Raw genomic sequence first — 227,032 nt, 5'->3', positions numbered from 1 at the left:
CGGTCACGTCGCCGTGTTCGACCAGGGGCGGCCCGGCCTCGACGGCCACGGTGTCCTCCGGGTCCTCGCGCGACCGGAAGCCGGAGGGTTCGTCGGCGTTGTTCGTCGGCGTGCCCCGTGGCACGACCGACAGCCCGTTCGTGTAGTGCTGGGCGTCGAACAGGTCGCGCAACCGGGCCGCGGTCTCGTCGGGGTCCATGCTCGCCTTGACGCCGGTGACGACGAGCGTCTCGAACCAGCCCTCGTCGAGCGGTCGGTCCCCGGTCCGGTGGACGTCGTCCGGGGTGATCCGGAGCGCCATGCCGGCGCGTTCGGCGGCCTCGAAGTCTACGAGCCAGTCGATGCCCTCCTCGGCCCGGGTCGCGTCGGGGGTGTCGTCGACGGCCTGCATCGCGACGGCCATCGCGTCCGGGTCCGGGCCGACCCGGAGCGGTTCGCGGATGGCACCGCCCTCGACGACGAACGTCTCCCGACGGTCGGACTCGCCATCGCCGTCGCCGTCGGTCGCCCAGACGCCGTAGACGAGCCACTCGTCGGGGAGCAGTCGCGCGACCGGGGCCCGGGTCCACGACCCCGGCCTGCCGTCGGGGTCCGGGAACGAGAGCTGGCCGAGGCTCGACACCGTCGCCGTCTCGTCGAGCAGGAGCGTCCAGTCGGGGTCGTCGCCGTCGTCGGCTTCCTCGACGACCTGAACCTCGCCACTCCCGGCCGACACGTCGGGTTCGAGCGCGTGGACGACGTACGCCGCCCGTTCGCGGCCGAAGCGTTCGACGAGTTGCCCCCACGAGCGCGTCCGGATGGCAGCCTTGCGTTCGGCGGGGTCGTCGGGGTAGCCCTCGTCGGGCAGGCCCGAGAGCATGGCGACGAGTTCGTCGTGGCGGTCCCCCGGGAGGTCGGTCGAGAACGCGGTCGGGTCTGCGTCCTCGACGGTCGCGTACCACGCGTACGCCCAGAAGTTCTGCCCCCACCGACGCTCGGTGTCGGTGAGTTCCGGTTCGTGGCTGTCCTCGTGGATGCGGTCGGGGTACACCCGGACGAGCAGGTCGTCGCCGACGAACCGCGTCTCCAGTCGCACCGGGAGCAACGCGATGGGTTCGTCCGACAGCGCCTCGACTGCGTCGTCGTGGTCGTCGAGGAACCCCTGGACCGCGCCGGTCGACTGGCGCTGGTACTCGCCCGAGTCCGTCTCGACGTACCTGTCGTTCAACCGGTCGCGTTCGGCGTCGCGCCATCGACGCGCCGCCGTCACGAGCGTCGAGACCACCGACTGCAGGTGGCCGGCCATCGCCCGGTCGTCGGCCTGTACGACCGCGACGACGGTCTCCGTCGCGGCCGTGTGGTCGGTCGCGCCGGTCACGAAGTCCTCTAGGTCGTCGAGCAGGGCGGAGACCGACGCCGGCGCGGTGCCCGTCCGGGTCGCCGCCGACTCGTACGCCCGGGCCGCCGCGAAGAAGTTCCGGGGCGTGCCGTCGTCGTCGTCCAGCAACGGGTCGGTCAGGTACGCCAGTTCCGACCGCCTGACCGCCACGGTCCGGTCCGGCCCGGGACCGGGGTCGAGGAATCGTGTGGCGGCGCGTTCGACCGGCGTCGGGTCGGCGTGCCCGCCGTGCTTGCGTGCTTCGGCGAACGCCGCCACCGTCGAGAGCAGGTGGCTCGCGCGCGTGAGTTCGTCCTCGGCGGTCCGGAGCGCGGACCGGACGTCCGCGACCGTCGCCTCACTCATCGGGGGCCTCCGGGGTCGCCGTCGGTCCGAAGCTACGCACCTGCGCCGTCGTCGTGTCTCGCTGTTGCATGGAGATCGTGTCGCTGGTCACTGCTCGCCCACCTCCGCCGAGAGCAGGTCGTCCGCGTGGATGGCGACGCGGACCGGCCGCTGCCACGTGATTCGCGCCATGTGGGCGCTGTTGCGGCCCCACTCGGCGTACGCGTCGGCGAGGTCGGGGTACTCGTCGACGAGGCCCCCGTCGGTCCAGTCCTGGACCTGCTGGCGGGTCACCCGCCAGGTCTTCGCCTCGTCGCCGCCCGCGCCCGGCGGCCCGTCCCAGAGGGAGACGTAGGGGACGAGGCCGTCGACGTCGCCGGCGTCGCCGGCGTCCGCCCCGACGAGGTGGTTCCACGAGAGGCCGTTCCAGGCCGGCGACTCGCCGTCGGCCGTCAGCGCGTCGACCGACAGCGACTCCCCGCCGTTCCGGGACGACGTGGGGTCCGTCACGCCGATTGGGACGTCGCCGCGGTCCTCGGCGGTCCCGGCGTCGAGGCCGAACCGGGTCTCGCCCATCGGCTCCTCGAAGACGAAGAACCAGCCAGGGTCGTCCGCGTCGGGGTCGCCGACCGCGTCGCTCGGCGCGAGGTCGAAGCCGAGGAAACGGACGTCGGGGTCGAGTGTCCCCTGGAAGATGGGGAACTCGACGCCCTCGACGCCCTGGTCCTGGACCGCCTCCTCGGTCACGTGCCCGACCTGCCCGAGTTTCGGGGTCCGGCCCGCCCGGTCGCCGTCGTCGTCTGACTTCGACCGTACCATGTAGATGGTCGTGTCGGGGAACCGCCTGAGGAGTTCGCCCCGGACGACGAGCACGACCCGGCCTGCCTCGTCGCCGAACTGCTCGCCCTGCCGTCCGGAACCGTGTTCGTTCTGCCCCAGGGGGTTCCCCCAGGTGTGCAGGTCTGCCACGTCCGGCCTGTCGTCGGCCGTCGAGAACGGGTTGCTCGCCTTGTCCCAGAACGTATCGAAGTAGGTCCCCCTTCGGTCGGTCGGGAACCGACGCCAGAGCAACTCCCGGGCGAACTCGTGGTTGAGTCCGGCGACGAACGCCTCGACGAACGCCGGGTCCGTCGAGAGCGCGCCGATGGAGTCCCGGGGCACGTCCGAGACGCCCGGCATGAGGTACTCCTGCGAGAGTTCTTCGAGGGCGTCGGCCATGGGGTCTGGGAACCGCGGTGCCCACGCGACGGGGTCGATGGGGTCGTCCCGGTCGGACAGCGCGTCCGAGAGGTCGCCGGCCGCCGTGACCGTCGAGAGCACGCTCTCGGTCACCGTGATGGACGGGTCGATGTGGTCGAGTATCTCCTCGGGTTGACTGCGGTCGTAGGTCCTGCCGAACTGGACGCCGGTCCCGGGGTCCCGTGGCGGCTGGACCATCGCCGGTCCGAGCCGGAGCGCAGTCCTGAGCTGTTCCAGCCGGTCGAGAACCGCCTGCATCCGCAGTTCCGCCTCCTCGACCTCGCGGACGAGGTCCGTGAGGTCCGGTGCCGACGGGTCACCGTCCGGGCCGGTCGGGTCGACCTCGCCGCCAAGGTCGGGTCTCGCCGGGTCGAGGCCCCGTTCCTCCAGTGCCGAGACGACGCCGGAGAGCGCGGTGACTGCCTCCTCGTGGTCGGTCCGCAGTCCCTCGGCGAAGCCGTCCCTGTCCCGTCCGATGTAGTCCGGTGTGGCCTCCGGTGCGGTACTCAGCAGGTTGTCGAGCGTGCGGAACAGCGGGGTGAACGTGTTCGTCTTCACCGCGTCGGCGTAGGCCGTGACCGTCGTCGGCGCGGGGGACCGCCGGACCCGCACGTTCGCCGGGTCGAGCCGGGCCGACAGGGCCCTGACCTGGCCGAGCGCGGTCGACGCGTGGTCGATGCTGCTCCCGACCTGGACGTCCACCTTCCGGACGGCGAACGCCTGTGGCGTCGCCGGCGTGACCGACGAGAGGTCGATTCGACGGAGGTCGACCTCGGGCAGGGACTGCGCCCACGCCCCGAACCGGGCGACGCGGGCGAGTTCTGGCGTCACCACGTCGACCCCGGTCGGGAACGTCGCCGGGGCGTGTCGCGATTCGCCGGCGAGTGCGATGCCGTCGTCCGGCACCGTGGTCGGTTCCCCTTCGGTCCGGCGACTCACGTCTCGGTCGAGCGTGCCGTCCCTGAACTGCCACTGCGTCTCGCCGGCACCGGCCCGGGGCAGGACGACCGGCTCCCAGCCCGAGAGGTCGAAGCCGTCACCCGGACCCGGGCCACCGCCCGTATCGATACCGCCACCACCACCGTCGTCGTCGCCGACGGGTCCTCCGACGACGGGACTGCGGACGACCCGGTCCAGCTCGACGTCGATGCCACCGGCGTCGTCCCCCGGCAGGGCCTGGTCGCCGACCAGGTCGTCGAGCGTCGCGACGCGCTGGCGGAGTTCCGGCTTCAGCAGTGCCGGCGTCACGCGCTTCTCCTCGAAGTCGCCGGCGAGCGAACTCGCGGTCAGGTCGCCGCTCTCCAGGGAGGGCTCGGCGTTCCGGAGGAGTGGGCCCTTCGGCCGTGAGAGCCTTCGGAACGTCGGCGTCAGCACCGACCCCGGCAGGTCCGCCAACTCCCTGAACTCGGCGTCGAACGACTGGAGCGGGCCGTCGAGCCCGGTCCCGACCCTCGTCGCGACTGTCCGGTGAAGCGGCTGCGTGAACTGGAGGAGTCGAGCCGCGTTCTTCTCACCTGCCAGACCGACGGTCCCCACGAGTCGGTCGTGGATGTGGGTGCTCGCTGCACGGGCGAGTTGTCCCCGCCCGAGTTTGCGGTTCATCGCCGACAGTTCGCCCACCTGGTCCCAGGCGCGGGCGACGTACGTCTCCTGCTTCTCCCGGACGACCTCGGCACCCAGCCCGGCGGCGATGCGGTACCTGAGGGTCGCGTTCACGTCCGCGAACCAGGCGTCCGAGTCCGGGTCGACCCGGTCGCGGTCCGCGTGCCACCGGCCGTACAGCGGTGCGCCGACGATCGGGAGGTCCGGGTCGTCGTCGCCCGCCTGCCGTTTCGCCAGGTCGTACGGCTGGTTCAACAGCGTCACCAGCTCGGTCCGGTTCGGGAACTCGGCCACTTCCAGGCCCGGTGCTTTCAGCGCACCGGTCTGGTGGACCGGCTGGTGGTGACCGATGCGTTCGGGGCCGGGGTCGCGCACGTCGACCTCCCGGCGACCCACGTCCGCATCGGAGAGTCGGACCGGGGACAGCCGGTTTGCGAGTTCCTCGAAGTCGCCCTCCCCGCTGTGGAACTCCCAGTGCAGGTACATCGGGAGTTCGACGGGGTCCTCGTCCTCCCCGGTCCACGAGAAGGCTATCTGCTCCCCGTCGTCGTCCTCGCCGCGCGAGTCTGGATACGGTGCCCTGCCGAGCCCGACGCGTCGTCCCGGTTCGAACGTCGGGACGACCGCCGCGACGTACTTCGTGTTCTCGGCCAGGTTGCGCGGACAGACCAGCCGCGAGACGGCGCGTTCGGGGTGTCTCCTGACGACCTCGCTCGCCGCGGTGTCGTCGCCGACGACCTGTGCGTGCGCCCACGCCCAGGATTCGGTGAGCGACGGCAGTTCGCTCGTCGGCGCACTCAGAACCGGCAACGGGTTCGTCCCGCCGCCATCGACCGAGACGCCCGTGGCGTCCGCCCGGACCACGACGAGGGTGACCCAGGGTCGGTTCCGCGACTTGCCGCCGGTCAGGTCGGCGCGCTCGGGGCTGAACAGCCACGGCAGGTCCGGCCGGGCGAACTCGACCAGGGGGAAGCAGTTCGGCGGGAAGCTGTTGCTGTCCGGCGCCGGCTCGAGTCTGGTGACCTGCGTCCGGTCGACGCCGATCACGTCGCCGGGACCGTACATCCGTATCTCCTGGCTCGGCCGGTCGAGCGTCCCGTCCGCGATGGGCTTCGGCTCCTGCTCCCAGGCACCGTCGGCTTTCGACCGGGCCGCGAGGGTCAACTCGACGCCGACCGTCATCGGACCGGGGATGGCGTTCGAGGAGCGGTCGCGCTCGAACGGCGTCTCCGGCCGGAACCCCTCGCGGACCGTCGGGACGAACCGGAAGCGCGCTCCGGCGTTCGGGTCACTCGCCACCGCCGTCACCTCCTCGGCCGCCGTCGGTCTCGGGTCGTCGGTTCGGTCCGTCGGTAGTGGGTCGCTGTCTGCTCATTCGTCGTCGTCCTCCAGACTGGTCGCGGGAACGACCTGCAGTCGCCGTTCGTCCACGTCCGCCTCGCTGGCGAAGCGCTCCAGTTCGACCTGTGCCCGGCCCTTCGATGTCCCCACGTGGATTCCCGGCCGGATGCGCTCGGCCTCGACGCTGTCGCCGACTGCGGTGAACCCGTCCGTCCCCGAGTCGCCGCCCTCGCCGTCCTGCCCGTCGTCTCCGCCGACGGCGTAGAAGTCGGGGACGACCGGTTCGAACGTGTCCACGTCGACGACGACGTAGTCGCGGCCACCGACGCCGAAGAGACCACCGTCGTCGCCCCCGTCGTCGGAGACGCCGAACAGCCCCTCGGACCCGGGCTGGACGCCGCGTTTCCCCTTCGAGAGTTCGTGCGCCGTGAACGCCGTGTGGCCGACGCCCGCCTCGTCCGGGTCCGCCACCGACAGGTCCGCGCCGTAGAAGTCGCTCGCCTCGTCGTAGACCTGTTCCTCGTATGTGAACGCCGCCTCGGTCGCGTCGTCGGGGGTCGCCTCGCCCCCGACGACCAGTCCCAGGTCGCCGGCGGTGGTCCCCGAGTCGAGGTCGACGAAGTCCGGCGCGTCCAGCTTGCTGGCGTCGTCCATCTTTCGGAACGCCGCCGGCGCGAACTCGTCCTCCACCGACCGGCGGTCGCGGTCGGGGACGTCGCCGAGGGTGACGCCGGCGATGCGGAACTCGTCGTAGCCCGTCGGACGGGCCTCGCCGAACTTCTCGATGGCGTAGTTCAGCGGGACGACCGTCTGTCGAACCGTCAGCGTCCCCAGCGGGTGTGCGACGACGGGCTGTTCGGGGGCGACGTCGCCCGCACCGGCGCTCCCGCCGGCCTGCTTCGCCTGCGCCCGTGCCTCGGCGCTCTTCGCGCTCCGGAGCGTCGCGACGGACTCGCCGTCGCCCGGCAACTGGGCGTCCCAGTTCTTCGGTTCCGCGAGCGCGTCGACGAGTTCGGGGAGCACCTCCGCCGTCGGGAGTCGCTTCGTCTTCGCGTCCGTCCCGAGCGTCACGTCGACGTCGGCAGAGACGCTGAACGGACCGACCTCCACGTTGACCGTCCCCCGGATGTTGAACGGCGTCGGTCCCGAGATGGTCCCGTCGACGCCGACGGTGAGCTCCCACCCCTTCACCTCGACGCCGAACTGGGCGAAGAAGTCGAAGACGAACGAGAACGGGTCGAACCGGAACAGCGCGTCGAAGCCCAGTCCACCGTAGACGTAGACGATGCCGGCCTCCAGTTCCGCGTGGACCTGTGCGCCCACCTGGAACGTGTTCGAGGTGACCGCCAGGTAGCCCGTGAAGTCGACGACCGGCTTGCCGCCCGGGACGTCCAGGCTCACCGTCACACGGTCGAGTTTCGGGAAGCCGTCTGGCGGTTCGTACCGCGGGTTGAACCCCCCGATGGAGAGCAGGAACGCCGAGCGCTCGCCCCACGTCGAGCGCAGCGCCATGTCCCCCGACATCGTCCACTGGACCAGCCGGGAGTCGTACATGGTGGCGTCGATAGAGAGCGTCTTGCCGGGGACGTCGACGACGCCGACGACGTCGAGGTTGACCTTGATCGGCGGGAACGGCACCCCCTCGGTGAGCCCCTCCGGACGCTCGACCTCCAGGTTCGGAAGCGCCAGCTCGATGTTCCCGAGGATGGCGATACGGAAACTCGGAATCTCCAGCACCACGCCGACCGACGCCGCGATGATGCTCGGACTCCCCCAGCCGAGCTTTAGCATGGGCCCGAAGACGTGGCTCCCCCGCGCCGGTGGGAAGATGGCTCGCACGTCCGAGATGATGCGCTGTGCGTTCTTGACCACGTCCTCCGGGAACAGCACGCTGTCGAGGGTCCCCTGCCTGACGACGTCCTGCAGGGGCTGCTTGCGGAACTTGCGGTTGACGCCGAGCAACCCGCCCACGCCGTCGAGCGTGAACCCGAAGCCGAGCTGGACCGCCGAGAACTCGCCGGCCACGACGAGCATCATCGAGAAGCCGTCGGAACCGTCCGGCAGTTCGGTGGTGACGAGTCCGACCACCGAGATGCTCAGCCCGTTCGGGAGCGTGAGCTGACCCGTCCCAGCGTATCGCTCGTTCTCGCGGTCGAACGCCAGGTACCCGCCGCCGGTTATCGGCCCGGCGGCCACGTCGAGGCCGACCCCATCGGGCGGTTTGAACCCGATCTCGAGGTCGAGAACGCCCACGTTGCCGTCTCCGTCCTCGGGGAACGAGAGGTCGGTCTCCAGGCCGATTCGGGTGACCGTTCCGGTGACGGGGCCGAGTTTCACCGAGGCCGAGGCGGCGGCCTGCACGGTTATCTCGCCGGTCTCGGCGTCGGCCCCGAGCGAGAGGAATATCTCCTCGACGTTCAGCGGGCCGAGTTTCTGGTGGACTGGGAGTGCGACTTCCAGTGTCACACCGCCCTCGAAGTACAACCCTTTCAGCGTCGACCACCCGACCGTAATCTCGAAGTCACTCCCGACTTCGTCCGGCAGAACCTGTTCGAGGAAACCACCTTTCGGACGGATTCGGATGCTCCCTGTCGTCGGTAGTTCGACCGAGACGTCTCCCTGCTGTCCGTCGTAGTCGAGTGCCGTCTCGAGTGATATGCCGCCGACGCCGAGATGCGAGCCTTCAGCGTCGCCGAGAATGATACGTGTAGGGGCGGTTTCACCCGACGCAGGGTCGTACGTCAGCGCGACGTCTGCGTGGTACTCACCGGCGAGCCCTGCACCGGAGACGAGTTGGAATTCGGTTCCGTCGCTGGTTGGATGGACGGCGAACCCGACAGACTGACTAGATTCGACTCCTGCCGTGAACGTCCAGTCGTCGCCGAGCGAGAGCGAGTCCTGGAACCCACCGGATGCGGCCGCCTGAAAGAGCATCCCGAGTTGGTCCGACTGACCAAAGGCGAGCGGGATGAGGCTCACACCGATTTTCGAATGGAAGCCGTCACCCGCGAGTTCGAGTGCTGTGACGTCGAGTTCGGATGGTGCATCGGTTTTCGTGAGCGAGGCCGGCTGCGTCTTCTCGTACGTCAGGTCGTTCAGTCTGGACACGTCGGCGTCGTCCACGATCGAGGTCAACCCCTGAGTGCTGGTCAGGTACTGGACGAATCGCAGAACGAGTCGCTCCCGGAACTCACCGGTTCCCCAGCCTATCGCATCCTTCCCGGCCGTGTTCGGATCCTGTAGCGCGTCCGAGAGGCCGTCAAACTCGATCTCTTCTGGCCCCTCTCCGTAGGCGCTCGTTATCACACCGACGATGGCTAAGAAATCGTGCAAGTGCGGCCTGTAGACGTAGAGATACCTGACGACGATGTGGTCGACTAACGCGTCACCGAGGTCGGTGACCGAGGGGTCACGAAATTCGAGGTCGTCGAGCGATCTAATCGCCTGCACCAGCGTCTGTATCGCGGTAACTACCCCACTCACGTCGTCCAGATCGTCGGCCGTAATGCCACCCTCTGCGAACGTGACGATGACGCCAACCGGCTCGACGAAGTCCCGCTCGACCACTGTGACGATCTTGTCCAGTTCTTGCCCGACGAGCGACTCGCCGATGCCCGCGGCGTCGAGCAGATCGATTACCCCATCGGGTGATTCCGTCGCCTCGACGACTGGCTCGACGAGCCGGACGAGCTCCTGTGTCACCTTCGATTCGGTCCTCCCGGCTGCATCACTCGATCTCTCCGTCATCTCAGACCGACCCCTCTTCGATAGAACGATATTCCCGTGGGGCCGGGACCGAATCGAGGAACATCCCCCAGTTGGAGTAGTCCACCCGTTTCAGTTCCCTGGCTTGCTCACGTTCGAGGTAGATGAACTCCAGGTATGGCTCCTGCTCCGTCGAATCGCTGTCGAAGCCGAACGCGTGCACTGGGTCGTTCCCGCTCGGTTTCAGGGTACTCGTCCACCGTTTGATCTTTCCGTCGGTCAGCACGATGTCGCTCGGCGTGTGCGTCGTTCCCTGGCCTTTGAACCAGAGTGTCGTCTCGGTTGCTGGTATCCCCGCAGGGTTGTTCGGAGAGGGCGACCCCTTGTAGCTCAAGCTGATGAGGTGCAGTGGTGGCTGTGGCCCGTCGGTCGTCTCTCCCGGCTCGAGGTCGTCTTTCTCGTCGCTCAGGAACTCGACGTGTGCATTGTCACTCGCGTATCTGCTCGGCGTCTCACTCTGGACTCCGTTCTTGTCGGACAACGGCCTGATGACGAGGTAGCCACTCGGGCCTATCTGTGACTCACCCGACGCCGCAGCATCGGGTTTGATCCGGAACGTCCCCTCGTCTTTATCGCCCGCCCACCTGAGCTTCGCGTCGTCGTGTTCGATTCCGATCGGTTTGGCGAGCGTTACGAGTGCCGAAATCTGGCCGAAGTAGTTCTCGGCTTCGCTCATGTTTTCGATTCCAGGGGCCGCTCCCTTCTCGTCCGGTCGTTCGAGATGCAGGTAGTTCGAGGGGAAGCGGAACCCGAAGTATGGCTTGCTCGTGTCGGCGTACCAGGCGCTGGAATCCATGTTCTTCTTCGTCTTGACCGCTTCTGCACTCCGTCCGAAGTAGGAGTACTTGACCCACTCTTCGAGCTCGGAGTCGGTCGCCCACCCGAGGACGAGATAGCCGATCGTCCCGGCCACGATTCCGAGTGCGATTGCCTGTCCCAACCCAGGTATCCACGAGACACCAGCGGCTGCGTAGGCATAGACGAAACACCCGAAGGACGCCCCCATGAACGCGTATCCGATCGACTGGTCGTAGTCGCCGTCGATGTACTCCGAGTACGAGTAACAGAAGTTCTTGATGGACTCGTACAGATTGAAGACGACCGCCAGTTTCCCAGCGATCTTCACCGCACTCGCCTCGCTGATCGTACCCTTGGCGAACAGGGAGGTCGACTCGAGTGAGCTCAGACTGGCAACGAATCCGCGCATCGCGTTCACGAGCGACGCCATCTGGTCGGCCTTCGTCCCGATGGAATTTGTGGATTCGAGGACGCTGTAGGTCTGGATTCCGGTCGTTATGACACCGACGATGCTGAACCCGACTTTCGCCCAGGCACTCGCAGCCTCGGTCGCATCGTCGAACCAGTCCGTCTCGTGCGTTTGGTCCCAGCCCCAGCCTGCAGTGAGAGCTGCTACCTTCCTGGCGGTTTCGAGCTTTTTGTCGTAGACGCTGATGTTCGATTTCAGACTCTTTACTTCGCTCTTCACGCTGTTCTTGACGGCTGCGTGCGTCCCGTTCTTGGGGAGGTCGAGGCGGTCTGCGAGGGTATATATCTCACCTGACTCGACGTCGCCCGACTTCAGTTCGGCGATGATCTTCTTGCAGATGGCCGTGAGTTGGGAATCGTCGAGCAACCGGGAAACGTACATCCCGATGTAGTTCTCGACCGTCAACTCCCGGATTCCGAGACCGTCGTCGCCGAGGAACTTCTTGTTCCCGTAGATCGTGACCGTCTTGTACGCACTGTAGTAGTGCCACGCACCGTGCATGAAGGCGCTTGCGACGCGGTTGAACGCGGTGATGCCATTCGAGTCCCAGAACGAATCGCTGGGGTCACTGATACGGCCGTACTGCTGCGTGTGCTGGCCAGACCGCTTCTCGAAGTAGTCCGACTTCGTCTCTCTGGCGTATCTGAATGGCTGTTCACGGTGCGGTTCGTAGATTACCTGCGCGTCCAGATTCGGATCGACGATTCTCGAAGGCGGGAACATGGACCGGTTCTTCAGACGCTGGGGAACGTCATCAGGGGCCGAAATGTTCTGTTTCTCGAACTGCTCCGCGAGGAACATCTTCCCGGTGTGACTCTCGTACAACCGGTGCGTGATTGCGTCCAGGTCCTTCAACTGTTCATAATAAAACCGCTGAGACGTGTCCAGGATGATTTGCTCGAGTGGGTCGTCGGTCTTGCCGGTCGCCTTCGCGTGCAAGAAATCGTCGTAGAACGGATTGTACGTCATCGAGTCGACGGCGTCCTCTAGTTCGGCCGCAATATCACCGAAATCCTGGTTCGTGTTGATACCGAGCAGCCTCGCGATCGCGTAAAGGTACGTCTGGTCAGTACTGCTCATCGAGGAATCAAGCGTGCCCTTGATGATTCCCTGCTCCTCCTGGGTCAGCGTCCCGAGGTGGTGGCCGTAGGGATACGCCCCCGACCCGTAGGTCTCGTCCCCGAACTTGATGTACGCGACGAGCCGTCTGGCCTTCTTCTCTACCTTAATCTGTTTCGAATAGAGTTCCCGGCCGTACTCGATGAACTCGTTCGCGTACCCGCCGTGATTGAACGGATCCTTCTTCGAATCGTGTGGCAACTCGTCGAGCAAGAACGCATCCTTGAACGCGTAATCCTGGCCGAATACCACCGACACGTCGTCGTACTTGCTGGCCCATTCGGACGATATCTTCTCTACCGTCTCGGTCACACCGAGTTGCTGGTAGATGGCCGCCCGGGTCTGTGAGCCACCACTCTTGAACTCGGTTCCGAGAATCAGGTCCCGTATCGTATTGAACAACGCGTACTTGCCGGGCTCTTCGGTGGCATGTTCGTTGAACTCGTCCAGAGCTACTTCGTACTCGTGGTGGAGGTGCTTCGCCTTCGCCAGCGGTTTCTTTCCACTCATCGGATATCACACGATACTCTCGTCGGTTGGTCCACGTTCCACATTGTCACAACTCACCCCGCTTCGGCCAGGCCCGGTAGAAGACCACAGGCCGAACTTCGCTCGCAGTGTTCCGTCGTCCGGTACTCACACTCGCCGTCTCGACCTGGAAACCGGTCGGCGTGACCGCCGAGACGAGCACGTCGTCGCGGCCGGTCACGCGGCCGTCGTGGTCGAGCGCGAGGACGCGTGCGGCCGAGGGCTGTCCCTCGGTCAGCGGCCCGGGAGCGTCGCCGCCGTCGGTGGCGGTCCGGGCTTCCTGGCCCGCCACTGCCTCACCGTCGGTGACAGGTGGGAGCACCCGACCGAACACGTCGTCGGCGTCGAGCGACCCGTGGAGCAGGTGGTGGGAGACGCCCCCGTCGAGGCCGGGCATGGCGACGCCGTGGGACAGGCCGAAGCCGACGGAGTGGTCTGCGACGACCTGGTCGGCCCCGAGGGCGTCGAGGTTGCAGGTCGTCAACTCGACCATCGCGGGGTCGAAGCCGACGTCGACCCTGGTCGGGTAGTCCGCGTCCGGTGCCGGGACGCGGAAGTGTCCGACGGCGGGCGTCCGGTGGTCGCCCGCCTCGACGGCGACGTAGGTGACGAGGTGGCCACCGTGGCCGGTGTCCGTCACCTCGTCGTACGTCAGTTCCATCGTCTCGCCGAGGCCCGTGGCCCGGGCCGTCGTCCGTGTGTCGAGTTCGTCACCTCGTCCGTGCAGGAGGTGGAGCACACGGTCCTGGTAGCCCGAGTAGCCGTTCCGGACGACGGTGTCCGGGACGAGGGTGCTGGTCGCGACGTGTTGCTGGACCGCGTCGCTGGGGGTCCTGACGGCCTCGCCGTGGGAGACGCCGATGGCTCCGTCGGTGACCGACGCGGCGTCAATCTCGTGGACGCCGTTGGCGGCCGTGAGGGAGACGAAACTGGCGTCGATGCCCAGGTCGACGGTTTGCTGGCCGGCGGTCGGCGGCGTCAGGAAGTGCCCGACCTCGACCTCGGCGTCGCCGTCGGTCCGGAACGCCCGGAACAGCACGGTGAAACTGTCGTCGCGGTCGGCGGCGGGGAGCGACGTGCCGTCGAACGACATCTCGAACCCGCCGTTCGTCGTCTTCGTGACGGTGCCGGCCAGGCCGCCGGCGCTCTCGTCGTCGTGGACGAGAAGGTCCAGCACCATGCCGTCCCGACTGGAACTGACGGCGCTCCCGGTCGAGCGGGCGTCGTTGGCGACGCTGACGACGTTCTGGGTCAGCGTGCCGTCGTCGGCCCGCGAGAGTTTGCCGTACGTCCAGCCGTCGGTCCGTCCCGCGTCGTGGGTTCGGCCGACGTCGTTCGTCGCCGTGAAGAGGACGAGGTCGGGTTCGAAGTCGAGGTCTGTCACCGCCACCGTCCCGGCACCGGCGGGCGTCTCGAACGTGCCGGTCGCGTAGTCGTCAATGCCGCCCCCGGCCGCCGCACCGCCGCCTCCCAGGAGGTGGGCGGGGACGTCGAGGTCGTCGTCGGCTCCCGTCGAGGGCGACGGGGTGGACCGTCGGCGGCAGAGCACGTAGCCCGCCCCGAGGCCGACGCCGGCACCGGGGACGACGAGCCACGGGGGCACGGGGAAGCCCTCCTCGGCGAATCCGTCGCCCAGCGGTCCGGACGGGTCCTGTCCCAGGTCGCGCCCGGTGCTGTCGACCGCGCCGTCGTCGTCGACCACCTCCAGTCTCGGGGAGACGTCCGACGTGCTGTCGTAGGTATGGGCCACGGTCGGTCCCTGGGAGACGGCGTCGACGGTGCCGTCGCCGTCGAAGTCCCAGCGGTAGCTGACGACCTGGCCGTCGTCGTCGGTGGCGTTCGAGGCGTCGAAGGTCACCTGTTCGCCGGGGACCACGTCCGACGGGGAGACGTCGAAGTCCGCGGTCGGCGGGAGGTTCCCCGGGGTCACGTTCACGGTCGGGCACTCGACGACCGACGCCCGTTCGCTCGGGTAGGCGAGCACCCTGACCCGCGGGGTGTAGGTCCCGAGTTCGGCGTACTGGGCGGTCGTCGCCGGTTCCGAGACGTAGTCGCCGAAGGTGCCGTCGCCGGTGTCGAACTGGTAGTCGTCGGCGCCCTCGGACCGCGCCGCAGAGATGGTCACCGACTGGCCCACGACGACGGTCCGGCTCGAGACCTCACATCGAGCGACCGGCGGGGGTTCGAGGTTCACGTCGACGGCATCGACGGCGGTGTCGGTCGCGCCGTCGTCGTCGACGACCGTCACCCGGAGCGCGTATGCGGCGGACGCGGCGTAGGTGTAGGTCGTCGTGGGCGTCCCGGTGGTCCTGTCGACGGTGCCGTCGCCGTCGAAGTCCCAGCGGTAGGAGACGACGGTCCCGTCCGGGTCGGTCGAGTTGGACGCGTCGAAGGTGACCGAGGTTCCGGCGAGCGGGACGGCCGGCGAGTGGTCGACGGCGGCGGTCGGCCCGACGTTGTCGGTGCCCACCGCGACGGTGCCACATCCGGCCGTGTCGCTCTGCTCGGACGGGTAACTCGAGACGCGGACCCGTATCTCGTAGGCCCCTGCCTCGTCGAAGGTGACTGTCCGCTGGGCCTGCGAGGTGAAGTCGCCGAAGGTCCCGCTCCCGGTGTCGTACTGGTAATCGTCAGCGTTCTCGGACGCCGAGGCGCCGACCGTGACGGACCCGCCGGGTTCCACGGCCGTCGTCGAGACGCTACACTGGGCGACGGGACCGGCCTGCGTTATCGTCACGTCGCGGGTGGTCGAACCGGTCAGTCCGTCCCCGTCGACGACCGTCAATCGCGTGACTGCGTAGCCGGGACCGGTCGAGTCGTAGTCGTACGTGTGCGTCGTGACGGGGTTCGACGTGGTCCAGTCGACGGTGCCGTCGCCGTCGAAGTCCCAGCGGTACTCCTGGATGGTCCCGTCGGAGTCGCTGGACGCCGAGGCGTCGAGCGTCGTCAGGTCGCCGGCGACGGTCGGGTTCGGCGAGACGGAGAAGTCGGCCGTCGGGCCGGCGCTCTCGGGGGAGACGGTGAACTCGACGGTCCTGTTGGTGGTCGCGCCGTCGTTGTCGCGCACAGTGATGCGAACCTGCTTGGTCCCGGTCGTGGTGTAGGTCCGGTTCTCGCGGCCGTCGATGCCGAGTTCGGTCGACTCGTTCACCTCGTAACTGCCGTCGGCACCGAAGTCCCACCGCAGGGCGAACAGGTCGCCGTCATCGTCGGTGGAGGCGGTGGCGTCGAACTCGACGGTCTGACCCACCGTCGGGGTCCCCGGCGCGTAGTCGAGTTGCGCGGTCGGGGGCTGGTTCGGTGCGACGGTCAGTTCGGGGCAGAGCGCCTGGTCGGACTCCTCCGTCGTCGCGTTGTAGGCGAACACCGACGGCTGGTAGGTCCCGGACGTGTAGTTCGTGTTGTAGAACTGGTACTCGGTGAACCCGGTGTCGGGCGACCCGTCGCCGTCGACGTCGTACCGGTAACTGTCCGCGTTCTCGGAGCCGTAGGAGTAGATTCCCACGGTTTCGCCCGGTTCGGGATACGTCTCGGAGATGGTACACGCTGCCGTCGGAAGGGCGGTCGTGGCGGACTGCGACTGGGCGGTCACGTCGCCGTCGTGTCCGGCGACGGCCGGTTGAGCCAGGACGAGCACCGTGACGGCGAGCGTCACGACGAGGGCGAACCGGAGCCGATTCGTGGCGTACCGTGTCATCCGTCCACGACTCCCACCGGTCCCCGCCCGGCGTTCGTCGCATCTCGTACGTGACCGTGTGAACGGGTACAGAACGCACAATCGCGCCCCACAGCCCACGGAACGGCAAGATAGCTCTCGGTCGCCGACCATCCACTCATTTCGCTTACGGACGACTGACGGGGTTAACTATGTAGACGCTATGTGGTTAGTGCCCTCTCGACCGGGTGAGAGGACGGACCCAGCGGGCTATCCCCCGGGCGTCGACGGCAGGGGGGTCCGACCGGTCGCGGACCCGTCCCCGGGAGTGTCCCGCCCCGGCCGCCGAGCGACCTGCGTGCGACGTCCGACCCCGACGGGTCGCGCCATCGGCCCGGTCGAACCCAACGTTTCAACTCGTTCGAGCGCCAGTCCAGAGACGAGCGAGGAACGGATGGAGAAGACACCGAAGGGCACCTCCGTCGGCGTCGACGACCCCTACGACCACGCGAGCGTCTGCGACCACCTAACGGGCGACGGGACGTGCCGGTACGCGTTCGAGCACCCACAGCACGACCCCGACTTCGCGGCCGCCCGCCGCGCCGACGACTTCGCGTGCCCGGTCGTTCGCGGCGAGGACGCCAGCGAGGACTGGGACTGGACCGACTGCCCGCACTTCAGGGCGACGGCGACCGACCGCGAGTGTGCGCGCTGTGGCCTGGAGGCAAAGCGCATGGCGCACGACCCCGACGAGCGTCCGCTCCTGGAGGAACATCACCTCTCGTACGCCGACTCCGGGCGCGACGTGGGACACGAGATAACGGTGTACCTCTGTCGCTGGTGCCACTCGAAGGTCCACAACTCGTGGGCGCGGGTCACCGACGACGTGAACCCGGACCCGGAGGCCGTCGCGGAACTGGAGACGCGTCGTGCCCGGGAACAGCGCGAACTCGGCTTCCAGTCGGCCCGTGACCGACTCGACGAGTAGGCACCAGGCGTCACACGGGGCGACCGGACGACCCCCGACAGTCGCGACTCGACGAACGAGACGTGCTGGTCCGCCGACGACGAGTCAGTGGACCAGCGGCGTGTCGGGCGGGGCGTCGTCGCTCCGCGATTCGATGGCCGTCTCGATACCCGAGAGGAGGTGCTGTATCGCTATCTCGTGGTCCCGCTTGTTCCGGTTGCAGGCCGTCGGCCAGACGCCCAGGTCGTCGTACGCGGCGAAGGCTTCGCGAGAGACCGACTCCTCCGTCTCCAGGCTGGTCCGGACTGCGTACAGCAGCCGGTGCAGGTGGAGGAGCTCTTGTTTGCGCATCTTGCGGGGGTATTCGTGCTCATACCGTGTAAAACGGGTGCCTGCGTACTCCGGACTATCCGAGGATGTCGCCGATCCGTCGTGGCTCGCCACGGAGGGACGGATCCTTCTCGACCATCTGCAACACCTCGTGGTCGGTCACGTCGTAGTACTGCTTCTGGGTGGCCTCCTCGATGAGGGACTTCTCGAGGCGGAACTCGGTCCCCTCGTAGACCACGTCGCAGCCGTCGTCGTCGAAAGAAAGCGTCGTCATACCCGGGTAGACGGGGGTCGCCCGTAAAAACCTGAAGAACTGCGTCAGACGCCCGTCAGACGCGTACACGGGGTTTAATAGACAGTAGGGCGGATTTGCCTCCGTGTCGCTGAGTACGGACCCACTCGACGAACTCGTCATCCCGAACGGGACGACGGTGGCGGAACACGACCTCGTTACCGACGGTGACATCCTCGTCGGTGGCAGGTCGACCATCGAATTCGGTCTCCGGGGCCGGAACGTCCTCGCGGGTGAGGGCGTCCGGATCGGAGGCGGCGTCGAGGCGGAGGCGGACTGCCGACTCGACATGTGGTCCGACGTGGTCGGGAACGTCCTCGTCGGCCGCGACGCGTTCATCGGCGAGCGGACCCACATCGGCGGCCAGTTGATGGTCTCGGGCGACCTCGACGTGGGCGACGAGGTCGACATCGAGGACGGCTTCGAGGCCAACGGCTGGATCGTCATCCGCAACCCGATGCCCACCATCGTCTTCCTGTTCGTCTACCTGAAGCAGTTGATGCTGATGGGCGAGGAAGAAGCAGCACAGCGCCTCGTGAGCGAACTCACGGAGGAAGAGAACCCGGACGAGGACCCCCTCGTCGTCCCCCGCAACGCGACGGTGAGCGACGACGCGTGGCGGGTCTCGACGCCGGCGACGGTCGGCGACGACTGCCGCCTGCACGGCAACATCCGCGCCGAGACCATCGAGGTCGGCGAGGGATGCAACATCTTCGGCAGCCTGCGCGCCAAGGGGGACATCCTCATCGGCGAGGGAACCCGCGTCCACGGCGACGTGACGACACGGAAGGGCGAGGTCCGCATCGCGCCCGGTGCGCTCGTACTGGGCGACGTCTCCTGTTCCGACCTCGAACTCTCGAAGGGTGCCGAGGTCGACGGGACGATGCGCGCGCGCGGCAACATCACGATGCAGGGGCTCGCCCGTCGGGACGTCGAGTGATACCCGCCGGGCGTACGGTTCTCGTCGGTCGACCGTCGGCGGCGGCGTTCGAACACCGTGGACCGGTCGGACCGCATCGAGAGCGTCGGGAGCGCTGTCGGACCGGTCGTCGGCCGACCGGCCGACGGACGGCTATTCGACCGTCTCCTCGACGAGCGTCTCGGCGGGCGCGAAGTCGCCGTCCCAGCGGACGCTGACCGTCTGCCGCGCCTCGGCCTCGACGTAGACGTAGTTCCCGAGCGAGATGGGGTACTCGGTCGCTGCCGTCTCGCCCTCGGCGAGGACGTCGTCGTCGGCCGCCCAGTACTCGTGGCTGGCGCCGGCGTCGACGTCGGCGTCGACGGTGAGCGAACTGGTGCTGTGGTCCTCGCCGACGACGGGGACGCGCTCCCCGTCGACCAGGACGGCGACGCTCCGCGTCGCACCGTCCTCTACCGCTTCGCCTTCCATGTGGACGACCTTCCGCCACGTCGCCTCGACGGTCTGGACCTCCATGGTCAGGTTCGGCGGGTTGCGTGGGTCGTCTTCCGTGGTCTCTGCCTCGGGGCCGGTCGCACTGCCGGCGGGGGAGGTACCGCTGGCGTCGAGTCGCGAGAGACAGCCAGCGAGGCCGAGGGACGATGCGAGGGCGGTGGTCGCGAGGAACTCTCGTCGTTCCATACGACTAACACCATTTCGACCTGGGTTTAACTCGTTTCGAAGCGTCGGCGCTTCGGCCCGCAGTCACGCGGTTCACACCCCCATGGTACTGGGTAACAGGAGGCGGTTCGGGCAGTAATTATCAGATTCTATGAATCATTCGCTCGTCGGTCCACCGCCCGGTTTCCGACCGAAAGGCAGTTTCTTCCCGGCCGAGTAGCCGGACCCATGCTCTCTATCGCGCTGGCGGGCAAGCCCAACGCCGGCAAGTCTACGTTCTACTCGGCGGCGACGCGGGCAGACGTCGAGGTGGCGAACTACCCGTTCACGACCATCGACGCCAACCGTGGCGTGACGCACGTCCGGACGCGGTGCCCCTGTCTCGACCGCGAGGAGCGATGTGGCAACGAGAACTGTCGCGACGGGAAGCGCTACGTCCCCGTCGAGCTGCTCGACGTGGCGGGCCTGGTCCCCGGCGCACACGAGGGGAAGGGACTGGGCAACCAGTTCCTCGACGAACTGACGAACGCCGACGTCATCGTCAACGTCGTCGACGCGTCGGGCGCGACCAACGAGAAGGGCGAACCCGTCGAACCGGGGAGCCACGACCCACTCGACGACGTGGACTTCGTCGAGGAGGAGATGGACATGTGGCTCACCGGCATCGTCGACCGCAACTGGGAGTCCGTCGAACGCAAGTCGCGGTCGCCCGACTTCGACGTGGACGAGGCCCTCGCGGACATGCTCACTGGCTTCGGCGCCTCGCCCGCCGACGTGCAGGCCGTCCTCAGGAGCCTCGACTACCCCGAGGACCCGATCCAGTGGACCGACGAGGACCGCGAGGCGCTGGCCCGCGACGTCCGACGACGCACCAAACCCATCGTCGTCGTCGCGAACAAGGCCGACGTCGCGTCCGAGGAGAACCTGCAGCGTCTGCTCGACCTCGACAGGCCGGTGATTCCGGCGACCGCCGGGGGCGAACTCGCGCTCCGGAAGGGCGCGGAAGCGGGCGCCGTCGACTACGACCCGGGCGACGAGACGTTCACGCTGGTCGGCGAGGTGTCCGACGCACAGCGCGCGGTGCTCGACGACCTCGCCGACACGATGGCCGAGTACGGCGGCACCGGCGTCCAGGCCGCACTCGACTACGCCGTCTACGACCTGCTCGACCACCTCACGGCCTACCCCGTCCAGGACGCCTCGAAGTGGACCGACGCGAAGGGGAACGTCCTCCCCGACGCCTTCCTGCTCCCCCGTGGGTCGACGCCGGTGGACCTCGCCTACGCCGTCCACTCAGACATCGGCGACGGCTACCTCCACGCCGTCGACGCACGGACCTCACGGGAGGTCGGGGACTCGTACGAACTCGAGGAGGGCGACGTCGTCAAGATCGTCTCGACGGCGAGCTGACCGGCAGACCGATTTCGCCCACCGTCCGACCGGTACGCTGATGCTGGCGGGCGCGGAAGTCGCCCCATCGATGGACGGGGGACGTGACAGGGAGCGCTTCGACCGGGAGATGGAGGCGGACGCAGTCGCCACGCTGTTCCTCTGGGTCAAAGGCGGTATCGTCGGTGGCCTCTCGTTCCTCGTCGGCCTCGGACTCGTCCACCTCCTCCTGCGGACGCGCTTTGCCGGTCAGGCAGCGCTCGCCGCCGCGGCCATCGGCCGCGTTCGCGTCTCGACGTGGGGCTACTACAACGCCCACCTCGTCCCGACGGACGGACTCGCCCTCGACGCCGTCCACGTCGTCCCGGGCGGCGGGAACACGCTGGCGAGGCTTGCGGCGACCGACCCACTCCTCTACGGCGTCTTCCTCCTGCCGCCGGCGCTGCTGGTCGTCTCGGGGTACGCCGTCGCCAAGCGCCGGCCGGTGAAGGTGCGGTGGGTCCGCGCCGGCCTCGCAGTGTTCGTCGGCTACTTCTTCGTCGCCGTCGTGTTCCTGCTGGTCGCGACGGTGCCACCGGGACAGACCGTGCCGGGTGTCCCGCCTGGAACCGAGTTGCGGCCGAACCCGTGGTTCGCCATCGGCCTGGCCGCCGTCGGCTACCCCGCGTTCTTCGCCATCCTCGGGTCGCTGTTCGGCCGGCGTGCGCCGTGGACCCGGCCGAGCAAGCAGGGGACCCGCCGTCGCCGGTGACCGCAGGGCCGGCCCGGACAGAATCACGACAGCGGTTCGTAGTAGACGGCGACGAGCAACACGGCGAGGAAGAGGTACGAGCCACGGACCAGCAGCATCGTCGCCAGTTCGTCGGTGCCGCGACGGGCCACCGCCGCGACGGGGAGGAACACGAGGACGGCCAGGGCGGCCGAGAGCGGGAAGACGCCGCCGGCGACGAAGCCGAGGACGGCGAGCAATCCGACGGCCATCAGCCCGAAGGCGACGGTCCGGGCGCGTTCGCGCCCCAGGACGACGGCGACCGTCTCCTTCTCGATGGACCGGTCGTACTCGTAGTCCTGTGCGTCGTCGACGACCTTGATGCCCGAGAGCAGGACAAGGAAGACGACGGCGAACGCCAGCGGGACCGCGGCGAACGATCCTGCCTGGACGTAGTAGCCACCGACGATGGCGATGGCGATGCCCAGCGGGTAGCCGGTCGTCGCCGTCAGCGGGTTCGTGTCGAGCTGTGGCGCGTGGTGGTAGGCGATGAGCCACGTCGGGAGGGTGACGGCTGCGGCGACCGGTCCGACGGTGCGCCAGAGCGCGACGAGACAGGCGAGGAAGCCAGCAGAGGACAGTCCGAGGGCGAGGCGACAGCCGAGTTCCGAGAGGGGGTGGTCGTCGTCCTCGTCGCGGACGTAGAAGTCCACGTAGCCGTCCTTGACGTGGGCGGTGTACACTGCGAGGAAGATGGCCGTCCCGTGAAGGACCCCGAGTGCGACGTCGAACTCGCCGGCGAGGACGCTCCCGAACCACGAGGCGGCTATCGGCGGGAGCATGAACACGGGGTGTACCTGCGAGAGGAGCGCGCGACCGTCGGCGACGACCCCGGAGCCGTGCCGGGCGAACGACATGTGTCAACGTTCGGTCGGGTACGTCATAACTCCGGGGGTGGTCCACCGCTCCCCGGGTGGCCTCCGTCCGGCCGCGACCCCCTGGCCGGACGACACCAGGATGGGCGGGACGCTCAGACCGTCTCGTCGAGGAAAGATTCGAGGAGTTTGCGCTCGCCGGCCCTGAGGTGTTCGTGGAGGGTGGGCGCTGCGATGTCCATCGCGTCGGCCACCTCCTCGGCCGTGCTGTCGCGGGGCCACTCGTAGTAGCCCGCCGAGTACGCCGTCTCCAGGGCGCCTCGCTGGCGCTCGGTCAGTCGGTCGGTGAGGTCCTGGCGGAACGTCTCGGTGGACTGGACCGACCGTTCGACCTCCCGCTTGGAGAGCAGGTCGACGTCGTCGTACGCCGACCGGACGGCGGCGGCGATGGCCTTGAGGTCCGCGTCGGGTGCCGCCCGGGCCACGACGGTCCCCTCGCCGTCCTGGACCTGGAACTCGGCGACCGTCGCGCCGACGCTCGACAGCGTCTCGATGACGGCCTCGGTGACCGAGAGTTCGAGCAGCGCCTCCTCGCCGTCGGCCACCAGTCGGACGCTGTCGACGGCGTCGAGTCCCGCCGCGAGTTCGAGCGCCTCATCGCCGTCGCCGCCCTCGAGGGTCACGAAGCACGTCAGACCGGACTCGTCTGTCGACGCGATGCCACGGAGCGAGAGTTCCCCGCCGGTGCCCGCCCCGACGTGGACCAGCGGGTCGGCACGGTCCGCGATGCGGAACTCGAGTTCGGCGACGGTGTCGGCCAGCAGGAGTTTCCGCTGTTCGACGGCGTTCACGGCGTTCCCGATGCGTTCGCCGAGTTCTGCGAACACGCCGAGTTCCCTGTCGCTGACGGTGTGGTCGTTCGCCGTGTAGACGACGAGCGCGCCGTAGGTCTTCTCGCGGTACGCGAGGGGCGTGACCAGGGCCGTCGGGTCGGCGTCGACGCCGTCGAACGGCGCCGTCGGGTGGTCGTCGGCGAAGTCCGTGACGACCTGCATCTCGCCGGTCGAGACGGCTTCCGCCACGCTCTCGGGCAGTGCTCCGTCGGGAGCGACGTCGACGGCCTCCGTCTCGACGCCTGCCGCCTGCCGGGCGCGTACCCCACGACTCCGGTCGGTGTACTCGGCGACCCACGCCGCCCGGTACGGGTCGGTCCGAACGACCGCCTCGCAGACGGACGCCTCCACCGCGTCCCTGGTGTCGCAGTCGACGATGGCACGACTCACCCGCCGGATGACGCGGTTGACGTGGGTCAGACGTTCGAGTTGTCGTTCCCGCGTGGCGATGGCCTCCTCGTTCGCCTCGTACGCCTCCGCCAGCTGGGCCTGCAGGTCGACGAGTTCGTCCTCGTCGCGGAGTTCCTCTCGCTCGCGACTCGACAGCGCGGACTCGGTCGCCTCGAGCGCGAAGTACTCCCGCACGTCCCCGGAGTAGTTGGAACGGGCGAGCAGTTCGTCGGCGGCGGCGATCACCTCCTCGCGGTCGACGGGTTTCACGAGGTACTCGTCGAACGGCATGTCGACGATGTCGGTGTCCGGCGCGACGGCGGTCATCATGGCGACGGGGCAGTCGAACCCCTCGTCGCGGAGGCGACCGAGCGTCTCGTCCCCCGAGAGTCGTGGCATCCGACGGTCGAGCAACACGAGGTCGACGCCCTCGTCGACGGCCTCGAGCGCCTCCTCGCCGCCGTACGCCGTCTCGACCTGGTAGTCGTCGTCTTCGAGCCAGTATCGGCAGGTGTCTGCCAGATCCTCGTCGTCGTCCACGACGAGCACCGTCGGTCTCGTCGCGTCGAGTTCGGAATCTGGAGACAGGTCGATAGCCATTGGCACTCCGTACGCGACGAACCACATAAGGGAGCTGCCCCTAACTGTATAGGTGCGAACCGCTATCGGACGGCTTCCGTGGCCTCGCGCATGACGTCGAGCGCCTCCTCTAGCTCCTCGGTGCTGGTCGCGTAGGAGAGTCGGGCGTAGCCCTCGCCGTGTTCGCCGAACGCCTCGCCGGGGACGACGACGACGCCCCGGTCGAGCACCTCGTCGACCCACCCCTCGGGCACCTTCGGCATCACGTAGAACGCGCCGTGGGGCGTCGGAACGTCGAGACCCATGTCGGTCAGGCCGTCGAGGACCAGGTCCCGGCGCTCCCGGAACGTCTCGACCATGTCATCGACGACGTCCTGCGGGCCGTCGAGGGCCCCCTCGGCGGCGTACTGCGCCGGCGCGGAGGCACAGGCCTGCACGTACTGGTGGACCCGGAGCATGCGCTCGATGCGGTCCGAGGGGCCGACGACCCAGCCGAGTCGCCACCCGGTCATCGAGTACGTCTTGGAGCAGGCCGACACGACGACGACGTTGTCGGACTCGGTGTACTCCATCGGCGAGTGGTGCTCGCCCTCGAAGACGATGTGCTCGTACACCTCGTCGGAGATACACAGCACGTCGTGCTCGTCCGCGATGCGGGCGAACTCGCGCACGTCCGCCTCGGACTGGACCGCGCCCGTCGGGTTGCCGGGACTGTTCACGACGAACGCTGCGGTGTCCTCGGTGATGTTCTCCTCGACGGTCGCCGGGTCGAGCGTCAGGTCCTCGCGCAGGGGGACCGGCTTCGGCGTCCCGCCCGCGACGTGGGTGAGCGCCTCGTACGCCACGAACCCGGGGTCGGGGAAGATGACCTCCTGTCCCTGGTCGACGTGGGCCTCCATCGCCAGGTGGAGCGCCTCGGACCCGCCTGCGGTCGCGATGATGTCCTCCGTGTCGATCGTGAGGTCGCGGTCGCGGTCGAACTTCGCGGCGATGCTCTCCCGGAGGGACTCGGTCCCCTTGTTCGAGGTGTACGCGTCGGTCACGCCGGACTGGATGGCCTCGATCGCCGCCGAACGTGCGTGCTCGGGGGTCGGGAAGTCGGGTTGTCCGAGGCCGAGGTTGATGGCGTCCTCGCCGGCCGCCTCGAACACCTCGCGGATGCCGCTGATACTGACCTGTTCGACCCGGTTCGAGAACTCGGTCATACACTATCCAGCGTAGCGATTGCGGATAACTCTTGATGTGGCCAGTGGTACCCCTTCACAATCGCGTTCGAGGAACGTGGACCGACAGCAGCGACGGGTCCGTTACTGATACATCCGGAGCGGCTGGGCCTGCGAACTCTCCTCGTCGTTCGCCTGTCGCATCCGCTCTGCGAGTTGTTCCTTCTGTTTGCGTAGCTCCTCGGCGTGTTCGACGAGTTCGGAGACGTCGACGTCGACGCCAGCGAGCTTCGAGATGCCCTGTTCGATGAGTACGCGGGCAGCCTCTGGGTCGGGGAATCGCTCGTCCGAGTCGACGACCAGTCCGACGCTGTCGATGCCGACCTCGGCCGACTGGTTCAGGAACGCCCCCGTCGGCCCGCTCACGACGCCGGTCTCGTCCGGCAGGCCGATGTCGGCGTCGTCGAGCATCGACGCGCCGTCGCCCGTGGCGACGCCGAACAGCCCGGGAACGTCCGACTTCTCGGCCGGGATGCCGCTGAGGAACAGCGGGAACACGTTCTCCTCCTGGAGCCAGCCGACGAGGCAGTCGGCGAACTCGCCGACGGCACTGGCGTTGACGGGGACGTCGCTCTGGAGCGCGACCAGCCCCTCGTCCGGGGCGGCGTAGAGACGAACGGGCGGGAGTACCTCCCGTTCGCCATCGTGGTAGACGCCGATGGGTGCGAGGCTCTCGCAGTGGACCGTCCCGTACAGTTCCATGTCGAACTCGTCGACGAGGTGGTCGGTCGCGATCTTCCCGACCAGACCGACGCCGGGCATCCCTTCGACCAGCATGGCACCGTCGAGGTCCATCTCTGCGTACCGCTTGATGTGTCCCATACCGTCAACGACACCGTCCCCCGAGTTAAACGCTCGCCACTGGTGCACCGGTCCTTCGAAACCGACAAACCCTCGCCGTGCGAAGCCGCAGTCGATGGACCCGTTCGAGCGGTACCGAGACGTCGTCGACGACTTCGAAGCGTTCCTCGCGGCCTGCGAGCGACCGCTCCCGATGGCGGTCCGGGTGAACACGCTGAAGGCGACGGTCGACCGCGTCGAACGTGCCTTCGACGAGGCCGGCATCGGCTACGAGCGCGTGGGCTGGCACCCCCACCTGCTGCGCCTCGAGACGGACCGACCGGGGGCGACCTGGCCGGGCATCCACGGCTGGACCCACGGCCAGGAGGAGGTGTCCGCCATCCCGGCGACCGTCCTCGCACCCGAACCCGGCGAACGCGTCCTCGACGCCTGTGCCGCACCGGGTAGCAAGACAACCCAGTTGGCCGCCGTGATGGAGGACGAGGGGACGCTCGTCGCCAACGACAACAACCTCGGGCGACTCTCGGCGCTCCGGTTCAACTGCGAGCGACTCGGCGTCACGAACGTCGCGGTCACACAGCAGGACGCCCGGAACTTCTCGCTGAAGCCGTTCGCCGAGGAGGGGGAGTACGAGGGCCCCCGGTTCGACCGCGTGCTGGTCGACGCCCCCTGCTCGTGCGAGGGGACCATCCGGAAGAACCCGGACGCCCTCGACGACTGGAACGAGGACCACCTGAACGCCATCGTCGGCGTCCAGAAGGGCATCCTCACGCGTGCGGTCCAGCTCACCCGCGAGGGCGGGACCGTCGTCTACTCCACGTGTACGTTCGCACCCGAGGAGAACGAGACCGTCGTCGACCACGTCCTCTCTGCCGAGGACTGCCGCCTCGTCGACTACGACCTCTCGCTGGAACACGACGACGGACTCACGGCCTGGCGCGACGACGAGTTCGACCCGTCGGTCTCGAAGGCCAAGCGGGTCTACCCGCACCAGAACGACACCGGCGGCTTCTTCACCGCGAAACTGGAGGTGGGTGCGTGACCGACGACGCTCCGACGAACAGGGGGAGTCGCTTCGACCGACTCCCGGCGACGGCCGACGAACGGACCGTCGAGGGACGGGCGACCCGCCAGGAGGTCGTCGACTGGTGGGTCGACCGCTTCGGCGTCCCGGCCGGGACGTTCGACCGGTTCACGTTCTGGGAGAAGGGGTCGGGGAAGGTGTGGATATTCGCCGGGGACGTGCCCGACCCGGTCTCCGTCGAGGGACTGGGCATGACGTTCCTGCGGACCAGACAGGAGCACTGGAAGCCGACGACGGACGCGGTCCAGCGCTTCGGTCGCCTCGCCACGAAGAACGTGTTCGAACTCACGCCCGAACAGGCCGAGCGCTTCGTCGCCGGCGAGGACCAGGAGATACCGTACGACGGCGACTGGGGCTACGTCGTCGCCGCACACGATATCGCAGGCGACGTCGAACCCATCGGGGTCGGCCTCTACGTCTACGGCGAACTCAGGTCCATGATACCGAAGGGCCGACGACGCACCCTCTGATTCTTGTGGGAAGCCGCACCCAGGACGGGCGTGCCCTGACCAGCCACCGCGCGCCGGCTAGCGGGTGTGCGACGCCCCGGTGCGCGAACGAACGCGTCGCCTGCTCGCCCCTATCCACTCCCACGAGAGTCGTCCCCCAGCAACTCACCGGCGAGCCCTCAGTCCTTCTCGCGCACCGTCCCGCCGCCGAGCCCAGCCCACTCGACGCGGTACCCGAGCGCCGACAGCACTGCGCCGGTGTCGTCCAGTCCGTACTCGTCGAGTGCGTCCTCGACCGTCGAGAGGTCCATCTCCGCCTCGACGCGCTCGTCGAGGGCTTCGAGGACGGCCGGGCGAACGAGCGTCCGGCCGAGGCGTTCGTGTTCGGGGAACGCCGTCTCCTCGACCGCGGCCTCGCTGACGCCGTGGCGTGCCGCCAGTGCCGAGAGCGTCACCACGTCGTCGTCCGGCACGAGGTCGTCCGGGAGCTCCTCGGCCGCCGCTGCCACCAGGTCCGTCTCGTAGCGACGGAGGGCATCGCGTACATCTTTCACGCGGATTCGGCCCGTGTAGGTGACGACGCGGTGGTCCATCGCCTCGATGTCCTCCCCGACGCCGAGTGACTCGTCGACCGCGACGAGCAGTTCCACGTCCTCCAGGGATTCGAGCTGTGAGAGCTTCTTCTCGACGTACTCGGGCGTCCAGAAGCCCATCACCTCGAAGTAGACGCGGAACGCGCTGTCGCCGGGCGCCCAGTCGAACGCGAAGTCCGGTATCATCACCCGCGACCCCGTCGAGAGGGGTTCGGGTTCCCGACTGAGTTCCCAGTCCAGGTCGAGCGACTCGAACCGCGTGGCGACGTCGCGTTCGACCTCGCTGTCGAACTCGACCGCCGCGACCGGTTCGGTCCCCGGCACGCGGACCGGGTCGTCGTCCGTGAGCACCAGCAGTCGCTCGGTGCCGCTGTCGTCGACGGTCGCCTCCAGCCGCCACTCGTCGGCCTTCGCGACGGTCCGAAGCAGACGTGCGAAGCGCGTGCCGTACCGGCGAGAGGTCCGGAACAGGGCGTCCGGGCCGGTGACGACGACCTCCCGTCCGTCGTCCGTCTTGCGGATCTCGTACATCAGCCGGAGGCGTTTGACCGCCGAGACGAGCGCCTTCGGGTCCGACGACCGGACCCGGACCTCGGTGGCGTCGAACAGCGCCGTCTGTGCCAGCGAGAGGTTGTACTGCGCGACGAGGTCCGACGGGGACCACGGCGCGTCGAAGGCGGCGACGACCTGTCGCTCCTCCAGGTCGGCGTACAGCGACGCTGCGACGTCGGCGGCGGCGACGCCGAGGTCGTCGCCGGCCCGTTCGAGGGCGGTCTCGCGTTCGGCCTCGGTGACGACGCTCACGCCTTCCGCGGCCACGAAGGCGGCCCTGCGAGCGCGTTCGGGGTCGACCGGTGCCCGTGGTTCGAGACGGACCTCTCGTTCGAGGAGCTTCGCGAATCCCCGGACGAGTTTGAAGTCCGGGGCGTCGGCCTCCAGTTCCGCGAGGGCGTCCTGCAGGTCGCCGTAGGTCTCGCCGACGTGGCCCTGGAAGACCCCGAGCGTCCGGGCAGCCAGCCGCTCCCGGTCGGCGTCGGCGAATCGCGGCCGGTACCCGCCGCCGGCGCGGGAGACCCGGAGGAGGTCCTTGGTCAGCATCGGCAGTGTGTCGGGGCGCCACGGTGAAAAGCGCTCCACTCCGCGCCAGAGTCACAAGAGATTCGTACCGACCCCCCGAACTGGCTGTCGATGCGACGGCGTACGTACTGTCGAGCGGTGGTCCTCGGGACGGGGATGCTGGCTGGCTGTAGCGGCCGCCTCCCCAGCGACCAGCCCGGTGCCCGCCACCGGCCCCCGGAGACCGACTACGGCCAGCCGACGGCCGACCAGTCGACGCCGACGGCGACGCAGGCCGTCGCCCCGGACCTCGAACTCGCCATCGAGACGGAGACCACCGACGCGGGGTTCCACGTGGTCGCCACGGTCGAGAACGCCGGGTCGACGCCCGCCGACGTGACGCTCGTGGCTCTCTGGACGAAAGACGACAGGCGACAGGAGCGCGCTCGACACGTCGAGCTCGGCCCGGGCGCGACGGGGACCTACGAGTTCACCTTCCCCGAACTGGGGTCGCTCGCCTTCGAGTGGCGGCGGCGCTGACCGGTGCGGACGTTCAGGTGCCGAGGAGTCGACTCGCGAGGTCCGGGAACACCTCCGTCCCGAAGTGGACGGCGAGGACGACGACCAGCGGTCCGAGGAACAGACCGTACCAGCCGAACGCCATCGTCCCGAGAACGTACCCGATGAGGACGAGTCCCATGTGGATGCCGCTCCGGGAGGAGAGGAACGCTCTGCCCAAGAAGTCTGGCACCGTGTCGACGACGGTGAAGGTGAGAACGAGGAAGGCGACGGCGTGCCACAGCGGTCGCTGCGTCGCCAGCGACGAGGCCAGGAGGTACGCCCCGAAGGGCAGATAGACGAGTTTCATCCCGACGACCGGGACGAGCGTCCCGATACCGATGAGGAGGCTGAGCAACAGCGGAATCCCGACGACGGCGCTCCCCCGGGCGAACACGTTGAGTCCGTAGTACGTCACTGCGGCGGTCACCGCCGCCACGACGACGATTGCCAGGTTGCCGACGAAGACGGCCTCGAGGTCGTCGTCGACCGCCTCGGCGAACGCGACGAGTCGCTCGTCGTCGTCGATGCTCCGGTAGAACCAGCTGCGCAACTTCTGGTCGTCCCTGAGGAGGTAGAAGAGGAAGACGAGCAACAGGAACAGGCGCGACCCGAGCGCGAACGCGAGTCCGGCCAGCGTCTGGATCGGACCGACGACGCTACGGAGTACCTCCTGGACGGCGGGACTCACGGACCGCTCCGGGTCGGTGAGGAGCGCACTCCAGAGCCGGCGGAGTTCGCCCTCGCGTGCCAGTGTCAGGTACGGGTCGAGCATCGACCGGTACGACTGGAAGACGTCCGTGGCGAGGAACTGGTCGAGTTCCCGGAGTCCGAGGACCCCGGCGTAGACCACGACGGCGAGCATCGGGACGACGACGACCAGTATCGTGACGGTCGTCGTGAGGTCCGGGTGGTCGCTGTACCGGTCCAGCCGACGGTAGATGGGCCGCGTCGCGTAGTAGAGGAAGATGGCGAACAGCAGCGTGCCGAGGTACCGGAAGAGCGCGAGCGCGACGACGAGTGCGATCACCGCACCGAGTCCGACCCAGACGGCCGTCCGGCCGCCACGCTGGCCAGCGACGTTCATGGGGGCTAGACGGAACGACGCTCCAAAAGGGCAGACCCGGCGCTTGCAGAGTCTACCGTCGGCGGTCGGCGACGCGTTCCTCTGCGGTCTCGGCGCTGACCACCTCGTACAGCAGCGCCCGTCCCCCGTCGGTCTTCGGACGCAGGATGCGCCCGAGGCGCTGGGTGAACTCGCGCTCGCTCCCGCTCCCGGAGACGATGACCGCGACGTTCGCGTCGGGGACGTCGACGCCCTCGTCGAGCACGTTCGACGTGACGACCCGGGAGTAGGTGCCGTCACGGAACCGGTCGAGGACGTCTCGACGCTCGCTCGTGCAGGTGTGGTGGGTGATGGCCGGCAGGAGGAAGCGTTCGGCGATGTCGTACGCCAGCGCGTTGTGGGCGGTGAAGACGATGACGCGGTCGTCGCGGTGGTCGTCGAGGATGCCCTCCAGCGCGTCGAGTTTCGCCTGACTCCCCATCATGATGCGCCGGGCGCGCTGTTTCGCCAGAAGGGCCTCGCGCGCGGCGGGGTCGGACCCCGAACGCTTGACGAGTTCCTGGTAGTCGCTCCCGCTGGTGAACCGGATGTCGCTCCGGGCGAGGTAGTCGGTGAACGTGCCCTGTTCGGCCTCGTAGCGCTCGCGTTCCTCGGGCGTGAGTTCGACCGCGAGCCGCTTCACGTCGTACGCTGCGAGGTGGTCGCCTGCGAGGTCGTCGACGGAGAGTCGATAGACCAGCGGCCCGACGAGTTCCTCGACCACTTCGTGCGCGTCGTCCGGGCGCTCGAACGTCGCCGTGAGGCCGAGGCGGGCGGGGGCGGCCAGCAGGCGCGCCACGTCGCGGTACCCCTCGCCGCCGAGGTGGTGGACCTCGTCGAAGACGACGAGTCCGAACCGGTCGCCGACGTCCTCGGCCTTGAGGTACGCCGAGTCGTACGTCGAGACGGTCAGCACCTCCTCGCGCTGTTCGCCGCCGCCGAACTGGCCGACCGGCACGTCGAACTCCCGTTCGAGTTCCCTGCGCCACTGGTCGAGCAGGTCGAGCGTCGGCACGACGACGAGCGTCGGGGTCGAACACCGTTCGATGGCTGCGATGGCGACGACGGTCTTGCCGCTCCCGGTCGGGAGTTCGAGACAGCCACGTCGCGGGAGTCCCTCGCCGGACTCCCAGGCGTCGAGCGCCGCCTGCTGGTAGGGCCGGAGTTCGTATGCCGACGAGAGGTCGGGGACGGCGTCCACGTCGAGGACGCTGTCCTCGTACGGGCGGCCGTCGCGGTCCAGCCAGTCCCGGAGTGCCGCGTACCGGTAGCCGGGTGCCCGCCAGGTGTCGCTCCGGTCGTCGCGTTCGACGCCGGGGATGTCGGCGTCCCCGACGTCTGTCACGCGGAGCGTCCCGTTCTCGTACCGGAGGGAGGTCACGCCAGCGTGTTGCCGGCGAGGGTGGTTACGTGTTCCGGGTCGGACCGTACGCGCGTCGGTCGGTGCCGGCACGTCGTCGCTGACCGCGTACCTGAACCCTTTTGGTCTCCCGAGGATTTTGTTTCGGACATGGACGAAGACGAGGATACGGAGCGGCCGGCCGCCGAAGCGGGGTCGGCAGCCGAGGATGCACCTCCGGGAGACGAGTCCGAACCGGCCGACGGGACGGCCGACGACGGGTGGACGTGGGACGAACCGGAGCCCACGGACGACGCGTCGACCGCCCATCCCGACGAGGAGGAGTCGACGCCCGTCGGTGACGACCTCGTCGACCGCGTCGCCGCCCAAGACGAACAGCTCGGGATGGAGGTCGAGGCCCTCCTCCAGCGTGCGTTCGAACTCAAGGACCAGGCCACGCAACTCCACGAACGCGTCGAAGAACTGGAGGACGAACGCGAAGCACTGGAATCCGAGCGCGACGACCTCGAGTCCGAACGCGAAGCACTGGAGTCAGAGCGCGACGACCTCAAGCAGCGCCTCGTCCAGAAGCAGGCCGACTTCAAGAACTACAAGGAGCGTGCGAAGAAGAAACAGGACCAGATTCGGGACCGTGCGACGGAGGACCTCGTCGAGCGACTCCTCCCGGTCCGGGACAACCTCAACCGTGCGCTCGAACAGGGCGAGGACGCCGAGATACGCGAGGGCGTCGAGGCGACGCTCCGCGACTTCGACCGCGTGCTGGAGGACGAGAACGTCGAGGAGGTCGCGCCGAAACCCGGCGACGACGTCGACCCCCAGCGTCACGAGGTGATGGTCCGCGTCGACAGCGACCGTCCGGAGGGCGACATCGTGGACGTGTACCGCCCGGGCTACGAGATGGCGGGGAAGGTCATCCAGACCGCACAGGTGACGGTGAGCAACGGCGCCGACCACGACCCGGAGGACGAGTCGACGGGTGCGTCCGAGGCTGACGCCGAATCCGGGGACGGCGTCTCGGGTGGCGAACCCGTCGAGGCGGACGACCTCTCCTCGGACGGTGGGGTCGTCACCGGTACAGCTACCGACGACGAGTCGGAGTAAACCTAATCGACACCAGCGTGAAAAATTAGTCTCTCGTGTGTCTCTTCGGTCCAGCAACGGCTTTAGTTCGTTGGATAGTCGAGTAAAGCAACTTTTAAAGGCTCCAGCCAGTTAGTAGACTGTAACATGGCGAGCAACAAGATAATCGGTATCGACCTCGGGACGACGAACTCCGCGTTCGCTGTCATGGAAGGGGGAGACCCGGAGATAATCGTCAACAGTGAGGGCAACCGGACGACTCCCTCCGTCGTCGCCTTCACAGACGAGGGTGAGCGACTCGTCGGAAAACCGGCGAAGAACCAGGCCATCCAGAACCCCGAGCGAACGATCGCGTCCATCAAGCGCCACATCGGCGAGGACGACTACACGGTCGACATCGACGACGAGGAGTACACGCCGGAGCAGATATCGGCGATGATCCTCCAGAAGATAAAGCGCGACGCCGAGGACTACCTCGGCGAAGACGTCGAGCGGGCCGTCATCACGGTCCCGGCGTACTTCGGCGACCGACAGCGCCAGGCGACCAAGGACGCCGGCGAGATCGCCGGCTTCGAGGTCGAGCGCATCATCAACGAACCGACGGCCGCGGCGATGGCGTACGGCCTCGACGACGACTCCGACCAGACCGTTCTCGTCTACGACCTCGGTGGGGGTACCTTCGACGTCTCTATCCTCGACCTCGGCGGCGGCGTCTACGAGGTCGTCGCGACCAACGGTGACAACGACCTCGGTGGCGACGACTGGGACGGTGCCATCATCGACTGGCTCGCAGACGAGTTCGAGAACGCACACGGCATCGACCTCCGCGAGGACCGGCAGGCGCTCCAGCGCCTCAAGGACGCCGCAGAGGAGGCCAAGATCGAACTCTCCTCGCGCAAGGAGACGGAGATCAACCTCCCGTTCATCACGGCGACCGACGACGGTCCCATCCACCTGGAGGAGTCCCTGACCCGTGCGAAGTTCGAGAACCTCACACAGGACCTCATCGAGCGTACCGTCGAACCGACCGAGCAGGCGCTCGCGGACGCGGGCTACGAGAAGGGCGACATCGACGAGGTGCTGCTCGTCGGCGGGTCGACCCGGATGCCCCAGGTCAAGGAGAAGGTCGCGGAACTCATCGGTCAGGAACCGAAGAAGAACGTCAACCCCGACGAGGCCGTCGCACTGGGCGCAGCCATCCAGGGCGGCGTGCTCGGCGGCGAGGTCGACGACATCGTCCTGCTCGACGTGACGCCCCTCTCGCTCGGTATCGAGGTCAAGGGCGGTCTCTTCGAGCGCCTCATCGAGAAGAACACGACCATCCCGACCGAGGAGTCCAAGATATTCACGACGGCCGCGGACAACCAGACCTCGGTGCAGGTTCGCGTCTTCCAGGGTGAGCGCGAGATGGCCGAGGCCAACGAACTGCTCGGCGAGTTCCACCTCACCGGCATCCCGCCGGCACCGGCCGGAACGCCGCAGATCGAGGTCACCTTCAGCATCGACGAGAACGGCATCGTGAACGTCTCCGCCGAGGACAAGGGCTCGGGCAACCGCGAGGACATCACCATCGAGGGCGGTGCCGGCCTCTCGGACGACGAGATCGAGCAGATGCAGCAGGAAGCCGAGGAGCACGCCGAGGAGGACCGCATGCGCCGCGAGCGCATCGAGGCCAAGAACGACGCCGAGGCGACCCTGCAGCGCGCCGAGACCCTGCTCGACGAGAACGACGAGCAGGTCGACGACGACCTCCGCGACGACATCGAGGCCGCGATGGAGGAGGTCGAGGCAGTCATCTCCGACGACGAAGCCGAGAAGGACGAGATCGAGGACGCGACGGAGCACCTCACCACCGAACTGCAGGAGATCGGCAAGCGGATGTACGAGGGCGCCGCGACCGCCGACGGCGGGATGGGCGGTGCCGGCGCGGCCGGACCCGGCGCGGGTCCCGAGGGCGCCGCCGACGAGGGCGAGGAGTACGTCGACGCCGACTTCGAGGACGTGGACGAAGAAGAGGACGACGAGGAGTAACGGGACCACAGCCGACCCGACGCTCTCGGTCGATTCACGCTCGCCGTCCGAACCCGTTCTTTTCAAGTAGCGCAACCGTATAGAGGTGGATAACCAATGAGTGAGGACTTCTACGACGTCCTCGGTGTCAGCAGGGATGCCGACGAGGATGAGATCAAACAGGCCTACCGGAAGAAGGCCGCCGAGTACCATCCGGACGTGTCCGACGCCGCGGACGCAGAGGAGAAGTTCAAACAGGTGAAGAAGGCGAAGGAGGTCCTCACCGACGACCAGAAGCGCCAGGCGTACGACCGACTCGGCCACGACCGGTTCGAACAGGCCGAGAAGCGCGGCGGCTTCGACGGCGGTGCCGGCGGTGGCGCCGGTGGTTTCGGCGGTGCCGGTGGGGACCCCTTCGGCGGTGCCGGTGGTATGGGCGGTATCAACGACATCTTCGAGCAGTTCTTCGGGGGTGGCCAGGGCGGCCAGCGCGGACGGGAGCAGGGGCCACGCCCGGGCCGGGACCTGCGGACGTCGCTCTCGCTGGACCTCGAAGACGTGTACGAGGGCGTAGAGAAGCAGGTGACCATCTCGCGACCGACGCACTGTGACACCTGTCACGGGGAGGGTCACCCGCCCGACGCCGACGCCGAGACCTGCCCGGAGTGTAACGGGCAGGGGCGCGTGACGCAGGTCCAGCAGACGCCGCTCGGCCGGGTCCAGCAGACCCAGACCTGCCGGCGCTGTGAGGGTGCCGGCGAACTGTACGACGAGACGTGTTCGGACTGTGGCGGCGGCGGCGTCGTCACCGAGGAGGCGACCCTGACCGTCGAGATACCGCCGGGCGTCCGCGACGGCCAGACCATCAGGATGAGTGGCGAGGGCGCGCCAGGCGACCCGGGCGGGCCGAACGGCGACCTGATAATCGAGGTGTCGGTCGAGGAGCACGAGACGCTCGAACGCGAGGGTGACGACCTCTACTACCGGTTGCCCATCTCGTTCCCGCAGGCCGTGTTCGGCGACACAGTCGAGGTGGAGACGCTGGCCGGCCGCGTCGAACTGGACGTCCCGGACGGAACCCAGAGCGGCGAGACGTTCCGCCTGCAGGGCAAGGGGATGCCCCACCTGCGCCGGCGCGGCACGGGTGACATGTACGTCCAGGTCCACGTCGTGACGCCGTCGGAACTGAACGAGGAACAGCGCGAGGCGCTGGAGGCGTTCGCCGAGGCCGGCGGCGAGGAGATCGAGGTCAAACAGAGCTTCTTCGAGAAGATAGAGAGCTTCTTCTAGTCGGCGGCAGTGAACCGCCGTCACGTCTGTCCCGTCCCGAACTGTTCCGTCGGCGGGCGCCGGCCGACGGTCGCGGTCTCCCCGTCGTCGAAGTCCACGCGTTTTTCTCGGGGTGGGTCCAACCCGGGATATGGAGACGCTCGCCGACGTGCTCGCCCGCGACCGACGGGGCGACGCACCCGCACTCGCCGCCGACGGTCGGACCGCCCAGCGATACGACTACCGGCGGTTCCTGACGACGGCGTGGAAGGCCGGCAACTTCCTGCACAAGCAGGGCGTCCGCACCGGGGACACCGTCGCCGTCGTCGGCGCCCCCCGGGCGCAACCGGTTCTCGCGTTCCTGGGCGCGTCGTTGCTCGGTGCGATGACGCGGTTCGACCCGCCGACGGACGTCGACGCCAGGGCGCTGGTGGCCCCGGCCGACGAACTCCACCGGTACGACCTCCCCGCTGGGGCGCAGTACGTCGGCTACGGCGACGACCCGACCGACCCGGCGCACTGGTACTGGGAGAAGGAGGTCTGGAGCGAGAACCCGACCATGCCGCCCGAACCGGCGGCCCCCGACGACCCGATTCTCGACGACGGCGAGCGGACGTACAGCCACGCCGACCTGCTGTCGGGTGCGCGCTGGACCCGCGGGTACCTGTCGCTGTCGAGCGACGACCGGGTCGTCGTTCGTGCACGCCTGTCTCATCCCGGGACCGTCGCCGCGGGCGTCGTCGCGCCACTGCTCGTCGGGGCGGCGATTCGGCTCGAACCGGCCGACGAGGGCGTCGTGGTGGTCGAGAGCGCCGACGCGGAGACGGACAGGTCCGTCAGGGTCGAGGACGTTCCGCTGTCGGCGTGACGCCCGTCACAGCGTCAGATACGCGAGTCCGGACAGCGCGACGTTGTACGCGGCGTGCGTGACGATGGGGACCGCGAGGTTGTCCGTCCACTCGTAGATGGCTCCCAGGACCGCCCCGGTCACGGCGATGAGCAGGATACCGGCGAGGACGCGGGGCACGGACCCGGTGTAGTTGGCGAGGTGGACCGACCCGAACAGGAGACTCGACCCGACGACGGACCCGAAGGGACCGAACGACTCCCTGAGTCGACCCTGCACGACGCCCCGGAACAGGAGTTCCTCGGCGGGTGCGACGATGACGATGGAGAGGAGCGCGATGCCGAGGAAGAACGTGGGGTCTGCGGTCCCGGCCTCCTCGATGACCGACCCGGGCAACAGGTCGAGAAGCGACAGCACGAAGGAGAACACCGTCGCCAGCGCCAGCGCGAGGACCGTGGCGGCGACGGCGACGGCGAGTTCGCGCATCGACGGTGCCCGGAACGGAATCCTGAGGCCGTGCCAGCGGGCGTAGAGGAGTCCGAACGCCAGAAATCCCAGCTGGCCGACGCCGGTGAGGAGCACCAGTCCGAGCGTCGTCTCCACGTCGAGGCCGAGGGCGATCGTCGGGACGAGGAAGGCGACGCCGACGGCGGTCGAGACGACCACGGCCAGCACTGTCAGGCCGACCGCCGCGAGGGCGGACCTGAGTCCCCCCGACGCGTCGCTGCGTGTCGCGCTCATGCCACCTAGTTGCGTCTGCGGCGGTAAATACGTGTGCGGGGGCGACGGCCGGGTTACCGCGCGTCCTTCAGTTCGTCCAGCGCCTCGGGGTTCTCGATGCTGCTCATGTCGCCGAGGTCTTCACCGCGGTAGGTGCCCTCGATGGCCCGCCGGATTATCTTCCCGGACTGGGTCTTGGGGAACTCGTCGACGAACAGGACCTCGCGCGGGCGGAACGGCTTCCCGAGTTCCTCGCCGACCTGTGCCCGGAGTTCGTCCCGGAGTTCGTCGGTCTCCCCGTAACCCTCCTCGAGGATGACGTAGGCGACGACGGCGGTGCCCGTCGTGTCGTCGGGTGCGCCGACGGCGGCGGCCTGGTTCACGGCGGGGTGGTCGATGAGCGCACCCTCCACCTCGGCGGGGCCGACCTTCCGGCCGGCGACGTTCAGCGCGTCGTCGGCGCGGCCGTGGAGGAACCAGAAGCCGTCCTCGTCCATCTGGGCCCAGTCGCCGTGGTCCCACATCGGCGGGTCCTCGAAGGACGACCAGTACTCCTCCAGGTAGCGCTCGTCGCCCGACCAGAGGCTCTTGGTCATGCTCGGGCAGGAGTCGCGGGCGACGAGGAAGCCGCGTTCGTGGGTGTCCCTGATGGATTCGCCCGAGGAGTCGACGATGTCGATGTCCATCCCGAGTCCAGGCCCGCCGAGGGTGCAGGGCTTCAGGTCGGTGATGGGCATCGGCATGAGGAAACAGCCACAGATCTCGGTGCCGCCGGAGATGTTGACGATGGGCGCCTCGCCGCCGCCCACCTCGTCGAGGAACCACTGCCAGGACTCGGGGTCCCACGGTTCGCCCGTCGACCCGAGGATGCGGAGACTGGAGAGGTCGTGGCCCTCGAGCCACTCGTCGCCGTGCTTGCGAAGGGCGCGGATGGCCGTCGGCGAGATGCCGAACTGGGTCAGCTTGTGGCGGTCGATCATCTCCCAGAACCGGTCGGGGTCCGGGTGGTCCGGTGCGCCCTCGTACATGAACATCGTGTTCCCGAACGTGTGGGTGCCGATGAGCGTCCACGGCCCCATCATCCAGCCGATGTCGGACACCCAGAAGAACCGGTCCGACGGCTTCAGGTCGAACCCGAAGTACAGTTCCTTCGCACACTGCATCTGGACGCCGGCGTGGGTGTGGACGATGCCCTTCGGCTTGCCGGTCGTCCCCGAGGAGTACAGGAGCATCGACTCCTGGCTGGAATCGAGGGGCTTCGTCTCGTACTCGTCGTCCTGCGTCTCGATGGCGTCCTCCCAGGACTCGTCGCGCCGCGTCCACGATATCGACTCCTCCTCGCTGTGGACGAGGCCGAGGCGCTCGTAGACGACGGTGTGTTCGACGTGGCCGGCCTCGTCGATGGCGTCGTCTGCGCTCTCCTTCAGGCGGACCTCGCCGCCGCGGCGGTAGAACCCGTCGCCGGTGAACAGCACGGAACACTCGGAGTCGTCGATGCGCGTCGCCGTCGCGTCGACGCCGAACCCGGAGAAGATGGGGACCGCGATGGCTCCGACCTTGAAACAGCCGTAGAGGATGGAGACGACCTCGGGTACCATCGGCATGTAGAGTCCGACGGTGTCGCCCGTCTCGATGCCGACCGATTCGAGGTAGTTCGCCACCTGGTTCGACCGCCGGTGGAGTTCGTGGTAGGTCACCTCGCGGACGTCGCCCGGTTCGCCCTCCCAGATGCAGGCCACCTTGTTTCGCGCCTCCTCGTCGAGTTGGGCGTGTCGGTCGACGACGTTGTGTGCGAGGTTGAGTTCGCCGCCGGGGTACCAGTCCGTGAACTGCGGCCCCTCGCTGTCGTCGCGCACCGCGTCGTAGTCCTCGTAGAAGTCGATGCCGAGGTAGTCCACCAGTTCGTCCCAGAACCAGTCGACGCCCGACTCGGGAACGCCCTCGACGTCCGTCGTCGTGCGTTCTATCAGTGCGTCGTAGTCCTCGATGTCGTACGCCTGCATGAACTCCCAGACGTTCGTCGACTCGACGAACTCGCGCGAGGGTTCGAACGCCACCTCGGAAACGTCTTCCAGTGATTCCATGTCGTGTTGCACATCTTGTGGGTGCGACAAAGAAATTACCCCAATCGTTCGGGACAGATACCGACTGCGACGGACCGGCCCGGTTCACCCGGCGGCTGCCCGCCGGACACGCGCGACCCGGGACGGAGCCGAGGTTTTTATTAGTGAACCGCTTGCGTGTTTCGAGTAGACGATGAGAATCGCGTTCGTCGCACTCGAGACGGCCCTCCACGCCGACACTGCGGCGAACCGACGGGTCAAGGGCGTCGCAGAGCACCTGGCCGAGCGCGGCCACGACGTGGTGCTGTTCTGTGCGAAGTGGTGGACCGGGAAGAAAGCCGAGTGGGAACACCGGGGCGTGGTCTACCGGGGACTGGTCGGCGACGTGGACTCGTCCCGGAAGTTCCGGTACACGCTCCCGATGGCGGTCAGGAAGTTCGACGCCGACGTGGTCCACGTCGCCGGGTCGCCCCCGAAGCAGGTGTCGTCGGCGAGCAAGGCAGCCCGCCTGTCGGACGCGCCGCTGGTGACGGAGTGGTACGGCGACGTCGCGTCCTATGGCCGGCGTCACCGGAAGGCGCTGAAGAAGTCGGACGTGGTCGTGACTCCATCCGAGATGGTCCGGACGACGGTGTGGGAACACGGCGCGGCCGAGGGGGACGTCGAGGTCGTCCCGAACAGCATCGACTTCGAGTCGGTCGAATCGGTCGAACCGGTCGAGGCCGGGGACGTGGTCTACGCACGGCGACTGGACGACGGGGCGAACCTCGAATCCCTCCTGCTGGCGATGGCCGAACATCGGGACGTGGACTGGTCGACGGTCGTCGTCGGCGACGGCCCCAGACGCGAGGCGTACGAACGGCAGGCGAAGGACCTGCGGATCGAGGACCGCGTCACGTGGCTCGGCGAGTGCGACCGCGAGCAACGACTCGCCGTCTACCGCGGCGCGCAGGTGTTCGCCCAGACCGCTCGCCGGTGTCGCTTCCCGACCGAGTTGCTCTGGGGGGTCGCGGCGGGGTGCATCGGCATCGTCGAGTACCACGCGGAGTCGTCCGCCCACGAGTTGCTGGCCCGCCGGGACAGCGACTTCGAACGTGGGTTCCGGACGACCAGCGAGCAGGAACTGACCGAGGCCATCGACGAGGCGATGGGGATGGAACACAGGACCGTCGACGAACGCTTCGCCGAGTACGACCACACGCCGGTGCTGGAGCGCTACCTGCAGACGTACCGCGACGAACTGGATTCCGCGGACCTGTTCTGAGTCAGAAAAGACATACGATGGTGGCCGTCGGACTGTGACCGATGACCGACGCGCTCGACGCGGACGGCGCGCTCTCGTTGCTCGCGAACGAGGTGCGTCTCGACGTGATACGCGCCCTCGGCGTGGCGACCATCGAGGGAGCGGGTATCGGCTACCTGTCGTACTCCGAGTTGCTCGACTGCGTCGCCGTCTCGGACTCCGGCCGGTTCAACTACCACCTCGGCGAACTGACGGGGCCGTTCGTCCGCCGGTACGACGACGGGTACGCGCTGACCACGCAGGGTCGACTCGCCTTCCAGCACCTCGTCGCCGGCGGGTTCACGACCGACCGTCGGGTCGACGCCTTCGACGTCGACCAGGCGTGTCACCAGTGCGGGAACGCGCTCGTCGCCGAGTACGGGTTCGGGTGGGAGCGCCCGCTGGCACCGCTGTTCGTGGTCAAGTGCTGGGACTGCGGCGCGGAGTACGAACGCACCTACGTCCCGCCGCGGGGCGTCGAACAGCGCTCGCGGGAGGAACTGCTCGTCGCGGCGGACTACCGGAACCGGATGGAGACGGCGTCGCTCGTCCGGGGAATCTGTCCGTGGTGCGCCGGCCACGCCGAGACGAGGGTCCGGGAGCGCGACGGCGACCTGCCGGCGTCTGCAGACGGGTCCGACCTCGCCGTGTACGTGGAACACCACTGCACGTCGTGTACGGGCTTTCACTACACTGCCGTGGGTGAGACGCTCCGGTACCATCCCGACGTCGTCGCGTTCTTCGCGAACCGGGGCCACGACCTCTACGGCATCCCGAAGTGGCGACTCCCCTGGGCGGTCACCGACGAGCACCTGACGTGGTACGGCCCGAACCCGTGGGACCTCCGCGTCGAGGTGCCCTGCGACGGCGACGTCCTCCGGGCACGCCTCGACGGCGAGGCCACCGTCCTCGAGACGACGGTCCTGTAACCGAACTTACCGAAACGAGGTTCGCAGAACCTTCTTGTCGTCGAGGCGGTTCGGCCCAGAGCGCCGATGGCTTCCGAACGACCGACCGTCCTGAAGTACTACGCCCTCCGCGCGGTCTCCACGCCGGGGTTCATGTGGCCCGTCTCCATCTACTACCTCGTCTCGCACGACGTCTCCTACGCGACGCTCGCGCTCGGCGGCGCGGCGGCGGCCCTCCTGACGGTCGTCGGCGAGGTGCCCACCGGCTACGTGAGCGACCGCCTGGGCCGGCGGAACACCATCGTCGTCGCCCAGTTGCTGTTCGGCGCCTACCCGCTGACGTTGCTGTACGCGCGTTCGCCGCCGACGGTGGTCGCCGCGTTCTGTCTCCTCGGACTGGCCGAGACGCTGCAGTCCGGGTCGGTGAGTGCCTGGCTGTACGACGCGCTGGACGCCCACGACGCGACCGACCGGTTCACCCACGTCGCCGGCCGGGGGTCGGCAATCCGACTGTGGGTGCTGGCCGCGACGATGGTCGCCGGCGGCCTCATGTACGCCGTGGACCCGGACCTGCCGTTCGTCGCCTCGACCGTGATGGGCACGACCGGCGCACTCGTCGTCACGACGTTCCCCGCGACCGGCGACGGCGACGACGGGGACGTCCTTGGCGTCGGCGAGGCGGTCACGGTCGTCCGCGAGCATCTGCTCTCCCGCGAGTTGCGCGCGTTCGTCCTGCTCTGGGCGCTGACCGCCGCGGTGGGACAGTCTGCGCGCTCGTACGTCCAGCCCATCACCGTCGACTCGCTGTCGCCCGTCGTGGCGGGGGCGACGGTCGCCGGCCACCCGCTGGCCGAGACAGCGGTCCTCGGCGTCGTCTACGCCTCGTTCACCGCGTTCGGTGCGGTTCTCAGCGACCGGGCGGCCGGGATCGAGTCGCGCCTCGGGACCCGGGGTGCGGTCCTGGGGTCGCTCGCGTTCGACGGCGTCGCCATGCTCGCGGTGTTCGCGGAACCGTTGCTGGTCGTCCCGATGATGTTCGTCCACCGTGGCGTCGTCTCGGTGCTCGTCCCGGTCCAGCGAAACTACGTCAACCGCCACGCCGAGTCGGTCGGTCGGGCCACGGTGCTCTCGGCCGTCTCGATGGTGACCTCGGTCGCGAAGATGCCGGTCGGACTCGCCGCCGGCGTCGTCGCGGACGCCCTCGGCCCGACGGTCGCTGTCGGGGGGCTGGGGGTGGTGGTGCTCTCGGCCGCCGTCGTCGCCGGCCTCGCGGGTCCGGTCGTCGTCGGAGGCGACAGTGGGGCGACCCCGGCCGACTGAGGGGGCAGTCCAGAACGGGATGCGCCGGACGTGCGACCGGTCTACGCGCTCACTCGTCCAGCGTCTCCGGGTCGCGTGCGCCCTCGGCGACCCGGACCGCGTCGACGTTCTCGGCGACGTCGTGGACGCGGACGACGTCCGCACCGCGGTCCGTCGCGACCGCCGTCGCGGCGACGGTCGCCGGGAGGCGCTCACCGCCCTCGCGGCCGACCGCGCCGAACATCGACTTGTGGGAGTGGCCGACGAGGACCGGACAGCCGAGGGCGCGGAACTCGTCGAGACGGTCGAGGAGTTCGAAGGACTCGGCTGCGGTCTTGCCGAACCCGAGGCCGGGGTCGACGAGTATCTGCTCGCGGTCCAGACCGGCCTTCTCGGCGAGGAGCACCGACTCGCGCAACTGGTCGAGCACGTCGGAGACGACGTCGTCGTAGGTCACGTCCCGGTCGGGGTCGACCGGCGTTTCGATGCTGTGCATCACGACCAGCGGCGCGTCGTACTCGGCGGCGACGAAGCGCATCTCGGGGTCGCCCAGCCCCGAGACGTCGTTCAGGATGTCTGCCCCGGCGTCGAGTGCCGCCCGGCCGACTTCGGCCTTGCGCGTGTCGACGGAGATGGGGACGTCGAGGCCGGCCTCCCGGATGGCCTCGACGACCGGGACGACCCGGTCGCACTCGTCGCCGACCGACACCGGTTCTGCCCCCGGGCGGGTTGACTCCCCGCCGACGTCGACGATGTCGACGCCGGCCTCGACCATCTCCCTCGCCCTGGCCAGTGCGTCGTCGACGGCGTCGAACTCGCCGCCGTCGTGGAAGGAGTCGGGCGTGACGTTCAGGATGCCCATGACGGCGGTGCCGTCGGACCACGGGTAGTCGCCGCCAGAGTCGGGTTGCTGGATGCCGAGCGTCTCCCGGAGTTCGCGGGAGAACTGTGCGAGGCCGTAGGGCTGGCCGTCGAGTTTCTCGGTGAGGCGCTTGAACTGCGACAGGGTGCCCATGAGCACCGCGTCCAGGCGCTCGCCCTCGGTCTCAAGTCCGGAGACGGCGCACTCGCCGTCGAGGCTCAGCATCTCCTCCTTGAGGTACGACGCCTGTCGCTTCTGGACGCGCGTCCGGACGACTCGGTGGACGCCCTTGCCGCGCATTCGCCAGACGCCGGGGGCGGTGACGCTGGCGAGTTCCAGCGTCTCGGTCGCGTCGTCCAGGTCCCGCACCGTCGTCGGAACCTGCAGGCGGGTCCAGCGCGTCCGGGCCTCGGCGACGGTGAACAGCGACCCCGTCGCGAGCACGCAGTCGTCGGGGCCGGCCGCGTCGAGCGCCCGGTCGAGCGCCGTGTCGACCGAGGACCGGACGACGCGGTTCTCGACGCCGGCCTCCTCGAACACCCGGGCGAGCACGTCGCCGTCCTCGGCCCGTTCGAGGTCCGGTTCGCAGGTGTAGACGGCCTCGGGCGTGGGCAGCGCCGACGCCATCTCGCGGTGGGCCTTGTCGTGCATCGCGCCGAAGACGAGGTGCAACCCGTCGTAGTCGAACTCGTCGAGCGTCTCGGCGAGGCGGGCGCAGGCGTCGGGGTTGTGCGCCCCGTCGAGCACCGTCAGGGGTGCGTCGCCGAGCACCTCGAACCGGCCCGGCCAGTGCGCGTTCCGGAGGCCCCGTGCGAGCGTCGTCTCGTCCACGCCCGCGACCTGTCTGGCGAGGGTGCAGGCGATGCCAGCGTTGACGGCCTGGTGCGCGCCGAGGGTGGGGACGCGGGACTCCACGCGCCAGGTCCCGTCGTCGTCCTCGCCCTCGACCGTGACGGCCGACTCCACGTGGTTAGTCCGCCCCTCGTAGCTGGTCCGTACGTCGCCGTCCGAAGCGACCGTGACCACGTCGCCGGCCTGCGCTCGCACCGCGTCGAGCGCCGCGCCGGTCGCCCCCGTGACGAGCGGTGCGTCGTCGGGTGCCACGTGGGCCTTGTCCGTCGCGATCTCCTCGACGGTGTCGCCCAGCACCTTCGTGTGTTCGAGCGAGACGTTCGTCACCGCGCTCGCGACGGGGTCGACGACGCTGGTCGCGTCGAGTCGTCCGCCGATGCCGACCTCCAGCACCGCCACGTCGACGTCCTCGCGGGCGAAGTGCCAGAGCGCCATGGCCGTCATCGCCTCGAAGAACGTCGGGGACTCGCCGTCGGCCGCGCGCTCGACGACGGGGGGGCGTATCTCCTCGACGAAGGTACACAGCGCCGACCGCGGGACCTTCCGGCCGTCGACGCGAATCCGCTCGCGGACGTCCTCGAAGTGCGGCGAGGTGTAGAGGCCGACGGTCAGGCCCGCCTCGCGCAGGGAGGACTCGACCATCCGGGCCGTGCTACCCTTGCCGTTCGACCCCGCGATCTGGACGCACGTGACGCCCTCGTGCGGGTCGCCGAGGGACGCGAGCAGGTCCGCCGTCGACTCCGTGCCCGGTCGAGCGCCGTAGCGCCGGAGGTCGAAGAGGCGGTTCGCGGCGTCGTGATACTGCATATCCGAAGGTCCGAGGCGGTCCGCTTTAGCCTGTCGGACTCGGGAGGCGTGGGTCAGTGACTGTCAGGAGACCCGGCCCTGCAACCAGAAGACGCCCTCGACGTCGTCGCCCGCCGTCGGCACGTAGCCGTCGCAGACGTGTTCGGCCGCGTACACCGACACGTCGTACTCGGTCCCGTCGGCGTCCCTGAACAGCGGTGCCCGAAGTCGGTAGAGCGTCACGTCACCGAACGCGACCGTCTCGACCGACTCGACGGTCGTCTGGAAGATGTAGTCGTCCACGTCGCCGCCGTCGAACGGGACGAACCCGGCCATCCCCGACGTCGAGAACTCCCGCCCGTCGTCGGTGGTGAGCGTCTCCGCCTCGGCCGGGCCGAGGTCGTAGGCCAGCGCAGCGAGTTCGACCCGGTGGACGCCCGATATCGGCTGGTCGAGTTCCCCGTAGTTCGTCAGGAACAGCGACACCGTCGACCCGCCGAGCGTCGCCGTCACCTGTCCCTCCGCGCCGTTGGCCCACGGCTGGACCGACTCGACATCGACCTCGTGTCGGACGCCCTCGGCGACGGGATAGCCGGTCCATATCTCGCCGTCGGCGTCCGCGACGACCAGCGTCGACACCGGGGCCGCGCCGGCACGGTAGGCGACCACGTCGGTCCCGTCGTCGGCGCTCCACCCCGTCGGCCGTCCCGACTCGACCGCGTCCACGATGGACTGGAGGACGTCGTCCTGGTCGGTGACGACCGTGTCCCAGTGGCTGCCGTGGCTCCCGCTCTTCTCGCCCGACCCGGGTTCGTTGACGCCGGTCCGCCCGCGCCCCGCCGGGTCGCCCGCGTCCACGTCGACGTCGTCGTGTCCCGCCGCCGGTCGCGCCTCGGTCTCGCCGAACAGTCCACGGAGCCGGTCGAACAGTCCCATACACCGGAGTTCCGTGCCACGTCTGAAGGTCTTTCCGCCGGCCGAGCGCCGCACCGGCGACGCTGCGCAGGTGACCGCCGTGTCGTCAGCAGATGGCCTTCGGGTCGACGCCGAGTTCGGTCAGCGAGTCGGCGTAGTCGTCGTAGGCGACCTGGACGACGTACTCGGCGACGGCGCGGGCGCGGTCCCAGTCCTCGTCGTCCTCGCAGCGGGCGTCGAGCAGGTCCAGGGCGGACTGCGTGGCCTCCTCAGTGTCGCCGCGCAGGTCACGGAAGAGGTTCGCTCCGGCCTCGTCCGCCTCGTTGACGAAGAAGCTGATTAGCTGGACGTGGCTCCGGGTGCTGACCAGCCCTCGACCGACGATGCCGGCGGCGCGCTCGACGGTGCCGTCTAGCTGGCGGAGGTACGCGTGCATCGGGCCGACGGCGTCGGGTTCCGGGCGGTCGTCGAGTCGGTCGACGACCCGGTCGTAGTGCTCTCGTTCCTGGTCGGCGATTGCGCCGAAGACGGCCCGGGCGTCCTCGTCGGCCTCGTCGTCGGCCCAGGCCGCGAACGTGTCGCGGGCGAGGTACTCGCTGACGGCGGCCACGCGCAGGACGGTCGACTCTGCGAGGTCGGCGTCCGTCATGGCGACGAGCAACTTCGACGAACCGAGCCTGTCGAGTTCGGTCGCCTTGTCGGCCTCGACGGACTCGCGGAATGCGGTCGCGTCCATACGTGAGCGGTCGGTAGCGTTGCGCTTCAACGTTGCCCAGGCCGCCGACCGACGGTCCACGCACTGCCTTTATCGGCCGCAGCGTCCTACCCGTACGTATGAGCACGTCCAGCGGTTCCGACGGGCCCCCACCGGCCGTCACGCCGCAGGCGCTCCAGGATCTCCTCGACTCCGGCGAGGCCTTCACCGTCCTCGACGTGCGCGACCGGGACGAGTTCGAGGCGTGGCACGTCGACGGCCCGGCGGTGACGGCGAGGCAGGTCCCCCACGTGAAGTTCGTGCAGGCAGAGGCGACCGGGTCGGTCGACGGACTGGTCGACGAGGACGCCCCCGAACCCCTCGTCGTCGTCTGTGGACAGGGCGAGGCCAGCGCCCACGCGGCGGCCCTGCTCGCCGACGCGGGATACGACGCGCGAAACCTCGCCGGCGGGATGGACGCGTGGGCGAGACTCCTCCTCGACAACGAGATAGCGGACGTCACCGGGACCGTCGTCCAGTACGACCGTCCGTCGAGCGGGTGCCTCTCCTACCTCGTCCGCTCCGGCGACGAGGCCGCCGTAATCGACCCGCTGCGTGCGTTCGCGGGCCGGTACGTCGCGGACGCGGCCGACCGCGGCGCGAGCATCGAGTACGCCATCGACACGCACGTCCACGCCGACCACGTCTCGGGCGTCCGGGCCGTGGCGGCCGCCACCGACGCGGAACCGGTCCTCCCCGAACGGGCCGGGGCGCGCGGCCTGACGTACGACGCACGCAAAATCGCCGACGGGGAGTCGCTGCCCCTCGGCGACGACGAACTGACGGCGGTCGCGACGCCGGGCCACACGACCGAGATGACCACCATCGAGTTCGACGGCGTGCTGTTCACCGGCGACAGCCTCTTCCTCGGCGGGGTCGCGAGACCGGACCTCGAAGCGGGCGACGAGGGCGCCCGCGACCTCGGGGCCGACCTGTACCGTTCCATCCACGACCACCTGCTGCCCTATCCCGACTCGACGGTGGTCGCGCCGGCGCACTACGACGAGTTGACCGGGCGCGCGGCCGACGGAACGTACACCGCGAGGCTGGGCGAGTTGCGGGCGGGCCTCGAGGTGCTCGGGTTGTCCGAACGCAGGTTCGTCGACTACGTCGCCTCGGACCTGCCGCCGCGTCCGAACAACTTCGAGCGCATCGTCGCCACGAACCTCGGGCGGGAGGACCTCGACGACGCGACGGCCTTCGAGGTCGAACTCGGTCCGAACAACTGTGCGGTGCGGTGACGGGGCTACCGAAAGGCTATACCCGGGGGGACCACAGGGAACGCCAGATGACAGCGACGTTGCCCGAAGACCGGAGCGACGAACCGGTCACCGTCGACCGACTCGCAGCCGACCTGCGTGACCTCGGCCTCGCTGCCGGCGACACCGTCCTGGTCCACTCGTCCCTGTCCGAACTCGGCTGGGTCTGTGGCGGGCCGGTGGCGGTCGTCGACGCCCTCCAGCAGGTCGTCACCGACGACGGGACGCTGGCGATGCCGGCACACACCGGCGACTACTCGGACCCCGGAAACTGGCAACACCCGCCGGTCCCCGACGAGTGGGAGGAGACCATCCGCGAGACGATGCCGGCCTACCGTCCGGCGGTCACGCCCTGCCGGCGGCTTGGCGCCGTCCCGGACACCTTCCGGTCGTACCCCGGCGTCGTCCGGAGTCGCCACCCCGTCGTCTCCTTCGCGGCGTGGGGGGCCGAGGCCGCGGCCGTCACCGCGGACCACAGCTACGACGAACCGCTCGGCGAGGCGTCCCCCCTCGCACGACTGTACGAACGCGACGCGCGCGCGTGCTGTTCCTCGGCGTCGGCCACGGCACGAACACCTCGTTCCACCTCGCCGAGTACCGAAGCGACCACCCGAAAGAGATGGAGTCCGACGGCGCACCGGTGTTCCGGGACGGCGAGCGCGTCTGGCTGGAGTTCGAGGACGTCGACCTCGACACCGGCGACTTCGAGACGGTGGGCGAGGCGTTCGAGCGCGAACGGCCCGGGTCGGTGACCGTCGGACAGGTGGGCGAGGCGACGTCGCGACTGTTCGACCAGCGCGCGATGGTGGACTTCGCGACGACGTGGTTCTCGGAGAACAGACCGGGGTCGCTCGACTAGTCGTCGGCCGCGGCGTTCGACTCCGACAGCGCCCCGGCGTCGTCCTCGATGCTCGGGGGGTACTTGCCCCGGTCAAGCACGAGGTCGGAGGTCGGCCGGGCCATGCAGGTCAGCGCGTAGTTCTCCCGCTCCGCCTCGGTGAGCCCACGGGCCGCGGGCTGGACGACGTCACCCTCGACGATCTCGGCCGAGCAGGCCAGACACATCCCGACGCGGCAGGAGTACTCCTGTGCGATACCCTCCTCGATGCACCGCTTCAGGATGGTCTGCGTGTCGGAGACGGTGATGGATTCACCCGTCCGCGCGAATTCGACGGTGTAGTCGGTCATGGAGTCGGCTACGAAACGTCCCGACAAAACTCTTTATTACGGTTTCTGATTCCCACCGGACGACAGAATCGGTAGTAAAACGTTTTTTCCCTGCGGAGACGACGGGGGGATATGACTACCTACGAGTACGACGTGGCCGTCGCGGGCGCGGGCACCTCCGGTTGCTACGCCGCGGCGACGATCGCCAGAGCGGGCTACGACGTCGTCGTCGTCGAGCGAAAGGACGAGGAGGAGGCGGGCCACATCGCCTGCGGGGACGCGCTCAAGGGCGCGGACGCCTTCCCCGAGGCGATACCGAAGTCCCAGATTCAACCGGCGTTCACCAACACGGGCGTCGACCACGGCCGGTTCGAGATTCCACAGGAGGACACGGTGCTGGAGATACCCGTCCCCGGCGAACTGGCGGTCATCGACCGCTGGGAGTACGGCCGGCGCATCATCGACGGCGCGGCCGAGGCGGGGGCCGACTTCCACTACGACACCGTCGTCCAGGACGTGACGCAGGACGACGACGGGACGGTGACGGGCCTGCGCGCGACGCGCAAGGGCGAGGCCGTCGAGTACGACGCCGACGTCGTCATCGACGGCGCAGGGTCGCTCTCGCTCCTGCAGGACAAGGTGGACTTCGAGGGCACGACGTTCGATACCAACGTCAACTACTCGCAGTTCTGTTCGGCCTACCGGGAGATCGTCCACGTCGACGAACCGGTCGAGTGGGACGACGCGCTGGTGTTCAAACCGACCGAGCGCGCCGCGGGCTACCTCTGGTACTTCCCCCGGACCGAGACGGAGATAAACGTCGGTCTGGGCTTCCAGATGACCGAGGAACCGATGGAACTCGTCGACGACCTCAAGCGAGACCTGCGGAACCGCGAGGAGTTCGAGGGCGCGACGGTCGAGGACAAACTCGGCGCGGCGCTGCCGACCCGACGGCCCTACGACTCGGCCGTCGCACCGGGCTACATGGCCGTCGGCGACGCGGCGGGCCACGTCAACCCGACCACCGGCGGCGGCATCGCCGGGGCGGCCTACGCGGGCAAGTACGCCGGCGAGCAGGCGGTCGAGGCCATCGAGCAGGGCGACGTGAGCGAGGCGGCCCTCTGGGCGTACAACGAACAGGTGATGGACCACTTCGGCGGTCGGTATGCCGCACTCGACGTGTACAACATCCTCTCGACGGCCGTCGACGTCGACGACCTGATGGGCCTGCTCGCGTCGTTGCCAGGCGAGAAACTCGCCGAGGCGCTCTACGAGGGCAGCACGGAGATGGGACTCGCGCTGAAGGCCAAACTCGCCATCGGTAGCTTCGGCTACTGGCGGAACATCCTCCAGTTCTACCGGACGAAGCAGTGCGCCGACGACCTCATGGCCCACTACGAGAACTACCCGGACGACCCGTCGCAGTTCGGGATGTGGCAGTCGCGCCGCGATTCGCTGATGGACGCGGTGTACGAGACGACCGGTGCGGACCCCAAGTACTGACTCCCGCGCCCCCTTCTCGGTCAACGAGTCCGCTCAATCGTCGCCGACGTCGAGTGGTTCGACGGAGACGTGGCCGTCGCTGTGGGCCGTAACCTCGTGTCCGTGGTACGGGAAGGTCACTTGCCCCTCGGTCCGTTGCGTATCACGCCCCGTCGGCCGGAAGAGCGCGTCGAGGGCGTCCGGGTCGACGACGGAGTACAGCGGGTCGAGGACCTCGTCGTCTGTACAGTCCCCCATCGGTCCCGGTTCGCACCCGAGCGCCGTCGCCACCGCGTCGACGACCCCCTCGCTCAACCGCTCGTCCGATGGTTGCCCATCTACCCCCGCGGGACGGCCCACCTCGTCCACTGTCATCTACGTACATAGTCCGGGGGGCCCGTTGACTCCCCGTCTTGCATACGAAACCTTTTGAAATACGGTGCTAGCCGTCCCCGTCGTCCCGTGGGGCGTGGACGAGGATGCTCCCGACGATGTTCCGGTACCCGCGTCGAAGCCGACCCGCGAACGCCTGTCTGCTGATTCCGAGTTGCGACGCCAGCGCCTCGAGGTCGGTCTCGCGCGGGTCGTCGTAGTACCCTTCGAGGAACGCCAGGACCAGGGCCTCTCGCTGGTCGTCGGTGAGGTCGTACTCCGGTCCGGTACTCGGCCCGGTGAGAGCGCCGAGACGGGTGAGCGTCACGGGTATCTCGTAGTCGTCGCAGTACTGCTTGAACTCGGAGAACGAGTCCACGTCCTCGGCGCGGAGCTGGAACGTCCACCCGTCGGCCGACCCGCTCGCGGAGACGACCGTCGGACTGGTCCGTGCGATAGCCTTCATGATGCCGACGAACTCCGGTTCCCACTCGGCCCGGAACAGCCCTCGCTCGCCCATGTCCTCCATCAGCGTCACCGAGCGCAACTCGGGGAGCGACTCGAAGACCGCCGCGATGGTCCGCATCTCCACGTCGTCGTTCCAGACCCAGAAGTAGGGAATCACCGTGGTCGCGGTCGGGACGACGCGGTCGAGTTCTACCCGCGTGTCCGGGTACGACTCGAAGACGGCCCCGAGGGCGAACTCGCCGGGTGGGAGCGAAAATTCGGCGATAGAGGTCACGTGTTGAGACGATACACTCCCGCCTACAAACTATCTGGGGTCGTCGAGAGTCGTCACCGCAGTCCGGTGCCGATGTCGGTCGCGTGCATGTCCGACGTGTCGGTCCGGGTGTGCTCGAAGACCGGCCCCGCGTTGAACAACCCGAAGGTCGCGATGACGTTCGAGGCGAACAGCACCAGGGGGATTATCTCGAGGCCGACGGTCGCGAGCATGTAGCCGAACCCGGCGGCCGACAACACGTGCAGGACGAGTGCGGGACGCCGGGACCAGCGGTAGAGCTGGTAGACGCAGGCGGTGACGAGCAGCATGACGAACCCGACGCCGAAGAAGGCGCTGGCGGCTGGCCACTTGCCGAACCTCGAGACGACCGCGATGCTCAGTTCGAACTCGTAGACGCCGACGGCGAGACCCGTGAGGACGAACGTGCTGGCCGTGATGAGACCGACGATGGCCGCGAACGAGACGCCCACTGTTCGAACGGGTGAGTCTGCCATAATTTCGATATGCCACTCAACGTTAAATAAGCATTTCGACTGGCTCCCGCGGGTAGCGACGACGGTCGATACGCGGGTCAGGGACGGTCCGCCGCGACCGACTGGATGGCCGACGCCAGCACGTCGACGCCGATGGGGAGGCTGGCCTCGTCCACGTCGAAGGTGCCGGTGTGGTGCCCTCCGGGGTGGTCGGTACCGATGCAGACGTACGTGGCGAGTCCGCCGCGGTCCCGAACCGCCTCCATCAGGTACGTCGCGTCCTCGCTCCCGCCGAGCGCGTCGCGTTCGACGGTGCGCTCGACGTCGGGGTGTTCGCTCGCCGCGTCGCCCACCGCGTCGACGAGGTCCTGGTCGCTACTCGCGCTCGGTGCCTCGCCACCGACCTCGACGCTCGACTCACAGCCGTGCATCCGGGCCGCGGACCCGATGACCTGCCGGGCGCGCTCGTCCATGTAGTCCTTGAGGTCGGTCGTTTCGCCCCGGACCTCGCACTCCATCTCCGCGTGCTCGGGGACGATGTTCGCTGCGGTCCCCGCCTCGAGTCGCCCGGCGTTGACCCGGGTCGCGCCGTCGGAGTGTCGCGGGATGCCGTAGAGGTTCTGGACCGCCGTCGCCAGCGCCTGGACCGCGTTCGCGCCCTCCTCGGGTTTCGCGCCGGCGTGGGCCGGTTCGCCCGTGAACGTCACGTCGAGGTGCTTCACGGCGAGGAACTCGTCGATGCCACAGACCACCTCGCCGGTCGGGTGGTCGAGGCCCAGGTGGACGGCGAAGAGGTAGTCCACGTCGTCGAGGTGTCCCGAGGTCGCCATCGCCTTCCCGCCGCCGACCACCTCCTCGGCGGGCTGGAAGAACACCTTCAACGTGCCGGAGAAGTCGCTCTCTCGCACCGCCTCGATGGTCCCGAGGCCGAGCGTGGCGTGACCGTCGTGCCCGCAGGCGTGCATGTACCCCTCGTTCTCGGAGCGAAAGCCCGTCGCTGCCGGGTGGTGGGTCTCCTCGTCGGACTCCCGTATCGGGAGGCCGTCGATGTCGACGCGCAGGCCGACGGTCGGTCCCGGTCCGCAGTCGACGACGGCGAGTGCGCCGGTGTAGCCGCCGTCGAGACGGTCCAGCGTCTCCGGGTCGGCACCGGCCTCGCGCGCGCGTTCGAACCACCTGCCGAGTTCGTCCTCGGACGGGACGGCCATGCGCTCGTCGGCGGCGAGTGCCTCCGGGCCGACGTGGAGTTCGTCCACCCCCATGCGTTCGAGTTCGTCGACGACGCGGGCCGTCGTCCAGAACTCGCGCCAGGCAGGTTCGGGATGGCGGTGGAACTCGCGACGCAAGTCGACCAGTCGGTCGTAATCTACCATGTTCGACCGGATGGGCCGCGACCACTTAACCTGGCAAGACTTCGGGCCTCGGGTCCGGAGAGAAGAGACTGCGTCGAGACGAGTCAGGAACTGCCCATCGACCGCACCTGTTCGACCTCGACGGCGACGTGGACCGAGTCGGGGAACGGCGACCCGGCGGTGACGTCGCGTGCGAGGTCGTCGTGACCGACGATCTCGAGTTCCCGGCGGTAGACGGTGTAGTTCCACGTCCCGAAGGCCGCGTCCCCCTCGGTGGCCGGTCGTTTGTACCTCGGGACGTGCAACTGCTCCGGCGGTGCGGAGTGTGGCCCCTTCATCTCTGCACCCTTGCGAGAGACGCGCTCGCGGATGTCCTCGACGACACCGTCGAGAGCCGCTCTGTCCCCGCTCTGGAGCGTCAGGCGTGTGACGAAGCTCATGGTCTGATATCACTCTGATGGTGCGTGAAGGTGAAAAAGGCATTGAGATACGTCGCAACCGCTGGCTCCAACGGTCCGATATTCTCTTAACTGGTGATGATTTACAAGAGGGTAATGGCAGTCGAAGCTACAAGCGCAGGTGCCATCCTCTTTCGCGACACGCGGGGCCGGCGCGAGTACCTTCTGCTTAAGAGCCGCCCGGGTGACTGGGAGTTCCCGAAGGGCGGCGTCGAGGGAGACGAAGAACTCCAACAGACGGCCATCAGAGAAGTGAAAGAGGAAGCAGGCATCCACGACTTCCGTCTCATCGACGGATTCAGAAAAGAATACGACTACGTCTTCGAGGCGGGCGGGGACACCATCCACAAGACGGTGCACCTGTTCATCGCCAAGTCATACGAGGCGAGTGCGGAGCTCTCGACCGAGCACCGCGACCTCCAGTGGCGCGACTACGAACAGGCAGTGAACACCGTCACGCAGGACGGTCCCCGCGACATCCTCGAAGACGCCCACGAGTTCCTCGACGAACTCGAAGCGACCGACGACGCGTAAGCAGTCGTCGTCCGGCGACGTACCGTCGCCACCGGCCCCGCGAGCCGTCTCACAATTCGTCTCTCCCAACGTATCTCCCAGCGACGGCGACGACGGTCCATACCCACCCGTAGATACCGGTTATCGGCGTCCGACTGCGACGGAACGCGGTCGGGTGCTCGGCGCGGTCGAATGCCCGGAGCGTCGGCACCGGTAACCTGTCGCTACAGTTTCACTCCACGGTCTGTCGGGGTCGACGCCGGCGACCGACGGGGCGACTCGCCGGTCGGTGCAACCAGAAACGTAATCGGCCCCGGTCACGCAGGACCGACCATGCTCCCCGGCGAGGACACCGAGTTCGCCTTCGAGTTGCGCGTCTGTCGATGGGTCGAGCGCCACTGGACCCCTGCGCGTGACGACTCGGCCGTCCTCGTCGCCCGCCAGCTCGGGACGCGACGCCGTCGCTGGGACACCGTCGTCCTCGAGTGCGACCCCGAGGGACTGCGCCAGCGCGCGCTGTTCGGGGCCGACGCGCTCGACTCGGACCTCCTCCACGTCGTCCGGAACGCACCCGAGTCGTGGGACTACTACCGCGACGCCCTGCCGCATCCCGGCTATCCCTGGCGCTACGTCCGCGAGGCGGTCCACCGCGCTTCGGACCGTGGTGTCGTCGAGACGCGAAAGCGGGGGAACCGCATCGAACTCAGGCGCAAGTGGGCCTACCCGGACTGGCTTCGCCGCGTCGTCGCCGTCGAGAACAAACCCGACCTCGACGCGAGCGCCGCCGACGCGCTGGCCGAGCAGGTGGCGTACGACGTCGCCCTCGCCCTCGCCGACGAGGTCTGGGTCGCCACCGGCGAGACGGGAGCGCCGGTCGAACCAGTTCTGCTGGAGGACGTGCCCGTGCAGGCCGGCATCCTCACGGTCGACGCCGACGGCGACTCCGGCGCGGTCACCTGGCACGCCCGGGGCCTGTCCGTCGACGAACCGGGAACGCGCATCCTCGACCGGCCCGACGGCGGCGACTTCGACGCCTCGGCGGCCCAGTTCGAGTACGCCGACGTCGAGTGGAAGCGCGGGAAGCGCCTCGAGATCGCCGAGCGCGCCTACGAGCGCGGGTGGCGCTCCTACGTCGATACGATGCGCCCCGACTGCCGACACTTCGAACTCCGTGAGGACGGTGCGTTGCTCCCGTGGTGCGACTCGAAGGGACGGTGCCAGACCGCCGGCGAGTGCTCGGGCGGGTGTCCCGACTTCGAACCCGAACCGCCGGGGTGGCGGACGAAGGGGTGGCCGATCGAAGGCGGTCCAGGCGCCGCGACGAAGCGCCTGCTCGCGGCGCGGCGGCGACGCCGACGGCCGGGGGTACCCGACGGCGAGGAGTGACCGTCACCACTCGGCGGCGCGCCGTCGGAACTGCTCCGCGTCGAGGTCACAGACGACGGCGGGTTTCCGGGTGACGCCAGCCTTGTCGGCACGGCGGTCCGAGTCGGGGTCGTGTGCCGGTCGCACGACCGAGAACCGCCTGACGAACTCGTCGTCGAGGAAGTAGGCGCGCCGGTCGCCGTCGAACGCCGAGAAGGTGCTCATCGGTCGTCCGACGCGGTCGAACAGGCCGCCCTCGTCGCCGTCGAGCAGGACGAGTCGCCGGTCGTCCCGGTAGGGCACCCCGTCGACGGCGCGCTTGGTGTGGGCGTTCTCGGGGTGGCGCGCGAGTTTCGCGCGCTTCGTCGCCGCGTCATCGTCCGGTTCGACGACGGTCAGGCGGTCGACGCGGAACCACCCGACGAGGTATCGATGTAGCCGGCCGTCGCCGTCCTCCAGTCCGGCGTAGAAGGCGACGGCGTCGCCCGGGTCGAGGTCGGCCAGTCTGGCGACGTAGCCAGGGCGGTGCTCGCCGTAGGTCAACGCCTCGAAGTTCGGGTCGTGGTGCGGCGGGTACGACGCGATGGCCCCGGGGTCGGTCACCGCCCCGGCGTCGCCACCCGGGTCGGGGACCAGCGAGGCGATGACGTCGGCCATCGTCCCGTCGCCGTACCGGAGCGGCCGGTCGCCGTAGGGGCGGCGCTCGTCGGTCTCGCGCGTCTTCTCCGGAATCGGGACGTACTCGAACCGCCCGTCGTCCTCGACGCGGGGGACGCGAGTATCTCGCATCGCGACGTTGGTCGTGTCCGCGCCGACGCCACAGCAGACGACGGTCATCGGTCGGTCCTCGTCGCCATCAGTCGCTGCGCGTGACCTCGAACTCGTCGCGCGGGACCGCGAGGCGGAACGTCGGGACGGTCGTGTAGACCACCTCGACGACGCTCTTGCGCCGGAGGCTCTGTAGCGCCTCGCGCACCTCGTCGACGTCCGGGTCGTAGTCGGTCTCCGCGCGGAGGCTCTGGAGGACGCTCACGACGCTCTGGCCCGGGTCCTCCGGGCCGGCCAGGAGGTCGAGTATCGCGGCCTGCAGGCCCGGAACGTTGACTGCACTCGGCGCCGCACCCGGTTCCTCGCCGCCGGTGACGCCGGGTTCGACGTCGACGAGTTCGGCCGCCTCCTCGGTCGCGCGGATGAGGCTGTTGTCGTCGCGGAAGTAGTAGTCCTTGAGTTCCGATTCGAGGTACGCGTGGACCTCGCTTCCGCTGTCCATCCCCCATCGCTGCTGGAGCTCTGCGTTCTTCGTCGGCTGGAGTTCGACGATGTCGGCCAGTCGCTCGCGAGCCTGCTCCGAGAGGGTCATCGGTCGCGGCTACGGCCAGGCAGTATTTGGGCGTTCTGTCTGGGGCGCCCGACGGCACCACGCTCAAGAGCAGGGGCATCGAATGTGACCATATGCCAAGGGAGGTCGAGTACGTCCACGTCGACGACGAACTGGAGGACCTGAACTACCCGGTTCTCCGGGTCGACGCAGCCGTGGACCTCGCCGACACCACGCTCGTCCTCCCCGACGGCGAGGTGAACCTCGGCGCGCTAATCTCCGAGACCGACAGCGACGCCTTCCACAGCCCTGGCGACCTGCTGGCGGAACTCGACGAACTCGTTCCGACGGCGGGGAACCCGGCGGGAGGTCGGGACCCCTGAGATGGGCTGTCCCGGGTGACGGCCGGGTCGGTTCACCTGTCCACACCAGCCACGTCCCCGACTGCCGGCGGCGTCCTGCTTTTGTGTGATGGCGACGAAGCGAGAGCATGACCCAGCACGACACCGTCACCGTCTACTCCGACTACGTCTGTCCGTTCTGTTACCTCGGGCGGCACGCGCTGTCGCGCTACCAGGAGACGCGCGACGAACCGCTTCGCATCGACTGGCGTCCCTTCGACCTCCGTGGCGGCCAGCGCGGCCCCGACGGCGAACTCGACAGGCGCATCGCCGACGGGAAGGACGAGGCGTACTACGAGCGCGCCAGGCAGGGCGTCAGGCGACTCCAGGAGAGGTACGACGTGGAGATGACCCTCGACGTGGCCACCGACGTCGACTCCCTGAACGCCCAGCTGGTCTCCAGGTACCTGCAGGCCGAGCGCCCGTACGAGACGTGGCTCGCGTTCGACGAATCCGTCTTCGAGGCGCTGTGGGTCGAGGGCCGGGACATCGGGTCCGAGTCCGTCCTCGTCGACGTCGCGGAGGCCGTGGGCGTCGACGCGGAGACAGCCCGGTCGGCGCTCTCCGGGGACGCACCCCGACGGGCCCTCGACGAGGCGTTCGAGGCCAGCAGACGTGCGGGCGTCTCGGGCGTCCCGACCTTCTTCTACGACGGCCACCAGGCCAGGGGTGCGGTGCCGCCGGCGCAGTTGCGCCGTCTCGTCGAGGGGACGTAGTCACCCGGCGGCGGGGCGACGCCGGACCCGGCGAAGCGGGTTGCTTAAGTCGCTTCACCGGCGACTTGGAGGATACGATGGAGTTCTGTGACGAATGCGGTTCGATGATGAAAACGGAGGACGGGAAGTGGGTCTGTGGGAGTTGCGGGTTCACGAAGCCCCGCGACGCGAAGGCCGAACAGGCGATGGTCACGACCCAGTCCCAGGAGGAGAGCGAGATCGTCGACGTCTCCGACGCCGAGAACAAGGGACTGCCGACGACCGAGACCCACTGTCCCAACTGCGGCAACGACGAGGCGTACTGGTACCTCCAGCAGATCCGGTCCGCCGACGAGTCGGAGACGCGCTTTTTCATCTGTACGGCCTGCGAGCACAAGTGGCGAGAGGACGACCACTGAGTCGCCTCAGCGCGCCTCGTAGAGCATCCACATCGCGGGAATCCCGCCGGCGAACACCGAGGCGAGGACGAGTCCGGCCCAGTTGAACAGGCCGAACGGGAACCCGAGCACGGGGCCGACGACGAGCAACGCGAGGCCGAGGAGTACCGGGGCTATCGTGGCGAGCGGTCGCTGTCCCTCGAAGCCGAGCCAGCCGATACCGACGAGACAGAGCCCGTACGCGACTGCGAGCGCCTGGATGAACGCGACGACTGTCGAGAGGTCGGTCTCGGCGGCGAGGCCATCGAGCAGGTACACCGGACTCGCCACGAAGACGAGTCCGAGCAGTCCGGCGAGCGCTGCGAACAGGCGCCCGACGGCGGTCGGGTCGACGGCGCCCCTGGCCGTGTCGGCGAGGTCGGTCATGGCCGGAGCGTCACCCGCCCGGACAGTAGCCCTTTCGCCTCGGCCCGGCCAGGGACCGTCGTCAGTGCGTCGCCCGGAACTCGCCGTGTTTCACGCCGATGAGCAGGCAGACGAGGCCGAACACGAGCATCGACGGGGTGACCATCGTCAGGACGGTCTCGGTGGCCATCATCGGTGCGAACACGAGCGCCACGGTGCCGACGGCGACGAGAGCGAGAAACGCGACCGCCGTCTTCGTCTGGTCGAAGTCCATACGTCGCCCTCGGTACCGGAACAAGATAATCGATGTGGAGTCGGCCAGCCAGACGGTCGACCCGCGACCGCCTACTCCGTCGGCCGGGCGAGGTCCGCGAGCAGTATCAGCACGCCGAGCGCCCACCCGAGCGGGACCGAGACGCCAAGCCAGAGCACGATGTAGCCCACACCCCTGAGGTCGTACTCGGTCCGGAGGTACTCGTTGATGCCGCCGACCGCGAAGATGGTGTCGAGGAACCAGATGGCCAGGGACTCGCTCTCGGCGAAGACGAGTTCGCCCAGTGCGGGCGAGTAGAACGCGGCGACGACCGGCGGGAGGAACACGGCCGTCGTCGCGAGGGGGTACGCGAGCAGGACCGACGTCGCTCGACCGCCGACGCGCGAGAACCCGACCGCGAGTGCGGCGGACAGCGTCGCCACCGCAGCGGCGACGAGTACGGCGATGAAGCCAGAGACCGAGAACCCGGCGAGGAAGCGGGCGACCAGCGAGAGCGCGCCCCAGAGCAGGGCGACGAGGACGACGGTCCCGACGACGCCGAGTGCCGACGAGAGGTCGTCCAGTCGGTAGGTGTTGTACCGCGCGACGACGCCGGCCAGCGCGAACGGGTACAGAACTGCGACGACGAGGGCACCGACCGCACCCCAGCCACTGTAGGCGATTCGACCGACGGTCGTCTTCGGTTTCCACTTCCCGAGGACGGACTGGTTGGCGTTTCGCTGGCGGGGGAACAGTAGCTCCATCCAGGTCTCGTGCAGTCGATTCAGGTCGACCCGGACCGCTCCGACGAACCCCGTCATACGCAACTGATTGTACCCACCCGATTTTACTTTTCGGGTCGTCGACCGGGTCGGCCGACGCCGCCCGCGCTGTGAGGTACGCCGACGTTACCAGGGCGCGAAACTGGGGTCTACCTGCCGGCCTCGCTCCTCGATGCCGTCGATGGCAGCGACGTCCTCGTCGTCGAGGTCTAGCGCGAGCGACTCCCAGTTGTCGCGGATGTGTGCCTCGCTGGTCGCCTTCGGGATGACGGTGATGCCCTTCTCGCGAAGCCACGCCAGGCTGACCTGTGCCTCGCTGACGCCATGCTTCTCGGCCACCGACCGTATCTCGGGCACGTCGAACACCTTCCCCCGGGCGAGCGGCGAGTAGGCCACGACGTTCACGCCGACGTCCTCGCAGTGGGCTCGGAGTTCGTCCTGCGGGAGCAGCGGGTGACACTCGACCTGGTTCGCGAAGACGGGGGCGTCGAGCGTCTCGATGGCCTCGTCGACGTGTTCGGGCTGGAAGTTGGAGACGCCGACGTTCCGAATCGTCCCGCCGTCGGCCAATTCGTCGAACGCGGCGAGCGTCTCGGCCGGGTCGTACTCGCCGGCCGGCCAGTGGACGTACAGCAGGTCTAGGTAGTCGACGCCGAGTTTCTCCAGGCTCCGTTCGGTGCTCGCCTTCACGTCGTCGTAGGCGAGGTTGCTCGTCCACACCTTCGTCGCGAGGAACACGTCCTCGCGGTCGACGTCGGCCCGGGCGATGCCGTCGCCCACGGCCTCCTCGTTGCCGTAGGCCTGTGCCGTGTCGACGTGCCGGTACCCCATCTCGAGGGCCGTGGCGACGCTCCGCGTGCACTGCTCGGGGTCGTCGTTCTGCCAGGTCCCGAGGCCGAACGTCGGCATTCCGTCGGCGGTGGGGACGCTATCCGATGTGAGTTCTTCCTGGGACATCGTATCCGAGACGAGGCGTGTGACGTGGAAAGGGATTGTGGATGCGACGAGGTGGCTCCGGGCGGTCGGAGCCTCCGCCCGCCTGCTCGACCACCGGACTGTATTTTTACCGACGGGAAGTTTACGTACATCGACCATATGGTGACAACTATGCCAGCCGTCGACGACGCCGGTGGGAAGGAGAGAGCGCCTGACAGGGACGGGATTCGGGGACACGTTGTACGGGAGGAGGAAGCCGGAACGACCAGTGACTCGGCCCGCGTCTACCTGCCAGCGGAGAGGGTCAGTGACACGGAAAAAGTCCTTCGCGTCGCCACGGCAGACGGTGGTGAGTGACGATGTCGTCGCACCGAGTCGCGGCGTCAAGGCGACCACCGGCCCAGAGTAGAGAGGTGTTCGAACGTGTTTGACGGCCCGGAGTTCAGCGGGCCACCGGAGTGCCCGGTCTGCCTCCGGAGTCGCCAGCACTCGTACGGCTGTCGGGAGGACCGCACGATCCGCTTCGCAGACGGCGGGGTACGTGAGCCGGTCGCCTACGGCGAGGAAGAGGAGTTCCAACCGTTCGAGAGCCAGCCGGTCGCACCGTGTGACCGGTGCAACGTGATGCCGGAGCACTTCCATCATCCTGGCTGTCCCAACGAAGTCTGCCCGAAGTGCGGTGGCCGGTATATCGAGTGCCCCTGTGCGACCGACGAAAAGCTCAGAGTCCTGGATGGCTGGACGAGTGAGAAAGACGGACGTCACTCACGGAGATGATCGTCGGTGGCCGCAAACCCATCCGGGTCTCCCGTGCCGTCCTGCGGTCGAACGTCGAGCGTTCGTGTCGCCCCGGTTCTGTACGGCGATTCGACGGGACGGGCCACTCCTCGGTGACGTTGCTGCGACTACCGGATAGCGAAAGCGGAAGACCCTGGCCTCTGGCGGGTCAGCAGTTCCAGTAACCGCGGATGGTACGTACCAGCGATGTACCTGCGTTAGCTGATGAACTTGTTGTCTCGCCAGTTCACGCCGCTGTTGGCGGCCTGGCTCTCCGACCGTCCCTCGACGACCTCGATGGTCGCCGGGCGGTCTTCACCGTCGACGATGCGCGTGGCGGTGAGCTGGTCCTCGTGGGCCGTGATCGCGGTCAGGGTACCCTTCTCGGCCTGCCGCGCGATGGCACAGAGGACGAGGAACATCTCGTACTGCAACAGGGAGTTCTGCAGGACCGTCTCGCGGTCGCCCTTGAACGCGGCGAACTCGACGAGTTCGGAGGGAATCTCCTCCTCCTCTTCCTCCTCGCCCCATCGGGGGCCGCCGCGGTGTTCGTCGGGGTCCTCTTCGTACACGCGATTCTCGGTAACGCTGGCTTTCAACTGTGCGGTAGGCGTGTATTTACTCACCGTCTTGTCGGCCGAGATGGCCTTGAGAATGAGCGTGTTGTTTCGCCGGGTGATGTCGACCGATTCGATTCCGTCTGGCAGGTCCGGATCGTTCGACAGGAACTCTCGTACGTCTTCCAGCGGGAGTTCGAGTGTCGAGTGGAGCCGGAATACCTGACCGGGTTTTTCTGCTGACATTGTGAAAGGGGAGTGTAACGACGCCGACTTCTGGCCAATCGCTCGGTTCCTACTAGGAGCGTTGCGCTTAAATGACCTGCTGTTTATTTCGGCCTCGCGAGGGGTTAAACGCCGTTCGGGTCACACGGCGAGGGTGTCTGCGAGTTCGCCCCGCTCGTCGAGTTCGGCGAGCACGTCGCTTCCGCCGACGAACTCGCCGTCGACGAACGTCTGTGGGATGGTCTCCCAGCCGGAGAACTCGGAGAGGGCGTCGCGGTACTCGTCGAGCGACTGGAGGACGTCCACCGTCTCGTAGTCGTCGCGGTACTGTGAGATTAACCCGAGCGCACGGTCGGAGTAGCCACACTGTGGCATCATCTCGGTCCCCTTCATGAAGAGGACGACCTCGTTCTCCTCGATGGCCGTACGGACGCGCTCGTCGACATCCTCCTGCGGGAGGCCCTGGTTCGGGTCGAACGTCATGGCCGTGAGTACGCGAGGGGCGCGGAAAGAAGTTGCGTCGGCCGACCCGGGGCGTCCCGGGCCGGGTCGCCACGACGAATCGACACGGCAATCCAGATACTTGTGTCCAACCGCCGTACTGGGTGGCATGCGGAAGTTCGTTCTCTACGGCGGCAAGGGCGGCGTCGGCAAGACGTCCTGTGCGGCGGCGACGGGCCTGGAACTCGCGAGACGGGGCGACCGGACGCTGGTCGTCTCGACGGACCCCGCACACTCGCTGGGCGACGCGCTCGGCGTCGAACTCGGCGGCGACCCCGTCCAGGTCGCGGAGAACCTCTGGGCCGTCGAGGCCGACCCCGAGCAGGGACAGGAGGCCTACGAAAGCGTCGTGAAGGCGCTGGCGGCCGAGTTCCGCCGGTCCGGCATCGACCTCTCCGACGAGGACGTCGAGCGACTGTTCGACGTGGGGTTCGTCCCGGGGAGCGACGAGATGTCGTCGCTCGCGTACCTCCTCGACGACGGTGAGGAGGACCGCTGGGACCGGGTGGTGTTCGACACGGCGCCGACCGGTCACACGCTCCGGTTGCTGACGCTCCCCGACGTGCTCGGCGAGTCGCTGTCGACGGCGATGAAGGTCCGGGGCGAGGTCCGACACCTGGTCGACACGGCGCGGAGCGTGATGTTCGGCCCCGCCGCATTCTGGGGCCGTGGTGAAGCGGACGACGAACTCACGACCGTCCGCGAGCAGATGGAGACGGTCGCCGCCGTCCTCCGGGACCCCGACCAGACGGAGTTCCGGGTCGTACTCCTGCCGGAGACGCTGGCCATCGAGGAGACGAAGCGACTGGTCGAGCGCCTGCGGGCGTTCGAGGTGCCGGTCGAGACGCTCGTGGTCAACCGGGTGCTGGAGTCTGCAGACCCGGACTGCGAGCGCTGTCGGGCGCGCGAGGAGAGCCACGAGCGCCACCTCGCCGAGATACGCGAGACGTTCCCCGGGATGGACGTGCAGGTACTCCCCGACCTCGGGCCCGAAGCGTACGGGCGGGAGGCGCTCGACGACCTCGCGAGTCGGATTCGAATCTGAGGAGACCGTCGACTCAGTCGTCGCTCCCGACGGTGATGACCTGGAACAGAGAATAGATGGGCACGCCCTCCAGTTCGTCGACGCCCTGCTTGTCGACGAGGACGCAGGCGGCGACGGGGTTCCCGCCCTCGTCGCGGACGGCCTCGATGGTCTCGGTCATCGTCGTCCCCGAGGTGATGGTGTCGTCGACGACGTAGCAGTCGCGGTCGCGTATCTGTGCGAAGTTCCGCGAGAACGACCCGCCGATGTCGGTGTCGAGTTCGCCCTCGTCCCACTGGTGCTTTCGCGGCGCGTAGCTGGCGAGGTCGGTGTCGAGGTCGCTGGCAACGTGGGTGGCGATGGGGGCGCCGGCTTTTTCGATTCCGATGGTGAGGTCGACGTCCTCGCCCTGCTTTGCGAGGAGGTCGGCCATCGCGCTGGTGATGCTCTGCAGGCGCGAACTGTCGCGCCCGACGGTCGACCAGTCGACGTGGATGTCCTGGGGCCCGCCGGCGCCCGCGGCCTGGTCGGCGGTGGTGGTCGGCGTGCCGGCGCGTTCGACCAGCCAGGAGGCGGTCTCGCGGGAGACGTTGAGTTCGTCCGCGATCTCGCCCTTGGAGTGGCCGCGCTCGGCTAGCTCTGCGGCGCTTTCGATGAGGTCGTCGACGTTCTTCATATGCGCCCCAGTTCGACTGCTGTTTTTATAGTGCTGTCGTCGTCCGCAAAGGCGGCGTCGAGGTCCTCGAGGCCGTAGACGCCGGTGACCAGGTCGTCGACGAACGAGTCCGGGAGGGCCCGCAGGCGGTCGACGGCGGCCTCGAAGTGCCCGACGTTCGAGTTGACGCTCCCGACCAGCGCCTTGTTGTGGAGGACGAACTCGCGGTGGAGGCGGCCGCCCGCGACCTCGAACGACCAGTCGGTCGGGACGCCGAGCAGGGCGCCGACGCCGTTGGGGGCGAGCGCCTCGATGGTCTCGAAAGCGTGCTTCGCGTAGCCCGTCGCCTCGTAGACGAAGTCCACGGGTTCGTGGACCTCGGCGACGCTCGAGACGGGCGTCTCCCGGGAGTCCACGTAGGTCGCCCCCAGCGATTCGATGACGTCGATGCTCGGGTCGGGGCGGTCGCGCCGTCCCAGACAGTAGAGGCGGCCGAACCGGTCGCTCACGTCGAGCATCGCGAGCGTGAGCAGACCGAGACTGCCGTTGCCGAGGACCATCGCCGACTCGGGCGTCCACTCGAACGCCGACCGGGCAGCGAAGGCGTGTTCGAACGCCTTCTCGGAGATACTGATGGGTTCGACGAGAAAGCCCAGGGGCGCCAGGTCGCGCGGGAGCGGGACGAGACACGCCGCCGGACTGGTGAAGTACTCGCTCATGAACCCGTGTGCGCCGACGATGCCGCGTTCGACGTACTCGCCGTCGGGCGCCATGTCGGGTTCGCCGCGCTCGAAGTACTCGTTGGTGCCGTGAGACGGTGGGCGTCGGACCGTCGGGACGACGACGTCGCCGACCTCGAACTCGGTCCCGTTGGGGTCCTCGACGACCCCGACGGCCTCGTGGCCGAGGACGAGGTGGTCTTCGCCGTCGGGAAAGCCGCCGTGGCTCCCCTCGATGACCTCGTGGTCGGTCCCGTCGATTCCCACCCTGAGCGTCCGTACCAGCGCTTCCCCGGGTTCCGGTTCGGGTCTGGGCTTCTCGACGACCACCGGTTCGGTCTCGCCTCGACGCACTGCGACTGCGTTCATGTGTAGGCGATGGCCCCCGGGTGACAAAAGATTTATTCTGTTTCGAGTAAAGGATTATCCCGCGGTGGATGGCCGACACCTGTGCCACGATTCGAGGACGCCCACCACCCGAACCACGACGACCACGTCCCGGACCACCGACCATCCACCGTTTTCACCCTACCTGCCCATACACCGCCATGGAACGATACGACCTGCTATACCGGCTGTACGACGACTTCGACACCGAGACGTTACGCGACTACCAGGAGTTCGTCGACGTGTTCCCGGCCGTCGACTCCCGCGTCGCCCTGGAACACTGGCAGAGCGCGAGCGACGAACTGGAGGCCCGGAAGACCGAGATACGCGACGCGTTCGTCGCCGGCGAGACGTTCGCCGAGGTGGCAGCCCACGCCAACCGCGACCAGGCCTTCACCGCCCTCGACCTCTACTCCAGTTACGACCGGGCGGTCAACGTACTCGTCCTCGACGTCGACGAGACGCTGCGGTCGGCCGGGAAGACGGACAACGAGATCCCCCGGGAGACGCTCCACGTCCTCACGGAGTTCCACGAGGACGGCGTCCCCATCGTCATCTGCACCGGCCAGACGCTGGAGAACGTCAAGGGGTTCATGATACAGGGACTCGGGAGCGAGGTGGTCCACTCCGGCGACCTGAGCATCGTCTACGAGTCCGGCAACGGCGTCTTCACCCCCGGACACGGGGCCGACACCAAGCGCCTGCTGTACGAGGACCTCGACGAGTTCGTGCGCGAGGTGTTCGACGGCGTGCGCGCCAGGGCGCTGACTGAGGCCCCGGAGGCGGTCCGCCACGGCTGTCACCTCCAGGGGAACGAGTTCAACGTCACGCTCAAACCCAACTACGAGACGGGCAGTTCGAAGGCACGCGAGATAATCGACCGCGCGCTGGTCTACCAGCTGGACCTGCTGGGGTCTGCCGTCGCCCGCGCCGCCGACGGCGACGTGGACGAGGACGCCGCCGAGGACTGGGCACGCGAGTACTACGCCCGGTCCGACCCCGAGATACGCGGCGTCCTCGAACGTGAGGGCGGGTTCACGAACGTCGACATCGACGACCTCCCCGACGAACTCGCCGCCGCCTTCGAGCGCATCGACGTGGCGTACTACGAGGCCGACGCAGCCGAGATCACCAGTCTCGAACTGGACAAGGTCGCCGGCGTCGAGGCGGCACTCGACGTGCTCGGCGTCGACGACCCGTTCGCGGTTGTGATGGGGGACTCGAAGAGCGACCTGCGCGTGATGCGCTGGGCCGAGGAGCACGACGCAGGCATCGCCGCCGCCCCCGACCACGCCTCCTCGGACGTGCTGGACCACGTGCTCTCGACGGACGAACTCGTCTTCGACCGCGGGAAGTCCGCCGAGTTGCTCCGGACCGTCTACGCGCTGAACCGCCTCGCCGCCCTCGACTGAGTCCCGTCCGTCGTCTCGTTCCATCGGTCGTCGCCTCCGAACGCCGACCTGACGTGGTGTCGCGACCGCGACCCGGAACCTGTTCCTCTACCAACACTTGTCAGTTGAAAGGTACGTGTCTGACACAGGTTTATGGTTCCAGACACCAGGAATACATGATATGCCGAAGAACAGGGTGGAGGAACTCGAGGCCACCGTAGCCGAACTCGAATCGACCGTTCGCGGCCTGACGGAGGAACTGGTCGAGACCAAAGAGCGCGTTCGCGTCCTCGAAGCCGAACTCGAGGCCGACCCGCGTGCGAGGCACGAGACGGAACCGGAGTCGCCGTCGCCCGAGGAGTTACTGGCACCCGACCACGACGACCCGCGCCCCGAAGCGGGACAGGCGGAAGTGGAGCAGGCAGCGGCGAACGCCCGGAACGAAGGCGCTAAGGAGACAGAGAGTGAACGCGAGGACGAAACAGACGAATCCGGTCTCGGCGACGACATCATCGTCGCGTAGACGCTAGCCGGCCGGGTGCCCTCCAGACGTCAGACACAATGCACATCAAAGAACTCGTTCTCGACCGCTTCAAGAGCTTCGGCCGAAAGACGCGGATCCCCTTCTACGAGGACTTCACCGTCGTCACCGGGCCGAACGGGTCGGGCAAGTCGAACATCATCGACGCCGTGTTGTTCGCGCTGGGGCTGGCCCGGACGCGGGGTATCCGCGCCGAGAAGCTCACCGACCTCATCTACAACCCGGGGCACGAGGACGACGACCGGTCGGGCGGTCCGCGCGAAGCCATCGTCGAGGTCGTCCTGAACAACGAGGACCGGACGCTCACGCGCTCGCAGGTCGTCAACGCCGCCGGGAGCGAGGACGTGGGCGACGTCGACGAGGTCCGCGTCAAACGGCGCGTCAAGCAGACCGACGACAACTACTACTCGTACTACTACCTGAACGGGCGCTCGGTGAACCTCTCGGACATCCAGGACCTGCTCGCACAGGCCGGCGTGACGCCCGAGGGCTACAACGTCGTCATGCAGGGCGACGTGACCGAGATAATCAACATGACGCCGTACTCGCGTCGCGAGATCATCGACGAGATAGCCGGCGTCGCCGAGTTCGACGCGAAGAAGGCCGACGCCCTCGACGAACTCGAGGTCGTCGAGGAGCGCATCAACGAGGCCGAGTTGCGCATCGAGGAGAAGCAGGACCGTCTCGAACAACTCGAAGACGAGCGCGAGACGGCCCTCCGCTACCGGCGACTCCGACGCGAGAAAGAGCAGTACGAGGGCTACCTCAAGGCTGCCGAACTCGAGGACAAGCGCGCAGAGCGGGACCGCGTCGAGTCGAAGGCCGAGCGCAAGGAGGCCGAACTCGACGACCTCCAGCGCGACCTCGACCAGAAGCAGGGGACCGTCGTCCGCCTGCAGGAGGACCTCGAGGACCTGAACGCCGAGATCGAACGCAAGGGCGAGGACGAGCAACTCGAGATCAAACGCGAGATAGAGAGCATCAAGGGCGACATCTCGCGGCTGGAGGACAAGGTAGCCGCCAGCGAGGACGCCATCGAGGCCGCCGAGACGAAACGACGCGAGTCCTTCGTCAAGATAGACCGCAAGCAGGAGGAGGTCGACGACGTCGAGGCGGAGATGCGCGAGACGAAGGTCGCGAAGTCCTCGCTGAAGGCCGACGTGCAGGCGAAAGAGAGCGACCTCGCCGACGTCCAGGCCGAGATCGACGCCATCGACACGGAGTACGACGAACTCAAGTCCGACCTGCAAGAGCGCAAGGCCGAACTCGAGACCGAACGCGACGAGACGAACGAACTCCAGCGCGAGAAGGACCGCCTGCTCGACGAGACCCGGCGACGGTCGAACGAGGCGGCCGAGATCGGCGAGGAGATCGAGGAGCGGGAGGCGGAGATTCCCGACCTCGAAGCCGAGATACGCGACCTGGAGGACGAACTGGAGAAGGCCGAACAGAACGTCGACTCCATCGACTCGGTCGTCGAGGACCTGAAGGCCGAGAAGCAGTCCTACCAGCAGGACCTCGCCGACGTCGAGGACGACCTGCAGGCCGAACAGCAGAAGTACGCCGAACTGGAGGCCAACGCCGGCCAGTCGGGCGACTCCTCGTTCGGCCGGTCGGTGACGACGGTGCTCAACTCCGGCATCGACGGCGTCCACGGCGCGGTCGCCCAGCTGGGGAGCGTCGACCCGGAGTACGCCGAGGCTTGTGAGACGGCGGCCGGCGGTCGGATGGCCAACGTCGTCGTCCGGGACGACGTCATCGGCCAGCAGTGCATCGAGCACCTGAAGTCGCGCAACGCCGGGCGGGCGACGTTCCTGCCGTTGAACAAGATGCGGGACCGGTCGCTCCCGAGCGCACCGGACCTCCCGGGCGTGGTCGACTTCGCGTACAACCTCATCGACTTCGACGGGCAGTACGCGGGTATCTTCAGCCACGTCGTCGGCGACACGCTGGTCGTCGACGACCTGGACACCGCTCGCGACCTCCAGGGCGAGTACCGCCTCGTCACGCTGGACGGCGATCTCGTCGAGAAGTCCGGCGCGATGACCGGCGGGTCGTCGTCGGGGTCGCGGTACTCCTTCGACTCCTCCGGCGAGGGGCAACTCAAGCGCGTCGCAGAGCGCATCGCCGACCTGGAGGACGAGCGCCAGTCGCTTCGAGAGGACATCCAGAGCGTCGAGTCCCGACTGGACGACGCACGCGACCGGAAGACCGACGCGGCCGACGAGGTCCGGAGCATCGAGAGCGACATCGAGAGCACGAGACGCGAGATAGCCGACATCGAGGCCCGCGTCGCCGACCTCGAGGAGCGCCGCGAGGAGATAGAGGCCGAACGCGAGTCCGTCGACGAGGAGATGCAGGAGATAGACGCCGAGATCGGCGAGCGCCAGGAGCGCATCGCGGAGCTCGAGGCGGACATCTCCGAGATAGAGGCCGAACTCGCCGACTCCCGGGTTCCCGAACTCACCAACCGGAAGGAGGCCATCGAGGCCGAGATAGACGACATCGAGGACCGGATGGACGACCTCGATGCGACCCTCAACGAACTCGAACTCGAGAAGCAGTACGCCGAGGAGGCCATCGAGAACCTCCACGACGAGATCGAGGCGGCACAGAACGACAAGGCCGAACACGAGGAACGCATCGAGGACCTGGAGGCGAAGGTCGACGAGAAGGAGACCGAACTCGAGTCCAAGCGCCGGGCGGTCCTCGAACTGGAGAACGAGCTCTCCGAACTGAAAGAGGAGCGCGAGGACCTCCGCGAGGAACTCCGGGAGGCCGAGAGCGACCGCGACTCGGTGCAGAAAGAGGTCGACGCCGTCGAGGGGAAACTCGACTCGCTCACCGAGACGGTCGAGCAGCTATCGTGGGAGATCGAGTCCCTGGAGGAGGAGGTCGGCGAGTACGACCCCGAGGACGTCCCGGACCACGACGAGGTGACCCGGATGGTCGAGTGCCTCCAGTCGGACATGGACGCGATGGAACCGGTGAACATGCTCGCCATCGACGAGTACGAGGATGTCCGCGCGGACCTCGAAGAACTCGAGGAGGGGCGGGACACCCTCGTCTCCGAGGGCGACGCCATCCGCGAGCGCATCGAGTCCTACGAGGCCCAGAAGAAGGAGACGTTCATGGAGTCCTACGAGGCCATCGACGAGCAGTTCCAGGACATCTTCACGCGCCTGTCGAACGGTTCGGGGCGTCTCCACCTCGAAGACGAGGAGGACCCCTTCGAGGGCGGCCTGACGATGAAGGCCCAGCCGGGCGACAAGCCCATCCAGCGCCTCGACGCGATGTCCGGCGGCGAGAAGTCGCTGACCGCGCTGGCGTTCATCTTCGCCATCCAGCGCCACAACCCGGCACCGTTCTACGCGCTCGACGAGGTGGACGCCTTCCTCGACGCGGCCAACGCAGAGCGCGTCGGGCAGATGGTCGACGAACTCGCCGGGAAGGCACAGTTCGTCGTCGTCAGTCACCGGACGGCGATGCTCGACCGCTCCGAGCGCGCCATCGGCGTGACGATGCAGGGTAACAACGTCTCCGCGGTGACCGGCATCGACCTCTCCGACGGCGATGGCGACGGCGACCTGGAGGTTCCGGCCGATGACTAGCGGGGACTCGGAACGAGGTGACGAGTCCCCCGAACGCCGGACGGAGAGCGAAGCGACCCGCGACGAACGCGACCGACGGAACCGGAGCGACGGGACCCCCGAGCAACCGGACGAGGAGGACGCCCCCGAGAGCATGCTGAAAATCGCCGGCCACGAGGACCGGGAACGGCCGGGGGCGGACCCGGAGACGGAGGCAGAGACCGAGACGGAGTCGGAAGCAGAAGCCGAGACAGAGGCGGCCACTGCCGACGCCGACGCCGACGCCGAAGCCCCGTCGACCGCCGAGGACGACGGGTCGGTCGACCTGGACTCGTTCTACAGCGGGGGCAGCGTCGAGGAGGTGTTCGCCGCCGACGACGACGACGAGGATGGCGAACCGACGTCGGAGGACGAGGCCGACGCTCGCCTCGACGAGGTACTGCCGGACGACGACGCGGTCGCCGGGACCGACGACGACGAAGTCGAACCGGTCGAACTGCTCGTCCAGCTGGCCGAGAACGGAGAGATAGACCCGTGGGACATCGACATCGTCCGCGTGACCGACCGGTTCCTCGACGCGCTCGGGGCGGTGGACCTGCGGACGTCCGGGCGGGCGCTGTTCTACGCCAGCGTGTTGCTCCGGATGAAGGGCGACGTGCTCATCTACGGGCGCGAAGAGGACGAGGACGACGGTCCCGAACCGTGGGAACAGCCGTTCGGTGGCGACGACGGCACCCCGCCGGAACCGGGGTTCGACCCGGTCGAGGGACTGGAGGCCGAGATGGAGCGCCGCCTGGACCGCAAGCACGCCCGCGGGACGCCGGAGACGCTGGACGAACTGGTCCGCGACCTGCGCGAGGCCGAGCGCGGTTCGTGGTGGAAGACCCACCGCGAGTACGACACCAGCGACTCGCCGAAGGGGTTCCGGCGGGGGACCCAGACACTCGACTACCACTCCGGCGACGACCGGCGGGTCGACGACGAACCGACGGAGAGCGACGTGACCGGGACGACCCACGAGGAGGACATCGAGGACGTCATCGACGACGTGCGTGCGGTCCTCCGAGAGCACTACGACGCGGGCCGAACAGAGGTGCTGTACGCCGAGATATCGGAGAGCGGCGGGACCCGCGTCGAGACCTTCCTCGCGCTGCTGTTCCTCGCACACCGCGGGCAAGTCCGCCTCCAGCAGGACGAACTGTTCGGCGACCTGTGGGTCCAGGACCCGAGTGCGGTCAACGCCTCCGGGGAAGCCCTCGCGGACTGACCGGCGGCCCTCGCGCCGTCGGGCCGACGATTCCCCGGCGTGCGTTCGTCCCCTGCGAAGGCTCTCCTCCGCCTGCACAAGCTAAATACGTCCAATCCGCGTAGTACGATGCTATGGGGGTACTCGCCGAGTTCTCTATCGAGGCGGACGACTTCGCTCTCGGGTCGTTGATCGGGGGAGAGTGCGACGTAGAGCTTCGAATGGAACCTGTCGTTCCCACGTCCGGCGACGTGATGCCGTACGTCTGGGTGTCGGGAGACGTCGAGGGGTTCGAGGACGCGATGGCCCGGCAGGACTTCGTCGAGAGCGTCGCACCGATCGAGCGCGACGGCGACAGACGGCTGTACCAGCTCCGGTGGGACCCGATGGCGGACGAACTGCTGACGATATTCGTCGAGACGGGCGGTGCACTCCTGGACGCCCGTGCGACGGACCGGTGGTACTTCACGGTCCGGTTCCCGGACGACAGGGGTGTGACGCGGTTCCACGAACGGTCCCAGGAGGCGTCGTACCACCTCGAACTCCACCGACTCGGCCGGTCGAGCGACAGGTCCTCGAAGTCGACGGACGCACACGGTCTGACCCCGGCACAGCGGGAAGCGCTGGTCCGGGCGGTCGAGAGCGGATACTTCGCGATTCCGCGACAGGCGACGCTCGACGACGTCGCCGAGGCGTTCGACATCTCGAACCAGGCCGCCTCGGAGCGCATCAGGCGCGCGACCGAGACCGTCCTCAGGCAGGCGCTCGTCGACGAACTCGAACCGGTGACGAAGGGGCGGTGACGGCCGCGACCACTGGCCACCGACTCGAACAGCGACCGACGGCACCGAGGGTTCTTGGTCGCCCCGTTCGATATCCCGGGAGATGGGACTGCTGGGTGGGTCGGACGACGCCGACCGGGCCGAGGAGCTGTACGAAATCGCACGCAACAGCCCCGCCGCCGCCGCCGACCACGTCGAGGAACTGGCATCCCTGCTGAAGGGGTCGGGTCCGCCGGCGCGGACGAGGGCTGCGGACGCGCTGTACCACACCGCCGGGGCTCGACCGGAGCGGGTGGCCGAGGTCGTCGACGTCCTCCTGACGCACCTGGCAGACGACGACGTGAACGCCCGCAGGCGCACGGCCGACGCCCTCGTCGCCGTCGCCGGGGGATACCCAAGGACGTTCGCCGCGTGGGTCGAATCGCTCGTTCCGGTGCTCTCGACGACGGACCCGTACGTCCGGGCGGCCGTCGCGTGCGTCCTGGCACACCTCGCCGCCTCGGGTCCGAGCACGGTGTTGCCCGCAGTCGACGAACTCCGGGCGGCGACGACCGACGAGGAAGAGTGGGACGTGCGCGTCTACGCCACCGGAGCGCTGGCGGACGTCGCGGAGCGCTACCCGGAGGAGGCCGCCCCGGTCGTCCCCGACGCGGTGGCGAACGCCCGCGAACCGGTCCCTGCGCTACAGGTGGTCGCCGTCGACCTGCTCGCCGCCGTCGCGGTGGCGGACCCGTCCGCTGCCAGCACGGAGGCCGACGAGGTGTTCGCCGAGTTGCTCCGCGAGGGTGCCGTCGAACAGCGCGTCGCCGCCGCGTGCGCGACCGGTCGCGTCGCCGTCGAGCGCCCGCGCCGGATGCAGCGCTCGGTATCGGAACTGGCGACGACCACGGCCGACGACGAGGAACGCGTCCGGCTTGCGGCGGCAACGGCCTCCGTCCGGGTGGCCCAGCACCACCCGGACGCGGTCGACCTGGACGACGACGCAGCCCAGCGACTCCGGGGGCTCGCGGACGACCTGGACGTGTCCGTCGAACGCGTCCTCGGCCCTCCGGACTGACGGTCTCAGAGGCGGTCTTCGGCGCGTGCGAGTCTGTCGGCGACGTAGGCCCGTCGGCGCTCGACGGCGCGTTCGGTCTCGTCGATACCCCGGACCGTCTCGACGACGACCTGTTCGGAGAACCGACCGGCGAGCGCACACGTCTCCAGGTCGTTCTCGGAGGTGCAGGTGTAGGCGTCGACGGCGCCCGCCTCGTCCGGTTCGCGTAGTTCCCGGGACTTCGAGAGCGACAGTTCCACGACGCCGAGGTTCACCGACCGTTCCTGCCGGCCCCGCGAGGGGTACAGTCGGTCGTCGTCGGTCCCGACGATGTACCCCTCGCCACAGAGGGGACACACCGACCCGACTGCGGCGTCGAGTTCGTCGAGGAACCCGCGGGCCGTCGCCTCGTCGCAGTCGAGTTGAGCAACGGCATGCTCGACGACCCGGTCGTCCCCGTCCATCGTCGGTGCGCACGCAGGGGGGCGAGAAAAAACGGTCGGTGAACTCAGTCGAGGTACTGGCCCGCGAGCAGGTCGACGCGCTCGCGAGTGTCCGCGGGGATGGCGTCGCTCGGCGTGTTGACGGTGCCCTCGAGGGCCGACCAGGCGTCGCTCTCGAAGTCGTCGGGCATCGACCGGACGGCCTCTTCGATGATCGCGTTGATGGACTCCTGGTTGGCGTCGGCGTTCTCGAGCACCTCGTCCAGTGTCACCTCGCTATCGGTCTTCCAGACGTCGTAGTCGGTGACGCCGGTGACGGTGGCGTAGGCGAGTTCGGCCTCGCGGGCGAGTTTCGCCTCGGGGATGGCGGTCATCCCGACCACGTCCCAGCCCTGGTCGCGGTAGAACTCGCTCTCGGCACGGGTGGAGTACTGCGGCCCCTCGATGCAGACGTAGGTGCCGCCCGACTCGACGTCGACGTCGGCGCGCTCGGCGGCCCCGGCGAGGTGTTCGACCATCGCGGGGTCGTACGGGTCGGCAAAGCCCATGTGGACGACCATGCCGTCGCCGAAGAAGGTGTGCTCGCGCCGACTGGTCCGGTCGACGATCTGGGTCGGGACGAGGAGCGACCGCGGCGGGAGGTCCTCGCGCAGACTGCCGACGGCGTTGGTCGAGACGACGCGGTCGACGCCGACGGACTTCAGCGCGTAGATGTTCGCCTTGTACGGTGCGTTCGTCGGCGTGTGCTGGTGGTCGGGGCCGTGTCGTGGCAGGAACGCGACCTCCTCGCCGGCCAGTTCGCCGAGCGTCAGTTCGTGCGACGGGTCGCCGAAGGGCGTGTCGACGTGTCGCTTCTCCACGTTCTCGAGGGGCAGGGCCTCGTAGATGCCGCTGCCGCCGATGACGCCGATGGTCATACCCCTACGGTAGCGTGGTGGCCGTAAAACGGCTACGAGTCGTGGTCCGCCGCCGCGTCGTCGCGATGGTGCAAGGCGGCCCGACCCCGTTGCAGGAGGGGCGTCGCCAACCCGCGGTAGGCCACGAGGTAGCCGACGACGACCGCCCCGACCGCGTTCAGCGCTGGGCCGAGGAGGTACTCCGGCCGGCCGCGGACCACAGGAACGGGTGGCCCGAATCTGACCTGTGCGACGTAGAAGACGACCGCCACGGTGAGGCCGAACCCGACCGTAGCGAGGTCGTCGCGCTCCTCCCCCGCCGCGAAAAACGCGAGGGCGACCGTCGGGAGTATCCAGACCAGGTCCGGGACGGCGCCGGTACGCACGGTCTGTCTGGCGAGAAGCCACCGGAGGGGATACGTCGCGAACCAGGCCGGCAGGAGGAGCGGTATCGCTGCACCGATACGCGCATCCAGGTCCGCCAGTTCCCAGTCGGTCACCGTCGCACCTCCAGGGCGTACAGCGTTCGGTCCCGCAGCGCGAACAGGTGGCCACTCGCGTAGGCGAGTTCGTGCGGTCGACCGTCGTCGGCGAGGTCGTACGTCGCGCGTCGCTCTCCCGTCGCGGGGTCGCGCACCTCGACCCCTCGGCCGCGATGGACGTAGAGGTGGTCGTCCGTCAGGACAGTCCCGCCGAGGTCGTCCCGCACGTCGACGCGCCACAGACGCTCGCCGGATTCGCTGTCGAACGCGTGGACTTCGCCACCGCGTCCGGGACAGATGGCGAGTCCGTCGGCGACGGCGACGTCGTACAGCGGGGTTCCGGCCGCCTGCTCCCAGCGCAGCGACCCGTCGTCGGTCGAAAACGCCCGGAGTCGCCCGTTCGAATCGAAACCGCCGGCCGAGAGCAGCGTCCCCTCGACGACCGCTACGTTCCGGTGGTGGTACTCCTCGCTGGACCGCTGCCAGAGACTCGACCCGTCGCCCGCGTCGAACGCGCTGAGTCGGGTATGAAGGCTTCCCTCGCGACAGTAGAGGGTCCCGTCGGCGAACGCGACCGGGTTGGGAGAGACGTGCTCGCCGTCGACGCGCTCGGTGTGCCAGTGCAGGAGCCCACTCGACAGGTCCCGCGCCTCCAGTCCCCGGTCACCGAGCGTGAACAGCGTCGTGCCGACGGGGAGATACGTATCGAAGATGAAGAACGGCAAGACGACGGACCGTTGCCAGTAGTCGGGGAGGTGCCACCCCGGATCGCCGTCCGATCCGAGGACGTGGAACCCCTTCATCGTCGGACAGCAGACCCGACCCCCTGCCACGGCGACGCCCCCTTCGAACCGCGACGGTGGCAGATATCGCCACGCCCGTTCCCCGTCCTGCACCGTGAACGCGTAGACTCCGTCGCTCCACGTCGGGACGACGACGCGCCCGCCCGCGACGGCCAGGGTGTATCCCGTCTCGGCGTCGAACGTCACGTCCCAGGCGACGTCGAGCCCCGGGCCGCCGGTGGTCGGGACGTGGTTCCGACGGGCCGGCGTTCGTCCGGGCAGCAACCACTCGTCGGTCGACACGGAGTCGTCGGCGTCGAACTCGTCGCGGAAGATGGCGGGGCGAGCTGCCTGCCCGCCGGCGAACGCTCCGACGGCGAGGGCGAGCAGACCGCGACGGGAGGGGCTGATTCCGGACATTCTTCGTTCCATCCAACTACTGTCGAGAAACAAATACGTATCGGCATCCGTCGCGGGACGTGAGACGCGCCTCCTCCATCGGCCGTCTCGACGTAGCTGGCCCCTGGAACGAGGGACCATCGTAGGGTTACACCCGACCCCGGGACCGACGGCGGTCAGGCCGACTGTCCTCGGACCGCCTCGTACGCGTCGCGTGCCGCCTCGAACAGTTCGCGGCCGAGGTCCGTCCCGAGTCTCGGTTCGGTCGTCGCGAAGAACTCGTCGAGGTGGTCGTACTGCTCGAACGCGTCCGACTCGCCGGGGTCGTACCGCGCCTCGCGCTCGTAGACGACCGCCTGCAGGCACATGTCGAGGAGGTCCATGTCCTTGACGAACCGGGCCGTCTCCGTCTCGCCCGCCTCGTACTCCGCCCAGAGCGCCCTCGCCTCGTCGAAGTCGACGAGCAGGTCCTCGACCGCCTCGCGTTCCGCGCGCTCCTTCTCGGCCGGGTCGTAGGTGTCGGCCGTCTCGTCGGCCCGGGTCGCCCAGTCGCCCGTCTCGGCTTCCGCCACGTCGTGGACAACCGCCATCCGGAGTGCACGGTCGGCGTCGACGTCCGCCTCGTCGGCGAACAGGAGGGTGAGGTAGGCGACGCCCCAGGAGTGTGCGGCGACCGACTCGGGGTCCGCGACGCCCCGCAGTTGCCACCCGGTCCGCGTCTCGTCCTTGAGCGCGAGCGCCCGGAGGAGTGGCGCGATGTCCTCGGTCATACCGGTTCTCGGACCGCGAACGGGGTGTTCCTTTCGACCGGGCGACGACGAACGGACGAGAATCCGCCCTCGTCAGGCCAGTCGCCAGCCGTCCGCCGTGGACTCGACGATGTCCCGGCGCTCCATCTCGGTAAGCACCTCGTCGAGGCGGTTCGGCTGTGCGATCTCCATCTCGATGCGCTGGACGTCGTGGTCCTCCGCGAGGTAGTGACGGATGTGGGCCTTCTCGAATGTCTCGCGGTCGACGCGCTCCATCAGCCCCGAGATGATGTCTATCATGTCCTCGATGAAGTTCCATGGGTAGACCATCCAGGTCCACTCCTCCAGTCGCTCGCCGATGTAGTCCGGTTCGAACTCGCTGGTCTGGAGCAACTGGAGCGTGGCGGTCCTGACCCTGCCCGCGTTGCGCTCCCGGACGTACTCCTCGGCGCGTCTGATGGACCCGCCGGTGTCGGCGATGTCGTCGATGACGAGCACGTCCTTGTCCTCGACGCTCCCCTCGGGCATGGGGTAGCGGACCTGCGGTTCCTCGGCCTTCTGGGCGGTGCCGACGTAGTGCTCCATCTTCAGGCTGGTGAGGTCGTCCATCCCGAGGAAGTCACAGATACAGCGCCCGGCGAACCAGCCGCCACGTGCGAGCGCGACGATGACGTCGGGGTCGAAGGAGTCCTGTTTGACGTCGTCGCTGACGTCGCGACAGAGTCCGTAGATGTACTCCCAGTTGGTGATGGTACAGTTGAAATCGTCCGGGAGGTCGCTCATACCCGGACTGACGCGCGTCCAGACTTAACCGTTTACGGGTCGCCGCCGATGCGGAGGAACATCCCACGGGAGTCGGGCGCGGTGTACTCGAAGCCGAAGCGCTCGTAGAACCCCTCCACGTCGGCCAGCAGGTTCACGTACGCCGACTCGGGTGCGGTCTCGCGCAGGTGGGTGACGAGGGCGTCGACGATGCGACTCCCGAGTCCGCGCCTCTGGTGGTCGGGGTGGACCACGACGTCGGTGACCTGGAAGACGGTCCCACCGTCGCCGACGACGCGGCCCATGCCGACGACCGTTCCGTCGGTTCCCGGGCCGTCCGCGTCCCGGTCGACGGCCACCGCCGTCACCGCGTAGTGACTGTTCGGCACGCCGGCCTCGGCGGCCTCGAGCGTCCGGTGGGCCATCCCGGCGGCGTCGCGCAACCGGACGAACTGCTCGGTCGGCGGCGGCACCGCCCGGAGTTCGTACGTCACGTCGCCCTCTCCCGGTTCCGCCGCGTCGTCGTCCATACGGACCCTCCTCCGCGCCCGGCCCTAACGCTGTCGACCCACGGTATTATAATCAAGTAGTATTACCTAGTAATCGCATGACCCAGATGCGCGATGCACGACGCGGCGTCGTCACGCCTGCCATGGAGCGAGTCGCGACGCGAGAGAGCGTCAGTCCCGAGTTCGTCCGCGAACAGGTGGCCGAGGGACGGGCGGTCGTCCCGGCGAACGTCCACCACGAGCGCCTCGACCCGATGGCCATCGGCCGGGCGTTCGCGACGAAGGTCAACGCGAACATCGGCAACAGCGACACGACGAGCAGCATCGAGGAGGAACGCCGGAAACTCCACGTCGCGGTGAGCCACGGTGCCGACACCGTGATGGACCTCTCGACGGGCGAGGACCTCGACCGCATCCGCGAGGACGACGTCGAGCGCTCGCCGGTCCCCATCGGTACCGTCCCGCTGTACGAGGCGCTGAAGCGGGCCGGGTCGCCCGAGGACATCACGCCCGAGATGCTGCTCTCGGTGATCGAGAAGCAGGCGAGACAGAGCGTCGATTACATGACTGTCCACGCCGGCATCCTCGCCGAGCACCTTCCACTGACCGACGGGCGCGTGACGGGCATCGTCTCCCGTGGCGGGTCCATCGTGGCGTCGTGGATGGAGGCCAACGGCGCACAGAACCCCCTGTTCACGCACTTCGAGGACATCTGCGAGATATTCGCCGAGCACGACGTGACGGTCAGTCTCGGCGACAGCCTCCGTCCGGGGTCCGTCGCCGACGCCTGCGACGAGGCCCAGTACGCCGAACTCGACACGCTCGGGGAGCTGACCCGGGTGGCCTGGGACCACGACGTGCAGGCGATGGTCGAGGGGCCGGGCCACGTTCCGATGCACCGCATCGAGGAGACCGTCGAGTGCCAGCACGACGTCTGCGACGGCGCACCGTTCTACGTCCTCGGCCCGCTCGTCACCGACGTCGCTCCGGGGTACGACCACATCACGAGTGCGATCGGCGCGGCCATCGCCGCCGAGGCGGGCGCGGCGATGCTCTGCTACGTCACTCCGAAGGAACACCTCGGCCTGCCGGAGGAGGCCGACGTCCGCGACGGACTGGCGGCCTACCGAATCGCCGCCCACGCCGCCGACGTGGCCGCCGAACGGCCCGGCGCGCGCGACTGGGACGACGCACTCTCGGCGGCGCGATACGAGTTCGACTGGCGCGAGCAGTTCGACCTGGCACTCGACCCCGAACGCGCCCGCGAGTTCCACGACCAGACCCTGCCCGGTGACAACTACAAGGACGCTCGCTTCTGCTCGATGTGTGGCGCACGGTTCTGCTCGATGCGCATCGACCAGGACGCCCGCGACGGGAGCGACCGCGAACGTACCGTCGAGGCGCCGGACCTGGCAGACAGCGAGGCCGCCGAGGTGAACCTCCCACCCGTCGGCACGCACGACGCCGGTTCGACGACCGCGAACGTCGAATCCGACGCGGCGACCGACGACTAGAGGGGCGGCGTCGACCGTTCGGTCGGCGAGCACGTCGCCACGGGGCTGAACGCTCTGACGCCAGTTTCTTGCCGGGGCCGTCCGTCCTCGGTGGCATGGACACCTATCGTGCGTTGCAGGTCGACGCGTTCACCGACGAACCACTCGCCGGCAACCCGGCCGGTGTGATTCCGGAGGCGCACGGCCTCGACGAGGCCCGGATGCAGGCGGTGGCGAACGAACTCGCCGTCTCCGAGACCGCGTTCGTCCACCCGAGTGGGAGTGCGGACTACCGACTCAGGTTCTTCACGCCGACGACCGAGGTCGACCTCTGTGGCCACGCGACGGTGGCGACGTTCTCCCACCTCCACGAGGAGGGCGTCGTCGACGCCGACACCTACGCCGTCGAGACCAACGTCGGCGTCCTCGACGTGACCGTCGACGCCGACGGCACCGTCTGGCTGGAACAGGACGTCCCGCAGGTGTACGAGGTCGCCGTCGACTACGAACCCATCGCCGACGCGCTGGGCATCGACCCCGCGTCGATGCAGGACGTCGGGGCGGAACTGCCGGTCGCCGTCGCCTCGACCGGACTCCGGTACCTCGTCGTCCCGGTCAACTTCCTCGAACACGTCGGCCACATCGACCCCGACCTGTCCGCCGTCGAGGCGCTGACCGACGAGTTCGACGTCACCGGCCTCTACGCGTTCACCTTCGACACGCTCGACGCCGACGCGACGCTGCACGCACGCATGTTCGCACCCGGCGCGGGCGTTCCGGAGGACCCGGTCTGTGGGACCGGTGCCGGCGCGGTGACGGCGTACGTCGACCACTTCGGCGCGTTCGCCGACGAGTTCCCGTCGGAGGTGGTGATAGAACAGGGGCACTTCGTCGACCGACCCGGTCGGGTCCGTGTCCGGACCACGCCGGTTCGGGTTGGAGGGCGGGGCGTGACCGCGCTCGACGGGTCGCTCGTCGTCCCCGAGCACGGCGACGACGAGATTCTGGAGGCCTGAACGCGCCGCGTCAGAGTATCCGGTCGTCGGTCCCGGACTCGCTGCCCGCCGACCCGGCGTCGTCACCGTCGGTCGCTCCGGTCGTCCGCTGGTTCGTTCCCGTGCGGGACCCGGACCGACCACCGCCCGTCGTCGCACCGACGGGCATGCCATCGCCGTCGTCGCGTTGTCGTTCGGCCTGTGTAATCTCCTTCCGGAGGTCCGTCTCCAGGCTCGACAGTTGGCTGTTGACCACGTCGAGCACCTCGCTCTTGAGTTTCTGTTCGACCTCGTTCCCGGTCTCGGCGGCGACGGCCTTCTCCATCGTCGTGGTCAGCGCGAACGCCTTGCCGACCTGCCAGCAGACGACGCCGGCGGCCGAGAGCGCCCCCGTCACCACCGGGTCCGCCGCATCGATGGCGACGTCGAGGTCTGCCGGGAACCGTTCCAGCAGGATGGTGATGGTCTCCGACATGCCCAGGTACACCCCCAGGCCCACGAACGCCAGGCCCAGCGCCAACGACACCCACGACAGCAGTCGATAGTAGCCGACGAGTTTGAGCCGTTGCTTGGTCTCCATGGGCTGAGAGTTACAGCCATCTACCATAACGCCTACGGCTGTTCACACCACCCGGGCGCCGGGGTCGAACCGGTCGACTCGATAGCGACGGCATTAAAATCAATGGACTGCATCGGTCCGAACATGGCGACACTGGCGAAGCGTCTGGGTGAGACACTCCGCGAACAGGAGGAGACGGTGGCGACAGCCGAATCCTGCACCGGTGGTCTCCTCGGCGCGCGAATCACCGACGTCCCCGGCGCGTCCGACTACTTCGACCGCACCCTTGGAACGTACGCCTACGGGGCGAAAGAGCAACTGCTCGGGGTCAACCGCGAGGACCTCGACGTCCACGGCGCGGTGTCCGAACCCGTCGCGCGACAGATGGCACAGGGCGCACGCGACACCGCCGACGTGACGTGGGGCGTGTCCACCACGGGCATCGCCGGACCGACCGGCGGCACGGAGGAGGACCCCGTGGGCACGGTCTACATCGGCGTCGCGTACGCCGGTCCCTGGGGGTCCGAGGAGTCCTACACGACGGTCGAGCGCTACGTCTTCGACGGCGACCGGGAGACGATACGGGAACTGACCGTCGACCAGGCTCTCGAAGACCTGCTCGCGGAGGCGGAGCGCCGATGAACAAGAAGGGGCACGTGATAAACGGCGTCCTGCTGAGCATCGGCATCGGCTTCATCCTCGAACCCGCGGGCAACGAGGCGACGTTCGTCGAGATACTCGAGGTGGGCCTGCCGATAACGCTCGGCGCTCTCTTTCCCGACGTCGACACCGCGTTCGGCAGCCACCGGAAGACGTTGCACAACCTCGGCGTGATGGGGGTGTTCGTCGCCTTCCCGTACGTCTTCGGGAACCTCCAGTTCGTCTGGATCGGGGTCCTGACGCACTACGTGCTCGACGTGCTCGGGAGCACGCGCGGCATCGCCCTGTTCTACCCGTACCCGAAGGAGTACGGACTCCCCGTCGGCGTCAACGTCACGAGCGAACACGCCGACCTGGTGACCATCGCCGTCACCGGGTTCGAACTCGCCGTCTGTTACGCGCTGGTCTATCACATCCCGTGGGCGTCGCTCGAGTTCGAGAACGGACTGCACGCCCTCGGGCTCTGAGGGCTAGTACACCGCGACGTCGTCGAACTTCCCCTCGTACGCGATGTGGCGGGGGTGCGTCGGTTCGGTGCCCTGCAGGAACAGGCGGTCGACCTTCGACCACGAGTTCTCGTAGCCGAGGTGTGCGAACTCGACCAGACAGCGGAGACGGTGGTCGAAGCCGGTCCGACGGCCGACCTCTCGCGACACGCGCTCCCTGAGCGCCGTCGCGAACTCGCTCGCCGTCTCGAACGACCGGTCGAACTCCGTCCACACCTCCCCGACGCTCTTGGTCAGGTGTGCGTACGAGGACCCGAACGGTGCCCAGCCGCCGTCCTCGACGATATCCCTCGCCCGGTCGGCCGTCCCGAACAGGAGCTTCGGGTTGTACACCTCGACGGCGTGGACGCGGTCGCTGTAGGCCGCGAGGTCCGCACTCGACAGGCTGACGTTCAGGAACTCGGGGTGTGGCGCGAGAACGGCCGCGTCCTGCCGTTCGAGTTCGGCCATCGCCCCCTCCAGCGTGATGAAGTCCGGCACCGGTTCGTCGAGTCCGACCGCGAGGACGTGCTTCCGTGCGTGCCAGCTGCCGGTGAACACCTCCCGGCCCGGGACGACCAGCAACTCGTCGTCGGTGAACGCCTCCGCCCGGCGGCGAATCTCTGGGAGCCTGACGAAGTGCGGCGCGTAGACGAGTGCGTCCAGTCCGGCGGCCTTGGCTCGCTCCACGACCGCGTCGTCGAGCACCTTCACGTGCATGTCGACGCGGAAGCCCTCGGTGTCCGTCACAGGTTCTGGGTTCGAGTCTCTGCCTATAAACGCGTTGAAAGATGCGTCGAGAGGGTCGAATCGCAGACACGTTCGGTCTCGACGGCGTCGAGGTGCAGTCGGAACTCGTTTTCGGACGGAGAGTCGCCCCGCCCGTCCCGCCCACCTCGGACAACGTTCAAGGTGCCCACTCTCCTATGATGGTTCAACGAATGCCCTGGGAATGCGGAATCGACGGTTGCGGCGAACGGTTCGACACACCGGAGGACCTCGTCGTCCACCAGAGCAGCGACCACGAACGCCGCGAGTGCAAGGTCTGTGGCGTCGCCGTCCCGGACGGCTACCTCGCGATTCGACACGCGTTCAACGAGCACTCCCGCGCCGAGTACGTCCGGGCCTACGGTGCCAGTTCCGAGGAGGTCCGTGAGCGCGAGGAGGTCAAAGAACTCGTCGAGGAGGTGACGGACCTCCAGGCAGTCGTCGAACGCATCGGCGGCGAACGCGCGCGGTCGTAACCCCTCGCCCTCGACTCCGGGTCGGGTCGATACGTGAGCGACTGCTGGTGACGAGTCGCATCGCGGTTCCGTGCGACCCCCGGAGTTCGGGGCGTGCGTACCGGAAGGTCAGAAGAGTGCCTCAGCGCTCTTCGGTCTCGCGAGTCGCTTCGCTCCTCGCTCGACGATTCGAGGAACGGGTCGGGACGCTCACCGTTCCTCGCTATCCCCGCGAGTACACGAGCGGGGGATCAGAAGAGTGCCTCAGCGCTCTTCGGAGTCCAGCACCCGTATCTGGTCCCCACGGACGGTCACGGGAATCGGGACCGTCGCCTCGTAGAGTTCGACCGTCACCTGGTCCTTGCCCTCGTCGATGCGCTGGACCTGGGCCTTCTCGCCCTTGAACGGCCCCGCGATGAGTTCGACGATGTCCCCCTCGGCGATGCCCTCGACGTCCGGTTTCGGCGAGAGGAAGTGCTCGACCTCGGAGATGTCGGACTCGCCCGGGATGACGCTTCTCGCGTGGGGAATCTCGTCGAGCACGCGCTCGATGATGTTGTAGTCGTCGGCCTCGACCATCACGTAACTCGTCAGGGAGTCGGGAGCGAGTGCGGCGTGGATGGTCGGCTCTTCACGGTTCATTATCATGTCCGCGACCGTCCGCTCCTGGCTCGCGGTCGTCTTGACTGCGTAGATCGGCATGGGTGGCTCAGGCCGGGAGGAATCCCATGACGAGTGCGATGATGAAACCCATCAGGCCGACGAGCAGGATGCCAGCACCGGCGATCTTGGATATCTGCGAGAACTCCTCACGTGTGGGTGTGCTCGCCATCTTGAGCACCCGCACGTAGGAGTTGAGGTCTTTGGGTACGTTCATAACCGAGGGTTCGGCATCCGTGCTTTTCTATCTATTGATGGACGACGACGAGCAGAACCGGTCTCGCGGGCGGAGACGGCGGGGTCACGCTCCGGCGCGGACCGCCCGGCGCGTAAGTAACGCTTTTGGCGCGATGCTGCCGAGGTAGGGGTGATGGACGGTGAGGCGTTCGCTTCGGATGGACACGTCGACGACTCGACGCTGGTCGAACTGCTCAAGCGTCGGGCCGTGTTCGGCGTCCTCGACGGGGACGCCTGCACCAAGACGGAACTGGCGGACGAACTCGACGTCTCGAAGGCGACGGCCCACCGCATCATCGCCTCGTTCACCGAGAAGGGCCTCATCACACAACCCGACGGCGAGTACGAACTCACGCCGTACGGGCACCGGATCGGGACGCACGTGGCGGCGTTCCACGACGGCGTCGCCCGGACGACCCGCCTCGAACCCCTGTTCGAGTTGCTCGCCGATGCGGGGGTGGCGTTCGACCCGGACGCCTTCGCCGGGGCGACGATGACCCGGGCCGAACCCGGCGACCCCTACCGACCGGTCAGGCGGTTCGTCGACCTCGTCGCGGAGACGACGACGCTCCGGGGCCTCGACACCACGTCTATCGCGCCGGTCTACGTCGAACGCATCCACGAGGCCATCGCTGCGGGCATGGAGACGACCGCAGTCTACGAGACGGGCGTGGTCGAGCGCCTCGCCGAGAGCTACCCCGACCTCGCGACGGACGCGTTCGAGCAGGACAACCTCACCATCTTCGTCGTCGACGAACTGCCGTTCGGCCTGACGCTGTTCGACGACCGCGTCGGCGTCGGCGGCTACGACGACGAACTCGGGACGCTCGCGTTCTACGCCGACACGGACGAGGTGGATGCACTCGAGTGGGGAGAAGAGCTGTTCGAACGCTATCGAGACGAGGCCGTCGAGGTCGTCTGAACGGTCACTCGACGAAGTCGATGTCGCCCTCGGCAGCCTGGTCGGGAACCGGCTGCTCCTCGCCGGGCTGTCCGTATATCTGGGGCGACTCGACGCCGGTGACGACGATCATCGTGCGCATGCTCCCGTCGAGGTTCTCGTCGATGGACGTCCCCCAGATGATTCGAGCGTCGGGGTCTATCCGGTCGTATATCTCCTCGACGACGCCCTCTGCCTCCTCGATGCTCATGTCCGAGCCACCGGTGACGTTGACGAGTGCCGACGAGGCGCCGGAGATGTCGACGTCGAGGAGCGGCGACCGGAGCGCCGCCTTGACGGAGTCGCTCGACTTCGCGTCGGAGTCGGACTCGCCGAGACCGATCATGGCGACGCCGCCGCGTTCCATGACGGTGCGGACGTCGGCGAAGTCGAGGTTGACCAGTCCGGGCTTGGTGATGAGTTCGGTGATGCCCTTGACCGAGCGCATGAGCACCTCGTCGCTGACCTTGAACGCCTGCCGAACGGGAAGCTTGCCGACGGAGTCGAGCAGACGGTCGTTGGGGACGACGATGACGGTGTCGCTCACGTCGCGGAGTCGTTCGAGGCCGGCCTCGGCGTTGGTCCGCCTGACCTCGCCCTCGGCCGTGAACGGGGTCGTCACGATTGCGATGGTGAGCGCACCCGACTCGCGGGCCGCCTTCGCGACGACCGGTGCGGACCCGGTCCCGGTACCGCCGCCGAGGCCCGCGGTGACGAACACCATGTCGGAGCCTTCGATGGATTCGTATATCTCCTCCTGGGACTCCAGGGCGGCCTCCTCGCCGACCTGGGGAAGGGACCCGGCACCGCGACCACCCGTCTTCTGCTCGCCCATCAGTATCTTCTCGTCGGAGTCTATCTCGACGAGGTGCTGGACGTCGGTGTTCGCGGCGACGAGTTTCGCGCCGTGGATACCCTCGTCGTGCATCCGGTCGATGGTGTTGCCGCCGCCGCCGCCACAGCCGACGACCGTGATGTTCGTCCTGAGTTCTTCGAGGACGTCTTCTAGCTCGTCGTCTGTCATCTTCCCCGTTCGACTGGTCGGTTCCTCCTGTGGCGCCCCTCCATGCTGGCGCCGTTCGGCGGGAGCTTCCCCCTCCCGTTCGGCCTCGTCGATAGCTTCTTCGACAATCGAATCCATCCTTAGCCCTTCTTATTTTATGCAGCCTAATTACCTTTCCCCCGCTGTCATACGGTCGTCAGACGAATCCTACCCCGCAAGTAAGCTAGGATTACACGACAGCTATCGCGGGCGAAATTATGCCACGTCGAACCGGTCGACGCGTTCGACCTCGACCTCGGACGGATCGACGGTCCTGCCGTCGACCTCGACCGGTTCCCCCGCCGCGAGTCGTCCGAAGGCCGGTCCCTCGGGGACGCCCGCCTCGCTGGCGAGCGAGGGGTCGAACGTCCGCTCCTCGGCGACGACGGCGTCGGCTGTCCGGTTTACCGAGTCGTACCGTCGTTCCAGCAGATGACAGAGGTCGTCGACGAGTGCGTCGTAGCCACCGGCCGGGAACGCCGCCCGGGCACCGACGCGACTGCCGGCGTGGTCCGTCTCGTAGGCGACCGACCGTGCCGCAACGGCGTCGAGGGTCGCCTCGCGGTCGATGCCCTGGGCCGTCGAGAGGAGGTCGGCCGGCAGTTCGCGCACGGTCCAGTCGGCCGACCGGTCCGCCTCGCCCAACCGGAGGCCGTCGTCGACCGTCGACAGTGCCCCCTCGAGTTCGGCGACGGCGTCCAGGTCGTAGCCGTCGACGATGCGGACCCACGTCTCGCTCACGACGCGGTACCCGAGGTCCTCGACGACGGCGACCAGGTCGGGACGGTCGCCCTCGACGACGGCCAGCGACGTGGCGCTGGCCTCGAACGCGCGCCGAATCACGTCGCGGTGCTCTCCGGGGTCACCCAGCACGTCGAGCGACCAGTCGCCGGCGACGTGGCCGACCGCCCACTCCGTCTCGCGGACGATGCGTTCGAACCGGGGGACGTAGTGGCCGCCGCCGAACCCGACGACGGTGCGGTCCCGGTACGGGTCGACGTCGCGCAGGTCGAGGATGGCGTCGGCCACCGCCCGGGCACCATCGGGGTCGGCCCACTGGGCCTCGTCACTCCCGAGTTCCACGAACATCGACGGGACTCCCACGTCGCTCGGCCCGTGGTGCGTACACTCCATGCCGACGTCGTACCCCTCGGGCGCGTGGCGGTCGAAGGCGTCTAGCAGGACCGCCTGTGCGTTCGGACAGGCGTCCGCGAGGGCGTCGTCCTCGCCGCCGTACTCCGCCGATCCGAAGTTGCCGGTGAAGTGGGCGGTCAGCAGCGGGCCGGTCTCCCCGGAGTGACGCGAGGCGAACACCAGCAACTCGGGGTCGTCGAACGCCGCGGCGGCGCCGTCGAGGTGGAGGTGTAACTCGTCGAACTCGCGGAGTTCGAACCCGTCGGTCCGGTAGACGGTTCCACCACCGGCGGCGTCGGACCGGGCGTCGTCCGTCTGCTCCTCCCAGTCCGTAGCGTCGAGCAGGTGCTCGCCGACGTGTTCCGAGGCCGAGTCAGCACGGCTCACGACGATGGCAATCACGGACGGGCGTTGGAGAAGCGACGACAAGTGGGTATCGGGTCGGGCCGACCGGCGGGGGGAACTCAGTCCGAGTGTTCGGGCGCCGCGGTCCCGCCCATCGACTCGCGGGCACGGACCGCGGTGGAGCGGAAGATGCGGCGGAGTTCGTGACGACGGTTCCAGAACAGCACGGTCGCGAGGGCCACGTAGACCACCGTGTACCCGTGGAGGACGAGCATGCTGAACTCGTTCGCCGCCGCGTCGGTCATCGTCAGGATGGCCCCGTACTCGACGACGACCTGCGTGACGAACAGGACGAGCAGGACCACCGCCTCGCGCAGACTGATCTCGAAGTTCGTGATGATGGCGATGGCGAAGAGGCTCTGTGCCGCCGTTATCCAGACCTCGGCGGTCTGCTTCTCGTCGAACGGGAGCGTGCCGACGGCCCCGAACGCGATGCTGTAGACGATGGCCAGCGTCCCGATGAGGAGCGTCCACTGGTTCAGCTTCGAGGAGATGAGCGCGTTGAACCCGGCGGTCGAGCGCGCCTTGTTCACGAGGTAGGCGACGACGATGAGTTCCGGGCTCTCGGAGGCGAGCGGAGCGATCCACTGTATCATGAAGAACGGCGGGATGCCTGCTGCCTCCCCGAGCACTTCGAGGCCGTGTGCGAAGGGGTGGACGGCGGTGTAGATGATGAGGCCCGAGTAGAGGAACAGGGCGACCGAGGAGAGCGCGCGGAAGACGAACGGGAGTTCCTGCAGGTAGGCGGGGACCCCGACCTGCTCCTCGTGTTCCTCGACGTCGCCACGGACGATGATGGCGATGTAGGCGACGTAGATGCCGAGGAGGACGACGGTGTCGGCGATTCCGATGCCGCCGTTCAGGGGCACGAGGAACGCGAAGAGGGTCGCGGCGAGGAGGAAGACGACCTCGAGTCCGAGGTCGCGGTCCAGCGAGACGGAATCCGCGAGGAAGCCGTCCTTCTCGCTCACTGCGGGGTCCCTCGAACTGCGGGCCCGGTAGACGGTGAACAGTGCGATACCGGACCAGCCGAGGCCGATGAGGATGCGGTTCGCACCCGTCATGTTCGCGACGGCGAGGTTCGCGTCGTGGCAGGCGGCCGCGACGGTGCCGTCCTCGGCGGTCTCGATGGCCTGTTTGCTGAACTGTTCACAGGCCGCTGTGGTCGCACCACCGTCACCGGCACCGAAGGCGTAGAGCGCGTCGACCGCGTACTCCGGGGCGACCGCGAGCACGGCGAGGACTGCGATGGCGAACGCCCGCGGGACGTCCTTCTCCGCCGTCTCGGCGCCCCACGCGAGCATGAACGACGCGCCGAGCACCGAGAGACCACTCACTGCGACTGTCTGGAGGGGAGAGAGGCCGACGAAGTCCGGGCCACCCAGCAACTCGACGGCCACCCACGGGACCGTGAGTAGCGCGGCGAAGACGAGGGCGGCCAGCGGGTGCTGGAGCCGATCCTTCAACATACACCAACGGTTCGTCAAGGCGTAGGTAACGCTTGTGGTTTCACGGAACAGCCCCTGTCACGCGATTACACGGTCGTTTCTCGGGTCTCCGGTTGCGTCGGCCGACGCCTCGCCAGGGCCACTGCGTATCACTTTAGTACCGACTCGGTGAACCCTCATCGAGAACCATGTTCCAGCGAGTCCTCATCGCGGTCGACGGGAGCGAGTGCGCCACACGGGCCGCACAGGCGGGGATAGACGTCGCCGCGACGTACGGCGCCCGTGTCGACGTCGTCGCCGCGGTACACAGGGAACTCGACGAGGCCCAGGCCGAGACCGTCCTCGCCGACGTCGAATCGCTTGCCGCCGACGCCGACGTCGACGTCGAGACGCACGTCGCGACGGGCCACCCGGCGACGGTCGTCGTGTCCCTCGCAGACGACATCGACGCGGACGTCGTCGTGATGGGGCGTCACGGGCACGGTGGCGTCCGGGAACGCATCCTCGGGAGCGTCACCGACCGCGTCCTCCGGAGCACCCAACGGCACGTCCTGACCGTCCCCGTGGGCAGTTCGCGCATCGGCGACTACGAGAACGTCCTCCTGCCGACCGACGGGAGCGAGGCAGCAGCGGCGGCGGCGGCCCCCGCGGTCGACGTCGCCGAGCAGTACGGCGCGACACTTCACCTCCTGACGGTCGTCGACGTCCGGCGGGAGGCCGGGCCGTTCTCCGCCGGCGGCGTCGACCAGGCCTACGTGGAGCGCCTGCTCGACAGGGCGCGAGAGGACGTCGACGAACTCGCAGAGCGATGTGAAGACATCGCCAGCGAGGACCTCGACGTCGAACGGACGGCGGCGAAGGGTACGCCGAGCAAGGGCATCGCAGAGTACGTCGAGGAGAACGACGTCGACTTCGTCGCCATCGCGTCGACCGGCGAGTCCAGCCTGACGGGGCAGTTGCTCGGGAGCACGACCGACCGCGTCCTGCGAATCATCGACGAACCGGTCCTCGTCGTCCACCCCCAGGACTGAGCGCCGACCAGCGCGGCGGACGACTTTTCACCCCCGGCGACCTCCGGTCCCGATATGCAGGTGTTCGGACTCGTCGGCAATCCAGTCGGGCACTCGCTGTCGCCGCCGATGCACGAGGCGGCGTACGAGGCGCTCGATATCGACGCCCGGTACGTCACGTTCGAACCGGAGCGTGAAGCCCTGGCGACGGCCATCGACGGCGCACGTGCCCTCGGCGTCAGGGGGTTGAACGTCACGATTCCATACAAGGAGGCCGTCAGGGACCTCGTGACGGTCGACGACGTGGCGGCGCGAATCGGCGCGGTCAACACCGTCGACTTCGGTGGCGACGAACCGACAGGACACAACACCGACGCGGCGGGCGCTCGTCGCGCGCTGGAAGCGCAGGGTGGGGCAGCCCTCGACGGCGCGGACGCCGTCGTCGTCGGGGCCGGCGGGGCTGGCCGGGCCGTCGCACACGGACTGGCAGACGCCGGGGCCAGGGTCGCCATCGCGAACCGGACGGTCGAGCGCGCGACGGCCCTCGCCGGTGACGTCGCGGGCGCGAGCGGCCACGAACTCGACGAACTCGACGCGCTGCTCGCCGACGCCGACGTGCTCGTGAACGCGACCAGCGTCGGCATGGAGGCCGACGAATCCCCGGTGCCCGCAGACGCGCTCCACGCGGGACTGGTCGTCCTCGACGCGGTGTACGTGCCGCTGTCGACGCGACTGCTCAGCGACGCCGAGGCCGCCGGCGCGACGACGGTCGACGGGGCGTGGATGTTACTCTATCAGGGTGCGGAGGCGTTCGAACTGTGGACGGGACGGGACGCTCCTGTCGACGCGATGAACAGTGCCCTCCGGAACCGGCTGGAAGACAGGTATCGGGTTTAAGTACCATCGGTAAATACGTCCCCTCATGGCACTGCTCAAGAAGTTGAAGTCGCTCTTGGGAATGAAGGACGAGTCGCAGCCCGAATCGTCCCGTGACGTCGGTGTCACGGTCGAGAAGGAACGGCAGTCCGTCGACACGGAGCCGGCGGACCAGGTGACTGACGAGGGTGCGACCGTGGACACCAGTGGGGCGACCGCGACGGCCGAGACTATCGAACGCGAATCGACCGACGAACCGGCGACGGACGAGGACAGTTCCGACGAGGACGAGACCGACGAGCTCGAAATCGGTGGCGACGACTCACCGATCACCGAGGCAGAGGCATCGACCACCACCGAGCCCGAGGAGTCGAGCGACGACACCGAGGAGCCAGCAGTGGTGGAGGCGGAACCGGACGAACCAGAGGCCGAATCCGAGGACGCAGACGTGGAGGCGGAACCGGAAGAAGTCGAGGCGGAACCCGAGGAAGCCGAAGCAGAACCGGAAGAAGTCGAGGCGGAACCCGAGGAAGCCGAAGCAGAACCCGAGGACGAAGAGCCCGAGGCGGAACCCGAGGACGACCTCGGACCGGTCCAGGACATCAAGGGCATCGGCCCGGCCTACGCCGAGCGACTCGAGGACGCTGGCGTCGAGACCATCGGGGACCTCGCGGACGCCGACATCGAGACGGTCGCCGAAGAGACCGAGATCGCGGAGGGCCGCGTCGACGAGTGGGCCGAGCGGGCGAAGGCGCGCCGCTAGCCGCGAGACCGCAAGACGATTACGTCACCCACGCTTTCTTCACCGCATGTCAGACGCCCACGTCGTGACGACACGGGAGGGGTTCGTCTCGACTGCCAGCGACGCACCCGCGGATACCCGTGTCCCCGTCGAGGTGGTTCTCACCGTCGCGGACCCGTTCGACGCCTACCGTCGGGCGCGGACCGGCGAGTGGGACGCCTACCTGGAGACGACGGGCGGTCAGTCCGGCTGGGGGTACTTCGCCGTCGACCCGGTCGACGCGCTGACCGTCAATCCCGAGGCCGAGACGGGTGACGGGTCGTCACCGACGCTCGCCGCGCTCCAGGGCGTGCTCGACGGCGAGACGCTCGTCCGTGGCGACTGCGACGTCCCCTATCCCTGCGGTGCGGTCGGGTGGCTCTCCTACGACGTCGCCCGCGAACTCGAAGCCATCCCCGACGGCGCGGTCGACGACCGCGGCCTGCCCCACCTGCAGGTCGGTGTCTACGACCGATTCGCGGCGTGGCGAGAACCCCGTGGCGAGGGAGACGTCGAGCTCCGCGTCACCGCGTGTCCCCGGGTCGACGAGGACGCCGACGCCGCGTTCGAACGCGGTCGCGACCGGGCACTGGAACTGGCGCGCCGGGCCGTCGACGGCGACCCGGCCGTCCCCGAACCGCCGGTCTCGGCCGACGACGTGACGTTCGAGAGCGAGTGCGGACGGGACGCCTACGCCGAGCGCGTCCGGCGCGTCCAGTCATTCGTCCACGACGGCGACACCTTCCAGGCGAACGTCTCCCAGCGACTCGTCGCGCCGGCAGCGGTCCACCCGGTACGGGCATACGCCGCGCTCCGGGCCGTGAACCCGGCGCCGTACTCCGCGTTGCTGGAGTTCCCGGGCGTCGACCTCGTCAGCGCCAGCCCCGAACTCCTGCTCGAACGCGACGGCACGCACCTCCGGACCGAACCCATCGCCGGCACGCGACCACGTGGCGCGACACCGGCGGAGGACGACGCGCTGGCGACCGACCTCACCACCGACGAGAAGGAACGGGCCGAGCACGCGATGCTGGTCGACCTCGAACGCAACGACGTCGGCCGCGTCGCCAGGTACGGGAGCGTCGAGGTGGCGGAGTACCGCCGCATCGACCGCTACGCGGAGGTGATGCACCTCGTCTCGAACGTCGTCGGCGACCTCCGTCCGGGTGCGACGCTCGCCGACGTCGTCGCGGCGACGTTCCCGGGTGGCACCATCACGGGTGCGCCGAAGCCCCGGACGATGGAGATAATCGACGAACTCGAGGCCACCCGACGCGGGCCGTACACGGGGAGCGTCGGGGTGTTCGGTTTCGACGACCGGGCGACGCTGAACATCGTCATCCGGACGCTCGTCCGCTACGGCGACGAGTACCACCTCCGGGTCGGCGCCGGCATCGTCCACGACTCCGTCCCCGAACGGGAGTACGCAGAGACGCTGGACAAGGCGCGAGCGCTGGTTCGGGCCGTCGACGAGGCACTCGGCGACCGGGCTGCACTCTCCGTCGCCGACGCCGAGGTGACCGATGACTAGCGTCCTCGTCGTCGACAACTACGACTCGTTCGCGTACAACCTCGTCCAGTACGTCGGCGAACTGGCCGACGACGTGCTCGTCAGACGCAACGACGCCGTCGACGTGGACGAGATCCGGCGTCTCGACCCGGACGGCATCGTCGTCTCACCGGGTCCGGGGACGCCGGACGAGGCGGGCGTCTCGATACCGGTGTTCCGGGACCTCTCGTACCCGACGTTGGGCGTCTGTCTCGGCCACCAGGCGCTCTGTGCGGCCAACGGCGCGCCGGTGGAGAACGCACCGACGGTGGTCCACGGCAAACCCTCCGTGGTGACCCACGACGGCGACGGCGTCTTCGCCGGCCTCCCCGAGCGCATCCGTGTCGGGCGCTACCACTCCCTGGCCGTCGCCCGGGAGCACCTCCCGGAATCGCTCGACGAGACCGCCACCACCGACGACGAACGGGGCGTGCTCATGGCCGTCAGACACCGGACGCGACCACACGTGGGCGTCCAGTTCCACCCCGAGAGCATCCTCACCGGCGAGGCGGACCACCCGGAAGACGGGTCGGCTCTCTCGCTCCGGATCGGCAAACGAATCGTCGCGAACTTCCTCGACAGATGCAGTACAACGTAGACGGTGACCTGGTTCCGGCCGACGAGGCGACGGTGAGCGTCCGCGACCGCGGATTCCAGTACGGCGACGGCGCGTTCGAGACGATGCGTGCCTACGGCGGCGACGTCTTCGCCCGGGAGGCCCACCTCGAGCGACTCGCCCGGACCTGCGAGACGCTCTCGCTCGACCACGGCATCCCGGACGAAACGTTCCGCCGCCGCATCGACGAGACGCTCGCGGCCAACGACTTCGACGACGCCTACGTCAAACTCTCCGTGACGCGGGGCGTCCAGCCCGGGACGCTGACAGCGAATCCCGACGTCGACCCGACCGTGGTCGTGTACGTGAAACCGCTTCCACGCGGTGGGCTGGGGAGTCGCCCTGTCTGGGACGGTCCGGCCGTCGTCCAGACCACGAAGACGCGCAAACCCCCGGCCAACGCGTTCCCACCGGACGCGAAGACCCACAACTACCTGAACAGTATCCTCGCTCGTAACGAACTCGTCGGCGACGCGGACGAGGCGTTGCTGCGGGACCAGTCGGGCGTCGTCGCCGAAGGTGCGGCGAGCAACCTCTTCTTCGTCGACGAGCGCGGCCTGCACACGCCGAGCGCGGAACTTGCGCTGTTGCCGGGCATCACCCGGTCGGTGGTCCTCGACCTCGCCCGGGAGGAGGGCTTCCCGGTGTGGGACGGCCGCTACGAGCCGTCAGACGTCCGGGAGGCGGACGAAGCGTTCCTGACGAACACGACGTGGGAACTCCGGCCGGTGGCGACCGTCGACGGGATGGACGTCGGCGGCGGCCCCGTCACCGACCTGCTCGCCAGCCGGTTCGACGAACTCGTGGAGCGTCGCTACTACGACGGGGAGCGCCTGGGGGAGGGCGAGTCGTCGAACGCCGGAACCGGTGCCGGGACGCCGGACGAACCGGAGTGAGTGGCCGTCGACCGACCGGGAAGCCGACGTGGCGCGAGTGGCGAACAGGCGACGAGTGAAGCGGAGACACACACGGACTCGTCGCACGACCGCTGTCCCGTGTGCGGCGCAGGTCAGCGCACGCCGCCGTTGGCCCCGGCTTCCTACTTAACCTCCACCCACGTCCACGCGCTCGACGCCGTCGAGTTCGAGTACGAGGTCGGCCCCGTACGCGTTCGACGGCGTCTGGAAGCCGACCGGTGCGTCGCCGCCGAGGGCCTTCTTGGCGACTCGCAACGCCGTGTCTCGCGTCAGCGCGTACGGGTTCGGGGTCTGGACGCGAGAGACGACGGTCCGGTCGCCGTCGGTCACCTCGCCCCACAGTTCGGCTGACCCCTCTTCGAGCTGGTCCTCGTCCGGGCCGTCGACGCGCCAGTCGACGAGCCACTTCAGCACGCGCTGGGCCGGGGCGGTCCCGAGGAGGGGGAGTATCGGGCGGAGACGTCGGAGTCGCGCGACGGTCTTCGGATGCGTCTCGGAGTAGACGGTGACGTTCGGGATGCCCGTCGAGTAGTATGCCGTGACGACGTCACCCCATGGAATCGTCATTGTCGTCCGGTCGCCGTAGCTGAACGGTATCTCGCGGTCGTCGTGTGCGATGGGTACCTCGACGAGTTCGCCGTCCTCGCGGACGACGCCGTTCTCACCGATGTGCTCGACGAACGTCGTGGCGGTCCCGTGGGAGGTAGCGCCGAGGCTGCCCAGCGCGAGCGTGAGGTCGGTCGCGCTCGGGAGGCGCTCGTGGAGGTGCGCCGCGAGGCAGTCCGACGGGACGACGTCGAAGCCGACGCCGGGCAGGAGCATCACGCCGGCGTCGGCGGCATCGTCGTCGCGCGCGGCGACGTCACGGAACACCTGCCACTCACCCGTGATGTCGAGGTAGTGCGTCCCGGTCTCGATGCAGGCCTCGACGAACGCGTCGGCAGTGTGGACGAACGGCCCGGCGCAGTTGAGAACCACGTCGACGCACTCGAGGTAGTCGGCGACCGTGTCCGGGTTCCTGGCTTCGAACACCCGCGACCGGCAGGCCAACTCGCGGGCCTGCTCGTGGACCGACCCGGCGGTCCGGCCGGCGAGTATCGGGTCGAGTCCGTCGACGGTGGCCTGGCGGGCGACGAGTCGCCCCGTGTACCCGTAGGACCCGTAGATGAGTAACTCGGCCATAGGTCACACGGCAGTCGCCGACGCCATAAGCGTACACCCTGGCGTCGACCGAGTCGTTCAAACCGTCGGCGCGGATACGGAGGGACGATGGACCCGGACCGACGGATCGCGCCGGTCGAGGCGGTACCGACGGACACGACCCTGCTGGTCACCGTCCGCGACGAGGAGACGGACGAGGAACGCGAGGCGGTCCTCGTCCAGGAGGACGACGAGGTGGTAGCCTGGCTGAACTACTGCCAGCACCTGACCCACATCAAACTCGACAAGGGGTCCGGTGCCCCCGTTCGCGACGGCGAACTCGTCTGTGCGAACCACGGTGCCATGTTCGACGCAGACACCGGCCGTTGCACCTACGGTCCCTGCAAGGGGGCGTACCTGAACGGACTCGACGTGACGGTCGACGACGGGGTCGTCTACCTCGACGACGACGGCTACGCCTTCGTCCGGCAGGGCGGACTCGAATCGGACCCGGCGGACCTCGCCTCGACGTCGAACGTCGAGTTCTGACCGTCCGTTCGCACGCCGACGTCCGACGGTCGGTGCCGAGACGCGGGTGACTCCGACTCCCTCGTTACCCGTTCGGCCACGTGGGTGTGGTCACTCGACGACGAACGTCGGTTCGGTGACGGCCTCGCTCTTGCACGCCGGACAGCGCGACGGTCGGTTCAGGAGGTCGTCGAAGTCGGTGAACCCGCAGTCGCGACACTCCGGCGGGGCGGCGAGGAGCTCTTCGTCTGTCGGTTCGAGGGACCGGGAGATGTGTTCGACGTGCCCGAGGGCGGTACCGGCCGTCACCTCGAACTCCGCCGCCAGCGTGCTCGGCGTCGCGGCTTCGTCTCGAAGGCGGTCGGTCATCCGTCGACGGGTCGTCTCGTCAGCCTCGCGCATACCGCACCTCCGAGCGCGTCGGATAAACGTCTTTCCGGGACCGGTCGACTCGTCGTCAAAAAAGACAAAGGACTTACTACCGGCTGGTGAAGCCGCGGGTATGAAAGCAGTCGTCCTCGCCGGGGGGTACGCCACGCGTCTCTGGCCGATCACGAAACATCGACCGAAGATGTTCCTCCCCGTCGGCGACTCGACGGTCATCGACCAGATATTCGGGGAACTCGAGCGTGACGACCGCATCGACGAGGTGTTCGTCAGCACGAACGAGCGCTTCGCCGACGAGTTCGAGACACACCTCGAAGCGAGCGAGTTCGAGAAGCCCCGCCTCTCGGTCGAGGAGACGACCGAGGAGGACGAGAAGTTCGGGGTCATCGGGGCGCTCGCACAGCTCGTCGACCGGGAGGGCGTCGACGAGGACCTGCTCGTCATCGCGGGTGACAACCTCATCAGCTTCGACGTGAGTGCGTTCGTCGACTTCTTCGAGGCCAGGGACGCCCCCACCATCGCGGCGTACGACGTCGGGTCGAAGGAACTTGCGAAGTCCTACGGACTGGTCGAACTCGACGGCGACCGGGTCGTCGACTTCCAGGAGAAACCGGACGACCCGAACAGCACGCTCGTCTCCATCGCCTGCTACGGGTTCACGGCCGAGTCCGTCGGACTCCTGGAGGAGTACCTCGCCGGCGACAACAACCCCGACGAACCGGGCTGGTTCGTCCAGTGGCTCCAGGACCGCCGGCCGACGTACGCGTTCACCTTCGAGGGTGCGTGGTTCGACATCGGGACGCCCGCGTCGTACCTCGACGCCGTCGCGTGGTACCTCGGCGGCGAGAACCACGTCGCCGAGTCCGCGACCCTCGAGAACGCCACCCTCGGCGAGAACGTACACGTGATGGCCGACGCCGAACTCGTCGACACCCACGTCGACAACTCCGTCATCTTCCCCGAGGCGACCATCGTCGAGTCCGACATCCGGAACTCCATCATCGACGAGAAGACCCACCTCGACAACCTCGACCTCGCCGGCGCGCTCATCGGCGCGCACACCCAGATATCGAACGGCCACTGACCCAGTCCCAGTACGCCTTTCCCCGTGGACACGTAGGGTCGTCCGTGCACGACTTCCACGTCCACTCCAACTACTCGGACGGCGGGTTCCTCTCTCGCATGGTCCGGGCCGCCGCCGACGCGGGCCTCGACGCCGTCGGGTTCGCCGACCACTGCAACGTCTCCAGTCGCGACCCCATGCAGGACGTCCGCGCTGTCTTCGGGTTCAACCTCGACAGGACCTACGAGCGACGGCGCCACGGCATCGAGCGACTCCGCGAACGCGCCGACGTCACGGTGTACGACGCCGTCGAGATGGACTACGACCCGCGGGACGAGGCGGACATCCGGTCGTTCCTCGGCGACGTGGACTTCGACTACGCCATCGGCAGCGTCCACGGCGTCGGCGAGTACAACGTCCAGTCGCCCCGGCAGTTCGAGGGGCTATCCGACGCCGAACTCGACGCGTTCGTCGACCGGTACTTCGACAACCTCGTCGCCCTCGCCGAGTCGGAACTGTTCGACGTCGCCGCCCACCCCGACCTGTTCGAGCGGACGCCACAGTTGCGTGGCCGGGCGACCGTCGACCACTACCGGCGGGCGGCCGAGGCGTTCGCGGACTCCCGTACCGTCCCGGAGATAAACGCCGGCCGCGCCCTGCGCGAGGAGCAGGTGGTCCACCCCGACGAGACGTTCCTCGACGAACTGCTGGCCCGGGACGTCGCCGTCACCGTCGGCACCGACTCGCACAGTCCCGACGAGATAGCCGACCGGGCCTCGTTCCTGCAGTCGTTCGTGTCCGACCGGGGCATCGACCCGGTCGGACCGCCGTCGCTCGACGAGTGAGGGTACCGGCGGGCCGCGTCCGCGACGTCGGTGACGAACGTCTCGGGAACCCCCTTTTTCCTCGGCGTGCGTGCTCGCAGACGCTCGCACGCGCGCCTCGAAAAAGCTGGGTCAAAAAACCGAAAAGCTGGGCCAAAAACCGCAGTGGGAGACGGCGCGCCTGTTTCGTCACCCGAGTCGGGCGTCCGTGACGTCGAGGTGACCGCGGGTCCCCTCCCAGACGGCCTCGTACTCGAGTTCTATCGGTCGGTCCATGTGCGGCCCGTCGGTGACGAACGTCTCGAACTCGCCACCCTCACCGAGGACGTGGACGCCGTACTCCTCGTGCAGGGCCTGCAACTCGGCGACCGCGTCGGCGTCGAGGGTGCGGCCGAGCCACGATTCGTCGAGGCCGTGGGCGGCCACCTGCAGGATGGTTATCTCGAAGCCGGCACCGAGCATCGCGTCCGCGAGGTCGGCCGGGTCCTCCTGCCAGAGTGGCGCGAACACGTCCGCCCCGAGGCGGTCGGCCATCGCCTCGATGCGGGACGTCTGGAACTCGCTCTCGATGGCACCCGCCGTGACGCCCGCGAGGCCGCCAGCCAGTTCGTCGCGTAACCCCGAGAGCGCCGCTTCCAGCGGTTCCAGTTCGGCGTCGCCCTGTTCCCCGGCGTCCTCGGCGGCCATCGCGTCGAAGTCCGCCGGCGTGACGTTCACGTGTTCGATGCCGATGCTCTCGGCCGCCAGCGACGTGAGGTCCGTGGCAGGGACGTGGTACATGTACGACTCGCCCTCGGGGTGGACCGTCAGCAGATGCGAGACGGGGAGTCCCTCCTCCAGCGCGCGGTACAGCGCCCACGACGAGTCCTTCCCGCCGGAGAACAGACTCACCCACGAACCGGTCTCTGTCATAGGCCGGTTAGCGTGCCGGACGATAAACGTGCTACGAACCGTGCTCGATGTCGGCCTCGGCCTCCTCGATGTCGCTGCTGGAGAGTACGGCCGCGACGCGGACGCCGACGAGCGCGAGCACCACCGCGAGGACGACGAACGCAGCGAGTCGTTCCCCCGCGTCGAGGACGACGGGGCCGATGCCGGTCGTACCGACGGTGACGCTCGGAATCGAGAGCGGTTCGATGAACCCGGCTCGTTCGAGGAAGTACGCCGCGAACCCGCGCACGACGAGTCCGACCGAGACGAGCAGGAAGGGGATGTTCAACGACGCCCGTGGCACCTCGTCGGTGCCGATCGCTTCGTCGAGCAGGCGGCCGACGCTCGCCGTGACGCCGGCCATCGCCAGCCACGGGACGGCGTAGAAGACGAACTCGATGGTCGGGATGAGGACCCCCTCGGGAACCGGCGGGGTCGAGACGCCGAGTGCGCCGAGGAACAGTCCGACCATCGTCAGTCCGGCCGCGACGACGTAGGTGACGACCGAGACGTTCCCGGAGTACAGCGCCCGCCGCGTCTGCTGGGTCAGGTCGCGGAGCAGGTCGTCGACGGCGAACCCCTTGTAGAGGAGGAACACGCCGACGATGGCGGTGATGGTCGCCGCACCGATGGCCGGCCCACGCCAGAGGGCGAGCACCGGGAACGCGACGAGCGCGACGCCCAGCGGCACCAGTACGGTGTGACGGAGTTCCTCGTCGGCGAGGAACTGCTTCAGCAGGTAGTAGGTCGACTCGAGGTCCCTGGCCTGTCTGACGACGACGCGGTCGACGCTGTCGACGCGGAGTCGGGACTCCACGACGGGCACGAGGCGCTCGTCCTCGGCACTGTCGAGGACCACGACGGCCGACTCGATGTCGTACGCGTCGATGAGGTCGTCGAGCTGGCGGCCGACGGCCCGGTCGGCACCGACGACGGAGTCGCTCGCGCCCGAGACGACGGCGACGACCGTCTCCTCGTCCGCGTCGCGCAGGTCGCGTGCGACCCGTAGCGTCTCCAGGAGCGTGTTGACGCTCGAATCCTCCGGGTCCGCGAGTCCGATGTCGGTGACCAGGGACCGCACGGCCTCCCATCCGATGACTGGCGTTTCGAGCCCGGTCTTGCGTCCGACGTCGTCGGTCCGGTCGACACAGACAACCAGGGTGGCCACTACGTGTAGCGAGCATCGGCGGGAATAAAAAACTGCCGTGCGTCAGAGTCGGAGTTTCACGTCCTCGTCGCCACCGACGACGCTCCCGAAGCCCGCCCCGACGGCGTACGCGACCTGCGTCGCCCCGGCCTGCAGACGGCTCCGCAGGCCACGGTGGGGCCGGAACTCCTCGACGGTGACCGACTCGTCGAGCAACGACTCGACGCGCTCCTCGACGGCCGTCCGCGTGCCGAGGTCGTCGACGAGACCGAGGTCGAGCGCCTCCTTGCCGAGGTAGACGCGGGCCTCCGTCTCCCGGACCGTCGCCGCGTCCAGTTCCCGCCCGTCGGCGACGACGTCGACGAACTCGTCGTACCACTGGTCGACCAGCCCCTGCAGGTACTCGCGGTCTGCCTCCGTGAACTCCGAGAACGGCGACCCGGCGTCCTTGTACGCGCCGGCGGTCAACTCGTCGTAGGAGACGCCGAGCCGGTCGCCGAGTTCCTTCACGTTGAGGGCGCCGAGCCGGACGCCGATGCTCCCGACGAGCGTGCCGTCCCGCGCCCACAGTTCGTCACACCCACTGGCGATCCAGTAGCCCCCGCTGGCACAGACGTCCGTCGAGTACGCGACCGTCGGGCCGTCGAACCGCTCGGCCGCCAGCCTGATGTCGTCGCTCGGGACCACCTCGCCGCCGGGCGTGTTGAGTCGGACGAGCAGGGCGTCGACGGCGTCGTCCTCGTCGGCACGGTCAATCTGCTCGACGATCTCGTCCGCCGTCGTACCCATCGGTCCACGGGGGAACGTCCCCCCGCCGTCCCGGGTTATCGCTCCCTCGACGGCGACCTCCGCGACGTTGTACTCGGGGAGCGCGGCCGTCGCGATTCGGCCGCCGAGCTGGGCGACGAGTGCAGTCGTGACGACTATCAGTAACACGTCGAGCGTGCCGAAGGCCGTCTCCGGCAAGCGTCTGAACAGGTACCAGCCGAGGGCGAAGCCGACGACTGCGCCGACGACGGTCAGGACGAACCGTAGGAGCCGAGTCGCTATCCCCATGGCTTCTCGTTCGGTCAAGTGACCCAAAGCCGTTGCGCCGACAGACGTGTCTCCGGGGACAGCGGACGAAACGGAGAGAAAACGACTACAGACGGCCCGCCTTCTGGAGCTTCATGAGGTCCTCGGTGTCGAGGGTCTCGCCCTCCTTGAAGCGCTGGTAGATCTCCTCGGCTTCCTCCTCGGCTTCCTTGCGCTTCTGGTCGCGGCTGGACTGCTTCTTCTCCTCCTCCTGCTTGTCCAGTTCGCGGAGGCGCTTCTGGACGCGGACGAAGTCCTCGTGGTGACGGTCGGCCGCCTCCTGGGCGTCGACGAACTTCTCGTGCATCTCGTCGGCCTCGTCACGGATGTCGTCGGCCTCGCGGTAGGCCTCGATCATCTGGTTGTGGTGTTCCTGGGCCTTGTCGGCGAGTTCGGTCACCTTCTGGTGGTGCTGGGAGGCTTCGGAGCGGACCTCTTCGGCTTCCTCGACGAGGTCGTCGAGGTCCTCGTTCTGGCCCATCTTCTCCTTGCGGCTCTGGTACTCCTCGCGCTTGGCCTCGATCTTCTCGATGAGTTCGCGCTCCTCCTCGGCCGAGAGGACCTCGGTCTGCTGTTTGAACTCGAGGTCCTCTATCTCGCTCTCGAGCTGTTCGAGGTCCGTCCCGTCGTCGAGCTCGAGGTCGGACTTCATCTTCTCGACCTTGTCGAAGAGCTCGTTGGCCTCGGCGTTGAGCTCGTTGCGCTTTTGCTTGTGCTCCTGGACCAGTTCGTTGAGTTCGTCGCGCTTCTCGCGGTGTTCCTGTGCTTCGTCGACCTTCTCGCGAGTCTTCGCGTTGAGGTCGTCGCGCGAGGACGCGCGTTCAGAAGCCATCTGGTTCAGGTCGTTACGTCGGTCCCGAAGTTGCCCTGCGAGTTTGATGAGCTGTCCTTTGGATTTGTTCTGCAGGTCGTCTTCGGTTAGTTCTACGTTCTTGGATGTGTCTATCGATTCTGCCATAGTTGTATTCGTACCTCGATTCCGTCCCGCACCGGGCGGTAGCAATCGCTGTCAACCTGCGACCTCTCGGGGACAAGATTCCGTGTCATTCTGGTCGGCTAACGATGCTACCGGAACACCGGTGGCGTTCTGGTACCCCCAACTACCACCCGATGTAATTTAAATGTACCGATTACTCGAACTGTCGAAACCGGGCGACGGAGGGCAGTATAGCCGTGTAAACGACTACCAAGGGTGGGTGGTGTGCTTATAAACGATACCGGTTCGTGACGGCGGACGTCCCGGTCTCGAAGGTGAGTTCGAGGTCCGTACCGTCGGTCGGGACCACGGCCTGGCCCACCCGGTCGCGTGCCCCTGGTTGGACGACGACGGGGGCCGAGGACTCGTCGCCGCCGGCCGGCCAGTGGACCGTCCCCTCGACCCGTGCTGGCGCGTCGTTGACCAGAACGACGTCGGCCTTGCTGCCCGGTTCCGCCGGGCCGTCGAGTACCGGGACGACCGGCCGGAGTGAGGTCGACAGCGCCTCGAACGCCGGTTTCGGCTCGCCTGCCGCGTCGAGGATGCCCATCCCGCCACCGTCGTAGCCGTCGCGGAGGCGGGCCATCGCCAGCACGTCGGCACCGTGGAGTCGGAGCGACTCGGCGACGCGCTTGCACAGTCGTGCCTGCATCGCCTGCGAGTCGTCCGGGGCCTCGCTATCGACGACGGCGTCGTGGACCACCCTGTCGAGGCCGGTCGGGTCGGCTCCCCGCTCGGTGAGCGACCCCGCACCGAACTCCGTGACGACCCGACAGAACTCGGGATACGACTCGCAGAGCCAGTCGATGGTCGACTCGTCACCGTAGGTCCAGGCGGGATAGAGGTGGGTCGCGTCGGGGTCCGTCCCCGGCGGACCGCACACGGGGAAGGCCGGCCGGTCGGGCGGGAGCGCTGCCGCAATCTGCTCCGCCGTCGCTCGAATCTCCCCGTCGGTTTCGGCCTCGACCTGCTGCCGGATACGCAGTCGGTCGAGTCGGTCGTCGCCGAGTCGCGTCGGGAACGGGTCGGTGGGGTCGTCGTGGACGCCGAACAGCGCCACCGATGGGTGGTGGTCGTACGCGTTCCCGAGCGCGCGAGCGACCGCCCGTCCACGGGCGGGGTCGACCGACGCGTCGCCGGTGAGGGGCAGGTCCTGCCAGACCAGCACGCCCGCCTCGTCGGCGGCGTCGTAGAAGTCCGAGTGTGCGACGTGGGCGTGCGCACGAACGAGGGTGAACCCGGCGTCGACGCATCGCTCGAAGTCGCCCAGCAGGTCCTCGCTGGGCAGGACGTTCACCCCGCGTGCACGGACGCGGTAGCCGTTGACGAACAGTCCGTCGTCGCCGTACTCGACGGTCCGCAGGGCCGTCGTCGTCTTCAGTTCGTGGTCGCGGAACATCGCCCGGACGACGTAGCGATGCTGGTCGCCGTGGTTCCGGGGCCACCACAGCGAGGGGTCGTCGAGCGAGAGCGTCCGCGTCACCGTGATGCGTTCGCCCGGCGTCGCGTCGATGCGCTGGCGCTCCATCGCGCCGCCGCCACGGAAGTCCTTCGGTCGGAGCGAGAGCGTGATCGGTTCGTCGACGCGTTCCGCGGCGTCGACCGTCACCGCCACGTCGATGGCACCGTCGTCGGGGGTCGTCCGTGGGTTCACCACGAGGTCCCGGAGGAACGTCGGTGGCCGGAGTCTGAGGTGGACGCCCCACCAGATGCCCGGGACCGCGAGTTCGTCGCGAACCTGTTCCGTCTCGTAGATGCCGCCGAAACCGTCGGTCGGCCGGTGACACTCCACGACGAGTTCGTTCTCGGCCTCGGGTTCGAACTCGAACATCGCCGGCGCGAAGTACTCCCGATGGTCCCCGAGGAGGCGGCCGTTGAGCCAGATTCTGGCGCGACCGTACAGGCCACGGAAGTCCAGCAACGCCCGCTGGGCAGGGTTCGCCCGCGGGTCGCCGAACCGGAGTCGATACGCGACGGCGTCCCGACCCGCGAACCGCTCGGGACGCCCGGGCACCACCACCGGTTCCCACGACTCGACTGCTGGCGGTCGGTCGTCGAAAGTGGAGACGACCCGTCCGCCCTGCCACTGACTCGGCATACGTGCGAAATCACCGACCGCTACGACGAAAGTTCTTGTGACTGGCCCGGCACGACCGAACCGCCTCCACTTTCACTTTCACCGTGCGGTTGGCGGTGGTTGATAAGGGATGGGAACAGATTGGTGAGTATGCTCGACCAGCTAACCGCGGCCTGTGAAGGCTGTGACCAGCTCCTCGACGCCGACCAGTTGATGCTCACGATGTCGACCGCTGGTGGCGTCCGTCGCGCCTACGAGTGCGACTGCGGGGCGGTCACCGTCACCGTCGTCCGCGAGGACTAAATCCCGTCGTCGGATACGACCGGGTGATGGACGAGGTCATCCACGCACGCGGCCACGAGAACGTGTCTGCGGACCACGCCAGCACGTTCGAAGTGACGACAGAGGACTTTCTCACGCCCGCCGGCGACTGCATCCTCGCCGTCGACGCCGACCGGAGCCCCGCGGACTTCGACGACGAGTTCGTCGCCGCCTGCAGGGAACGGGGCGCACGCATCACCTGCACCGTCGAAGCCGGGGGCCACAGCGACTCGGTGACCGGCCTCGGTCACCCCGACCTCGAGTTCACGAGCGACACGAGCATGGTCGGGCGCACCTCCGACTACGTGGACGACCGGACCGTCTTGCTCGCCGCCCCCTTCGCCGCCGAGGGGTTCGACCGCGACCTCGTCGCCGCACTCGCCGACGGCGCCGACGCGACCGTGACCCTGACCGTCGAGTGACGCTCCCGCCCGTCGACCGTCACACCACTGCCCGGACGCGCCGCCGGCCATCGTGGCTGGCCCGCGTCGGTTTTCACCCTTCGTTCCCAAGGGCCACGCATGCCAGACGACGAGCCAGCCGAGAACATCTCCGGCGGGTCGGGCGGTGGCGGCGTCGCCGCCGAGTTCGCCCCCGGCGAGGCCGAGACGCGCGCCGAGGCGGTCGTCGACCACCTCGGCGAACTGTACTGGCAGAAGGCCTACGGCGGGCAGGACGGCTTCGAGTGCCTCGTCCGCACCATCCTCAGCCAGAACACCAGCGACGTGGCCAGCCAACCCGCCCACGACGACCTGCTGGCCCGGTACGGCCCGGCGGACGACCTGGCCGAGTCGCTGGCCGGTGCGACTCACGACGAACTGGCCGAGACCATCGCCTCGGCGGGTCTGTACAACCAGAAGTCCGAGGTCATCCGCGCCGCCGCCGCGTGGGTCCTCGACGAGTTCGGGTCGACCGCCGCCTTCGACGAGTACGTCGTGGAGGGCGACCCCGACGAGGTCCGCGAGACCCTCCTCTCGGTCAAGGGCGTCGGCCCGAAGACCGCCGACTGCGTGTTGCTGTTCTCGGGCGGCCGCGGCGGCGTCTTTCCCGTCGACACGCACGTCCACCGCATCGCCCGACGGATGGGCCTCGCACCCCCGGACGCCGACCACGAGGAGGTCCGCGAGGCGCTGGAGGCTGCCGTCCCGCCGGAGAAGTGCGGCTTCGGCCACACGGCGATGATACAGTTCGGGCGGGAGTACTGTACCGCGAGGAAACCGGCGTGTCTCGACGACCCAGAGGCGTGTCCGCTCTACGACCTGTGTGACAGGGTCGGGGTGTACCCGGACACGGGCGAGGTGGTCGACCCGTCCGACGCCGTCGAGCGCTGACGGCTACGCAGTCCCGTCCAACTGGTCGACCAGTTCGTCCAGCACGGCGTCCGCGCTCGCGAGGTTCGTCGCCAGCGGTATCTCGTGCACGTCACAGATGCGCAACAGCGCCGAGATGTCCGGTTCGTGTGGCTGTGCGGTCAGCGGGTCGCGCAGGAAAACCACGCCGTCGCAGGCCTCGTCGGCTATCTCGGCACCGATCTGCATGTCGCCACCGATGGGGCCGGACTGCTTCCGTTCGACGGCCAGTCCCGTCTCCTCGGTGAGTCGCTTGCCGGTCGTCCCCGTGGCGACCAGGTCGAACCGTTCGAGGTCGTCCCGCCGGTTCCGGGCGAACGAGACGACGTCCGGTTTCTTCTCGTCGTGTGCGATGAGAGCAAGGCGCATACTCGACTGTCCGTTCGGGAGTGCAAGAAGGTTCGCACCGACACCCGAACGTCTTAGGTCCGTGCCGCCCACCACTTCCCGTATGCAACACGACATCGAGCGGTACCTCCACATCAGGAGCGCGAGCGGTTGCTCCGTCGGGCCCGACGGCGAGCGCGTCTCGTTCCTGATGGACACGACGGGCGTCCCGCAGGTCTGGACGATGGACGGACCGGGCGAGTGGCCCGACCAGCGGACCTTCGAGGACGAACGCGTCACGTTCGCGTCGTGGTCGCCCGAGAACGACGAACTGGTCTACGGGATGGACCAGGGCGGCAACGAGCGCGAGCAGTTCTTCAGGCTGTCCGGCGACGGGAGCGAGATGCTCGAACTCACCCAGCACCCCGACGCCAAGCACCAGTGGGGCGGCTGGAGTCACGACGGAGAGCGGTTCGCGTTCACGTCGAACCGGCGCGACGAGGCAGTCTTCGACGTGTACGTCCAGGGCCGCGACGAGACTGGCAACGACGCCGAACTCGTCCACGAGGGCGACGGCTGGCTGACCGTCGGTGGCTGGAGTCCCGGGGACGACCGACTCCTCGTCTCGCAGGCGTACTCGAACTTCGACCAGGACCTCTACGTGCTGGACCTCGACACCGGTGACCTGGACCACGTGACACCCCACGAGGGGACCGTCCGCTACTACAGCGCGTCGTGGGGGCCGGCGGGCGACGCGCTCTACGTCTGCACCGACGAGGGCTCGGACACGCTCTATCTCGCACGACTCGACCTCGACACGCACGACCTGGAGACGGTCGCCGACGGCGGCGAGTGGAACGTCGACGGGGTCGCGCTCGACGACGAGACGGGGCGGTTCGTCTTCTCGCGCAACGTCGAGGGCTACACCGAACTCACCGTCGGCGAGTTCACCGGCCCGACCAGTTACGAGACGCACCCGTCGCCGGACCTGCCAGAGGGCATCGCCGGCGGCGTCTCGTGGGGGCCCGACGCCGAGCAGTTCGCCATCACGGCGACGGGCGCGGCGGTGAACGCGAACGTCTACGTCGTCGAGACGGAGACGGGCGAGACCGAGCGCTGGACGTACGCGGCGACGGCCGGCATCCCCGAGTCGACGTTCCGCGAACCCGACCTGGTCCACGTCGAGAGCTTCGACGGCCTGGAGGTGCCGGGCTTCCTGACGTTGCCGGCCCACGCCACCGACGAGCAGGTGCCGGTCATCGTCTCCATCCACGGCGGTCCCGAGTCACAGCGCAGACCGTCGTTCAACCCGGTCAAGCAGTACTTCCTGCACCGTGGCTACGGCTACTTCGAACCGAACGTCCGCGGGTCGTCGGGGTACGGGAAGGCGTACAGCCACCTCGACGACGTGCGCAACCGGATGGACTCGGTGGCCGACATCGAGGCCAGCATCGACTGGCTGGCCGACCATCCGGCGGTCGACGACGACCGACTCGTCGCAATGGGCGGCTCCTACGGCGGATTCATGGTGCTGGCCTGCCTGACCGAGTACCCCGACCGCTGGGCGGCGGGCGTCGACGTCGTCGGCATCGCCAACTTCGTGACGTTCCTCGAGAACACGGGCGACTGGCGGCGAAAGCTCCGCGAGGCCGAGTACGGCAGCCTCGAGGACGACCGCGAGTTCCTCGAATCCATCTCGCCGACGAACAACATCGAGCGCATCCGGTCGCCGCTGTTCGTCATCCACGGCGAGAACGACCCGCGCGTCCCCGTCGGCGAGGCACACCAGATCGTCGAGGTGGCACGGGAACAGGGCGTCCCCGTCCGCGAACTCATCTTCGACGACGAGGGCCACGGCCTCTCGAAACTCGAGAACAAGATAACGGCCTACGGCGCGGTCGCCGAGTTCCTCGACGAGCACGTTTGAACCGGTCGCGGGCCGACTGCGGTGCGCTCTTGTGTCGGACGCACGAGTGAAGAGGTATGGAGCGGCGAGAACTGGCCGTCGGCGTGGGCGTCGGCGTGAGCGTCCTCGCCATCCTCGCGGTCGGCGTCGGCTGGGAGACGGTCGTCTCCAGGGTGCTCGCCGCCGACCTGCAGCTGTTCGCGCTGGCGGTCGTCGCCAGCGCCCTCTCCATCATCGCGTGGACGCTGTCCGTCTACGCGCTCGTCCACCGGGTCCCGAACGCGCCAGGGGCCCGCCAGTTCGCGGTGCTGTACCTCTCGTCGTCGGTCGTCAAGCAGGTGCTCCCACTCGGGTCGGCCAGCGGCCCGGCGGTCATCGCGTACGTGGTCTCACGGTACTCCGATGTGTCGCTCGAACGGATACTGCTCGCCACGACCGTCTCCGGGTTCCTCGGCGTCGTCGCGTCGGGGGTAGTCGCCGTCGTCGGCCTGTTCGTCGTCATGGCGACGCAACCGGTCCCGGCGTGGCTCCTCCGGCTCGTGCTCGGCCTCGTCTCCGTCGGGGTCGTCCTGCTCGGGGTGGTGACGGTGCTGGCCATCTGGCCGTCGGTGTTGCGCCAGACGGTGCTCAGACTCGCGGGTGCACTGCACCCGTCCGTCACGAGACTCTCTTCGCGTGCGGGTGCGGCGCTCGAGCCGTCGAAGGTCCGGACGTACCTCGACCGGTTCATCGAGACGGGCGAACTGGTCGCGGAGGCGCCACGGTCCGTCGCCCTCTCGTTCCTCGGGTCCATCCTCGGCTGGCTCCTGATGGCGGCCGCGCTGACGCTCTCGCTGGAGGCGGTCCGGCTCCCGGCGTCGTACGCGCTGGCCATGTTCGCCGTTCCGGTCTCCGGCGTTGCGACGGTGGTCCCGCTCCCGGGTGGCCTCGGGGGCGTCGAGGCGACGCTGTCGACGCTGGTCTCTCTCGCGACGGGCAACGGCGTCGCCAGCGTCGGCGCGGGCATCGTCCTCTACCGACTGTCGACGTTCTGGTTCCGACTGCTCGTCGGGAGCGTCGCCGCGGTTGCGACGCTCGGCCGGCACGGCGTCGGTTCACGGGCGCTGAAACGGGTCGAGACGGAGGTCGGGAACGGCACCTACGAGGGCGACCTGGACCACAGGACCGCCGAATCAGAGGCCGACGGGTGACGGTCGCGGGCCGTCAGCCGATGACCCCGGTCTTCCGTGCCGTCTCCCTCGCAGCCTCCTCGTTCATCCCGTCGCCGAGGATGGTGTACCGGTCGCGGATGGTGTGACAGGTCGTCAGCGCCTCGATGACAGTGTCGGCGTCGATGCCGAGTTCGGCCGCCGTCGTCGGCGCGTCGATGCTCCGGAGGGCATCGCGGATGTCGCGCCAGAAGCCACGCTCGCCGCCGTGGAGGTACGCCGTGAGGATGGAGCCGACGCCGACCTGGTGGCCGTGTAGCGCCGCGTTCGGCGCGATGCGGTCGAGCTGGTGCGAGAAGAGGTGTTCCGCGCCGGAGGCCGGGCGCGAGGAATCGGCGATGGACATGGCGACGCCGGAGGAGACGAGCGCCTTGGTGACGACCCAGGCGGACTCCTCCAGTCCGGGCCGGACGGAGTCCGCGTTGTCGACCAGTATCTCGGCGGTCATCTCCGACAGCGCGGCGGCGTACTCGGAGTACTGGACGTTCTTCAACCGGTTGGCGAGTCGCCAGTCCATCACGGCCGTGTGGTTCGAGATGATGTCGGCACAGCCGGCGGTCGTCAGTTCCCAGGGTGCCTGTGCGAGTATCTCCGTGTCGGCGACGACGGCCAGCGGCGGTTCGGCGGCGACGCTGTGGCGCGTGTCGCCCTCGGGCACCGACCCCCGCCCGGAGACGATGCCGTCGTGGCTGGCCGCGGTCGGCACCGAGACGAAGCCCAGTCCGAGGTGGTCGGCGGCCATCTTCGCGATGTCGATGGCCTTGCCGCCGCCGACGCCGAGCAGGAAGCCGGGGTCGATAGCCTCCGCACGTTCGATGACGCGCTCGACTGATTCGAAACTGGCCTGCTGGACCTCGACGACCTCGGCGTCCGCCCCCGCCTCGGCGAACTGGTCGGCGATGGCGTCGCCCGCGATCGTCCGGGGCGTCGGACTCGTCACGACCAGCGGTCGCCCGTGGAGGTGCAGGTCGTCGACGACCTCCACGGTCCGGTCGACGACGCCGTGGCCGACCACCACGTTCCGGGGGAGACGAATCCACGTCGATTTGGTGAACATACTCCCAGGTCAGCGGCCGGGGAGAAAGGAGTTACGTGACGGGCGTACGATTGGATTCCGGCTGTAGAACCCTCCTTGCTGGGCTCTGGGCGCGAAACGGCCCTCCGGCGAGCAGTGACGGCGCGAGCACCGTCGTGGGCAACGAGACGCGGCCGGCAGCGACGGGCGGCGACCCAGTCGGACGCTCTGGACGGGATAACTCCTATACTCCTCGGTGAACTATCCAGAACCATGTACGTCCGGGACGCGAAAAACAGGGACGAAGTGTGGTTGCTCGACCACATCGAGGCGATGGGCCTCGACGATACCGCGTTCCGGTCGCGGGATTACGTCGTCGCCGTCGACCAGGACTCCGGGTCCAAGTCCGGGTTCGGTCGGATACGCGTCCACGCGGTCGACGAGGGGGAGCGGACGCAGAGCGGCCGCCGGGACGCTGACGAGGGCGACGTCTGCGAACTGACGAGCATCGGCGTGCTCGAGGACTGGCGCGGCCAGGGCGTCGGCGCACACGTCGTCGAGCGACTCGTCGAGTACGCCGGCGACGCCGGGTTCGAGTACGTCTACGCCCTCACCGACGAAGGGGGCTACCTCGCCCAGTTCGGCTTCGAGGCTATCGACGAGTCCGAACTGCCGGTGGTGCTCGGGGAGCGCCTCGAGGAGAAGCGCGAGCAGACGACGCCCGGCGCGCGCCCGATGCGCCTCCGCATCGGCGAGTTCGTCATGCCCCCGCGGTTCCGCGAGCGGTTCAAGGAGGCCGGCAAGCGCGAGCACACCGAACCGGAGGAGTCGCCGGAGGACTTCGGCATCGACACCGACACGGCGACGTACAAGTACGACACCGGTCGGTAGTCGGGGTCGTCACGGCTGCAACCGTCGGGCCGCTCCCGACTCACTCGCCGTGGGCGGTCTCGTCCTCGTCGTCGTGGCCGTGTTCCTCGTGGTCGGTGACGAAGCCGTACTTGAACGCGACCCAGCCGATGAAGCTCAGAAAGAGGATGGGCGGGAGTATCATGAACCCCCAGAGGGGGTCGAGACCCCACCCGAGCAACAGGACGACGTCTGCCAGTCCGAGGAGGAGGAACGGCAGGATGTACAGCGCGGCCTGCTTTCGCGACACCGCCTCGTCGTCGTCCGGGATGGGTGCGCCGACCGGGTCGGCGCGGTCGCCGTCGTCGCCAGCTGGAGCGTCGTCGGACCCCTCCGTTGGTGATTCCACGGCGTCCCAGTGCGGGCCGTCCCCGACGTCGGCGGCGGTGTCGTCCCCGGACGCGGTCATGGTCGACGGTCGGGACCGGACGGGCAAAAAGCACGCGGTACGCCCTTGTGTCCTGCGGTCGTAGGCGACGACATGGCCCAGGATACCGAGACCGAGCGTCGACGGGTCTGGCTGGTCGAGCGGACCTACTCGGACGACGAACAGAACATCATCATCCTCGTCTACGCGACCCCGGACGGACGGTTCTACCACCGCCGGGAACGCGCCCTGACGAGTTTCACCGGCGACCACCGCGCCACGAAGGCCGCTCTGGACGTCTCGGTCGACGACCTCGGCACCGTCGAAGACCCGGAGGAGCGCGACCGGTACGCGACCGAGGCGACGCGGATGCGGGACGTCCACGACCCGGACGACGACATCTGAGCCGGCCGCACCGAACCGGCGCGAATGCGGCCGATGCGTCAACAATTATTGGGAGGGCGGACGTGGGTCCGAGTAATGTTCGACGATGACGACCTCGACGCCATCCGCTCGGAACAGTCCGAGTGGGAGGCCGAGGCCGTCGAACCGGTCCTCGACCGGTTCGGCGAACGAAAGGAGACGTTCACGACAGACACGAACGGCCAGTCGGTCGACCGCCTGTACACCCCGAACGACGTCGCCGACCTCGACTACCGGGCGGACCTCGGCTTCCCGGGCGAGGAACCGTACACCCGGGGCGTCTACTCGACGGGGTACCGTGGCCGGCTCTGGACGATGCGCCAGTACGCCGGGATGGGCACGCCCGAGGAGACCAACGAACGCTTCCACTACCTGCTCGACCAGGGCCAGACCGGCCTGTCGATGGCGTTCGACCTGCCGACGCAGATGGGCTACGCCTCCGACGCGGCGATGGCCGCCGGCGAGGTCGGCAAGTCCGGCGTCGCCATCGACACGCTCGCCGACATGGAGACCGTGTTCGAGGGCATCCCGCTCGACGAGGTCTCCACGTCGATGACCATCAACGCCCCCGCGTCGGTCCTCCTGGCGATGTACATCGCCGTCGGCGACGAGCAGGGCGTCGACCGCGAGGAGTTACGCGGCACCATCCAGAACGACGTGCTCAAGGAGTACATCGCCCGGAACACCTACATCTACCCGCCCGAGCCGTCGATGCGGATCATCACGGACGTCTTCGAGTTCTGTGCGGCCGAGACGCCGAAGTTCAACACCATCTCCATCTCCGGGTACCACATCCGCGAGGCCGGGTCGACCGCCGCACAGGAGATCGCGTTCACGCTGGCTGACGGCATCGAGTACGTCGAGGCGGCGCTGGACGCCGGCCTGGACGTCGACGAGTTCGCCCCGCAACTCTCGTTCTTCTTCGCGTCGTACAACAACATCCTCGAGGAGGTGGCGAAGTTCCGCGCCGCCCGTCGACTGTGGGCGAAGATTATGGACGACAGGTTCGACCCCGAGGACCCCAAGTCCCGCCAGCTGAAGTTCCACACGCAGACCGCCGGGTCGACGCTCACCGCCCAGCAGATAGAGAACAACATCGTCCGCGTCGCCTACCAGGCGCTAGCGGCCGTCCTCGGCGGCACACAGAGCCTCCACACGAACGGGAAGGACGAGGCGCTGGCGCTCCCGACTGAGGAGTCCGTCCGGACCGCCCTGCGGACCCAGCAGATACTCGCCCACGAGTCGGGGGTCGCCGACACCGTCGACCCCCTCGCCGGCAGTTACTACGTCGAGAGCCTGACCGACGAACTCGAGGCAGAGGCGATGGACCTGCTCGACACCATCGACGAGAAGGGTGGGATGCTCTCGGCGGTCGAGAGCCAGTGGGTCCAGCGCCAGATACAGGACACCGCCTTCGACCGCCAGGAGGAGATCGAGGACGGCGACCGGGTCATCGTCGGCGTCAACGAGTACCAGGTCGACGAGGAACCCGAGATGGACCTGGAGGAGGTCACCGAGGAGGACGAGCGCCGCCAGCAGGAGCGCCTCGCCGAGGTGCGGGACGCGCGCGACGACGAGGCCGTCGAGGCCACCCTCGCCGCGCTCCGCGAGGCCGCCGAGGGCGACGACAACCTCATGCCGTACATCGTCGACTGCGTGAAGGCGTACGCCACCGTCGGCGAGGTCTGTGACGTCCTCCGGGACGTCTTCGGCGAGTACCACCCCGGGAGCGCTCTCTGAGGGCTTGCGAGGACAGCAGCCTGTCCCGCGTCAGTCGGCGTCGAGGTCGACGTCGGCGTTCCTCGTCGCCCGAGCCACCTCGGTCAGTTCGCCGTCGGCCCGGTGCCTGACGACGACGTGTCCGGGCAGGTCGTTCTCGAACGCCACGTCGACCTGGTAGTCTATCTGGCCGACACACTCCACGCACATCTCGTCGTCGGGGTCCGTCCGTGCGACGGTCACGACGAACGTGTCCGTCTCCTGGTCGTAGCTCGGTTCCTCGAACTCGACGCCGTAGCACGGAGTGGGCGTCACGAACGACCCGTCGACGGCGACGGACTCGCCCTCGAACGCGACGGTGGCCCGCGACGTCTCGATGCTCGCACAGTCGGCGCTGCTGATGCCGAACCTGCTGGTGTTGACCGCCGGTCCGAAGCAACCGAGATCCGTCGAGAGACCGCTCGTCTCGACCGACCAGTCCGCGAGGACCCGGAGGGCGGTGTAGCCGGTGTTGCAGTCGAAGTCGCCGAACCCGGCGGGGAACTCGTGGCGGACCTCCCCGTCGGTGCCGACGCCGACGGTGTACTCCGAGGGGACGTTCAGTACGACCGTCAGGTAGGCGTCGGCGGGGAGCGTTCGACGCTCGACGTGCTCCTCGTCGCCGTCGGTTGCGGTCACGCGCACCTCGAACGGCCGTTCCTCGTCGGCGTCGTTCCAGACGTGGACGGTGACTGGTTCGTTGTTGCCGGGGAAGGCGACCTGGTCGCGGGACCCGAGTTCGACCGTGGCGACATGTTCCAACACGTCCGGCGAGAAGCGGTCCGACGTGGGGTCGCCGTCGTCCGACGTGGGGTCGCCGTCGCCGTCGTCCGTCGATGGTTCACCGGTCGTCGGCGGGTCGGTCGTCGGCGGGTCGGTCGTCGGCGGGTCGGTCGTCGGCGTCCCGGTGCCGGCCGGTCCTGGATTCGCGTCGTCGACACAGCCAGCGACCGTGACCGCACCGAGGCCTGCGAGCCTCGACAGGAGGGTCCGTCGGTTCATGGCAGGCCCTACGAGCGGTGGGCCCAAAACCGATGCCGTAGCTGAAAATCCAGTTTCAGTGGCTCAGTTCTCGCGCAGGTCGACGCCGGCGTTCCACGTCGCCCGGGCGACCACGCTCTCCTCGTCGTCCACCAGGTGCGTGACGACGACGTGGCCGGGGAGGTCCCGCTCGAAGAGGTAGCTCGCCTGGTACGATACCTCGCCGAGACAGCTCATGCAGGTCTTGCCGCTCTCCTCGCTTGCCTCGACGGCCACGTGGAAGGTATCGGTCTCGGCGTCGTATCGCGTCTCGGCGACCCTGGCCGCGTAGCACGGACTCGGCGTCAGGAGCGCTCCATCGACCTCGACCGCGCCCTCGTTGTACGTGACGGTCGCGTCGTGCTCGTCGAGGTCGGTACACCCCCCCGACGCGACGCCCATGCTGCCGGCACTGGTGACCGGGTCGGGACAGGCCATCATGGTACTGACGCCGCCCTCGTCGACGGACCAGTCGTCGTGGACTGCGAGGGAGGTGAACCCGCTGTTGCACTCGAAGTCCGTGTGGTCGACGGCGAGTTCGTGGACGACCTCGTCCTGTCGCTGGAGACGCACCGTGTACTCCATCGGGACGTTCAACACGACTGTGAGGTAGCTGTTCGGCGGGAACACCTCATCGCCGACCGATATCGCGTCACCGCCGTCCGGGCTGACGCTGACCTCGATGCTGCGCTCCTCGTCGGCGTCGTTCCAGACGTTGACGGGGACCGGCCGGTTGTTGTCGGGGAAGGACACCGAGGTGCGCAACCCGAGTTCGACCCTGTCGTGTCGTTCGGCGTCGTCCGGGTCGAACTGCGTGTCGCCGTCGGCCTGCTCGTCGTCGGTCGCGGTCCCGTCCTCGGTGGCGGTCCCCTCGTCCGTCGACTCGCCACCGGCCGTCGTCCGGTCCGTCGTCGATGCTCCGTCGCCGGTTGTCGACCGGCCGGTCGTGTTCGGCCCACCGGCCCCGGGACTGGCCTCGTCCGCGATACAGCCTGTGACGCTTACCGCACCGATGCTGGCGAGACTCGACAGGAGGGCGCGTCGTCTCATACCCGGGCGTTGGTCCCCCGGAACGTAAACTGGTCGGCAAGCTGAAACCGCGATTTTACCTGCACGCCCCGCAGGTACCCACGGATTTCCGGCGTTACAGCGCGTCGAGGAGGGCGTCGACGTCCCCGGCGGTGTTGAACACGTGGACGGACGCCCGGATCGTGTTCGTGAGAGGGATGGGCCGGACCTTGATGCCGGCGTCGTCGAGTCTGTCGACCGTCTCCTCGGGCGTCTCGTCGTCGAACGCGACCAGTCCGGTGTGGTACTCGCGCGGGGAGACGAGGCGGTCCTCGCCGAGTCCGTCCTTCAACCGGTCGGTCAGGCGCTCGACGCGGGACTGGACGGTGTCCAGCCCGATGTCCTCCATCGTCTCGATGGCCGCCTGGAGGCCGGCGTAGGGGGAGGGTGCGACGGTGCCGAACTCGAACCGTCGCGCGCCCTCCTCGTACTCGTAGGGGTCGGCGTAGGGGTCGACCGTGTTCCGGTAGCCCAGCTGGGCGGGCGTGAGCGTCTCGGCGAAGTCGGGCGCGACGTACAGGAAGCCCGCGCCCCAGGGCCCGAGCAGCCACTTGTGTCCCGACGCCGCGACGGCGTCGGCCCCCCACTCCGTCACGTCGATGGGGTGCTGGCCCGGCGACTGGACGGCGTCGACGACGACGCGTGCGCCGGCGTCGTGTGCGATCTCGGTGAGTTCCCCGACGGGAGCGCGGACGCCGGAGGTCCAGCAGACGGAACTGAACGTCGCGAGCGTCGCGCCGTGGACGGCGTCGGCCCAGTCGTCGGGGTCGATGCGCCCGCGGTCGGTCTCGACGACGCGCACCTCGACGCCGTACTCGTCGCGGACGCGTCGCCAGGGCAGGATGCCGGCGGCGTGTTCCACGTCGGTCCGGACGACCACGTCGGTCTCGTCCCAGTCCATCGCCAGCGGGAGTCGGCTGATGCCGTCGGTCGTGCTGGCGGTGAGTGCCACGTCGCGGGCGGGCGCGCCGAGGTGGCCGGCGACCGTCTCCCGCACGTCGTCGAACAACTCGAACGCCGGGTCGTACATCCCCGGGCCGGCGGGCGTCTTGAACTCGTGGTACTCGTACCACGACTCGGTCGCCTCGACGACGCGACGGGGACTCGGGCCGCTCGCGCCCGTGTTGAGGTATATGGTCTCGTCGAGTGCCGGCATGTCCGCGCGCAGGTCGGCAGGGTCCATACCACGTCCGTGGGGCGGCGGTGGTAAAAACCGGCCGGACCGCCCGTCCCGACGTGGTCGACGGCGGACCGGTGGCTACTAAGCGTCCGGCCGACGGAGTCCCGGTATGGAGTTCGACCACGCAGGCGTCGCCACCGACGACGCGACCGCGATGGCTGAACTGTACCGGGACCTGTTCGGCCTGGACGTTGCACACGAAGAGGAGTTCGACGGGATGCACGTCGTCTTCCTCGACGTCGGCGGTGGCTACTTCGAACTGCTCGAACCGCTGGAGGAGGACGGTGCAGTCGCACGGTTCCTCGCGAACCGGGGACCCGGCATCCACCACCTCGCGCTGGCGACCGACGACGTCGCGGCAGCACTGGACGTGGCTCGCGAGCACGACGTCCGACTCATCGACGAGGAACCGCGTCCCGGCGCGTGGGGCCACGAGGTCGCGTTCCTCCACCCGAAGGACACCGGCGGCGTCCTCGTCGAGTTCGTCCAGCACTGAGCCGGTCACGGGCGTCCGTCTACCCGCCGCCCCGTAGCCGTCAGTCTACACGCCGCCTCGTGGCTGTCCGTCTACCCGTCGGCCCAGTCCCGAATCACCGGTTCGGCTCCTGCTTCGAGGAGTGGCGGAACTTCGTCCGGCGCGACCCACCGGGCTTCGTGCAGTTCCGACGACTGCACCGTCAGCGACCGCGCCGCGCTGGTGCCCCGGAAGTACACCCACAGGCCCGAGACGGTCCGGTCGCCGTGGGCGAACGTGATGCGCGACGCACGGACGGCGTCGGTCAGGGTCACGTCGAGGCCTACCTCCTCGCGGACCTCGCGTCTGGCCGTCTCGCCCGGCGTCTCGCCCGGCTCTCGACCCCCGCCGACGACGTCCCAGCCGTCGAGCCCGTCGCGGACCCTGCAGAGGAGCGCCTCGCCGTCGCAGGTGACGAGGACGCGGGCACCGCCGATGGCGTCCTCACGGGCCGCCGTCCGGTACTCGGCGAACGCATCGGCGTCCGCGTCGAACGTCTTCTCGTGGACCGGGACGGGGCCGTAGGCGCGCTCCAGTGCGTCGAGGTCGTACGTGCTCACTCGTCGGCCCACCGTCGAACGCGTTCCTCGAACGGGCCGTCCCGACGGTCGGCCGGGCGCCAACGTGCATCGTCCCCGTCGCTCACGGCCACTCGTGCGCCCGGTCCTCGATGGCCGGGTGCAGGTCCCCGGGCAGTTCGCGGAACCAGCACGCGCCGTTGAGTTCGCCGCCCTGGATGACGACCTGTCCGTCGACGTAGTCGGCGGCGAAGAAGGTGTAGAGCAGGTGGACTTCGCGGTCCTCGTGCGCTCCGACGATGCGCTCTGCGAACAGCGCGTCGGTCACCTCGCAGTCGACCGAAACCTCCTCGCGGACCTCGCGCTCGGCGGCCTCCTCCGCGGTCTCGCCGTCCTCGATACCCCCACCGGGGACGCCCCAGTGGCTCGCGCCACGGCCCATGATGAGCAGAACGCGCTCGCCGTCGTCGGCCGCCTCGTCGGGCATCGACTCGGTCAGTTCCGGTGCCTCCGTCGGGTGGCGGCGGATCCAGCAGTACGCGCCGCCGACGTAGTCGTAGTCGTCGACGTCGTCGCTCCACTCCTCGTACTCCTCCCGGTCGAGTCCACGGCGATCCTCCGCGACCGGGAACTCGCCGTATCGCTCGCGCAAGCGGTCGAGTCGACGGTCGACCTCTGTCTGGTTGATGCGCTCGGGCGGCATGGACTGCGTACGAAAACGGAGGACCGACTAATAGCCGTCGAAGTCGGTGTTGGGACGGGGTCAGCCGAAGCTCTCGACGTGCGCCTCGTCGGCGTCGAAGCTGGCCGCGTCGAGCGCGTCGGTGACGAGTTCGCAGAAGTCGGCGAAGCCGAAGACGTACACCTCGCCGTCGTCGCCGTACTCCCCGACGGCGTTGCGCAGGTCGTCGTCCGCGTCGTCGCCGAACGTGTCGACGGTCGCGCTCTCGGCTTCGAGCGCGTCGAGGCGGTCAGTGTGCGCCGGGCCGTCGTCCTGGTAGAGCACGACGGCGTCGTGGCCGTGGTCGACCGCGCGTTCGGCGATGGCGACGGCGGGTCCGATGCCGGGGCCGCCCGCGACGACGACCACGTCGCCCTCGTCGTCGTAGCTGACGTTCCCGAACGGGCCCTCGATCAGGAGTTCGTCGCCCGCCTCGCGGTCGGCGAGCCACGGCGAGATGTCGCCGTCCGGGTCCACGCCGACCGTGAGTTCGAACGTCCCGTCCACCGTCGGGGACGAGAGGGTGTAGTACCGGGTCAACTCCTCGCTGTCGACGGTCGCCCGTACCAGCACGAACTGCCCGGGCAACGCGTCGAATCCGTCCGGCGTCTCCAGGTCCAGCGCGACCGTGTCGGGGCCGACGTCCCGTACATCGGCGATAGTGACGGTGGTTCCCTCCATGGAAAGGTGATACCTACTAATAGGGCAGTTACTAATATAATTTTGGCGCGGTTCAGTGTCTATGCTCTGCCGACCGACATGTGCGGTGCTTCAACGATATCAGAACGGTAGATACCGCCGTCCGGTGTGACGCCGGGTCGGGAAGACGAGGTCTACTAATGGAGCTTAGGTGCGTCACAGGTCTCTGGCAGTACCTTCTACCGAAACGAGCATAAATTGACTGCTCGTTGAATTCTTCCGTTCCTGATTGAATTGGGGCGCTGGTTCGATTCGAGTTTACCCAGATTAGCGATTATCTCGGCTGAGGAACAGAAAGTGAGGAGTCTCGTTACCAGAATCCTCCCTCTGGGAGGCTGATGGAGTAGTACCACGAGGAGAACATTCAATAGTATAGACGGTATCGCGTTGACAGATGAGCGATGACAACCCAACGCGTCCCTGCTTGTACTGCGGAGAATTTCACCGATTCCTGTCGGGGTCTCATTTCAAGCGGGAGGACCATTTCGGCGAGCGTGAAGCCGCGTTTTCCAAGTACAAGCAGTGGGTTGCAGACACATACGATATTGACCCACAGGATCCGATTCTGACGGAGCCCGGAGAGCTAACCGGCGTACACAAATGGAAACAGAATCGAGATCGGTTCCCGAACTGGCGGTCGAAGACGGAACTATAGTCTGACTGTCCTCCAAGCAGTGGAACTGATGTGCTGAAGCCCATAGGCACGGTGGTTATCGGCGCCAATTTAGATTTCGATGGACGGGAGGGACTTCGCGTCTATAACAGCTTTCCGAACCCGATTGACGTAGTGACATATAGCCAACTCGGAAGGAAGGGAGAACGGTTGGTCGAAGCGTACCAGACAAAGCTCGATTGAGGGGGATAGACACTCGCCCACTTACAATGATTCCCGCACAAGGTCGTCGGTTGCTACTAGAATCGATTCGGGAACGAATTGCTCTAAGCTCACGCTGCCCTCGCTGAATCCGATCGTAACTCGAGGATGCAACGGTTCGCCATCTTCTGGCGACTGGACTACAGTCGGCACCGATACGAGTCCCGTCGCAGCCACGAGCTCCGTATCACTTCGTCGGATTAGGTCCTCGACGATCGGGTCGTGACGGACGTCCGAGACCCGTTCTCCATCGAGCTCCTTCGACCGAATCTCGATCTCTCTTGTGTTGTCCTGTGAATTGACGTCCCGGAGTTGGAGCGTCGAATATCCATCTACGCAAGCGTCTTCGAATCGGCCCCGGATTCCTGCATCGAGAAACGAAATTCGTTCTGCTCCATCCATTTCGAAGTACTTCGACACGGCGCTGGCTGTGGCATCTGCAGTATCAGCATCGTCGGCGCGAACTGCGAGAAGTTGTGATCTGGGTTTGAACGTCGCGACGGTCGTCTCCCGGTCATCAGGTGCGAGAGTGAGTTGTGTTTGTGACCCTGTTTTCGGCACTTGGCAGACGACGTAGACCCGGTCGTGGTCCCTGATTGCTGTCTCGACATCGGAGCCGTATGCTCCCGTGGAACGCTCGTTGTTGGCTCGTCCGAGAGCGTCATCGGAGGATATTCGATGGAGACCGTCGACCCGATAGTAGTAGACTGTAGGTTCACCGGCGAATCTGAGCTCCGATAGGGCTCGACGCAGTTCGACTTCGGATAGCTCGTCGAGGAAACTCTCGAAATTCTTGTCGTCGACGTCGATGGAAATCTCAGCGGCTTGGAGGACACGTCGGCGAGCAGCTCGCGTCGGAAGAGCCTGTATGAGTTCTTGCGGTGAGGCTTCGTTCTGAGTAGGGTCAATAGGGAAGTCCATATCTGAATCAGACACGCTATTACCAGTCGAGGTTTCACCGCTGGAAGTTATATGTTAAGAACATCTGGTTTACCACCAATCGATGGATGCTACCAATCCAGACGAATTAGTACGGAACATTCGAGAGCAATATTTGGCTGATTCTCCGGATCTCGTGAGAACGAGTCTCCACGGTCACTCGAATGTCGTCCAGATGAACTTCGCCTCAACGTATTTCCCGCTCGAATTCATCCAGAACGCAGACGATGAGGGTGCCAGTGCTGTCCGTTTCCAAATCCGACAGATCGATAACGACTGGTGCTTAGAAATTCTCAATAACGGGCGTGAGTTCACTGATAGTGCACTCAAGGGCCAGGATGGAGATGCCGATGACGTCAAGGACGATGTAACTGGACTGTGTGCAGCTGGCGTCTCACCGAAACATCCCCGTGATCACATCGGTTTCATCGGAGTGGGATTCAAATCGATCTTCGAGATCAGTCAGTGTGTCGAGGTTCATTCCGGTCAATTCCATTTCTCGTTCGATAGAGAACGTGCGGAAGAGCACGGTGATGGGATTCCTTGGAGAGTCGTCCCCTGGGCTTGTAAGCCTACGAAGGAGACAGAGGTTCCCACAGAGATAGACGGAATCGAGTATACTACGCGGTTTGTCGTCAGGCTGGATGAACGGGGCCAGCAACTGCTTTCCGATGATGAACTCTTTGAACCTCTCCGGAGCGAGAACATCGACCGACGTGTGTTTCTCTTCTTGAAGGACGTACGTGAGTTATCTATCGATGATGATTACTCGGACAGCTCACGGCGTATAAGCCGAACAGACGAAGTTCGTGGTGATGGATTAGCCTCCTCTGTTGAGAAAGCAAGACAGTGGTTTCCCAATTCAAAACAGGAAACAATCAGAGACGAGGCAGACGCGCAGTTCGATCCTATCGAAATTGTAGAACTCGAGGAGTCGTTAGCGGATGGAACGACGGAGGCGGATACGTGGGTACTGTTCAAACATCTCTGGGAGGTGCCGGATAGCATCCAGGATGATCCGAAGACTGAGCAGTATATGCGAGGGGGTGTGGACTATCGTGAGGTGTTCATTGCCTGTATCGTAGACGAAGATGGTGGGTTTGCCCGGCCAGAGAGCGGGACACTGCATACCGGCGTATTCAGCTATCTTCCTCTCAAAGAACTCGAGACTGACTTCGACTTTCTCGTTCACGCGGACTTCCTCACGCCCGCTGACCGACAGACGATCAAGCAGGAGCTCCCCTGGAACCGAGAGATTGCGCAGGGCGTAGTTGAGTGTGCGAAGGATGTCCTCGATGTAGTTGCCGGCCACGACGCCTGGTGGACGGACCTTGGCGTATTCGTTCCAGAAGGACAGGGTGACACATTCGTAACGACGGAGATCGTCGACAGAATCCACGAGCACGTCGCGAACTCGAAACTGGCTCGGGATCAGGCGGGTATTCGAATCAAACTTGACGACTGCCAGGTGGTTGACGAACACATTCGCGAAGCTTTCGACGCTGATAAAGTAGAGGAAGCTGGTGCTGCCCGTCCCATTCACGAAGAACACGAAGATATCTACCGGACGATCAAGGGACGGAACTCACTCGGACTTCATGACTTCCTGCAGAACCACGAAGTAACCTCTCCTCTCGAAGAACTCACTGACAACACTCGAAAAGATACCTTCGAGAAGATCTATAACGGCCTCTCGACCAAGAGGTCGTGGAAGCAATCCAAGACCCTCAGCTCAACTGGTATTCCCCTTGAAGACGGAAGAGTCGTGGGTACTGATGATGTGGAACAAGTCTACCTTCCGCCTGCTGAGCTTGACCTGGGTGAGTTCGAAACTACGAGCCCGCTACAAGAGGTCCGGTCCTCTCTCAATATCGTAGATAGTGACCTTGCCGAGCAAGAGGAGATTCGGTCGGTGCTGGGTGGAAACGATGTGGATGAATTGACCGAAGGAGCATTGATCGAAGAGTGGCTCCAGACCGTCAACTGGGGATCACTCTCGACGAACGATCGACACCTCGCAGCGGCGATTCTCTGTCGAGCATTCACTGACGGCGAGTGGGAAGTCGGTGAAGATCCGCCGGCCCTTCGACTACAAACTGAAGATGGGTCTTGGCTCTCGCCATCCGGAGTTCTACTCGGGGAAGCCTACGCTCCGACTGTGACAGACGATTCAGATGATTCGAGTCAAAATCTCCAAGCTGCATCTTGGTTTACGACAGACACCGTAACCGAGAATCGTGGTATCTTCGCGGAAGCGGGGGCTGACGCTCTTAGAACCGGTCCTCGATACGTGAATGAAGTGTACTTGGAAACGTTCGACGAACTCGACATCGAAGACTGGAGGCCGTTCCTTCGGAAACTTGGAGTCGACTCGCTGCTCGATGAAAAACACACGATTGGAGCACTGGGTGAGGTCTTCGTGAAACTGCAGCTGGAAGGGGAACAAGACGTCGACGTGAGGCAGGCGAAGATTGGCCGGGATTTGGACGTCAGCTCTATTGATGACCCCGATGGGCAGATTATCGAAGTCAAGTCAACGGCCGAGTCGAAACAGGACTTCAGTCTGAATACCAAGCAAACTCAACTGCTCGAAAAGGAGTCAGAGCGATATCGTGTGTACAGGGCGGCCGAGGTCCTGTCGACAGACCCGATTGTTCGCTATGCAGATGCGGAGACAGCCCGTGACGTAGGAGACTACAAACTAGAGTTCTCGAGTAACGATTGGCAACGACATTCTTCAACAATGGAGTCGAGGAATTCCTACTGATAGCAATATTACTTCTGCTGGACTCCAACTTCGTGTGAGACCGGCGAGCGTACTACCAGTTTTATATGTCTCTCGTGAAAATGGAGGGACATCAGATGTCTGGGCAGCAACCACGAGAGGAAGGCCGTCCTGAGCTCCCTATTGAACGTGGCTTCCCGATCGAGCGAGTGAACGAGATTGCGGAGAAGGAAAGCCGGGCGAAGCAGTACTACCGTCCGATTTATACTATGCATAAGTGGTGGGCGCGCCGGCCGGGGTGTCTCTTCCGTGCTATCTCCCTCTACTCGCTGCTTGACGAGAATACGACTGTAGATGACGTTGAAGTCTACGAACCCGGTGAAAATCAACAACTGGGGAATAATGGTCTAGACAAGAATGCCCTTGTCGAGGCTATTGCCAATGTCGATATGGACGACCCTGAGTCGTTGTGGGACTTTTATCCAAAGGATGTTCGGATCAACGACAAAAATATTCTAGACCCGTTCATGGGTGGCGGTACATCGCTCGTTGAAGGCTCTCGTTTTGGGGTCGATTCGGTCGGTATTGATCTAAATCCCGTCGCTTGGTTTGTGACAAAAAAAGAATTGGAGGCTGGTCAGAGCGATGTGAATGAATTGGAGGAGGCCTTTGTGCAAGTCAAAGACGACGTTGCTGATGAAATCCTCCAATATTACCAAACTCCTTGTCCAAACGGAGATCACGATGCCGATGTGATGTACAATTTCTGGGTTAAAGAACTTGAATGCGTCTCCTGCGAGCATACAGTTCCACTGTTCAAGGATTACCGTGTAGCGTCAGGTCGTTTCGAAAATGATGATAAGTATAATGTACTCTGTCCAGACTGTGGTTCTGTAACTCTCGTAGATGACTGGCAGGAGGAAAGTGAATGTAAAAACTGCCATCATGAATTTGTGCCAAAAGAGGGGAATGTAACCCGCGGAGGATACTATAACTGTCCTGAGTGTGGGCAGAAAGAGGCAATTATTGATGCAATAGGGGAACAAGGGAGCCCAGATCTGCGTCTGTACGCTATTGAATACTATTGTAAGGGATGTGATGATCAAGGGGCCGGAAGGAGTGTCTATAAAGGATATAAACAAGCTAAAGCCATTGACAAGAACCTCTTCGAGGAAGCTAAGCGAGATTGGAACACTCGTACAGACTTGCATTCATATGTCCCACAAGAGGAAATACCAGAAGGGGCTAAAACTAAATCATCTAAAGTAGACGGGAGTGATGTTTTCCAGTATGGTTTAGAAAAATGGACAGATATGTTTAATGAAAGGCAGCTTCTCTGCCTATCGATGCTTTTCAAATCTATCAGCGAGATTGATGACAAGAATAGTAGAGAATATCTGCTGCTGGGAGCGAGTGAAGCACTAAGATATAATAATATGATGGTTTCGTACAATACCACTTATAATAAGATAGGTGATCTTTTCAGAACCAACTCTTTCGATCCGCCTACATACCCTATAGAAAATAATATATGGGGCAGTCGAGCAGGGAGCGGTACCTTCTCGTCAATGTTTGATATGGTCCTGGACGGGGTTAAGTACGCTAACAACCCAACAGATAGGCATGTAGATGAGAATGGTGACACAGTAGAAACGAAACCCTTTGCTATGCCTATTGGGGGAAATTCAGATATATTCCAAAATGATATGCGTGAATTATCTGTAGAAAATGAATTCGATGCGGTGATAACTGACCCCCCATACTACGATAATATTATTTATTCTGAACTGTCTGATTATTTTTATGTATGGCAAAAAGTTGTATTAGAACAAGACTACGACTGCTTTACTGAAGAACAGACGCCGAGAGTAGAAAGTATAGTGACAAACCCCTATCTCGACAAAACAGCAGAAGACTTTGAGCACGAGATGGGGGAGGCTCTTGCGGTCATAAATCGAGTTTTGAAGTCAGACGGGAAGCTTGTGTTCACATACCATCACAGCGACTCAGAATCATGGGGCGAACTTTTACGATCCCTATGCAATAATGAGTTTGAGGTTACTGCGACCTACCCAGTCAACTCAGACTTGAATAAATTTACAAAAGGAGAGGCAGTCTCATTCGATATTGTAATTGTTGCAAGGCCTTCTGACGAACGACAGCCTATCTCTTGGAATTCACTAAGGCGCCATATCGTACGTACCGCAAAGAAGACTCGTGAAACCCTAGAAGATAACCGAGAACTGACCGGAGGAGACATCGGTGTTATTGAGATGGGGAAATGTTTCCAAGAATACTCTAAACATCATGGACAGGTTCGTCGCGCTGGCGATGTAATGTCTGCAAAAGAAGTGGTTGATGAAATATACGGGATTATTCAAGAAACTGACAGAGGTGAAGAAGATATATATCTCGACCTCCAAGAAGATTGGAACCCAACGTACGATGATCTGAGTAAATACCTTCGACGTTCCGATGCATCTGAAGCCCAAATGAAGGAAAAACATCTGTTCCGTATGGAGGGTGGCGACTTTGTCCTCTGTCAGTGGGACGATGAAAAGCGCCAGGCATACGTCCAGAGTAAGGTCGAAGAGGGTAACGGCGATCTCACTGAACTCGACAAGGCTCACTTCCTCCGCTACCGCTTCGAGCAGGGGAAATCCACGAGTGACTATCTCGAGATATGGAACGAAGACGAGCTACGGGAACTCTGTGAGGGACTGGCGGAGGTAACTGGAGATGAGACCTATCTGAAGATGATCGGCGTCGATACCTCGCTAGCGGAATTCACAGACGAGTAACCTCCACACTGGGATTCTGCACAGGACACTGAGGCCGACTCCAGAATAGTCTCAGTAGATTCGTCCCTTCAGGTGGAAGCTAAAGTCGATTCTCTCTCAAATCCTGTTGTAGCTGTAGTTTCCTCTAATGTGTTCGTAGAAATATGAGCCATGTGACTCGGCTGCGAGCAGTCCGTCAAACTCGGCTGGAGGGACTTCATAATATTCGTAGACGCCTCCATCAAGGAACTCGATTTCCAGCCTCCTTCTTTCTTCTTCGTATCTAACCCGGCTTAGATTGGACGAGTCTACAGGAATCCACTCACTCATCATTCATCACCTTGAGTGCCATCTGTTGGAGTGTTTGGGTCCTTCTTTCTCCAGTGTTCTAATACTTTGTCGTATTCTGGGTTTGAGATTTCTTGATTCCATCCCAGTCCCTCGTCTTGGGTGATGACTGGGGGATCCTGACTTTCGGGCCGGCTATCAGATGGTGGTGGATCTATCTGAGCACGAATTGGGAATTTGACTCCCTGTCCTACAATGATAGCTTCTCCTGTTTGGAGAATCGGGAGTGAGCTAAGAACCCCTTCCATATTATCTGACACCACTGAGTTGATACTTGCTCGATCCTTGCTATTCGCCATCCGCATCGAGAGTATTGTCCCACACTGGCTTAGAATCGTGCTGTCAATCTCCGTGGGCCTTTGTGAAACTAGCATTGAACCGATACCGTACTTTCTCCCTTCCTTTACGATTCGTTGAATCGATTCCGCGGCAGAACCGTCTCCAGTATCGCCAGCATACGAATGTGCCTCCTCGAGAACGACCAGGAGTGGTCTTCGTTTACCACCCTCCGCACGGTTCCGGGCCCAAAATAGCGAATTGTACACGATCCGCAGGAGGGCACCGACCAATGTATCCAGAATATCTGATGGAATCCCGGAAAGGTCCAATATGGATATACCGGAATTATGACCCACCCAGCTCTTGAGCAACTCGTCCAGATCTCGTTCAACTGCACCGTTTTCGTCTGGGAGCCACTCTCCTGGTCGGAATAGGAAATCGTATCGTGAGTCACGCAGCCTGTAAGTTAAGGTATCGACCTGGCGCCCGATATTCATGTCTGGCTTCGCGACGTACACGCCTTCATGCTGGTCGTGACGACGCGTTTCTGGGGTACTAACATCCATCGCACTTCCTGGATCTACTGGATCACCCTCTTCATCCGTCACGTAGGCTACCGTGTTGAGTGACTGATCTCGTGATTCGGTGTGGGGTGACCTCACCAGTTTGTACAGCTCAGACCATAATTTGTGGATACTAAATGGAATAGGGGTGTCCACATTGATATCGGACTGATCTATGCCGGGGATGTCCTGCTCAGGAAATGATTCTTTCTTTTTGTTCTCTACCTGCTCAACCAAAGCAGCTCTGTCTCTATCACCCTGAATCTCTCCAAATGCTACATCGACCAATTCCTCAAACGATAGTGCCCAGTATGGTATTTGAAGCTCGGACTCCTGTCTTGCAGGATTTGCATTGGTAGTGAATACGTTTGCAGAATTTCTTAATGCCGCCCCGTACTCACCATGAATATCTAACACTAGAACACGCGGTGATTCGATTGCGGAGGAGGTTGCCAAGTTGTGCAATAGCCCCGCAATCGTCGTGGATTTTCCCGAACCTGTACTACCCAGGATTGCTGCGTGCCTTGAGACAAGTTTATTTAGATCAACCCGGGCGGGTATCTGGTCTGATCCCACAACTGAGCCGATATTTATATGTCCAGACTGATTTTGATCCCCGTAAATTCGAGCGAGCTCGTCTTTCGTGACGATATGAACGTCATCTCCTACAGTCGGATATTTGGAGAGCCCCGTGGTCAGTTCTTCACCTTGTGCTGCTTCTCCCACAAACCTCACCGTCATCCACTTATTCCCGTGCGATGGCACTTCCTCGTCTGCCTGTGGTGCTGCTCTTGCTCCGACTTGCGATACGACTCCAAATATGTCATCATAACCTAAGGGAATTCGAACGAAAGAGCCAATTTGCCCGACTCTGTACCCATAGCCTTCAACAAAGGATAGACCAAAGTTTGTTTCTTCATTCAAAAGTACAGAAGCTCTCGCTCCCTCTACGTCCTCAATAGAACCTAGATGAGTCGCTTGATCGGTCATATTACCGCCCGATCACCGAACCTAAGAAGTTGCCGAACTCTTCGAAGTCACCGAGTTCAAACTGTTGCTGCCACTGATCTCTCTCTACCTCTTTCCAATTGAGTCCTACCGTGTCACTCCCTGGATCTGAATCAGATTCGCAAGATTCCCATTCCTGCTTTTGAGTCCCGATGATACCCGCGTCTTTTGCAAAGACGCTCAAATCTGCATTCTGTTTGGCGATTTCTCGAGCATTACTATACTCTTCTAACTCACTATAGAGGAATGCGAAGACCTGAGTTGAAGGCGGACCGCGAAGCCCGTCTATTATGGTCTCATTGAGATGTTGGTCCCGGAATGAATATCCCACTACGAACAACACCGCTTCTGGCTTATTCAGAAACTGCTTAAGCCGATCTAAATAAGCAAGGTATGGCATTTTCCGACTCTGGCTGTACTTCATATGTGACGGATGGATTACTGCCGCGTCCTCCCCTTCATTGAGAGAACGCCATATCTCAATTGAGCCATCGGATTTTTCAGATGTCCAGTTGACTGATCCATGAATCTTCCATAACCTGTTCCATCTACTTGGCAGTCCGTCGTTTAAAACTGAGTACGAATCAAAGAAAGGTCGGTGTCCACCTACAAACCCGTCGAAAAACGGGACGTTTTGCTCCTCAAACGCTTGCTCCAGAAGCAGATCATAGTTTGTGGTGAAAACTTCTACGGGTTCTTCTCGTTCAATAGAACTCATCCAAGCGGCGAGGCTATGATACCCAGATTCCGTATCAGGTAGTTCTTTGTCAACTAACTCGATTATCTTACTGCAAATACTATCTTCTAAATATTCTAATTCTTCAGCAGTCAGCCCACGGATATCTTCTCTACCAGCATACGGACGAAGATCTCGTACTAAATTGAGGATATCTTCAATATTCGCGTCGTCCTCATCAAAACCTCCGATAGTGTGTATCCGTTCCCAGTTCTCGGAGTACCCTTCCTCCCGAATCTGTTCTTCAACCGCTGTTGTCATTCCTCCCATATCTGGAATGATAGGAGACCCGTCTACCCATACTGACTTAGCACAGCCAGCGCCAAGCAGCATTCCAACAGGACGTTCATTACCTCGGATTGAAGCGCTGAATTGTTCAAGATGTTTCCGAATATTCATCAAATCGTACTTCCCACATCGTCTGTAGGCTATTTATGACTAGGGTCTATCGTGTCTGGACTTGGCTAAAATCAATTACCCTGTTTTCGCCCGAACAATGATTCTATGTGCGGAATTCTTGGAGTCTAATATGGAGTGGGACCAATTTCCCTACAGTCCTCTTAGTGCTTCTTCTGATTGGGAGTTCCTTCCTCAATCAACACGTAGATCTTGATAGGCCAGAGCCACCCTCAAAAAGACCATAACAACATAACTATGTCTATATCCTGCCCAAGAACAAAATTCGAATTATCTTATCCCGGATTATCAGAGTTATACAACTCTTCCAATGCTCACCTTAATAAGAGAGTCCGCCATCGTGTCAGGCATACATGAGCGCCGAAGGAACTCTCGACACGAGCATAGACGACGTGCTGACGCTCAGTCAGGAACTCACCGAGGGGGACGGCCTGATCAAGGGCCAGATCCGCCTCTACGACGTTGACAGCGACGCAGATACGCTGGAATCCGATGCACGTCGGTTCTTCGACCGTACACTCCTGACCGGTGGACTCGAGGACTCCCTGAAGCGCCTCCGAGACACCCTCCAGGGGGAGGACAACAACCGTCTCCACGAGATGTACGGTCCCTACGGGACAGGTAAGTCTCACCAGATGGTGGCGCTCTATCACTGCTTCCAGTCGTCCGACGTCGTCGGCGATTGGGCTGATGGCCGAATCGAAGGTCTCGGTGATGCACTCCCTGACGACGCGCTTCCGATTGTCGTCTCGCTCCAGAAGGAACAGTACGACTATCTCTGGGAGCCATTGTTCGAGAAACTCGACTACGAACCCGACGAAGACGATTACGACGACGAAGGGGGGTACCCGACTATCGACGTCATCCAGGACGCCGTCGGCGACAGAACGGTCGCGTTCTTCATGGACGAACTGGAGGACTTCTTCCAGTCACTGAAAGGGGAGCGCAAAGGCGCGAACAAAGGCTTCCTCCAAGCGCTCTTCGAAACGACCACCCAGCCGAATACGGAACTCTTCGCGTTCGTCTCTGTCCTCCGTGAAGGCTCTGACGTCCACGATATCCTCTCTCGCGAGCCCGGACGCGTCCAGGTCAATATGTCGAACCAGGTCGAGATTGAGGACGTCCTCCGCCACCGTCTCATCGACTCCATCGACGACCGTTCCGCGATACGGTCGCTCGTCGACCAGTACATCGAAGCCTACGCGGACACCGACTACGTCGACCTTCCGGATGGGCTTCGCGAGGAGATGTACGACACCTATCCCTTCCACCCGATTCTCATCGACTCGCTAAAGACGCGGTACTTCGCGGAGACCCAATCGGGCGCGACCCGCGGCATGCTCTATCTCTTTGCCAAGGTCCTCGTCGACCGCTACCAGGAGACGGACCTCATCACTCACGGTGTGGTCGACGCCGTCGATTACAACGACGAGCTGGGGCGTATCAACGTCGAACACTCTCGGGCTGACCGCTGTTACGACGACATCGATGAACGCCTCGCAGATGCCGACATCGACTACGGTCGCCCTATCCTCAGCACGGTCCTCATCTATTCGCTCACGCCCGGGCTCGCAGAAGGTGCGACCACCTCGGACATCGTCATCGGGACCTACCACGCTGGCGACCGCATCAACGACATCATCGTCGACCTCGAACGCCTGCAGGGCGAGGTTTACCACCTCTGGCGTTCCGACGACCGATACGTCATTCGTGAGGACGAGAACCCGCGCTCGCTCGTGCGCAACGCGGCTCGCGACGTCGACGACGAAGATGCGATGGAGCTGATCGGCGAAACGGTCGAGAAAATCTTTGGCGCCGGCGCACACGCCGTCGGCTTCAACGTCGACGATAAACTCGAGAGTGTCCCAGATAGCCAGAACATCAAGACTGTCGTGAAGAATGGCCCGTGGGACGAGGACAGCGTTGCGGAAGTCATCATGAACCAGCCCGCTGGCCGACAGTGGCGGAACACGTTGGTGTTCGTCCAGCCGAAGAACGGAAAGACAATCTCGACCACCTCACAGAAAGAGAAGTTCCTTGGGAAAGCGAAGGAGGTCATTGGCGCGGATATTCGGGGCGACGACGAGAGCCTCGCAGAGGAGATCCGCGAGGAGATCAAGGACCTCCAAGACGACTACGAGGAAGACCTCACTGAACGACTTGAGAGTGCATACGGCGAGATCATCGACGGTGACGACCTCCTCAACGAGTTCGCCTACGCGGCAGAGATGTCGCTGGACAACTTCGTCGCGACGGAACCGGTCCTCGACGCTGGCAACATCGCCGCAGCAGTCGAGGCAGACCCCTTCGACCTCCAGCGTCACGTCTGGGATATCGTCCGGGACCGGCTCGACAGCCGATCCGAGACGACCATCGACGAGGTCTACGAGCAGTTCCTGATGGATCCGACGTATCCCATCCCCGGGAGCGTCGACAAGGTCAAAGACGCCGTCGAAGACGGACTCGATGACAAGCCAGTCCTCGCTCACGACGGAAGCGGATTCAAAGACGAACTCCGCGGCCTGAGCCCCGATACGGTTCTCGTTCTGGAGAGCGAGATCGAAAAGTGGTCTACCGAAGAAGTTGAATCTGAGCTTCGGAGCCGGTTCGGTGCCGGAACGAAAGAGGTTGATCTGGGGACGTTCGAGCTCGATCTCCGCCAGCGCACGGATATCTGGATTCACGAACAGGACCCCGAGGACGCTGTCAAGATGGCTGCAGGACGGCTCGCGAATGCCGACCACTACGTCCTCATCAGCGGCAGTGAGATTCTCGACAAAGTTCGGTCGGACGCAACGCTTCGCGATGTCTCTGACGCCGAGACAATCGGGGCCAACGAGGTCCGTACTCGCATCGAGGAGACGATAGCGTCCGCCGGCGAGGCCGACACGAGCCAGGTGCTCACGGCGATTCGCAACGATACAGAGGTGTACCTCCCGCAGGACGACACGGACTCCGCGTTCCGCAGTGCCGTGAGTACGCTTCTCTCCGATGACTACCGCATCAAGACCGGGGGAGACTACGTGAGCACGCTCGGAGACAGAGACGCGACCTCGGTCGTCGTCGCTCCTATGGTCCCCGACGACATCGGCGACCAGATCCTGGAGTATATCGGTGATCTCGACGAGGAGGCCACGTTCCAAGTCCAGGATATCCAGCGCGAGTGTGCCTCGGGGCAGCCTGAAGCAGCAGTCAAACACTTCCTGCTCGCCAAACTCGGTCAGGAAGACCCCCATTACGTCGTCGGAGCGACTGGCTCCGAAGATCCTGCAGACTGGTTCCCCGGCGCTGGTTTCCGCATCCCGCCAGAAGAGGGATGGACCTTCGAGTATCAGGGTGACAGTCCCAGCGAGATGCGTCAGGAGTGGGATGAGTCGCACGAGTCTGGCTCTGTCTCCTACGGCTCACTGTCGTTCAACACGAACGGCGAAGACGCTGCACCGGGAGCACTTCAGGGTGTCGCGACGTTCCAGCAGGCACATACTGATCTCCAGCTAGAGCTCGGCCAGTCGCACGAGGTAGTTGCGGATATCCTGGAGAACATCCCGGAGTCTGCCACTAGCATCGACATCACCATCCAGTTCGAGTAACGCGAATGTTGAAATACGAAAACGGAACCATCACTACCCATGCCTAATCCGGACTCGGACTCGCGGGACATGCTCCCCATTGAGCGAGGCTTCCCCATCGAACAGGTAAACGACCTCGCGGACCGCGAGGGACGGGCCAAGCTCTACTACCGGCCACTCTCCACGATGCACAAGTGGTGGGCGAGGAGGCTGGGAAGCGTGTTCAGGGCAATAACGCTCTACTCACTCGTCGATGATCCGGACTCTGTCGAAATCCACGATCCCGACCAGACTGATCTGAACCTTACCGACTTCGGTGAGGTGGCTGGAGATGGAAGCGAGGCAGATATCGACCAGCTCATCGACGCTGTGAGCCTACGCGACCCAGACGCACTCTGGGATCTCTATCCGAAAGATGTCCGCGTGGACGGCAAGAAGGTTCTCGACCCGTTCATGGGTGGCGGAACCAGCCTGATGGAGGCAATTCGGTTCGACGCGGAGGTTACAGGTGTCGATTTGGACCCCGTGGCCTGGTTCATCTCGAAGAAAGAGCTTGAGGCCCACGAAGCCGACATCGAAGCTCTGCAGGAGGCCTTCGACCACGTTCGGGAATCCGTAGCCGATGACCTCCAATCCCTCTACGAGACTGCCTGTCCTCACGACGCGGAGCACGTTGCAGATAGCGTCTATGCGATGTGGGTCCGGGAGCTAGACTGCACCTCCTGTGGAGAGACGATACCGCTGTTCAAGGACTACCGTGTCGCGAACGGACGATACGAGGACGATGACAAGTACAACGTCTACTGTCCCGATTGTGGGTCAGTTTTCCTAACTGACGACTACAAGTCCGAGTCGGTCTGTCCGGAATGCAGTCACGAGTATATTCCCGCCGACGGCCCTGTCACCCGCGGCGGAAATTATGGGTGTCCCTCGTGTGGGTTGAAGTATCCCATCGTCGACGCAATTGCCGACGGACAATCCTACTCCGAGAAGCTCTATGCGATCGAATACTACTGTCCAGACTGCGAGGACGAAGGGAAGGAGCGATCCACGTTCAAAGGCTATAAAGCAGCTACCGGGGACGACCTTGCGCAGTTCGAACGCGCACGAGAAAACTGGGAATCAGACGAAGACCTGAGAGACTACGCCCCAAGCGGCGAAATCCCAAAAGGGGCTATCACGGCGGCCTCTCGAATCAACGGGAACGACGTATTTCGCCACGGGTACGAAACCTGGCAGGACATGTTCAACGACCGCCAGCTATTCTGCCTCTCGACGCTTCTCTCGGCAATAGACGATATTGAGGACCAGTCGGTCAAGGAGTATCTCCTCCTCGCATTCAGCGACTCCCTCATGTTCCAGAACCGATTTGCGCTGTACAACGTTTCTGGGACGAAAATCGAGGGGATATTCAGACAGAATTCGTACACACCGCGCGTAGAATACGCTGAGAACAACGTTTGGGGAACGCGGGCAGGTCGCGGCACGTTCCAGAATACGTGGGAGAAGATTGTCGATGCCGTCGAATTCGCTCACCATCCGACCGAGCGCTACCTCGAAGATGGCGAACTCATTCAGACGGGGCCGTTTGAGCATCCGGTCGGTGGGACGTATTCACTCCACCAAGGAGATATCCGGGAGATCGATCTCGAATCCGACTACGACGCAATCATTACCGATCCGCCATACTACGACAATGTCGTCTACTCGGAGGTCTCTGACTTCTTCTACGTCTGGCAACGCTTACTCTTAGCCGACGAGTATCAAAGTTTCACTCCGGATACGACTCCTCGAGACGAAAGTATCGTCTCTAACCCAGCCGTGAACAAAGATGCGGAGTCATTCGAGGTAGAACTCCAGCAATCGTTCTCTCGTATTCAGGAGGTTCTGAAAGACGACGGCGTTCTCACGTTCACCTATCGTCATGGGGGCAAAGAGTCGTGGGGAGCGCTCGTTCAGGCGTTGTGTGATGAGGGCTTCGACATCACCGCGACGTATCCCATCTCTGCCAACCTCAGCGAGTTCATGATGGGGGACGAACTCTCCTTTAGCGTGATTGTCGTCGCCCGCCCTGCTTCCAATAGAGGACCAATCAGTTGGTCGTCTCTCCGACGTCAGATGCACCGTGCTAGCCGGCAGGTTCGGGACGAAATTCGCGAAGGGCAAACAATCTCGGAAGGGGATATCAGTGTCGTCGAACTCGGGCGGTGTTTCCGCGAGTACTCGGGGCATCACGCGAAAGTCCATCGCGAAGGTGCAGTCATGACCGCTGATGAAGTCGTCGACGAAATTTACGATATAATCGCAGGGGATGTCTCTCCTGACGAAATCTATCTCGACCTCTTGGCGATGGAAAACCCGACCTTTGATGATGTCAATCGACTCTGTAGGGGAACTAAAATCGATACAGATGACCTTCGCGATCGGTCACTCTTCGATACTAGTGATGGGTTCCGACTCACGAGCTGGTCTGATGATGACCGACTCGCGTATCTCAAAGCGAGGGACACTGATGACCTCACCGCTCTCGAGCGTGTACAATTGTTCAGATATGATACCGAGCAGGAAACCAGGACGATGGACGAGCTTAGTGAGCTAGAGGTCACCGGTGAAATGCTGGACGTTGCCACCGATCTAGCAACCGTCACTGGTGACAAAGCCTATCGACAACTCTTCCGAGACTAACGTATTTTACATCCCTGTGAGACATTCGGGATGACATGAGCGATATTGACGCCGTTGCGGGGATGTACAATATCATCGTCAGCGGGGAACGCGAATCCGCAGATCACCGCGTCCCAGTCGATGAATTTCTATCCAAGTTGGAGAGCAGAGATCTGCCCGACGAGATTTGCGTCGTCGGGCTTGAGGAGGTGCTCACGGATGAAGACGATATTCGAGATCGCTTGGTCTCGACGATGCGAAAAGAGATGGATTATCTGAACAGCCAGCGCCCGCTTCCGACTATTCAGTTCGTCGTCGAGGGGGATATTCAAGGCACAGGCGATTCCTTCGAAGTCGAAATTGACGATGAGTTCTACTCTCTGCGACCAATCTTTGGCCGACAGATCAAGAAACGGGACTCGGGTTGGCTTGTTGCTCCATTCCGGATTTAATAGCCTTTCTGGCTAAAGTCACATGAGGGCCCACGGGCCTTCTGTGCTCACATGGGTCTCTCCATTCACCGATTTCAGGAAGTAGAGAGTTACTGTCCCATGATCGTCGTTCCCTTCTGAATCGTAGACCGGGACACAAGTCGTTTCATGGTTTGGGTATTTCGGATGATCTTCCTCATCGGTCTTCCCGCAGGCATCTTTGATCCGGGATTTTGTCCACCGACCCTGATCGTCGAGTTCAGGCTTGTTTGGCCCGTAGGACGAGAACACGATCGCTGAAATCACGCGATCCGCGAACGTGGCAGGATTGTTGATGCTGAACGGGCCTTTCGTATCGTGGATCTCGGAAAGGTCGCCATCAGAGACGCCACTGAGACAGAGATGTGCCTGAGTCGCGGCATCGAACACCCGGAGTTCGGGGTACTTGATTGCCAAAGTCTCGAGGAGATACCCCTCGATGATCTTCTCATAGGCTTCGCAGGTGAATTCATTGTCTGGTGAAACAATCTCGACTTCTGCCCCAGTCCGCTGTACAGGGAGGCGAACGTGCTGATATTGTGGGCACAGGAATGCCATCCGATTGGTTTCTGTCAAATAGGCATAGGCGAACATCCTGGACCGAGACTCTGATTCGTTTGCTGGGTTCTTCCCTTCACGGTAGTACTTCGAGTCCAAGACTGCGAGCGTCTCATCACCGTCCGTGAGAAGATGGTCCGGTTCGTGGCGAGCCTCAGCATTCCCTGCGAAAGGATAGATCGACGGCTCAGGTTTACATTCGATATCGCTGAGCTGGTCGAGATAGTCAATAGTCCGTATGGAGTCCACATTTCGACTGAGGACTCTGTGGGAGTAGTCTTGAAACAGCGAGTTCATGCTCAGCGCGTAGTCGACGAGCAACTCCTCGGGTCCCCCTCCGACTTGGCCGAGCAACGCAGACGCCAGAACTGACTGTGCAGTATAGAACGCCCGGCGATAATAGTTGCGCTGCCTGGGGAGATCGTGAAGGGAGAGCCGTCGATATACGCCGACCTCCTTCTGGCTGCTAGCGATGCCCATCTCTTCCATCTGTTCGACCTCTTGATGGACCATCGAGAGCAGCACGTCCTGTCGCGGATGGCTATGTCCGTCCTGGTCCTGCTGAAGTAGTCTCAGCAGCAATTTTCCAGCCATGTGGATAGCCGAGTTTACTGGATTCGCGTATTCGACCTGGGTTTCGACCCAAGTCGGTGCTGGGTTCCCGGTTGCATGATTCATCAGCGTTTGCTCCACGTCAACCGACCCGAGTCCTTCGAACCCGTTCCGACGATTGATGTGGAGATCCCGGATGAACCCGTTCCGTCGAATCGTCCTGAGCCCATGCACGTAGTTGATAGCGAGGATTGCGATGATTCGAGTGGATTCGACGCCGCTGGAGACTAGTTCACTGAGTGGGACGCCGTAGTAGGACTGAGTTCTGTCGATGTCGTAGACCGTGAGCAGCATTTCGATGACGTGCTCCCAGTCGACCTTGGGCTCGATCTGTACGTTCATCCCCGGAACCAGTCTCACGATTCCGACGATATCCGAGGGCTTGACGTGAAGCGTGTCATCGACAAGCCGAACAGACAGAACCTGTAGGGCATCCCCCTCAGTATCCTGTCCAGCGCCTATCCGCAACCGAGGACGTTTCTTGACATACTTGCTGCCTTCTCGGACGAAGTTCGCTGCTCGGAGCTCATCTTTAATCGACTCTCGATCGCACTCTTCGACGATCAGTTTGCGATTCTCCTGGACCGAGCACAACGACGTTCCGTATTCGTAGCGAACAGCCTCACTCATACGCGCTGACGCCCATCTCGCGTTCTTCCGCCTCTGCTTGCCTGTTTGCGAGGTCGACTGCTGGTGTGAGATCGAACGCCTCGAATTGGTTATCGAGCGTCTCGTAGTGACTTGCGAGACGGTTAATCTGGGGGAGAGCTGCTGTATTCAGGAGTCGCGGCGCGATGTACGTGGCGAATGCCTGGCCGACCGCAATAGCCCCTTCGCCGGCGTAGGGACCGCCGCTTCTGCAGGCGTGCTTGAGGAACTGAGTGACATCCTCGTAGTGCATGGGGCCGAACTCCATTATTCCACCCTCTCCGCTCGTCGTCGTACCTGCGTTGATTCCCTGGTGGTGAGTCTCGAAGAGTTCTTGGAGTTTGTCGAGATCGATATCCACATCGGAGCCGAGTTCCCCGATCCAACGGTCAAACAGGGCTGCTCGCTCCTCATCGCCATACGTACTGAGCTCGATCATCGCAAAGCGGCGTGTGATTGCGTTGTCCAGCTCGTTCACCGTGCGGTCCGACATATTCATCGTACAGATAATCTTGACGTTTTCGTTGAGTGTGAGTGGCTCTCCATCGTCGTCTCGGAAGATCACCTGTTCTTCGTCTTCGATGGCGGTATAGAGTGGACCAAATACCTGAGAGATGTCTGCACGGGTTATCTCGTCGATGATCACAGCCCAGTTATCATCGTATTCTTTCGCCTTCTGGATTCCCTTTGAGACACAGCCTGCTTGGCGATGATATTCTATCTCACCGTCCTTCGTCTCTGGTTGGATACTCCCAGTGATATCCGCGGGCGTCCACGTCGGCGTCGCGGTGTGAATGGAGTAGTCGATACAGGCCTCAAGTGCGAGTTGCTTGGCGAAGTAGGTCTTCCCCGTGCCTGTCGGACCATACAGAACGATTGGCTTTCCCACCTCGATTGCTGTGAGAGCGTTTTTCTTGACGGTATCGGGAACGAGCGTCTCTCCGAGGCTGTAGTTTCGTTGTGCGACGGTCTGTTTAACCTCGAATGGGGTTACACTGGAAGTCAGGACAGCTTGCTTGACTTGCTCTCGGTCGCCAGCCCGCCTCCCATCGATTTCAAGCTCGTCAACGAGATAACGAACCGCATCTGGATCAGACGTTCGATTGATGAAGTCAGTAGCATACGTCGCGCTATTCCGGATGATACCGCTGAACTCTTCCGCCTCCTCGCGGTCGTAGTTCTCGAAACTCGGCTTCCCGCTGCTCATTATCTGATGAATATCGGGGGGAACCATAAAACAACATGTGCGAATGGAAGAACGATCGAAAGCAACGTCTGCATTTTGGATGGGTAACATAAAGAAACATCACTATGCGTCTTAATCAGGGATATAAGACGAGCACCATGTCATTCGACCCAGGGTCATTCACTTCTGGCCACACCCTCATACAACGGTTAGAGCAGTACAATCCTTGGTGGGATGGTGATCGCGAAGCCAGTTTATCTGCAGAATTCTCTATGCTCAGGACTGCTTTCCACCAAACATACGAGGCTCTTCATAGGCATGACCGTCGATTTATTTCGATTAATGGGCCGGACGGGGTAGGGAAGAGCGCTCTCCTAAAGCAGCTGGTCTCTGCGCACATCGATCCAGATTTCGTAGAGAAGTTCGTTCGAGATACAGAGCGACGCGAACGGGCCCACGAACACCTCGTACCCCCCTCGAACGTTCTGTATATCCCCCTTCGAGATGACCCGGTATTCCAACTTCAGCCTGAATATCAGCTCCGAGCAGCCGTAGATCACTTCGAGACGCACGTTTTGCGGCGTCCTCGGTCGTCGCCGCACTACTTGTTGTTAGACGATCTCCACACAGTTGAACGCCCAAACAAACGCGGAAATCAAGATGTCGGTCGCTGGGAGCGCCTCCTTACGGACTTGATCGCCGAGCACGATGAACGCCGTATCGTGTTCACGGCTCTCTCGAGGGACGCCGTGCGGGAACGATTCGAGGAGACCGACATTGGAGACGTGAACGAGGGAGCACCCTGCAAGATACGCGAGCTGTATCCCATGGGCTTCACCGATTTCCTCAAGATGCGATACCGGGATATCGAACTCGCGCCAGCGGCCGAGCGGTTCGATGAGAGCGCAGTTCGGGAGGCGTTACGAGAGGCTGTCGAGAAGAGAGACGCTGACCGATTCGTAGCCGAGATTGAAGCCCAGAATGGTGATGCCATTACTGACCCTTCGACGGTCCGGAGGGAGATCGCGAATTACTGTACGAGTGGGGGAATGCTCACGCTCCGGATCGCCGGAGACGGCGTCCAGATTGACGAGGAGCGGTTTGTCGACGCAATCCGTGGACGAGACGACATCGATTTCGAAACTCACCAGCGAGAGCTACTCACGGACTTCAGAAACGACCTCCTGCATGCTGCGACGAACCTCGGAGGGGTAAAGGACGCGCTCGGCTTGGAGCGGTTTTGCGCCCTCGCTGCTCACGAACACCCGACCGGGGATGTGCGCTTCGATGGGCTGACCGACGTGCTCGATGTCGACCGTCGAACTCTCCGGGATAAGTACCTAAGCACCCTCTCACGACTCCATCTGCTTTCGGCAGCACAGGAGTACGATAATCAACGACCGCGGAAGCTCCGATTTTACCTGCGAGATCCAGGAATCACGAACGCGTTCTGTCGGAACGATCTCAATGACGTGCTTCGGCGTGAGCCCGGACTAGACGAGGCTCTGGCGAAGGCGGTCGCCTTCGATCACACGATCCGGTTATCGAACGAACTCAACCATCCATACGATCCAAAGCGGGGGGTAGTCAAGTTCTGGGTGGGGTCAAAGGGCACGGTTGATTTTGTGCTCAAGGTTAGCGGGACTCCCATTCCGATACTGTGGTCTTACAATCGATCTCTGGACGATCTCCAAGTAAGTCGGGATACTCCTGATTTCGATGCGTTACAGGAGTTCCTCAAGGGCGATGCCTACGAGAGCGAACGAGACAGAGTCGATCAGCAGATGTACAGCCCTGTGACGGACACCTTCACCAAGCGGAGACGAAACTACGTACAGCGGGACAAGTACAGAGGTAAACTCAGTGATGACGGGAAGGCTACGTTCGACGCCGAGCCATCTTTCGGGGTGGTACTTACAAATGCACGATCATCGCTGGATGATGGGATCACCGTCAATACTGACTGCTCGAAGCCGATTATCCAGGTTCCACTCTGGACGTATCTCCAGTTAAAATAACTGAATTTGAGAAATTTACACGCACAGCCACATGAACATCGAGTTATTGCCTATCCAAATCCGGGAGGCGGCATCCCGATTTTACTCGGGCTTCAATCGCCTGACATCGTAGCCTTCGGGTGATTTAACGCCCGAAACTGTCGCGTGATTTCGTCCGGGAGCCGGACGCGCCCCGACGTCGTCAAGCGTTTCGTGTTCATTTGAACACGGTGAATACTTCAATCTATGCCGGTGCGTGGTGGGAAATCGGTAGGAAGGAACCCGCAGAAGGAGAAGGGGACTCAGAAATCTCCGAGAGTAGAGTTGCTCCCAAGGGGGAGCCGGTATGAATCATTTCCGTTGGCACAATACGGGAACCAACCTGAGGAAATATTCAATCACGTTCCACCGGAACAATGGGTGGCTCGCGAAGGCGGTGAGTGATAGGGCTAATGTGAGCCAAGAGGTGCTTGATTGGCACTATGACAAGGGTACAAAATCCGAAAAGCGTGAGCGAAGGAAGGAGTTCCTCAATAAGCTGTGAGCGACCGACTACTGTGAGAAACCTTCAAAAGTAAAGTTGGCCCAAAGATACACCGACTAGGGAATCGGGGACGCATCCTGACATTTTAAACAACTGCCGTTCTTTGAACGCGCCAAACAGAACGAGCTTATACCGTTTCAAACTGATTGAGAGATGCCTGTTCCCCGTTCTCCTCAATATATTCTCTCAGGGTTCGACGTGTAGCTTCAACGTTCAATTCGAAATCTACTGCCAACTCAGTATAATCACTCCTCACAGCACCCATTGTATTCTTGGCAGTCCTCGTTCCAGTGTCGAACCGGTAATAATCGGAACCGTCATCCAATCTTGTTTGTCCATCTGTAATTGACTCAATTAGACCCATCTCTTCCCATCGCTTGAGGAGTAGTTCTGCTCTTTCTGATGCGACATTAGCGGAATTGCTATGTGAGAGTGTAGTACGAAGGTAATCCTCAAAATCCGATTTAGAGAAGTGGGTAATCTGTCCCCCGTCCCGTTTCCGTTGGCTAACCATCTCTCCAACCGTGTGCTCAGCAATGATCTCATGGTGGGATTCAGCGAAGAAGTCAGGGAGGGAGTGAACACTCTTTGCGACCTCGATTCCTTGGGAGAGATACTCTCCGAGATCACCGTCAGGTAGACACTCATCTTCATCGCGAGAACCGATTTGAGTATGTGCCTCAATTTTTTCTTTGTCGGTTTCGACAATTTTCCAGAGATATATCTCTTCAGTGAGGTCACCAGATCCTTCAAGATCCTCAATGGCCTCAGCTGATCTCCTATCTGCAGACTCCGGAACAATCAAGACACATTCGACCCCTCGATCATCGACACTCATGTTAATCTCGTCAGAAAGCAATCGAGTGTTTGACCGGATCGTCGTAGCAGCAGATGTCACTCGATTAATGGCTGTCTCCGGCCTTTCTCTTTGCCGTAACATTGTCACCGCGAGAATACTACCGGTCTCGGGATGACCAATTACTAAGTCAGGAGATTCGGAGTCCAAATTCCGAAGTGGTTCTATAGCCCTAAATTCCCACCCTGTAGAATTTGCAATCGTATTTCCGGGTAGAAAGCCCGATATTACAGTCTTTTGTTGTTCAGTGAGAGACTTTGACTCGTTTCTCTTATTTCTGTACTCTGTTTGTATCCTATCAACTTCTTGTTCGTCATCCTGAATCTCAGAGAGATGGTCATCCTTTACCCCGTCCCAATAGTCACTAGAGATAGCCTCATACCGGTCAAGGATTTCATCCCACTCCCACTCCCCTACGCTCATGCATCAAGGGAAGTGAGTTTGGCACGCTCATCAACGGCAGTCTGAACGAATTCAAAGAATTGGTAGAATGAGCCGATATCCCGCTCTTCCTTTGGGAAAATCCGGATTTCGTCTTGGTTGGCTCTAACATTGAAGAAGATGTTGTGGGTACTATCGTAAACTTTCCCTGAGAAGAATAGAGATCCCTCTTCTGAGAACCGATCGATAACGAGGTAATCATCTTCTTCGAGATCATCGATAACGTCCTCAATCTCATGGTAGTCAATCTCGTTACGTAACTGAATCACGGCAGGTTTTGAACTTGGGACGTTGAAACTATCCGAGACCCTGAGCATCCGGAATCGGGACTCTCGGTACGCGTCCGCAATTTCGAGACTCTGCTGAATGCATTCTTCTACATATTCGAAGAGTGCAGTCAGGGATCCACTTTGTAGCTTAAATACTCCGTTCTTATCGATACGGAATTTGATCGTGCCCGGGATTTCAAATTGCATAATGTGCGGTAGAACCCCTAATTCCCGCTCCCACATACGCAGGCGTTCAAGTCCGTCCTCACCGTAGTAGTTTACAGTTCTATCTAGAGCTTCCCCAAACTCAGCGGGAATCTCAGTCCGCTTCGTCCGCTTCGCCACGAACTCAGTGACTTTGGCCCCTGGCTCGCTTTCAACAATCCTCTCGCGGGTTTCACTGAGTATTCGAGGGCTCAGATACAGGTAATGGACTTTCTGAGTTCGGTTTAGAAATGGCTCGATGCCGTTTTCGATCTCTTCGGTCTTCCGTTGATCCGTGTAGAGGAAAAAGAGACCATGCTCATCATCGAACGACAAGTACGCTTCCGCACTTTTTTCTTCGCTATACTGACGCCGGATTCTTGATATCGCTCCGAAGTCTTGGGAAGTCTCCCATCCTTCTTCTCCCAGAACCTGCTCAAACTCGTCACGACTGTATTCTGTGATTCCAGAAATGATGTAGAGATCCCTATCCGACAGATTCTCATAAGACTCCGTAAGATACGCGTTGAAATCGAAGCGGTCGTTGAACCCATCCCGCTCGATCTCGAAGAGATTCATCGCCCTAGTCATTACGAAGCGGGGGAATAAATCGTTTGGTTATAACGACAGTGACCAATCGAGGAGATTGCGGGGAATCTATTTTATAGCACAGCTAAGTATCAACGGCAGTGACACCCCCAAATACGACTTGTGGTTTTCAACTTGATGTGGCGGATATCCCTGTGGGAGTAAGCCAAATTAGGTGTAACCGGGAGACTTGGCAGGATGGAAGATGTATTTTACACGCGGACTCTGAACAAAAGGAGCTCGACTCTGTATGCGAAGCGCTAGCTGATCAAGGCCCTCGAATTGATGCCCCCAAACTTCAAAATATCGATTTTGGTGATTCGTTCGACTTCTCAAAGTACACCCTCTACTGTGCAGATTTTTCGGGGGCAAATTTAGAGGGGGCGGATTTTAACGCAGCAACCTTGAGAAAAGCGAAATTCATAAATTCCACTCTTGACCACGTGGACTTTCTTGATGATGCTGACCTTTCACATGCTAAACTCACGAATTCTACTTTGAGAGATACCCGGTTTACCGGAAGTAATCTTCAAAATGCGACTCTAAAAAATACGACTGGGCTTTCAATTAAGTGCCAAAATGCCAAACTGATGGATGCAGATTTCACAGGCTCTGAGTTGTCTGACGGTAACTTTCTTGGTGCAAATCTTAGAGAAGCCACGCTTAGCCAAGTAGATCTAAGAGGCACGCTCTGTATCGGGTGTAACTTAGAACGTGCTGATCTTTCAGAAGCAGATCTGAGGGATTGTAGTCTATCCCTCTCGAAACTACATGAGGCGGACGTTCGAAACATCCAAGCGGATCACCGAACGAATTTTGGAGAGGAAGTGGGGGTTGAGGAACAAGAAGCTATAAATAATTTTGATGAGCAGCTTATAGGGATTGAAAACGAGATTTTAAACGGAGATTCTATAGGTGGATTGGATGGAAAATCATGGTATGAAGCAACCGCTGACCGGGATGCGGAAAGTCGATCGGATTCTGATCCAATAGTTCCTGTAATCGGCCGGGTTGACACTTTGAAGTACGCGGTCAAGCGATTTACAAATCGAGCATTATCCAACGAGGCTTCCAATCCCGGCAAACTAGAAACGGCTACGCATGTGTATCGTGATTACCAACGTATTTTTGAGGAGAACCAACTGCACGAAAAACGAAGAAAGTACCACATTCGACAGAAGTCTGCTCAAAGAAAAGCCGCGGTAGAAGATAGTAATTGGCTCCGTTGGTTCAAACTCGCCTTAGCCCGATTCGCGTTTCTTCACGGAGAAAGCCCTCGCAGAGTTGTTGAGTCTTCTGCATTCCTTGCCTTACTTTTTGCAGTGGTTTATCCTGTGTTCGGTGTTCAAAACGCCAAGGGTACGACATTCAATTATGTGCTTGAGCCGGCTTTCTCATGGGAAGCAGTGTACGCTACAGTGTCACTCAGCCTAGCTCGATTTCTCAATGCTCCAAACTCCGATTATCACGCAATAGGTTTTGGAAGAATCATTGTGAGTACAGAGACCGTCCTTGGCGCTCTGTTTCTAGCGCTCTTTGTATTCACCTTAGGTAGACGCGCCACAGAATAGAATTATAGGCTCTGTAGTTTCGCTAGACGGCGGTCGATTCGGGGTATTTTATCGAATATATTTCCGCCCCGAGTACGAGATCTGAACCTTGTCCAGCGGGCCTTCTCACTGATTTTACCGGAAATCGACAGACAGCAGTCGATGTAGAGTAGAAGTCACTTCAGCGACTAGCTAGAGGCGATTTCTCGCCAATTGTAGCGTCGTCTAGCGAAACTACAGAGCCGAATTATAGAATGATCAGATCACTATTGGATCTTTAATCGCTCTTTGAAGTCATGGATCTCACACTGCCTTTTCAGGGACTTCGGGTGGGTTTTTACTTCAAATACATCGGATAGATGGACGACTGTACTCTCAGTGGCAGGACAGCTGAAGTATTAAGCTGATAATCTCTATTCATAGGTGTATTTTTAGTATGTCACGCTCAAACTGATTGGGGGTGAAAAGCTTCCGAATGGTTGGATTGAGTAGAAGCACCTTTCGGATCCCTTTCCAAACGTCGTATGTTCGGATTTTAATTCCCGCTATTTTAACAGCAATTTTATATTTTTATGTTTATACTGTTTTCCAAATGACGATATGGTAAGACCGTGGACAAGAGGCTTGACAGTGTCGCTTTTTGTTGTATATCTCGGATATATTCGTTGACCAAAAAATTATAGATAAAGATGACGAATACGAATCCATATATCAAAAGTTAGAAGAAATAGAAGGGGAAATATCCAATATTCCGGATAGGGTGGATGCAGACACAGGAATGGAGAAGATAGAGAATGAGATTGGGAATCTAACTCCGCCTGAAAACTTGGAAAGGGAAAAGACAGAAAAGTTTCAGGTTAAAAAAGACCAAGCGCTATCCGAGGCAAATGCTGCGAAGGAGTTATTGACACAACGGCTCTGGTGAATCACTGGACGGCGTTGACTTCGACCTTCAGAACTAGGAAGTTGAAGCGGGAAACCGCCGATGTCCATGTCGAGGATATCCCGCTTCACGAAGAAAGCAGTGCGATTAGCTAAAAATGCTGTTGGTGGGCGAGGCGAAGTCGCCGCCCCCGAAGGGGGTGGCGGCTTCACCGACTACGCCGTCGTGTCGCTGCACTGTCTGCGGGTTTACCTAGAGAAATCCTACCGAGAGTCATTGGATTTGTTGAGCGAGATGCCGCAAATTCTCGAGGAGATCGGGCTGAATGCGGCCGATCTCCCGCATCACTCGACGTTAGTCAAGTGGTTTGATAGGATCAAGACCACGCTCTGGCGAGTGCTGCTCCGACTCTCCTCGGAGCTGCACGACCCGAGCGGACACGCCGCCATCGACGCCACGTTCTTCGACCGCGAAAACGCCAGCAAGCACTACTGTCGACGGACGAACTACCGCGTTCAAACACTGAAAGCGACGGCACTCGTCGACACGGAAACACAGGCGATCCTCGACGTTCACTGCACGACCGGCAAACCGCATGACACCCAACTCGGCTGGCAGGTCGCCCGCCGCAACGCGGGCGACCTGACCAGCCTCGCCGCCGACAAAGGCTACGACTGGATGCGATTACGCGAGAAACTCAGAGAAGAAGGCGTGAGACCACTGATCAAACACCGCGAGTTCCGGCCCATCGATCACGCGCACAACGCGCGGATCGATGGGCCTCGCTACCGGCAACGAGCGATGTGTGAAACCGTCTTCTCGACAATCAAGCGCACGCTCGGCGACGCCGTGCGTGCGCGAACCTGGTACGGTGAATTTCGAGAACTCGTCTTGATGTGTGCGGTTTACAACATCAAGCAGGCAGTGAAACAGTGAAATCACGCCAAGTCTGGCGATTCACCACGGCCGAATACTTCTATAATACCCATGTTGCTCCGAAATATCTCCCAACTCTCGTAATATCCCCATTATTAATAAGTAATATGATAACTTTGATGCCCAATAAGCGAATACCCCCAAGTGGACGTCGACCGTGTTCGTCGGTGGCTTCAGGACGTTGGTGTTCAATCCAATCCTCTATGATCCGGCAGACATCGACGCTCAGGGCAACTATTCGCTCACCCTCATTTCCGTTCTTTAGCGTAGTTCCTCTACCCGAGCGATTCCGAATCTCAAGCCGTTCGTTCTCGCCGTCGTAGTCACCCACATCAAGTGAATAGAGCGCTCCGAGGCGAATCCCCGTGTGCCACAAGAGTTCCAAGATGACGTGCCACCGTGAAGTGTACTCAAAACGCCGGAGATACGCAAGCACGTTCTCGGCATGTTCTGAGCGAAGAATCTCTTCACTTTGCTCATCATCCTTCTTCAGCACCGGCATCACGATCTTGTCGTGAAGCCCTTTCTCAACGGAGTCAATGGATTCACACCACCTCAGGAAGATACGGAGCGCATCTAATTGTCCCCGGAGTGTGATGGGCTTCAGATCGTTCTCATCCCGACGCCACGTCTTGAACTCTTGGAGTTTCCGCCCCGTGAGATCATTCATATTGTCTATGCTCGCTTCTTCAGCACACCACCGAACGAAGTGCTTGAGACGGTAGTGATACCCGGAGAGGGTACTCTCGGAAACTTCGTGTTTCCGTGCCTCAAGATACATCTCCTTCGCACGTTCCGGTGATATGGGTTCTAGCTCGCGTTCGGTCATTTCTTACCACCGAAACGCTTGAGCGACACCGAGAGCGTCTGCCCAGCTCAGCACGGGGAAATCACCCGACAGCGTAGAGCTTTCCCCGGTTCAAATCCGGGAGGCGACATCCAATTTCTACGCAATTTTCATTCGCCGGACAGCGTGGCCTTCAGGCGGTTTCACGCTGGAAACTGTCGCGTGGTTTTAACCGAGACCAGGACGCGCCCCGACGTCATCAAGCGTTTTGTGTTATCTGAACGCAGGAAACACTTCAAGCTATGCCGGTGCGCGGCGGGAAATCAGCTGGAAGTAACTCTCAGAAGGAGAAGGACGGCTTAGAAATCTCCAAGTGTAGAGTCGATTCCGAGGATACGCCGGTAGGTGTCATCCCCAGTCGCGTCGGCTAACCCTTCACAGAGTTCGCGTAGTTCGTCATCGACGTCCCACTTTGAGAGAAGATTCTGTGTTGACTTATCCTGCTCATAGCGGTAGCGAAGGAATTGCGCCTTGTCAAGCGCATTCAGGGTTTCATTGCTGTCACCATTCACTCGGTCTTGGATATAGGCCATGCGTTTCTCATCGTCCCATGTTCCGAGAATGAATTTCCCGTTCTCTCTCCGGTAAAGATTCATATCTTTCATCTGTTCGGTGCTTGCATTCGTTCCCCGCGTCAATTTGTTCAAGTCGTTGTAGGTGGCGTCGGGCGTTTCAAGAAGATCAAGGAAAACATCTATTTCACCAATATCACTACCTTGTTGGATTATTCCGTAAATCTCGTCCACGACTTCTTTAGCGGACATTATTTCACCCGCCCTTTGCACCGTGCCGTGGTACTTCGAATACTCCCGGAAACATTCCCCCATCTCAATCACGCCAATATCTCCTCTAGAGAGTTCTCGGTCGCTATCTTCTAGTCGGCGTTGTGTTCGTTGGGCAGTCCGGTAGATATCGCGCCGAAGGGAGTTCCAACTGATCGAACCACGTTCCTCAATTGGTCTACCAACGACTACTATATCAAACGCAACTGAGTCTCCTGCTCCTATTTTCGTGCCGTGTTTCTGTAGGTCGGCATTGATTGGATACGTTGCTGTAATTTCGAATCCGACATCACATAGAGCCTCAAGTAACTCACCCCAAGATTCGGAGTCACTATGATGATATGTGAATGCTAAGACCCCATCATCTACCAAGGCATCGCTTATTGCTCCAAACGCTTCGCGTAGATCTTCTTCAAATTCAGCTGCACCCTTACCCTGTGCGGGGTTTGCCACGATACTTTCGGCTCCCGGTGTTTGTTGAGGTTGAAACATCTCATATTCGTCTTTCAGGAGTAGTCGAAGCCACGCATAGTAGTAATTCGAGATCTCGGAGTAGATGACATTATCGTAGTACGGTGGATCCGTGATTACTGCATCAAACTCTGAATCGTAATCCATTTTCCTCGCATCAGCCTGTTCAATTTTTGAATTTTGTCCAATAGGAGTTGCAAATGGGGGTGTCTCAACCGTGTCCCCATTCTGTATATAGCGCTCAGTTGGGTTGTTGGCGTATTCTATAGCTCTCTCAATCATATCGAACATAGCGCTAAATGAACCTGCACCTTGCTCAGCACCCCACACGTTATTTTCAAGAGGCTCCTGAGGGACGTCAAATGAGTTCGTACTAAACATATGTACAATTTTGTTGTATCCATATTGATACCGTGTCAGCATCGTATTGTAGCTCAGAGAGTCGCTAAAGGCGAGTAAGAGGAACTCCTTAGCATTTTGATCGTCAACATCATCAATTGCATTCAATAGCTTTGCCAACAGCAGCAACTGCCGGTCATTATACAGGTCCCGCCACTCAGAATAACCATGAGCAAGTAGGTTATGACCCCCACCAATACTCCCCTCAAACGCAGTACTATCAGTCATAATACCGACTGGGATCTCGGTGTCAGGGATATATTTTTCTAGCGCAGTTGAATTCTCAAGTTCCAAACTTGCCTTGTCGTAAAGCTCTTTTTCCCTCTTTCCCGCAGTCTTGTATCCCTTCACCTTCTCTTTCGATAAACCATTCTCCTTGCAAGTGGTACAGTAGTATTCGACCGCGAAGAGTGATTTATCCGCCCCACCCTGTTCCTTAACAGCATCAATTATCTTATACTTTTGGCCACATTCTTGACACGAATAGTTCCCACGTCCGATGTTCCCTTCACTCGGGTTATAGGTGTAGCCGCATTCCCCGCAAATTGTTTCAGACTGCCAATCATCCGCACGAATTATTGAATTACAACTAGGGCAGAACACATCATACTTCGTACCGTCTGCGTACCGTGCTTTTCCGACACGGTAATCTTTCAACAATGGGACTGAGCTACCGCAGGTCGTGCAGTCAAGCTCCTTCATCCAAAAATTATACATTACGTTTGCATCGTGCGAAGAATCGTTCGGACAGTCGGTACGATAATAAGATCGAATCTCGTCTGCGACGTCCTCTTTTACATCTTCGTATGCTGATTGAACCTCGTCAACATCTGTTTGTCCGGCATCAAGCTCTTTTTTTGTGATAAACCAAGCAACCGGGTTGAGATCGGAACCAATTGACTCGGCTCCAAAACGGGTGGCCTCAACAATCGAAGTTCCGCCCCCCATAAATGGGTCAAGGATTCTCTTGTCATGAATGCGAACATCCTTCGGATAAAGTTCCCACAGACTCTCCGGGTCTGCCATCTCCACGTTATCAATCAACTCATGGACTTCGCTATGTCCCCCACCATAGTCGCTTAGTGAGCCGTTCTCGCCCGGTTCTCGAACCTCAATCTTCTCAGGGTCATCTAGCAAAGAATAGAGAAGAATGGAACGGAAAACACAGCCAAGTCGCCTTGCCCACCACTTATGCATAGTATATACTGGCCTATACCATTGCTTCGCCCGCGATTCCTTTTCGGCGATCTCGTTAATCCGCTCAATAGGGAAACCCCGTTCTATCGGGAGTTCTTTCCGTTCACTTCGTTCAGCAGAGCGATTCGCTTCGTGAGACATTGTAGATATACCTTTTCATCCATCGGAGTCTCATAAATCCACACACTTCGCGGCTACCCCCAATGTGATTCTTCTACACAACCTATTTGACGACCTACCTGTTTCGTTGAACCATGGAAAAGCAGGACCTCGTCGACATCGAGGTCACGCACGATGACCCGGACGACATTGTCAACTCCTATTCCTCTGGAATCGCGGATTTTCCGTTCCACCGGCAGACAGTTGTCGCGAATCGCCTCCTTGCTGGCCAGCCTGATACCGAATTGCGGTCTCTCTCTCGCGTCGATGAAGAGGAGGTCAAACTCCTCGAACACCAAGTTGACGCTGCCCACAGAGCCCTCTTCGAGATGGATGGAAAGGCGCTCCTCGCTGACGAAGTCGGCCTCGGAAAGACGATCGAGGTCGGTATGATTCTGAAGGAAATGCACTATCGCGAGACCGACGACTCGGTGCTGATCCTCACTCCGGCGCAGCTGGCCAAGCAGTGGCAGGGTGAGCTCCTTGAGAAGTTCGGTCTTGAGTTCGTCTGCAACTACGACGATGAGTTCCAGGGATTCGACGCCCACAACCGCATCATCGCCAGCATCGACACCGCAAAGAGCGACCGACACCGAGCGACCGTGCTCGCTCGCGACTGGGACGTCCTCGTCATGGACGAAGCTCACTACGTCAAAAACGAGGAAACCGATCGCTACGACCTCATCGACAAGCTCACCTACGACTACGCGTTCTTCCTCACGGCGACACCCATCCAGAACGAGCTAACCGACCTCTATAACATCGTCTCCTTGCTCCGCCCCGGCTTGTTCGGCAGTCGGGACACGTTCCATCACTACTTCGTGAACAGTAGCCAGGAGACGCTGGTGAACCGGGACGAGTTACAGCGGCGGTTGGGTCAAGTGATGATCCGGAACCGACGTGAAGATACGGATATCGACTTCACGGATCGTATCATCGACACGCGGACCTTCGAACCGAGCGGGGCGGAGAAGGAACTCTACGAGGCAGTGACGGAGTACGTGCGCGGGGCGTACAGCCAGGACAGCGGCCAGAAGTTGGTGTTGATGCTGCTCCAGAAGGAGGTGGTCAGTAGTCCGGCAGCGCTCGAACAAACGGTTCTCAAACAGCTTGACGAACAGAACGAGCTAACTCACCGAGACGAACTCGAAACTATCCTCGATAAGATCGACGCGATTGAGACGGTTACAAAGCAGGACCGGCTGTTCGATATCGTCGAAGAAGTCCGTGAGAATGTCGAGATGGGCCGCGTTATCGTGTTTACTCAGTTCCGACCGACCCAGCGCCAGGTCCTCCAAGCGCTGGACGAGCAGGGATACACGACTCACGCGTTCCACGGCGGACACTCGAGCCAAGAAAAGGAAGACATCGTGGACCAGTTCCGCGAGGAGGGTGGTGTCCTCGTGTCCACCGACGCGATGAACGAGGGCCGTAACCTCCAGTTCTGCAATATCATGGTCAACTACGATCTGCCGTGGAACCCGATGAAGGTCGAGCAACGAATCGGACGGATTCACCGTATCGGACAGAAGCGCAAGGTCTACGTCTTCAATATGGGGCTGAAGGGAACCATCGAGGAGTACGTGCTGGATCGACTCTACCACAAGATCGATCTCTTCCAGCAGACGGTTGGTGAGCTGAGTACGATCCTCACTCGTCTCGAGGACTCCGGCCGGAGCTTCGAAGACGAAATCTTCGAGCGGCTTACTAACGCCGACTCCGAGGTTGATCTCGAGAATGATTTCGACTCGATGGCGATCGATCTCGAGGAGCAACAGAACCTTTCACAGAAGGTCGAGGAGTTCAACAGCGGCGTTTTCGAAAGCTTCGACCTGGGGGCGGACAATGACTGACGCTACGCATCCTGTGACTCAATCCGCTCTGGAGAGATTCACTCGCGACTACTTCAATGGACTCGGTGCCTCGATTCAGGATAACGGTGATCGGTGGCAGGTTCGCTTACCAACTCACGTCAGCGTGGCGTTTGCTGACAGCCAGGAGTTAGAGGTCTTGTTAGGTGAGCGTGACACTGCGAAGAACGACAGTGCTGTGGTCCTCTCTCCGGAAAGTGAATTCACTCAGCAGTTGCTTGACGAGGCTGCGGAGATGGCCACCATTGGGCAGTTGGCTCTTACAGAAGACCTGATTGATGGCGACCATCGGTATCCCTCATGGATTACAGAGAGTGATGTTTCAGTGGTGGAGTCTAGCTTTAACCCATATTACGACCGAACCGCAGTCTGCGTGTTCGTTAAAATTGGTTTGGAGACAGTAAGCGAGTACCAGACGCAATTCTTGGAGGCGGTTACAGTGGATGTCGAGTCGGAACAGCAACTTCCAGGGATTTCGGAGATTCTCATTGAGGGCTTCTTTGTGCCTGGAGAGTCATTGTCCTCCGGAACGACAGAATATGGCGTGGACGAGAGTTTGGGGGTGTCTTCTACGAAGCTTGCAAGTGCGATTTCAGCCGGACAAAAGGCTGCAGTAGAAGCGGTGCGAGATAAGATAGCGGAGGTTCGCCAATCGGCCTCTCGCTCTTCTGATTCAGAATTCGAGGAGTATCGACAGTTGCAAGAGCAACGCATCAATGAAATAGGGAATGAGATCAATCAACTCTCTGACCGGCTTCAGGATCTCACTACAGATGTCGATGGTGCCGAGTCCCAACAAAAGCGTGTCGAGGCACTTGAGAAGCGCCGAGAACTGAAAAACGATAAGGAAGACCTGGAGACGGAACTCGAGAATATCCTTCAAGAGAAAAAGAGGGGCTTTGCACATAAACGCGAGAAGATATACGAGCGGCACGCTATCGAGATTACCACCAAGCCGGTTTCTTCAACCCTTGTTGCCTACGAACGAGGGGAAATAGAACTCACTGTAAGTGAAGGTGATCGAACTGCCTCAATCCAAGCCCCGTATGCGATCGGAGCAGGTGTGCCAGATGAAATAAAGTGCGAGTCCTGTCAGTCCCACCTTTCTGCGGAGAATCCAATAGTTATTCCAGCAGGAAAGATTCAGTGTAAAGACTGTTCCTGACACATTATGATTGTTCTCGATACAAACTAGCTGATCCGCTTTTAATCCTGCCGACTCCTGTCAGCCCCGACTACTCTTTGGAGGGCAACCCCTTCCACGAGTTCGCGAAGTTCTACGTCAACCACCCTGACTGCATCGACGACGTCGAAGCAGGCGGTGGGCTGTACCTCGAGGACAAGCGACGGGACTGTCAGCAGTCGATGGTCGATTCGTAGCGGTCATGGCTTGCGTTCGAGTTGCGTTGCGTCGTAGGTATACCGTTTGCGGGGTTGCTTACGGCGTCTTGTGGGACGTCACTGGAGAGGTAGTGCGGAATGCCGGCGTGGCGATATGCGTGCGAGCAGCCATTCGATGGGCACTTGGTCGCCGACTTGTTGGATCCCGCCGCTGGGTAGCCGTCGATGCCCCTGCCGTGTGGACAGCCCTGTCCAAATTCGCACAGTCGGGACCAGCTATAGGCAATCTTCGAGATGGTCGAGAACCCAATCCGTACATTGTGCGTGGTCATGAGAGGGTTCCTCCCGTACTCGTCGGTCACGTCTTTGCGGTGGACGGTGATGTATTTGTTGAGCACGCAGGAGGTGTTGTCAGAGAGCCCGACGAGCCGTTGCGCGCTCTTCCTGAGAGCCGTAGAGTTCATTCTATGGCTCTCGACGAAAGCCCTACGATATCTGTGAAGTTGTCGCCAAGAAATACGACATCTGAGCTAAGCTCGAAGTGACTGTACTGTTAGTAGAAATCGTACACGGGGGAAGACTCGATAGACTAATAGGATTTTGTGCGTGATTCGGAGCTATTTGTTCTCTTTTCCCGAAGCTAAACTCTCGGGTCGGATTCAAGCCAGACAGTAGTTTCGTGAGGTGCATGGATGCAACGGTACGGCCCAGATGCTCTACATAACCACCGTCTGTCTCTTTCTCCCGAGTGCATCAACGCTGTTTTCTGTGCTTCATCTGGATTCTAAATCTTCTTTCTCTAAATCGCCAGCCAGAAATCGTTCACCGAGTTCTGTGATTCTGTAGTTCGTAGGATCAACCCGCTGCAAAAGCCCTCCGTCAGCCAATCGTTGGCAGCGCCGCGAGATGTATTCGTTCGTATAATCAATATTGGCAGCGATCACAGAGGGAGAGGCCACTATGTCTTTCTCCTGGAGGAATTCGAGGATGCGCTCGTCTGCCTGTGTCATCCACTCGATTCGGGGCCGCATCTAACGGCTATCCAATCTATACGGCCCTAAGACCAGCACAAAACCGGTCTTTAGACCGAATGAGAAAACTTCTAAACACAACTTTTTGTGTCCATAGGTCCTACCGCTATCAGACACGCCGACAGGAGTGGCACGGTTCTGAACCCGAGCATTGGCGCCAGTAAACCAATCGCGGTACCAAGTCTCATGACGGACCCAGAGACCGAACAACTAATCTCGACCCTCCATCACGCACTTCGCGCTCGAAGGCGACGTCTCGTCATCCAAATCTTCGGAGCGTTCGATCAGAACACCATGAAGACACGGGAACTCGCTCGAAGGATCGCCAGTATCGAGCAAGGTGTTCCACGTAGTCAGGCGACGGGGGAACCGTACCGGAATGTGTACAACGCTCTCTCTCAAACACATTTACCGACTCTTGCTGACGCTGGCATCGTAATCTATGACCCCAAGCGCCAGACCGTCACACGCGGGCCTCAGTTCCCACTCGCTGCACTGCTACTAGCTATCGAAGAGCCAGCGATAGAGCTGTTCACCGACTTATCCCTCGGTCACCCTATCCCAGTCAGCTGACCCCGGTGGAACCGGTTGGAAGGTCGCCCTATCCTGCTTGTGAGCTGTAAAATTCGATCGTAAAGTCAGACGGACAGCCTCTACGAAGACCGCAACCGGTGATTGAGCAAATAGAACCAGTCCCTGTTTGTAGACATGCATCCGGAGACGCGGGGGCGGTCCGAGTCAACCAATCAAGCTGCAAGTCCATCGGATGGACTCACTTCGAAGTTAGACGCGGTCAACCTCACAACGTGGTACAGGGAGCGACAACACAAGGAGAACATACAGGAAGGAAAGCCGTATTTCAACGGCCCATCTCGAATTCCGGACCCAGAACAACACAGCCCGAATCGGCTCCTGAAGTGCCACCGTCGCGTGCACTACCAAACCCACAATGCACCAGCGGAGAAAGGCGAGCCGACAGGTATCTTCTGGTTCGGATCTCAGTTCGAGACCAAGGTCGCCGTCCCCTTCCTGCAAAGCCTGACCGGCGATGGGGAATACGTTCGGAATTCGATGTGGGTAGATTTCACCGTTGGAGGCGCAGATGGACCCGTTCGAATTCGCGGTGAGACAGACCCGGTATTCGTCGACGAGGATAGTGAACCACTCCTGTTGACTGAGATCAAGACGACGACCTCCGTCGCCAGCCTCGACGCTCCGAAGCCACAGCATCTCGCACAGGTTCACGCCTACCTGTACGGTCTCTCGGAAAAGTTCGAGCGTAGAATCGGCGATGCAATCATTCTCTACGCGACGCGCGACGACTTCTCGACGAGGATATTCCACATCCAGTTCGATCAGGAGTTCTGGGCCGAGCAGGTCCTCGCCTGGGCTAACGAGAATTCGAACTATCGGCGAACTCGCTCCCTCCCGCCCCCGACCCCGGAATACGAGTGGGAGTGCAACTACTGTCCGTACCAGAAACGGTGTGGTCGCGCTGACGGCCCGTTCTCGGACCAGGGTACCACCGGTCTGTTACCCCTCGATCCGGACTATCCGAAGGAACAACTCGAGGACTACCTCGAGGCGTATCCCGACGCATGCCTCACGCCTACCCTCTCCCATCAGTACCCTGAACTCGCCGCCGAGTGGGGAACCTACGACTGGCAGTGTCCAGTCTGCAGTTCGTCGTATCCCTTCGAGACCCCAGCCTGGGACGGTGACGTCGAGCAACCCCCACACTGTGAGGAATGCGCTGAGGGTGGTATCTTGGCGACGCTCGAGGGACCGAAGCCAGACGCACAGACCGCAACCCCGAGGGAGGTATAGATGCCGACCGAAAGCTCGCCACCGAAGGAAGCCTCGGACGAAATCAGCAGTTGTCCGGCTTGCGGGTCGCACAGATTCAGCAAACCCGTCTCCTCACTCGACCCAATCTGTGATGACTGTGGAGCGGTCATCTCGGATACAGTCGAACATGTGGAACTCCAAGAGGAACCAGACGACGAATTGTCAACGGAGCTCTCGTGGGCGGAGTACTATACGATATCGAACAGCACTGAGCAGCAGGTTGCCAGTGCGTTGGAAGTCCTGGAGAGTATCTCCGACGGGTTGACCCTCGCGACAGACGTCCGAAAAAGAGCAGCCGAGATCTACACTGAGGTCGCTGTCGAGAATCTCACCGATGGCCGGTCCACCGACCTGATGGTAGGAGCTGTGGTTGCCCTGGCCGCACGTGAACTTGGAGACCCTCGTCCCACAGGCCTTATTGCGAATGCAGCAGCTGTTCGAACTGGGTCGCTCAGACGTCTCATTCGGCAACTTCCGAGAGAGCTAGACTGGCCCAGTACCGTTTGTCGTCCGGGAGAATATCTCCCGTATCTTCGCCAGCAACTCCACCTCGAGGGACGTCACGAAGCGGAAGCACTGGAGCTGTTGAACTCTCTCGACGAAACAACGGTTTCTGGGAAAAGTCCAGTCGGGTTTGCTGGGGCTGCGCTCTATCTAGCGGCCGGTGGAGTAGTCACACAACGAACGATCGCACAGACTGCAGGCATCACGGGGGAAACCCTTCGCGTGAGACTCCGGGATATTCGTTCGAGCGGGGTGGTAGGATGAGCGACATCAGTACTGCATTCGTAGAAGGTCTTGGAGACACCGACGAATCGGACACCGCACTTCGAGCTGCAATATACGCTCGGACGTCCTCTGTAAGTCAGAAATACGGTTATTCAATCGACGAGCAGGTCCGCCTGTGCGTGGAGAGAAGCCATCTGCTCGGATGGGAGGTTCACTACATCTTCCGGGACGAAGCCCAGAGTGGAAAAGACACAGACCGTCCGATGTTTCAGCGAATGCTCTCGCTGGCCGAAATCCGCGCGTTCGACGTTCTCGTGTTCTGGAAGTTGGACCGGTTCTCGAGGACGATCATGCACGCGGTCCAACTGGAGAAGCAGTTCTCCGATTGGGGACTCGCTCTTCATAGCGTGACCGAGCAACTGGATACGACGAGTCCGGCTGGTCGATTCAATTTCAGGAATATAGCGAACGCTGCCGAGTTCGAACGAGAGTTAATCAAGCAGAGAACCAAAATGGGGCACCTTGCCAGGGCGATGGAACACAAATGGCCGAACGCCTCACCGCCGTTAGGATATGAGGTAGACGAGGATGGATACTTGAAGATCGTTCCGGGCGAAGCGAGTCTGGTTAGACGAATATTCAAAAAATATCTCGAGTTGGAATCGATGCCTTCTGTGGCAGAAACACTCAACCAGGCATATCACTTCGGAAGGAAGGGTGTAAAGTGGACACCGAGTACAGTCGGAACTGTTCTGCGAAACCCACTATACACTGGTGAGTATTCAGTCGGAGATGTCAGTAATCGGGCTGAGGAGTATCAGATTATCAGTAAAGAACTCTTTGAGAACGCTACTGAGGTACGGACCAGATTCCAGAAAGCGGGTGTATCTGATCGGCCACAGATGTCTAAGGGGAGAAAGGCACGACTGGTACGGAAGATTAGAGATGATTACTTCAACTACGTAGAGGATAGATAGCCCGGTTAAACAACGAAGTATTCGTGCTCCCTTCCCGCCCGGTAGTATCTTATCGTTCCTTCTTGCTCAATGACCTTTTGTGCGTATAGTCTATGTGCCATCTTGACAGCATCAATCAACTCTCTGGTGGGTATTTCGACATCGAGTTGGATTTTCGTCCATTCAATGTCTTCTACCACAAATATCGAACACTGATCCGTTCGGAGAGGCTCATATTCCTCTACAATTTCAGGAGACGGATCGCTCTCTTCAACCGATTTTATTGCTGCTCTGAGAACCTCTCGATCTACACCATGGTGTTGATGCGCTCTCAGAATATATTCTTCAGGGATTTTGGTGCAGATGTCTATCTCAGGAGTCGTCGTATGTTGGTCGGGTTCGCGGTCTATAGGCTCTACCGACCTCTCCTCCAGGACTCTTTGTTTCCAATATCCGTACCGCGAGTACGTTCCCGGTTTGTATTCTGTCCCATCTTCCCATCGGCGTGGTACGAGGGCGATAATCTGTTCACCGACTATCGGTTCAAACAGAAGTCGATTGTTATTCTGGTAGGTCGCTGGGTCCAAGTTGAGTGTCGCCTGAAGAGGCCCGTCCCTGTGCACAACCAGATTCCCTGGAAGCGATACCCGAGACTCCGCGGTGACAGTCCGAGTGAGGCTGGACACATTTGGTGGTTTTTCTTGACCGGCGAAACTGAGGATGAGAGTGGGACACTCAAAATCCGTCCCCAATCGAACTTCAACGTAGGACTCCGGTGGAATCCCAGCCTCCCTGAGCTGTTCAGTGAGATAAACGCAGAATCTCGGGATGAGGCGACCTTCCTTTGAGACTAATGGAATGAGGGCATCGGGTGACTCCGTCATTTGTCATCATCCTCTTTGGCCCGCCGTTGCAAATCTTGCAGCTGTCGTTTCGTTGGAAGTTTCCTACTTCGCCCACAGTGATTGCACGTGTAGTTGTGCACCACTCTATCTTCGGTATTCCGCACTCCATTCTTGACTAGTTTCCCAGGGCAAACAGTGGAGGGACAGACCAGCTCCACGCAATCAAAGACATCTTTTACGGTAAATAGACCGAACTCACAGATGAAGTCATTGACGTCCTCGGGATCTGAGTCATTACTTGAATTCTTCTTGTAGATTTGTTCGATTTTCTTCTGTATTCGTGCGAAGAATTCCGTTGAGATGATTCTCAGGTCGGGATCAGATACAGTAACGCCGGCGCCTCGTGTTTCGTGGAAACTTCTTTCACCTCCACCAGCAGTTGGCAATCCTATAAGAACAGGATCTTGGAGAAGCTTCTTGGCCTTATGGCCGTCCACGTCAGGGTACCACCGTTTAAGCACTTCACTGGTTACTTTGTACGGACCGGAATCTATGTCCGCTAAATAGAACTTCCAAAGAGCCAGTCGGAGCTGGTTAGCATTTTTTGAATCAATTTTTATCCAGTCACCCTCTTTCTCATATCCAATCGGAATTGTCGATTTGAGCGATTTCCAACTGTTCTGTTTGAAGTTGCTGCGTCGGACATTCTTTGACCTTCTTGATTTGTTTTCGGTTTCGAAGTGGGCACAAAATGCCTTGATAAATACGACGGCAAGACCCTCCATCGTCTCAATGTCAACTTCACCACTTTCATTGGTGAAAATTGTCACGTCGAAGTCCTTGCGTAGACCCCAGATTAAGTAGACGATATCTGGAGCAAGACGTCCTAGTCTGTCAAGATCATCGACCAATATGTAATTGATTTCTCTATTCACCGCCAGGTCAATTACTTCCTTAATGCCATCACGTTCGAAATTCGTGCCCGTTTTTCCACCATCAACAATGGGTTCACATACCAGGGTGATATTCTCCTCCTCGGCTATTTTCCGAAGCGAACTAATTTGCTCTTCAATACTTTTACCTTCTTTTACCTGAGCATTCGTACTGACCCTCACATAGATGGCCCCAAAGCGCTCTTCTGCTAGTTCGCTCTGGACTACTGCTCCCAGACCCAGTAAACCAATCAAGAATGGTAACAGGACCTCCGGTAACAGGGCCTCCGGGAAAGGTTGCCATGAAAATATATGATTTAAAGCAGCAAGTTTGAGGGACTGTAAACTTACTACTTGCTCAACGACAGCTTGCGGTTCAAGACTTGAAAGCTGAGGCAATAGGGACGCTGCAGCCAACCCAGATTTCTTTCTTCCAGCTTCTTCCTGTTCTACCGCTCCGCCTTCATTCGATTCTACGAATATTTTTGAACGGGCATCTATGCTCTGCCCATCGCATATCCAACTTTGTTTGAGATTGGCAGGGATGCCTGAGCACATCCAACTTCCGGGTTCAACACTGTGCAGTGGAGTCTTCATAGCTTCCCTCTGTGTGCCGTGGCCAGATAAATCTAATTTCCTAGGTTTTGATTTTATAGAAAATCCTACTGATAAACTAGTAGGATGCGATACATTGCGGCATATACGCAACGTTTGTCCAAAAGTCCGGCGCCAGGTTGGGTGTTGGAATATATGAATAAAACGCCTGCGGACCCCCCGTCCCTCCCACGTGATGCAGAGATATCTACGACACACGAGGGAGACGTCCTCGGGGCATGTCTCTTCCTGAGTAAAACAGATCTCAAGGCGATTGGCATCGACGTTGATGAGGTTGACCATCTAACCTACGAACTCAACGAGGGCGGGAACGCTCTCAAGCTCGAAGGAGGCAAAGAATGAGTCCTCGGAATCGGTTGGCGAACGGTCAACTGGTGATTGATTATTCGCTTCGTCTCCTCAAGTCACCCAATCGCCCATGCCCACCCGAATTGCGGCTGGCAATAACGAGGTGCCGTAGTCGATGACGGAGCTTGGAGACGACACTCAGGCCGCAATGTGTTACCCAAAGAAGGAGCAGTACCTCCGGTGGAGAAGCATAGCGGACGAGAGAGATTACAATAGCGTCTCTCGGTTCATGATAGAGATGATTGAAGTAGGGTACAAACAGATAGACCCTGCCATCGGCTACGACGACGACGCGAACGAACTCCGGAAACAACGAAACGACCTGAAACAGGAATTGCACCAGACCCGTGACCGCCTCCAAGAGGTCGAGGAGCAACTCTACCGTGGAGAACGCGAATCGGTCGTAGCTTTCCTCGAGGAACGGCAAAGCGCAACGTTCGCCGAGCTGGTCCAGCACATCATCGACGACGCGCCCGTACGCGTGGCTGAATTACTGGACGAACTCGATGGCGACGACATCAAACACGTCGACGGAGAGTACCACCTCCTGGGGGAATCAGACGATGTCTGAAACCGACCGCTTGATCCCAATCGATCCAGCGATTCGAACAGGAATGTACCAGTCAATCGACCGAGTACCTGACCACCACCGTCTAAACATCTACGAAAGCGAATTCGAGACCCAGGATACGTGGCAGGCCTACCTCTCGACTCGTTCCTGGGACGAATCTGCTACGTCAGGACGGAGAAGATACCTGGAACGGACGGAGACTCGGTGGAAATCGTTCATGAAGACCAGAGGTCGCCACCACGCACTCTGCACACCCGCCGACGCAGATATGTACGCACAGAAACTCATCGAAGAGTTCGACGTGAACCGTGAGACCGCTGCGAGGTATTGGGGAGACATCGAGAAATTCTACAGGTGGATGTTCCATCACACAGAGTATCCTCACCGGTATCACCCGTTCGTCATGGCTGCGGTTGCCTACGAATCGAGTCGAGAACTGTGGGACGAGGTGGTGACAAGAGAATGACTCCCCCCGACACTGACGACGAAATCGCGCGAATAGCAAACGCATTCGGTCGTGACCCGGACCCACTCGCGAAACATCAGGACCGCTTCGAACAGCTGGACGTCGACCCACTGGACGCGTACTTCGACCGCGTCCTCTTAACGAAGGATCCGTCGGAGTCTACCCGGAAGAACTACCAGTACGCCTTCGACCAGTGGCGAGAGTTCATGCAACAGTCTGGGCGGCACTTCGCGTGCCCGAGCAACACCTACGTGAGCAGGTTCATCGAGCACCTGCTCCAGGACCGCGGAAACAGCATCTCGACGGTCAAGCGGAAGATCGGAAACATCAATCGCGCGTACGAGTGGTGGCAAGAACACCACGCATTCCCTCACCCTGCAGACTACAACCCATTCCGAATCGCGCTTCGCGAAGCAGACCTGGGAACGAAAGCGGAGGAACTGAAGCACCCCCCGATATCGATCGCAGAACTCCGTTCTGTCGTTGCCGACTGTACCAACGTCCGCGAACGACTGTTCCTGGTCTGGCAGTTGAAATTCGGCCTTCGGGTCGGTGAGCTACTGAACATCCGGCTCGAGGACATCGCGATTGCACACTCCGGGCTCAAGGAATGGTACCCAGAAATCGGGACCTCGGATGCGCTTTCGGGATACGAGAACGCTCTGTATATCCCGTCGAAATACGAGCGCGAAGGCAACAAGTCGTCGCGTCCACGGATTCTACCGCTCGACGACGAAACGAAGCACGTGTTGATGCAGTACCTTCCAACACGTCCAACTGTGGAAGAGCCCTGGCTCATACTGAGTAAGCGCACTTTCGAGAAGATGGAGCAAGGGGATACTGTCAATACGGTGTGGAAGGACCACTTCTCGGAGTACAACGACCTGGATGGGTACCGGAAGATCACGTCGCACTACGGACGGCACTACTTCACGAGCTACTGGAAGCTGAAAGAGAACATCCCACGCGAACTGGTCCAGTACATGCGTGGTGACAAGCTAGGTGCTGGTGAAGGCGAGTCTATCGACGAGTACCTGACCGCTCACTATCAAGATATCCGGGGACTGTACCGAGAACGGATATTCAACCTCCTCTGATTGAGTGCCAGCATTCAGCTGGAGCTCGGAATTGCAGCAGCACCGTGAATCTTTCCACGCCAGTAGAGATATCCTCTTCCGAATGCCCGGGCAGACAGTGTTCTTCGGCCCATCAAATTTGGGCACCAGTTCGGCGAGGCTATATCACCCGTGAACCGACGCCATCGCAGTTCGTGCACAGGCTAGTCCCGTAGAGCCCGCTGCCATTACAGGTTCCGCACGTCACCACTTTGGCGCTCTGGGGAACCGGGAGCAGGACCTGTCTGGCTCTGTTTCAATCATCACGCGAGCCAATTCCGGTGACGCAATTGCCATTAGACGCGCCACAACTAGCTGTCTATAAACCCGTCCCGTTAGAATTATTACAATAGGCGCGGTTGGTAGTTTTCGTTCGAGATATGAATGAGTACGGGATCGCGGACGAGTTCGTCGAGATCAATATAGAGAACGAACTCACGAAAGCGGTATTTGGGTGCCTACAGCTGTTGGGAAGAGATGCGCTCAACGAAGTCTTCTCAGCACCTCGGTTCGACTTTACGTTTGCATCCGCGCCAGATTTCACGTTTCACGAGACAGTAGACAAAAGAGAACCAGACGTGGTCGTAGAAGACACCCCTAACCTGACTCTCATGGTTGAGGCGAAGATGGGTGCTCCCACGGATTACAACCAACTTTCTGATGAGTTTGACGACTTGACTCAGGAATGGGATTCAGACAAACTCCGGTTACTGCATATTACAGAGGAACGGCTCAGACCGACCAACCTCGAATCTAGGACCGAGATTCCTCCCAAGAATCTAATCTGGACGAGTTGGCGTAACTTGGCCACATCCCTACTTGACATCGACAAGTCCAATCTGACCACAGCGGATCAGCGTGTAGTTGAGATGCTGGTTCAAATCTTAGAGAAACAGGGCTACAGACCCTTTAGAGGATTCAACATCATGGCTGACGACCAAACACTGACAGACCAACTGAATCAGGCGTACCAGGTGAGAGAACAATACTACAAGGACATTAACTCCTTCCGGAAAGACGTCGAATCACACCTCCCTGAAGAGGTGTCGTATTGGAAGTTCTTCAGACGAGGCGTGAGCGGAGGAATGGGGGCTGGACGGAAGAATTTCCCGACGAGTTCTTGGCAGTACCTGCCAAGGAACCTCTGGTTTGGGTACACTCCAGAGGAAGGCCCATTGGGAAGCGCCAGTAGCGACTACCATGAGAACTACCTTATTCTGGATTTCAATTCCCGCAGTGGTGACATTCGAGCAGGATATTCAGTCACAACCTCCCCAGATAAGGTCAAAAACGACATCTACCGGAAAGTCCTCCATGAGCGGAGGGAAACCGTACTAGACCTTATCCATGAGACAGAGCTTGAGCCATTCACTACTTCGTTCAGTTTGAAAACGAACATCGATACGGTTGAAGGCACTAACGAGTTTTTAGAAGCGATTGGCGATTCAACTTACGATAATTCCAGTTTGGGGAAACGGTTCATCTTAGCTCGTACCTGGGCTGCCGACGAACTCTCCACCCAGCAAGATGGTGACCACACTTTTTCCCCAGCAGAAGTTCCCAAGGATGTCGCACAAGCTATGGAGGAGATTCATCAGCTAACATACCACGACTACAATGATATCTTCTATCCAGATCCGGGTCGTTTCGAGTGACACCGCCCTACTGATCCACTAAAACACTGCCTGAACCGACAGAGGGGGTAGCTATCAAAATCTGATTAACATCCTAACCAAACAGTAGTACCTACGGTCGGAGAATTACTACTGACGTTGTTTACCATCTCATGACAAATAGATACGCTGGAATCAGTACTCTCCTTCTTCATTCAACATGCCGCTTCTGGCAGGGACTGAGTACGTCGGGAACGACCGTGCTGAATACCGTGCGCCACAAACCACGGATAGGAGCTGTATAGAGACTTCGAACCGCCCAAATCTTCTTACCAATCCTTCATAATTCATGTGTAATGCCGGTAAATGCAACTTGGGGCGAACTGCTGGTCGGTGCGTACCACAAGCGGATGAATGGCTGTGAGGTTGTTAGCTATAACAACCGTTCTGAGGAACGTGGGAACCAGATGGAAGCCGACGTCATCGCCATCGACAACGATCGAGACACAGGCAGACAAAATATCTACGTCTGTGAGGTGGTGACTCATATGAGTGGTAAACTCTATTCTGGAACACCAGACGAAGGCTGGTGGACTGAATTCACTAATACCAAAGCACACCAGTACTCTCTCCAAAAGCTCCAGCGGAAATTCCTCGAAGACTACCGCTACGTGAACGACACGTTTGCGAACGCCGACAATCACTCATATCAATTCTGGGCACCTGTTGTCACTGGTTGGGAGAGAGGAAGTGGCCTAATCAACGGTCTCGAAGAACTCGGGGAAAGATTCAAAAACGAAACCGGTGAAGATATCGAACTCGTCATCAATCAAAACTACACCGAGCGCATTCAGAACCTCCGCAAGGAAGCAACGGGAGACACTAGCGACCACGGAGCCCCCGCATTTCGGTTCCTCCAGATTCTCGAGAACCTGAAGTAGGTCAACCTTGGTTCAGCAAAGTTTTCATACTGAAAGTATCATCGTAATTTAATGCCCCATACTAGACGTGATTTTTTAGTGGTGACGACCAGTGGTTTCCTTTCTTTGTCTGGTTGCTTGGGAGCTTTGTCTGGTCGCTTGGGAGAGAAGGGAAAGCCAGGGATCGCAAGAGTGGTAAATAACCATTCCAGCCCACATGAGGTCCTTTTTGGTCCTAAAGAAAAACTCTCAACGGCTCTTTCTGGACAGCCTATTGATATCTCGCCAGGTGGAACTCTAAATCTCAGGATTCTAGACGAACCAGGTCAGTACACCGTGTACGGGTATGTGGATGGTGTATCAGTGGGAGAAATCGAGGTTCAGGTATCCAGACGAAGTGGGGCAGGGCTGCTTAAAGGAGATGGTGTACTATTGAAAATACGAGAAAGTGGTGAGATAGCGTTTAGAACAGTATAGCCTCGCCCCTTTGTCATGGGGCAGATTACGTAGCCGCGTAGAATAAGGTCCGTTCCTGATTGAACAGCCATGCCATACTCGCACTCCCGGTCTGCCGGCGCATTCAGCGAACAGACGCCGAAACATACGAACGTCGGCTGCTGACTCCCTCCTCTACTTTCAGCAGACCTCGCCTGACAGGATTTGAGCAAACTGCACCGGATTATATTAGTTCGCCAGCAACGTCACAGCCCGCAACTCCAGCTCTAACAGTGGTCGTCGATCCAGTCACAGAACGAATGGAAATCTTCTGCACCGCACTGCTCTGCGATGCTCCCCAGCGTCCCACGAGGAATCTCTCCATGAAGTGGAACAGTGGGCCGTCGAACCTCGCCCGTGTCGGGGTTGACGTATTCCAGCGTCAGGTGGCTCCCGGTTCGTGACTTCGGTTCGTAGCCGAATTTCAGCAGCACCTTCGCGACTTCCCGGCCTGTGAACGTCGTTCGGCCCACGTTACTCGTCCCACGGTGGGCGGCCTTCGCTTCCGATTTCGTCCTCGTCGAGACCAAGATCTGTGGCCAGTTCGCCCTCATCGACGGGTTCACCCTTCCCGTGATAGGCATCGAGTGCGTCGGCGAGCATCCGCAGTGCCTCCGCACGGTCGTCGCCAAAGGAGGCGACACCCGTCTCGATGTCCTTTGCGGTGACTCGTCCATCATCCTCGTGGATGAACTCAACGCCGCCGTTACCGTTGTCACGAGTCGTGCTGGCCATCTCTAGTAAAACGAGTCGGTGATTACAAATAAGCGTTCGGACGGCCTCGCTTCGATCTCTGGCCGGTCACCCCTGTCAGCTAAAAGATGTTGCTGCATACATCCCTCTGGCACTGTTGAAATCCTATTGTCTTAGCAACGTTCCCACTGAAACAGCCGTTAGGTCTGTGTGCGTACTGAGCTTTTATCCGGTGGAGATATGTTCCCTGGAATGAACTATGCGGGTGTAGATGAGCGTGTTAGACCGGGTTCGAGCTGTGAAAAGTGATGAGGATGTTTCAACACCCTCGTATTTCGGAGTGAAGGTAATGCTCTTGGGTACGAATTTCACGGTATTCAGTCTCTTCTTCGGAGTGAATCTATTGGCGTATCTCGGGTTGGCAATTACTGTCCTTGGTCTTATTATTGAGTAGTTTACGTACCTCGTCTATTTCTAACGTTCAGAGTGCCTTGGCCCGTTGAAACCCTTGAACTGTGATAGTTTCAGCAGCCGTGCTGCATAGAGCGCGCGTACTGACCACCGGTAGCTGGAAAGCGGTCTTTCCGACGGGGTCAGAGGACTCAGTCTAACAGACGATGATAGCGGTTCCGTAGGTTTCGTTCTTGTATCGGACGTATGGGTGGCTCCAGTCCGACGAATCTACCTCGGGGCTCTCGCCATTGAGAGCCTGCTCGAACGCTCGTTGCTGTTCGGTGGATAGATTCGAGAAGGTGGTCACTTCTGACCGTTCGATGGTCTCGTGCTCCCCCGAAATCACGTCAAGCCTAGGCCCACAGTCCGCAACCGCTTGGCCTTCGAGATATGCGAGATAGGAAACGATGGTGATGGCAGATACGACCGCACAGAAAACAAGAACGGCCGCTACAAGGAGAGTACCTTCCTTCCAATTCATGAAGGGAATACCCGATGGTTGAACGATAAGCTTTCTGTGAGATACGCAGTCCTGATCTGTCGGCATAGTCAACTGCCCGAAGGCGAAACGACCGAGAAAAGACCGATTGGTGAGCTTATCATCTGTATCTCGCACACCACATCTGACAACTTCCGAGTAGAATGTTCAACTCCTCCTGAATACACAGCGCGAGTCTATCTGTCGGCAGTGGATTTCGTGAACGCTTGCTCATTGGTCGCCAAGGCGGTAGGTGAAGTCGTACTTCGCGCTACTACCAGACCCCTCTACAATCGTGATCTCTCCGGTCCGGTCCGCCCCGTCCCACGCGGCGTTGCTGTCCTCAGGAACCGCAAATGGTGCATACGTCGTCTCGAACGGTGCTGTCTCCCCGGGTGAGATGACTAAATCCGAACGATTCGGGGACTGTGGACGGTTCGACCCGGTTCCCAGTACCCCCGGGCCAAACCCAAGAGCCGAGCGGTCGAACGACTCGTGCTGTGGATCGACCGTCGGATTGGGAACGTCGCCAGTGATAGCGACGAACCGAACGAGTAGCGGCGTTTCGCCCTGATTCGTGATATCGAACTGGGCTTGACCCTCCGGTCCGACGTCGACAGCTGACGTGTGGCCGTGCGTGGGGCCCTCCCAGATCCACTCGGTGACCGTCCCCGTAGCCGTTTTCACTTCGAGATGAAGTGATTCCGTGGCGTACGTCTCCAGGCGGTCGGGGATCACCACCTGAAACCGACAATTCGACGATGGATGTTCTATAGACGCGTACTGCGTACCGCTCGACGAATCGTAGAGACTAGCCTGTTTGATGGCGAACTCCTCGCTGAACTGGACGACCAGCTCGGTCTCCTCGTAGTGATAACTCTCGACAACCGAGGCGGCATCAGGAGGGTCGGTCCCAGACGGCAGTGACGCAGAACAGCCCGCCACAGACCCGGATGCGGCGGCACTGAGTGTAGCGAGGACCCGACGACGTTTCATATCAGCTGTTGAGTGGGTGAAAGTTAAATACTTTCTCCAACTCCAACGGAGAGACTGACTGGGCAGGTCTTGGTGACGGCGCGAGATACAGAGCGCGAATGTGGGACACTATACTCCCTGGACGGTGCTAGCACTGTTCGCTCGGCGTCGACTATTTAGGTGTCAGTTTCGTTCCCGACGCGGCAATTGGAATGAGAGTATACACTGACCTCGCCACGGTCCGAGAGTGGGTCACCGATCTGAATGGTGATCCCGAGACAGGACGCGTCGTGTTCGCGGAAATCGATCCGCTGCCAGTCGGATCGCGCTTGACCGTCCCGCCAGACGTAGAGTAGGAAGGATCCCGGCTCGGTCGGATAGCCGTCGAACTCTCCCCAGTCGGAATCCCCGTCGGAATCCCCGTCGGAATCGTGAGGGGCGAGCGCCATTCGATTCCAGTACACCGGCTCTCCGTCTGTCACCAGTAACACGTAAACCACGTGCGCTTCCGGGTCGTGGTTGCCGGCTCCGAGTTCGACCAGGCGGGGGTCGTCCTGAGAGGTAGGTAGAATCGACGTACAGCCGGTCAGCCCCACCGTGATGGAGGTTCCTCCCAATTGCAGGGCTTTCCGGCGTGAGATGGAGGGCATGAGGCCAACAGGTTTACAGACTGTCAAATAGTTTCCGTTCAAATTAGGTCGAGGCGGCCAGTTCGATTCAACGGAAGCGTCGTGCCGCATTCAGCCGCTGTATGCAGCACGCTGTTTCTGACAGCTTCTTGGTGGGTTCCAGCAACCGTGCTGCATAGAGGGCGCGAGTCGGTCACTGGCCAGTCGATAGCTGGTGGTAGTCCGGGGTGATAGATACGGAGCATGGGTCTATTACTTGGAATTAAGCTATGGTCCGTCGTTGAGGACCCATGAACGAAGTGACGCTCTCGGGGTCCGCGTACGAAATCGGAGAACAGTATGGAGAGATGTTGGAAGGGTGGGGATTCCAACCAGAACCCATCACCGACGCGCAGCGCCGATTCGTTGCAGACTGTGTTCCGCTCGTCGAGGATGTCGCCCCTGCAGTACTCGACGAACTTCGTGGTATCGCAGATGCAGGGGGCTGGTCGCTCGAACGCGTCCGCGCGATACCACTCTCGCTTGGATGGGACGCCGGGTGTACAGTCGTCGCCCTCTCTGGGGAGTTTACCGCCGATGGAACGCCGCTTTTCGGTCGAAATTACGACTTCTCCCCCGAGTTCGCTGACTATGCGACGCTGTATCGGACGGACCCAGATACCGGGCTAGCGCACGTTGGGTGTTCGGACCACTGGATCGGGCGCCACGACGGTGTCAACGAAGCCGGACTCGCAGTTGGGCACAGCTTCGTTCCCCATCGGGGACTCGAACCGGGGGTGATGTTCGCACTCGCCGCTCGAACCGTGCTGGAGACCTGCGAGACGGTCGACGACGGGGTTACCTTCCTCGAACGGGTGCCACACGCCCGCAACACCAACTTTCTGCTCGCTGATTCGACCGGCGCAATCGCACTCGTCGAGGCAAGCCCGGGCGACGTGACGACGACCGTTTTCGATGGGATGGGAGTGGCGACGAACCACTTCCAGACGCCAGCGATGGCTGTCTACGAGCCTGACGATGAGGGACGCCCGGACAGCGACGCACGACTGGCAGCCCTTCGCGAGTGGACGAATACCGCGTCCGGCCCGATACGGCTCACCGACCTGCAGAGTACGTTAGCTGACCCCGAGACGGGTATCTGTGCGTGTGCGAGCGAAAGCGACGAGTCGTCGGTCGAAACACTCTGGTCGTGGACGGCTACACTGGACCTGCCAGAGACTCACCTCGCAAGCGGGCGGCCCGACAGGAACCCGTACGACCCTGTTCGGTTGTAGCACTATCGGCAGACTCACAACACAGATTTGCAAGTAGTTGCGCCCAGAGACCTATGAATAAAGAGGGGGAGTGGCTGCCGCATCCAGCCTCTGTATCTTGCACATCACTCCTGACAGTTCCCGAGCAGTACGAGCAACTGATGCTGCATAGAAAGCGTAATGCCGGAGTACCCGTAAGATTACAATACATGGACACCCATCACGTGTCGTGCCCTCCAGACGTGAACTGATCGTGGGTGTAGCTGGCATCGTGAGTGCGACCGCTGGTTGTCTCGATGACGGAGATACCCTCGCTCGGTGTTCGAGTGAAGGTGTGGGAAGCGGCTCGCGACACCTCCTCGAGGTTGCGCCGATAAGAGGTGACGAACAAGTAGCTCTCGGGATTCTGGTTTCGGACCGAGCCGCTACCGAGGAAGCGTACCACGCGGTCAGGATACGGGATAGTGACGACAACCTCGTCGCCTCGGTTCCGCTATTCAACAATCGTGGGATGAGCAGTCTCGACCCCGAAGACTACGCCGTGTTCGCCTCCAGTGGTGGCGAACTCTACGCGGTACCGCTGGGTCCACCACCGGTTCACGGTGAGTACACGGTCTCGTTGATCGGTTCGGATGCTGCCCAGATCGCGACCGCAAGCCTTCGGTTCAACTGCTACGCAGGGGACGGAACGCTCCCGTAACTGAGACAGATACGTCGAATCGAGGAGGCTCTGTGCTGCAAACACGCTCTCTATGCAGCACGACACTTCTGGCAGATTCTGGTGGGTCTCGGTGCTGCACACAGGGCGCGTGTCATGCAAGGGTAACCCCGTGGGCCCATCGTTGTATGGGGGCACCTACCGGTCACTGGGTATCTCCCGTAAGTCCTGGCGAAAGACGAGGGCTGGAAGGCCGACGAGCGCGAGGAAGAGAGCCCAGAGCGCTACCGCTTCCTCGTTGAACTGGAGAACGAGGCCGTTTGATCGGAGGGTGATCCAGATGACCAGCAGCAGAGACGTGAGCGCCCATCCGACAGTGACCACGAGGCCGATGCGGGCGACTCGACGGAGCAGGCGGGTGGCGGACACGCCGAGAAGCCCACCGCTCCCAATCAAGAGGAGGCCAACAATCAGGAGTCCCCCGAGAAAGAGCGTCTGTATCGACGATGCCAGGACGCCTTCTGCGAAGAGGAGTATCATGGAGAGTGAGGCAATCGAGGACATGCACAGGCCGAGTGCGGCGTGGACAGCGACTTTGAACCATCGACGGTGAAGCCGGTCGGCGAACGAAACCGTTCCGACAAGAACGATTACTGTTGCTCCGAGGGTATAGACGAGGGCCGGCCAGAATGGCCGGCCAGAGGCGATAGTTAACGAGAAAACGCCAACGCCAACGGCGGTGAAAACCGTGACAACCCACGGGGTGAGGGACGACCGAACTCGGTGGATCAGGCCAGACATGCCGTACCCCCCCTGAACCGAACTCCCACGACACGCGCCGGTGTGGGTACAGATTTTGCAGCCGTCGTGGCAAACCCTTCTGTCCGTAATCTCATTCGTATGATGGGAGCTATCCTATCGTACCATTATCCCGAATACTAATCAATGGGACCGGCCGTCCACCTGCTCTTCTCTTGAAGATTCTGTACTGAGTATACCCTCATACCTTGCACGCCAGTCCCATCAATCGTTGCGGGTCTCGACAGAGCCGGTTTGGCAGAACCTGGCTGCTGCATACAGAGGATAAACACGGTCTGCAAATTCGATGCAGCACCCGCGATGGAACCTACCCAAACTCTGCCAGAACCGGCGTGGTGCATAGAGAGGCCGTCCAGTGGAGAGACGACTAGGGCCGCGAAAGGGGTACACGTCGGCGGAGACCGGAAGATAAACCGTCACCCCGTCTGAATGGATGACAGATGCCCTCCACTCGACGCCACGTGCTGACGCTCGGTCTCGGTCTGCTGGCGCCGCTCACTGGTTGTTCGGCTTTCGACAAGCCTACCACGGTCGCCGAACTGGAGATCGACCTCGTGAACCAGACGAGCGACTCGCACGTCTTCATCGTCGCCGTCGAAACGACCGACGGACTCGGGGAGTGGGACTCACGCGAGGTGGCTCCGGGGACCCGTGAATCCGTGGTGAGAGAAGGGTCCGAGGACTACGACCCCATCGCGATTCACGGCGTCGTCGACGACCAGCAAGTGAGTGGTGACCTGCTCAGCAGGAAGAACGAACCCGCTGGCCTCTGTCTTCGCGTCATGTTCGAATACGGACTGGGCGACGAGCCAACGCTCCTGGAGAGTTCGGACATTCGCTGTTAACGGTTCGCGGCGACCGGTCCGTTCGTGGGCGTCTCGACGGTGGATGCCTGGTCGTGTGACCTGCGAGAGACGCGCTGTGTATTCTGCACGGCCGGGACCACCCACTGGCCTTCTGTCAGGAATGGCGTGCTGCATAGAGAGGGTGTATCTTGCATGTCTCCTCCCCGCTGGTCGCGTGGATGCCATGATCACATCGTTACTCGTAACCACACCACCAGTAGTTCTATTTTCTCCTCGTTCGAGAGGCAAGCAATGGTTGATGCGACCAAGGAACCCACCGTTCGCACACGAGTGATGAATGGCGTCGCCGTGCCGAGTGGCGAACCTGAAGAGAATCGGGACTACCATCCGGATCACGAGCATGCGTCGATCGATTCTCTCAGACGTCGTACCCAGCGCGGCGATTCTGTCGTTGTCGTCGGCGGTGGGTGGGGTGCATCCACCGTTGTTGCTGCACGGATGACGCATTTCGAAGGTGACGTCACGACCTTCGAGCCGAGTTCAGAGATGACCAGCACGATCGATAGAACCATCGAGGTCAACAACGTTTCCGAGCTGGTCACAGTCGAACACGCATCTATCGGGCCCGTCCGGGAAGGGAACGAACGTTTCTTCGGGTCAGCCGATGGTGAGCAGCGACCTCCGACTGCAATTCCAGAGTGTGATGTCCTCGAACTCGATTGCGAAGGGGCAGAATTGGACATTCTGGAGACGCTCAGTTTTCGTCCTCGAGTCATCATCGTCGAAGTACACCCCCATATCGGCTGTGCATCCAGTGACGTGAAATCGGCACTCACAGAGCTTGGATACGAAATTGTCGACGAAGGTGTTGCAGGAATCGACGACAGTCTGCCTGTACTCACCGCGACTCGGTTAGAGTAGTACTCGGCCTATTCTATCGCAATCTGTACCGGAAAGTGACCGACTCGCGCGCTATACGCAGCACAGTCGTTGGAACCTATCACATGTGGGTTTCAGCAAGGCCGAGCATCACGATTGGAGGGGCTTAAAATTCGCTCCTCTACTAACAGAAATAGCGTCTCCTCCATGGAATCCGGTTACAGAGGGGCGCGTAAATGCCTTCCTCTCCGTCGCGTCACCGCCGCAGTTTCCGGTGCGTCGTCCGGTGTTTCAGAAGTCTTTTGCTCCCACACGGGATAGCCTCAGCACAACATGGCCGAGGACTTGAACTGGGCTATCGGTGGGGAGGCCGGAGACGGCATCGACTCGACCGGTAAAATCTTCGCCCAGGCCCTCTCACGGGCTGGAAGACACGTATTCACCTCGAAGGACTTCGCGTCCCGCATCCGCGGCGGGTACACCGCCTACAAGATACGGACGTCGGTCGACCAGGTCCAGAGCGTCGTCGACAGACTCGACCTCCTGGTCGCACTCACACAGCGAACCATCGACGAGAACCTCGACGAACTCCACGAGGGCTCCGCCATCATCTACGACGGCGAGCGCTCGTGGGACGCCGAGTACCCCGACGACATCACGGGCGTCGACGTTCCCCTGAAATCGCTGGCCGAGGAGGCCGGCGGTGCCATCATGCGCAACATCGTCGCGCTGGGGGCCGCCTGCGAGATAACCAACTTCTCAATCGAGAACCTCGACGAGGCTCTCGAGAAGCGCTTCGGCTCGAAGGGCGAGAAGATAGTCGAGAACAACAAGGAGGCGGCCCGTCTCGGACAGGAGTACGTCGCCGAGAACTACGACCTCGATGTCGAGTTCGACCTCGACGAGACCGACAACGACTACGTCCTCCTGAACGGCGACGAGGCCATCGGGATGGGCGCCATCGCCGCCGGCTGTCGCTTCTACGCCGGCTACCCAATCACGCCCGCGACGGACGTGATGGAGTACCTGACCGGCCGCATCGACGAGTTCGGCGGACACGTCGTCCAGGCAGAGGACGAACTGTCGGCCATCAACATCGCGCTCGGCGCGGCACGTGCGGGCGCCCGTTCGATGACCGCCACCTCCGGCCCCGGCATCGACCTCATGGCCGAGACGTTCGGTCTCGTCGCGACCAGCGAGACGCCGCTGGTCATCGTCGACGTGATGCGGTCGGGTCCCTCGACCGGGATGCCGACCAAGCAGGAACAGGGCGACCTCAACATGACGCTGTACGGCGGCCACGGCGAGATTCCGCGCTTCGTCGTCGCGCCGACGACCATCTCCGAGTGCTTCTGGAAGACTGTCGAGGCGTTCAACTACGCAGAGAAGTACCAGACGCCGGTCTACCTCGTCGCAGACCTCTCGCTCGCCGTCACCGAGCAGACGTTCCCGCCGGAGACCTTCGACATGGACGAGGTCGAGGTCGACCGCGGCAAGGTCGTCGACGACGACACCATCGGCGAGTGGCTGGACGACGAAGGTCGGTTCACGCCCCACGCGAACACCGAGGACGGCATCTCGCCGCGCGCGTTCCCCGGCACTGGCGACGGTGCACACATGTCCACCGGCCTGGAGCACGACGAACTCGGCCGTCGGACCGAGGACACCGACGTCCGCATCGAACAGGTCGACAAGCGCAACCGCAAGGTCGAGACCGCCCGCGAAGAGGAGGACTGGGACTACCGCGAGTTCGGCGACCCGGACGCGGACGCACTCGTCATCTCCTGGGGGTCGAACGAGGGCGCGATGGTCGAGGCGCTCGACTTCCTCGAAGAGCGCGGGACGAACGTGCGGTTCCTCTCGGTCCCGTACATCTTCCCGCGCCCCGACCTCACCGAGGAGGTCGAGGCCGCCGACGACGTGGTCGTCGTCGAGTGTAACGCGACCGGCCAGTTCGCCGACCTCATCGAACACGACGTGCTCCAGCGCGTCAAGCGCATCAACAAGTACAACGGCGTGCGGTTCAAGGCGGACGAACTCGCAGCCGACATCGAAGCGACGCTCGAAACGGAGGCCCACGCACAATGAGTTCCGACGTACGATTCACCGACTTCAAGTCCGACAAGCAGCCGACCTGGTGCCCGGGGTGCGGAGACTTCGGCACGATGAACGGCATGATGAAGGCGCTGGCGAACACGGGCAACGACCCGGACAACACGTTCGTCGTCGCCGGCATCGGCTGTTCCGGGAAGATCGGCACCTACATGCACAGCTACGCGCTCCACGGCGTCCACGGGCGCGCACTCCCCGTCGGGACCGGCGTCAAGATGGCCAACCCCGACCTCGAGGTGATGGTCGCGGGCGGCGACGGTGACGGCTACTCCATCGGCGCTGGCCACTTCGTCCACGCCGTCCGGCGCAACGTCGACATGACCTACGTGGTCATGGACAACCGCATCTACGGCCTCACCAAGGGCCAGGCGTCGCCAACCTCGCGCGAGGACTTCGAGACGAGCACCACGCCGGAGGGCCCGCAACAGCCCCCGGTCAACCCGCTCGCGCTCGCGCTCGCCGCCGGTGCGACGTTCATCGCCCAGTCGTTCTCCAGCGACGCGTTGCGACACGCCGAGATAATCGAGCAGGCCATCGAGCACGACGGGTTCGGCTTCGTCAACGTGTTCTCGCCGTGCGTGACGTTCAACGACGTGGACACGTACGACTACTTCCGCGACTCGCTGGTCGACCTCGACGAGGAGGGCCACGACCCGACCGACCGCGAGGCGGCCAAGCAGAAGATACTCGAGGGCGACAAGGAGTACATGGGCGTCCTCTATCAGGACGAGGACAGCGTCCCGTACCACGAGGTCCACGGCGTGACGGAGAACATGTCCGAGATTCCCGACGGCGCCGCCGAGGGGACGATGGACCTGGTCCGGGAGTTCTACTAGACAACCGTTCCCGCTTCTCGCGGCCACTCCGTCCTCGAATCCTCAGTTCTCGAATCGGTCCACGGAACGCTCGGTCGAGACAGCGTGGAGAGCCGTCGCCGGGCGGCCTACTCCTCGTCGCTGTGTTCGAGGTTCGCCATCAGGTCGAAGATGTCGTCGCGTTCGTCGGGCAACTGTGCGGGATGGCCGCCGACCGCGATGACGTAGTCGTCGCCGTGCTTGACGATGGAGACGTAGACGCGGATCTCGACCTGCCGACCGTCGACGGTGGCCTGGCCGGTGAACACGGCGACGTCGGTCTCCTCGCCGAGCATGGTCACCTGCTCGGTGCCCGTCCGCTCCAGGTTCGAGAGGTCGCCGTAGGCGGTGCTGTACTGGCCGGAGAGCTGGTCCAGCAGTTCGCTCTCGGTCATGTTCCCGACCGGGTTCTGTGGCTCGCCGACGACGTCGACCTCGTGCGTGGAGACGACGGCGAAGACACCGACAGTCTGGTCGACGAAGTCGTCGTACTTCTCGTACGTGACGACCCAGTTCTCGACGACGACTGTCCGGTTCCCGATGCCGAACTCCTCGCCGTTCCGTTCGAGGACGGTCCGGTTGACGGCGGACTCGGTGTAGCCGGTCGCACCGTCGCCGAGGACGTCGGCGTCGACCGTCGCCCGCTCGGCGCTGTACGTGAGTGACTCCTCGCCGGTGAGAAAGCCGACGCACCCGCTCGTCGCGAGCAAGACCGCGACGGCGAGGACGGTCGCGACACGTCTCGTATGCATGACTCGTGTGTTGCAACCTCCATCTATCAAGGTTCCGGCTGTTCGCCCGCGGTGCCGTCCAGTGATTCCGTCGGTGGCGGTGCGGTTCCGACCGGACGCGTCCAGCGTGACGGGGAACGCCCCACGTATCTGCCGAACCCAAAAGACACTTTTCCGAGGATGTAATTAGATGTAATTACATGGCCGAGTTCCCAGAGTACCTCGACGTCGATTACACTGACGGCGAAGGAGAGTCGCCAGAGACCTACCCCTCCATCCAGCACAAGATCGAGAAGGCCCTCGAAGTGACCGAGGAGGGGCTCGAACAGTACGACAACCCCGCCGTGATGTGGACCGGCGGGAAGGACTCGACGCTGACGCTGTACTTCGTCAAGGAGGTCGCAGCGCGGTTCGACTACGACCTCCCGACGACGGTGTTCATCGACCACTTCCAGCACTTCGACGAACTCATGGGCTTCGTCGAGCGCTGGGCCGACGAGTGGGACCTCGAAGTCGTCTACGCTCGCAACAGCGACGTCGGCGACTACGTCGACGAGCACGGCCTCGAACCCGGGGACGACATCCCGGTCGACGCGCTCTCGGAACACAACCAGCACCACATCCGGGACATCCTCGAGTACGAGGAGGACACGTTCCCGTTCCTGCTCGACACCTACGTCGGCAACCACCTGCTGAAGACCGTCGCGCTGAACGACGCGCTCGAAGCGAACGACATCGACGGCATCATCTCGGGCATCCGCTGGGACGAACAGGAGGCCCGCGCCGACGAGACGTTCTTCAGTCCGCGTCACGACCCAGACATCTACCCGCCCCACGACCGCATCCAGCCCATCCTCCAGTTCACCGAGGCAGACGTCTGGGAGGCGTTCTGGCACTTCGTGGTGCCCGAGACGGTGCCCGAGTTCCCGGACGAGGGGTACGTCCCGCAGGACTACGACGACCTGCCGAACGGCCTCACCCACGAGGACATCCCCGTCTCGCCGAAGTACTTCGAGGGCTTCCGCTCGCTCGGCTCCGAGGTGTCGACCGACAGGGCCGACAGCGAACCGGCCTGGCTGCAGGACCTGGAGAACACGACCGAGCGCGCCGGCCGCGCCCAGGACAAGGAGGACCTGATGGAGCGCCTGCGCGACCTCGGCTACATGTAGCGCCGGCGGACCACGACCTCGCCGCACTTCTCCGGTTCGCAGTTCCGACAGCGCTCGTGCGACCCGGACGCACGGGCCGGGTACGGTTAATCCGTCCTGAGACGTTCAGATAGGCATGTCACCGAATCGCACGCGGAGGGCCGTCCTCGCCGGTACCGGCGCGGGCATCGCGGCCCTCGCCGGCTGTCTCGGCGGTCGGTCGTCCGCCGGCAGTCCCGGCGACGGCACGGCCACAGCCCCTGACCGTGCCGACACCGACGGGCCCGGGTCGGCGCTCCCGCTGGCCGACGAGGCCTACCTGGTGGAGGACGAACTCGCCCAGTTACGGGCGTGGGTCGTCTCCGGCGGACCGCCGAAGGACGGTATCCCGTCCATCGACGCGCCGACGTTCGAGTCCGTCGCCGACGTCGACGACCGCCTCCAGCCCGGCGACCCCGTCTTCTCGGTGGTCGTCGACGGCGAGGCGAGGGCGTATCCCCAGAAGATACTCGTCTGGCACGAGATCGTCAACGACACCGTCGGCGGCGACCCCGTCGCGGTCACGTACTGTCCGTTGACCGGCACCGCCATCGGCTACCGACGGGGCGACACCGAGTTCGGCGTCTCCGGTCGGTTGCTCAACGCGAACCTCGTGATGTACGACCGCGAGACCGACAGTCGCTGGCCGCAGGTCCTCGGCACCGCGATAGAGGGGGTCTACGTCGGCGAACGCCTCCAGCACGTTCCCGTCGCGTGGACGACCTGGGGGCGCTGGCGGGAGGCGCATCCCGACGGTCGCGTCCTCACCGAGGACACCGGCTACGTCCGCGACTACGGCCGCGACCCGTACGGACGGTACAACCCGAAGTCGGGGTACTACGCGACCGACGCGATGCTCTTCGCTCCCGAGCGCGAGGACGACCGCCACCCGCCGAAACTGGTCGTCCACGGCGCCCGGACGGCGACGGGCGCGTTCGCGGTGGCGAAGGACCGCCTCCGCGAGGCCCGCGTCGTGACCGGGCGCGCCGGGGCGGACCGGGTCGTCGCCGTCCACGACGCGACGCTAGACGCCGGCCACGTCTACCGGTTCGCTCCGGACGAGTCCGCCACCGTGTCTCCGGTCACCGGCGGCTACGGGGTCGACGGCGAGTCCTATCCCGCCGACGGGCTCCCGTTCGAATCGCTGCCCTCGTTCGACGCGATGTGGTTCGCCTGGTTCGCGTTCTATCCCTCGACCGAGGTCGATGCCTGACCGCCTCCGCCGTACCGGACGGGCGCTCCTGCTGGTCACCCGTCGGCAGGACGCACTCGCCGTCGGCGCCGTCGCGACGCTGCTCTACCTCGTCGTCTACCTCGTCGCGACCGGTGACGTCGCGCTCCGGGGCGGCCTCGGCGTCGGACTGGTGACCGTCGTCGAGGACCCCCTCTCGCGGCTGTTCGAACGAACCGGCCCCTTCGCCTGGGAACCCATCGCCCTCGTCGACCTCGGGGTCGCGCGGTGGCTGGTTTCCCCGTTGAACGTCGCCGTCGGCGGTCTGCTGGCGCTGCTCGTCGGCACGAACCTCGCCGTCACCTACCTCGCCTGGCGCTACCCGCAGGCCTGTGGAATCGAACGGTCGCGAGGGACGGGAAGCGGCGTACTCGCCGCCCTGCCGGCGCTCCTCTCGGGGTCCGCCTGCTGCGGCCCGGTCGTCTTGCTGGCCGTCGGCGTCTCCGCATCGGGGGCACTGCTGACGATGTTCGAGTGGCTGCTCCCCATCGGCGTGGCGTTGCTACTCGGGAGTCTCGTCTACACAGGGAGCGGGTTGCAGCCGAGCACGGGTGGAGCCAGCGGGCCGTCGGCGTGAGCGCCCGGCAAACGTACCGAAAGACCGACCTGTCGGGTCTCGGAAAGACACCGTATGCATCGAACCTGTCCAGACTGCAACACCACGATGGACGCGGTAGAGTTCGGCATGAACGACGCCTGGAACCCCCACGTTCGGACCGGGGAGAAGCGCGACGGCTTGCTGGGGACGCTCGGGGTGGACGAACAGACGCCCGTCGAGACGTTCATGTGCCAGAACTGCGGGCTGGTGCGTCAGTACGCCGACGTCGAGGAGTGACGGGGTTCGACGGCTCGGTTCACTCCTCGTCGAACAGTTCCTCGCCCTCGACCATGTGCTCCTCGACGGCGTCCATGTCGAGGGTGAGACCGAGGCCGGGTCGCTCCGGAATCTCGATGTAGCCGTCCACGATGACGTCCTCCTCGACGAGGTCCTCCCACCAGCCGAGTTCGTAGGAGTGGTACTCGACGGCCAGCGCGTTCGGGATGGACGCCCCGACGTGGGCGCTCGCCATCGTCGCCACCGGCGAGGAGACGTTGTGCATCGCCACGGGGACGTAGTACTGGTTCGCCACGTCGGCTATCTTGCGCGTCTCGCGCATCCCGCCGACCTTCGGCATGTCCGGGGCGACGATGTCGACGGCCTGGTTCTCGATGAGTCGGCGCTCCTCGGTCACGCGGTAGCGGTTCTCACCGACCGTGATGGGCGTGACGGTGGACTTCGTGACCTCCTCCTGTACCGCCAGGTTCTCCGGTGGGACGGGGTCCTCGAGCCACCAGACGTCGTAGTCCTCGATGGCGTGGGCGAGTCGCTTCGCGGAACCGCCGGAGAACGTCCAGTGACAGTCGAAGGCGACGTCGGCGCGGTCCCTGACGCGCTCGGTGACCTGCTCGACTATCTCGGCCTTGTGTCGGATCTCGCCGGGTCGGAGGTGGCGGTTCGCGCGGTCCTTCTCGAGGCCGGAGGGCACGTCCAGGTCGAACTTGAGCGCGTCGTAGCCGAGTTCCTCGACGACGCGCTCGGCCTCGTCGGCGCAGGCCTCGGGGTCGGCCTCCGCCTCGGTGTGGCAGTCGCAGTAGACGCGCATCTCGTCGCGGTACTTGCCGCCGAGCAACTGGTAGGCTGGCACGTCGAGTAGCTTGCCCGCGAGGTCGTGCAGGGCGACCTCGATGCCGGCGATGGCGGTGACGGTGACCCCCTCGACGCTCCCCTCGCCGGACATCTTCTGGACGAGGTGCTCGAACAGTCGGTCGATGTCCAGGGGGTTCTCGCCGACGACGAACGGCTTCATGCGCTCGACGAGTTCCGGGACGCCGGCGCCCCAGTACGCCTCCCCGGTGCCGACGACGCCAGCGTCCGTGTAGACCCGGACCAGCGTCCACGGGAAGTTCCCGTCGACCATCGTCGTCTGCACGTCGGTGATCGCCACGTCGCGGCCCCCGCCACGCTCGCCCGTCACGCCCATCGTCTCGGCGGAGAGGTCACGCATCGTGTACTCCGCGTTCGGGTCGTGGAGGTCGGTGTAGTCGATTCCCATGGCTGGCTAATTTACTCGGCTGATAGTAAAACTTTGCTTCGCGACGGACCGGCCCGGCTCACCCGGCATCCGGCGGCCACCTGGTCGGTCGCGTCTCTCACACTACCCGCTTCCACGGCCACGCAGAGAAGTGCGGACGTGGGTCACTCCTCGTCGTCCGGGAAGGTGCGCTCCCATTCCGGCGGCGGGTCGCGCACGTCGGCGCTCTCCTTCGAGAGGATGCGGAGGTAGATGACGGCGATGCCGGCGAGCATCACCACGGACGCGATGACGACGTAGATGGCTATCGTCGCGGTCCGTCCCTCGACGAAGGTCGCCAGCAACGCGAGCAGTAGCAGACCCAGTCCGGTGACGGCCGCGAGCAGTCGACGGAACCCGAGCATGTGTGCGACGAGGTCGCTCATGCGCCGGGGTTCGACCGGGTCCAAAATTACTGTTCGGGTGTGACGACGGTGCCGACCGTGTGGCTTCAGAGCAGGTCGAGGTCGCGGAGGTCGGTTTCGAGCGCCGAGGCGTCGTCGTCGTCCATGCGCCGAAGCGGGTCCCGGAGCGGGCCCGCGTCGAACCCGCGCAGCGACAGGGCGCTCTTGACGCCGGCCATGTAGGGGCCCCGCTTGAGCGCCGACCGGACGTCGTAGACGCGACTCTGGAGGTCCCTGGCGCGCTCCTCGTCGCCGTCGTCGTAGGCATCGTAGAGGTCGACGACGAGTTCTGGGAAGGCGTTGGCGACGGCCGAGACCATCCCGGCACAGCCGACCTCGAGACCCGGGAACAGGAGCGAGTCGGACCCGGAGAGGAACGTGAGTTCGGGGTGGTCGTCGATGGCCTGGCCGAGCCACGGCACGTCCTTGCTGGAGTCCTTGACGCCGACGAGGTTCGGGACGTCGGCGAGCCGGTCGAGCGTCGACAGCGCGAGGCTGTTCCCCGTCTTCGAGGGGATGTGATAGACGTACGTCGGCAGGTCGACGGCCTCGCAGACGCGCCGGTAGTGCGTCACCGCACCGGCCGCGTCGAGCGGGTAGTAGTACGGCGTGACGACGACCAGTCCGTCCGCGCCGGCCTCGGCGGCGGCCTCGGCCCGGTCGATCGTCCGGTGGGTGCTCGGTGCCCCGACACCCGCGATGACCGGCACCTCGCCGCCCACCTCGTCGACGACCGCCTCGACGACCCGGTCGCGCTCTGCGTCGTCGAGCATGGCGAACTCGCCGTTGGTGCCGAGCGGGAAGACGCCGTGTGCGCCGCCGTCGACGACGAACCTGGCGTGCTCGGCCGTCCGCTCGTAGTCTACCGACTCGTCGTCGTGGAACGCCGTCACCGTCGGCGGGACGACGCCGTGGACGGAGAGGGGGTCGTCCGTGCCGGGTGCGGGTGCGTTCGAAACCATACGCACGGGTTCACGCGGATTCGAGTTAATAGTTCCTACGCGCTCCGGTGGGCGTCGTACCGCCGGTAGAGCGGGCGGGCGACCAGCGCCAGCGCGAGGACGGCCGCGCCGACGAGCACCAGGGGGTTCAGCGACTCCCCGGCCGTCACGTCCCGGGCGGACACCCCGATGGCGACGAAGGTCAGTATCCACGGGAGTTCGCCGACGAACGTCCCCAGCAGGAACGCCCCGAGGGGCACGTCCGCCAGTCCGGTCCCGTAGGCGACCGCGTCGGCCGGGGCGGGGGACAGTCGGCCAGCGACGGTGCCCCGCAGGTCGCCCGTCGCGTCGAACACCTCTCGCCCCGACTGGCGGACCCAGCCCAGCAGGCCGGTGTCGCTCTTGTACCGGCGGCCGACGACGTAGGCGGGGACGCTGGTCACCACGCCGCCGACGAGCGCCACCGGGAGCCCCACCCAGCCGAACCGGTAGCCGACGAGGAGCGTGAACGCGGTCACGGGGACGGCGAGGAACGGCCGCACGACGTAGCCGACCAGCAGTATCGCGACGAACAGCACGTCGTTCTCGACGGCGGCGACGAGCCGCGGGACGTCGCCACCGACGGTCGTCCGGGCGACCACGAGGAACGAGATGACGGCCACGGCGACGGCACGCTGCCGGTGTCTTCGGCGCACCCTCGTAGGGTGGCAAGGTCGACACTTGTGGGTTTCGGGTCCGGACCCCGACCCGTCAGAGGGTGTCCAGGACGCCGAGCACGCGCTCCTCGTTCCCGCGTCCGGGGTCGTGCTCGCTCCCGTCCCGGTCCGAATCGAGGTGGTCGTCGACCGCCGCCTGCATCGCCTCGTCGACTGGCGTCGACTCCCACCCCAGCGACGCCAGCTTGCTCGTGTCGAGCACGTGCGGATAGTCCCGGTACAGCACGTAGTCATCGCCCGAGAGGTCGCCGATGGAGAGTTCGCGCTCCGAGGCGTGGACGACCTCGACGTCGGCGTCGAGACACTCGGCGACCAGGTCGACCATCTCCTCCAGCGTGACGAGTCTGCGATCCCCGACGTTGTACGCCTCGCCGGGCGTGCCCGCCTCGGCGACGGTTCGAAGCGCCGACGCGACGTCCTCGACGTAGGCCCGGTGCCAGACGTTCGTCCCGTCGCCGGGGACGACGACCCGGTCGTAGTTCCGCACCCGGTCGATCCAGAAGTCCAGGCGCTCGGTGTAGTCGTGCGGCCCGTAGACGATGCAGGGTCTGACCGCCATCGCGTTCACGCCGTCCTCGGTGGCCGCGAAGACCGCACGGTCGCCCTCGGCCTTCCGGTTGCCGTAGGTCTCGTCGGAGTCGTCCGTCGCCTGCTCGTCGGTGCAGGGTCGGAGGGCGGTCTCGCCCTCGCGCTTGGGTATCTCCTCGCTGCCGTACGAATCGCCGGAGGAGATGTAGACGTAGGCGTCCACGTCGGAGAAGATGCGACAGGCCATGCGGACCTCGCGGGGTTTGTACGCCACGCAGTCGACGACCACGTCCGGGTCGACCTCGTGGGCGGCCGAACCGAGGTCACCGTCGTCGGTCCGGTCGCCCCGGACGTGTTCTACGCGGTCGTCGTCCGCGAAGGGGTTCTCGTGGTTGCCGCGGTTGAAGATGACGACCTCGTAGTCGTGGTCGAGGAGTTCCGCGACGGTGTGGCGGCCGATGAAGCGGGTGCCGCCGATGACGAATGCCGTGTCCATGGCGGAAGCGACGAGAGAGACGGGAAAAACGGTGATGGTTGCGGAACCGTCCCCCACCACGGAATAGTCGAAACAGACTCATGTCATGTCTCGTGACTTGTGACTGATGTCGAAGTCCACAATCGCAGTCGCATTTCTCGCGCTAGTCGCCGGCGTGACAGCCGGTGCCGTGCTCCCCGTTGTGAGTCCCCTGGCAGACGATAACGGGCCGTACAACAGCCGAATAACCAGCGCCGAGATCGTCGAGTCTGGCTGTCGCGACAGGTTCGAACCCAGACAGTGGGACCTGCAGTCGACGGGGGACGACACCTACGTCGCGACCGGCGTCCTCAACGCGTCGTCGCCGGACGCGAAACTGTCCGCCGACGTCTGGACGACCACGCCCAACGGGACGGCAGTCGGCGGCCACGTCCTCTCGGTGTCGACGCTGGCCACCGCCGAGAGCGACGGCTGTCGCGGGGCGATTCGCTACCGAGTCACGTTCGAGGTCGAGAACGGGGCGACGCCAGATGGCGAGTACGTCGCGCTCGTCCACGATGGGCGCGCGGTCAGTTGTCGTGGCAGCGCCTGGAACGGACAGGACAGTGGCTGTGGTGCGCTGATGGGGCCGCTGGAGGAAGACCCGGTGACAGTGGCGCCGTCGTGAGCGCTCAGTCGTCGCTCGACGCGAAGCCGGCCGCGGCGGACTCGCCCTCGACGGTCGCGCTCTCGGGCAGGCTCTCGCGTACGTCCTCGGCGTCCTCCTCGGTCAGTACGCGTTCGTAGGCATCGGGCATGACCTTCACGAAGGCGTCGAGGGTGGCCTCCCAGTTCTCCAGCAGCTCGCGGCCGCGTTCGGAGTCCGTGTATGCGACGTGGTTCTCGACGAGGCGGCGGAGCATGGCGACGTCCCGCTCGTCCAGGTCGCGCTCGACGTGGACCATGCCGGTGTTGACGGCGGATTCGAAGTCGCCGGACGTATCGAGCACGTAGGCGATACCGCCGGACATGCCCGCGGCGAAGTTCGTGCCGGTGTCGCCGAGGACGGCGACGACGCCGCCGGTCATGTACTCGCATCCGTGGTCGCCGACGCCCTCGACGACTGCGGTCGCGCCGGAGTTCCGGACCGCGAAGCGCTCGCCAGCGACGCCGTTGACGTAACACTCGCCGTCGGTCGAGCCGTAGAGCGCGACGTTGCCGACCGCGACGTTCGATGCGGGGTCGTAGCCGGCGTTCGAGGGCGTCTCGACGGCGATGCGGCCCCCGGAGAGCCCCTTGCCGACGTGGTCGTTCGCGCTGCCGACGAGGTGCATGGCGACGCCGGAGGCGAGGAACGCACCGAACGACTGCCCGGCGGTCCCCCGCAACGAGACGTTCACCGTGCCAGCGGGGAGGCCGGCCTCGCCGTACTCGCTGGCGACGGCGTTCGAGAGCATCGCGCCGACGGTCCGGTCGGTGTTCGACACCTCGGCGGCGATGCCGACGGGTTCGCCGCGGTCGAGGGCGGGTGCGGCCTCGTCGAGCAGGTCGTAGTCGAGGTGGTCGTCGAGTTCGTGGTCCTGCTCGCGGACCTTCCGTCGCGGCCCCTCGCCGACGTCGGCGAGGACGGCCGAGAGGTCGACCAGACCGGCCTTGGGATGGTCGCTCTCGCGCTGGGAGAGGCAGTCGACGTGCCCGACCATCTCGTCGACGGTCTCGAAGCCGAGGTCGGCCATTATCTCGCGGAGTTCCTGGATGACGAACGTGATGTAGTTGACGACGTGCTCCGGCTGACCGGGGAACCGAGAGCGCAGGTCCTCACGCTGGGTGGCGACGCCGACCGGACAGGTGTTCTTGTGGCACTGGCGGGCCATCACGCAGCCCCCGGTGACGAGCGCGGCCGTGCCGAAGACGTACTCCTCGGCCCCGAGCAGGGCGGCGACGGCCACGTCGCGCCCCGTCTTCATCCCACCGTCAGCCGACACGCGGATGCGGTCGCGCAGGCCGGTCCGACGGAGCATCTGGGTGGTCTCGGCGAGCCCGAGCTCCCAGGGCAGGCCCGCGTTCTTGATGGAGGTGCGAGGCGACGCGCCCGTGCCGCCGGAGTGCCCGGAGACGTGGACGACGTCGGCGTTGGCCTTGGCGACGCCGGCGGCGATGGTGCCGATGCCGGCCTCCGAGACGAGCTTGACGTTGATGTCGGCGTCGGGACTGGCCGCCTTCAGGTCGAAGATGAGTTGCTTGAGGTCCTCGATGGAGTAGATGTCGTGCAGCGGCGGCGGCGAGATGAGGCCGACGCCGGGCGTGGACTTCCGGACGTGGGCGATCATCTCGTTGACCTTCTCGCCGGGGAGGTGCCCGCCCTCCCCGGGCTTCGACCCCTGGGCCATCTTGATCTGGAGTTCGTCGGCGCTGGCGAGGTAGGTCGCGGTGACGCCGAAGCGACCGGAGGCGACCTGCTTGACCGAGCACTCCTTCTCCGTGTCGAAGCGCTCGGGGGGTTCGCCGCCCTCGCCGGTGTTGGCCTTCCCGCCCATGCGGTTCATGGCGACTGCGTTGTTCTCGTGTGCCTCCGGCGAGAGGCTGCCGAGGCTCATCGCGGCCGTCGAGAACCGGGCCGCTATCTCGTGGACGGGTTCGACGTCTTCGACCGGGATGGGGGCGCGGTCGCTCTCGAGTTCGAGCAGGCCCCGGAGGGTCTGTAGCTGCTCGTTCTGGTCGTTTATCTGGGCGGCGAACTCGCCGTAGCGGTCGTAGTCGCCCGACCGGACGGACTGCTGGAGCGCGCCGACGGTGTTCGGGTTCCACTGGTGGTGCAGTCCCCCGGAGCGGTGCTCGTACTCGCCGGACCGTTCGAGCGTCGCGGCCTCGTCCTCGTCGCCGAAGGCGGCGGCGTGGCGCTCCCGAAGGTCGGCCTCGATCTCGGCGGCGCCGATGCCCTCGGTGCGGTTCGCGGTGCCCTCGAAGTACTCGGCGACGAAGTCGGAGTCGAGGCCCACGGCCTCGAATATCTGGGCACCCTGGTAGCTCTCGACCGTGGAGATGCCCATCTTCGCCATCGTCTTCAGCAGGCCGCCCTCGACGGCCGCGACGTAGGCGTCGATGGCCTCGGCGAGGTCGGCGCCGTCCGCACCGCGCGTGATGTCGGCGATGGTCTGGAACGCGAGGTACGGGTCGACGGCGTCCGCGCCGTAGCCCACGAGCGTCGCCGTGTGGTGGACGGTCCGGGGGTCGCCCGACTCGACGACGAGACCGGCGTGGTTCCGCAGGCCGTTGCGGACGAGGTGGTGGTGGACCGCGCCGGTGGCGAGCAGGCTGGGAATCGGTAGCCGGTCCGGGCCGACCGCCCGGTCGGAGAGGACGACCACGTCGGCCCCGTCGCGGATGGCCGCGGCGGCGTCGGCGCGGATGCGCTCGACGGCGGTTTCGAGGTCCGTATCGAGAGCGAAGGTGACGTCGACGACGGCGCTGGAGAGGCCCGTCTCGCCGTCGAGGTCGCGAATCGCGGCGAGTTCGGCGTCGGTCAGCACCGGCGAGTCGGCCACCAGTTGTCGGGCGTGGGCCGGCGACTCCTCGAGCAGGTTCCGCTGGAAGCCCATCCGCGTCTCCAGTGAGGTGACCAGTTCCTCGCGGATGTAGTCCAGCGGCGGGTTCGTCACCTGCGCGAACAGTTGCTTGAAGTACGAGAACAGCGGGCGGTTGTAGTCGGACAGCACCGAAAGCGGCGTGTCGTCGCCCATGGACCCGACGGGGTCCTTGCCCTTCTTGCTCATCGGTTCGATGAGGTGGTCGAGTTCGTCCTGCGTGTAGCCGAAGACGGTCTGCTGGGGCCGGAGGGACTCGTCGGTCTCGGCCGGGCGCGGGTCGGCGGCAGCGTGCGCTTCGAGGTGGACCTGCTCCGACTCGACCCACTCGCCGTAGCGGTCGTCGACCAGGTCGTCGAACACCGCGTCGTCGGGGACGATGCGCCCCTCGTCGGGGTCGGCGAGGAACAACTGGCCGGGCTTGAGGCGGCCACGTTCCGCGATGTCGGCCTCGTCGATAGGGAGTGCGCCCGTCTCGCTGGCCATTACGAGGCGGTCGTCGGTCGTCACGTCGTACCGGCAGGGTCGCAGGCCGTTGCGGTCGAGCACCGCGCCGACCCGGTCGCCGTCGGTCGCACAGACGAGCGCCGGCCCGTCCCACGGTTCGACGAGCGAGGCGTGGAAGTCGTAGAACGCCCGCCGGTCGGGGTCCATCGACTCGTCGTCGCGCCACGCCTCGGGGACGAGCATCCGCAGGGCGTGGGGCAGGTCGCGGGTCTGGGTCAGCAGTTCGAGGGCGTTGTCGACGCTGGCGGTGTCGGACTGCTCGGGGTCCTGGATGATGGGCGTCACGGCGTCGAGGTCGAGGTCGGCCGATTCGAGGTCGGTCTCGCGGGCCCGCATCCAGTTCACGTTGCCCTGGATGGTGTTGAACTCGCCGTTGTGGACGATGCCGCGGTACGGGTGCGCGAGGTGCCACGCGCCGAGCGTGTTCGTCGAGAAGCGCTCGTGGACCATCGCGAACGTCGAGGCGACGCGCTCGTCGCGCAGGTCGGGGTAGTAGTTCGGGAGCTGTTCCCCGGTCAGGAGTCCCTTGTAGACGACGGTCTTGCGGTCGAGCGAGCAGACGTAGAAGCGGTCGCCGCCGTCGTAGTCCTCGTCGTCGACGGCCTTCTCGACGACGCGTCGCCCCTCGTACAGCGCGCGGTCGAACGTCTCCCCGTCGACGTCGTCGGCTGCCGGGGCGACGACGCAGTGCCAGACGTCGGGTTCCGAGTCGAGGGCGGTCTGGCCGAGTCCGTCGGCGTCCGTCGGGACGTCGCGCCAGTGGACGACGTCGACGCCCCGGTCGGCGAGTGCGTCCTCGACCAGTGCCTGCAGTGCCGCCCGTTCGTCGGCGTCCTGCGGGAAGAAGAGCGACCCGACGCCGTAGGTCTCGGGGAGGTCGACCGGGAGTTCGTCGGCGAAGAAGTCGTGTGGCGTCTGCAAGAGGATACCCGCACCGTCGCCCGTGTTCGGTTCCGCGCCGGTCGTGCCGCGGTGTTCGAGGTTCTCCAGCAGTTCGAGCGCGTCGGCGACGGTCGAGTGGTCGGTCGCGCCGTCGAGGTTCATCACCATCCCGACGCCGCAGTTCGACCGCTGGTCGTCGGGGTCCGCGAGCCCCCGACTGGCGGCCGTGTCCCGATGTGGCTGATTCATGTGTCCGTGTGACACGAGCCTCTATAAGAGGCTACTCCTGAATGGCTAAGGGTATTAATAACACATATTAGGGAATATTACGAATACGCACATCTCGGGGACGGGATTCGGCTATCGACGCCAAGTTGAGCGGTCCGGACGGCCTGTCCTCCGGCATCGACGGGTCGTGGTCGCCACGGCCGGCCAGCGACTGTGAGGATGGAGCGGTGCCGACTCAGTAGGTCTTCGCGAAGTAGGCGACCTCCTCGGCCGGTTCGCCACACATCGTACACTCGTCGCTCTCGACCGCCAGGGCCTCGCCGCCGCGCAGTTCCGTCTCGGGGTCCTCGCCCTCCTCCATGGGGAGCAGGACGATCTCGGCGTGGACCTTCTCCTTGACGGCCTCCTCGCAGGCCTCGTCGCCACACCACGGCGTCTTGACGTAGCCGCCGTGCTGGCCGATGGTGCCGAGTATCTCGTTCACCTCCTCGACCTCGCGGACGTTCTCGCGCAGGTTCTCCTCGGCGGCCTCGTAGAGTTTGTCGTACACGGCTTCCAGGTGGTCCTGCGTGGCGTCGACGACGTCTGCGCGGTCCTCGACGAGTTCCTCGCCGTCGGGACGGTGGACGACGGTCACCTCCTCGTCCTCGACCTCGTAGCCACCGATCTCGAACCGGACGGGGACGCCGTTAAGTTCGTGCTCGTTGAACTTGAAGCCGGGATTGCGCTCGTCGCGGTCGTCGAGGTGGACGCGGACGCCCGCCTCGTCGAGTTCGGCGGCTATCTCGCTCGCGTACTGGAGCACCTCCTCGCGGTTCTCGTCGCTGTAGATGGGGACGATGACGACCTGTTCGGGCGCGACCGTCGGCGGGAGGACGAGGCCCTGGTCGTCGGAGTGCGTCATGACGAGCGCGCCGAGCGCGCGCCACGACAGCCCCCAGGAGGTCGTCCAGGCGGTCTGCTCGTCCTCGTCCTCGTCGGTGAACGTCACGTCGTACGCCTCGGCGAAGGACTGGCCGAGGTGGTGGGAGGTGCCGCCCTGGACGGACTTTCCGTCGGGCATCAGCGCCTCCACCGTGGTGGTGGTGTCCGCACCGGGGAACTTGTCGTGGTCGGGCTTGCGTCCGCGGAGGACCGGCATCGCCAGCACGTCCTCGTACAGTCGGGCGTACTGGTCCAGGCGGGTCATGACCTCGTCCCAGGCCCCGTCCTCGGTGGCGTGGGCGGTGTGACCCTCCTGCCAGAGGAACTCCTTCGTGCGGAAGAACGGCTTCGTCTCCGTCGCCTCCCATCGGATGACGCTACACCACTGGTTCAGGCGCATCGGCAGGTCGCGGTGGCTCCGGACCCACTGGCTGACGAACGGCGTGATGATGGACTCGCTGGTCGGTCGGACCGCGAGGCGCTCCTCGAGTTCCTCGTGGCCGCCGTGGGTGACCCACGCGACCTCCGGGTCGAACCCCTCGACGATGTCCTTCTCCTGTTCGAGGTAGCTCTCGGGGATGAGCACCGGGAAGTAGGCGTTCTGCGCGCCCGTCTCCTTGAACCAGCCGTCGAGGTAGCCCTGCAGTCGCTCCCAGAGTTCGTACCCGCGGGGTCGCGTGATTATGAACCCGCCCATCGGCGCGTAATCAGCGAGCTTCGCCTTCTGTACCACTTCGGCGTACCACTCGCCGGTGTTGTACTCCTTGGACTCGGTGATGCCGAGTTCCTGCTCTCCACTCATTGTTCGTATCGACTCCTGTCGTGGTCTTAAACCCCTTGAAGGTGTGTGGGTGGTTCGAGTGGCCGGAGTGGGACCGACGACTGGGGCGGGACGACCCGGTCTGGCCCGTCGGGGATAGCCGGTCGCCTACCCCGAACCGTCGAACGAGACGCCCAGCGCGACGTCGTGGTCGACGAGTTCGTCGCCGTCGTCGTCGAAGTAGAAGGTCCCGCACACGGTGTCGCCGTCGAGGACGGCCGGGAGCCAGAGTTCGTCGTCCTCCCACATCTCGTCGTAGGGGATGGACTCGCGGGTGCGCCACTCGGGGATGGCCTCCTCGGTGGTCCGCGCCGTCCCGGCCACCTCGCGTGCGACGTACACGTGACAGAGGAACACGTGTTCGTCGCCGAAGAAGAAGTCGAACTCGGCGCGCTTGGTCAGGTCGCCGACGTCGAGGCCGACCTCCTCGCGCGTCTCCCGGACCGCGGCCTCCAGCGGCGACTCGTCGGCCTCGACCTTCCCACCCGGGCCGTTGTAGAGGTCCGAGCCGAGTCCACGTCGCTTGCGTATCATCAGGAGTTCGTCGTCCGGAGATAGCGGCAGGTCACCCCGGACCGGATAACAGATGGTCGCCTCGTCGCGGTCGGCAGTCGACTCGTCGGTGGGACCCGCCTCTGCCATGCTCGTCCCTGCGCACCTCGGGTCAATCACTCTTCCGGACGTCGCGCCGCACCGTCACCTCCCGGAGGCGACGGCGGACTCCAGCACCTCCCGGAGCGTCGTCCGGTGACAGCGCTTCTTGTTCGTGTTCTCGAAACAGACCAGCGCGACGTCCTCGCCCGCCCGGAGGCGCTCGGCGAGGCGTGAGACGGCGTCACGGGCGCTCTCGTCCGCGTCGAGGTGCGCCCGGTACCGCGCCTCGAAGTCGGTCTCGTCCCACGCGGCGTTGTGCGCGCCCTCGTCGCACATCCCCTGCATCTTGAACGTCTCCGCGAGGTCCTTCGTCTCGTCGAGCAGGGGCGCCGGCGGGCCGAGGGCCGGGACGTTCTCGTCCACCGCCGCGGAGAACCACGCGGTCGGTCGCCGGACGACGCCGACCAGCGTGGCGTCGCCCACGTCGACCAGGTCGTGCTGGACCGCGGCGACGTACGTGTCCGTGAGTTCGCCCGGCACGGTCACCGACTCCTCGCGTCCACGCCGAACGGACTCTCTCGTTCGGTCCACTCCCACCCCGGGACGAGTTCCTGGAAGCCGGCGGCCAGCGCCGCGTCGAGGTCGTCGGCACCGGCGGCGTCTCCCGCCTCGCCGTGGGAGAGGAGGTCCGCGTAGTGGAACGTCGCCTCCCCGAGCGTCCGGAGCGGCTGGGTGCCGGCGATGGTCGCGGCGAGTTCGCGCCCGAGCAGTTCGTCGACGACGAAGCCGGGGTAGTCGCCCTCGACGTCCAGCGAGCGCAACAGGGCGACGAGCGCGGCGACGTTCACCGCCCTGTCGCCGTCGGCGAACAGGTCGTCGACCGCGTCCCTGTACTGCGCCTCGGTCATCGGGTCGACGGACGCGTCGAACACCTCGGCGAGGTCGGCGCGAACCTCGTTCGCCAGCGGAACGACCACGTCGGCCCGGTCACGCACCCACTCGTACTCGCGTCCGACGGTCGCCTGGGTCACCTGCATACGAGTACCGACGGGTGGGTCTCCCCTCAATATTGCGAAGGCTTTTATAACTCCGGGGGTATACGACCGAGTAAGCGGGTTCTCCCCCTGGTCCTCCCGAGACAGTCAAGCGTCTGGGACGGGCTCGCACCGCGGTTCCCACCGACAATGTCTCAGCACGATACGCACGACTTCACACGCCAACAGTTCTGCCGTGGGCACGGTCACGGCCGTCGCACCCCCTCGGGTGCGGCGCTCCAGTTTGGACGTGAGTCACTGCGTCGCCGGTCGGTGGGGCTGGGAAGACCGTGCTGTTCGAACCCGGACACGATGCTATCTCCCGAGATATGAGTTCCGTAGACCGACAACTGGAAGAACTTGAAGCAAAGATTACCAGCGAGATACCGAGCGACATCTCGGTCTCCGCAGTCAAATACGAGGGGCCGGAACTGGTCGTCTACACACGCGACCCCAAGAAGTTCGCCCAGCAGGGCGACCTCATCCGCCGCCTCGCCTCCAAACTCCGCAAGCGAATCACGGTCCGGCCCGACCCGGACGTCCTCTCGCCGCCGGAGTCCGCCCGGGAAGACATCATGAGCGTCATCCCCGAGGACGCTGGGGTGACCGACCTCGACTTCCACGCCGACACCGGCGAGGTCGTCATCGAGGCCCAGAAGCCGGGCATGGTCATCGGCCGCCACGGTTCGACCCTGCGAGAGATAACGAAGAAGGTCGGCTGGACGCCCGAAGTCGTCCGGACGCCGCCCATCGAGTCCTCGACGGTCTCCAACGTGCGGAACTTCCTGAAACAGGAGCGCGACGAGCGCCGCGACATCCTCGAACGGGTCGGTCGGCAGATCCACCGCGAGGAGATGTCCGACGACGAGTACGTCCGCATCACGACGCTGGGCTGTTGCCGCGAGGTCGGACGTGCCTCGTTCATCCTCTCGACCCCCGAGACGCGCATCCTCATCGACTGTGGCGACAAACCCGGTGCCGAGGGCGAGGTCCCGTACCTGCAGGTGCCCGAGGCGCTCGGGGCCGGTGCGACGAACATCGACGCCGTCGTCCTCACCCACGCCCACCTCGACCACTCGGCGCTCCTGCCGTTGCTGTTCAAGTACGGCTACGACGGTCCCATCTACACGACGGAACCGACCCGCGACCTGATGGGCCTGCTCACCCTCGACTACCTCGACGTCGCGGCGAAAGAGGGTCGCGCACCGCCGTACGACTCCGAGATGGTTCGCGAGGCCATCAAGCACACCATCCCGCTGGAGTACGGTGACGTGACCGACATCGCGCCCGACGTGAAACTCACCTTCCACAACGCGGGTCACATCCTCGGCTCCGCGGTCTCGCACTTCCACATCGGCGACGGTCTCTACAACGTCGCGTTCTCCGGCGACATCCACTACAAGGACACGCGCCTGTTCAACGGGGCGGTCAACGACTTCCCGCGCGTCGAGACGCTCGTCATGGAGTCCACCTACGGTGGTCGGAACGACTACCAGACCGACCAGGAGGACTCCGAGCGCAAACTCATCGACGTCATCAACGAGACCCACGACAAGGGCGGGAAGATACTCATCCCGGCGTTCGCGGTCGGTCGGTCACAGGAGATAATGCTCGTCCTCGAACGGGCGATGCGGAACGGCGACATCCCCTCCATGCCCGTCCACCTCGACGGGATGATCTGGGAGGCGACGGCCATCCACACGACCTACCCCGAGTACCTGCGCGACGACCTGCGCGACCGCATCTTCCACGACGACGAGAACCCCTTCCTCGCCGAGGAGTTCAACCACATCGACGGCGGCGAGGAGGAACGACAGGACGTCGCCGACGGCGGCCCCTGCATCATCCTCTCGACGTCGGGGATGGTCACCGGCGGTCCCATCATGTCGTGGCTCCGCCACCTCGGTAGCGAGGAGGACTCCAGGCTCGTCTTCGTCGGCTACCAGGCGCAGGGGACCCTCGGTCGGCGCATCCAGAACGGCTGGGACGAGATACCCGTCAACGGTCGCGGCGGGAACGGCGGTCGGTCGAACACGCTGAAGCTGAAGATGGACGTCGAGACGGTCGACGGCTTCTCCGGCCACGCCGACCGGCAGGGCCTGATGGACTTCGTCCGGACGATGAATCCCCGGCCCGAGAAGGTGCTCTGCGTCCACGGCGACGAGTCCTCGGTGCAGGACCTCTCCTCGGCGCTCTACCACGAGTTCAACATGCGGACGTTCGCGCCGAAGAACCTGGAGACGTTCCGGTTCAAGTAGAACGGGCTCTCGCCCCACAAGACACTTGTCGCACGTGTCAGGTAGGGTGGACTATGGCTTCGCCCTCCAGACGCGCCGTACTCGGAAGCCTCGGCATCGCCGCCGGGTCCCTCGCCGGGTGTCTCGGCCTCGACGACGCCGGGACCGACGGCACCGGGACCGACGGCACCGAGACCGACACCACCGGAACCGACGACACCGCGAGCGTCGACCTCAGACTCGAGACCGACCTCATCACCCAGCAGGACCCCATCCGTGTGCTCCCCGACGGGCTTCGCTCGCTGCTCGTCGAGGCCGCCCGGAGCGACGGGCCGGTCCGGGGGCACTACGACATCCTCGTCGAGAGTCCGCCCTCGCCCGTCCTGCCCGTGTTCGACGACGTCCGACTGCAGGGAACGGGGTCGGACGCGGACGGGACCTACGTAGTCGACGTCGACGCGGGGGCGCGATACGAGATGCGCTTCACCGCCACCAGGGCCGACTCGGTCCCCGAGGACGCGAGCGTCGTCGACGCGACGACGCTCTCGGGGGAGCGACGCCGGTTCGTGCAGGCGGCCATCGACGGCGAGCAACCGTCCGTCTACCCCGAGAGCGAACTCGGGACGTGGGCCCGAACCGAGTTCGACGGCGGCTACGTCCGCGTCGACGGCGAGACCTACCGGACGTACCGGGGCCAGGAGGTACAGCAGACCGACGCCGCCTTCTTCAGCGACGTCGTCTGGTACGTGCTCTCACTCACGCCGACCGAGGACGCCACCAGCCCCGTGGTGCTCGACTGCTCGGACGTCGACGACGACGCCCAGGGGGACGTCTCGGACCTCCTCTCGTCCGGTGGCGACTATCCGAAGACCGCCACCGACCCCTCCGAAGCGCTCCGGTCGTTCGCCGAGGAGAACAGACTGGTCGTGAGCCACTGCGAGATGGTCAGCGTCCACCTCGACTGAGTCGCCGCCGTCGCAACGCTTTCGCTCCCGGGGGCTCTCGGCACGGGTATGCTGAACTCCCCCATCTCGTGGGCCCTGCTCGCCATGGTCGCGTGGGGTCTGTGGGCCGTCCTCGCCGACGCCGCCACGAGGAGCGTCTCGCCGACCGTCGCGATGATAGTCTCCTACCTAGTGGGGACGGCCCTCGCCGGCGCCTACGTCCTCACCCGGACCGACCCGGTCACCTACACTCGCGATGGCCTGCTGTTCGCCGTCTCGGCGGGCGTCTTCTCCGGCATCGCCGCCGTCGCGTTCTACGCCGGCCTCGAACGCGGCCAGACCGGCGTCGTCACCACCGTCTCGGCGCTGTACTTCGTCGTCGCCGCCGTCCTCGGCGTCGTGCTGTTCGAGGAACCCGTGACGCTCCAGCGCGTCGGCGGGGTCGGGTTCGCGGTGGCGGCGGTGGTGCTGCTCTCCCAGTAGTCCGGTCCCGTGCCCGCCCTCCGACGAAGCCTTTTTGTCGACCCGGTGCCGACGCTGACCCAGTGACGATGCCGACCCCCACGAACCGCCGTATGCGCCCGTTCTGAGCCGTGCGTCGGGACGGACGACCGTGGACTGGGTCGGTCATACGAGTTCTCCACGCGGTCGGAACCCCCGACGACGTCGCGCATCGTCGGTCGACCGGAATCCGCGGGTTTTAGGCCCGCACCACGAGTTCACAACACCATGAGTCACGATACGTTTCCGACGGACCGCCCCGCGGTGGTGACGTGTGGGTTGCCGTACGCCAACGGCGACCTGCACGTCGGCCACCTGCGCTCGTACACGGCAGGCGACGTGTTCAGTCGCGCCCTGCGTAAACTCGGCCAGCAGACGGCGTTCGTCTGCGGGTCCGACATGCACGGCACGCCCATCGCCGTCAACGCCGACGAGGAGGGCGTCTCCCCCGAGGAGTTCGCGCTGTCGTACCACGAACAGTACCTGGAGACGTTCCCGAAGTTCAACGTCGACTTCGACAACTACGGCCACACCCACGACGAGACGAACACCGAGCTGACGCAGGACATCGTCCGGACGCTCGATGCCGAGGGATACGTCTACGAGAAGGAGATAAAGGTCGCCTGGGACCCCATCGAGGACCAGCCTCTGCCCGACCGCTACGTCGAAGGGACCTGCCCCTACTGTGGGGCCCACGCCCGCGGCGACGAGTGCGACGAGGGCTGCGGCCGTCACCTCGAACCCGGCGAGATAGAGGACCCCGTGTCGACCCGGACCGGGAACCCGGCGGAGTACCGCGAACGGACGCACAAGTTCTTCCGCGTCTCCGAACTCTCGGACTACCTCTCGGGCTTCCTCGACCGCCTCGAAGGGACCTCGAACGCCCGGAACCAGCCCCGCGAGTGGATCGAGTCCGGCCTGGAGGACTGGTGCATCACGCGCGACCTCGACTGGGGCATCGACTACCCCGGCGAGGAGGACCTCGTGCTCTACGTCTGGGTCGACGCGCCCATCGAGTACATCTCCTCGACGAAACAGTACACGGAGCGCGTCGGTCCCGAGGTGTACGACTGGGAGACGGTCTGGCGCGAGAGCGAAACCGGCGAGGCCGGCGGCGAGGTCGTCCACGTCATCGGCCGCGACATCATCCAGCACCACACCATCTTCTGGCCGGCGATGCTGGAGGTCGCCGACTTCAGCGAACCGCGCGCCATCTGTGCGACCGGCTTCGTCACCATCAACGGGAAGGGCCTGTCGACCTCCCGGAACCGCGCCATCTGGGCCCGCGAGTACCTCGACGAGGGCTTCCACCCGGACCTCATCCGGTACTACCTGACGACGATGGGCGGCTTCCAGCAGGACCTCGACTTCTCCTGGGACCGCTTCCAGGAGCGCGTCAACGGCGAACTCGTCGGCACGGTCGGGAACTTCCTCTACCGGAGCCTGCTGTTCGCCCAGCGTAACTTCGGTGGGACGCCCGACGCCGACCTCTCGGCGGAGGTCGAGGCCCGCATCGAGGAGGCCATCGACGACTTCACCGACGCCGTCAACGAGTACGAGATCCGTCGTGCGGGCGACGCCGCGGTCAAACTCGCCCAGTTCGGCAACGAGTACATCCAGCGCAACGAGCCCTGGAAGCTCGACGACGAGGAGGCCGCGCCGGTCATCCGCGACTGCGTCCAGCTCGCGAAGGCCGTCACGGTGCTGCTCGAACCCGTCACGCCCGGCAAGGCCGAACTCGCGTGGGCACAGGTCGGCGGCGAGGGCGACGTCCACGACGTACCCGTCGACGCGGCGCTCGAACCGCCCGCGGCCGAGTTCGACGAACCCGAGGAGCTGTTCGAACAGGTCGAGGACGACCGCGTCGAGGAACTGAACGAGAAACTGGACGCACGGGTCGAAGCGGCGACCGCCACCGAAAGCGAAAGCGACGAGACCCCCGCGGACGAGGGGGAGGACGTGAGCGACGAACTCGAACTCCTGCTGGAGGACCGCATCGGCTTCGAAGACTTCGAGGCACTCGACATCCGCGTCGGCCGCATCGAGTCGGCCGAGCCCATCGAGGACTCGGACAAACTGGCGAAGCTCGAGGTCGACATCGGCCTCGAGACCCGTCAGGTCGTCGCCGGCATCAAGCAACTCCACGACCTGGACGAACTCCCCGGCACGAAGGTCGTCCTGCTGGCGAACATGGAGAAGGCCGAACTGTTCGGCGTCGAGTCGAACGGAATGGTCCTCGCGGCGGGCGAGCAGGCGGACCTGCTGACGACCCACAGCGACGCCGAACCGGGCACGAAGGTCCGATAGCCTGACCGCCGGTCGACCACCGTTTTGCGGCTCGTGACTGCGAGAGCGAAGCCGCCGACGGACCGCCAGGGTGGTTCTCGTCGACCGCACCGGCGGCTATCGGTTCGCCGTCGGAAGAACTCGCTACCGGTGCCAGAGCGGCGTCGTTCCTGGTTCGGGGCCGTCAGATGTCCTCGACGAGCTGGCCGAAATCGCTCGTCGGGATGGCCTCCATGGTCTGCATGTCGAGGCCGTGGCGTTCGCTGGCGAGGGCGACCTTGAACGCCTCGTTGCGGTCCGCCGCGTCGAAGACGACGACGAAGTCGTAGTCACCCAGGATAGCGTACGTGTCCTCGAGGGAGGCGTCGAACTCCTCGATCTCGAGCTTCAGTTCGCCCCAGATGGTGGCGAGGTCCTGCACGTTGTTGACGTCTCTGTCGCGGACCTGTACCAGGGAGATGAACAGGGCCATGCTACCATAGTCTCCCCGGAGGCTTGTGAGTGTGTTGCCGACACGAACGTGCCGAGTCGACGCCGAACGCGCACGTGAACGGGAGACGACGGTCCACTCGTCCAAAGGTACTCGGTGGCGAGTTAATCACCTGTCTTTTTCAGGTGGTCGGTCGTAGGCGAGGGCATGAGAAACGCCAAGATCGTCTGTACGCTCGGTCCGGCCACCGAGTCGGTCGGTGTCATCCGGTCGCTGGCAGAGGCCGGGATGTCCGTCGGACGCATCAACTCCAGTCACGGGACACCCGAGACCCGGGCGACGCTCGTCGAGCGACTCCAGCAGGTCGACCGCGAGACGGACCGGCCGGTCGCCACGATGGTCGACCTGCAGGGGCCGGAGGTCCGGACGGCACCGCTCCAGGAGCCTATCCACCTCGACACGGGGTCGACCGTCCGGTTCGTCGAAGGCGACACCGCGACGCCGGAGGAGGTCGGACTCTCCTACAGCATCCGGGCGGTCGAACCGGGCGACAAAGTCCTGCTCGACGACGGGCGCATCGAGACGACGGTCGACCGCGTCGAGGACGAGACCGTCGTCGCTCGCGTCGACGCCGGCGGGGAACTCGGGGGACGAAAGGGCGTCAACACGCCCGGCGTCGACCTCCAGCTCGACGTGGTGACCGAGAAGGACCGGGCCGACCTCCGCCTGGCCGCCGAACACGAGGTGGACTTCGTCGCGGCCAGTTTCGTCCGCACCGACGACGACGTGGTCGAGGTCTCGGAGGTGCTGGAGGAGTTCGGCGCGGAGATACCCGTCGTCGCGAAGATCGAACGCGCCGGCGCGGTCGAGAACCTGGAGGACATCGTCGACACGTCCTACGGCGTGATGGTCGCCCGTGGCGACCTCGGCGTCGAGTGTCCGATGGAGGACGTCCCGATGATACAGAAGCGCATCATCCGTCACTGTCGCGAGACGGGGACGCCGGTCATCACGGCGACCGAGATGCTCGACTCGATGGTCCACGAGCGCCGCCCGACGCGGGCCGAGGCGTCGGACGTGGCCAACGCCGTCCTCGACGGCACCGACGCGGTGATGCTCTCGGCCGAGACCGCCGTGGGTGACCACCCCGTCGCGGTCGTCGAGGCGATGAGTCGCATCGTCCGGCAGGTCGAACGGAGCGAGGAGTACGACGAACTCAACGAACAGCGCGTCCCGGCCGCCTCCGACACGCGCACCGACGCCCTCGCACGGTCGGCGCGTTACCTCGCTCGCGACGTGGGCGCATCGGCCGTGGTCGCCGCGTCCGAGTCAGGGTACACCGCGCTCAAGATGGCGAAGTATCGCCCCGGCGTCCCCGTCGTCGCCACGACGCCGAACGACAGGGTACGTCGCCAGCTCGCGCTCACGTGGGGCGTCACCGCGGAGTACGCCCCCGTCGCCGACGACGGCATCGACGCCATCGTCGAGAACGCGGTGCGGGCCGCACTCGAGTCCGGCGCCGCCGAGAGCGGGGACACCGTCGTCGTCCTCTCCGGGATGATGACCGAACTGGAGGGCGCCGAGACGACGAACACGCTGAAGGTCCACGTCGCCGCCGAGACGCTCGCGACGGGCCGGGTCGTCGTCTCCGGGTACGTCACCGGGCCGGTCGCCCCCGTGACGGACGGCGACATCGCGGACGTGCCCGACGGCGCCGTCGTCGCCATCGGCCCCGACTTCGACGACGAGTTCGAGGGCGACGTCTCCCGAATCGGCGGCATCGTCGACGCCAGACCGGGGATGACGGGCTACCCCGCGATGGTCGCCCGCGAGGTGGACGTCCCGATGCTGAGCGGTACCGACCTGACCGACGTCGAGGCGGGACGGATGGTCACCGTCGACGCCAACCGCGGCGTCGTCTACGACGGGGCGATACGACGTCGGCGCTCCGAGGACGCCTGACCCAAGACGGACGGCACGACCCACGTGCGTTTTGTATCCAGAGTCCCTAGTTGCCAGCATGGACGACGAATCGACCGCGGGCGCCCGGGACGACCGGACGGCCGACCCGGACGACCGCGCCGGCCCACGCATCGAGGACGACGACGACGAGAACTGGGACCCGCCGCGGGTCGAACGTGCCGCCAGCGACGACGCACAGGCCGTCGTGACCGGGTTCCCGGACATGGACGAGATCATCGAACCGGGCGACATCGACCTCGAGAACGCCGTGTTCGTCGTACTCGGCGTCCTCGGCACCATCGCGCTGTTCGTCTACGTGTTGAGCATCCTGCCCTGACCGCGGCCCGCCCGTCGGCAAAATCTTAATCCCTCACGACTCCTAAGCCGACGTATGGCGCCGATACTCGACGTCGACCTCCTCCCGATGCTGCTGTTCCTCGCCGGAACAGGGCTGATGATACTGGAGGCGCTCGCTCCCGGTGCACACTTCATCGTCATCGGTGTCGCTCTCTTCATCGCGGGACTCCTCGGGATGCTGTTCGCCCCGCTAGCCACCCCCCTCGCGCTCGCCGCGATGGTCCTCGCGTTCGGACTCGGGACCCTCTGGGTCTACCGCGAGTTCGACTTCTACGGGGGGAAAGGGAGCGGCCGAACCTCTGACTCCGACGACCTCCGGGGCGTCCGGGCGGTGGTCACCGAGACCGTCACCGCGACCGACGGCCGGGTCCGGGTCGCCGAGGGTGGCGGGTTCGACCCCAACTACAGCGCCCGGAGCGAGTTCGGTGAGATACCGGAGGGGACGGAGGTCATCGTCACCGACCCTGGCGGCGGGAACGTGCTGACGGTCGTCCCCGACGACCGCGAGGACGACATCGACCGGGAACTCCGACGCGAACGCCGACGTCGGGAGTCCGAGGAGAGCGACCGCCGCGACGGCGACACGGAGAACGAAGACGCAGAACCGGTCTGAACCGCCCGGTCCCGCCGGACAGGTCGGAAAGTAAACAGGAACCTTTTTGTCAGCTCTGCCGTGAGGTACGATTATGGAACCGACACCGTTACAGTTGGCACCCACACTTGGGTTCGTGTTCGCGATTATCGGCATACTGATAATCGTCGCACTCGCGTCGGCAGTCAAGATCGTCCAGCCGACCGAGAAGCGAACGCTCACCGTGCTCGGGCAGTATCGCGGCCTGCTCGACCCCGGTATCCACTTCGTGCCGCCTTTCGTGTCGAGCACGCGGAGTTTCGACATGCGGACCCAGACGCTCGACGTACCGCCGCAGGAGGCCATCACCCGCGACAACTCGCCGGTCGTCGCCGACGCCGTCGTCTACATGCGCGTGATGGACGCGAAGAAGGCGTTCCTGCAGGTCGACGACTACAAGAACGCCGTCAAGAACCTCGCCCAGACCACCCTCCGGGCGGTCATCGGCGACATGGAACTCGACGACACGCTCAACAAGCGCCAGATGATCAACGCGCGGATCCGCGAGGAACTCGACGAACCCACCGACGAGTGGGGCGTCCGCGTCGAGAGCGTCGAGGTCCGCGAGGTCAACCCCTCGAAGGACGTCCAGCAGGCGATGGAGCAACAGACCTCCGCCGAGCGCCGTCGCCGTGCCATGATCCTGGAGGCGCAGGGTGAACGTCGGAGTGCGGTCGAGAAGGCAGAGGGTGACAAGCAGTCCGAGATCATCCGCGCACAGGGGCAGAAGCAGAGCCAGATCCTCGAGGCGCAGGGTGACGCCATCTCGACGGTCCTGCGTGCGAAGTCCGCCGAGTCGATGGGCGAGCGTGCGGTCATCGACAAGGGCCTGGAGGCGCTCGAACACATCGGGACCAGCGACTCCACGACGTTCGTGCTGCCCCAGGAGCTCTCGTCCATGCTCGGCCGGTACGGCAAGCACCTGACCGGGAGCGACGTGAAGCAGACGGAGGCCGAACTCGACAGCCGCGACTTCGACGACGAGACCCGAGAGATGCTCGGCCTCGACGACATCGAGGAGATACTCGGCCAGATCGACGAGGAGGCCGAGATGGACATCGAGAAGATGGAACAGCAGGCCCAGGCTGTCAAGGAGGGCCAGGACCCCCGGAAAATCAAGAGTTCGGACGAGGTCATCGAAGAGACCGAGCAGTCGACCGACGACTTCAGCGGCGGTGACCACGACGTCGACCAGGAGATGGACGATAAGTTCACGGCCGAGAAAGAGCAGATGGAGGAGACCGAGACCGAGTAGCGAAGGCGTTTTATCGCTGGGAGCGCAAACAGACATCAGTTCATGGGAGAGTCGGGCGAGGTCGACGAGCGAAAGCGTGCCACCCTCCGGCGCTTCGCCGCGCTCGGAGCGGCCAGCCCCTTCGCCCGCTTCTCCGAATCCGACGTAACCGGCGAGAGCGACGTCCGCGGAGCCATCGCGGGCTACCTCGCCGCCACCCCGGGCGCACACTTCTCGAAACTCCGCGACGACCTCCAGCTGGGGACCGGGGAGACCCAGCACCACCTCCGCCGACTCGTCGACGACGAGAGCGTCGAGGTGTACCGCGACGGCGACTACAAGCGCCTCTACCCCGCCGGACAGTTCTCCGACTTCGAGAAGCGCGCGCTGGGCTACCTCAGGCGGGAGACCCCGCGCGGGATGCTCGTGGAGTTACTCAGGAACCCCGACGCGTCCGGGACGGACCTCGCGGACGCGCTGGGCGTCTCTCGCCCGACGGTGAGCAAGTACGTCGGCGAACTCGAGGACGCCGGGTTGCTCTCGCGCGAGGACGGCTACCGGGTCGAGCGACCCGAGACGGTGCTGTTGCTCGTCGTTCGGTACGCTGACTCCTTCGACGAGAACGCGGCCACGCTGGCTGGCGACGCCGACTCGCTCGTCCGGTTCGACCGCTGACCGCGTCACTGCGCGACGGCGAGCGACCTGTCACCCGAGTCGAGCGTCCCCAGGAGGTCCTCGCCCCTGGCGAGGGCGTCGAGGTAGTCGACGACGGAGACGTGTTCGTCCTCGTCGACTGAGCAGGGGAGGACGGCGACGAGGTCGTCGTCCTGCCGAACCGCGAGGGTGACCAGGGGCGTCGCCAGTTTCTCGCAGTGCTCGCCGGTCAGCCAGTTGTGCTCGGTGCAACACCGGAACGCGCGGTCGATACTGACCCCGGCGTCGTCGGCCCACGCTGCGAACGCACGGTAGCGACGCACCACGTCGGTGTCGTCGGCCATCCGCACCGCACTCGGCCACGAGTGCACCCTGAATCCGTCGACGACGCCCTCGTCGACCAGCGTACGAACGAGGCGTGCGACGTGGTCCTCCGGTTCGGAAACCGCCGCGTAGGCCCTGGTGTACACTTCCAGCGTGAGTCGGTTCGCAGTCATGCTCCTCACCCCAACCTTAACCATTATTAGTTATCAATCTAGCTGTCCCACGATATAGCCTGCGCGGTCACCGGACGGAGCGTCGACAGGTCACGTCGCCCGCAGTCGCTCGTGGACCGCTGGCGTCGCTCGTCGACGGAAGGACGGAAGGATGGGTGGGACAGACAGTCGATTCGGGGACGGTCGCTCAGACCGAGACCTTCCAGGTCGTCGAGGAGGAGTACCCCCACTTCTCGACGTCGACGTCGAACTCGCCGCGCTGGATCGCGGTCATATTGGTACCGACCTCCTTGGCGGTCATCCCGAGTTCGTCCCCGATGAGCCGAGACTTGAAGTAGGTCTTCGTCTGGGCCTTCTCGCGGAGGTACTCGAGGATACGGTACTGCTTGTCCGAGAGGTCGGAGGTCGCAACCGTGCTCGTGCTCATACATGGACCATGCGCCCGACGTGTCTTAGGGGGTTTGGTACAGGAGGTTAATCCGCCGCTGTCTGGTGATTTTCGCCCCCGGAACCGCCGTAACGAACCGGCCTCGGTCGGCGGTTGGTACGTGAGGGTAACGTCCCCGAGAGGCGACGGTTCAGAAGGTTCTTACCGACGGATGGCGGAACAGAACGCAATGAGCGAGGAGTCCGTGACGGTCAGCGTCGTCCTCCCTGCGTACAACGAGGAGGCGACCATCCAGGGCACGGTCGAGACGACGCTTTCGACGCTGTCGGGCTTCCTCCCCGACGGCTCGTACGAGGTCGTCGTCGCCGAGGACGGCTGTGACGACCGGACGCCGGACATCGCGGACGAGATGGCCGCCGAAGACGACCGGGTCAGGCACGTCCACTCCGACGAGCGACTCGGTCGCGGCGGCGCACTCGAACGGGCGTTTCGCGCCAGCCACGGGGAAACGCTCGTCTACTTCGACACGGACCTCGCGACGGACATGCGACACCTCGAAGAACTGGTCGAGAGCGTCCGGTCCGACGGGTACGACGTCGTTACCGGGTCGCGCTGGATCGCCGGCCACGAGGCCGACCGGCCGGCGAAGCGGGGCGTCCCGAGTCGCGGCTACAACCTCCTGGCGAGGCTGGTCCTCCGGTCTGACCTGCGCGACCACCAGTGCGGGTTCAAGGCGTTCGACCGCGAGGCGCTGTTCTCGCTGCTCGACGACGTCCACGACCAGCACTGGTTCTGGGACACCGAGGTACTCGTCAAGGCCCAGCGCCGGGACTACCGCGTCAAGGAGTTCGCCGTCGACTGGGAACCGAAGGGCGACACCAAGGTCGACCTCGTCCGGGACATCTTCGGGATGGGCGGCCAGGTCGTCCGTACCTGGTGGGAACTGTCGGTCTCCCCGCGCGTGAACCGTCGCGTCGGCATCGTCGCCGGCACGATGCTCACGTTCGTCGCCGTCCTCCTGATGGCGTTCTACTACCTCGAGTGGGAGAAGGTGCTCGGGTACATGGGTGAGGCCGACCTGGCGCTCGTCGGCGGTGCGGCCGCGGTCTACCTGCTGTCGTGGCCCCTCCGGGGCCTGCGGTACCGGGACATCCTCGACGAGATCGGCTACCCGGGGCACGTCGGCTTCCTCACCGGAGCCATCTTCGTCAGCCAGACCGGGAACCTCGTCTTCCCGGCACGGCTGGGCGACGGCGTCCGTGCGTACGTGATGAAGGCCCGCAGAGACGTGCCGTACGCCTCCGGGTTCGCGTCGCTGGCGGTCGAGCGCGTCTTCGACCTGCTGACCATCACCGCACTGGCCGGGTCGGTGATGCTCTCGCTCGTCGTGACGGGGAACGCGGGCGACGTCGCGGCCGCGCTGGCTGGCGAGGCCGTCGGCCCGAAGTACGCGCCCGCCGCCGAGTACGCGAGTTTCGTGGCGGCCGGCGTCGGCACCGTCGCGGTCGCCGGCGTCCTCGCCATCGTCGTCTCGGCGCGGTCGGACCGGAACCTCGTCCGCCCCGTCGTGAACCGGTTGAGCGACGACTCCTACGCCCGCGAGTTCGTCGCCATCGTGGAGGGGTTCGTCGGCGACGTCCAGACCGTCGCGAACGACGCCCGTGCCTTCGCCGTCGTCGGCGGGACGAGCCTGCTCGTCTGGACGCTCGACGTGGCGACGGCCATCGTCGTGATGGTTGCCGTCGGCATCGAACTCCCGGTGGCGACGATGCTCGCCGTCGGCTTCTTCGCGGTCAGCGTCGGGAACCTCGCGAAGGTACTCCCGCTCTCGCCCGGCGGCGTCGGCCTGTACGAGGGTGCGTTCACCGCGCTGGTCGTCGGACTGGCACCTGGCGTCGGCGTCGAACTCGCCATCGCTGCGGCCATCGTCGACCACGCGGTCAAGAACGTCGTCACCGTCGTCGGTGGGCTTGTGTCGATGCTCGCGTTGAACGTCTCGCTCACCGAGGCCGTCGAGGAGAGCACCGAGGCCCGCGAGACGGCCGAGGCCGTCCCGCAGGAGTGAGACGGGTCGTCACCCGTAGTGAGACGTCACGAAGGGGCCGAGCGCGCCAGCGACGGCCGTCCGGAGCGCCTCTGTCCTGTCGACCTCGCCGCCGGTGAACACGCCGATAGCGCCCTCGTCGCGCGCGACGCCGTCCCGGTCGAAGGCGTCGTCCATGACGGGGCCCAGCTCCTCGCCGTCGCGGACGCGGGCGGCGACGTGGTCGGGGAGCCTGATGCTCGGGCCGGCGGCGAGTTCTACCCGGTCGCCGTCGGTGACCGCGGCCCACATGACGAGGTACAGGTCGTCGGACCCGAGCGACGCCACGCCGCCCTCGACGCCGACGCCGAGGTCGAACCCGCCGGCGTCGTACGCCCGCCGGGCGCGGGTCTCGGCACCAGCCCGCGTCTCGGCGAGACCGGTGGGCTGGTCTGGGACACCAGACGCCACGTCGACGGGGTCGACCGTCGCGCCGGGGAGCGGTCCTATCGCCTGTTCTGTCGCGGTCACCTTCACGGGATTCTGGCTCCCGATGCCGACTCGCATACACCCAGGTCGGGTCGCGAGCGGGATGTGCGTTACTCTCCGCGGCCGTAACCAACTGTATATCAAGGTTTCTATCTTGGATTGTAAATGGTTGCCTCACGCCACGAATCGCGGCTATCGCAGACGCGTTCCAAAATGCTTAATAACTGTTGCTCCATCTCCTGTCTACAGTACCAGCGCTTCCGGTTTCTCAGGCGAAACCCTGGCCGGTAGCCCCCGCCTTCGCACCCATGACCGACGCACGCACACGATTCCGAACGAGCAACACGGACGAACAGACCGACGAGCAGACGACCGACAGCAGCCTCTCGTGTCCCGAATGCGGCGGCAACGTCGTGAGCGAGGGGTCCGAGACAGTCTGTGGCGACTGCGGCCTGGTCGTCGAGGAGGACCAGGTCGACCGCGGGCCGGAGTGGCGCGCGTTCGACGCGCAGGAGAAGAACGAGAAGTCCCGCGTCGGCGCGCCGACGACGAACACGATGCACGACAAGGGCCTCTCGACGAACATCGACTGGCGGAACAAGGACGCCTACGGCAACTCGCTGGGGTCGCGCCAGCGCGAGAAGATGCAGCGCCTGCGCAAGTGGAACGAGCGCTTTCGCACCCGCGACAGCAAGGAGCGCAACCTGAAGCAGGCACTCGGCGAGATAGACCGCATGGCCAGCGGCCTGGGCCTGCCGAAGAACGTCCGCGAGACCGCCTCGGTCATCTACCGTCGCGCGCTCAACGAGGACCTGCTCCCGGGGCGCTCCATCGAGGGCGTCGCGACGTCGGCCGTCTACGCCGCCGCCCGCCAGGCAGGCGTCCCGCGCAGCCTCGACGAGATAGCCGAGGTCTCCCGCGTCGAGAAGAACGAGGTAGCACGCACCTACCGCTACGTCGTCCGCGAACTCGGCCTCGAGGTCCGGCCGGCCGACCCCGAGAGCTACGTCCCGCGCTTCGCCAGCGGCCTCGACCTCTCCGACGAGTCCGAGCACCGCGCACGCGCACTCCTCCAGAACGCCAAGGAGAAGGGCGTCCACTCGGGCAAGTCGCCGGTCGGTCTCGCCGCCGCCGCGGTGTACGCCGCCTCGCTCCTGACCAACGAGAAGACGACGCAGGCCGCCGTCAGCGACGTGGCCGACATCTCCGAGGTCACCATCCGGAACCGCTACCACGAACTCCTCGAGGCCGAGGACAACCTCGGCCTCGTCTGAGCTACAGGCGCTCGAACGCCGCGTCGTAGCCGACGGGACCACCGATTCTTCCCGCCACGTCGTCCACGAGCCACCGCACCTGGAAGGCCTCGTCGGGCAGGTCGAACGGATGTGTGAGGCCGTGCGGCGTCGCCGGCTCGAAGCCGAACCGGCTGTAGAATTCCGGGTCGCCGTGGAGGACGACGAGGTCGTACCCCGCGTCGCGACACGAATCGAGTCCGTGCCGGATCAGACGACTGCCGATTCCCTCGCCCTGTCGGTCGGGGTGGACCGCGACCGGGGCGAGCGTGAGTGCCGCATCCGTGCCGTCCACGGTGACCTCGGTGAACAGGACGTGGCCGACGACCCGTCCGTCGGCTTCCGCGACGATGGAGAGGGCTGGCACGAACGCGTCGCTCTCTCGGAGGGCTGCGACGAGCAGGGCCTCGTCGTCGGTCGGGAACGCGACACGGTGGACTGCTTCGACGGCGGCCCGGTCGGCAGGCCTCTCGGGGCGGAGCTGCACGACCGCCTCTACGACGGTGGCGGTGGTAACTGGACCGGTAGCGATGCCGCCATCGCGCACGTTTTTATCGGTCCGCGCAGTAGCCCGCCCATGGACTTCGACTCGCTCGTCCTCTGTGCGAGCACGTCCGACCTCGACGCGGAGCCGGACGCACGCCCACACGCCGACGCCGTCGAGTTCCGGATGGACCTCGCCACCGACCCGCTGGCGGCCCTGGCCGACTACGACGGCGAACTGCCGGTGCTCGTGACGAACCGGGTCGCGTGGGAGGGTGGCGAGGCGACCGACGACGCGGCACGCCTCGACGCGCTGGTCGAGGCCGTCGCGATGGACGGCGTCGAGGCGGTCGACGTCGAACTCGCGTCGGTACGCGACGGCGACGGTGCACGTGTGGTCGAGGCCGCCCGGCGCGAGGCGGTCAGCGTCGTCGTCTCGACGCACGACTTCGAGGGGGCGGGAGACGGCGAGGAGATGGCGACGGCGCTCGACGACGGACTGGCAAACGGCGACGTGGCCAAACTCGCCGTGACCGCGACCGACAGGGCGGACGTGCTCTCCCTGCTCGCCATCACCCGCGAGTTCGCCGCCGACGGCGACAGCGTGGCGACCATCGCCATGGGCGAGGTGGGCCGTCACTCCCGGGTCGTCGCACCGCTGTACGGGTCTCGCATCGGCTACGCGCCGGTCGACCCGGCGGACGCCACGGCACCGGGGCAGTTCGACCTCGAGACGACGGCACGATTGCTCGAGCAGTTGTCGTCAGAAACCGAACCCTATTGAGTGCGGCACCGCAAGCGACGGTATGGTCCGGCGGCGCACAGTCATCGCTGTCGTCCTCTCGTTCCTCTTCCCGGGGCTCGGTCACGCGTACGTCCGCCAGTGGCTTCGGGCCGCCGGGTTCGCAGCCATGGCTGTCGCCGTCGTGTTCCTCTTCGGACCGTCGATCGACGCCTCTGGGTCGCTCGCGGATACCGTGGCCACGGCGTGGACGTCGCTCTCGGTCGAGGCCAACCTCGCGATGAGCGTCGTCGAGTTCGTGGCGATGCTCGACGTGTACCTGCTCGTGACCGCGACTGCCGACGCCGCGCCGGAGTCCTGTCCGAACTGCGGGCGCGAACTCGACGACGAACTCGCGTTCTGTCCGTGGTGTGCCCACGAACTCGTGCCGGAGTAGCCGACCGGCGAACTTCGGTGGACGCGTTCACCGGCTCGAACCGTCCTGCTCCCGGACGGTGGTATACGGCGTCTCGAAGCGCTCGGACTCCACCTGCGCGATGTCGACTCCCTGTCACCCCAGTTAATACCACGCAGAAAATTGTTTCAAACATCGTGAACGAAGCGCTAAGTTAATAGCTGCAGACGAGTATCTTGTGGCCGAGCTAGTTCCGATGGTCATCACTACCGCGAACCCGGATGGCGAGCGTTCCATCTCTCCGCTGGTCGGACTGGTACTGCTCTTCGGCATGGTCGCCATCGGTGCGGCCGTGCTTCTGGTCGCCGGTTCGGTCGCGGTCGACTCGATACAGCAACGGGCGTCCGTCGACGCCGCCGAGTTGAGCATGCACGAGATCGACGCCAGCGTGGGAGACAGCGCCAGTGGACCCGTCCGCGTCGACCTCGGAGAGCGAGACGGCACCTACCGGGTCGTCCAGAACGGGACGCTGTCGTTCACCATCAACGAGCAAACGTCGTGTTCGAACTCGATGCCGCTCGGGAGCGTCCGGTACGAGGACCGTGACGGCAATCGACTCGCCTACGAGGCCGGCGGCATCTGGAAACAGACCGACAGCGGGGCGGTGATGGTCTCCCCACCGCAGATACGGCACGCCGACGGCCAGTTGTACGTCGGCGTGACGAACGTCTCCGGACAGTTCGAGGGCGACGAGGCGACGCTCCGGACCGCCGACTCGGACGACGAGGGGTCCGACTTCGTCCGCGAACTATACGACGCCACCGGCTGTTACCCCGCCGAGAACATCACCATCACTGTCGAGAGCGAGTTCTACGAGGCGTGGGGGCGCTACTTCGCCGAGACGCTGAACGAGTCGACGACCACCGTCGACCCCGCCGCGGGCACCGCATCGGTGCGACTGCCCATCGACTCCACCTACGACGTGGTCCGGGAGAACGACTCGATACGGACCAGCATGCGGTTCGACGCGACGGTCGAGGTGCTCGGGACGGAACTGTCGGGCATCTCGAGCGACAACGTCATCTACGGTCCGACGACGTTCCGCGTCGTCGCACAGGACGACGTGTACACCCCGTGGCCGGACGGCGACCCGGACGACGGGTTGGCCTCGAATCCGGCCGACGACGACCTGAACGACCCGACGGAGAACGAGACGCGGTCCTACTCCCTGCACGAGTACCCCGCCGGAACGTCCATCACGGTGCGGGCGACGTCGTGGTCCTGCGACTGGTACACCGACGCCGAGGACACTGGCGAAGACCTCCTGGTCGGCGGGTCGTACTACGACCAGTGGCGATGTACCGACCTCGACTCCGGTGACGAGCGCATCGCCATCGACTCGACGGGCGAGAGTTCGAACCTCGTGGTGCTGACCGACGGCGAACAGGTCCCCGACTTCAGCGAGGGCGGTCCCGAGCAGCGCAACCTCTCGGCGATTCTCGGCTCGCGCATCGACGACCAGGGTCGGCTCCAGCTCGCACAGAACCAGTTCGTCTTCCTCTACGAACTCTCCGAACAGAACGCCGACCCCGACGACGCGGACGGGTCCGGTGACCCGGACTACAACGACGCCGTCGTCCTCGTCACCATCGAACAGGCGTGGAGCAACACCGCGGACTACTCCATCCGCATCGAACGGGACCAGGTCGTCGTCGACGAGGAGGACGACGACCCACGGCTGGCGTTCGACTGAGCGACGCGACGGCGAGTCCGGGGACCCGTTACGGGTCCGATGGCGTCTCCACGACCGTCGACCCGACGACCAGTCCAAGTTCCGTCAGCTCGTAGCCGTCCGGCGTCTCCTCGACGAGGTTCCCGCGCAGTCGCTGGAGGTGGTAGTCGAACTGCCCGACGTCGCGGACCCCGACTCGCTCGCCCAGTTCCGAGAACGTGAGTGCGTGACGGCCGCCGTCGGCCCCGCGGCGCGTCGCCAGCACCTGCACGACGGCGAGTCGCGTCTCGTGGCTCAGCAGGTCGAAGACGCCCGTGAGGTCGAGGACGTCCAGGTCCTCGCCGGTCGGGAGTCGTGACTCGGCGGGCGTTCGTGCCGTCGGCGAACCGAGCGAACGCGAGAACCTGGGCGGTCGGACGACGGTCCGTCCGTCACTTCTCGATGATGTTCTCCTCGATGGCCTCGCCGAAGTGGCGGGCCGTCTGCTCGTAGTAGAGGAGCAGTTCGTCGCCCGGTTCGAGGTCCGTGACTGCCTTGCGGCCCTCGCGGGTCTGGACCTTGATGGTCTCTGCGTTCTGCAGGAGGGTCTCGACGCGGTCCTCGCCGTCCAGGTCGAGTTCCACCCGGAACATCGGGCGGGTCTCTATCTTCACGCGGCCGACGATGGCCTCGCGGGTGTGACCGTCGGTGTCGACGAGCAGCACCTCGTCCCCGGAGGCGAGTTCGGAGAGGTACTTCGTCCCGCCGCCGGGGACCCTGACGTAGGCGTGGACCGCGCCGGCGTTGACCCGGAACGGCCTGGAGGCGACGTACGGCGAGTCGGCCGTCTCGGCGTGGACGAAGACCAGTCCGCGGGCCATCGACCCGACGAGCATCCCCTCGTCCTGGTCCATGATGGAGGCGGTGTCGACGCAGACGCGGTCGGCGCTCCCGGTCTGTTCGATGGCGGTCACCTCGGCGTATCGGAGGTCGAGGCGCTCCCGGTCGGCGGCGTCGCGGGCCGCGACGGTCTCGCGGATCTCGTCCGGGTCGTCGCTGTCGAGCAGCACGGCGTCGGCGCCGATCTCGAGGGTCTCGAACGCCGTCCGGGCGTCGTCGGCGGTCTCGACGCCAGCGACGAGCGTCGTCTCCGCACCGATGCGCGCGATGAGGTTCTCCAGGGGGATGATGGTCCAGTCCTCGCCCGCGACGATGGTGTACTCGGCGTCCATGGCGGCCGCCTCGGCGAAGCGCTCGTACTCCTCCCCGAGGATGCGGACGTACGCGGAGTCGGCGTTGCCCCGGCGGAGGGTCGAGAGGTCCGCCGACCCGGAGAGGTCCGTCGGGAAGTCGATGGTCCCGTCGCCCTCGCCGTGCTTGCCGACGACGATGGCGTCGGGGGCGACAGCGTCCTCGCTCTCCTCGTCGGTCTCTGCGTCGTCGATGAAGTCCACGTCGCGGCCACTCCGGAACGCCGCCACGTTCACCGCGCCGAGTTCGCGGACCCGGTCCACGTCGGCGTCGTCGACCAGCACCCAGTCGACGCCCGACTCCAGTCCCGCGGTGATGCGGCGCTTCCGGGCCTCCCAGTCGCCGACCTCGTCGTCGGCCTTCAGCCAGACCTCGCGTTCGCTCTCCATACGAACGAGTGCGACAGGACCCCGCTTGAACGTGGCGGAAGCGACACCGTTGGCCACTGCCCGGTGTCTTCGTCGACACGGGTGCGCCCCGGGACGGGGTCGACGTGCTCGAACCGAGCCACCGACTAGCACGGTGGCGACATACATTTGAGCCGACCACTACTACTGCCGACCATGTCGACCCCCGCCGCCGTCCTGTTCGACCTCGACCTGACGCTCAGCGTCTCCGAACAGGACCCCTAGGCCCTCCTCGACGCCACGTTCGACCGCGCCGGCGTCGACCCCTTCTGCACCGTCGACGACGTCGCCGCCGCCGTCGACGACGTCGGCACCTGCGAGACGGAAGTGGGCTTCTACGAGTCGCTGTTCGCGGCGACGGCCGACCGGACCGACGCGGGCGAGGTACCGACGCGGGAACTCGCCCACGCCCACGTCGACTGCGTCGACCACTCCGCGGTCACGTTCCGCGACGGTGCCCGCCGCGCCCTCGAACACGCCCGCGAGACGGCCGCCCAGGTCGGACTGGTCACCAACGGGGGCGAGGCGAGTCAGACGACGAAGCTCGAAGCGCTGGACATCGCCGACGCGTTCGACGTGACGGTGTTCGTCGACCCGGCGAACGGCGTCGAACCGAAGCCACACCCTGCACCGTTCGAGCGCGCGCTGGCCCGCCTCGACGCCGACTCGGCCGAGACGGTCCACGTCGGTGACTCCCTGCGCGCCGACGTCGGCGGCGCGAACGCCTCCGGCATCGACTCGGTGTGGGTCCCGTACGACGAGGCCAGCCACGCCGGTGACCACGAGCCGACCCACCACATCGAGTCGATGGCGGCGTTCCCGTCGCTGTTCTGAGGACGAGGCGAGGGCCGCGGTCACCACTCGTCGCCGAGCGCGGCCCGCGCACGCTCGTAGCCGGGTTCGGCCTGCCACGCGGTCCCCGACTCGGCGTGTTCGACCTCGTACCGGCCACCACAGTCGCCACAGCGGTACGCCTCGGGCGTCGTAACCGTCTTCGAGGCGCGGTAGCGTCGCGCCCGCCAGTCACAGTCGTCGGTCCGGCACCGGAGGACGTACCGGGGGTCGGAGAAGGGTTCGCAGTGCCGCGGTGCGTCCACGGCCTCGGCCTGCTCCCGGAACCGGGGGCCGTGCCCGGACTCGCCGAAGCGCTGGAACTCCCAGGCGTGGACGAGTTCGTGCCGGACCGTCGCCTCCACCTCGCGCCAGCCGTGGGCCCGGTACGACGCCCAGGAGAGGACGATGGTCACGCTGCCGTCGGTCGGGTCGTACCGACACGCCCCGGCCCGGCGGCGCGCGCGCTTCGAGACGCGCCAGTCGACGCCGTCGAGGTCCACGTCGACGTCGACGGTACCTGCGTAGGTGCGCGCCCACGCCAGCAGTTCGTCCGGGGTGTCGGGCGTCGGCGTGCCGGTGCTGTCGCTGGCCACGGTGGGTGCTCGGAGAGAGACGTCAAAAGCGTTCAGGCTTCGATGGCGAACCCGGCGCGGGTGAGCGCGTCGTGGACGCTCGCGTCGTCGTGGACGATGGCCGAGACGGCCCTGGTGATGGCCTCGGGGTCCTCGTGCTGGAAGATTGAGCGCCCCATGGAGACGCCGGCCGCGCCACCGTCCATCGCGCCCCGGACCATCTCGACCGTCTCCCGGTCCGTGCCGCGCGCGCCGCCGGCGATGACGACCGGGAGGCGGGTCGACTCGACGACGTGCCGGAAGGAGTCGCCGTCGCCGGAGTAGCCAGTCTTGACGACGTCGGCGCCGAGTTCCTCGGCCAGTCTGACGGCGTGGCCGAGCGCCTCTGGGTCGTCGCCCTCGACGTCCGGCCCCCGGGCGTAGGCCATCGCGAGGACGGGGATGCCGAAGCGCGAGGCCGTGTCGGTGACGCCCGCGAGGTCCTCTATCTGCTCCGGTTCGTGGTCGCTACCGACGTTGATGTGGAACGAGACGGCGTCGGCTCCGGCCCGGATTGCCTCCTCGACGGTGCCGGTCATGCGCTTGTCGTTCGTGTCGGGGCCGATGGTCGTCGACGCGTTCAGGTGGACGATGTACCCCGCCCCGTTCTTGTTGTCGTGGACGCGCGGGGCGATGCCCTTCTGCGTCAGGACCGCGTCGGCCCCGCCTCGCGTCACCGCGTCGATGGTCGATTCGATGTCCTTGAGCCCCTGTACGGCGCCCATGGTGATGCCGTGGTCCATCGGGACTATCAGGTATTTCCCTCCTGTCCCGATGCGTTCGAGTCGTGCGTGTGTTCCTGTCGTCATGGTATGTCACTCGTTGACAAACGTCGGTTATCTCCCTTCCGGTTCCGGCACGTCTTGTGTCGCACCGTCGAGCACTCCCGCTTTGAGTTCTCTCGCTTTCGATTCCAGCCGTGCCGGCACGTCGTCGCCGCCAGCGTCGCCGTGCTCGGCGACGACGTCGACCAGCGCGCTCCCGACGATGACGCCGTCCGCCCCGGCCGCGACGATGCGTGCCGCCTGTTCACCAGTCGACACCCCGAACCCGACAGCCTTAGGGATGTCGTACCGACCGAGCCGGTCGAGCGAGGTGGCCGTCTGGCCGCTCACGTCCGATTTCGCTCCCGTGACGCCCAGTCTCGCCTGGACGTAGAGGTAGCCCGACGAGCGCTCGACCATCCGGTCGAGTCGGTCGGCGCCGGTAGTCGGCGCGACGATGAAGACCAGGTCGAGGCCGAACTCGTCGCAGGCGGCCCGCAGGGGACCCGCCTCCTCTGCGGGGAGGTCCGGGACGACGAACCCCGAGATGCCGGCCTCGGCCGCCCGTTCGACGAACGGGGCGGGCCCCGCCTCGCCCTCTGCACTCGAGGCCCGTCCCGCCTCGCCGCCCCCGTACTGGTATATCAGATTGTAGTAGGTCATACAGACCAGCGGGACGTCCACGTCGAGCGACTCGACGAACTCGAAGTACGTCTCCGGGGTGACGCCCGCTTCGAGCGCCCGGACGACGGAGGCCTGGATCGTCGGTCCCTCCGCGATGGGTTCCGAGAAGGGGAGTCCGAGCTCGACCACGTCCGCGCCGCCCCGGACCAGCGCCTCGACGTACTCGCGACTGCGTTCGACGCTCGGGTCGCCGACGCAGAGGTACGGCACGAACGCCGGTTCCTCGAAGGCGGCCGCGAGGTCGATCATCGGGCCCCCTCCTCGTCACGCGGACTGCGGTCGGTGGACTGTTCGCCCACGGTCGAGAACACGTCCATGTCGGGCGCGTTCGGAATCGCCCGGGCCTCGGTCTCCTCGACCACCGATTCGAGGTCCTTGTCGCCGCGGCCCGAGACGTTGACGACCGTCACGTCGCCCAGGCGCTCCGGTTCGTTCTCGGCGAACGCGACGGCGTGAGCCGACTCGAGCGCCGGGATGATACCCTCGCGCCGGGAGAGCGAGTGGAACGCCGCGAGCGCGTCGTCGTCGTCGACAGTGACGGGCGTCACCCGTCCGGCGTCGACCAGGTGCGAGAGTTCCGGCCCGACGCCGGCGTAGTCCAGTCCGGAGGAGACGCTGTGGCTCTCGACGACGTTTCCGTCGCTGTCCTGGAGGAGTTTCGTCCGCGCGCCGTGCAGGACGCCCTCGGTGCCCGTCGACAGCGAGGCCGAGTTGGGCGCGACGCCAGCCTCCTCGTCGACCGAGAGCGACGACCCGCCCGCCTCGACCGCGAACAGGTCGACGTCCTCGTCCGGCACGAACGCGTGGAACGTGCCCATCGTGTTCGACCCGCCGCCGGCGCAGGCGACGACCGAGTCCGGCAGCTGTCCCGCCTGCTCGCGGACCTGTCGGCGCGCCTCCTCGCCGATGACCGACTGGAACTCGCGCACCATCTCGGGGAACGGGTGCGGGCCGACGACGCTGCCGATGACGTAGTGGGTGTCCTCGACGTTCGTCGCCCAGTCCCGCATCGTCTCGTTGATGGCCTCCTTGAGGGTTCCCCGGCCCGCGCGCACCGGGTTCACCTCGGCACCGTTGAGTCGCATCCGGAAGACGTTGGGGCGCTGTCGGGCGATGTCGCGGGTCCCCATGTACACCTCGCAGGGCACGTCGAGGTGGGCCGCCGCCATCGCCGTCGCGGTGCCGTGCTGGCCCGCGCCCGTCTCGGCGACGATGCGCTCCTTGCCCATGTACGTCGCCAGCAGGACCTGCCCGAGCGCGTTGTTCAGTTTGTGCGCGCCGCCGTGGAGCAGGTCCTCGCGCTTGAGGTACACCTCCCGGTCGAGCGCCTCGCTGAGGCGGTCGGCGCGCTGCAGCGGGGTCGGCCGGCCGCCGAAGTCCCGGAGTCGCCGGTGGAACTCGTCCACGAAGCCGTCCTCGTTCTCCAGCACGTAGCGCTCGTAGGCGTCATCGAGTTCCTGGATGGCCGGCATCAGCGCCTCGGGGACGTACTGGCCGCCGTACCGCCCGAACGTCCCCGGGCGGTCCTCGCCGTCTGTACGGGCCGTCTCGTCGCCGTCGTCAGTGCTCACGCGTTCACCAGCTCCTCTGTCTGCTCTCGGGTCTCGCCCTTCATAACCGCACTGCCGACCAGCAGGCCGTCGGCACCCGCCTCGCGCATCCGGCGCGCCTCGGCCGGCGTGGAGATGCCGGACTCGGCGACGAGCGTCACGTCGTCCGGGACAGCCGGCGCGACGCGCTCGAACGTCCCGAGGTCGACCGTGAGGCTGGCGAGGTCCCGGTTGTTCACGCCGACGAGCGTCGCGCCCGCTTCGAGCGCCGTCTCCAGTTCGCCCTCGTCGTGGACCTCGACGAGCGGTTCGAACCCGCGCTCTCGCGCGGCGGTCACCATCCCCTCGACGTCGTCGAGGAACCGGACGATGAGCAACACGGCGTCGGCCTCGACTGCGTCGAGGTGGGCCGGTTCCAGCAGGAAGTCCTTGCGTAGCACCGGCACGTCGACGGCCTCGCGCACGCGGCGGAGGGTCTCGGGACTCCCGCCGAAGTGCTCGGGTTCCGTCAGCACCGAGAGCGCGCTCGCGCCCCCGGCGACCATCTCCTCGGCGAGTTCGACCGGGTCGTCGGTTCGTTCGCCCTCCGTCGTCGGACTCGTCGGCTTCACCTCGGCGACGACCGGTACGCGCCCGTCGGCGTCGGCCGCCGCGAGCGCGCCCGAGAACGACTGTGCGTCCACGTCGACGCGCTCGTCCGGCGGCGTCCGTCGCGCCGCGGCGGTCAGTATCGACCGTACCGCGGGCGCGAGCTCATCAGTAGCGTTCATCATCGTACATTGATGTGCTAATCTGTTCATAAGTGTTGCGTCATCGGCGGCACCGTCGGTCCGGGCGTCGGGGGCGGCGACGGACCCCGGGGTCACCACGCGAACCTTCAAGGGAGTCTCTGTCGTCGGGTCCGGTATGAACGCGGACGCTGACGCTGCTGCCGGCATCTTCGCCCGACGCTCCCCGTACCTCGACCGGTACGTCCAGATCGGCGTCGCCAGTGACCGGGTCATCTCCGTCGCGTTCCCGGAAGAACCGGCCGACGACGCGGACGAGAGTCACCCGGTCCTCGACCGAATCGAGTCCTACCTCGAGGGCGTCAAACCGGTGGGCTTCGACGACGTACAGGTCGCGCTGACCCTCCCGACCGACCAGCGGTCGGTGCTCGAGACCCTCCGCGAGCAGGTTCCATACGGCGAGGACATCACCGTCGCCCAGCTCGCCCGGATGACGCCGGGGCTCGACGCCGAGGACGAGGACGACCTCGTCCTCGTCCGCACCGCGCTGGACGCGAACCCGGCGCCGTTGCTCATCCCCGACCATCGGGTGCGCGACGGCCCGAGCGCCGCCGAACCGGACGTCGAGCAGAGACTGCGGTCGCTCGAAGGCCTCTAGTCGGTCGGCCAACCGGTTCTCGGTTCGCTCCCGTCCTACGCCCAGTCCACGCCGAATCCCTCGTGGACGACGAACTCCAGCACGTTGACGAGGTAGTGCGCCAGCACAACGGTGACGAGGCTCCCAGTCAGCACGAACGCTGTCGCCAACACGAGGCCGAGACCGCCCGTGACGACGACGCCCGCCGGCCCCTGGATGCCGTGTCCCACCGCGAACAGCACGGAGGAGACGACCGCGAGCAGCCACGGCGACAGGCCGAACCCGGCCGCCAGCACGCCGACGAACGCCGCCCGGAAGAGGAACTCCTCGAAGACCGCGACCAGCGGGAGCACCAGCAGGAGCAGGACGACCCAGCCACGGGCGTCGTCCGGCGCGAGCACGGTGCGCAGGCGCTCGTCGTACTCGACGCCCGCACCGTCGGCCACTGCCGCGCCGAGTTCGTTGGCGACGTACAGTCCCAGGCCGAGTACCGCGCCGGCCAGCAGCGCGGTCGGCCCGAACGCGCCCGGCGAGAGTCCGAGCGCCGACGCCGGCACGTCCGAGAGGACCGCCGCGCCGACGAGGACGACGAGGAAGCCGCCCTGCGTGACCGCGACGTTAGCCAGCAAGAGCCCCGGGCTCATCGACTCCAGGGGGTCGGAGGACTGGTCGACGGGTTCCGTTTCGGACCCGTCCGCCCCGGGCGTCGCCGGCGACCCTCGCTGACTCCCCTCGTGAGCGTCGGACCCTTCGTCCTCCCACAGACCGGCAGTTCGTTCCGCTGCAGGCGGGGGCTGGACCGACTGCGTGGTCGCGTGTGACAGCAGGAGGAGCAGGCCGGTGACGACGACGAGGACGCCCGCGAAGGCGGTGGCGTCGAACGACGCCGAGCCTGCGGCTCCGGGGGCGAGAAGAACGGGAGAAAGCGGCGACCCGACGGGCGGCGTCGCCGGTGTCGGCATCTACTGCGGGCTGGGTGAACCGCCGCCGCGGCCGACGTTGTGCTCCAGTGCGGAGCCGGTGATGGACTTGAGGCGGTCGACCAGCGAGTCCTTCTCGGGTTCGCCGGCGAGCGCCACGTCCAGCACCTCGCTGATGTGGCTGACCGGGATTATCTCGATCTGCTCCTTGTACTCGTCCTCGATCATCACGTCCTGCTCGTTGGCCTTCGGGATGATGACCCGTTCGAGCCCGGCCTTCGCGGCCGCCTCTATCTTGTGGGTCACGCCCC

The 227,032-nt window shown here is 64.4% G+C and carries 217 protein-coding genes and 1 pseudogene (2 of these 218 only partly in view); 107 read left to right on the top strand and 111 right to left on the bottom strand.

Annotation, left to right across the window (positions count from 1 at the left end; genetic code table 11):
- From ACSC1W_RS03135 to ACSC1W_RS03115, 5 genes are all read right to left on the bottom strand, one after another.
- A protein-coding gene (locus ACSC1W_RS03135) for a hypothetical protein (RefSeq protein ID WP_435345343.1) crosses the window boundary here: on the bottom strand, window positions 1-1,723 show its 5' portion. The gene continues 947 nt to the left of window position 1, outside the view; the window shows 1,723 of its 2,670 coding nt (coding positions 1-1,723); it begins with the start codon at window positions 1,721-1,723; the stop codon falls past the left edge of the window.
- An 87-nt stretch (window positions 1,724-1,810) separates the two neighbouring features.
- Window positions 1,811-5,842 (bottom strand): hypothetical protein, encoded by a 4,032-nt coding sequence (locus tag ACSC1W_RS03130; RefSeq protein WP_435345341.1) that lies wholly within the window; start codon window positions 5,840-5,842, stop codon window positions 1,811-1,813.
- Between the two features lie 72 nt (window positions 5,843-5,914).
- Window positions 5,915-9,586: a DUF6603 domain-containing protein gene (locus ACSC1W_RS03125; RefSeq protein ID WP_435345339.1), complete on the bottom strand. Its 3,672-nt coding sequence runs from the start codon at window positions 9,584-9,586 to the stop codon at window positions 5,915-5,917.
- Window positions 9,587-9,632: 46 nt separating this feature from the next.
- Window positions 9,633-12,545 (bottom strand): hypothetical protein, encoded by a 2,913-nt coding sequence (locus ACSC1W_RS03120; RefSeq protein WP_435345337.1) that lies wholly within the window; start codon window positions 12,543-12,545, stop codon window positions 9,633-9,635.
- Between the two features lie 46 nt (window positions 12,546-12,591).
- On the bottom strand, window positions 12,592-16,260 hold the full coding sequence (locus ACSC1W_RS03115) for a PKD domain-containing protein (protein WP_435345335.1): 3,669 nt from the start codon (window positions 16,258-16,260) through the stop codon (window positions 12,592-12,594).
- A gap of 412 nt (window positions 16,261-16,672) precedes the next feature.
- Between ACSC1W_RS03115 and ACSC1W_RS03110 the strand changes: the two genes are divergently transcribed.
- Window positions 16,673-17,206, top strand: a complete 534-nt coding sequence (locus tag ACSC1W_RS03110) for a DUF7097 family protein (protein WP_435345333.1) — start codon at window positions 16,673-16,675, stop codon at window positions 17,204-17,206.
- Window positions 17,207-17,290: 84 nt separating this feature from the next.
- Here the strand turns inward: ACSC1W_RS03110 and ACSC1W_RS03105 are convergent, their stop codons facing one another.
- On the bottom strand, window positions 17,291-17,536 hold the full coding sequence (locus ACSC1W_RS03105; protein WP_435345331.1) for a UPF0058 family protein: 246 nt from the start codon (window positions 17,534-17,536) through the stop codon (window positions 17,291-17,293).
- A 55-nt stretch (window positions 17,537-17,591) separates the two neighbouring features.
- The gene (locus ACSC1W_RS03100; RefSeq protein ID WP_435345329.1) at window positions 17,592-17,789 is read right to left on the bottom strand and encodes a DUF5800 family protein; all 198 of its coding nucleotides are present in this window, start codon (window positions 17,787-17,789) and stop codon (window positions 17,592-17,594) included.
- Between the two features lie 103 nt (window positions 17,790-17,892).
- Between ACSC1W_RS03100 and ACSC1W_RS03095 the strand changes: the two genes are divergently transcribed.
- Entirely contained in the window at window positions 17,893-18,747 is an 855-nt protein-coding gene (locus ACSC1W_RS03095) for a polymer-forming cytoskeletal protein (RefSeq protein ID WP_435345327.1), read from the top strand.
- 132 nt (window positions 18,748-18,879) lie between these two features.
- On the opposite strand, the gene ACSC1W_RS03090 is transcribed toward ACSC1W_RS03095, so the two are convergent.
- Entirely contained in the window at window positions 18,880-19,407 is a 528-nt protein-coding gene (locus tag ACSC1W_RS03090; RefSeq protein WP_435345325.1) for a hypothetical protein, read from the bottom strand.
- A gap of 207 nt (window positions 19,408-19,614) precedes the next feature.
- Between ACSC1W_RS03090 and ACSC1W_RS03085 the strand changes: the two genes are divergently transcribed.
- Both ACSC1W_RS03085 and ACSC1W_RS03080 read left to right on the top strand, forming a co-directional pair.
- Window positions 19,615-20,796, top strand: coding sequence for a redox-regulated ATPase YchF (locus ACSC1W_RS03085; protein WP_435345323.1), 1,182 nt, complete (start codon window positions 19,615-19,617; stop codon window positions 20,794-20,796).
- A 70-nt stretch (window positions 20,797-20,866) separates the two neighbouring features.
- Window positions 20,867-21,526: a DUF7978 family protein gene (locus ACSC1W_RS03080; protein ID WP_435345321.1), complete on the top strand. Its 660-nt coding sequence runs from the start codon at window positions 20,867-20,869 to the stop codon at window positions 21,524-21,526.
- Between the two features lie 23 nt (window positions 21,527-21,549).
- On the opposite strand, the gene ACSC1W_RS03075 is transcribed toward ACSC1W_RS03080, so the two are convergent.
- From ACSC1W_RS03075 to ACSC1W_RS03060, 4 genes are all read right to left on the bottom strand, one after another.
- The gene (locus tag ACSC1W_RS03075; protein WP_435345319.1) at window positions 21,550-22,401 is read right to left on the bottom strand and encodes a UbiA family prenyltransferase; all 852 of its coding nucleotides are present in this window, start codon (window positions 22,399-22,401) and stop codon (window positions 21,550-21,552) included.
- 113 nt (window positions 22,402-22,514) lie between these two features.
- Complete coding sequence (locus tag ACSC1W_RS03070; protein ID WP_435345318.1) at window positions 22,515-24,242, bottom strand: bacterio-opsin activator domain-containing protein; 1,728 nt, start codon at window positions 24,240-24,242, stop codon at window positions 22,515-22,517.
- A 62-nt stretch (window positions 24,243-24,304) separates the two neighbouring features.
- Window positions 24,305-25,426 (bottom strand): pyridoxal phosphate-dependent aminotransferase, encoded by a 1,122-nt coding sequence (locus ACSC1W_RS03065; protein WP_435345316.1) that lies wholly within the window; start codon window positions 25,424-25,426, stop codon window positions 24,305-24,307.
- A 102-nt stretch (window positions 25,427-25,528) separates the two neighbouring features.
- The gene (locus tag ACSC1W_RS03060) at window positions 25,529-26,266 is read right to left on the bottom strand and encodes a proteasome assembly chaperone family protein (RefSeq protein WP_435345314.1); all 738 of its coding nucleotides are present in this window, start codon (window positions 26,264-26,266) and stop codon (window positions 25,529-25,531) included.
- A gap of 94 nt (window positions 26,267-26,360) precedes the next feature.
- Here ACSC1W_RS03060 and ACSC1W_RS03055 point away from each other — a divergent pair, with 94 nt between their 5' ends.
- The gene (locus ACSC1W_RS03055; protein WP_435345313.1) at window positions 26,361-27,287 is read left to right on the top strand and encodes an RsmB/NOP family class I SAM-dependent RNA methyltransferase; all 927 of its coding nucleotides are present in this window, start codon (window positions 26,361-26,363) and stop codon (window positions 27,285-27,287) included.
- Window positions 27,284-27,799 carry a DUF7122 family protein gene (locus tag ACSC1W_RS03050; RefSeq protein WP_435345311.1) on the top strand — a complete coding sequence of 172 codons (516 nt, stop codon included), beginning with the start codon at window positions 27,284-27,286 and terminating at the stop codon, window positions 27,797-27,799. Before ACSC1W_RS03055 ends, ACSC1W_RS03050 begins: the two co-directional genes overlap by 4 nt.
- A gap of 158 nt (window positions 27,800-27,957) precedes the next feature.
- Here the strand turns inward: ACSC1W_RS03050 and ACSC1W_RS03045 are convergent, their stop codons facing one another.
- On the bottom strand, window positions 27,958-29,469 hold the full coding sequence (locus tag ACSC1W_RS03045; RefSeq protein WP_435345309.1) for a DUF790 family protein: 1,512 nt from the start codon (window positions 29,467-29,469) through the stop codon (window positions 27,958-27,960).
- Between the two features lie 90 nt (window positions 29,470-29,559).
- On the opposite strand from ACSC1W_RS03045, the gene ACSC1W_RS03040 reads away from it, so the two are divergent.
- Window positions 29,560-29,967 (top strand): hypothetical protein, encoded by a 408-nt coding sequence (locus ACSC1W_RS03040; protein WP_435345307.1) that lies wholly within the window; start codon window positions 29,560-29,562, stop codon window positions 29,965-29,967.
- Between the two features lie 13 nt (window positions 29,968-29,980).
- Here ACSC1W_RS03040 and ACSC1W_RS03035 read toward each other — a convergent pair whose 3' ends face one another.
- Complete coding sequence (locus ACSC1W_RS03035) at window positions 29,981-31,072, bottom strand: AI-2E family transporter (RefSeq protein WP_435345305.1); 1,092 nt, start codon at window positions 31,070-31,072, stop codon at window positions 29,981-29,983.
- A gap of 52 nt (window positions 31,073-31,124) precedes the next feature.
- Window positions 31,125-32,471 carry a DEAD/DEAH box helicase gene (locus tag ACSC1W_RS03030; protein ID WP_435345303.1) on the bottom strand — a complete coding sequence of 449 codons (1,347 nt, stop codon included), beginning with the start codon at window positions 32,469-32,471 and terminating at the stop codon, window positions 31,125-31,127.
- Between the two features lie 129 nt (window positions 32,472-32,600).
- On the opposite strand from ACSC1W_RS03030, the gene ACSC1W_RS03025 reads away from it, so the two are divergent.
- From ACSC1W_RS03025 to ACSC1W_RS03010, 4 genes are all read left to right on the top strand, one after another.
- Window positions 32,601-33,551, top strand: a complete 951-nt coding sequence (locus tag ACSC1W_RS03025) for a nucleotide exchange factor GrpE (RefSeq protein WP_435345301.1) — start codon at window positions 32,601-32,603, stop codon at window positions 33,549-33,551.
- A gap of 126 nt (window positions 33,552-33,677) precedes the next feature.
- Window positions 33,678-35,561 carry a molecular chaperone DnaK gene (gene dnaK / locus ACSC1W_RS03020; RefSeq protein WP_435345300.1) on the top strand — a complete coding sequence of 628 codons (1,884 nt, stop codon included), beginning with the start codon at window positions 33,678-33,680 and terminating at the stop codon, window positions 35,559-35,561.
- A 96-nt stretch (window positions 35,562-35,657) separates the two neighbouring features.
- Window positions 35,658-36,830: a molecular chaperone DnaJ gene (gene dnaJ / locus ACSC1W_RS03015; RefSeq protein ID WP_435345298.1), complete on the top strand. Its 1,173-nt coding sequence runs from the start codon at window positions 35,658-35,660 to the stop codon at window positions 36,828-36,830.
- A 130-nt stretch (window positions 36,831-36,960) separates the two neighbouring features.
- The gene (locus ACSC1W_RS03010; RefSeq protein WP_435345296.1) at window positions 36,961-37,677 is read left to right on the top strand and encodes an AMP-binding protein; all 717 of its coding nucleotides are present in this window, start codon (window positions 36,961-36,963) and stop codon (window positions 37,675-37,677) included.
- 6 nt (window positions 37,678-37,683) lie between these two features.
- On the opposite strand, the gene ACSC1W_RS03005 is transcribed toward ACSC1W_RS03010, so the two are convergent.
- Together ACSC1W_RS03005 and ACSC1W_RS03000 are read right to left on the bottom strand one after the other, a co-directional pair.
- Window positions 37,684-38,397: a CPBP family intramembrane glutamic endopeptidase gene (locus ACSC1W_RS03005; protein WP_435345294.1), complete on the bottom strand. Its 714-nt coding sequence runs from the start codon at window positions 38,395-38,397 to the stop codon at window positions 37,684-37,686.
- 53 nt (window positions 38,398-38,450) lie between these two features.
- Window positions 38,451-40,460 carry an AMP-binding protein gene (locus tag ACSC1W_RS03000; protein WP_435345293.1) on the bottom strand — a complete coding sequence of 670 codons (2,010 nt, stop codon included), beginning with the start codon at window positions 40,458-40,460 and terminating at the stop codon, window positions 38,451-38,453.
- A gap of 172 nt (window positions 40,461-40,632) precedes the next feature.
- Between ACSC1W_RS03000 and ACSC1W_RS02995 the strand changes: the two genes are divergently transcribed.
- From ACSC1W_RS02995 to ACSC1W_RS02985, 3 genes are all read left to right on the top strand, one after another.
- Complete coding sequence (locus ACSC1W_RS02995; protein ID WP_435345291.1) at window positions 40,633-41,703, top strand: glycosyltransferase; 1,071 nt, start codon at window positions 40,633-40,635, stop codon at window positions 41,701-41,703.
- Window positions 41,704-41,744: 41 nt separating this feature from the next.
- Window positions 41,745-42,650 carry a DUF7351 domain-containing protein gene (locus tag ACSC1W_RS02990; protein WP_435345290.1) on the top strand — a complete coding sequence of 302 codons (906 nt, stop codon included), beginning with the start codon at window positions 41,745-41,747 and terminating at the stop codon, window positions 42,648-42,650.
- Window positions 42,651-42,716: 66 nt separating this feature from the next.
- Window positions 42,717-43,949 carry an MFS transporter gene (locus ACSC1W_RS02985; RefSeq protein ID WP_435345289.1) on the top strand — a complete coding sequence of 411 codons (1,233 nt, stop codon included), beginning with the start codon at window positions 42,717-42,719 and terminating at the stop codon, window positions 43,947-43,949.
- A 49-nt stretch (window positions 43,950-43,998) separates the two neighbouring features.
- On the opposite strand, the gene folP is transcribed toward ACSC1W_RS02985, so the two are convergent.
- The 3 genes from folP to ACSC1W_RS02970 form a co-directional block, all read right to left on the bottom strand.
- Complete coding sequence (gene folP / locus ACSC1W_RS02980; protein WP_435345287.1) at window positions 43,999-46,449, bottom strand: dihydropteroate synthase; 2,451 nt, start codon at window positions 46,447-46,449, stop codon at window positions 43,999-44,001.
- A gap of 63 nt (window positions 46,450-46,512) precedes the next feature.
- Window positions 46,513-47,364, bottom strand: a complete 852-nt coding sequence (locus ACSC1W_RS02975) for a hypothetical protein (protein WP_435345285.1) — start codon at window positions 47,362-47,364, stop codon at window positions 46,513-46,515.
- 85 nt (window positions 47,365-47,449) lie between these two features.
- On the bottom strand, window positions 47,450-48,079 hold the full coding sequence (locus ACSC1W_RS02970; RefSeq protein ID WP_435345284.1) for a rubrerythrin family protein: 630 nt from the start codon (window positions 48,077-48,079) through the stop codon (window positions 47,450-47,452).
- Window positions 48,080-48,177: 98 nt separating this feature from the next.
- Between ACSC1W_RS02970 and ACSC1W_RS02965 the strand changes: the two genes are divergently transcribed.
- Together ACSC1W_RS02965 and ACSC1W_RS02960 are read left to right on the top strand one after the other, a co-directional pair.
- Window positions 48,178-49,338 (top strand): MBL fold metallo-hydrolase, encoded by a 1,161-nt coding sequence (locus tag ACSC1W_RS02965; protein ID WP_435345283.1) that lies wholly within the window; start codon window positions 48,178-48,180, stop codon window positions 49,336-49,338.
- A gap of 47 nt (window positions 49,339-49,385) precedes the next feature.
- Window positions 49,386-50,215, top strand: a pseudogene (locus ACSC1W_RS02960) (AAC(3) family N-acetyltransferase).
- On the opposite strand, the gene ACSC1W_RS02955 reads toward ACSC1W_RS02960, so the two are convergent.
- Window positions 50,212-50,544, bottom strand: a complete 333-nt coding sequence (locus ACSC1W_RS02955) for a 2Fe-2S iron-sulfur cluster-binding protein (protein WP_435345281.1) — start codon at window positions 50,542-50,544, stop codon at window positions 50,212-50,214. The pseudogene ACSC1W_RS02960 and the gene ACSC1W_RS02955 sit on opposite strands and share 4 nt — an antisense overlap.
- Before the next feature lie 111 nt (window positions 50,545-50,655).
- Between ACSC1W_RS02955 and ACSC1W_RS02950 the strand changes: the two genes are divergently transcribed.
- Window positions 50,656-52,026, top strand: coding sequence for a geranylgeranyl reductase family protein (locus tag ACSC1W_RS02950; protein ID WP_435345279.1), 1,371 nt, complete (start codon window positions 50,656-50,658; stop codon window positions 52,024-52,026).
- A 33-nt stretch (window positions 52,027-52,059) separates the two neighbouring features.
- On the opposite strand, the gene ACSC1W_RS02945 is transcribed toward ACSC1W_RS02950, so the two are convergent.
- The 5 genes from ACSC1W_RS02945 to ACSC1W_RS02925 form a co-directional block, all read right to left on the bottom strand.
- Entirely contained in the window at window positions 52,060-52,380 is a 321-nt protein-coding gene (locus ACSC1W_RS02945; protein ID WP_435345277.1) for a HalOD1 output domain-containing protein, read from the bottom strand.
- 67 nt (window positions 52,381-52,447) lie between these two features.
- Window positions 52,448-53,119 (bottom strand): helix-turn-helix domain-containing protein, encoded by a 672-nt coding sequence (locus tag ACSC1W_RS02940; protein ID WP_435345275.1) that lies wholly within the window; start codon window positions 53,117-53,119, stop codon window positions 52,448-52,450.
- A 53-nt stretch (window positions 53,120-53,172) separates the two neighbouring features.
- Entirely contained in the window at window positions 53,173-53,613 is a 441-nt protein-coding gene (locus tag ACSC1W_RS02935) for a hypothetical protein (protein WP_435345274.1), read from the bottom strand.
- Between the two features lie 77 nt (window positions 53,614-53,690).
- Window positions 53,691-54,965: an amidohydrolase gene (locus tag ACSC1W_RS02930; RefSeq protein ID WP_435345272.1), complete on the bottom strand. Its 1,275-nt coding sequence runs from the start codon at window positions 54,963-54,965 to the stop codon at window positions 53,691-53,693.
- 83 nt (window positions 54,966-55,048) lie between these two features.
- Window positions 55,049-55,384 carry a 30S ribosomal protein S10 gene (locus ACSC1W_RS02925; RefSeq protein WP_435345270.1) on the bottom strand — a complete coding sequence of 112 codons (336 nt, stop codon included), beginning with the start codon at window positions 55,382-55,384 and terminating at the stop codon, window positions 55,049-55,051.
- 114 nt (window positions 55,385-55,498) lie between these two features.
- Between ACSC1W_RS02925 and ACSC1W_RS02920 the strand changes: the two genes are divergently transcribed.
- Together ACSC1W_RS02920 and ACSC1W_RS02915 are read left to right on the top strand one after the other, a co-directional pair.
- On the top strand, window positions 55,499-55,936 hold the full coding sequence (locus ACSC1W_RS02920) for a bis(5'-nucleosyl)-tetraphosphatase (protein WP_435345268.1): 438 nt from the start codon (window positions 55,499-55,501) through the stop codon (window positions 55,934-55,936).
- 312 nt (window positions 55,937-56,248) lie between these two features.
- Window positions 56,249-57,301 (top strand): DUF5787 family protein, encoded by a 1,053-nt coding sequence (locus tag ACSC1W_RS02915; RefSeq protein ID WP_435345266.1) that lies wholly within the window; start codon window positions 56,249-56,251, stop codon window positions 57,299-57,301.
- Window positions 57,302-57,304: 3 nt separating this feature from the next.
- Here the strand turns inward: ACSC1W_RS02915 and ACSC1W_RS02910 are convergent, their stop codons facing one another.
- Together ACSC1W_RS02910 and ACSC1W_RS02905 are read right to left on the bottom strand one after the other, a co-directional pair.
- On the bottom strand, window positions 57,305-58,117 hold the full coding sequence (locus tag ACSC1W_RS02910; protein ID WP_435345264.1) for an Nmad3 family putative nucleotide modification protein: 813 nt from the start codon (window positions 58,115-58,117) through the stop codon (window positions 57,305-57,307).
- Window positions 58,118-58,136: 19 nt separating this feature from the next.
- Window positions 58,137-58,640 carry a DUF5797 family protein gene (locus tag ACSC1W_RS02905; protein ID WP_435345262.1) on the bottom strand — a complete coding sequence of 168 codons (504 nt, stop codon included), beginning with the start codon at window positions 58,638-58,640 and terminating at the stop codon, window positions 58,137-58,139.
- 92 nt (window positions 58,641-58,732) lie between these two features.
- Here ACSC1W_RS02905 and ACSC1W_RS02900 point away from each other — a divergent pair, with 92 nt between their 5' ends.
- The 3 genes from ACSC1W_RS02900 (at window position 58,733) to ACSC1W_RS02890 (ending at window position 60,113) form a co-directional block, all read left to right on the top strand.
- Window positions 58,733-58,981 carry a DUF5789 family protein gene (locus ACSC1W_RS02900; protein ID WP_435345260.1) on the top strand — a complete coding sequence of 83 codons (249 nt, stop codon included), beginning with the start codon at window positions 58,733-58,735 and terminating at the stop codon, window positions 58,979-58,981.
- A gap of 107 nt (window positions 58,982-59,088) precedes the next feature.
- The gene (locus ACSC1W_RS02895; protein WP_435345257.1) at window positions 59,089-59,715 is read left to right on the top strand and encodes a DsbA family oxidoreductase; all 627 of its coding nucleotides are present in this window, start codon (window positions 59,089-59,091) and stop codon (window positions 59,713-59,715) included.
- Between the two features lie 77 nt (window positions 59,716-59,792).
- Window positions 59,793-60,113, top strand: coding sequence for a transcription factor S (locus tag ACSC1W_RS02890; protein WP_435345255.1), 321 nt, complete (start codon window positions 59,793-59,795; stop codon window positions 60,111-60,113).
- 6 nt (window positions 60,114-60,119) lie between these two features.
- Here the strand turns inward: ACSC1W_RS02890 and ACSC1W_RS02885 are convergent, their stop codons facing one another.
- The 4 genes from ACSC1W_RS02885 to ACSC1W_RS02870 all read right to left on the bottom strand — a co-directional run bounded on the left by ACSC1W_RS02885 (window position 60,120) and on the right by ACSC1W_RS02870 (window position 62,489).
- Window positions 60,120-60,518 carry a hypothetical protein gene (locus ACSC1W_RS02885; RefSeq protein ID WP_435345253.1) on the bottom strand — a complete coding sequence of 133 codons (399 nt, stop codon included), beginning with the start codon at window positions 60,516-60,518 and terminating at the stop codon, window positions 60,120-60,122.
- A 61-nt stretch (window positions 60,519-60,579) separates the two neighbouring features.
- Window positions 60,580-60,771 carry a DUF7333 family protein gene (locus ACSC1W_RS02880; protein WP_435345251.1) on the bottom strand — a complete coding sequence of 64 codons (192 nt, stop codon included), beginning with the start codon at window positions 60,769-60,771 and terminating at the stop codon, window positions 60,580-60,582.
- Between the two features lie 71 nt (window positions 60,772-60,842).
- Window positions 60,843-61,571 (bottom strand): hypothetical protein, encoded by a 729-nt coding sequence (locus ACSC1W_RS02875; protein ID WP_435345249.1) that lies wholly within the window; start codon window positions 61,569-61,571, stop codon window positions 60,843-60,845.
- A gap of 87 nt (window positions 61,572-61,658) precedes the next feature.
- Entirely contained in the window at window positions 61,659-62,489 is an 831-nt protein-coding gene (locus ACSC1W_RS02870) for an aldo/keto reductase (protein ID WP_435345247.1), read from the bottom strand.
- Window positions 62,490-62,639: 150 nt separating this feature from the next.
- On the opposite strand from ACSC1W_RS02870, the gene ACSC1W_RS02865 reads away from it, so the two are divergent.
- Window positions 62,640-62,825 carry a hypothetical protein gene (locus tag ACSC1W_RS02865; RefSeq protein ID WP_435345245.1) on the top strand — a complete coding sequence of 62 codons (186 nt, stop codon included), beginning with the start codon at window positions 62,640-62,642 and terminating at the stop codon, window positions 62,823-62,825.
- Between the two features lie 66 nt (window positions 62,826-62,891).
- Complete coding sequence (locus ACSC1W_RS02860) at window positions 62,892-63,245, top strand: hypothetical protein (protein WP_435345243.1); 354 nt, start codon at window positions 62,892-62,894, stop codon at window positions 63,243-63,245.
- A gap of 218 nt (window positions 63,246-63,463) precedes the next feature.
- Here ACSC1W_RS02860 and ACSC1W_RS02855 read toward each other — a convergent pair whose 3' ends face one another.
- Window positions 63,464-64,048, bottom strand: coding sequence for a DUF7110 family protein (locus ACSC1W_RS02855; protein WP_435345241.1), 585 nt, complete (start codon window positions 64,046-64,048; stop codon window positions 63,464-63,466).
- A gap of 120 nt (window positions 64,049-64,168) precedes the next feature.
- Window positions 64,169-64,510, bottom strand: a complete 342-nt coding sequence (locus tag ACSC1W_RS02850; protein WP_435345240.1) for a glutaredoxin family protein — start codon at window positions 64,508-64,510, stop codon at window positions 64,169-64,171.
- A 127-nt stretch (window positions 64,511-64,637) separates the two neighbouring features.
- Between ACSC1W_RS02850 and ACSC1W_RS02845 the strand changes: the two genes are divergently transcribed.
- Window positions 64,638-65,573: an ArsA family ATPase gene (locus ACSC1W_RS02845; protein ID WP_435345238.1), complete on the top strand. Its 936-nt coding sequence runs from the start codon at window positions 64,638-64,640 to the stop codon at window positions 65,571-65,573.
- Window positions 65,574-65,586: 13 nt separating this feature from the next.
- Here ACSC1W_RS02845 and gfcR read toward each other — a convergent pair whose 3' ends face one another.
- Both gfcR and ACSC1W_RS02835 read right to left on the bottom strand, forming a co-directional pair.
- Window positions 65,587-66,228, bottom strand: a complete 642-nt coding sequence (gfcR, locus tag ACSC1W_RS02840; RefSeq protein WP_435345236.1) for a transcriptional regulator GfcR — start codon at window positions 66,226-66,228, stop codon at window positions 65,587-65,589.
- Window positions 66,225-67,295 (bottom strand): glucose 1-dehydrogenase, encoded by a 1,071-nt coding sequence (locus ACSC1W_RS02835; RefSeq protein WP_435345234.1) that lies wholly within the window; start codon window positions 67,293-67,295, stop codon window positions 66,225-66,227. The genes gfcR and ACSC1W_RS02835 overlap by 4 nt, the downstream gene beginning before the upstream one ends.
- Window positions 67,296-67,474: 179 nt before the next feature.
- Between ACSC1W_RS02835 and ACSC1W_RS02830 the strand changes: the two genes are divergently transcribed.
- From ACSC1W_RS02830 to ACSC1W_RS02805, 6 genes are all read left to right on the top strand, one after another.
- Entirely contained in the window at window positions 67,475-68,725 is a 1,251-nt protein-coding gene (locus ACSC1W_RS02830) for an HAD family hydrolase (protein WP_435345232.1), read from the top strand.
- A gap of 160 nt (window positions 68,726-68,885) precedes the next feature.
- Window positions 68,886-69,227 (top strand): DUF7518 family protein, encoded by a 342-nt coding sequence (locus ACSC1W_RS02825; protein ID WP_435345230.1) that lies wholly within the window; start codon window positions 68,886-68,888, stop codon window positions 69,225-69,227.
- Between the two features lie 38 nt (window positions 69,228-69,265).
- Window positions 69,266-72,856, top strand: a complete 3,591-nt coding sequence (gene smc, locus ACSC1W_RS02820) for a chromosome segregation protein SMC (protein WP_435345228.1) — start codon at window positions 69,266-69,268, stop codon at window positions 72,854-72,856.
- The gene (locus ACSC1W_RS02815; RefSeq protein ID WP_435345225.1) at window positions 72,849-74,102 is read left to right on the top strand and encodes a segregation/condensation protein A; all 1,254 of its coding nucleotides are present in this window, start codon (window positions 72,849-72,851) and stop codon (window positions 74,100-74,102) included. The genes smc and ACSC1W_RS02815 overlap by 8 nt, the downstream gene beginning before the upstream one ends.
- 113 nt (window positions 74,103-74,215) lie before the next feature.
- Entirely contained in the window at window positions 74,216-74,884 is a 669-nt protein-coding gene (locus ACSC1W_RS02810) for a helix-turn-helix domain-containing protein (protein ID WP_435345223.1), read from the top strand.
- An 82-nt stretch (window positions 74,885-74,966) separates the two neighbouring features.
- Window positions 74,967-75,920, top strand: coding sequence for a HEAT repeat domain-containing protein (locus tag ACSC1W_RS02805; RefSeq protein WP_435345221.1), 954 nt, complete (start codon window positions 74,967-74,969; stop codon window positions 75,918-75,920).
- 5 nt (window positions 75,921-75,925) lie between these two features.
- Here the strand turns inward: ACSC1W_RS02805 and ACSC1W_RS02800 are convergent, their stop codons facing one another.
- The 7 genes from ACSC1W_RS02800 to ACSC1W_RS02770 form a co-directional block, all read right to left on the bottom strand.
- Entirely contained in the window at window positions 75,926-76,363 is a 438-nt protein-coding gene (locus ACSC1W_RS02800) for a hypothetical protein (RefSeq protein ID WP_435345219.1), read from the bottom strand.
- Between the two features lie 44 nt (window positions 76,364-76,407).
- Window positions 76,408-77,259: an S-methyl-5'-thioadenosine phosphorylase gene (mtnP, locus tag ACSC1W_RS02795; protein WP_435345217.1), complete on the bottom strand. Its 852-nt coding sequence runs from the start codon at window positions 77,257-77,259 to the stop codon at window positions 76,408-76,410.
- Window positions 77,260-77,291: 32 nt separating this feature from the next.
- Window positions 77,292-77,738 (bottom strand): hypothetical protein, encoded by a 447-nt coding sequence (locus ACSC1W_RS02790; RefSeq protein ID WP_435345215.1) that lies wholly within the window; start codon window positions 77,736-77,738, stop codon window positions 77,292-77,294.
- The gene (locus ACSC1W_RS02785; protein WP_435345213.1) at window positions 77,735-78,922 is read right to left on the bottom strand and encodes an outer membrane protein assembly factor BamB family protein; all 1,188 of its coding nucleotides are present in this window, start codon (window positions 78,920-78,922) and stop codon (window positions 77,735-77,737) included. Before ACSC1W_RS02785 ends, ACSC1W_RS02790 begins: the two co-directional genes overlap by 4 nt.
- Window positions 78,923-79,077: 155 nt before the next feature.
- Window positions 79,078-79,671 carry an HD domain-containing protein gene (locus tag ACSC1W_RS02780; RefSeq protein WP_435345211.1) on the bottom strand — a complete coding sequence of 198 codons (594 nt, stop codon included), beginning with the start codon at window positions 79,669-79,671 and terminating at the stop codon, window positions 79,078-79,080.
- A gap of 72 nt (window positions 79,672-79,743) precedes the next feature.
- The gene (locus ACSC1W_RS02775) at window positions 79,744-80,433 is read right to left on the bottom strand and encodes a phosphoribosyltransferase (RefSeq protein WP_435345209.1); all 690 of its coding nucleotides are present in this window, start codon (window positions 80,431-80,433) and stop codon (window positions 79,744-79,746) included.
- Window positions 80,434-80,465: 32 nt separating this feature from the next.
- Window positions 80,466-80,942 carry a GNAT family N-acetyltransferase gene (locus ACSC1W_RS02770; RefSeq protein WP_435345207.1) on the bottom strand — a complete coding sequence of 159 codons (477 nt, stop codon included), beginning with the start codon at window positions 80,940-80,942 and terminating at the stop codon, window positions 80,466-80,468.
- Window positions 80,943-81,019: 77 nt separating this feature from the next.
- Between ACSC1W_RS02770 and thiC the strand changes: the two genes are divergently transcribed.
- The gene (gene thiC / locus ACSC1W_RS02765) at window positions 81,020-82,435 is read left to right on the top strand and encodes a phosphomethylpyrimidine synthase ThiC (protein ID WP_435345206.1); all 1,416 of its coding nucleotides are present in this window, start codon (window positions 81,020-81,022) and stop codon (window positions 82,433-82,435) included.
- Between the two features lie 95 nt (window positions 82,436-82,530).
- Entirely contained in the window at window positions 82,531-83,430 is a 900-nt protein-coding gene (locus ACSC1W_RS02760) for a PhzF family phenazine biosynthesis protein (RefSeq protein WP_435345204.1), read from the top strand.
- A 10-nt stretch (window positions 83,431-83,440) separates the two neighbouring features.
- Here the strand turns inward: ACSC1W_RS02760 and ACSC1W_RS02755 are convergent, their stop codons facing one another.
- Window positions 83,441-83,989, bottom strand: a complete 549-nt coding sequence (locus ACSC1W_RS02755; protein ID WP_435345202.1) for a hypothetical protein — start codon at window positions 83,987-83,989, stop codon at window positions 83,441-83,443.
- A gap of 123 nt (window positions 83,990-84,112) precedes the next feature.
- Between ACSC1W_RS02755 and ACSC1W_RS02750 the strand changes: the two genes are divergently transcribed.
- Both ACSC1W_RS02750 and ACSC1W_RS02745 read left to right on the top strand, forming a co-directional pair.
- Entirely contained in the window at window positions 84,113-84,610 is a 498-nt protein-coding gene (locus ACSC1W_RS02750) for a CinA family protein (protein ID WP_435345200.1), read from the top strand.
- Window positions 84,607-85,095, top strand: coding sequence for a metal-dependent hydrolase (locus ACSC1W_RS02745; RefSeq protein WP_435345198.1), 489 nt, complete (start codon window positions 84,607-84,609; stop codon window positions 85,093-85,095). Before ACSC1W_RS02750 ends, ACSC1W_RS02745 begins: the two co-directional genes overlap by 4 nt.
- A gap of 3 nt (window positions 85,096-85,098) precedes the next feature.
- On the opposite strand, the gene ACSC1W_RS02740 is transcribed toward ACSC1W_RS02745, so the two are convergent.
- Window positions 85,099-85,833 (bottom strand): PHP-associated domain-containing protein, encoded by a 735-nt coding sequence (locus ACSC1W_RS02740; protein ID WP_435345999.1) that lies wholly within the window; start codon window positions 85,831-85,833, stop codon window positions 85,099-85,101.
- 221 nt (window positions 85,834-86,054) lie between these two features.
- On the opposite strand from ACSC1W_RS02740, the gene ACSC1W_RS02735 reads away from it, so the two are divergent.
- Window positions 86,055-86,357 (top strand): DUF7565 family protein, encoded by a 303-nt coding sequence (locus ACSC1W_RS02735; protein WP_435345998.1) that lies wholly within the window; start codon window positions 86,055-86,057, stop codon window positions 86,355-86,357.
- A 243-nt stretch (window positions 86,358-86,600) separates the two neighbouring features.
- Here ACSC1W_RS02735 and ACSC1W_RS02730 read toward each other — a convergent pair whose 3' ends face one another.
- Both ACSC1W_RS02730 and ACSC1W_RS02725 read right to left on the bottom strand, forming a co-directional pair.
- Window positions 86,601-87,038 carry a transcription elongation factor Spt5 gene (locus ACSC1W_RS02730; RefSeq protein ID WP_435345196.1) on the bottom strand — a complete coding sequence of 146 codons (438 nt, stop codon included), beginning with the start codon at window positions 87,036-87,038 and terminating at the stop codon, window positions 86,601-86,603.
- A gap of 7 nt (window positions 87,039-87,045) precedes the next feature.
- Window positions 87,046-87,213 (bottom strand): protein translocase SEC61 complex subunit gamma, encoded by a 168-nt coding sequence (locus tag ACSC1W_RS02725; protein ID WP_435345194.1) that lies wholly within the window; start codon window positions 87,211-87,213, stop codon window positions 87,046-87,048.
- Window positions 87,214-87,366: 153 nt separating this feature from the next.
- On the opposite strand from ACSC1W_RS02725, the gene ACSC1W_RS02720 reads away from it, so the two are divergent.
- The gene (locus tag ACSC1W_RS02720; RefSeq protein WP_435345193.1) at window positions 87,367-88,155 is read left to right on the top strand and encodes a helix-turn-helix transcriptional regulator; all 789 of its coding nucleotides are present in this window, start codon (window positions 87,367-87,369) and stop codon (window positions 88,153-88,155) included.
- Window positions 88,156-88,159: 4 nt separating this feature from the next.
- On the opposite strand, the gene ftsZ is transcribed toward ACSC1W_RS02720, so the two are convergent.
- The 3 genes from ftsZ to ACSC1W_RS02705 all read right to left on the bottom strand — a co-directional run bounded on the left by ftsZ (window position 88,160) and on the right by ACSC1W_RS02705 (window position 92,220).
- Window positions 88,160-89,314, bottom strand: a complete 1,155-nt coding sequence (gene ftsZ, locus ACSC1W_RS02715) for a cell division protein FtsZ (protein ID WP_435345191.1) — start codon at window positions 89,312-89,314, stop codon at window positions 88,160-88,162.
- A gap of 117 nt (window positions 89,315-89,431) precedes the next feature.
- A complete protein-coding gene (locus tag ACSC1W_RS02710; protein WP_435345189.1) occupies window positions 89,432-90,751 on the bottom strand; it encodes a D-aminoacyl-tRNA deacylase in 1,320 nt (439 codons plus the stop codon).
- Window positions 90,752-90,813: 62 nt separating this feature from the next.
- Window positions 90,814-92,220 (bottom strand): calcium:cation antiporter family protein, encoded by a 1,407-nt coding sequence (locus ACSC1W_RS02705; RefSeq protein WP_492764718.1) that lies wholly within the window; start codon window positions 92,218-92,220, stop codon window positions 90,814-90,816.
- A 170-nt stretch (window positions 92,221-92,390) separates the two neighbouring features.
- Between ACSC1W_RS02705 and ACSC1W_RS02700 the strand changes: the two genes are divergently transcribed.
- Genes ACSC1W_RS02700 through ACSC1W_RS02675 form a run of 6 tightly spaced genes read left to right on the top strand, consistent with a single transcriptional unit; the run spans window position 92,391 to window position 97,930 of the window.
- Window positions 92,391-93,233, top strand: a complete 843-nt coding sequence (locus ACSC1W_RS02700; RefSeq protein ID WP_435345186.1) for a universal stress protein — start codon at window positions 92,391-92,393, stop codon at window positions 93,231-93,233.
- A gap of 54 nt (window positions 93,234-93,287) precedes the next feature.
- Complete coding sequence (locus ACSC1W_RS02695) at window positions 93,288-94,109, top strand: shikimate dehydrogenase (protein WP_435345184.1); 822 nt, start codon at window positions 93,288-93,290, stop codon at window positions 94,107-94,109.
- A 25-nt stretch (window positions 94,110-94,134) separates the two neighbouring features.
- A complete protein-coding gene (locus ACSC1W_RS02690; protein WP_435345182.1) occupies window positions 94,135-94,851 on the top strand; it encodes a helix-hairpin-helix domain-containing protein in 717 nt (238 codons plus the stop codon).
- A 46-nt stretch (window positions 94,852-94,897) separates the two neighbouring features.
- Window positions 94,898-96,400 carry an aminodeoxychorismate synthase, component I gene (gene pabB / locus ACSC1W_RS02685; protein WP_435345180.1) on the top strand — a complete coding sequence of 501 codons (1,503 nt, stop codon included), beginning with the start codon at window positions 94,898-94,900 and terminating at the stop codon, window positions 96,398-96,400.
- Window positions 96,393-97,016, top strand: coding sequence for an anthranilate synthase component II (locus ACSC1W_RS02680; RefSeq protein ID WP_435345178.1), 624 nt, complete (start codon window positions 96,393-96,395; stop codon window positions 97,014-97,016). Before pabB ends, ACSC1W_RS02680 begins: the two co-directional genes overlap by 8 nt.
- The gene (locus ACSC1W_RS02675) at window positions 97,001-97,930 is read left to right on the top strand and encodes an aminotransferase class IV (RefSeq protein WP_435345176.1); all 930 of its coding nucleotides are present in this window, start codon (window positions 97,001-97,003) and stop codon (window positions 97,928-97,930) included. The genes ACSC1W_RS02680 and ACSC1W_RS02675 overlap by 16 nt, the downstream gene beginning before the upstream one ends.
- Before the next feature lie 147 nt (window positions 97,931-98,077).
- On the opposite strand, the gene ACSC1W_RS02670 is transcribed toward ACSC1W_RS02675, so the two are convergent.
- Entirely contained in the window at window positions 98,078-99,133 is a 1,056-nt protein-coding gene (locus ACSC1W_RS02670; RefSeq protein WP_435345174.1) for a saccharopine dehydrogenase family protein, read from the bottom strand.
- 87 nt (window positions 99,134-99,220) lie between these two features.
- Between ACSC1W_RS02670 and ACSC1W_RS02665 the strand changes: the two genes are divergently transcribed.
- On the top strand, window positions 99,221-99,640 hold the full coding sequence (locus tag ACSC1W_RS02665) for a Rieske (2Fe-2S) protein (RefSeq protein ID WP_435345172.1): 420 nt from the start codon (window positions 99,221-99,223) through the stop codon (window positions 99,638-99,640).
- Between the two features lie 90 nt (window positions 99,641-99,730).
- Here ACSC1W_RS02665 and ACSC1W_RS02660 read toward each other — a convergent pair whose 3' ends face one another.
- Entirely contained in the window at window positions 99,731-100,021 is a 291-nt protein-coding gene (locus tag ACSC1W_RS02660) for a transcriptional regulator (RefSeq protein ID WP_435345170.1), read from the bottom strand.
- Between the two features lie 100 nt (window positions 100,022-100,121).
- On the opposite strand from ACSC1W_RS02660, the gene ACSC1W_RS02655 reads away from it, so the two are divergent.
- Window positions 100,122-101,090: a nucleotidyltransferase family protein gene (locus ACSC1W_RS02655; protein ID WP_435345169.1), complete on the top strand. Its 969-nt coding sequence runs from the start codon at window positions 100,122-100,124 to the stop codon at window positions 101,088-101,090.
- 44 nt (window positions 101,091-101,134) lie between these two features.
- A complete protein-coding gene (locus ACSC1W_RS02650; RefSeq protein ID WP_435345167.1) occupies window positions 101,135-101,914 on the top strand; it encodes a PHP domain-containing protein in 780 nt (259 codons plus the stop codon).
- A gap of 168 nt (window positions 101,915-102,082) precedes the next feature.
- Here ACSC1W_RS02650 and ACSC1W_RS02645 read toward each other — a convergent pair whose 3' ends face one another.
- The 5 genes from ACSC1W_RS02645 to ACSC1W_RS02625 form a co-directional block, all read right to left on the bottom strand.
- On the bottom strand, window positions 102,083-102,805 hold the full coding sequence (locus tag ACSC1W_RS02645) for a diphthine--ammonia ligase (RefSeq protein ID WP_435345165.1): 723 nt from the start codon (window positions 102,803-102,805) through the stop codon (window positions 102,083-102,085).
- 31 nt (window positions 102,806-102,836) lie between these two features.
- Window positions 102,837-103,991 (bottom strand): DUF373 family protein, encoded by a 1,155-nt coding sequence (locus tag ACSC1W_RS02640; protein ID WP_435345163.1) that lies wholly within the window; start codon window positions 103,989-103,991, stop codon window positions 102,837-102,839.
- Window positions 103,992-104,033: 42 nt separating this feature from the next.
- Window positions 104,034-105,026, bottom strand: a complete 993-nt coding sequence (gene sppA, locus ACSC1W_RS02635; protein WP_435345161.1) for a signal peptide peptidase SppA — start codon at window positions 105,024-105,026, stop codon at window positions 104,034-104,036.
- An 85-nt stretch (window positions 105,027-105,111) separates the two neighbouring features.
- Entirely contained in the window at window positions 105,112-106,002 is an 891-nt protein-coding gene (locus ACSC1W_RS02630) for a coiled-coil protein (RefSeq protein ID WP_435345159.1), read from the bottom strand.
- A gap of 247 nt (window positions 106,003-106,249) precedes the next feature.
- Window positions 106,250-108,118 (bottom strand): glycoside hydrolase family 2 protein, encoded by a 1,869-nt coding sequence (locus tag ACSC1W_RS02625; RefSeq protein WP_435345157.1) that lies wholly within the window; start codon window positions 108,116-108,118, stop codon window positions 106,250-106,252.
- Between the two features lie 129 nt (window positions 108,119-108,247).
- On the opposite strand from ACSC1W_RS02625, the gene ACSC1W_RS02620 reads away from it, so the two are divergent.
- The 3 genes from ACSC1W_RS02620 to ACSC1W_RS02610 all read left to right on the top strand — a co-directional run bounded on the left by ACSC1W_RS02620 (window position 108,248) and on the right by ACSC1W_RS02610 (window position 109,749).
- On the top strand, window positions 108,248-108,400 hold the full coding sequence (locus ACSC1W_RS02620; protein ID WP_435345155.1) for a hypothetical protein: 153 nt from the start codon (window positions 108,248-108,250) through the stop codon (window positions 108,398-108,400).
- Window positions 108,401-108,426: 26 nt separating this feature from the next.
- Entirely contained in the window at window positions 108,427-108,840 is a 414-nt protein-coding gene (locus ACSC1W_RS02615) for a DUF371 domain-containing protein (RefSeq protein WP_435345153.1), read from the top strand.
- A gap of 99 nt (window positions 108,841-108,939) precedes the next feature.
- Window positions 108,940-109,749: an endonuclease III domain-containing protein gene (locus ACSC1W_RS02610; RefSeq protein WP_435345151.1), complete on the top strand. Its 810-nt coding sequence runs from the start codon at window positions 108,940-108,942 to the stop codon at window positions 109,747-109,749.
- A gap of 3 nt (window positions 109,750-109,752) precedes the next feature.
- On the opposite strand, the gene mgsA is transcribed toward ACSC1W_RS02610, so the two are convergent.
- Complete coding sequence (gene mgsA / locus ACSC1W_RS02605; RefSeq protein ID WP_435345149.1) at window positions 109,753-110,136, bottom strand: methylglyoxal synthase; 384 nt, start codon at window positions 110,134-110,136, stop codon at window positions 109,753-109,755.
- An 82-nt stretch (window positions 110,137-110,218) separates the two neighbouring features.
- Here mgsA and ACSC1W_RS02600 point away from each other — a divergent pair, with 82 nt between their 5' ends.
- On the top strand, window positions 110,219-112,021 hold the full coding sequence (locus tag ACSC1W_RS02600; RefSeq protein ID WP_435345147.1) for a S9 family peptidase: 1,803 nt from the start codon (window positions 110,219-110,221) through the stop codon (window positions 112,019-112,021).
- 56 nt (window positions 112,022-112,077) lie between these two features.
- On the top strand, window positions 112,078-113,190 hold the full coding sequence (locus tag ACSC1W_RS02595; RefSeq protein WP_435345146.1) for a lysylphosphatidylglycerol synthase transmembrane domain-containing protein: 1,113 nt from the start codon (window positions 112,078-112,080) through the stop codon (window positions 113,188-113,190).
- A 13-nt stretch (window positions 113,191-113,203) separates the two neighbouring features.
- Here the strand turns inward: ACSC1W_RS02595 and ACSC1W_RS02590 are convergent, their stop codons facing one another.
- Entirely contained in the window at window positions 113,204-114,265 is a 1,062-nt protein-coding gene (locus ACSC1W_RS02590; protein ID WP_435345144.1) for an NAD(P)-dependent glycerol-1-phosphate dehydrogenase, read from the bottom strand.
- Between the two features lie 231 nt (window positions 114,266-114,496).
- Here ACSC1W_RS02590 and ACSC1W_RS02585 point away from each other — a divergent pair, with 231 nt between their 5' ends.
- A complete protein-coding gene (locus ACSC1W_RS02585) occupies window positions 114,497-115,114 on the top strand; it encodes a GNAT family N-acetyltransferase (RefSeq protein WP_435345142.1) in 618 nt (205 codons plus the stop codon).
- A gap of 40 nt (window positions 115,115-115,154) precedes the next feature.
- Here ACSC1W_RS02585 and ACSC1W_RS02580 read toward each other — a convergent pair whose 3' ends face one another.
- Window positions 115,155-115,541: a DUF8142 family protein gene (locus ACSC1W_RS02580; protein WP_435345140.1), complete on the bottom strand. Its 387-nt coding sequence runs from the start codon at window positions 115,539-115,541 to the stop codon at window positions 115,155-115,157.
- A gap of 72 nt (window positions 115,542-115,613) precedes the next feature.
- On the opposite strand from ACSC1W_RS02580, the gene ACSC1W_RS02575 reads away from it, so the two are divergent.
- Both ACSC1W_RS02575 and ACSC1W_RS02570 read left to right on the top strand, forming a co-directional pair.
- Entirely contained in the window at window positions 115,614-115,904 is a 291-nt protein-coding gene (locus tag ACSC1W_RS02575; protein WP_435345139.1) for a DUF7967 family protein, read from the top strand.
- Window positions 115,905-115,979: 75 nt separating this feature from the next.
- Window positions 115,980-117,662 carry an acyl-CoA mutase large subunit family protein gene (locus ACSC1W_RS02570; RefSeq protein ID WP_435345137.1) on the top strand — a complete coding sequence of 561 codons (1,683 nt, stop codon included), beginning with the start codon at window positions 115,980-115,982 and terminating at the stop codon, window positions 117,660-117,662.
- Between the two features lie 30 nt (window positions 117,663-117,692).
- Here the strand turns inward: ACSC1W_RS02570 and ACSC1W_RS02565 are convergent, their stop codons facing one another.
- From ACSC1W_RS02565 to ACSC1W_RS02555, 3 genes are all read right to left on the bottom strand, one after another.
- Complete coding sequence (locus ACSC1W_RS02565) at window positions 117,693-118,682, bottom strand: hypothetical protein (RefSeq protein WP_435345135.1); 990 nt, start codon at window positions 118,680-118,682, stop codon at window positions 117,693-117,695.
- A gap of 63 nt (window positions 118,683-118,745) precedes the next feature.
- Window positions 118,746-119,750, bottom strand: a complete 1,005-nt coding sequence (locus tag ACSC1W_RS02560; protein WP_435345133.1) for a regulatory protein RecX — start codon at window positions 119,748-119,750, stop codon at window positions 118,746-118,748.
- 94 nt (window positions 119,751-119,844) lie between these two features.
- Window positions 119,845-120,951 (bottom strand): aminotransferase class V-fold PLP-dependent enzyme, encoded by a 1,107-nt coding sequence (locus tag ACSC1W_RS02555; RefSeq protein WP_435345131.1) that lies wholly within the window; start codon window positions 120,949-120,951, stop codon window positions 119,845-119,847.
- 106 nt (window positions 120,952-121,057) lie between these two features.
- Here ACSC1W_RS02555 and mce point away from each other — a divergent pair, with 106 nt between their 5' ends.
- Window positions 121,058-121,444, top strand: a complete 387-nt coding sequence (gene mce / locus ACSC1W_RS02550) for a methylmalonyl-CoA epimerase (protein ID WP_435345129.1) — start codon at window positions 121,058-121,060, stop codon at window positions 121,442-121,444.
- 71 nt (window positions 121,445-121,515) lie between these two features.
- Here the strand turns inward: mce and ACSC1W_RS02545 are convergent, their stop codons facing one another.
- From ACSC1W_RS02545 to ACSC1W_RS02535, 3 genes are all read right to left on the bottom strand, one after another.
- On the bottom strand, window positions 121,516-122,022 hold the full coding sequence (locus ACSC1W_RS02545) for an NUDIX domain-containing protein (protein WP_435345127.1): 507 nt from the start codon (window positions 122,020-122,022) through the stop codon (window positions 121,516-121,518).
- Window positions 122,023-122,104: 82 nt separating this feature from the next.
- A complete protein-coding gene (locus ACSC1W_RS02540; protein ID WP_435345126.1) occupies window positions 122,105-122,683 on the bottom strand; it encodes an NUDIX domain-containing protein in 579 nt (192 codons plus the stop codon).
- A gap of 60 nt (window positions 122,684-122,743) precedes the next feature.
- Window positions 122,744-123,382: a ferredoxin--NADP reductase gene (locus ACSC1W_RS02535; RefSeq protein WP_435345124.1), complete on the bottom strand. Its 639-nt coding sequence runs from the start codon at window positions 123,380-123,382 to the stop codon at window positions 122,744-122,746.
- 412 nt (window positions 123,383-123,794) lie between these two features.
- Between ACSC1W_RS02535 and ACSC1W_RS02530 the strand changes: the two genes are divergently transcribed.
- The gene (locus tag ACSC1W_RS02530; RefSeq protein ID WP_435345122.1) at window positions 123,795-124,055 is read left to right on the top strand and encodes a hypothetical protein; all 261 of its coding nucleotides are present in this window, start codon (window positions 123,795-123,797) and stop codon (window positions 124,053-124,055) included.
- A 222-nt stretch (window positions 124,056-124,277) separates the two neighbouring features.
- Here ACSC1W_RS02530 and ACSC1W_RS02525 read toward each other — a convergent pair whose 3' ends face one another.
- The gene (locus tag ACSC1W_RS02525; RefSeq protein WP_435345120.1) at window positions 124,278-125,195 is read right to left on the bottom strand and encodes a hypothetical protein; all 918 of its coding nucleotides are present in this window, start codon (window positions 125,193-125,195) and stop codon (window positions 124,278-124,280) included.
- 193 nt (window positions 125,196-125,388) lie between these two features.
- Between ACSC1W_RS02525 and ACSC1W_RS02520 the strand changes: the two genes are divergently transcribed.
- Window positions 125,389-127,980 carry a protein NO VEIN domain-containing protein gene (locus ACSC1W_RS02520; RefSeq protein WP_435345118.1) on the top strand — a complete coding sequence of 864 codons (2,592 nt, stop codon included), beginning with the start codon at window positions 125,389-125,391 and terminating at the stop codon, window positions 127,978-127,980.
- 80 nt (window positions 127,981-128,060) lie between these two features.
- Window positions 128,061-130,739, top strand: a complete 2,679-nt coding sequence (locus ACSC1W_RS02515) for a DUF1156 domain-containing protein (protein ID WP_435345116.1) — start codon at window positions 128,061-128,063, stop codon at window positions 130,737-130,739.
- 96 nt (window positions 130,740-130,835) lie between these two features.
- On the opposite strand, the gene ACSC1W_RS02510 is transcribed toward ACSC1W_RS02515, so the two are convergent.
- The 3 genes from ACSC1W_RS02510 to ACSC1W_RS02500 are packed head-to-tail and all read right to left on the bottom strand — an operon-like array spanning window position 130,836 to window position 134,051.
- Entirely contained in the window at window positions 130,836-131,051 is a 216-nt protein-coding gene (locus ACSC1W_RS02510) for a KTSC domain-containing protein (RefSeq protein WP_435345114.1), read from the bottom strand.
- Window positions 131,048-132,898 (bottom strand): ATP-binding protein, encoded by a 1,851-nt coding sequence (locus ACSC1W_RS02505; protein ID WP_435345112.1) that lies wholly within the window; start codon window positions 132,896-132,898, stop codon window positions 131,048-131,050. The genes ACSC1W_RS02510 and ACSC1W_RS02505 overlap by 4 nt, the downstream gene beginning before the upstream one ends.
- A gap of 1 nt (window position 132,899) precedes the next feature.
- Window positions 132,900-134,051, bottom strand: a complete 1,152-nt coding sequence (locus tag ACSC1W_RS02500) for an SIR2 family NAD-dependent protein deacylase (RefSeq protein WP_435345110.1) — start codon at window positions 134,049-134,051, stop codon at window positions 132,900-132,902.
- A 371-nt stretch (window positions 134,052-134,422) separates the two neighbouring features.
- Between ACSC1W_RS02500 and ACSC1W_RS02495 the strand changes: the two genes are divergently transcribed.
- The 3 genes from ACSC1W_RS02495 to ACSC1W_RS02485 are packed head-to-tail and all read left to right on the top strand — an operon-like array spanning window position 134,423 to window position 140,754.
- A complete protein-coding gene (locus ACSC1W_RS02495) occupies window positions 134,423-137,659 on the top strand; it encodes a DUF499 family protein (RefSeq protein ID WP_435345108.1) in 3,237 nt (1,078 codons plus the stop codon).
- A 39-nt stretch (window positions 137,660-137,698) separates the two neighbouring features.
- Window positions 137,699-140,323, top strand: a complete 2,625-nt coding sequence (locus tag ACSC1W_RS02490) for a DUF1156 domain-containing protein (protein WP_435345106.1) — start codon at window positions 137,699-137,701, stop codon at window positions 140,321-140,323.
- A 35-nt stretch (window positions 140,324-140,358) separates the two neighbouring features.
- Window positions 140,359-140,754, top strand: coding sequence for a DUF8076 family protein (locus ACSC1W_RS02485; protein ID WP_435345104.1), 396 nt, complete (start codon window positions 140,359-140,361; stop codon window positions 140,752-140,754).
- A gap of 18 nt (window positions 140,755-140,772) precedes the next feature.
- Here the strand turns inward: ACSC1W_RS02485 and ACSC1W_RS02480 are convergent, their stop codons facing one another.
- The 3 genes from ACSC1W_RS02480 to ACSC1W_RS02470 all read right to left on the bottom strand — a co-directional run bounded on the left by ACSC1W_RS02480 (window position 140,773) and on the right by ACSC1W_RS02470 (window position 144,348).
- Window positions 140,773-142,572, bottom strand: coding sequence for a hypothetical protein (locus ACSC1W_RS02480; RefSeq protein WP_435345102.1), 1,800 nt, complete (start codon window positions 142,570-142,572; stop codon window positions 140,773-140,775).
- Window positions 142,565-143,797 (bottom strand): AAA family ATPase, encoded by a 1,233-nt coding sequence (locus tag ACSC1W_RS02475; protein WP_435345101.1) that lies wholly within the window; start codon window positions 143,795-143,797, stop codon window positions 142,565-142,567. The genes ACSC1W_RS02480 and ACSC1W_RS02475 overlap by 8 nt, the downstream gene beginning before the upstream one ends.
- Before the next feature lie 353 nt (window positions 143,798-144,150).
- A complete protein-coding gene (locus ACSC1W_RS02470) occupies window positions 144,151-144,348 on the bottom strand; it encodes a hypothetical protein (protein WP_435345099.1) in 198 nt (65 codons plus the stop codon).
- 36 nt (window positions 144,349-144,384) lie between these two features.
- Here ACSC1W_RS02470 and ACSC1W_RS02465 point away from each other — a divergent pair, with 36 nt between their 5' ends.
- Complete coding sequence (locus ACSC1W_RS02465; protein ID WP_435345097.1) at window positions 144,385-145,794, top strand: ATP-binding protein; 1,410 nt, start codon at window positions 144,385-144,387, stop codon at window positions 145,792-145,794.
- A 650-nt stretch (window positions 145,795-146,444) separates the two neighbouring features.
- Here ACSC1W_RS02465 and ACSC1W_RS02460 read toward each other — a convergent pair.
- The gene (locus ACSC1W_RS02460) at window positions 146,445-147,596 is read right to left on the bottom strand and encodes a hypothetical protein (RefSeq protein ID WP_435345095.1); all 1,152 of its coding nucleotides are present in this window, start codon (window positions 147,594-147,596) and stop codon (window positions 146,445-146,447) included.
- The gene (locus tag ACSC1W_RS02455; protein ID WP_435345094.1) at window positions 147,593-148,666 is read right to left on the bottom strand and encodes a hypothetical protein; all 1,074 of its coding nucleotides are present in this window, start codon (window positions 148,664-148,666) and stop codon (window positions 147,593-147,595) included. Before ACSC1W_RS02455 ends, ACSC1W_RS02460 begins: the two co-directional genes overlap by 4 nt.
- 110 nt (window positions 148,667-148,776) lie before the next feature.
- Between ACSC1W_RS02455 and ACSC1W_RS02450 the strand changes: the two genes are divergently transcribed.
- From ACSC1W_RS02450 to ACSC1W_RS02440, 3 genes are all read left to right on the top strand, one after another.
- Entirely contained in the window at window positions 148,777-150,246 is a 1,470-nt protein-coding gene (locus tag ACSC1W_RS02450; RefSeq protein ID WP_435345092.1) for a pentapeptide repeat-containing protein, read from the top strand.
- Window positions 150,247-150,868: 622 nt separating this feature from the next.
- Entirely contained in the window at window positions 150,869-151,150 is a 282-nt protein-coding gene (locus ACSC1W_RS02445) for a hypothetical protein (protein WP_435345090.1), read from the top strand.
- A 66-nt stretch (window positions 151,151-151,216) separates the two neighbouring features.
- Window positions 151,217-152,044: an IS5 family transposase gene (locus ACSC1W_RS02440; protein WP_435345088.1), complete on the top strand. Its 828-nt coding sequence runs from the start codon at window positions 151,217-151,219 to the stop codon at window positions 152,042-152,044.
- A 40-nt stretch (window positions 152,045-152,084) separates the two neighbouring features.
- Here the strand turns inward: ACSC1W_RS02440 and ACSC1W_RS02435 are convergent, their stop codons facing one another.
- Complete coding sequence (locus ACSC1W_RS02435) at window positions 152,085-152,873, bottom strand: tyrosine-type recombinase/integrase (RefSeq protein WP_435345087.1); 789 nt, start codon at window positions 152,871-152,873, stop codon at window positions 152,085-152,087.
- Window positions 152,874-153,190: 317 nt separating this feature from the next.
- Window positions 153,191-155,881, bottom strand: a complete 2,691-nt coding sequence (locus ACSC1W_RS02430; protein ID WP_435345085.1) for a DUF1156 domain-containing protein — start codon at window positions 155,879-155,881, stop codon at window positions 153,191-153,193.
- A gap of 113 nt (window positions 155,882-155,994) precedes the next feature.
- Between ACSC1W_RS02430 and ACSC1W_RS02425 the strand changes: the two genes are divergently transcribed.
- From ACSC1W_RS02425 to ACSC1W_RS02415, 3 genes are all read left to right on the top strand, one after another.
- Window positions 155,995-157,752 carry a DEAD/DEAH box helicase gene (locus tag ACSC1W_RS02425; protein WP_435345083.1) on the top strand — a complete coding sequence of 586 codons (1,758 nt, stop codon included), beginning with the start codon at window positions 155,995-155,997 and terminating at the stop codon, window positions 157,750-157,752.
- Complete coding sequence (locus ACSC1W_RS02420; protein ID WP_435345081.1) at window positions 157,745-158,935, top strand: hypothetical protein; 1,191 nt, start codon at window positions 157,745-157,747, stop codon at window positions 158,933-158,935. The genes ACSC1W_RS02425 and ACSC1W_RS02420 overlap by 8 nt, the downstream gene beginning before the upstream one ends.
- A gap of 77 nt (window positions 158,936-159,012) precedes the next feature.
- Complete coding sequence (locus tag ACSC1W_RS02415) at window positions 159,013-159,150, top strand: hypothetical protein (RefSeq protein WP_435345080.1); 138 nt, start codon at window positions 159,013-159,015, stop codon at window positions 159,148-159,150.
- Between the two features lie 734 nt (window positions 159,151-159,884).
- Here the strand turns inward: ACSC1W_RS02415 and ACSC1W_RS02410 are convergent.
- Window positions 159,885-160,142 carry a MarR family transcriptional regulator gene (locus tag ACSC1W_RS02410; protein WP_435345079.1) on the bottom strand — a complete coding sequence of 86 codons (258 nt, stop codon included), beginning with the start codon at window positions 160,140-160,142 and terminating at the stop codon, window positions 159,885-159,887.
- Window positions 160,143-160,328: 186 nt separating this feature from the next.
- On the opposite strand from ACSC1W_RS02410, the gene ACSC1W_RS02405 reads away from it, so the two are divergent.
- From ACSC1W_RS02405 to ACSC1W_RS02390, 4 genes are all read left to right on the top strand, one after another.
- Complete coding sequence (locus ACSC1W_RS02405; protein ID WP_435345077.1) at window positions 160,329-160,715, top strand: DUF7344 domain-containing protein; 387 nt, start codon at window positions 160,329-160,331, stop codon at window positions 160,713-160,715.
- Window positions 160,716-161,072: 357 nt separating this feature from the next.
- A complete protein-coding gene (locus tag ACSC1W_RS02400; protein ID WP_435345076.1) occupies window positions 161,073-161,969 on the top strand; it encodes a CRISPR-associated protein Cas4 in 897 nt (298 codons plus the stop codon).
- Window positions 161,970-162,758, top strand: coding sequence for a hypothetical protein (locus tag ACSC1W_RS02395; RefSeq protein ID WP_435345075.1), 789 nt, complete (start codon window positions 161,970-161,972; stop codon window positions 162,756-162,758).
- Entirely contained in the window at window positions 162,755-163,696 is a 942-nt protein-coding gene (locus ACSC1W_RS02390) for a recombinase family protein (protein ID WP_435345074.1), read from the top strand. Before ACSC1W_RS02395 ends, ACSC1W_RS02390 begins: the two co-directional genes overlap by 4 nt.
- Window positions 163,697-163,701: 5 nt before the next feature.
- On the opposite strand, the gene ACSC1W_RS02385 is transcribed toward ACSC1W_RS02390, so the two are convergent.
- Window positions 163,702-164,559 (bottom strand): DUF8048 family protein, encoded by an 858-nt coding sequence (locus tag ACSC1W_RS02385; RefSeq protein WP_435345073.1) that lies wholly within the window; start codon window positions 164,557-164,559, stop codon window positions 163,702-163,704.
- Entirely contained in the window at window positions 164,556-166,049 is a 1,494-nt protein-coding gene (locus ACSC1W_RS02380) for a recombinase family protein (protein ID WP_435345072.1), read from the bottom strand. Before ACSC1W_RS02380 ends, ACSC1W_RS02385 begins: the two co-directional genes overlap by 4 nt.
- A gap of 144 nt (window positions 166,050-166,193) precedes the next feature.
- Here ACSC1W_RS02380 and ACSC1W_RS02375 point away from each other — a divergent pair, with 144 nt between their 5' ends.
- The 7 genes from ACSC1W_RS02375 to ACSC1W_RS02345 all read left to right on the top strand — a co-directional run bounded on the left by ACSC1W_RS02375 (window position 166,194) and on the right by ACSC1W_RS02345 (window position 171,577).
- Window positions 166,194-166,409, top strand: a complete 216-nt coding sequence (locus tag ACSC1W_RS02375; protein ID WP_435345071.1) for a hypothetical protein — start codon at window positions 166,194-166,196, stop codon at window positions 166,407-166,409.
- Window positions 166,410-166,530: 121 nt separating this feature from the next.
- Complete coding sequence (locus tag ACSC1W_RS02370; protein WP_435345069.1) at window positions 166,531-166,986, top strand: hypothetical protein; 456 nt, start codon at window positions 166,531-166,533, stop codon at window positions 166,984-166,986.
- A 217-nt stretch (window positions 166,987-167,203) separates the two neighbouring features.
- The gene (locus ACSC1W_RS02365; RefSeq protein WP_435345068.1) at window positions 167,204-167,452 is read left to right on the top strand and encodes a hypothetical protein; all 249 of its coding nucleotides are present in this window, start codon (window positions 167,204-167,206) and stop codon (window positions 167,450-167,452) included.
- Window positions 167,449-168,549, top strand: coding sequence for a tyrosine-type recombinase/integrase (locus tag ACSC1W_RS02360; RefSeq protein ID WP_435345066.1), 1,101 nt, complete (start codon window positions 167,449-167,451; stop codon window positions 168,547-168,549). Before ACSC1W_RS02365 ends, ACSC1W_RS02360 begins: the two co-directional genes overlap by 4 nt.
- Before the next feature lie 398 nt (window positions 168,550-168,947).
- Entirely contained in the window at window positions 168,948-170,222 is a 1,275-nt protein-coding gene (locus tag ACSC1W_RS02355; protein ID WP_435345065.1) for a hypothetical protein, read from the top strand.
- A 314-nt stretch (window positions 170,223-170,536) separates the two neighbouring features.
- Window positions 170,537-171,121, top strand: coding sequence for a hypothetical protein (locus ACSC1W_RS02350; protein ID WP_435345063.1), 585 nt, complete (start codon window positions 170,537-170,539; stop codon window positions 171,119-171,121).
- A 138-nt stretch (window positions 171,122-171,259) separates the two neighbouring features.
- The gene (locus ACSC1W_RS02345; protein ID WP_435345061.1) at window positions 171,260-171,577 is read left to right on the top strand and encodes a P-loop NTPase family protein; all 318 of its coding nucleotides are present in this window, start codon (window positions 171,260-171,262) and stop codon (window positions 171,575-171,577) included.
- A 245-nt stretch (window positions 171,578-171,822) separates the two neighbouring features.
- On the opposite strand, the gene ACSC1W_RS02340 is transcribed toward ACSC1W_RS02345, so the two are convergent.
- Together ACSC1W_RS02340 and ACSC1W_RS02335 are read right to left on the bottom strand one after the other, a co-directional pair.
- Entirely contained in the window at window positions 171,823-172,068 is a 246-nt protein-coding gene (locus ACSC1W_RS02340) for a type II toxin-antitoxin system HicA family toxin (protein ID WP_435345059.1), read from the bottom strand.
- 1 nt (window position 172,069) lies between these two features.
- Window positions 172,070-172,330 carry a type II toxin-antitoxin system HicB family antitoxin gene (locus ACSC1W_RS02335; RefSeq protein WP_435345057.1) on the bottom strand — a complete coding sequence of 87 codons (261 nt, stop codon included), beginning with the start codon at window positions 172,328-172,330 and terminating at the stop codon, window positions 172,070-172,072.
- A gap of 229 nt (window positions 172,331-172,559) precedes the next feature.
- On the opposite strand from ACSC1W_RS02335, the gene ACSC1W_RS02330 reads away from it, so the two are divergent.
- Window positions 172,560-172,742: a hypothetical protein gene (locus tag ACSC1W_RS02330; protein WP_435345055.1), complete on the top strand. Its 183-nt coding sequence runs from the start codon at window positions 172,560-172,562 to the stop codon at window positions 172,740-172,742.
- A 153-nt stretch (window positions 172,743-172,895) separates the two neighbouring features.
- On the opposite strand, the gene ACSC1W_RS02325 is transcribed toward ACSC1W_RS02330, so the two are convergent.
- The 3 genes from ACSC1W_RS02325 to ACSC1W_RS02315 form a co-directional block, all read right to left on the bottom strand.
- The gene (locus ACSC1W_RS02325) at window positions 172,896-173,222 is read right to left on the bottom strand and encodes a DUF7979 domain-containing protein (protein WP_435345054.1); all 327 of its coding nucleotides are present in this window, start codon (window positions 173,220-173,222) and stop codon (window positions 172,896-172,898) included.
- Window positions 173,223-173,450: 228 nt separating this feature from the next.
- A complete protein-coding gene (locus ACSC1W_RS02320) occupies window positions 173,451-174,215 on the bottom strand; it encodes a hypothetical protein (protein WP_435345052.1) in 765 nt (254 codons plus the stop codon).
- A gap of 155 nt (window positions 174,216-174,370) precedes the next feature.
- Window positions 174,371-174,844, bottom strand: coding sequence for a hypothetical protein (locus ACSC1W_RS02315; protein ID WP_435345051.1), 474 nt, complete (start codon window positions 174,842-174,844; stop codon window positions 174,371-174,373).
- A gap of 269 nt (window positions 174,845-175,113) precedes the next feature.
- Between ACSC1W_RS02315 and ACSC1W_RS02310 the strand changes: the two genes are divergently transcribed.
- A complete protein-coding gene (locus ACSC1W_RS02310; protein ID WP_435345050.1) occupies window positions 175,114-176,097 on the top strand; it encodes a C45 family autoproteolytic acyltransferase/hydrolase in 984 nt (327 codons plus the stop codon).
- A 313-nt stretch (window positions 176,098-176,410) separates the two neighbouring features.
- Complete coding sequence (locus ACSC1W_RS02305; protein WP_435345048.1) at window positions 176,411-176,776, top strand: hypothetical protein; 366 nt, start codon at window positions 176,411-176,413, stop codon at window positions 176,774-176,776.
- 156 nt (window positions 176,777-176,932) lie between these two features.
- On the opposite strand, the gene ACSC1W_RS02300 is transcribed toward ACSC1W_RS02305, so the two are convergent.
- Window positions 176,933-177,535, bottom strand: a complete 603-nt coding sequence (locus tag ACSC1W_RS02300) for a hypothetical protein (protein ID WP_435345046.1) — start codon at window positions 177,533-177,535, stop codon at window positions 176,933-176,935.
- A gap of 458 nt (window positions 177,536-177,993) precedes the next feature.
- Here ACSC1W_RS02300 and ACSC1W_RS02295 point away from each other — a divergent pair, with 458 nt between their 5' ends.
- The 4 genes from ACSC1W_RS02295 to ACSC1W_RS02280 all read left to right on the top strand — a co-directional run bounded on the left by ACSC1W_RS02295 (window position 177,994) and on the right by ACSC1W_RS02280 (window position 182,186).
- The gene (locus ACSC1W_RS02295) at window positions 177,994-178,398 is read left to right on the top strand and encodes a hypothetical protein (RefSeq protein ID WP_435345045.1); all 405 of its coding nucleotides are present in this window, start codon (window positions 177,994-177,996) and stop codon (window positions 178,396-178,398) included.
- 252 nt (window positions 178,399-178,650) lie between these two features.
- A complete protein-coding gene (locus tag ACSC1W_RS02290; protein ID WP_435345044.1) occupies window positions 178,651-179,280 on the top strand; it encodes an FkbM family methyltransferase in 630 nt (209 codons plus the stop codon).
- A gap of 291 nt (window positions 179,281-179,571) precedes the next feature.
- On the top strand, window positions 179,572-181,326 hold the full coding sequence (locus ACSC1W_RS02285) for a 2-oxoacid:acceptor oxidoreductase subunit alpha (protein WP_435345043.1): 1,755 nt from the start codon (window positions 179,572-179,574) through the stop codon (window positions 181,324-181,326).
- Entirely contained in the window at window positions 181,323-182,186 is an 864-nt protein-coding gene (locus tag ACSC1W_RS02280) for a 2-oxoacid:ferredoxin oxidoreductase subunit beta (RefSeq protein WP_435345042.1), read from the top strand. The genes ACSC1W_RS02285 and ACSC1W_RS02280 overlap by 4 nt, the downstream gene beginning before the upstream one ends.
- Window positions 182,187-182,293: 107 nt before the next feature.
- On the opposite strand, the gene ACSC1W_RS02275 is transcribed toward ACSC1W_RS02280, so the two are convergent.
- A complete protein-coding gene (locus ACSC1W_RS02275) occupies window positions 182,294-182,956 on the bottom strand; it encodes a DUF6517 family protein (protein ID WP_435345040.1) in 663 nt (220 codons plus the stop codon).
- A gap of 179 nt (window positions 182,957-183,135) precedes the next feature.
- Between ACSC1W_RS02275 and ACSC1W_RS02270 the strand changes: the two genes are divergently transcribed.
- The 4 genes from ACSC1W_RS02270 to ACSC1W_RS02255 all read left to right on the top strand — a co-directional run bounded on the left by ACSC1W_RS02270 (window position 183,136) and on the right by ACSC1W_RS02255 (window position 186,188).
- Window positions 183,136-184,104, top strand: coding sequence for a phosphoadenosine phosphosulfate reductase family protein (locus ACSC1W_RS02270; RefSeq protein WP_435345038.1), 969 nt, complete (start codon window positions 183,136-183,138; stop codon window positions 184,102-184,104).
- A gap of 115 nt (window positions 184,105-184,219) precedes the next feature.
- Entirely contained in the window at window positions 184,220-185,335 is a 1,116-nt protein-coding gene (locus ACSC1W_RS02265; RefSeq protein WP_435345036.1) for a DUF3179 domain-containing protein, read from the top strand.
- Window positions 185,328-185,930, top strand: a complete 603-nt coding sequence (locus tag ACSC1W_RS02260; protein ID WP_435345034.1) for a hypothetical protein — start codon at window positions 185,328-185,330, stop codon at window positions 185,928-185,930. The genes ACSC1W_RS02265 and ACSC1W_RS02260 overlap by 8 nt, the downstream gene beginning before the upstream one ends.
- Before the next feature lie 54 nt (window positions 185,931-185,984).
- Window positions 185,985-186,188: a hypothetical protein gene (locus ACSC1W_RS02255; protein ID WP_435345032.1), complete on the top strand. Its 204-nt coding sequence runs from the start codon at window positions 185,985-185,987 to the stop codon at window positions 186,186-186,188.
- 19 nt (window positions 186,189-186,207) lie between these two features.
- Here the strand turns inward: ACSC1W_RS02255 and ACSC1W_RS02250 are convergent, their stop codons facing one another.
- The 5 genes from ACSC1W_RS02250 to ACSC1W_RS02230 form a co-directional block, all read right to left on the bottom strand.
- Window positions 186,208-187,446: a mandelate racemase/muconate lactonizing enzyme family protein gene (locus tag ACSC1W_RS02250; RefSeq protein WP_435345030.1), complete on the bottom strand. Its 1,239-nt coding sequence runs from the start codon at window positions 187,444-187,446 to the stop codon at window positions 186,208-186,210.
- A 143-nt stretch (window positions 187,447-187,589) separates the two neighbouring features.
- Window positions 187,590-187,850, bottom strand: coding sequence for a hypothetical protein (locus ACSC1W_RS02245; RefSeq protein WP_435345028.1), 261 nt, complete (start codon window positions 187,848-187,850; stop codon window positions 187,590-187,592).
- A 65-nt stretch (window positions 187,851-187,915) separates the two neighbouring features.
- Entirely contained in the window at window positions 187,916-188,830 is a 915-nt protein-coding gene (locus ACSC1W_RS02240) for a dihydrodipicolinate synthase family protein (protein ID WP_435345027.1), read from the bottom strand.
- Window positions 188,831-188,865: 35 nt separating this feature from the next.
- Window positions 188,866-189,504 (bottom strand): TVP38/TMEM64 family protein, encoded by a 639-nt coding sequence (locus tag ACSC1W_RS02235; protein ID WP_435345025.1) that lies wholly within the window; start codon window positions 189,502-189,504, stop codon window positions 188,866-188,868.
- Between the two features lie 55 nt (window positions 189,505-189,559).
- Window positions 189,560-190,549: an NAD-dependent epimerase/dehydratase family protein gene (locus ACSC1W_RS02230; RefSeq protein WP_435345024.1), complete on the bottom strand. Its 990-nt coding sequence runs from the start codon at window positions 190,547-190,549 to the stop codon at window positions 189,560-189,562.
- Between the two features lie 106 nt (window positions 190,550-190,655).
- On the opposite strand from ACSC1W_RS02230, the gene ACSC1W_RS02225 reads away from it, so the two are divergent.
- Window positions 190,656-191,195, top strand: coding sequence for a hypothetical protein (locus tag ACSC1W_RS02225; RefSeq protein ID WP_435345022.1), 540 nt, complete (start codon window positions 190,656-190,658; stop codon window positions 191,193-191,195).
- Between the two features lie 4 nt (window positions 191,196-191,199).
- Here the strand turns inward: ACSC1W_RS02225 and gltB are convergent, their stop codons facing one another.
- From gltB to ACSC1W_RS02200, 5 genes are all read right to left on the bottom strand, one after another.
- A complete protein-coding gene (gene gltB / locus ACSC1W_RS02220; protein WP_435345020.1) occupies window positions 191,200-195,729 on the bottom strand; it encodes a glutamate synthase large subunit in 4,530 nt (1,509 codons plus the stop codon).
- Window positions 195,730-195,943: 214 nt separating this feature from the next.
- Window positions 195,944-197,434 (bottom strand): proline--tRNA ligase, encoded by a 1,491-nt coding sequence (proS, locus tag ACSC1W_RS02215; protein ID WP_435345018.1) that lies wholly within the window; start codon window positions 197,432-197,434, stop codon window positions 195,944-195,946.
- 126 nt (window positions 197,435-197,560) lie between these two features.
- Complete coding sequence (locus tag ACSC1W_RS02210) at window positions 197,561-198,094, bottom strand: 8-oxo-dGTP diphosphatase (protein ID WP_435345017.1); 534 nt, start codon at window positions 198,092-198,094, stop codon at window positions 197,561-197,563.
- A gap of 54 nt (window positions 198,095-198,148) precedes the next feature.
- Window positions 198,149-198,592 (bottom strand): DUF488 domain-containing protein, encoded by a 444-nt coding sequence (locus ACSC1W_RS02205; RefSeq protein ID WP_435345015.1) that lies wholly within the window; start codon window positions 198,590-198,592, stop codon window positions 198,149-198,151.
- Entirely contained in the window at window positions 198,589-199,083 is a 495-nt protein-coding gene (locus ACSC1W_RS02200) for a DUF7984 family protein (RefSeq protein ID WP_435345013.1), read from the bottom strand. The genes ACSC1W_RS02205 and ACSC1W_RS02200 overlap by 4 nt, the downstream gene beginning before the upstream one ends.
- A 326-nt stretch (window positions 199,084-199,409) precedes the next feature.
- Here ACSC1W_RS02200 and ACSC1W_RS02195 point away from each other — a divergent pair, with 326 nt between their 5' ends.
- From ACSC1W_RS02195 to metG, 4 genes are all read left to right on the top strand, one after another.
- A complete protein-coding gene (locus ACSC1W_RS02195) occupies window positions 199,410-201,338 on the top strand; it encodes a beta-CASP ribonuclease aCPSF1 (protein WP_435345011.1) in 1,929 nt (642 codons plus the stop codon).
- Between the two features lie 53 nt (window positions 201,339-201,391).
- Entirely contained in the window at window positions 201,392-202,282 is an 891-nt protein-coding gene (locus tag ACSC1W_RS02190) for a DUF7979 domain-containing protein (RefSeq protein WP_435345010.1), read from the top strand.
- 48 nt (window positions 202,283-202,330) lie between these two features.
- Window positions 202,331-202,744 carry an EamA family transporter gene (locus ACSC1W_RS02185; RefSeq protein ID WP_435345008.1) on the top strand — a complete coding sequence of 138 codons (414 nt, stop codon included), beginning with the start codon at window positions 202,331-202,333 and terminating at the stop codon, window positions 202,742-202,744.
- 246 nt (window positions 202,745-202,990) lie between these two features.
- The gene (gene metG, locus ACSC1W_RS02180) at window positions 202,991-205,069 is read left to right on the top strand and encodes a methionine--tRNA ligase (protein ID WP_435345006.1); all 2,079 of its coding nucleotides are present in this window, start codon (window positions 202,991-202,993) and stop codon (window positions 205,067-205,069) included.
- A 163-nt stretch (window positions 205,070-205,232) separates the two neighbouring features.
- Here the strand turns inward: metG and ACSC1W_RS02175 are convergent, their stop codons facing one another.
- Window positions 205,233-205,520 (bottom strand): GYD domain-containing protein, encoded by a 288-nt coding sequence (locus ACSC1W_RS02175; RefSeq protein WP_435345004.1) that lies wholly within the window; start codon window positions 205,518-205,520, stop codon window positions 205,233-205,235.
- A gap of 165 nt (window positions 205,521-205,685) precedes the next feature.
- Between ACSC1W_RS02175 and pyk the strand changes: the two genes are divergently transcribed.
- From pyk to ACSC1W_RS02150, 5 genes are all read left to right on the top strand, one after another.
- Window positions 205,686-207,440, top strand: a complete 1,755-nt coding sequence (gene pyk / locus ACSC1W_RS02170; RefSeq protein ID WP_435345002.1) for a pyruvate kinase — start codon at window positions 205,686-205,688, stop codon at window positions 207,438-207,440.
- Window positions 207,441-207,498: 58 nt separating this feature from the next.
- Window positions 207,499-207,777, top strand: a complete 279-nt coding sequence (locus ACSC1W_RS02165) for a DUF7312 domain-containing protein (RefSeq protein ID WP_435345000.1) — start codon at window positions 207,499-207,501, stop codon at window positions 207,775-207,777.
- A gap of 54 nt (window positions 207,778-207,831) precedes the next feature.
- Window positions 207,832-208,410 carry an NfeD family protein gene (locus ACSC1W_RS02160; protein ID WP_435344998.1) on the top strand — a complete coding sequence of 193 codons (579 nt, stop codon included), beginning with the start codon at window positions 207,832-207,834 and terminating at the stop codon, window positions 208,408-208,410.
- A gap of 73 nt (window positions 208,411-208,483) precedes the next feature.
- Entirely contained in the window at window positions 208,484-209,683 is a 1,200-nt protein-coding gene (locus ACSC1W_RS02155; protein WP_435344997.1) for an SPFH domain-containing protein, read from the top strand.
- Between the two features lie 42 nt (window positions 209,684-209,725).
- Window positions 209,726-210,337, top strand: coding sequence for a winged helix-turn-helix transcriptional regulator (locus ACSC1W_RS02150; protein ID WP_435344995.1), 612 nt, complete (start codon window positions 209,726-209,728; stop codon window positions 210,335-210,337).
- 5 nt (window positions 210,338-210,342) lie between these two features.
- Here ACSC1W_RS02150 and ACSC1W_RS02145 read toward each other — a convergent pair whose 3' ends face one another.
- Together ACSC1W_RS02145 and ACSC1W_RS02140 are read right to left on the bottom strand one after the other, a co-directional pair.
- Window positions 210,343-210,813: an HTH domain-containing protein gene (locus tag ACSC1W_RS02145; RefSeq protein WP_435344993.1), complete on the bottom strand. Its 471-nt coding sequence runs from the start codon at window positions 210,811-210,813 to the stop codon at window positions 210,343-210,345.
- 187 nt (window positions 210,814-211,000) lie between these two features.
- On the bottom strand, window positions 211,001-211,240 hold the full coding sequence (locus ACSC1W_RS02140) for a DUF7123 family protein (RefSeq protein ID WP_435344991.1): 240 nt from the start codon (window positions 211,238-211,240) through the stop codon (window positions 211,001-211,003).
- Window positions 211,241-211,430: 190 nt separating this feature from the next.
- Between ACSC1W_RS02140 and ACSC1W_RS02135 the strand changes: the two genes are divergently transcribed.
- Window positions 211,431-213,266 (top strand): flippase-like domain-containing protein, encoded by a 1,836-nt coding sequence (locus ACSC1W_RS02135; RefSeq protein WP_435344990.1) that lies wholly within the window; start codon window positions 211,431-211,433, stop codon window positions 213,264-213,266.
- A gap of 9 nt (window positions 213,267-213,275) precedes the next feature.
- Here ACSC1W_RS02135 and yjjX read toward each other — a convergent pair whose 3' ends face one another.
- Window positions 213,276-213,791, bottom strand: coding sequence for an inosine/xanthosine triphosphatase (gene yjjX / locus ACSC1W_RS02130; protein ID WP_435344988.1), 516 nt, complete (start codon window positions 213,789-213,791; stop codon window positions 213,276-213,278).
- A 230-nt stretch (window positions 213,792-214,021) separates the two neighbouring features.
- Between yjjX and ACSC1W_RS02125 the strand changes: the two genes are divergently transcribed.
- Window positions 214,022-214,987: a transcription initiation factor IIB gene (locus ACSC1W_RS02125; protein WP_435344986.1), complete on the top strand. Its 966-nt coding sequence runs from the start codon at window positions 214,022-214,024 to the stop codon at window positions 214,985-214,987.
- A 1-nt stretch (window position 214,988) separates the two neighbouring features.
- On the opposite strand, the gene ACSC1W_RS02120 is transcribed toward ACSC1W_RS02125, so the two are convergent.
- On the bottom strand, window positions 214,989-215,492 hold the full coding sequence (locus ACSC1W_RS02120; RefSeq protein WP_435344984.1) for a GNAT family N-acetyltransferase: 504 nt from the start codon (window positions 215,490-215,492) through the stop codon (window positions 214,989-214,991).
- Between the two features lie 90 nt (window positions 215,493-215,582).
- Between ACSC1W_RS02120 and ACSC1W_RS02115 the strand changes: the two genes are divergently transcribed.
- The 3 genes from ACSC1W_RS02115 to ACSC1W_RS02105 all read left to right on the top strand — a co-directional run bounded on the left by ACSC1W_RS02115 (window position 215,583) and on the right by ACSC1W_RS02105 (window position 218,377).
- A complete protein-coding gene (locus tag ACSC1W_RS02115) occupies window positions 215,583-216,272 on the top strand; it encodes a type I 3-dehydroquinate dehydratase (RefSeq protein ID WP_435344982.1) in 690 nt (229 codons plus the stop codon).
- A gap of 22 nt (window positions 216,273-216,294) precedes the next feature.
- Window positions 216,295-216,666 (top strand): DUF6677 family protein, encoded by a 372-nt coding sequence (locus ACSC1W_RS02110; RefSeq protein WP_435344981.1) that lies wholly within the window; start codon window positions 216,295-216,297, stop codon window positions 216,664-216,666.
- A gap of 214 nt (window positions 216,667-216,880) precedes the next feature.
- Window positions 216,881-218,377: a DUF7289 family protein gene (locus ACSC1W_RS02105; RefSeq protein WP_435344979.1), complete on the top strand. Its 1,497-nt coding sequence runs from the start codon at window positions 216,881-216,883 to the stop codon at window positions 218,375-218,377.
- 28 nt (window positions 218,378-218,405) lie between these two features.
- On the opposite strand, the gene ACSC1W_RS02100 is transcribed toward ACSC1W_RS02105, so the two are convergent.
- Entirely contained in the window at window positions 218,406-218,654 is a 249-nt protein-coding gene (locus ACSC1W_RS02100) for a DUF7347 domain-containing protein (RefSeq protein WP_435345996.1), read from the bottom strand.
- A gap of 133 nt (window positions 218,655-218,787) precedes the next feature.
- Window positions 218,788-219,975, bottom strand: a complete 1,188-nt coding sequence (locus tag ACSC1W_RS02095; protein ID WP_435344977.1) for a 3-dehydroquinate synthase II — start codon at window positions 219,973-219,975, stop codon at window positions 218,788-218,790.
- Between the two features lie 345 nt (window positions 219,976-220,320).
- On the opposite strand from ACSC1W_RS02095, the gene ACSC1W_RS02090 reads away from it, so the two are divergent.
- Window positions 220,321-220,827 (top strand): HAD family hydrolase, encoded by a 507-nt coding sequence (locus ACSC1W_RS02090; protein ID WP_435344976.1) that lies wholly within the window; start codon window positions 220,321-220,323, stop codon window positions 220,825-220,827.
- Between the two features lie 20 nt (window positions 220,828-220,847).
- Here the strand turns inward: ACSC1W_RS02090 and ACSC1W_RS02085 are convergent, their stop codons facing one another.
- From ACSC1W_RS02085 to trpC, 5 genes are read right to left on the bottom strand one after another with little or no spacing between them, the layout of a single operon-like run.
- Window positions 220,848-221,420, bottom strand: coding sequence for a SprT family zinc-dependent metalloprotease (locus ACSC1W_RS02085; protein WP_435344974.1), 573 nt, complete (start codon window positions 221,418-221,420; stop codon window positions 220,848-220,850).
- Between the two features lie 32 nt (window positions 221,421-221,452).
- Window positions 221,453-222,247, bottom strand: coding sequence for a 2-amino-3,7-dideoxy-D-threo-hept-6-ulosonate synthase (locus tag ACSC1W_RS02080; protein WP_435344972.1), 795 nt, complete (start codon window positions 222,245-222,247; stop codon window positions 221,453-221,455).
- 27 nt (window positions 222,248-222,274) lie between these two features.
- The gene (gene trpA / locus ACSC1W_RS02075; RefSeq protein WP_435345995.1) at window positions 222,275-223,132 is read right to left on the bottom strand and encodes a tryptophan synthase subunit alpha; all 858 of its coding nucleotides are present in this window, start codon (window positions 223,130-223,132) and stop codon (window positions 222,275-222,277) included.
- Window positions 223,132-224,457, bottom strand: a complete 1,326-nt coding sequence (gene trpB / locus ACSC1W_RS02070; protein WP_435344970.1) for a tryptophan synthase subunit beta — start codon at window positions 224,455-224,457, stop codon at window positions 223,132-223,134. Before trpB ends, trpA begins: the two co-directional genes overlap by 1 nt.
- Entirely contained in the window at window positions 224,454-225,206 is a 753-nt protein-coding gene (gene trpC / locus ACSC1W_RS02065; protein WP_435345994.1) for an indole-3-glycerol phosphate synthase, read from the bottom strand. The genes trpB and trpC overlap by 4 nt, the downstream gene beginning before the upstream one ends.
- 136 nt (window positions 225,207-225,342) lie before the next feature.
- Between trpC and ACSC1W_RS02060 the strand changes: the two genes are divergently transcribed.
- The gene (locus tag ACSC1W_RS02060; protein WP_435344968.1) at window positions 225,343-225,822 is read left to right on the top strand and encodes a methylated-DNA--[protein]-cysteine S-methyltransferase; all 480 of its coding nucleotides are present in this window, start codon (window positions 225,343-225,345) and stop codon (window positions 225,820-225,822) included.
- Window positions 225,823-225,857: 35 nt separating this feature from the next.
- Here ACSC1W_RS02060 and ACSC1W_RS02055 read toward each other — a convergent pair whose 3' ends face one another.
- Together ACSC1W_RS02055 and lonB are read right to left on the bottom strand one after the other, a co-directional pair.
- Window positions 225,858-226,763, bottom strand: coding sequence for a CPBP family intramembrane glutamic endopeptidase (locus ACSC1W_RS02055; protein ID WP_435344966.1), 906 nt, complete (start codon window positions 226,761-226,763; stop codon window positions 225,858-225,860).
- A protein-coding gene (gene lonB / locus ACSC1W_RS02050) for an ATP-dependent protease LonB (RefSeq protein WP_435344965.1) crosses the window boundary here: on the bottom strand, window positions 226,764-227,032 show its end. The gene runs 1,870 nt beyond the window's last position; only the last 269 of its 2,139 coding nucleotides appear in the window; its start codon lies beyond the right edge, outside the window — the gene reads right to left on this strand; the stop codon is at window positions 226,764-226,766.

The organism is Haloarchaeobius marinus (genome assembly GCF_051207415.1).
Classification (GTDB): domain Archaea; phylum Halobacteriota; class Halobacteria; order Halobacteriales; family Natrialbaceae; genus Haloarchaeobius.
The sequence above is the reverse complement of the archived record's forward strand: the minus strand, read 5'-3'. Positions and strand labels throughout refer to the sequence as shown.

Coding starts and splice junctions, on each gene's coding strand:
- ACSC1W_RS03120 (WP_435345337.1), bottom strand. CDS start 12,545: ATGAGTGGAAAGAAACCGCTGGCGAAGGCGAAGCACCTCCACCACGAG.
- ACSC1W_RS03115 (WP_435345335.1), bottom strand. CDS start 16,260: ATGACACGGTACGCCACGAATCGGCTCCGGTTCGCCCTCGTCGTGACG.
- ACSC1W_RS03110 (WP_435345333.1), top strand. CDS start 16,673: ATGGAGAAGACACCGAAGGGCACCTCCGTCGGCGTCGACGACCCCTAC.
- ACSC1W_RS03105 (WP_435345331.1), bottom strand. CDS start 17,536: ATGCGCAAACAAGAGCTCCTCCACCTGCACCGGCTGCTGTACGCAGTC.
- ACSC1W_RS03100 (WP_435345329.1), bottom strand. CDS start 17,789: ATGACGACGCTTTCTTTCGACGACGACGGCTGCGACGTGGTCTACGAG.
- ACSC1W_RS03090 (WP_435345325.1), bottom strand. CDS start 19,407: ATGGAACGACGAGAGTTCCTCGCGACCACCGCCCTCGCATCGTCCCTC.
- ACSC1W_RS03085 (WP_435345323.1), top strand. CDS start 19,615: ATGCTCTCTATCGCGCTGGCGGGCAAGCCCAACGCCGGCAAGTCTACG.
- ACSC1W_RS03080 (WP_435345321.1), top strand. CDS start 20,867: ATGGACGGGGGACGTGACAGGGAGCGCTTCGACCGGGAGATGGAGGCG.
- ACSC1W_RS03075 (WP_435345319.1), bottom strand. CDS start 22,401: ATGTCGTTCGCCCGGCACGGCTCCGGGGTCGTCGCCGACGGTCGCGCG.
- ACSC1W_RS03070 (WP_435345318.1), bottom strand. CDS start 24,242: ATGGCTATCGACCTGTCTCCAGATTCCGAACTCGACGCGACGAGACCG.
- ACSC1W_RS03065 (WP_435345316.1), bottom strand. CDS start 25,426: ATGACCGAGTTCTCGAACCGGGTCGAACAGGTCAGTATCAGCGGCATC.
- ACSC1W_RS03060 (WP_435345314.1), bottom strand. CDS start 26,266: ATGGGACACATCAAGCGGTACGCAGAGATGGACCTCGACGGTGCCATG.
- ACSC1W_RS03055 (WP_435345313.1), top strand. CDS start 26,361: ATGGACCCGTTCGAGCGGTACCGAGACGTCGTCGACGACTTCGAAGCG.
- ACSC1W_RS03045 (WP_435345309.1), bottom strand. CDS start 29,469: ATGCTGACCAAGGACCTCCTCCGGGTCTCCCGCGCCGGCGGCGGGTAC.
- ACSC1W_RS03040 (WP_435345307.1), top strand. CDS start 29,560: ATGCGACGGCGTACGTACTGTCGAGCGGTGGTCCTCGGGACGGGGATG.
- ACSC1W_RS03035 (WP_435345305.1), bottom strand. CDS start 31,072: ATGAACGTCGCTGGCCAGCGTGGCGGCCGGACGGCCGTCTGGGTCGGA.
- ACSC1W_RS03025 (WP_435345301.1), top strand. CDS start 32,601: ATGGACGAAGACGAGGATACGGAGCGGCCGGCCGCCGAAGCGGGGTCG.
- dnaK (WP_435345300.1), top strand. CDS start 33,678: ATGGCGAGCAACAAGATAATCGGTATCGACCTCGGGACGACGAACTCC.
- dnaJ (WP_435345298.1), top strand. CDS start 35,658: ATGAGTGAGGACTTCTACGACGTCCTCGGTGTCAGCAGGGATGCCGAC.
- ACSC1W_RS03010 (WP_435345296.1), top strand. CDS start 36,961: ATGGAGACGCTCGCCGACGTGCTCGCCCGCGACCGACGGGGCGACGCA.
- ACSC1W_RS03005 (WP_435345294.1), bottom strand. CDS start 38,397: ATGAGCGCGACACGCAGCGACGCGTCGGGGGGACTCAGGTCCGCCCTC.
- ACSC1W_RS03000 (WP_435345293.1), bottom strand. CDS start 40,460: ATGGAATCACTGGAAGACGTTTCCGAGGTGGCGTTCGAACCCTCGCGC.
- ACSC1W_RS02995 (WP_435345291.1), top strand. CDS start 40,633: ATGAGAATCGCGTTCGTCGCACTCGAGACGGCCCTCCACGCCGACACT.
- ACSC1W_RS02990 (WP_435345290.1), top strand. CDS start 41,745: ATGACCGACGCGCTCGACGCGGACGGCGCGCTCTCGTTGCTCGCGAAC.
- ACSC1W_RS02985 (WP_435345289.1), top strand. CDS start 42,717: ATGGCTTCCGAACGACCGACCGTCCTGAAGTACTACGCCCTCCGCGCG.
- folP (WP_435345287.1), bottom strand. CDS start 46,449: ATGCAGTATCACGACGCCGCGAACCGCCTCTTCGACCTCCGGCGCTAC.
- ACSC1W_RS02975 (WP_435345285.1), bottom strand. CDS start 47,364: ATGGGACTGTTCGACCGGCTCCGTGGACTGTTCGGCGAGACCGAGGCG.
- ACSC1W_RS02970 (WP_435345284.1), bottom strand. CDS start 48,079: ATGGACGCGACCGCATTCCGCGAGTCCGTCGAGGCCGACAAGGCGACC.
- ACSC1W_RS02965 (WP_435345283.1), top strand. CDS start 48,178: ATGAGCACGTCCAGCGGTTCCGACGGGCCCCCACCGGCCGTCACGCCG.
- ACSC1W_RS02955 (WP_435345281.1), bottom strand. CDS start 50,544: ATGACCGACTACACCGTCGAATTCGCGCGGACGGGTGAATCCATCACC.
- ACSC1W_RS02950 (WP_435345279.1), top strand. CDS start 50,656: ATGACTACCTACGAGTACGACGTGGCCGTCGCGGGCGCGGGCACCTCC.
- ACSC1W_RS02945 (WP_435345277.1), bottom strand. CDS start 52,380: ATGACAGTGGACGAGGTGGGCCGTCCCGCGGGGGTAGATGGGCAACCA.
- ACSC1W_RS02935 (WP_435345274.1), bottom strand. CDS start 53,613: ATGGCAGACTCACCCGTTCGAACAGTGGGCGTCTCGTTCGCGGCCATC.
- ACSC1W_RS02930 (WP_435345272.1), bottom strand. CDS start 54,965: ATGGTAGATTACGACCGACTGGTCGACTTGCGTCGCGAGTTCCACCGC.
- ACSC1W_RS02925 (WP_435345270.1), bottom strand. CDS start 55,384: ATGAGCTTCGTCACACGCCTGACGCTCCAGAGCGGGGACAGAGCGGCT.
- ACSC1W_RS02920 (WP_435345268.1), top strand. CDS start 55,499: ATGGCAGTCGAAGCTACAAGCGCAGGTGCCATCCTCTTTCGCGACACG.
- ACSC1W_RS02915 (WP_435345266.1), top strand. CDS start 56,249: ATGCTCCCCGGCGAGGACACCGAGTTCGCCTTCGAGTTGCGCGTCTGT.
- ACSC1W_RS02910 (WP_435345264.1), bottom strand. CDS start 58,117: ATGACCGTCGTCTGCTGTGGCGTCGGCGCGGACACGACCAACGTCGCG.
- ACSC1W_RS02905 (WP_435345262.1), bottom strand. CDS start 58,640: ATGACCCTCTCGGAGCAGGCTCGCGAGCGACTGGCCGACATCGTCGAA.
- ACSC1W_RS02900 (WP_435345260.1), top strand. CDS start 58,733: ATGCCAAGGGAGGTCGAGTACGTCCACGTCGACGACGAACTGGAGGAC.
- ACSC1W_RS02895 (WP_435345257.1), top strand. CDS start 59,089: ATGACCCAGCACGACACCGTCACCGTCTACTCCGACTACGTCTGTCCG.
- ACSC1W_RS02890 (WP_435345255.1), top strand. CDS start 59,793: ATGGAGTTCTGTGACGAATGCGGTTCGATGATGAAAACGGAGGACGGG.
- ACSC1W_RS02885 (WP_435345253.1), bottom strand. CDS start 60,518: ATGACCGACCTCGCCGACACGGCCAGGGGCGCCGTCGACCCGACCGCC.
- ACSC1W_RS02880 (WP_435345251.1), bottom strand. CDS start 60,771: ATGGACTTCGACCAGACGAAGACGGCGGTCGCGTTTCTCGCTCTCGTC.
- ACSC1W_RS02875 (WP_435345249.1), bottom strand. CDS start 61,571: ATGACGGGGTTCGTCGGAGCGGTCCGGGTCGACCTGAATCGACTGCAC.
- ACSC1W_RS02870 (WP_435345247.1), bottom strand. CDS start 62,489: ATGTCCCAGGAAGAACTCACATCGGATAGCGTCCCCACCGCCGACGGA.
- ACSC1W_RS02865 (WP_435345245.1), top strand. CDS start 62,640: ATGCCAGCCGTCGACGACGCCGGTGGGAAGGAGAGAGCGCCTGACAGG.
- ACSC1W_RS02855 (WP_435345241.1), bottom strand. CDS start 64,048: ATGTCAGCAGAAAAACCCGGTCAGGTATTCCGGCTCCACTCGACACTC.
- ACSC1W_RS02850 (WP_435345240.1), bottom strand. CDS start 64,510: ATGACGTTCGACCCGAACCAGGGCCTCCCGCAGGAGGATGTCGACGAG.
- ACSC1W_RS02845 (WP_435345238.1), top strand. CDS start 64,638: ATGCGGAAGTTCGTTCTCTACGGCGGCAAGGGCGGCGTCGGCAAGACG.
- gfcR (WP_435345236.1), bottom strand. CDS start 66,228: ATGAAGAACGTCGACGACCTCATCGAAAGCGCCGCAGAGCTAGCCGAG.
- ACSC1W_RS02835 (WP_435345234.1), bottom strand. CDS start 67,295: ATGAACGCAGTCGCAGTGCGTCGAGGCGAGACCGAACCGGTGGTCGTC.
- ACSC1W_RS02830 (WP_435345232.1), top strand. CDS start 67,475: ATGGAACGATACGACCTGCTATACCGGCTGTACGACGACTTCGACACC.
- ACSC1W_RS02825 (WP_435345230.1), top strand. CDS start 68,886: ATGCCGAAGAACAGGGTGGAGGAACTCGAGGCCACCGTAGCCGAACTC.
- smc (WP_435345228.1), top strand. CDS start 69,266: ATGCACATCAAAGAACTCGTTCTCGACCGCTTCAAGAGCTTCGGCCGA.
- ACSC1W_RS02815 (WP_435345225.1), top strand. CDS start 72,849: ATGACTAGCGGGGACTCGGAACGAGGTGACGAGTCCCCCGAACGCCGG.
- ACSC1W_RS02810 (WP_435345223.1), top strand. CDS start 74,216: ATGGGGGTACTCGCCGAGTTCTCTATCGAGGCGGACGACTTCGCTCTC.
- ACSC1W_RS02805 (WP_435345221.1), top strand. CDS start 74,967: ATGGGACTGCTGGGTGGGTCGGACGACGCCGACCGGGCCGAGGAGCTG.
- ACSC1W_RS02800 (WP_435345219.1), bottom strand. CDS start 76,363: ATGGACGGGGACGACCGGGTCGTCGAGCATGCCGTTGCTCAACTCGAC.
- mtnP (WP_435345217.1), bottom strand. CDS start 77,259: ATGACCATCGGCGTCATCGGCGGCAGCGGCATCTACGAGGCCCTGCCC.
- ACSC1W_RS02785 (WP_435345213.1), bottom strand. CDS start 78,922: ATGTCCGGAATCAGCCCCTCCCGTCGCGGTCTGCTCGCCCTCGCCGTC.
- ACSC1W_RS02780 (WP_435345211.1), bottom strand. CDS start 79,671: ATGACCGAGGACATCGCGCCACTCCTCCGGGCGCTCGCGCTCAAGGAC.
- ACSC1W_RS02775 (WP_435345209.1), bottom strand. CDS start 80,433: ATGAGCGACCTCCCGGACGATTTCAACTGTACCATCACCAACTGGGAG.
- ACSC1W_RS02770 (WP_435345207.1), bottom strand. CDS start 80,942: ATGGACGACGACGCGGCGGAACCGGGAGAGGGCGACGTGACGTACGAA.
- thiC (WP_435345206.1), top strand. CDS start 81,020: ATGACCCAGATGCGCGATGCACGACGCGGCGTCGTCACGCCTGCCATG.
- ACSC1W_RS02760 (WP_435345204.1), top strand. CDS start 82,531: ATGGACACCTATCGTGCGTTGCAGGTCGACGCGTTCACCGACGAACCA.
- ACSC1W_RS02755 (WP_435345202.1), bottom strand. CDS start 83,989: ATGGAGACCAAGCAACGGCTCAAACTCGTCGGCTACTATCGACTGCTG.
- ACSC1W_RS02750 (WP_435345200.1), top strand. CDS start 84,113: ATGGCGACACTGGCGAAGCGTCTGGGTGAGACACTCCGCGAACAGGAG.
- ACSC1W_RS02745 (WP_435345198.1), top strand. CDS start 84,607: ATGAACAAGAAGGGGCACGTGATAAACGGCGTCCTGCTGAGCATCGGC.
- ACSC1W_RS02740 (WP_435345999.1), bottom strand. CDS start 85,833: ATGCACGTGAAGGTGCTCGACGACGCGGTCGTGGAGCGAGCCAAGGCC.
- ACSC1W_RS02735 (WP_435345998.1), top strand. CDS start 86,055: ATGCCCTGGGAATGCGGAATCGACGGTTGCGGCGAACGGTTCGACACA.
- ACSC1W_RS02730 (WP_435345196.1), bottom strand. CDS start 87,038: ATGCCGATCTACGCAGTCAAGACGACCGCGAGCCAGGAGCGGACGGTC.
- ACSC1W_RS02725 (WP_435345194.1), bottom strand. CDS start 87,213: ATGAACGTACCCAAAGACCTCAACTCCTACGTGCGGGTGCTCAAGATG.
- ACSC1W_RS02720 (WP_435345193.1), top strand. CDS start 87,367: ATGGACGGTGAGGCGTTCGCTTCGGATGGACACGTCGACGACTCGACG.
- ftsZ (WP_435345191.1), bottom strand. CDS start 89,314: ATGGATTCGATTGTCGAAGAAGCTATCGACGAGGCCGAACGGGAGGGG.
- ACSC1W_RS02700 (WP_435345186.1), top strand. CDS start 92,391: ATGTTCCAGCGAGTCCTCATCGCGGTCGACGGGAGCGAGTGCGCCACA.
- ACSC1W_RS02695 (WP_435345184.1), top strand. CDS start 93,288: ATGCAGGTGTTCGGACTCGTCGGCAATCCAGTCGGGCACTCGCTGTCG.
- ACSC1W_RS02690 (WP_435345182.1), top strand. CDS start 94,135: ATGGCACTGCTCAAGAAGTTGAAGTCGCTCTTGGGAATGAAGGACGAG.
- pabB (WP_435345180.1), top strand. CDS start 94,898: ATGTCAGACGCCCACGTCGTGACGACACGGGAGGGGTTCGTCTCGACT.
- ACSC1W_RS02680 (WP_435345178.1), top strand. CDS start 96,393: ATGACTAGCGTCCTCGTCGTCGACAACTACGACTCGTTCGCGTACAAC.
- ACSC1W_RS02675 (WP_435345176.1), top strand. CDS start 97,001: ATGCAGTACAACGTAGACGGTGACCTGGTTCCGGCCGACGAGGCGACG.
- ACSC1W_RS02670 (WP_435345174.1), bottom strand. CDS start 99,133: ATGGCCGAGTTACTCATCTACGGGTCCTACGGGTACACGGGGCGACTC.
- ACSC1W_RS02665 (WP_435345172.1), top strand. CDS start 99,221: ATGGACCCGGACCGACGGATCGCGCCGGTCGAGGCGGTACCGACGGAC.
- ACSC1W_RS02660 (WP_435345170.1), bottom strand. CDS start 100,021: ATGCGCGAGGCTGACGAGACGACCCGTCGACGGATGACCGACCGCCTT.
- ACSC1W_RS02655 (WP_435345169.1), top strand. CDS start 100,122: ATGAAAGCAGTCGTCCTCGCCGGGGGGTACGCCACGCGTCTCTGGCCG.
- ACSC1W_RS02645 (WP_435345165.1), bottom strand. CDS start 102,805: ATGACAGAGACCGGTTCGTGGGTGAGTCTGTTCTCCGGCGGGAAGGAC.
- sppA (WP_435345161.1), bottom strand. CDS start 105,026: ATGGGGATAGCGACTCGGCTCCTACGGTTCGTCCTGACCGTCGTCGGC.
- ACSC1W_RS02630 (WP_435345159.1), bottom strand. CDS start 106,002: ATGGCAGAATCGATAGACACATCCAAGAACGTAGAACTAACCGAAGAC.
- ACSC1W_RS02625 (WP_435345157.1), bottom strand. CDS start 108,118: ATGCCGAGTCAGTGGCAGGGCGGACGGGTCGTCTCCACTTTCGACGAC.
- ACSC1W_RS02620 (WP_435345155.1), top strand. CDS start 108,248: ATGCTCGACCAGCTAACCGCGGCCTGTGAAGGCTGTGACCAGCTCCTC.
- ACSC1W_RS02615 (WP_435345153.1), top strand. CDS start 108,427: ATGGACGAGGTCATCCACGCACGCGGCCACGAGAACGTGTCTGCGGAC.
- ACSC1W_RS02610 (WP_435345151.1), top strand. CDS start 108,940: ATGCCAGACGACGAGCCAGCCGAGAACATCTCCGGCGGGTCGGGCGGT.
- mgsA (WP_435345149.1), bottom strand. CDS start 110,136: ATGCGCCTTGCTCTCATCGCACACGACGAGAAGAAACCGGACGTCGTC.
- ACSC1W_RS02600 (WP_435345147.1), top strand. CDS start 110,219: ATGCAACACGACATCGAGCGGTACCTCCACATCAGGAGCGCGAGCGGT.
- ACSC1W_RS02595 (WP_435345146.1), top strand. CDS start 112,078: ATGGAGCGGCGAGAACTGGCCGTCGGCGTGGGCGTCGGCGTGAGCGTC.
- ACSC1W_RS02590 (WP_435345144.1), bottom strand. CDS start 114,265: ATGTTCACCAAATCGACGTGGATTCGTCTCCCCCGGAACGTGGTGGTC.
- ACSC1W_RS02585 (WP_435345142.1), top strand. CDS start 114,497: ATGTACGTCCGGGACGCGAAAAACAGGGACGAAGTGTGGTTGCTCGAC.
- ACSC1W_RS02580 (WP_435345140.1), bottom strand. CDS start 115,541: ATGACCGCGTCCGGGGACGACACCGCCGCCGACGTCGGGGACGGCCCG.
- ACSC1W_RS02575 (WP_435345139.1), top strand. CDS start 115,614: ATGGCCCAGGATACCGAGACCGAGCGTCGACGGGTCTGGCTGGTCGAG.
- ACSC1W_RS02570 (WP_435345137.1), top strand. CDS start 115,980: ATGTTCGACGATGACGACCTCGACGCCATCCGCTCGGAACAGTCCGAG.
- ACSC1W_RS02565 (WP_435345135.1), bottom strand. CDS start 118,682: ATGAACCGACGGACCCTCCTGTCGAGGCTCGCAGGCCTCGGTGCGGTC.
- ACSC1W_RS02560 (WP_435345133.1), bottom strand. CDS start 119,750: ATGAGACGACGCGCCCTCCTGTCGAGTCTCGCCAGCATCGGTGCGGTA.
- ACSC1W_RS02555 (WP_435345131.1), bottom strand. CDS start 120,951: ATGGACCCTGCCGACCTGCGCGCGGACATGCCGGCACTCGACGAGACC.
- mce (WP_435345129.1), top strand. CDS start 121,058: ATGGAGTTCGACCACGCAGGCGTCGCCACCGACGACGCGACCGCGATG.
- ACSC1W_RS02540 (WP_435345126.1), bottom strand. CDS start 122,683: ATGCCGCCCGAGCGCATCAACCAGACAGAGGTCGACCGTCGACTCGAC.
- ACSC1W_RS02535 (WP_435345124.1), bottom strand. CDS start 123,382: ATGGAGGGAACCACCGTCACTATCGCCGATGTACGGGACGTCGGCCCC.
- ACSC1W_RS02530 (WP_435345122.1), top strand. CDS start 123,795: ATGAGCGATGACAACCCAACGCGTCCCTGCTTGTACTGCGGAGAATTT.
- ACSC1W_RS02525 (WP_435345120.1), bottom strand. CDS start 125,195: ATGGACTTCCCTATTGACCCTACTCAGAACGAAGCCTCACCGCAAGAA.
- ACSC1W_RS02520 (WP_435345118.1), top strand. CDS start 125,389: ATGAACTTCGCCTCAACGTATTTCCCGCTCGAATTCATCCAGAACGCA.
- ACSC1W_RS02515 (WP_435345116.1), top strand. CDS start 128,061: ATGGAGGGACATCAGATGTCTGGGCAGCAACCACGAGAGGAAGGCCGT.
- ACSC1W_RS02510 (WP_435345114.1), bottom strand. CDS start 131,051: ATGATGAGTGAGTGGATTCCTGTAGACTCGTCCAATCTAAGCCGGGTT.
- ACSC1W_RS02505 (WP_435345112.1), bottom strand. CDS start 132,898: ATGACCGATCAAGCGACTCATCTAGGTTCTATTGAGGACGTAGAGGGA.
- ACSC1W_RS02500 (WP_435345110.1), bottom strand. CDS start 134,051: ATGAATATTCGGAAACATCTTGAACAATTCAGCGCTTCAATCCGAGGT.
- ACSC1W_RS02495 (WP_435345108.1), top strand. CDS start 134,423: ATGAGCGCCGAAGGAACTCTCGACACGAGCATAGACGACGTGCTGACG.
- ACSC1W_RS02490 (WP_435345106.1), top strand. CDS start 137,699: ATGCCTAATCCGGACTCGGACTCGCGGGACATGCTCCCCATTGAGCGA.
- ACSC1W_RS02485 (WP_435345104.1), top strand. CDS start 140,359: ATGAGCGATATTGACGCCGTTGCGGGGATGTACAATATCATCGTCAGC.
- ACSC1W_RS02480 (WP_435345102.1), bottom strand. CDS start 142,572: ATGAGTGAGGCTGTTCGCTACGAATACGGAACGTCGTTGTGCTCGGTC.
- ACSC1W_RS02475 (WP_435345101.1), bottom strand. CDS start 143,797: ATGAGCAGCGGGAAGCCGAGTTTCGAGAACTACGACCGCGAGGAGGCG.
- ACSC1W_RS02460 (WP_435345095.1), bottom strand. CDS start 147,596: ATGAGCGTAGGGGAGTGGGAGTGGGATGAAATCCTTGACCGGTATGAG.
- ACSC1W_RS02455 (WP_435345094.1), bottom strand. CDS start 148,666: ATGAATCTCTTCGAGATCGAGCGGGATGGGTTCAACGACCGCTTCGAT.
- ACSC1W_RS02440 (WP_435345088.1), top strand. CDS start 151,217: ATGTCGAGGATATCCCGCTTCACGAAGAAAGCAGTGCGATTAGCTAAA.
- ACSC1W_RS02435 (WP_435345087.1), bottom strand. CDS start 152,873: ATGACCGAACGCGAGCTAGAACCCATATCACCGGAACGTGCGAAGGAG.
- ACSC1W_RS02430 (WP_435345085.1), bottom strand. CDS start 155,881: ATGTCTCACGAAGCGAATCGCTCTGCTGAACGAAGTGAACGGAAAGAA.
- ACSC1W_RS02425 (WP_435345083.1), top strand. CDS start 155,995: ATGGAAAAGCAGGACCTCGTCGACATCGAGGTCACGCACGATGACCCG.
- ACSC1W_RS02420 (WP_435345081.1), top strand. CDS start 157,745: ATGACTGACGCTACGCATCCTGTGACTCAATCCGCTCTGGAGAGATTC.
- ACSC1W_RS02410 (WP_435345079.1), bottom strand. CDS start 160,142: ATGCGGCCCCGAATCGAGTGGATGACACAGGCAGACGAGCGCATCCTC.
- ACSC1W_RS02405 (WP_435345077.1), top strand. CDS start 160,329: ATGACGGACCCAGAGACCGAACAACTAATCTCGACCCTCCATCACGCA.
- ACSC1W_RS02395 (WP_435345075.1), top strand. CDS start 161,970: ATGCCGACCGAAAGCTCGCCACCGAAGGAAGCCTCGGACGAAATCAGC.
- ACSC1W_RS02390 (WP_435345074.1), top strand. CDS start 162,755: ATGAGCGACATCAGTACTGCATTCGTAGAAGGTCTTGGAGACACCGAC.
- ACSC1W_RS02385 (WP_435345073.1), bottom strand. CDS start 164,559: ATGACGGAGTCACCCGATGCCCTCATTCCATTAGTCTCAAAGGAAGGT.
- ACSC1W_RS02380 (WP_435345072.1), bottom strand. CDS start 166,049: ATGAAGACTCCACTGCACAGTGTTGAACCCGGAAGTTGGATGTGCTCA.
- ACSC1W_RS02370 (WP_435345069.1), top strand. CDS start 166,531: ATGACGGAGCTTGGAGACGACACTCAGGCCGCAATGTGTTACCCAAAG.
- ACSC1W_RS02365 (WP_435345068.1), top strand. CDS start 167,204: ATGAAGACCAGAGGTCGCCACCACGCACTCTGCACACCCGCCGACGCA.
- ACSC1W_RS02360 (WP_435345066.1), top strand. CDS start 167,449: ATGACTCCCCCCGACACTGACGACGAAATCGCGCGAATAGCAAACGCA.
- ACSC1W_RS02355 (WP_435345065.1), top strand. CDS start 168,948: ATGAATGAGTACGGGATCGCGGACGAGTTCGTCGAGATCAATATAGAG.
- ACSC1W_RS02350 (WP_435345063.1), top strand. CDS start 170,537: ATGCCGGTAAATGCAACTTGGGGCGAACTGCTGGTCGGTGCGTACCAC.
- ACSC1W_RS02335 (WP_435345057.1), bottom strand. CDS start 172,330: ATGGCCAGCACGACTCGTGACAACGGTAACGGCGGCGTTGAGTTCATC.
- ACSC1W_RS02330 (WP_435345055.1), top strand. CDS start 172,560: ATGAGCGTGTTAGACCGGGTTCGAGCTGTGAAAAGTGATGAGGATGTT.
- ACSC1W_RS02325 (WP_435345054.1), bottom strand. CDS start 173,222: ATGAATTGGAAGGAAGGTACTCTCCTTGTAGCGGCCGTTCTTGTTTTC.
- ACSC1W_RS02320 (WP_435345052.1), bottom strand. CDS start 174,215: ATGAAACGTCGTCGGGTCCTCGCTACACTCAGTGCCGCCGCATCCGGG.
- ACSC1W_RS02315 (WP_435345051.1), bottom strand. CDS start 174,844: ATGCCCTCCATCTCACGCCGGAAAGCCCTGCAATTGGGAGGAACCTCC.
- ACSC1W_RS02310 (WP_435345050.1), top strand. CDS start 175,114: ATGAACGAAGTGACGCTCTCGGGGTCCGCGTACGAAATCGGAGAACAG.
- ACSC1W_RS02300 (WP_435345046.1), bottom strand. CDS start 177,535: ATGTCTGGCCTGATCCACCGAGTTCGGTCGTCCCTCACCCCGTGGGTT.
- ACSC1W_RS02295 (WP_435345045.1), top strand. CDS start 177,994: ATGCCCTCCACTCGACGCCACGTGCTGACGCTCGGTCTCGGTCTGCTG.
- ACSC1W_RS02290 (WP_435345044.1), top strand. CDS start 178,651: ATGGTTGATGCGACCAAGGAACCCACCGTTCGCACACGAGTGATGAAT.
- ACSC1W_RS02285 (WP_435345043.1), top strand. CDS start 179,572: ATGGCCGAGGACTTGAACTGGGCTATCGGTGGGGAGGCCGGAGACGGC.
- ACSC1W_RS02280 (WP_435345042.1), top strand. CDS start 181,323: ATGAGTTCCGACGTACGATTCACCGACTTCAAGTCCGACAAGCAGCCG.
- ACSC1W_RS02275 (WP_435345040.1), bottom strand. CDS start 182,956: ATGCATACGAGACGTGTCGCGACCGTCCTCGCCGTCGCGGTCTTGCTC.
- ACSC1W_RS02270 (WP_435345038.1), top strand. CDS start 183,136: ATGGCCGAGTTCCCAGAGTACCTCGACGTCGATTACACTGACGGCGAA.
- ACSC1W_RS02265 (WP_435345036.1), top strand. CDS start 184,220: ATGTCACCGAATCGCACGCGGAGGGCCGTCCTCGCCGGTACCGGCGCG.
- ACSC1W_RS02260 (WP_435345034.1), top strand. CDS start 185,328: ATGCCTGACCGCCTCCGCCGTACCGGACGGGCGCTCCTGCTGGTCACC.
- ACSC1W_RS02255 (WP_435345032.1), top strand. CDS start 185,985: ATGCATCGAACCTGTCCAGACTGCAACACCACGATGGACGCGGTAGAG.
- ACSC1W_RS02250 (WP_435345030.1), bottom strand. CDS start 187,446: ATGGGAATCGACTACACCGACCTCCACGACCCGAACGCGGAGTACACG.
- ACSC1W_RS02245 (WP_435345028.1), bottom strand. CDS start 187,850: ATGAGCGACCTCGTCGCACACATGCTCGGGTTCCGTCGACTGCTCGCG.
- ACSC1W_RS02240 (WP_435345027.1), bottom strand. CDS start 188,830: ATGGTTTCGAACGCACCCGCACCCGGCACGGACGACCCCCTCTCCGTC.
- ACSC1W_RS02230 (WP_435345024.1), bottom strand. CDS start 190,549: ATGGACACGGCATTCGTCATCGGCGGCACCCGCTTCATCGGCCGCCAC.
- ACSC1W_RS02225 (WP_435345022.1), top strand. CDS start 190,656: ATGTCGAAGTCCACAATCGCAGTCGCATTTCTCGCGCTAGTCGCCGGC.
- gltB (WP_435345020.1), bottom strand. CDS start 195,729: ATGAATCAGCCACATCGGGACACGGCCGCCAGTCGGGGGCTCGCGGAC.
- proS (WP_435345018.1), bottom strand. CDS start 197,434: ATGAGTGGAGAGCAGGAACTCGGCATCACCGAGTCCAAGGAGTACAAC.
- ACSC1W_RS02210 (WP_435345017.1), bottom strand. CDS start 198,094: ATGGCAGAGGCGGGTCCCACCGACGAGTCGACTGCCGACCGCGACGAG.
- ACSC1W_RS02200 (WP_435345013.1), bottom strand. CDS start 199,083: ATGCAGGTGACCCAGGCGACCGTCGGACGCGAGTACGAGTGGGTGCGT.
- ACSC1W_RS02195 (WP_435345011.1), top strand. CDS start 199,410: ATGAGTTCCGTAGACCGACAACTGGAAGAACTTGAAGCAAAGATTACC.
- ACSC1W_RS02190 (WP_435345010.1), top strand. CDS start 201,392: ATGGCTTCGCCCTCCAGACGCGCCGTACTCGGAAGCCTCGGCATCGCC.
- ACSC1W_RS02185 (WP_435345008.1), top strand. CDS start 202,331: ATGCTGAACTCCCCCATCTCGTGGGCCCTGCTCGCCATGGTCGCGTGG.
- metG (WP_435345006.1), top strand. CDS start 202,991: ATGAGTCACGATACGTTTCCGACGGACCGCCCCGCGGTGGTGACGTGT.
- ACSC1W_RS02175 (WP_435345004.1), bottom strand. CDS start 205,520: ATGGCCCTGTTCATCTCCCTGGTACAGGTCCGCGACAGAGACGTCAAC.
- pyk (WP_435345002.1), top strand. CDS start 205,686: ATGAGAAACGCCAAGATCGTCTGTACGCTCGGTCCGGCCACCGAGTCG.
- ACSC1W_RS02165 (WP_435345000.1), top strand. CDS start 207,499: ATGGACGACGAATCGACCGCGGGCGCCCGGGACGACCGGACGGCCGAC.
- ACSC1W_RS02160 (WP_435344998.1), top strand. CDS start 207,832: ATGGCGCCGATACTCGACGTCGACCTCCTCCCGATGCTGCTGTTCCTC.
- ACSC1W_RS02155 (WP_435344997.1), top strand. CDS start 208,484: ATGGAACCGACACCGTTACAGTTGGCACCCACACTTGGGTTCGTGTTC.
- ACSC1W_RS02150 (WP_435344995.1), top strand. CDS start 209,726: ATGGGAGAGTCGGGCGAGGTCGACGAGCGAAAGCGTGCCACCCTCCGG.
- ACSC1W_RS02145 (WP_435344993.1), bottom strand. CDS start 210,813: ATGACTGCGAACCGACTCACGCTGGAAGTGTACACCAGGGCCTACGCG.
- ACSC1W_RS02140 (WP_435344991.1), bottom strand. CDS start 211,240: ATGAGCACGAGCACGGTTGCGACCTCCGACCTCTCGGACAAGCAGTAC.
- ACSC1W_RS02135 (WP_435344990.1), top strand. CDS start 211,431: ATGAGCGAGGAGTCCGTGACGGTCAGCGTCGTCCTCCCTGCGTACAAC.
- yjjX (WP_435344988.1), bottom strand. CDS start 213,791: ATGCGAGTCGGCATCGGGAGCCAGAATCCCGTGAAGGTGACCGCGACA.
- ACSC1W_RS02125 (WP_435344986.1), top strand. CDS start 214,022: ATGACCGACGCACGCACACGATTCCGAACGAGCAACACGGACGAACAG.
- ACSC1W_RS02115 (WP_435344982.1), top strand. CDS start 215,583: ATGGACTTCGACTCGCTCGTCCTCTGTGCGAGCACGTCCGACCTCGAC.
- ACSC1W_RS02110 (WP_435344981.1), top strand. CDS start 216,295: ATGGTCCGGCGGCGCACAGTCATCGCTGTCGTCCTCTCGTTCCTCTTC.
- ACSC1W_RS02105 (WP_435344979.1), top strand. CDS start 216,881: ATGGTCATCACTACCGCGAACCCGGATGGCGAGCGTTCCATCTCTCCG.
- ACSC1W_RS02095 (WP_435344977.1), bottom strand. CDS start 219,975: ATGGAGAGCGAACGCGAGGTCTGGCTGAAGGCCGACGACGAGGTCGGC.
- ACSC1W_RS02080 (WP_435344972.1), bottom strand. CDS start 222,247: ATGACGACAGGAACACACGCACGACTCGAACGCATCGGGACAGGAGGG.
- trpC (WP_435345994.1), bottom strand. CDS start 225,206: ATGAACGCTACTGATGAGCTCGCGCCCGCGGTACGGTCGATACTGACC.
- ACSC1W_RS02060 (WP_435344968.1), top strand. CDS start 225,343: ATGAACGCGGACGCTGACGCTGCTGCCGGCATCTTCGCCCGACGCTCC.
- ACSC1W_RS02055 (WP_435344966.1), bottom strand. CDS start 226,763: ATGCCGACACCGGCGACGCCGCCCGTCGGGTCGCCGCTTTCTCCCGTT.